Annotated in this window: 137 protein-coding genes, 2 tRNA genes, 1 pseudogene and 1 riboswitch; of the genes and pseudogenes, 80 read left to right on the plus strand and 60 right to left on the minus strand. The window is 54.8% G+C overall.

All coding sequences use genetic code 11. The features are described 5' to 3' along the window. Positions 1-254: 254 nt before the first annotated feature. From DDZ13_RS10960 to DDZ13_RS10975, 4 genes are all read left to right on the plus strand, one after another. Entirely contained in the window at positions 255-572 is a 318-nt protein-coding gene (locus DDZ13_RS10960; protein ID WP_158279894.1) for a PD-(D/E)XK nuclease family protein, read from the plus strand. A gap of 472 nt (positions 573-1,044) precedes the next feature. Continuing rightward, the gene (locus DDZ13_RS10965) at positions 1,045-3,006 is read left to right on the plus strand and encodes a hypothetical protein (protein ID WP_146209345.1); all 1,962 of its coding nucleotides are present in this window, start codon (positions 1,045-1,047) and stop codon (positions 3,004-3,006) included. Between the two features lie 356 nt (positions 3,007-3,362). Next, positions 3,363-4,886 carry a hypothetical protein gene (locus DDZ13_RS10970; protein ID WP_146209346.1) on the plus strand — a complete coding sequence of 508 codons (1,524 nt, stop codon included), beginning with the start codon at positions 3,363-3,365 and terminating at the stop codon, positions 4,884-4,886. Positions 4,887-4,907: 21 nt separating this feature from the next. Further along, positions 4,908-7,265: a PEGA domain-containing protein gene (locus DDZ13_RS10975; protein WP_110131501.1), complete on the plus strand. Its 2,358-nt coding sequence runs from the start codon at positions 4,908-4,910 to the stop codon at positions 7,263-7,265. A 192-nt stretch (positions 7,266-7,457) separates the two neighbouring features. On the opposite strand, the gene DDZ13_RS10980 is transcribed toward DDZ13_RS10975, so the two are convergent. After that, positions 7,458-8,969 carry an Hsp70 family protein gene (locus tag DDZ13_RS10980; protein ID WP_110131502.1) on the minus strand — a complete coding sequence of 504 codons (1,512 nt, stop codon included), beginning with the start codon at positions 8,967-8,969 and terminating at the stop codon, positions 7,458-7,460. A 180-nt stretch (positions 8,970-9,149) separates the two neighbouring features. Here DDZ13_RS10980 and DDZ13_RS10985 point away from each other — a divergent pair, with 180 nt between their 5' ends. Continuing rightward, positions 9,150-9,638 (plus strand): hypothetical protein, encoded by a 489-nt coding sequence (locus DDZ13_RS10985; RefSeq protein WP_146209347.1) that lies wholly within the window; start codon positions 9,150-9,152, stop codon positions 9,636-9,638. 573 nt (positions 9,639-10,211) lie between these two features. Here the strand turns inward: DDZ13_RS10985 and DDZ13_RS11000 are convergent. Next, positions 10,212-10,853 carry a PEP-CTERM sorting domain-containing protein gene (locus DDZ13_RS11000; RefSeq protein WP_158279895.1) on the minus strand — a complete coding sequence of 214 codons (642 nt, stop codon included), beginning with the start codon at positions 10,851-10,853 and terminating at the stop codon, positions 10,212-10,214. A 950-nt stretch (positions 10,854-11,803) separates the two neighbouring features. Between DDZ13_RS11000 and DDZ13_RS11005 the strand changes: the two genes are divergently transcribed. The 4 genes from DDZ13_RS11005 (at position 11,804) to DDZ13_RS11020 (ending at position 17,677) form a co-directional block, all read left to right on the plus strand. Next, the gene (locus tag DDZ13_RS11005; RefSeq protein ID WP_110131507.1) at positions 11,804-12,877 is read left to right on the plus strand and encodes a LacI family DNA-binding transcriptional regulator; all 1,074 of its coding nucleotides are present in this window, start codon (positions 11,804-11,806) and stop codon (positions 12,875-12,877) included. 267 nt (positions 12,878-13,144) lie between these two features. After that, positions 13,145-14,026: an HAD family hydrolase gene (locus tag DDZ13_RS11010; protein ID WP_110131508.1), complete on the plus strand. Its 882-nt coding sequence runs from the start codon at positions 13,145-13,147 to the stop codon at positions 14,024-14,026. A gap of 28 nt (positions 14,027-14,054) precedes the next feature. Next, on the plus strand, positions 14,055-15,848 hold the full coding sequence (locus tag DDZ13_RS11015; protein ID WP_110131509.1) for a glycoside hydrolase family 3 protein: 1,794 nt from the start codon (positions 14,055-14,057) through the stop codon (positions 15,846-15,848). 53 nt (positions 15,849-15,901) lie between these two features. Then, complete coding sequence (locus tag DDZ13_RS11020; protein ID WP_110131510.1) at positions 15,902-17,677, plus strand: sodium:solute symporter family transporter; 1,776 nt, start codon at positions 15,902-15,904, stop codon at positions 17,675-17,677. 150 nt (positions 17,678-17,827) lie between these two features. Here the strand turns inward: DDZ13_RS11020 and DDZ13_RS11025 are convergent, their stop codons facing one another. Further along, on the minus strand, positions 17,828-18,487 hold the full coding sequence (locus DDZ13_RS11025; RefSeq protein WP_110131511.1) for a hypothetical protein: 660 nt from the start codon (positions 18,485-18,487) through the stop codon (positions 17,828-17,830). Between the two features lie 131 nt (positions 18,488-18,618). Here DDZ13_RS11025 and DDZ13_RS11030 point away from each other — a divergent pair, with 131 nt between their 5' ends. The 3 genes from DDZ13_RS11030 (at position 18,619) to DDZ13_RS11040 (ending at position 23,982) form a co-directional block, all read left to right on the plus strand. Next, on the plus strand, positions 18,619-20,700 hold the full coding sequence (locus tag DDZ13_RS11030; RefSeq protein ID WP_199221105.1) for a beta-galactosidase: 2,082 nt from the start codon (positions 18,619-18,621) through the stop codon (positions 20,698-20,700). A 100-nt stretch (positions 20,701-20,800) separates the two neighbouring features. Further along, a complete protein-coding gene (locus DDZ13_RS11035) occupies positions 20,801-23,209 on the plus strand; it encodes a glycoside hydrolase family 95 protein (RefSeq protein WP_158279896.1) in 2,409 nt (802 codons plus the stop codon). Beyond that, positions 23,206-23,982: a DUF6250 domain-containing protein gene (locus DDZ13_RS11040; RefSeq protein WP_110131513.1), complete on the plus strand. Its 777-nt coding sequence runs from the start codon at positions 23,206-23,208 to the stop codon at positions 23,980-23,982. The genes DDZ13_RS11035 and DDZ13_RS11040 overlap by 4 nt, the downstream gene beginning before the upstream one ends. 330 nt (positions 23,983-24,312) lie before the next feature. On the opposite strand, the gene DDZ13_RS11045 is transcribed toward DDZ13_RS11040, so the two are convergent. The 6 genes from DDZ13_RS11045 to DDZ13_RS11070 all read right to left on the minus strand — a co-directional run bounded on the left by DDZ13_RS11045 (position 24,313) and on the right by DDZ13_RS11070 (position 32,708). Then, on the minus strand, positions 24,313-25,038 hold the full coding sequence (locus tag DDZ13_RS11045) for a hypothetical protein (protein ID WP_110131514.1): 726 nt from the start codon (positions 25,036-25,038) through the stop codon (positions 24,313-24,315). A gap of 12 nt (positions 25,039-25,050) precedes the next feature. Continuing rightward, positions 25,051-28,551: a hypothetical protein gene (locus DDZ13_RS11050; RefSeq protein WP_110131515.1), complete on the minus strand. Its 3,501-nt coding sequence runs from the start codon at positions 28,549-28,551 to the stop codon at positions 25,051-25,053. Between the two features lie 405 nt (positions 28,552-28,956). Beyond that, complete coding sequence (locus tag DDZ13_RS11055; RefSeq protein WP_110131516.1) at positions 28,957-29,664, minus strand: PEP-CTERM sorting domain-containing protein; 708 nt, start codon at positions 29,662-29,664, stop codon at positions 28,957-28,959. Positions 29,665-30,058: 394 nt separating this feature from the next. Further along, entirely contained in the window at positions 30,059-30,487 is a 429-nt protein-coding gene (locus DDZ13_RS11060; RefSeq protein WP_110131517.1) for a TA system VapC family ribonuclease toxin, read from the minus strand. After that, a complete protein-coding gene (locus DDZ13_RS11065) occupies positions 30,484-30,750 on the minus strand; it encodes a hypothetical protein (protein ID WP_146209349.1) in 267 nt (88 codons plus the stop codon). The genes DDZ13_RS11060 and DDZ13_RS11065 overlap by 4 nt, the downstream gene beginning before the upstream one ends. A gap of 386 nt (positions 30,751-31,136) precedes the next feature. After that, entirely contained in the window at positions 31,137-32,708 is a 1,572-nt protein-coding gene (locus DDZ13_RS11070) for a sulfatase family protein (protein WP_110131519.1), read from the minus strand. A 120-nt stretch (positions 32,709-32,828) separates the two neighbouring features. On the opposite strand from DDZ13_RS11070, the gene DDZ13_RS11075 reads away from it, so the two are divergent. Continuing rightward, positions 32,829-34,220 carry a sulfatase family protein gene (locus DDZ13_RS11075; RefSeq protein ID WP_199221106.1) on the plus strand — a complete coding sequence of 464 codons (1,392 nt, stop codon included), beginning with the start codon at positions 32,829-32,831 and terminating at the stop codon, positions 34,218-34,220. A gap of 14 nt (positions 34,221-34,234) precedes the next feature. On the opposite strand, the gene DDZ13_RS11080 is transcribed toward DDZ13_RS11075, so the two are convergent. The 4 genes from DDZ13_RS11080 to DDZ13_RS11095 form a co-directional block, all read right to left on the minus strand. Then, positions 34,235-35,182 (minus strand): alpha/beta hydrolase, encoded by a 948-nt coding sequence (locus DDZ13_RS11080; RefSeq protein WP_110131520.1) that lies wholly within the window; start codon positions 35,180-35,182, stop codon positions 34,235-34,237. Between the two features lie 146 nt (positions 35,183-35,328). Then, positions 35,329-36,141 carry a hypothetical protein gene (locus DDZ13_RS11085; RefSeq protein WP_146209350.1) on the minus strand — a complete coding sequence of 271 codons (813 nt, stop codon included), beginning with the start codon at positions 36,139-36,141 and terminating at the stop codon, positions 35,329-35,331. A gap of 71 nt (positions 36,142-36,212) precedes the next feature. Further along, a complete protein-coding gene (locus DDZ13_RS11090) occupies positions 36,213-38,411 on the minus strand; it encodes a hypothetical protein (protein ID WP_110131522.1) in 2,199 nt (732 codons plus the stop codon). 64 nt (positions 38,412-38,475) lie between these two features. Continuing rightward, a complete protein-coding gene (locus DDZ13_RS11095) occupies positions 38,476-40,452 on the minus strand; it encodes a right-handed parallel beta-helix repeat-containing protein (RefSeq protein WP_110131523.1) in 1,977 nt (658 codons plus the stop codon). Positions 40,453-40,679: 227 nt separating this feature from the next. Between DDZ13_RS11095 and DDZ13_RS11100 the strand changes: the two genes are divergently transcribed. The 3 genes from DDZ13_RS11100 (at position 40,680) to DDZ13_RS11110 (ending at position 51,497) form a co-directional block, all read left to right on the plus strand. Beyond that, positions 40,680-48,254 carry an Ig-like domain-containing protein gene (locus DDZ13_RS11100; RefSeq protein ID WP_158279897.1) on the plus strand — a complete coding sequence of 2,525 codons (7,575 nt, stop codon included), beginning with the start codon at positions 40,680-40,682 and terminating at the stop codon, positions 48,252-48,254. A gap of 191 nt (positions 48,255-48,445) precedes the next feature. Next, positions 48,446-50,512: a CBM96 family carbohydrate-binding protein gene (locus DDZ13_RS11105; protein WP_110131525.1), complete on the plus strand. Its 2,067-nt coding sequence runs from the start codon at positions 48,446-48,448 to the stop codon at positions 50,510-50,512. A gap of 109 nt (positions 50,513-50,621) precedes the next feature. Further along, the gene (locus DDZ13_RS11110; protein WP_110131526.1) at positions 50,622-51,497 is read left to right on the plus strand and encodes an alpha/beta hydrolase; all 876 of its coding nucleotides are present in this window, start codon (positions 50,622-50,624) and stop codon (positions 51,495-51,497) included. 205 nt (positions 51,498-51,702) lie between these two features. Here DDZ13_RS11110 and DDZ13_RS11120 read toward each other — a convergent pair whose 3' ends face one another. Then, on the minus strand, positions 51,703-53,235 hold the full coding sequence (locus tag DDZ13_RS11120; RefSeq protein ID WP_199221107.1) for a sialate O-acetylesterase: 1,533 nt from the start codon (positions 53,233-53,235) through the stop codon (positions 51,703-51,705). 306 nt (positions 53,236-53,541) lie between these two features. Here DDZ13_RS11120 and DDZ13_RS11125 point away from each other — a divergent pair, with 306 nt between their 5' ends. From DDZ13_RS11125 to DDZ13_RS11180, 12 genes and pseudogenes are all read left to right on the plus strand, one after another. Continuing rightward, positions 53,542-54,924, plus strand: a complete 1,383-nt coding sequence (locus tag DDZ13_RS11125; protein ID WP_110131528.1) for a sulfatase — start codon at positions 53,542-53,544, stop codon at positions 54,922-54,924. Positions 54,925-55,017: 93 nt separating this feature from the next. Then, positions 55,018-55,614: a LamG domain-containing protein gene (locus DDZ13_RS11130; protein WP_233246146.1), complete on the plus strand. Its 597-nt coding sequence runs from the start codon at positions 55,018-55,020 to the stop codon at positions 55,612-55,614. A 42-nt stretch (positions 55,615-55,656) separates the two neighbouring features. Continuing rightward, the gene (locus DDZ13_RS11135; RefSeq protein ID WP_110131530.1) at positions 55,657-56,748 is read left to right on the plus strand and encodes a metallophosphoesterase family protein; all 1,092 of its coding nucleotides are present in this window, start codon (positions 55,657-55,659) and stop codon (positions 56,746-56,748) included. Positions 56,749-56,915: 167 nt separating this feature from the next. After that, positions 56,916-58,283: an arylsulfatase gene (locus DDZ13_RS11140; RefSeq protein WP_199221108.1), complete on the plus strand. Its 1,368-nt coding sequence runs from the start codon at positions 56,916-56,918 to the stop codon at positions 58,281-58,283. A gap of 178 nt (positions 58,284-58,461) precedes the next feature. Next, positions 58,462-59,271: a hypothetical protein gene (locus DDZ13_RS11145; RefSeq protein WP_110131532.1), complete on the plus strand. Its 810-nt coding sequence runs from the start codon at positions 58,462-58,464 to the stop codon at positions 59,269-59,271. Between the two features lie 4 nt (positions 59,272-59,275). Beyond that, positions 59,276-60,802 (plus strand): sulfatase, encoded by a 1,527-nt coding sequence (locus DDZ13_RS11150; protein WP_110131533.1) that lies wholly within the window; start codon positions 59,276-59,278, stop codon positions 60,800-60,802. 29 nt (positions 60,803-60,831) lie between these two features. Then, on the plus strand, positions 60,832-61,851 hold the full coding sequence (locus tag DDZ13_RS11155) for an NAD(P)-dependent oxidoreductase (protein WP_110131534.1): 1,020 nt from the start codon (positions 60,832-60,834) through the stop codon (positions 61,849-61,851). Positions 61,852-61,930: 79 nt separating this feature from the next. Further along, positions 61,931-62,728 carry a DUF1961 family protein gene (locus DDZ13_RS11160; RefSeq protein WP_110131535.1) on the plus strand — a complete coding sequence of 266 codons (798 nt, stop codon included), beginning with the start codon at positions 61,931-61,933 and terminating at the stop codon, positions 62,726-62,728. A gap of 336 nt (positions 62,729-63,064) precedes the next feature. Continuing rightward, positions 63,065-64,462 (plus strand): sulfatase, encoded by a 1,398-nt coding sequence (locus DDZ13_RS11165; RefSeq protein WP_158279899.1) that lies wholly within the window; start codon positions 63,065-63,067, stop codon positions 64,460-64,462. A 120-nt stretch (positions 64,463-64,582) separates the two neighbouring features. Continuing rightward, a pseudogene (locus DDZ13_RS11170) lies at positions 64,583-65,018 on the plus strand (integrase core domain-containing protein); the annotation flags it as partial. 33 nt (positions 65,019-65,051) lie between these two features. Continuing rightward, a complete protein-coding gene (locus DDZ13_RS11175) occupies positions 65,052-65,405 on the plus strand; it encodes an alkaline phosphatase family protein (protein WP_110131538.1) in 354 nt (117 codons plus the stop codon). An 18-nt stretch (positions 65,406-65,423) separates the two neighbouring features. Beyond that, positions 65,424-67,211 (plus strand): alpha-L-fucosidase, encoded by a 1,788-nt coding sequence (locus tag DDZ13_RS11180; protein ID WP_110131539.1) that lies wholly within the window; start codon positions 65,424-65,426, stop codon positions 67,209-67,211. 7 nt (positions 67,212-67,218) lie between these two features. On the opposite strand, the gene DDZ13_RS11185 is transcribed toward DDZ13_RS11180, so the two are convergent. From DDZ13_RS11185 to DDZ13_RS11195, 3 genes are all read right to left on the minus strand, one after another. After that, positions 67,219-68,772 (minus strand): sulfatase family protein, encoded by a 1,554-nt coding sequence (locus DDZ13_RS11185; protein ID WP_110131540.1) that lies wholly within the window; start codon positions 68,770-68,772, stop codon positions 67,219-67,221. A gap of 315 nt (positions 68,773-69,087) precedes the next feature. After that, a complete protein-coding gene (locus DDZ13_RS11190; RefSeq protein WP_425486560.1) occupies positions 69,088-71,103 on the minus strand; it encodes an FAD-binding protein in 2,016 nt (671 codons plus the stop codon). 99 nt (positions 71,104-71,202) lie between these two features. Continuing rightward, entirely contained in the window at positions 71,203-72,078 is an 876-nt protein-coding gene (locus DDZ13_RS11195; RefSeq protein WP_110131542.1) for a hypothetical protein, read from the minus strand. A 59-nt stretch (positions 72,079-72,137) separates the two neighbouring features. On the opposite strand from DDZ13_RS11195, the gene DDZ13_RS11200 reads away from it, so the two are divergent. From DDZ13_RS11200 to DDZ13_RS11220, 5 genes are all read left to right on the plus strand, one after another. Next, a complete protein-coding gene (locus tag DDZ13_RS11200) occupies positions 72,138-72,674 on the plus strand; it encodes a helix-turn-helix domain-containing protein (protein ID WP_110131543.1) in 537 nt (178 codons plus the stop codon). A gap of 6 nt (positions 72,675-72,680) precedes the next feature. After that, the gene (locus DDZ13_RS11205; protein WP_110131544.1) at positions 72,681-73,448 is read left to right on the plus strand and encodes a sugar phosphate isomerase/epimerase family protein; all 768 of its coding nucleotides are present in this window, start codon (positions 72,681-72,683) and stop codon (positions 73,446-73,448) included. 27 nt (positions 73,449-73,475) lie between these two features. Continuing rightward, the gene (locus tag DDZ13_RS11210; RefSeq protein ID WP_199221109.1) at positions 73,476-74,288 is read left to right on the plus strand and encodes a sugar phosphate isomerase/epimerase family protein; all 813 of its coding nucleotides are present in this window, start codon (positions 73,476-73,478) and stop codon (positions 74,286-74,288) included. Positions 74,289-74,402: 114 nt separating this feature from the next. Then, entirely contained in the window at positions 74,403-75,554 is a 1,152-nt protein-coding gene (locus DDZ13_RS11215) for a Gfo/Idh/MocA family protein (RefSeq protein WP_110131546.1), read from the plus strand. Between the two features lie 131 nt (positions 75,555-75,685). Beyond that, a complete protein-coding gene (locus DDZ13_RS11220) occupies positions 75,686-76,471 on the plus strand; it encodes a 3-ketoacyl-ACP reductase (protein WP_110131547.1) in 786 nt (261 codons plus the stop codon). A gap of 5 nt (positions 76,472-76,476) precedes the next feature. Here the strand turns inward: DDZ13_RS11220 and alr are convergent, their stop codons facing one another. Beyond that, positions 76,477-77,604 (minus strand): alanine racemase, encoded by a 1,128-nt coding sequence (alr, locus tag DDZ13_RS11225; protein ID WP_110131548.1) that lies wholly within the window; start codon positions 77,602-77,604, stop codon positions 76,477-76,479. Then, a complete protein-coding gene (locus tag DDZ13_RS11230) occupies positions 77,601-78,350 on the minus strand; it encodes a hypothetical protein (RefSeq protein ID WP_110131549.1) in 750 nt (249 codons plus the stop codon). The genes alr and DDZ13_RS11230 overlap by 4 nt, the downstream gene beginning before the upstream one ends. Positions 78,351-78,517: 167 nt before the next feature. Between DDZ13_RS11230 and nifJ the strand changes: the two genes are divergently transcribed. The 6 genes from nifJ (at position 78,518) to DDZ13_RS11260 (ending at position 86,900) form a co-directional block, all read left to right on the plus strand. Continuing rightward, positions 78,518-82,084: a pyruvate:ferredoxin (flavodoxin) oxidoreductase gene (nifJ, locus tag DDZ13_RS11235; RefSeq protein WP_233246147.1), complete on the plus strand. Its 3,567-nt coding sequence runs from the start codon at positions 78,518-78,520 to the stop codon at positions 82,082-82,084. Positions 82,085-82,106: 22 nt separating this feature from the next. Further along, on the plus strand, positions 82,107-83,120 hold the full coding sequence (locus DDZ13_RS11240; protein WP_110131550.1) for a dihydroorotate dehydrogenase-like protein: 1,014 nt from the start codon (positions 82,107-82,109) through the stop codon (positions 83,118-83,120). Between the two features lie 330 nt (positions 83,121-83,450). Continuing rightward, the gene (locus tag DDZ13_RS11245; RefSeq protein WP_233246150.1) at positions 83,451-83,762 is read left to right on the plus strand and encodes a hypothetical protein; all 312 of its coding nucleotides are present in this window, start codon (positions 83,451-83,453) and stop codon (positions 83,760-83,762) included. A gap of 187 nt (positions 83,763-83,949) precedes the next feature. Next, positions 83,950-84,567: an adenylyl-sulfate kinase gene (gene cysC / locus DDZ13_RS11250; RefSeq protein WP_110131552.1), complete on the plus strand. Its 618-nt coding sequence runs from the start codon at positions 83,950-83,952 to the stop codon at positions 84,565-84,567. A 24-nt stretch (positions 84,568-84,591) separates the two neighbouring features. Then, a complete protein-coding gene (gene cysD / locus DDZ13_RS11255) occupies positions 84,592-85,506 on the plus strand; it encodes a sulfate adenylyltransferase subunit CysD (RefSeq protein ID WP_110131553.1) in 915 nt (304 codons plus the stop codon). Positions 85,507-85,616: 110 nt separating this feature from the next. Next, on the plus strand, positions 85,617-86,900 hold the full coding sequence (locus tag DDZ13_RS11260; protein WP_110131554.1) for a sulfate adenylyltransferase subunit 1: 1,284 nt from the start codon (positions 85,617-85,619) through the stop codon (positions 86,898-86,900). Positions 86,901-87,139: 239 nt separating this feature from the next. On the opposite strand, the gene DDZ13_RS11265 is transcribed toward DDZ13_RS11260, so the two are convergent. From DDZ13_RS11265 to DDZ13_RS11285, 4 genes are all read right to left on the minus strand, one after another. Next, the gene (locus tag DDZ13_RS11265) at positions 87,140-89,224 is read right to left on the minus strand and encodes a TonB-dependent receptor (protein ID WP_110131555.1); all 2,085 of its coding nucleotides are present in this window, start codon (positions 89,222-89,224) and stop codon (positions 87,140-87,142) included. Positions 89,225-89,285: 61 nt separating this feature from the next. After that, positions 89,286-89,402, minus strand: a riboswitch (TPP riboswitch). Positions 89,403-89,701: 299 nt separating this feature from the next. Further along, complete coding sequence (gene ispG / locus DDZ13_RS11275) at positions 89,702-91,756, minus strand: (E)-4-hydroxy-3-methylbut-2-enyl-diphosphate synthase (RefSeq protein ID WP_110131557.1); 2,055 nt, start codon at positions 91,754-91,756, stop codon at positions 89,702-89,704. 55 nt (positions 91,757-91,811) lie between these two features. Next, positions 91,812-92,720, minus strand: coding sequence for a hypothetical protein (locus DDZ13_RS11280; protein ID WP_110131558.1), 909 nt, complete (start codon positions 92,718-92,720; stop codon positions 91,812-91,814). A gap of 46 nt (positions 92,721-92,766) precedes the next feature. Beyond that, positions 92,767-93,387: a DUF445 domain-containing protein gene (locus DDZ13_RS11285; protein ID WP_110131559.1), complete on the minus strand. Its 621-nt coding sequence runs from the start codon at positions 93,385-93,387 to the stop codon at positions 92,767-92,769. Between the two features lie 51 nt (positions 93,388-93,438). Between DDZ13_RS11285 and DDZ13_RS11290 the strand changes: the two genes are divergently transcribed. From DDZ13_RS11290 to DDZ13_RS11335, 10 genes are all read left to right on the plus strand, one after another. Beyond that, entirely contained in the window at positions 93,439-94,521 is a 1,083-nt protein-coding gene (locus tag DDZ13_RS11290) for a ligase-associated DNA damage response exonuclease (RefSeq protein ID WP_110131560.1), read from the plus strand. Then, on the plus strand, positions 94,518-96,113 hold the full coding sequence (locus tag DDZ13_RS11295) for an ATP-dependent DNA ligase (RefSeq protein ID WP_110131561.1): 1,596 nt from the start codon (positions 94,518-94,520) through the stop codon (positions 96,111-96,113). Before DDZ13_RS11290 ends, DDZ13_RS11295 begins: the two co-directional genes overlap by 4 nt. 160 nt (positions 96,114-96,273) lie before the next feature. Next, positions 96,274-96,347 (plus strand) — tRNA-Gln (locus tag DDZ13_RS11300). A 358-nt stretch (positions 96,348-96,705) separates the two neighbouring features. Then, positions 96,706-97,137 (plus strand): RrF2 family transcriptional regulator, encoded by a 432-nt coding sequence (locus DDZ13_RS11305; RefSeq protein WP_110131562.1) that lies wholly within the window; start codon positions 96,706-96,708, stop codon positions 97,135-97,137. Positions 97,138-97,319: 182 nt separating this feature from the next. After that, complete coding sequence (locus DDZ13_RS11310) at positions 97,320-98,729, plus strand: hypothetical protein (protein ID WP_199221110.1); 1,410 nt, start codon at positions 97,320-97,322, stop codon at positions 98,727-98,729. 89 nt (positions 98,730-98,818) lie between these two features. Continuing rightward, positions 98,819-99,484 carry a YceI family protein gene (locus DDZ13_RS11315; RefSeq protein WP_110131563.1) on the plus strand — a complete coding sequence of 222 codons (666 nt, stop codon included), beginning with the start codon at positions 98,819-98,821 and terminating at the stop codon, positions 99,482-99,484. A 36-nt stretch (positions 99,485-99,520) separates the two neighbouring features. Further along, positions 99,521-100,255, plus strand: a complete 735-nt coding sequence (locus tag DDZ13_RS11320; protein WP_110131564.1) for a YceI family protein — start codon at positions 99,521-99,523, stop codon at positions 100,253-100,255. A 195-nt stretch (positions 100,256-100,450) separates the two neighbouring features. Then, positions 100,451-102,697, plus strand: coding sequence for a glycoside hydrolase family 95 protein (locus DDZ13_RS11325; protein WP_233246148.1), 2,247 nt, complete (start codon positions 100,451-100,453; stop codon positions 102,695-102,697). Positions 102,698-102,783: 86 nt separating this feature from the next. Then, on the plus strand, positions 102,784-103,032 hold the full coding sequence (locus DDZ13_RS11330) for a DUF6364 family protein (protein WP_110131566.1): 249 nt from the start codon (positions 102,784-102,786) through the stop codon (positions 103,030-103,032). Next, complete coding sequence (locus DDZ13_RS11335) at positions 103,019-103,426, plus strand: PIN domain-containing protein (protein WP_199221111.1); 408 nt, start codon at positions 103,019-103,021, stop codon at positions 103,424-103,426. Before DDZ13_RS11330 ends, DDZ13_RS11335 begins: the two co-directional genes overlap by 14 nt. A 270-nt stretch (positions 103,427-103,696) precedes the next feature. Here the strand turns inward: DDZ13_RS11335 and DDZ13_RS11340 are convergent, their stop codons facing one another. From DDZ13_RS11340 to DDZ13_RS11360, 5 genes are all read right to left on the minus strand, one after another. Continuing rightward, positions 103,697-104,281 (minus strand): hypothetical protein, encoded by a 585-nt coding sequence (locus tag DDZ13_RS11340; RefSeq protein WP_110131568.1) that lies wholly within the window; start codon positions 104,279-104,281, stop codon positions 103,697-103,699. 141 nt (positions 104,282-104,422) lie between these two features. Then, the gene (locus DDZ13_RS11345; protein ID WP_146209352.1) at positions 104,423-105,118 is read right to left on the minus strand and encodes a hypothetical protein; all 696 of its coding nucleotides are present in this window, start codon (positions 105,116-105,118) and stop codon (positions 104,423-104,425) included. 61 nt (positions 105,119-105,179) lie between these two features. Further along, positions 105,180-109,103: a hypothetical protein gene (locus DDZ13_RS11350; RefSeq protein ID WP_146209353.1), complete on the minus strand. Its 3,924-nt coding sequence runs from the start codon at positions 109,101-109,103 to the stop codon at positions 105,180-105,182. A 181-nt stretch (positions 109,104-109,284) separates the two neighbouring features. Beyond that, complete coding sequence (locus DDZ13_RS11355) at positions 109,285-109,980, minus strand: hypothetical protein (protein ID WP_110131571.1); 696 nt, start codon at positions 109,978-109,980, stop codon at positions 109,285-109,287. Positions 109,981-110,023: 43 nt separating this feature from the next. Next, complete coding sequence (locus tag DDZ13_RS11360; RefSeq protein ID WP_110131572.1) at positions 110,024-113,941, minus strand: pilus assembly FimT family protein; 3,918 nt, start codon at positions 113,939-113,941, stop codon at positions 110,024-110,026. A 209-nt stretch (positions 113,942-114,150) separates the two neighbouring features. Between DDZ13_RS11360 and DDZ13_RS11365 the strand changes: the two genes are divergently transcribed. The 3 genes from DDZ13_RS11365 to tsf all read left to right on the plus strand — a co-directional run bounded on the left by DDZ13_RS11365 (position 114,151) and on the right by tsf (position 118,097). Beyond that, on the plus strand, positions 114,151-116,268 hold the full coding sequence (locus DDZ13_RS11365; protein ID WP_110131573.1) for a hypothetical protein: 2,118 nt from the start codon (positions 114,151-114,153) through the stop codon (positions 116,266-116,268). A 361-nt stretch (positions 116,269-116,629) separates the two neighbouring features. After that, a complete protein-coding gene (gene rpsB, locus DDZ13_RS11370) occupies positions 116,630-117,475 on the plus strand; it encodes a 30S ribosomal protein S2 (protein WP_110131574.1) in 846 nt (281 codons plus the stop codon). 28 nt (positions 117,476-117,503) lie between these two features. Next, entirely contained in the window at positions 117,504-118,097 is a 594-nt protein-coding gene (gene tsf, locus DDZ13_RS11375; RefSeq protein WP_110131575.1) for a translation elongation factor Ts, read from the plus strand. An 850-nt stretch (positions 118,098-118,947) separates the two neighbouring features. Here the strand turns inward: tsf and DDZ13_RS11385 are convergent. From DDZ13_RS11385 to DDZ13_RS11395, 3 genes are all read right to left on the minus strand, one after another. Further along, on the minus strand, positions 118,948-119,397 hold the full coding sequence (locus tag DDZ13_RS11385; RefSeq protein ID WP_110131577.1) for a hypothetical protein: 450 nt from the start codon (positions 119,395-119,397) through the stop codon (positions 118,948-118,950). 40 nt (positions 119,398-119,437) lie between these two features. After that, positions 119,438-122,494, minus strand: coding sequence for a M16 family metallopeptidase (locus tag DDZ13_RS11390; RefSeq protein WP_110131578.1), 3,057 nt, complete (start codon positions 122,492-122,494; stop codon positions 119,438-119,440). Between the two features lie 80 nt (positions 122,495-122,574). After that, positions 122,575-123,480, minus strand: a complete 906-nt coding sequence (locus tag DDZ13_RS11395; RefSeq protein ID WP_110131579.1) for a LysR family transcriptional regulator — start codon at positions 123,478-123,480, stop codon at positions 122,575-122,577. Between the two features lie 96 nt (positions 123,481-123,576). On the opposite strand from DDZ13_RS11395, the gene DDZ13_RS11400 reads away from it, so the two are divergent. The 10 genes from DDZ13_RS11400 to DDZ13_RS11445 all read left to right on the plus strand — a co-directional run bounded on the left by DDZ13_RS11400 (position 123,577) and on the right by DDZ13_RS11445 (position 131,174). After that, positions 123,577-124,281: a YggS family pyridoxal phosphate-dependent enzyme gene (locus DDZ13_RS11400; protein WP_110131580.1), complete on the plus strand. Its 705-nt coding sequence runs from the start codon at positions 123,577-123,579 to the stop codon at positions 124,279-124,281. An 81-nt stretch (positions 124,282-124,362) separates the two neighbouring features. Next, positions 124,363-124,563, plus strand: a complete 201-nt coding sequence (rpsU, locus tag DDZ13_RS11405) for a 30S ribosomal protein S21 (RefSeq protein WP_110131581.1) — start codon at positions 124,363-124,365, stop codon at positions 124,561-124,563. Positions 124,564-124,645: 82 nt separating this feature from the next. Beyond that, on the plus strand, positions 124,646-125,599 hold the full coding sequence (locus DDZ13_RS11410) for a sugar phosphate isomerase/epimerase family protein (RefSeq protein WP_110131582.1): 954 nt from the start codon (positions 124,646-124,648) through the stop codon (positions 125,597-125,599). Positions 125,600-125,787: 188 nt separating this feature from the next. Next, positions 125,788-126,219, plus strand: a complete 432-nt coding sequence (locus DDZ13_RS11415; RefSeq protein WP_110131583.1) for an Hsp20/alpha crystallin family protein — start codon at positions 125,788-125,790, stop codon at positions 126,217-126,219. Between the two features lie 34 nt (positions 126,220-126,253). Beyond that, positions 126,254-126,643 carry an Hsp20/alpha crystallin family protein gene (locus tag DDZ13_RS11420; protein ID WP_110131584.1) on the plus strand — a complete coding sequence of 130 codons (390 nt, stop codon included), beginning with the start codon at positions 126,254-126,256 and terminating at the stop codon, positions 126,641-126,643. A gap of 164 nt (positions 126,644-126,807) precedes the next feature. Then, positions 126,808-127,146, plus strand: a complete 339-nt coding sequence (locus DDZ13_RS11425) for a P-II family nitrogen regulator (RefSeq protein ID WP_110131585.1) — start codon at positions 126,808-126,810, stop codon at positions 127,144-127,146. Positions 127,147-127,330: 184 nt separating this feature from the next. After that, on the plus strand, positions 127,331-128,437 hold the full coding sequence (locus tag DDZ13_RS11430) for a M42 family metallopeptidase (protein WP_110131586.1): 1,107 nt from the start codon (positions 127,331-127,333) through the stop codon (positions 128,435-128,437). Between the two features lie 11 nt (positions 128,438-128,448). Further along, a complete protein-coding gene (locus DDZ13_RS11435; RefSeq protein WP_110131587.1) occupies positions 128,449-128,916 on the plus strand; it encodes an ATP-dependent zinc protease family protein in 468 nt (155 codons plus the stop codon). 6 nt (positions 128,917-128,922) lie between these two features. Beyond that, a complete protein-coding gene (locus DDZ13_RS11440) occupies positions 128,923-130,119 on the plus strand; it encodes a RimK family alpha-L-glutamate ligase (RefSeq protein ID WP_110131588.1) in 1,197 nt (398 codons plus the stop codon). After that, a complete protein-coding gene (locus DDZ13_RS11445) occupies positions 130,116-131,174 on the plus strand; it encodes a succinylglutamate desuccinylase/aspartoacylase family protein (protein ID WP_110131589.1) in 1,059 nt (352 codons plus the stop codon). Before DDZ13_RS11440 ends, DDZ13_RS11445 begins: the two co-directional genes overlap by 4 nt. A gap of 176 nt (positions 131,175-131,350) precedes the next feature. On the opposite strand, the gene DDZ13_RS11450 is transcribed toward DDZ13_RS11445, so the two are convergent. Beyond that, positions 131,351-132,592: a pyrophosphate--fructose-6-phosphate 1-phosphotransferase gene (locus DDZ13_RS11450; protein WP_110131590.1), complete on the minus strand. Its 1,242-nt coding sequence runs from the start codon at positions 132,590-132,592 to the stop codon at positions 131,351-131,353. Positions 132,593-132,850: 258 nt separating this feature from the next. On the opposite strand from DDZ13_RS11450, the gene DDZ13_RS11455 reads away from it, so the two are divergent. After that, on the plus strand, positions 132,851-134,122 hold the full coding sequence (locus DDZ13_RS11455) for a sulfatase-like hydrolase/transferase (RefSeq protein WP_158279901.1): 1,272 nt from the start codon (positions 132,851-132,853) through the stop codon (positions 134,120-134,122). On the opposite strand, the gene DDZ13_RS11460 is transcribed toward DDZ13_RS11455, so the two are convergent. After that, on the minus strand, positions 134,113-134,511 hold the full coding sequence (locus DDZ13_RS11460; protein ID WP_158279902.1) for a transmembrane 220 family protein: 399 nt from the start codon (positions 134,509-134,511) through the stop codon (positions 134,113-134,115). The two genes, DDZ13_RS11455 and DDZ13_RS11460, sit on opposite strands and share 10 nt — an antisense overlap. 158 nt (positions 134,512-134,669) lie before the next feature. Between DDZ13_RS11460 and DDZ13_RS11465 the strand changes: the two genes are divergently transcribed. After that, positions 134,670-136,007 carry an MFS transporter gene (locus DDZ13_RS11465; RefSeq protein WP_110131593.1) on the plus strand — a complete coding sequence of 446 codons (1,338 nt, stop codon included), beginning with the start codon at positions 134,670-134,672 and terminating at the stop codon, positions 136,005-136,007. 320 nt (positions 136,008-136,327) lie between these two features. Continuing rightward, positions 136,328-136,717, plus strand: a complete 390-nt coding sequence (locus DDZ13_RS11470; RefSeq protein ID WP_233246149.1) for an RNA recognition motif domain-containing protein — start codon at positions 136,328-136,330, stop codon at positions 136,715-136,717. Between the two features lie 54 nt (positions 136,718-136,771). On the opposite strand, the gene DDZ13_RS11475 is transcribed toward DDZ13_RS11470, so the two are convergent. Both DDZ13_RS11475 and DDZ13_RS11480 read right to left on the minus strand, forming a co-directional pair. Beyond that, the gene (locus DDZ13_RS11475) at positions 136,772-138,301 is read right to left on the minus strand and encodes an MFS transporter (RefSeq protein ID WP_110131594.1); all 1,530 of its coding nucleotides are present in this window, start codon (positions 138,299-138,301) and stop codon (positions 136,772-136,774) included. 30 nt (positions 138,302-138,331) lie between these two features. Then, positions 138,332-139,186: an MYG1 family protein gene (locus tag DDZ13_RS11480; RefSeq protein WP_110131639.1), complete on the minus strand. Its 855-nt coding sequence runs from the start codon at positions 139,184-139,186 to the stop codon at positions 138,332-138,334. Positions 139,187-139,317: 131 nt separating this feature from the next. Here DDZ13_RS11480 and DDZ13_RS11485 point away from each other — a divergent pair, with 131 nt between their 5' ends. Then, positions 139,318-140,427, plus strand: a complete 1,110-nt coding sequence (locus tag DDZ13_RS11485; protein ID WP_110131595.1) for a phosphotransferase enzyme family protein — start codon at positions 139,318-139,320, stop codon at positions 140,425-140,427. Between the two features lie 609 nt (positions 140,428-141,036). Here DDZ13_RS11485 and fusA read toward each other — a convergent pair. The 3 genes from fusA to DDZ13_RS11500 all read right to left on the minus strand — a co-directional run bounded on the left by fusA (position 141,037) and on the right by DDZ13_RS11500 (position 146,851). Continuing rightward, positions 141,037-143,169, minus strand: coding sequence for an elongation factor G (gene fusA / locus DDZ13_RS11490; RefSeq protein ID WP_110131596.1), 2,133 nt, complete (start codon positions 143,167-143,169; stop codon positions 141,037-141,039). 403 nt (positions 143,170-143,572) lie between these two features. Continuing rightward, the gene (locus DDZ13_RS11495; RefSeq protein ID WP_110131597.1) at positions 143,573-145,123 is read right to left on the minus strand and encodes a coiled-coil domain-containing protein; all 1,551 of its coding nucleotides are present in this window, start codon (positions 145,121-145,123) and stop codon (positions 143,573-143,575) included. Between the two features lie 21 nt (positions 145,124-145,144). Continuing rightward, on the minus strand, positions 145,145-146,851 hold the full coding sequence (locus DDZ13_RS11500; protein ID WP_146209355.1) for a hypothetical protein: 1,707 nt from the start codon (positions 146,849-146,851) through the stop codon (positions 145,145-145,147). A 91-nt stretch (positions 146,852-146,942) separates the two neighbouring features. Here DDZ13_RS11500 and DDZ13_RS11505 point away from each other — a divergent pair, with 91 nt between their 5' ends. Further along, positions 146,943-147,689, plus strand: a complete 747-nt coding sequence (locus DDZ13_RS11505) for a class I SAM-dependent methyltransferase (protein ID WP_158279903.1) — start codon at positions 146,943-146,945, stop codon at positions 147,687-147,689. Between the two features lie 9 nt (positions 147,690-147,698). On the opposite strand, the gene DDZ13_RS11510 is transcribed toward DDZ13_RS11505, so the two are convergent. Then, positions 147,699-150,632 carry a tetratricopeptide repeat protein gene (locus tag DDZ13_RS11510; RefSeq protein WP_110131600.1) on the minus strand — a complete coding sequence of 978 codons (2,934 nt, stop codon included), beginning with the start codon at positions 150,630-150,632 and terminating at the stop codon, positions 147,699-147,701. 226 nt (positions 150,633-150,858) lie between these two features. Beyond that, positions 150,859-151,584, minus strand: coding sequence for a RadC family protein (gene radC, locus DDZ13_RS11515; RefSeq protein ID WP_110131601.1), 726 nt, complete (start codon positions 151,582-151,584; stop codon positions 150,859-150,861). Positions 151,585-151,747: 163 nt separating this feature from the next. Between radC and DDZ13_RS11520 the strand changes: the two genes are divergently transcribed. The 3 genes from DDZ13_RS11520 (at position 151,748) to rlmN (ending at position 154,383) form a co-directional block, all read left to right on the plus strand. Further along, positions 151,748-152,440 carry a YndJ family transporter gene (locus DDZ13_RS11520; protein ID WP_110131602.1) on the plus strand — a complete coding sequence of 231 codons (693 nt, stop codon included), beginning with the start codon at positions 151,748-151,750 and terminating at the stop codon, positions 152,438-152,440. Between the two features lie 23 nt (positions 152,441-152,463). Then, entirely contained in the window at positions 152,464-153,165 is a 702-nt protein-coding gene (locus DDZ13_RS11525; RefSeq protein WP_110131603.1) for a hypothetical protein, read from the plus strand. Between the two features lie 84 nt (positions 153,166-153,249). Beyond that, a complete protein-coding gene (gene rlmN / locus DDZ13_RS11530; RefSeq protein WP_110131604.1) occupies positions 153,250-154,383 on the plus strand; it encodes a dual-specificity RNA methyltransferase RlmN in 1,134 nt (377 codons plus the stop codon). Positions 154,384-154,575: 192 nt separating this feature from the next. Here the strand turns inward: rlmN and DDZ13_RS11535 are convergent, their stop codons facing one another. The 7 genes from DDZ13_RS11535 to DDZ13_RS11565 all read right to left on the minus strand — a co-directional run bounded on the left by DDZ13_RS11535 (position 154,576) and on the right by DDZ13_RS11565 (position 162,298). Then, positions 154,576-156,216, minus strand: a complete 1,641-nt coding sequence (locus tag DDZ13_RS11535; protein ID WP_110131605.1) for a hypothetical protein — start codon at positions 156,214-156,216, stop codon at positions 154,576-154,578. A gap of 4 nt (positions 156,217-156,220) precedes the next feature. Continuing rightward, entirely contained in the window at positions 156,221-157,492 is a 1,272-nt protein-coding gene (locus DDZ13_RS11540) for a glutamate-5-semialdehyde dehydrogenase (protein ID WP_110131606.1), read from the minus strand. A 13-nt stretch (positions 157,493-157,505) separates the two neighbouring features. After that, positions 157,506-158,486, minus strand: a complete 981-nt coding sequence (locus tag DDZ13_RS11545; RefSeq protein ID WP_110131607.1) for an adenosine kinase — start codon at positions 158,484-158,486, stop codon at positions 157,506-157,508. A gap of 89 nt (positions 158,487-158,575) precedes the next feature. After that, positions 158,576-158,983, minus strand: a complete 408-nt coding sequence (locus DDZ13_RS11550; RefSeq protein WP_158279904.1) for a DUF3568 family protein — start codon at positions 158,981-158,983, stop codon at positions 158,576-158,578. Positions 158,984-159,021: 38 nt separating this feature from the next. Beyond that, positions 159,022-160,041 (minus strand): hypothetical protein, encoded by a 1,020-nt coding sequence (locus tag DDZ13_RS11555; protein ID WP_110131609.1) that lies wholly within the window; start codon positions 160,039-160,041, stop codon positions 159,022-159,024. Between the two features lie 234 nt (positions 160,042-160,275). After that, a complete protein-coding gene (gene xseA, locus DDZ13_RS11560; RefSeq protein ID WP_110131610.1) occupies positions 160,276-161,622 on the minus strand; it encodes an exodeoxyribonuclease VII large subunit in 1,347 nt (448 codons plus the stop codon). Further along, complete coding sequence (locus tag DDZ13_RS11565; RefSeq protein WP_110131611.1) at positions 161,612-162,298, minus strand: TVP38/TMEM64 family protein; 687 nt, start codon at positions 162,296-162,298, stop codon at positions 161,612-161,614. Before DDZ13_RS11565 ends, xseA begins: the two co-directional genes overlap by 11 nt. 82 nt (positions 162,299-162,380) lie before the next feature. Here DDZ13_RS11565 and DDZ13_RS11570 point away from each other — a divergent pair, with 82 nt between their 5' ends. Beyond that, complete coding sequence (locus tag DDZ13_RS11570) at positions 162,381-163,001, plus strand: LysM peptidoglycan-binding domain-containing protein (protein WP_110131612.1); 621 nt, start codon at positions 162,381-162,383, stop codon at positions 162,999-163,001. Continuing rightward, a complete protein-coding gene (locus tag DDZ13_RS11575; RefSeq protein ID WP_110131613.1) occupies positions 163,001-163,558 on the plus strand; it encodes an NUDIX hydrolase in 558 nt (185 codons plus the stop codon). The genes DDZ13_RS11570 and DDZ13_RS11575 overlap by 1 nt, the downstream gene beginning before the upstream one ends. Here the strand turns inward: DDZ13_RS11575 and DDZ13_RS11580 are convergent, their stop codons facing one another. The 4 genes from DDZ13_RS11580 to DDZ13_RS11595 all read right to left on the minus strand — a co-directional run bounded on the left by DDZ13_RS11580 (position 163,559) and on the right by DDZ13_RS11595 (position 167,999). Continuing rightward, positions 163,559-164,992, minus strand: a complete 1,434-nt coding sequence (locus DDZ13_RS11580) for a sulfatase (RefSeq protein WP_110131614.1) — start codon at positions 164,990-164,992, stop codon at positions 163,559-163,561. A gap of 65 nt (positions 164,993-165,057) precedes the next feature. Beyond that, positions 165,058-166,374, minus strand: coding sequence for an alkaline phosphatase D family protein (locus DDZ13_RS11585; protein WP_110131615.1), 1,317 nt, complete (start codon positions 166,372-166,374; stop codon positions 165,058-165,060). Positions 166,375-166,448: 74 nt separating this feature from the next. Next, the gene (locus tag DDZ13_RS11590) at positions 166,449-167,270 is read right to left on the minus strand and encodes a hypothetical protein (protein WP_110131616.1); all 822 of its coding nucleotides are present in this window, start codon (positions 167,268-167,270) and stop codon (positions 166,449-166,451) included. Positions 167,271-167,300: 30 nt separating this feature from the next. Beyond that, on the minus strand, positions 167,301-167,999 hold the full coding sequence (locus tag DDZ13_RS11595; protein WP_110131617.1) for a hypothetical protein: 699 nt from the start codon (positions 167,997-167,999) through the stop codon (positions 167,301-167,303). Positions 168,000-168,172: 173 nt separating this feature from the next. Here DDZ13_RS11595 and DDZ13_RS11600 point away from each other — a divergent pair, with 173 nt between their 5' ends. The 4 genes from DDZ13_RS11600 to DDZ13_RS11615 are packed head-to-tail and all read left to right on the plus strand — an operon-like array spanning position 168,173 to position 170,968. Further along, positions 168,173-168,454: an acylphosphatase gene (locus tag DDZ13_RS11600; RefSeq protein WP_110131618.1), complete on the plus strand. Its 282-nt coding sequence runs from the start codon at positions 168,173-168,175 to the stop codon at positions 168,452-168,454. Between the two features lie 9 nt (positions 168,455-168,463). Further along, positions 168,464-169,351 (plus strand): ABC transporter ATP-binding protein, encoded by an 888-nt coding sequence (locus DDZ13_RS11605; RefSeq protein WP_110131619.1) that lies wholly within the window; start codon positions 168,464-168,466, stop codon positions 169,349-169,351. Next, positions 169,348-170,187, plus strand: coding sequence for an ABC transporter permease (locus DDZ13_RS11610; protein WP_110131620.1), 840 nt, complete (start codon positions 169,348-169,350; stop codon positions 170,185-170,187). Before DDZ13_RS11605 ends, DDZ13_RS11610 begins: the two co-directional genes overlap by 4 nt. Beyond that, positions 170,177-170,968: a tetratricopeptide repeat protein gene (locus tag DDZ13_RS11615; RefSeq protein ID WP_110131621.1), complete on the plus strand. Its 792-nt coding sequence runs from the start codon at positions 170,177-170,179 to the stop codon at positions 170,966-170,968. Before DDZ13_RS11610 ends, DDZ13_RS11615 begins: the two co-directional genes overlap by 11 nt. 14 nt (positions 170,969-170,982) lie before the next feature. On the opposite strand, the gene DDZ13_RS11620 is transcribed toward DDZ13_RS11615, so the two are convergent. The 3 genes from DDZ13_RS11620 to DDZ13_RS11630 all read right to left on the minus strand — a co-directional run bounded on the left by DDZ13_RS11620 (position 170,983) and on the right by DDZ13_RS11630 (position 174,780). After that, positions 170,983-172,347 (minus strand): aminopeptidase P family protein, encoded by a 1,365-nt coding sequence (locus tag DDZ13_RS11620; RefSeq protein WP_110131622.1) that lies wholly within the window; start codon positions 172,345-172,347, stop codon positions 170,983-170,985. Between the two features lie 21 nt (positions 172,348-172,368). Next, positions 172,369-173,523 carry a 3-keto-alpha-glucoside-1,2-lyase-like domain-containing protein gene (locus DDZ13_RS11625; protein ID WP_110131623.1) on the minus strand — a complete coding sequence of 385 codons (1,155 nt, stop codon included), beginning with the start codon at positions 173,521-173,523 and terminating at the stop codon, positions 172,369-172,371. 111 nt (positions 173,524-173,634) lie between these two features. Then, positions 173,635-174,780, minus strand: coding sequence for a sialate O-acetylesterase (locus DDZ13_RS11630; RefSeq protein ID WP_199221112.1), 1,146 nt, complete (start codon positions 174,778-174,780; stop codon positions 173,635-173,637). Positions 174,781-175,019: 239 nt separating this feature from the next. On the opposite strand from DDZ13_RS11630, the gene DDZ13_RS11635 reads away from it, so the two are divergent. Then, positions 175,020-175,832 (plus strand): inositol monophosphatase family protein, encoded by an 813-nt coding sequence (locus DDZ13_RS11635; RefSeq protein ID WP_158279906.1) that lies wholly within the window; start codon positions 175,020-175,022, stop codon positions 175,830-175,832. Between the two features lie 167 nt (positions 175,833-175,999). On the opposite strand, the gene DDZ13_RS11640 is transcribed toward DDZ13_RS11635, so the two are convergent. Together DDZ13_RS11640 and DDZ13_RS11645 are read right to left on the minus strand one after the other, a co-directional pair. After that, positions 176,000-176,353 (minus strand): cupin domain-containing protein, encoded by a 354-nt coding sequence (locus tag DDZ13_RS11640; protein WP_110131625.1) that lies wholly within the window; start codon positions 176,351-176,353, stop codon positions 176,000-176,002. Between the two features lie 304 nt (positions 176,354-176,657). Further along, positions 176,658-176,734 (minus strand) — tRNA-Arg (locus DDZ13_RS11645). Between the two features lie 295 nt (positions 176,735-177,029). Here DDZ13_RS11645 and DDZ13_RS11650 point away from each other — a divergent pair. Next, positions 177,030-177,929, plus strand: a complete 900-nt coding sequence (locus DDZ13_RS11650; protein ID WP_199221113.1) for a histone deacetylase family protein — start codon at positions 177,030-177,032, stop codon at positions 177,927-177,929. 153 nt (positions 177,930-178,082) lie between these two features. Here DDZ13_RS11650 and DDZ13_RS11655 read toward each other — a convergent pair whose 3' ends face one another. Next, a complete protein-coding gene (locus tag DDZ13_RS11655) occupies positions 178,083-178,787 on the minus strand; it encodes a zinc ribbon domain-containing protein (protein WP_110131627.1) in 705 nt (234 codons plus the stop codon). A gap of 63 nt (positions 178,788-178,850) precedes the next feature. On the opposite strand from DDZ13_RS11655, the gene DDZ13_RS11660 reads away from it, so the two are divergent. Together DDZ13_RS11660 and DDZ13_RS11665 are read left to right on the plus strand one after the other, a co-directional pair. Further along, a complete protein-coding gene (locus DDZ13_RS11660; protein WP_110131628.1) occupies positions 178,851-179,207 on the plus strand; it encodes a tetratricopeptide repeat protein in 357 nt (118 codons plus the stop codon). 152 nt (positions 179,208-179,359) lie between these two features. Next, positions 179,360-180,343, plus strand: coding sequence for an acetyl-CoA carboxylase carboxyltransferase subunit alpha (locus DDZ13_RS11665; RefSeq protein WP_110131629.1), 984 nt, complete (start codon positions 179,360-179,362; stop codon positions 180,341-180,343). A 285-nt stretch (positions 180,344-180,628) separates the two neighbouring features. Here DDZ13_RS11665 and DDZ13_RS11670 read toward each other — a convergent pair whose 3' ends face one another. The 3 genes from DDZ13_RS11670 to DDZ13_RS11680 all read right to left on the minus strand — a co-directional run bounded on the left by DDZ13_RS11670 (position 180,629) and on the right by DDZ13_RS11680 (position 184,366). Continuing rightward, complete coding sequence (locus DDZ13_RS11670) at positions 180,629-181,225, minus strand: 3'-5' exonuclease (RefSeq protein ID WP_110131630.1); 597 nt, start codon at positions 181,223-181,225, stop codon at positions 180,629-180,631. Positions 181,226-181,235: 10 nt separating this feature from the next. Beyond that, positions 181,236-182,207 carry an MBL fold metallo-hydrolase gene (locus DDZ13_RS11675; protein WP_110131631.1) on the minus strand — a complete coding sequence of 324 codons (972 nt, stop codon included), beginning with the start codon at positions 182,205-182,207 and terminating at the stop codon, positions 181,236-181,238. A gap of 86 nt (positions 182,208-182,293) precedes the next feature. Beyond that, positions 182,294-184,366 carry an alpha-galactosidase gene (locus DDZ13_RS11680; protein WP_146209357.1) on the minus strand — a complete coding sequence of 691 codons (2,073 nt, stop codon included), beginning with the start codon at positions 184,364-184,366 and terminating at the stop codon, positions 182,294-182,296. Positions 184,367-184,618 lie beyond the last annotated feature (252 nt).

Consider the following 184,618-nt stretch of genomic DNA (forward strand, 5'->3'; position numbering starts at 1 on the left):
GCCCCGCAGCAAGGACACTCCTTCGGCTCCTCGCGCAAACGAACCCGCAACTCGTAAACATCAGCCTTGCTAGAGACCTCGATCACTTCGTATCCTGCTAGACCTATCTTGTTAATCATCGGGGACAGCCAAGGCAGCGGACCCTCTATACGGCCAGAATCTGCCCAAGTATTTTGAGGAGCTCTAAACGCTGACCGAGAAAGAGGTCGAGATGATTGAGGACCTGAAAGAGCAGATCATTAAATCGGCTGAGTTTGTTCGCGGCGATCCGATGGAGCTTTCAGTGTATCGGCGGATTACTCTCTGTTTTGGAGCACTCAGCCTATCTGGCTGCCGGTGAACGGGTAGAAGGCCGCGAACTGGTTTTCCTGACGAAGACCGAAACTCCGAAGGTGATCATCCATCGTCTGATGCCTGCCACCGTTCGCGAGAAGCAGCGTGCCTTGGATATGTCGATGGCCGCAGTGGACGGAATCTACCACGAGCGTTTCTATCCCCAGCCGGGTATGCACTGCTCGTGGTGCAGCTACCGCGCCGAGTGTTCACTCTGGACGGAAGGAGGTTCCCAATGATGCCCTGGGTTGTCGCTGGCGGCCTGACGGTCGTCACCAGTCTCTTGATGCTTGATGGTAACGATCCTCCTCCACCGCCGCCAGCTCCAGCAGCTGATGTTAACAGCCTAAGCGACGCGATCTTCTGGATCGGCGGATGCTCTGTTGCCTGTTCCCTGATCGGGGCCTTTACGCTAATTACGGTGACGCGTTTAAGGAGAAAGGATCGACCATGAGCACAGCGATAAAGATCCTGCTTGTGTGCCTGACCTCGTAGTCACTCAAGATCAAGGCCTGCATCCTTCTGGATGTTAGGCCCGTACGCTCGACTCAGGCAGACTAAATATTGAACTCTCTTTGTTTGCTCGTGAAGAATAGGAAGTCTTAGGGGTAAAGGCTCAGAGGCGTATTTTGTAAGGATAAACTCAAATCTTTCTCTTGCCTTGGTTGTCTGGAGATTTGTTACTAATGGCTAAGAAAACTAATGCTTATCGTGCACGCGACTGAATTTAATCGTAAAATAAATGAGCTTGCTAAGCGTGGAGAGCGTCTTGCGGAAGAGCTTGAGGCGGGTCAGGCGGATTCTCCATTTACAAATGAGTTCAAGTCATTGCAGCAGTCGGTAAAGTCTACTCCGATTCGAGCGTTAGTCATCGGTATTGATACAGAGACCACTTATGCTGCACTTTCATCTCTGATTGAGCAGGAGTATAATGTCTGTAAAGTATTTGTACCTTCGCGACTGGGTTACAGTGAAGTTGTGCTGCAGGAGCGTGGCTTTCAGATGGACACGGGTGAGCAGCGCCTGGAATTTGACGATGTAGATTCATTCGTCACTGCATTGCAGGATGCTCATGTATTACACGACGAGGACAATCCCAAGTGGATGGATCCGTTGCGTTTGCAGCTAAAGGCTCCGGCGCATCTTAGTGGTTTAAGCCTGCTCGTCCCTGATTCGATAGATAGTATCGTTAAGAAGCCGGCCCTTCTTTCTACCTTAGCAGACCAAGCGGACTGGCTGTTTCTGGCAGGCTATACAGGCTCTTCTTTTACTGATGAGCAAATTTCAGCGCTCCAGATCATGCTGAACAGCATGATTGGCTTTCAGGGCCTTTTAGTTTCACCGAAGGAAAGTACCAACTCGAAGCAAGTGCAGTCCGCATGGTGGAAGAACTGGCGTGTCAATCTATCGCTGGGTGTCGTCAATATCGAATCCTCTATCCTTTCCGGTCGCCTCGCAATGCTGACCAATCCCGAGAGTGAGTTGCGTCAATTTATTCTCGAGTCCCGAAGAGCACATCGTTTGGAGTCGGGTTTTGACCTATTGCTCAACGAGCTCCAACAGCAGCTAAAGCGACTGAATAGCAAAGCCCGGTTAGTGAAGGGAGAGCTGGATTCCGGTTCAGGCGAGCGTGGCACGCTGCGGCGCAGTGCTGAGGATCTTCGATCTCGAATTTCTGATGAGTACGACAGCATTCGTCAGTCTTTGGAGCAGGAGGCGAAACGACAACTCTCGCCTCAGGGAGAAATCTATCTGGCTTTGCGAAATGAGGTCGACCGATTCGAAGCGGATGACATAGAGCAGACAATGGCGGGCTCGAAGATTAAGCTCCGAATTAATGATGAAACCCGGGCTGATTACACCCAATTGATTACCCGTCTCGGGAAGCAACGTATTCAAGCTGATATACAACTCTTAGGGGAAGGTATTGGGCTATCGGTCCAATCGGTCGAAAAAGATTTGGAGGAAATGACTGGTTTTCGTACGAAGCTCAGCCTAGATCCGATAGACGAACGGCAAATCTGGGATTCTACCGAAGCCATCGCACGTCCAGAAATTAAATATCGTGGTGATATGGATAAACCCACCCTGATGAAACGCTTTCAATCCGCGCGTCAGGGTATTATGGGCCTGATGATGATGGGGATGGTATTTACGGGGATCTCTGCAATTTCCGGTGGTAGCAGTGGGGGTGGCGGGACCAGTTTTCGCAGTTATCTCTATGCCGCTATGCTCCCCTTGCTAGTTCTTGGGTTCTTCTACACCTATATCAGTTTCCGTAAAAAAGAGGCCGAAACGCTGGATCGTGAAGTGGAGCGTTTTCACGAAGGACTCTTTTCTGAATTGCGCCGCATTATGTCTGATGTGCTGCGGCAGGAACAAAATTTACTGGGGCAACATTACCAAAAACAGTCCAAAAAAGCTCAGAAGCAGATAGCTGAGGCGCTTGAGCGCGCGGATAACCTGCAGAACCAACAGCTTAATGAAATAAAGCGCAAGTCGGCTGATCAGCAGCGACAAATCGATCAGCGCAGCCTTGTTCTAAAAGATTCAATTCGGCAGTCCGAAAAATTAAGTAACGAAAAACGAAGCCTCGATCGGCTTAAAGCCGAGTGGCTTGGCGATTGGATTGAGCGTTTCAACCGAGGTGAGTTTAAGCCGCCCAAGGCCTGATCCTGTGTGCCATTGCGATAATTTAGAGGTGACCCATGCGTTAATTATATAAGATTTGGTGACACATGAACGGCGAAAACTTGCGCTTGAAGTCTTTTCTGCGAGTGCAGTTTGCCGATCGAATAATGTTGGCTTGAACTCTTTTGTGGCACTATTCATTTATTATTGGCATTAATTTTACAGTAAAGTAACACTTATAGATACTTGGCCTTTGAAAAGCTGTTCTCCTATAATTTTAAATCATTAATCTGACCATGGCCGAACCCCAATCAACTGAAACGACGACAGCTGAGCAGGATGCCGCTGCTGCGGAAGCCACACGGGTTGCGGCGGAACAATCTGCTCAGGATGCTAATTTGTCTGCTCAGGAGGCTGCGGGCTCTGCCACGAACGCAGCTCAATCGGCGACCGCAGCCGATACCTCGGCCCAGACTGCGGCACAATCCACGTCTTCAGCCGATACCTCGGCTCAAGACGCGAGTCAGAGTGCCGCAAGTGCGTCAGGTAGTGCACAAACTGCGGATCAATCTGCCAGTGCGGCTGAGACTTACGCCCAGGATGCGAGCCAAAGTGCCGCAACTGCCGATGCTGCAGCGGCTCAAAGTAATCAAAGTGCAAATATTGCGGATCAACAGGCGGGTGATGCCGCTTTAAGTGCGGGGGTTGCAGAGACTGCTGCGAATGAGGCCACACGCAGTGCAAATCAAGCCTCAGTCGAGGCACAGCAGTCAGAGGCGAGTGCTGATATCGCTCAGGATCAAGCGCGAGAGGCTTCGGCAGCCGCAGATCAGGCGCAAACCGAAGCCGGGGATGTTACACATTCAGCGGAAACTGCTCAGGACGCAGCGTCGGTTGCTAGCGATTCTGCAGAAGCAGCGAAAGAAGAAGCCGAACTAGCCGGTGAGTCCGCGCAAAGGTCTCAAGAGCAGGCTGAGTCTGCTACTGCCGCAGCTGAAACCGCCCAGGAGCAGGCAAGTGCTGCGGAGGCATCTGCAACTGTGGCTGAGGACGAAGCCGAACTTGCGGGTGAGGATGCTTTGCGGGCTGAAGATCAAGCGGCTCGCGCTGAAGATGAAGCGACACGTTCAACAGATGCAGCAGATTTTGCAGATGAAGAATCGGCCAGAGCAGCGAGTGGCGCAGATCTGTCTCATGAGGAATCGGCTCGTGCTACAGTTGGTGCTGACGATGCGGAAACAGAATCTGATTCCGCTAAGGAATCGGCTCGAAGTGCCTATGATAAGGCGGATGCTGCTGATGGGGCTGCAAGCAAGTCTGAAAAGTCTGCTGATGAATCTCGTCGCGAAGCGGATCAGGCCCGTGAAGATTCGGAAAATGCAAGTGCATTTGCCAACACGGCAAAGCTGGAAGCGCAGGAGGCAACTGCGTCGTCTGGACGTGCTTATGGCGAGGCTGCTGAAGCAGTGACTTCAGCTAATCAGGCTTCGACCGCAGCTTCGCGCGCATTTTCCAGGGAGGGTGATGCCAATGCGCACGCGAATGCTGCAGACTCTTACGAGCAAGATTCCCAGAAGAGCGCGCAGCTGGCAAAAGAATATGAGGCGCAGGCTAATGACTGGGAAGAGGGAGCCCTAATCGCGAAAGAGAATTCCGAGGATTTGCTGCGTGAGATTGAACAAATGCATGTGGAGGCCTTGGGCGTCCTGAGGAGAATGTTGTCGCTGGAGAGAGAAGCAAGTCAAGCGTACGAGGATACAAAAGCCGCCAAGCATAATGCAGAGGACGCTCAGGATAAAGCCATTGCGGCAGAGAATAAAGCAGAGATTGCGCAGAGAGAGGCAGAAGCTGCGCAGAAAGCTGCTGAAGAGGCTTTAGAGGCATGTAAGGCCGCCGCGGCAGCAGCTAAGGAGTGTTGCTAGTTAAAAAGCATTAACAAGAAGATGACTCCCGACGAAGCCTACGTAATCCTTGGCATTGAGCCAACGGTAAGTGAAACTGAGCGCCACGAAGCGTTTAAAAAGAAGCAACAAGCGCTGGAGGCTAAGCTGGCTAAGGCCCCCACGCCGGGCCTGAAGGAGAAATACCGTCAGGCTGTTAAGCAATTGGAGGAAGCGATTGAGCTAATCGAGTTGTCGGAGGATGGTGGTCTGCTGCCGAGCTTAGCTCCAGATAAAGGCCAGGAGAGTGTGATTTCCTCGCCTAAGGTGGATGCGGAACTTCCTTCATCAGGAAATGAAGCTGCTACGCCTGTTTCTCCGGGTAAGCGCTCGGGTGGGAGTAAGCCGAGCCATAAAAAAGAGTTCATCCTGATGGCTCTTATTTTACTTTTATTATCAGGTGGTTTTGCCTACTGGTGGTTCCGGCTCGAGTTGCCCAAGCGGGAGCTGGCTGACCTCTCTTTTCGGGCGGGAAAGACGGCTGAAGAGAATAGTGAATTGCCTGCAGCACGACAGGCTTATGCAGAGGCATTGTCAGTATGGGGGGGGCATCCGGAGGCGAGTCGTGAATTGGAGCGGCTGGAGTCGACGATACAGTATGCTGTGAATCAGCATTTTACAAAGGCTGAGATGGCAAAGGACGATGAAGATTGGTCTGAAGCTATGGATGCTTACCGGTCCATCTTAGATTTTGAGCCTGAGAACATGAAAGCACAGCTCGCGCTTGAATCCCTTGAGTCGATGCTGGAGAAGGCCCGTGGTGGACTGAAGGTGACAACAGTGCCGGGTGGGGCTGAGGTCACACTAGTTGGTATTGGCACAGAGCTTTCGCCGGCAACCTTTGCCAGCCTGAAGATTGCTACGTATACAGTTCGAATTGAAAAGACCGGCTACAATCCGGTCACCAAAAAGATCAAAGTCAGCAAGGACCGTGTGACCTCCGTTGATGAGAACCTGAGGGAGAGCTATGGTGCACTTGTCATTGAGACTAAAAATAGCGGACAACCCTATGTCTTGAATCAGATTAAGGCGGATGTTCCGCCGCGTCAGCCCTTCGAAGCGCGCCAGGGCAAAACACCTTCGGTGGAAGCGGATTTACCGACCGGTTCTTATCGTGTTGTTATGCAAAAAGAAGGCTGGCCTGATTTTTCCAGAACGTTTCGGGTTGTGCGGGATAAGAAGATCCCTGTGCAATATGAGTTTGCTTCGGGTGATGTCCTTGTGAGTAGTGAGCCTAGCGGGGCGCAAATTTTCAGTGCCTATCTAGATGGTGAGGGGAAAGTGCGATTTACCGCAACTGGCAAAACGACCCCTCATACATTTAAAAACCTTCCTGCCGGGCAATACGCTTACCTGTTGAAGCGTGCTGACTGGCCGGATGCACAAACGACAGTCGTGGTTGAGAAAGATCACAAAGCGAAGGCTCATTGGACCTATGGTTATGGCGGGCTCAGGGTTGAAACCGATCCTTCTAGTATTGAGGTGTTGCAGGTGAACGCTTCTGGTCAAATCGTTGCCAACCTCGGTAAAACTCCGTTCAATAAAAAAGTTAAATCCGGTAACTATCAATTGAGGATGGTTGATGATTATACGAACTGGGGGTCTTTGTCGGTGAATGTTCCGACCAATGATAATGTCAACCTTAGGAAAAATTTTGATTACGGCAGAATGATGGTGGATACAGTGCCATCTGGCGGTTCTATCTCATTTAGAAATGAAAATATCGGTCGCGGACCTGTCGAACTTTTGCTCCCTCCTGAGGCATATCAAGTCAGCGGATCAATGACTGACTATTACGATAATACAGATTCAGTTTCTCTGAGGTCAGGCCAAAATGCCAGCATCACTATAGATCTTAAGAAAATTGATCCTAGGATTTTGCGAGCCAGAGAAATGGCTGGAGAATATATTTACAAAAATAACGATGGTGACGAAGATGGATCCGCAAAAATTGTTTTTGATGAAGCGAATAATGTTTTAAAGCTTTCAGGGGCATCACGAATTAGGAATGGGGGGCGTTCTGGCGCGCGCGTACTCTCTGTTATATCTTTCGATTTTAAACTTCCGATTTCTTCAATATCAAAAGCTGGCGTGATTCATTTGCAGAATCGTTCAGACCTTAATCTAGAGGCACGATCTTCAGCTAATTTTTATGGTAACACTAACGGTGGTTGGGGCTTGAATATTAGTAAAGTCGAAGTTCGTCATCCTAAGGGAGTAAAAGAATTAAAGATATCAGAATCATTTGGAAAGGACACGTTTACGATAATAGGATTTTCTGCTAAATATGTAAAAGATCCTCAAGGGAATAAGGCTGAAAGTGTCATTTGGCCAACCACGTTTGAGCGAAAACAGAACTAATCAATGTATTTTAAATTATATTACTTACTTTATGAGAATTCTTTAGATATTATATTTACTGAAGCCTGTGAAGTCCTTGGTTTCTAGTCGAGTGCAAGTGAGGCGACGCTACTAATTTACTTTAATGCTAAGCTTCGATCGGGATAACTGATTTGTTAGCACCAGGTTACATTCTCACCAACCTGTACCCGCTTAATATTTTATCTGAATCTGCTGCATGAATTTGTAGGTGTCTGAGAGGTCTGAGTCGCTGCCTTTTGAAAACTGTTGCTCAACGGATTCGCCAGTGCGCCCGTCCTTGGCAATGACTGTGACGCGTCCAGCGTCGTCATATCCCATGTGAACCTGTACCGGGTAGTTCTTTTCAGGTTTCTGGATGGGGCCGAAATCGAAACTACCAAGGCTCTCGGCCGGTGTATAGGGATCTTTGCGCTGTAGTATTTCGAGTGAGACCGTCGTCTGCTCGTCCTTACGGGTATAGACGGTTTGCTTGAAGGAAGTCGGCACGGGCACGTTCTTTTCGATCATTGGATGAAAAATGATCTTCTTTTTTTCGCTATCAAAAACACGGATGCCGAGCTCGTTGGAAGTGACAATCTGTTTAAGTGGTGGAGCGGCAGTCTGCTTGTCGCCGTAGAGTTGTTCAGCAAGGAGGGCTGCGCCGAATGCGACTGAAGCGTGAGGCTGCTTGCGACGGATACGCGTAGCAGGAAGACCGGACATCTCGCGAACCTTACGCTCTATGCAGGGTACTAAGCTGGAACCTCCTGTAAGTACCAAGTCGTCTATGTCATCCCAGCTTAGATGTTGATTGGTTAAAGCTCGTTCGCAGACTTCCTCACATGCCTCCAGCCACGGCTCGGCAGCCTCCTCAAATTGTTGGCGGCTGAAAGTGACCCGCATGGAGCGGCCGCCTAAGATGAGCGGGCGACTGATGACGTCATTCTTTGGATCAGACAGCTCTAATTTAGCCTTCACAGCAAAGAGGCGGAGTTTCTGCATGGCTTCGGCGTCATTACGGATGTCTGCACGGAACTGCCCCAGGTGCTGCTCCGCAACAATGTCCATAATAACTTCATCAAAGTTCTTGCCGCCGATATTGTCAGCGCCCTCCGTGGCGATAGCATAGAGGCCCTCCGGGGTAGCGGAAAGAATAGTAGCGTCAAAGGTGCCGCCACCGATGTCGAAGACGAAAATTAGCTTTTCCCCTTTCTTGGTATCGAGGCCAAAATAAGTGGCCGCCGCCAAAGGTTCTTCTACCAGTCCAAGGACAGCGATGTCGGCAAGACGGCCAGCGTTAACGGTCGCCTCTCGTTGGGCCTCGTTGAAATTTGCGGGGACAGTAATAACGGCCCCTGTGATCAGCTCACTGGTCGCAGCTTCTGCATCCTCCTTTAGTTTTCTCAGTATTAGAGCGGAGATGGCTTCAGGTGAGTATGACTGCGAATTATGGTCCGAATAGACCGGGTCCCCGTTTTTACCCATGCTAAGTTTGGCAAATCGGCAGTGGGATAGGGTTGGCTCCTCATCAAGAATTTCCTCAACCAGATCGCCTATCACACAGCCTCGCTCACCGATGTGCACAACAGAAGGCGTTTGAAAACGCTTATTGTCATTCTGAGCCGGGCACAAGGTTGGGGTACCTGTCGCATTTATATAGCTGACAAGTGAAAAGGTCGTACCAAGGTCAATACCCACTATCATGTCTGTATTCAGGCAAAAACAGTGAAAATGAGAAGCACAAAGATTTGATCAACCTGCCATTGGATCCTGTTCGTTTTGGTGGTCGGTGAAGAAACCTAGTCCATCAAACATAGGACGATTCCGTGGTTTGTCGGTGGCTATCTGGATACTCTACATGTTGAAGACCCCGAGGTGGTGTAGGTGGAGCGGGTATTTCTCAATTCAGGATTAAAAACCTATATCATCGGGTTGAAAGTTGGAAAAACCAGGCCCTGCTACCATAACATCTATTCCGGAAAGGATATTATTGAAGTGACCTTTAACGACCCTGTCAGCCGTCTTTCGACAAGGACGACTATGTTCGATATCGAGGTGGAACACATGGCCATGGCTGTCTTTGCGGAGGACACGACCCCTCTGAGCTTTGAGCAGGAACCTTGCTCTGTTGAGGTAGGGCCGGAAGTCATTCTCGACTCGACGCGTTATGTTGATGAGCGTGTTCAGGCAGTTGATCGAATGATGAACGGAGCAGAGACGGCACAGGCAGCGCACCGCTTGCGTCTTATTCATCGAGATGCGAGCAAGAACCTTTATCTGATGACCAACGCGGTGATCCCTGTTCGGGTGGACAAACCGATGTGGGTTCATGCAGAGGGCGCCATCACAAAGCAAAACCAGGGGGGTTGCTGAAGTAAGGGAAGCTCTGATTTATGGTGAGTATGCGGTCGGGTTGGGTACTCGCTGGAGGCCCTGGCCGGAATGTGTTGGCCAGATGGACAGTAGGTTGCGAAAACGCATTCTAGACGCGGTCAGTGAAGACCCGGAGGTTTTTGGGTGCGTGGGCATCGAGTATCAGCTCAGGACTAGCGGCAGGAAGACTCGGGAAGTGTTTGTGCTGGGAGCGACGGGTGAGGGCTGTACTGAGGAACTCAAGCGGGAATTTCCTTCGGACGAGGTAGTGGGTGCGCCATAAAACTCCAAACGCTTGTATAATTTTAATAGGAGAAATGAGTTTGATGGCGCAAAAATACTATTATGTTGTCCCAGCCCTGACCCGCTGCCACCACCCATTCTTCGGCAACTCAATCCCTCGCTTCCGGCAGCGCTTGCGTATTGCCAAGGTTCAGGCTCTCCTTGCCAAAAGCAAATTCCAATCAGAAATGAGGATTGTCGCTACGCTCGAATCGACGTTTGACCATCTTTAGGTCGACTCGGTCAATCACTCCGCAGTGAGTTTCGATTGATCGCGAAGAAGAACTTCAATCATCGGCGACGCAACGCCAGAAGAAATCCTATAAGGCCGAGGCCCAAGCCAAAACTGGCTGGTTCAGGCACCGCCGTCATGATTCCGTCGCTTTCGAAGAAACCATCTGGTCCGCTGGTGTTAACGAAGTTACTATTCTCGAACTGCAGCACTCGGCTACCCCCTGTCAGGCTGCTGACCTCTTGATAGAAATCGTTTCCGGCGGCCGTATGACCGGTCAACTGCACTTCGCTCATTCCCACTCCATTCAAATCATCGTTGCTTTCCACATCGACGCGGAAGTCGTCGACGAAAGATCCGGTGGCCCAGAGGACTCCGTTGTAAAAGAACTCCACCGGTTGAACGTTGCTGTCCAATTCGCGGTATTCTTCCCACCCCGGCGAAGAGGGACCGGGCGACTGCGAGTTCGCTGCATCAAGCTCAAGGTCGCCGAAAGTGAAAGTGAACAGGCTGGCATTGGGGATGGAACTGAACCCGTTATTTGTGATTCCGGTTCCGTTGCCGGAGGCAATTTCACCCCACATGAAGTTTCCGGCAACCCACGGAATGCTTGTCAGATTGTCGTAATCGGAGAAGCCGTCATAATTAAGGGTGGCGGCGTTGAGGGCGGTGGTTGCCGCCATGGCTGATATAAGAATCATTACACGTTTCATAAGATAAACTTACTTTTAAGATCAATTGACTCGTATCTGACAACTCCAGAGATCGCCTGAGGCGAAAAGGGGGATAAAGACGGGAAACCTGATGTCAGGTTCAGCCGAATGGTTACTCGCCACCTACAACTCCTACACTTTCATCTTCCGCCTGGCCCGCAGTGAATCGTCCAGACCGTAATCGGCAGCTCGAAGTGCCGGATCAGTGACATCAGCCTGATCGAGTCGGTAGGTTTTTCCACGATCAGGATGATGCCCGCCTGCCTGTTGCTCTAAAAGGCATAGTTCAAGCTCTGGCCGATAGCTACCTCCCATTTGGGGGCGAAGATTTTTCTAATTCTCAGAAGCCCTCACTTTCTGCCAGTGGCCATGTAATTCGATCTCTCGCTTCAGGCAACGCTTGCGGATCGCTTGATCTGCCTCTCGTAGCTGATGATCCTCGAGGGTAGTGCGGACAAGGGTATGGTTTAGGTCGCGTCCGCTGTGTTCTTATAAGAGCTTATTTTGTTCTTCAACAGCATCAGCCCGATACTTGAAGTTCTTCCGGATCCTATCCCCGTTTTGCTTGTATCCCTGGACGCGATATGATGTGCTACCATTAGCCTTTGTCTGGAACTTGTTCCGGCAAACGAAACCTGTCCGGGCGTATCGGAGAGTACGCCGGACCCCACAAGTGCAAGCGGGGTCTACACCAAAGTTTGGGGGCTGAAGCCTTTCCTTTCTATTTTCGTGGTTCATATTTAACCGCACTGGGCGATGACGCACAAGCAGGTTGGGAATTCGACGATAAAAGATCGTAGCGGAGACGTGCGGTGATGCCATGCCGGGAACGTGTTGCCTAAGACGCCGTCTCAGCGTGCTCGGCACTATTTCAGTTCTTGCTATCTCTACTTCCCGCAACTTATTTTTATTGAATCCAAACAATCACTATTAACCAGATGAAAAAAGTTCGCGTATCCCAACAGCAAATTGCCCGTGATCTGGGCGTATCCCAGACGTTGGTGTCCATGGTTCTTAACGGTCGCCGCAAAGGTGTTTCGGAGAAATCGTGTCAGAAAATTTTGGAACATGCTCGTAGTCAGGGGTATCGACCTAAGGGGATCGCGACGGAGTTTCTTTCCACGCCTGCTCTCAATCGTTCCGTGGGACTCGTTCTGCGCGAGGGAGCCACACTTTACAGCCAGAGCCCGTTTTTTGGACATGTGCAGCACGGTCTCCATGAGTACCTTACGCAAGAGGGTGGCAACCTTGTTTTCATGGGTGTGGAACAGCACCTTGATTCAAAACGCCTGCAAAGTCTGCAGAATCCAGAGGCATTTGTCGGGCTGGTTATTTTGGGGCAAGTGACGAGAGAGTTTCTGCAAGCTATCCTGAAATTGCACTCCAAGGTGGTGACGATATCCTGCCAATATCCCGGGCTTTGTGATTCGGTGGTCCCGAATGAAGAACAGGCAGCTGATTTGATGGTACAGCACCTCATGGATCTTGGGCACAAGCATTTTGCCTGGATTGGAGGCAATTGTGGATCGCAGCGGGCAAACTCCCGGCTAAGGGCGGTTCAGAGTGCGCTGCACCTTCGCAACGCTTCTCTCGATACCAAATATTGCTTGGAAGCTGAAACCGGTGATCGTCGTGACGGAAGTCAGCTGGCTGAGGTATTACTGAAAGAATCAGGCAACGGCGAATCGCCGACAGCATGGATTTGTTTCAACGGTGTGATGGCTCGCGGGGTGGTCAGCCACTTGACGAGCCAGGGCCTGCGTGTCCCTGACGATATCAGTATCACGGCTTTTGATGCGACACGGGTCTGCGAAGAAGAGCATCCGACGCTTACTGCAGCCTCGACTTCGCCTGAATTGATGGGCCGTGTCGCCGCTGAGCGTCTCCTTCAGGTCAAAGATGAGAATCAGGTCAGCTTCGTTGACTCCGTCTTACCGGCAGAGCTCGTTGTGCGAGAAAGTACCGGGCAAGCCCCCAAAGCAGCGTCCAAGGGGCGCAAGCGGGCACGTTAATCGCAGCCTCCGATTAGTCATCCGGAGAACATCCAAGGCCTTCGTCCTTTCTGGGTGAAGGATTCCGAAATTTTTTATTCGGCAGCCCGTTCATTCTGATCGCTTTGTGCCTCCGTACCCGCGGCGTATGGAAACTTTGTGTGAGATCGTAAAGAAACGTTGACGTGATAATATAATACTTATTAATTTTAATAAATTAACTCTATCCTTCGCATTGCAGCGCGGTAGCTGAAGGATTCGACTCACTCTATATTCAGCTTTTATTTCATGTCGCCTAAACGTTATTTCCTGGGAATTGACTCCGACGGAACGGTCTTTGACTCAATGGTTATTAAGCACCAGCGTGTCTTTCAACCGGTTGCCATTGAGGTATGGAATTTAGGCTCGGTCGAGGCGCAGTATTGTTCCATCGCGGAGTCGATTAACCTTTATTCTGTGCATCGCGGGATTAACCGATTTGCGGGTTTGGCCATGATTTTTGATTTACTCGCAAAACAGTCGGATGAGGCGAAGGTATTGCTTGAAGGGCAGGCGGATTTGCAGGAGTACGTCCATTCCGGGAATGCTTTATCTTTCGCAGCGCTGGCTAATTATAATCAGTCCAAGCAAAGCACTTTTCTCGACAAGGTTCTGGAGTGGAGCCTGCGAAGTGACTCGCTATATTCGGATATAATGGAGTCCAAAGGGAATCCGGTGTATCCATACGTGCGGAAATCTCTGGAGCGGGCATCGGAGCATGCCGATATCGTAGTTATTTCATCTTCTTCCCGTAAGACGCTTGAAGACGACTGGGCGAAGGCCGGGCTACTATCACTGGTCACAAAAATCGAAGGGCAGGAGCAGGGCAGCAAAACCTGTCAACTTAGAGAGGCGCTGGAAGCGGGTTACCCGGATGGCTGTGCATTGATGATGGGAGATGCCCTGAGTGATTTAGAGGCTGCGCGTGAACACGGCATGTCATTTTTCCCCATAATTCCACGTGCTGAAGAAGAGTCCTGGGAGCAGTTTTACGGGGTCGCCCTGGCCCGATTTTTCGAGGGCTCCTATACCGGCGAATACGAACAGGAAAGATTAGCTGAATTTGAAGGTACGCTTGTTCCGGATAATGAGGCGGTCGATTTTTCAGAGCCGGTTTTTCAAAACAGCTAATTTAGAATTTTAACCTGACTTATTTATAATGAGCGAAGACCACAGTATAGAAAAGATACTTGATGCCATGTCACTCGAGCAAAAGATCGGGCAGTGCGTTGTGGTTGGCATGTCCGGTAGCATCCCTTCCAATGCACTGAGAGAATCGATCGAACGCTACCATTGTGGCGGCATTCGCCTTTCACCTTTCACGCGCATGTTCCGCTACTTTACCGATTCCAAGGCAAAGAAGCAGGAGCTGGGCGATGATTTTGTCCCCTCCATGCAGAAAATCGCCGACCCGGGTACACCGCCTTACTGTACTCCGGAACAGTATGCGGAAATGCTGAACGGTCTGCGCGAACTGGCTTCCAGGCGAAATCCTGCCATCCCTCTTCACATGGTGATCGACCAGGAAAACGATACCAGTAAAGACCTATCGCGTGGCGGCGTGGTGCAGTTTCCCTCCTGTATGGGGCTTGTTGCCGGAGGCAGCCTTGATGTCGCCCGTGACGTTGCCCGCAGTGTTGCCATCCAAATGAAGGCTTCCGGGTTGGACATGATCCACTCACCCGTTGTGGACGTGAACATCAATCCGAACAATCCGGAGATCGGCTTTCGTGCATTCAGCGATGATCCGGAAGTGGTTGCCGAGTATGCAATCGCAATGCTGCAAGGCTACCAGGAGGGCGGGGTTATTGCGGCTGCCAAGCATTTTCCGGGCCGTGGTGATTCGGCTACCGATGCGCATCATGCCTGTCCGATACTCGATGTGAGTCGTGAGCGTCTGCATGCCGTCGACCTGCTGCCCTATAAAAGGCTGATCGAGGCCGGTCTGGATTCCATAATGATCGCGCACTGCATTTACCCGCAAATCGATCCCGATCATATTTCGACGGTTTCCCGCAAGGTCGTTACCGGCTTGCTTCGGGAGGAACTCGGTTTCGAGGGTCTGATCACTTCCGACAGTATTACCATGGGTGCTTTGATTGACCGCTACGGAATAGGTGAAGCCTGTGCCCGTGCACTGGATGCCGGAATTGATACGATTCTGATGAAGGCGGAGAATCAATGGCGCGGCGAGATGTTCTACACCATTCGGAAATGGGTGGAAGACGGCCGGATTAATTCGGACGAACTTGATGACAAGGTGCGCCGTGTCCTTCGTGCGAAGATGAAATACGGACTGTTTGAGAAACACGGCAAGGTCGATGCCTCGCAGGCGGCGACACCATACAAGGACGAGGTGATCATCGAGACTTCGAAAGTCGCTGCTCAAAATGCGATTTTGGTTCCGAAGGACGATTTCGGGGTGCTTCCGCTGGATCGAAACAAGAAGGTGTTACTCATCAACCAGCAAAACTCAATCAAGTCACCACACGACCTGTGGGACCACCCGGCGCTATTCTCCCAGATTATGGAGGAGGATTGGCCGAGGCTACAGACCTACGAAACCAAGTTCAGTTCGACACCGGAGCAAGACAAGGCGGTTGTGGAATTTGTCGAGGCCAACGATTACGACGTAATCTTTTGTACGAATTTTTACGACCGTCAGGCGAAGCCGAACAGTTACGTGAAAACTCTCATCGATAAAGGCTACCCCGTGCTTCTCATGACCAACACGCCTTACTGTATTAACGAAGTCGGAGGTCTTATCCCTTCAGCCGGAAGCGTGATTTTAAATATGAATCTGACGCCGGAAGGGTTGCGCACCGCAAAGAAAGTGATCTTTGGTGAGTTGAAGCCCAAGGGCAAATGGCCAATTTCAAATTATAACCCTTTCAAAACTGAGGAAGAATCGTTAGCAACGGCACCCGCGGGTAGTATGATCCCGGTCAAATAAGCAGACAACTATTCGCCGGCCAGACGCACCCGATACTAAGCCTCTACTCCTCTATGATTACTGCAGCCGACTATACGGTCATTGCTCTTTATTTTATTTTCATCCTGGCGGCCGGTGTGCTTTTTCGGAAATTTCTTTCCAACACCAGCGATTACTTTCGGGGCGGTGGCAAGATGTTCTGGTGGATGACGGGGAGCAGCGCCTTCATGACGCAGTTCAGCGCCTGGACCTTCATCGGTGCTGCCAGCAAAGCCTATGTGGACGGGCCGATCATACTGACCATCTTCGTTGCCAACGCGGTCGGCTTCTTCATCAACTATCTTCTGCTTGCGCCCATGCTGCGGCAAACGCGCGTGGTGACCGCGATCGAGTCTATCCGCTTGCGACTGGGCAAGGGCAATGAGCAGTTCTACACGTGGATGAATATCCCCATTGGCCTGATTTATGCCGCCATCTGGCTCAATGCGGTTGGTAAGTTTTTCACCCAGGCTTTTCCCGGGTTTGAACTTGTTCCGACCATAATCGCGCTTGGCCTTGTCGTCATGCTGGTGTCCGTCGTCGGTGGCTCCTGGGCCGTATCGGCGACCGACTTCATTCAGCTCACATTGCTCATGCTGGTTACGATTGTAACCGCAGCCTTCTCCCTCCATGCGGTTGGCGGTCCGGGAGAATTAATCGCTCAAATTCCTCACGAGAGTGCATTCGGCAATGACGTGACGCTCCCCGCTCTCGCCGTTTTCTGGATGTTGACCGTGTTGCTCAAACAAATTATCTCGACGAACTCGATGACCAACGCGAACCGCTACCTGAACGCACGGGACAGCTCCCACGCCCGGAAGGCGGCCCTGCTCGCCTCGATCCTTTTCCTCGTGGGCTCGGTTATTTGGTTTATTCCGCCGATGGCGGCGTCGATTATATATCCGGATATTGCCGGCATGGTTTCGCCGGACTTCGCCAACCCCAGCGAGCTGTCCTACGTGGTGATGGCGCAAAATATTCTGCCCAACGGAATGATTGGACTCTTTATTGTCGGAATGTTTGCGGCGACGATGTCATCCATGGACACCGGCCTGAATAAAAACGCCGGCTACTTCATCGTGAATTTCTACAAGCCGGTGTTACGCAAAAATTCGAGTGAGAAGGAGCAGTTCTGGGCCGGTAACATCGCCAGTCTGGTGATGGGGCTGGCCGTCATCGGTATTGCACTTTATCTGGAAGTACTGGCCAATCAAGGCGAGGGCAAGGGACTCTTCGAAATTATGTTGAGCTTTGGTGCCATCGTCGCGGTCCCGATCGCAGTCCCCATCATCCTTTGCCTTTTTATCAGGAACACTCCCGACTGGGCGGGTTGGAGCTGTGCCCTGGTCGGCATCGTGACAGCTGTCCTCATTAATCACGTCTTCACGGCGCCCTGGTTTGAGGGGCTGATCGGGCACGACCTGAGCGGAAGAGAGGAGAGTGACTATCTTTATATTATCACCGTGGTGTTGAATGTTGTGTTGGTTTCCGGGTGGTTCTTTTTTACCCGGCTCTTCTACCGGGGCTATTCAAAAGAGCGGCAAACAGAGGTGGACCGCTTCTGGTCCGACCTCCACCGACCGGTGGAAGCCGACGAAATGACCTCTGAACTGGATGGCCCCCAGTGCCGGATTATCGGTTGGATGGCCGGTATCTTCGGCGGGTTCATGACACTGCTGATGGTTATTATTCCGAACGACTTGGCAGGTCGAAGTGCGTTCTTCTTCTGCAGTGCGGTGCTGCTTGGAGTCAGTTTTCTCCTTTTGCGGTCGGCCAAGCGGGCGGATGCGCGGCATGCCAGCATTAAGTAGGTGTCGTGCTCGCGCCACCCGCAAGTGGCGGGATGGTTTCGTAACTTGCGCGAGGTTTACGAAGGCTCGGCGGGCTTCCCCATTCGACAGGCTCATGGCCTGAGGTGAGGAAAGCTTCTGACATCAGTCACAGGCGAGACGCATGTGGTATTACGGTTGCTCGATCGTAACGTTGCGAATCAGGCAGGACGCGGGCTGTTGTGGTATGCCGCGAATGCGAAAGGCAATGTGGCCGAGCTGAAGCGGGCTCGCGTCGACACCCTGAAAGAGCCGCTTGCCGTTGACGGAGAGCCAGAGCTTCTTTCCTTTGCGACCGACTTCGATGGAGTGAAATTCACCATTGCGCATCACATTGTCATCGTGCTCTCCCAAAGCCGACTTTGTCGGGAAGCGCATGCCAAATGGTTTACGGTCGTGGGCCATGTTGTGGAAAGCGAAGAAATAATTATCCAGACTGTTAATCCAGTGTCCCATGCTCCCGTCATAGTTTTCCGGCAAAGTCAGTGACTCGGCTTCGCCTGGGTCGGAAGCACAAATAATCGCGACGCAGACGCTGGCAGCAGACATGGGCATCAGTTCATAGCGAAGGATGATGTCACCTTCGTAGGATTGCGGGCTGACCACCATGACGCCTTTGCTCCCGGGGGTTTCCTCCATGTAAAGCATCCGGTTCTGAAAGTTAATGGAGCCCTTTCCATAGAAATTCCATTCTTCAGCGATTTCTTGCGTGGGTATACTTTGTGAGCTGAGAAAGTTTGTAGCCAACAGGCTGATACCCAGTGCGAAGGAGAGCGAATATTGTCTAATCATATACAATTATGTGTCGGTTCGTTTCATTTAATGGGCGGAAATGGTATTTTAATACCTTGCAAGAAGAGGGTTCGATTAATAATTAAAAGCTTCCAAGTTTCAACCTTCCAGATGTCTTGTTACCCATTATTATGATTTTGAAAATTAAGCCTCTCTTTCTGATTTCCTTACTCCTGCCTCTCGCGGTTAAGGGGGAGCATGAATTTTTCCCCGCGGAACAGCTTATCACCACGGGCGCGTTTTATTATCCCGAGCACTGGGACGAGAGTCAGTGGGAGCGAGATATGAAGAACATGGCCGATCTGGGCCTTGAGGTTGTCCACATGGGCGAGTTTTCCTGGGCGGCATTGGAACCGGAAGAGGGTGTCTACGATTTCGAGTGGCTGGACACTGCGGTCGACCTTGCGGAGAAATACGGACTGAAGGTCATTCTCTGTTCGACCACCGCGACGCCGCCGGCCTGGCTCTCGACCAAGCATCCGGAGATTTTACGGGTGAATGAGGACGGCAATCGCCTGGCGCACGGGCGCCGACAGCAGGCTTCCTTCTCCAGTGACTTTTACCGTCAATACAGTCTCGGTATCATTGAGAAGTTGGCCCAGCGCTATGGCAAGAATCCCAACGTCATTGGTTGGCAGCTGGACAATGAACCCAAAGGCACGGTCGACTACAGTCAAAATGCAACGGAGCGCTTTCGTAACTGGTTAAAGGAAAAATATGGTACGATTGATGCCCTGAATGAGGCCTGGGGGGCCGCTTTCTGGAGCATGACCTACAACAACTTCGAGCAGATCACGCTGCCGCGGATCAGTCTCGGCATGAATAATCCGCACCACCATCTCGATCACGACCGCTTCATGGCCTACGAGACGGCCAGCCACCTCCACCTCCAGGCGGAAACCATCCGGAAACACGCTTCCGAGGACCAGTGGATCACGACCAACTACCAGAACGACCAGGGCGACGCCGACCCCTGGCTGCACAAGGACGAACTCGATTTTGTCTCCTACACGACCTACATGGCCCACGCCTACAACATGGGAGTGGGGGAAGAGGGCTATCGCCGTGGCATGCCTCACCACATCGTCCGGGCCGCCGACTATTACCGACCGATCGGCGGGATCACTGGAATTATGGAACTGCAACCGGGCCAGATCAACTGGAGCCGGGTGGCGAATCCCTTGTTGGAGCCCGGCATCGTGCGCATGTGGCTTTGGCATGCTTATGCGGCGGGCAATGAATTTGCCTGCACCTACCGTTTCCGGCAGCCCGTCTATGGTTCGGAGATGTATCACTACGGCATCATGGACCCGGACGGCGTGACGACGAGCTACAGCGGGATCGACTTTTCCACCTTTGCCGAAGAGATCCGTGGGCTTAGAAAGGAATACGATCCCGCCCGTCAGGCCGATGCGAATTACTTGAGCCGCAAGACCGGCATCATGACCAGCCGCGATAACCGCTGGCGGCAGGAGCGCCGTCCGCTCTCCAACGAGTGGGATTATTTTACCTTCGTTTTCGATCATTACTATCCGGTCATTAAATCCTTCGCTGCACCGGTCGACTTTATCGATGAGACAGAGGACTTTTCGTATTATCCGGTGATTGTTGCCCCGGCCTACCAGTTGCTTGACGAGGGCCTGATCGAAAAGTGGGAGCGTTATGTCGAGAAGGGCGGGCACTTGGTGCTGGCTTCGCGCAGTGGTCAGATGAACCGCGACGGCCAGATTTGGCAGGCCCGCCGGGCCGAGCCCATTCTCGAACTGATCGGTGCCGAGCTATTTGCCTTCGATATCATCCCCAGCCCCGAAAACGGCTCCGTTGACTACGAAAATGAGTCCTATACCTGGAATATCTGGGGCGATATTCTCGAGCCCATGCCGGGGACGGAAACTTGGGCGACTTACGGAAACAGTTTCTACAAGGGCAAGGCCGCTGTCACGCATCGCAAGCTGGGGCAGGGGACGGTGACCTACATTGGTCCCTATACGGACAATGCTGCGTTGGAGAAAGCCGTGCTCCGAAAGGTTTACCATCAGGCCGGTATCACCACGGAAGATTTGCCCGAGGGCATGATGCTGGAGTATCGCGATGGTTTCGGCATTGCCGTCAACTATTCCGACGAGACCTACACCGTGCCCGCTCCGGCGGACGCCGAGTTTATCTTCGGCGGCCGCGAGGTCGGGCTCTGCGGCGTTTCGGTCTGGAAGTAGACTGAACACGACTTGCCGTGACATCCCGCACGAACAAGGCCATGGCTTTTATAATTTTAAAACCTTACAAGAATCCCGAACACCAAATATGAGACATACCATGAACAGAACCCTAGCTCGAATGAGCTTCGTTTCCTGCGCCGGTTTGATTTTTGTTCTCTGCGGCTGCCACTCCTTGACCGGGAGTTTTCAGAAGGCCCAGTCCGAAAAAACCTACGAACTCTGGGAGCGGCAGCCGGCCCCGAACCGCGGGCACGACTTTGAGATCGAAAAGCCCGGTCGCGGCTATCCCTTCGATCCCGATTGGGAGCGGTGGTCTTATCCGCTGGGAAACGGCATGCTGGGAGCCAATGTATTCGGCCGGACCGATGTGGAGCGTATCCAGCTTTCGGAGAAAACCTTTGCCAATGGCAGTGCCTACGGGCGTGGTGGCGCGACCAACGCGACCGAGCTCTACCTTGATATCGGGCATGAAAATGTGACGAATTATCGACGCGCATTGAATCTCAACGACGCGATTCATACTGTAAGCTATCAGTCGGGTGGGGTGGGCTATCAGCGTGAGTATTTCACCAGCTATCCGGACGATGTGATGGTCGTTCGGCTGACGGCAGACGAGGCAAAAGCACTGTCGCTCACCGTGCGTCCGGAAATTCCCTATCTCGATGCCCGTAACGAACTCGATTCAAAATCCGGAAGCGTGACCGCTGACGGCGACTTGATCACACTGACCGGCACCATCGACTACTATCAGGTGAACTTTGAAATCCAGGTCAAAGTCCTGCCAGAAGGCGGACGCCTCCTCACGGGCGAATCCAGTATCCAAATCGAGGAGGCGGACGCCGTAACTCTGCTGGTTGCCGTGGATACTAATTATATCCTAGGCCCGCACATTTTCCTAAATGATCCGAAGGATAAGCTCGACCCCGAGATCGATCCACATGCCTGGGTGGCTGAAAAAATCGAAAAAGCGACGGCACTCGGTTTCGACGCTTTGAAAGCCCGCCACCTCAAGGACTATCGTGACCTCTTCGGGCGGGTTGCAGTCAATTTGAATTCCCAGGTGTCCGAGCTTCCGACCCATGGCTTGTTGGAGGCTTACCGCAACGGTGCCCACAATCCCTATCTGGAAGAGCTGCTCTTTCAGTATGGTCGCTACCTCTTGATCGCCAGCTCGCGGGAAACCACGCTCCCGGCCCACTTGCAGGGTGCTTGGACGCAATACGAGGTGAGTCCCTGGTGCGCCGGTTACTGGCACAATATCAACGTGCAGATGAACTACTGGGGCGCATTCAGCACCAATCTGGCCGAAACCTTTGATGCCTACCTGAACTATTTCGAAGCCTACAAGCCCCAGGCCCGGCGTTTTGCCCGAGAGTTCATCGAAGAAATCAAACCGGGCGAGTTGTCGGACGATCCGGCGGACAATGGATGGATCCTCGGGACAGGGGCCAACGCCTACCAAATCTCCGGCCGCTCCACGCACTCTGGCCCCGGGACGGGGGCCTTTACCTCTCAATTGCTGATGGATCATTACGATTTCACTCAGGATGAAACCTATCTGAGGGAGGTCGGTTATCCGTCCCTACTGGAAATGAGCAAATTCTTCGACAAGGCGCTACATGAAACCGAGGACGGAGTCCTGCTGATCAAGCCCTCGGCATCACCGGAGATTAAGTTGGAAAACGGGGAATACTACGTCACCGAAGGTTGCACTTTTGACCAGGGCTTCGTCTGGGAAAACCACAACAACGTGCTGCGCGCGGCCGAGGCGCTCGGCCGGGACGATCCATTTCTCGATGTCATTCGTCGGCAGATCCCGAGACTCGATCCAATTCAGGTCGGCAGTTCCGGCCAGATCAAGGAGTTCCGCGAGGAAAACACCTACGGTGAAATCGGTGATCCCCATCATCGGCATATTTCCCATCTTTGCACCCTTTACCCCGGGACTTTGATCGACACTTCAAAGCCCGAATGGATGGAAGCCGCCGCGACAACCCTGAACCTGAGGGGGGATCTCACGACCGGCTGGGCGATGGCGCACCGCATGATTTGCTGGGCGCGTCTGAAAAGCGGTGAGCGCGCGCTGGAACTCTACCGGAAATTTATCGTCAACAAACTGGGTGAGAACCTCTGGTCCCTGCACCCGCCTTTCCAAATCGATGGCAATTTCGGTTGCATGGCCGGCGTGGCGGAAATGCTACTGCAGAGTCACGAGGGTCACATTGACGTGATTCCGGCCCTGCCGGAGGCTTGGGAGAACGGCAGCTTCGACGGCTTGGTTGCCCGGGGTAATTTCGAAGTCTCGGCGGCGTGGGAGGCGGGCCGACTCAGCCAGCTCTCCGTTGTATCGCGCAGCGGTAAAGACTGCCGCATAAAGTATTCCGGTCTTGGGGACGCATCGGTCTTTGATGCGAAGGGCCGGTCCATTGAAATAATGAAAGAAGGGAAGGACGAAGTGTCCTTTCAGACCGAAAAAGGCTTAACATATCACTTTCGAATTAAATGAAGCCAGCCACCCAATCCGGCTGTGCATGGTTCCCTCAACTTGTGCTATGTGCTGTTTCCTCTGTGCTGGGCAAACCCCTTGAAGCGCAGAATCCCGGGACAGACGGTACCGATGCCGCCAGGGGCGGTTTACCACCAACCCAAACGGAAAGCCTGCTTTATCAGGACGGTTTTGAAGGCGACCTCTCCCAGTGGGTGGTGGAGCAACGGCCGATCGGCGCGACAAGGATCCGGGACGGAAAACTCGATATTCTGGCGCCGAAAGGGTGCACTGTCTGGTTTAAATCCAAGCTCAAAGGTTCGGTAGCGATCGAATATACCGCAACCATGGTCGATCAGGGTGGGCCGCACGACCGGGTGAGTGACCTCAACTGCTTTTGGATGGCGATCGACCCCGAGCACCCCGATGATCTGTTTGCGGGCAAGGCGCGCAATGGTGATTTCGGGAACTACCACAGCATGCGCCTTTACTACGTCGGTTATGGTGCCAATGGCAATACGACCACCCGCTTTCGCCGCTACCCCGGCGATGGGACCCGCCCAATGTTGCCGGAGCACGATTTGCGTGATGAGGAATTCATGCATACGCCAAACCGCCCGATCCACATCCGGATCGTTTCGGACGGCAGTAAGGTTCAATTCTGGCGGGACGGTGCCATGGTCTACGATTTCGACGACCCCGAACCGCTGACCGAGGGGTGGTTCGGCTTTCGCACCGTTCGGAGCCACATCCGGATCGACGATTTCCGGGTGTATCGCCCGGTGGCGGAGTAATCCCCATCTCCGACCTTTCCCGGCAAAAGCAGAAGGGGCGCGGGTCCAGGCTCCCGCTTTTACGAGAGCGGCAACGTGGCTTGAGGCTTCGGGAAGCCACGCCCGCACACGTCGAAACTCCGTTTCGGGGATTTTCATTACCAGCAAAAGCGACGCTCAGGAGTCGACGGTTTTCTTTCTTTGAACGGCTGCCGCTTCGCGGTTTTCAAAGCGGGTAACGGTTCGTCATCGGGTCCTTTACGGCTTGAGCGAGGACGGGAGAAGCTTCGGGCGCCAAGGTTACCCGCCAGCACTCCGATACGACACCTCTATTCTCTACAAATACAGGTGTTAATTGTTTCGTGTTGCGCGGTCGAGAAAGCGGCGGACTTGCACCCGCTTCCCGGATTCCGACAGGAAGACGGTTGTACGAATCCCCGGTTTTTCCCGAAAAAGATTTCGATATTTCACCTTCCACCCATCTGCTTCCTTGGATGCGGTCGCGACACTGAGTGAATTATCGTCCCGGGCGGTCGGTTTGAGGTGCTGAAATTCGCCGCGCGGGATGATGGCCTGTTCGTCGTTAATTTTGATGGCGAGTTCCTTGTCGGTAAAGTTGACGATCCGGTAGCCCGGTTCGACCTCGCCTCCGGTTTCAGCCAGCGGGAAAATCTGGTATTTCCAAGTGCTTGCCCCGTTCACCTTTTCTTTGAGCAGGAGCAAATATTCGCCGGGGCCCGGCGGGTCGAAGCTACCGACCGGGCGGGGCACGATTTCGCCTTCGGCGTTGAGCGTGGTTTCACCTTTCTTATATAGAATCAGCGGAGTCGGTCCGCGATATTCCAACCATTTTGACGGGTTGGCAGAGGTAGCAGTGAATGTTTCGGCTTTCCCGCCCTGAAGGTAGAAGAGGTCCTTGCAGGTGCCGGACCAGCCCATGGCGCGAAAGCGTACTTTGATCTGTTCGCTATCCGGGCTGGAACTCTGCTGGGCCTGTGTCCTGATTTGGAAGCCCGGACCAAGCGAGAGTAGGAGCAAGAGGAGTGTAGGGATGAGAGGTATGGATTTCGGGGACATAACTGCGGTTCTTTAGATTTCATCTGGATTCAAATAGCGGAATCCGACAACGCGAAACGGGCGTCCGATGGTTTCATTGGCCGGTTCGTCGGGCAAGCGCTGGACCAGCATTTCGCACCAGGCTTCACCGACCACCTTATCCGAGCCGGGATTGGTATGGCGACCGTAACTTCTTATGATAAATGTGTCGGAGCGGGCGCTCAGTCCCGGCCCGACCGTGGTCAAGATGTCTGCCTGGGAGAGGTCGCCGGGAGCAAGGTCGAGTAGGTTGCCGTCGATATTGTTCTGGACCGGAGCGTCGCTTAGTTCGGCCGGCTGGGTATTGTCGACGACCCCTTGGGTCGATGGATCGGCATCGATGGCCGCTTGCAGGGCACCCTTGAGCCCGCGTTCGTCGTCCGTAAGCCGCCGGTTGATGAAGTCGGAGAGCGAGAGGAAGGGGCCGCGTTTTTTGACCTCTTCGACCATATTCTCGGCCAGGGTCCGGATGGCGGCACGCTCGAAATCGAGAGGTCCGCCGCGCCAGGGCGTGTTGCTGTTCGCGGTCGGCAGGCTGAGGCGGTGGAAGGGATGGTCGAGTTTGGATGTGGTGGCAAGGGAGCCGGAACCCTGATTCAGGTAAGAAATACCCTCGCCTCCCAGGCCGGAGAGGAAGGCAGCCCAGGCCTCGACCGAAGTTGAATTTACGTTGAAGGGGCCGCGGAGTAAGAGATTCGCAGCGGCGTCCTCGTAACCGGCTTCTGATGGGTTGTCCGGATTGGGAAGGCGGTCATACAAATAGTCCTTGTTTCTGTCCAGTTCGACAAAGCGCTCGCGGAGTGGGGCAAGACGGCCGGGGGAGCGATTGTCGATATCGTAGGGGTCGATGGTCGATAGGAAATAATCATCCCAGAGCGCATCGTTGAGAAACCAGGAGAGATCCATGAAGGTTCTGTTCGCAAAATTATCCACGGCATAGGCGCGCCGCACATGCGGGTCGGCCATGCTGTTGCCCAGAGGATAAGTGGGATTGTGCGGATAAAGGTTCGCCAGGTGGGCGTGTTGGTATTGACCGAGCGATTCCGGAGGGCGTCGGGGGACATCGAACAGACTGATAAAGTTCTCCCCGCCACTGCCGCCGGCAGAGGCCCCCCAAAAGCCACGCATCAAGGTGCCGCTTCCGGTGGAGACGCCGGCCTTTTCGTAATTTACATCACTCGGGCCGGGTAGAAATCCAAACCAGTAGTTGGGAATTTGACCGTCATAGACCCCCATGAGCCCGCCTTTGGGGTAGATGGGGCGCACGTTGAAATTGGCGAAACGGCTTGGGCTGTAGTCTGGTTCTGCGAATTCCGAACCGGGCAGCAGGTGCAATTCGATGCCACCCAGGAAAACCAAGGCATCAGGGTTGACGGTCACACTTGTATCCAGTCCCGGGTCCACGGACGGATCGTCGAAGTTCCGGACCAATCGAATGCGGAAATCATGGGTCTCGAAACTCGGTCTGGCACCTTCGGCGTCGCTTGTGATCCTGGTTTCGATCTCAAGCACATCACCCTCCGTCAGTTCATCCAGGTCATTGTTCGGGTCGGAAAGTGTTTCGGAGAGCGTCAGGTAGGGGAAATCGCTGGGATCATTGGCGGGAAGGGTGTCGGGAAAAATCGAGGTTAGCGCGACCGGGTTGCCCTGATTCCAATCGTCCGCCGCAGCGACGTTCTGGACCGTGTAGACCCGTATTTCACCGGGAGCGAAATCATTGAGTTCGGGGGAGGCGGGATCGAATTCGACCCACAATCTTTCGTTGCTGCTGGTCAGTATCCCTCCGGACAGAAAATCACCGGTTCGGGTGAGTGCGAAATCTCTCCCGTTAATGGTGAAAACCGTTTTTACCTTTTGCTCGACATCCCAGTTGAGCACCGGGAAATCCTCGAAGAACCCGTCCAATGCTTCGTAGGAGATGCCCACGTTATACGGATTCCATAAGGTTACCGTGGGCGTGACGCGCATCACGGGATGGTAGTATTGGTTGCCGGAGGGATCCGTCCGTAAATTCCCGGAGCTGTCACGGCTCTCGTCGACCGACAAATGGAACAGAAGGTTGAAACGAAGCAGAACGGGAGTAACCGGACTGGTGACCGGTTCCACTGGTCCATCGGACCGGGACAGAATTTCGGCATCAACATCGGACGGCGCCCAGTAGTCGAGGTGATCGCGGGTTGCCACCCGGAAATCGTTGAAGCCGGAGTGTGTGTCTGTGGAGAGCCGGACCTTGGGCATGTAGTAATTGCCCGATCCGCCCGGATCCGGGAGAGGCACAACCCTCACCGCGCCGTTGTCCGCATCCGCCAGCCTCTGAAAAGAGTTGTGGTAATCGCGAAGGATCTGCCAGCGGGGAGCGAAGAAGTTTTTATCCGCCGCCGACGGACTGCGGATGCTCTGGTCGGCTTGGGGATAGTCTTGATAGTTGAAGATGCGCCGCCGGCGAAAATCGTTTTCGAAAGCGGTGTTGGTCATCGCAATTGAGGGATCAAAATTAAAGATTTGCTCCGGGTCTCGCCAGAGGGCGAGCGACAAGTCCTTGCGAAGGCCCCCGCGCCGGTTGCTGCTCAAGACGCCGTAGCTATAGAGACTGAAGTCCGCCATCAGATTGTCTTCGGCCAATGCGCTGCCGGCGTTGGTGCTGACCGACGCATCGAAAAAAACGAGTTCGGCCGAAGCGCTTGTGTCGGTGACTTTGCGCAAGCTCGAAATCAGATCCGCATTGTTGAAGTCGGTATTTTGGAACCACTCCGTGCCGCTCAGGTTGTTACGATGGGGAAAAAGGTAGCGCGGGATGTCGCGGACTGGATTGCTCTCCCGTTCGGCCCGGTATGAATCGACCATACTTATATTGGCCTTAACACCCTCGTCCGAAATCCACCAGGCGATGGCTCCCCGATCATCCAGGTCTTGGAGCGGAACCCTGACTTCAGTGATTGTCGGTTCGGTCCCGTTGTAGGGGATCGCTTGAAGAGAGGCGACGACGGCGGTTTCACCGCCATTGTCCGGATTAAAGGTAAGGCCGTTTTCGGCCACCGATTCGACATTATTCCGCTCTTCTTTAGGGAGTGAGACCAACCAACGGTTGAAGCGTCCCTGCCGGTCCTCTGCGTCACCCGGATTCCAGTTCTCCGTGTCCCAAGTACCGGTCCAGAAGCGTGTGATCTCGTCGGCGTTAAAGGGTGACACGCCATCCTCAGGATCGTCAGGGTTTTGACTTGATAGGATTTCCGCTCGCGCACTTGTCCGCGTGTCCGCCCCCATCGACATCTGCAGCTCGCCAAGTGCGATCATTGCCGCGGTGCGCGCATTCTGCTTCGCTTGTAGAACGGAGCTTCGGGACCCCGAGGAATTTGTCTCGACGGTGAGAAATGCGGTCAAGGCAAAGAGCAGAACCATGATAAAGCCCATCAAGGTCAGCGAGATAACCAGAGCGAACCCTTCCTTCGACGTTTGGGGCGAGCGCCAACGCTTAAATCGGGGCGGGGTAATCATCTAATAAATATTGTACAAATTTAGAAAGATACAACACTAGAGATTAATTTGAGAAAAAAAAGTCGGTTTTAAAGCCCATTCGAGCTGAAAGGAAGCGTACTTAGAAAGGATCAACAGTGGCTTGATTTGTACGTCGCCGCTTGCCCGTTTTGCCAAATATGATTTGCGTGAAGTTACCTTTCGCTATGGCACTAATTCCCTGTAGGTAAATGGAATTCGCCGGAGGATAGGTTCCGCATTCATCTGATTTCTTTGTAACAAAACGCGGTCCAAGTAAGAGAGTTTACAGTCGAACTTTGTCCGTTGTCTAAGTTTAGAAAGATTCAAGCACGGATGATCCGCTATGAAACAAAAAGCCCGTCGTGATATCACGACGGGCTTCGGCAAATCGGTTGTGGAAATTATCTATTGTCTCCGTCGAGCCATGATCCAGCCAATAGCAAGCATACCGGATAGAAGTCCGAAGGACGACGGCTCGGGAACCGCTGTCACGTTGCCACTCATCGAAAAATCACCAAGAGACATGTGGGTGTCATCACCTCCAGCTTGTGTCTTAGTTACGAAAAGTCTAGCAGAGTAATTCTCGCCCGCTACTAAATCGGCGAAAGTTGACAAGTCTATGGTTGTGGTAGCTGTTTGGCCGCCACCAAAGTCAGAGCTTGTACCTATCGCCGAAGTCTGGGTGTAGCCGTTGTCCCCAGATATGGTCAACTCCCAGTCGATAGTACCTTGTTTATTCCTGAGGGCGCCACCTCCAGTGATTGCATAGGAGGTCAGGGATAAGGACGTGAGATCAATGGCAGATGTGCTAGCATCCAAGGCTAAAGAAAAGTCAATATACCATCCATCAGTCCCTCCTCCAAAAACGGATGCATCTGGGTCTAGCTTATCGGCTTGAACGTCGTGATAATTGGCAGCTCCGCCGCCGTCGTTGAAAGCGGTAAAGGAGGTGCCAGCATTAAATCCCACCTCAGTGTTCCATGAGGTGATGGTCGCTACATTATTGGTTTTGGAGACACCGGTAAAGTCATCCGCGAGAATGACCGTCTGAGCTGTGGCAGCGCTGGTAGCAAGGGAGATGGCGAGAGCGCTGAATAAGATTGGGTTTTTCATTAAAGTAGGGGTGTTTGAAGTTAATAATTACAGGACAGCGGGATCGAATAACCTCGGAACCTTAATGTCAATACTGATTTAATAATTATTTTTTAATTATTTAAATATTTACCGCTTCTTGATGGATTGGTCTTTTTCCGGATTCTTAATCGAACGCCTTGGATTTCACGGCGACATTGGAACACGCTTCATCCAAGTGGGCGCGCTTGCTGGTGAGACAATATGGTAAATTTTTGAAATAAAAGTTTCATTTACCGCAGGCAGATGGAGCGACCCCGGGCCACTGGCGGTGGAAGGATGAGGGTTGTGTTGCCGACTGCGCCAGCTTTCTCGATCGCCTTCAGCGTTTGCTTAAAGCGCCGCGGCATTCAAACAGCTTAATTCAGAGTCCGATTCAACGCAGGGGATTTTTCCATCGGATCCCGGGGAAGCGGTCAAAGTCGCGGTCGTTGCTGTAAATGACGGCCGAGTGTTCGCGGGCGTGTACGGCAATGAGCGCGTCTGTGCTCAGATTTCCGCCCATTTCTGCCTCGGCGAGTAAATCAAAGAATACGCCGACGGCGCGCTCGGACACTTGAATGACCCGGACCTGCGGGCAGTCCAACCATTGTTGGACCATTTCGCGGACGGATTCTCCGTCCAGGGGGGCCGCACAAATCTGAGGGTGGGTCATGATACGTGTGAAGGCGAGGAGCACGACCCAGGGGATGCCGATCGTTTCGTCGGAGGAAAGCGCGGCCTCCCACCAAGTTCTCGCTTTGTCATGCTGCGGACAAGTCCGGTCATGCGCGAAGATCAGAAGATTGGCATCGGGGATAATCATTCTTCAGCCACTTTCAAATGATCCTCCGATTCCAGCTGGTCATAGACCTGGTTCATGCTCATCCCGCGGTAGGCCGCACGGATGCCAACCGCGTGCGTCTTGATGCGCCTTCTCTTTATTTCTTTCGATGGCGCGGAAAGGCCTCTCTCCAGCGTCTCTTGAACAATCTTCGTCATGGGGCGCCCCTCGGTCCGTGCCCGTTGTTTCAGTGCGTCCAGTAAAGCATCATTGATGTCGATTGTTGTTCTAATAAAACGCATCATGATGTGTTTATTCGAAAGATGCAATCGGAAATTTTCCGGCACCAGCCGGAGGCGCCGTCGCATTTTGGGCAGCTTTATGGCCGTATCTTTCAACGTATCTCCTTGGGCCTCCGAATTCAGGTGGATGCCGGAGGGTCGTTATCGTAGTCGGGGTGATTCATCCCCCGACCCGAAGGCAAGTTCTGTTTCGCTCCATCCGAACAGGCCACAAGCTCTGGAGGCGCTCGACCTCCTCAAGCCAGTTCCCAATCACCGTTACGTTCTGTCGGGGGATGAATCACCCCGACTACGGGAGCTGGATAACCCCATTTTCGTAAGAATTCCGTCGAGGCCATGCTCAGGCCCTTTGAAAAGCTCAAACCTTGTGGCCAAGAGATAAGAAGGGATCAGTCCCGCCTCAACCGCGGGGCCGAGTGGCCCTGCTCGCGAATTCGTGTCAGCAGGCCCTGTAGCTCAGTCACGACCGCGGGGTGCGCATCGGCCAGGTTGCGGCGCTGGCCGATGTCCCGGCGGAGGTCGTAGAGTTCGACCGGAAGCTGGTTGTCGGCGGGGTAATCGAAGGCTTCTTCCCAGGCCTCGTATCCGCCCGAGTGGTAACCGTCCTCCGCATTGATGAGAAGCCACTGATCGTGACGGATGGCGAACTTGTCTTTGAAGGTGTTGTGGATGTGGCTGCGGCGGCTTCCCCCGGGCGCGCCCCGGAGCACTGATAATTGATTATGTGAGTCTTCCGCCTGGTCGTCGGGCAGCTCGTAGCCGACGGTTGCCGCAATCGTCGCCATGAGGTCGATCTGTGAAATCAGGCTTTTGTTCACAACACCCTCAGGGGTCACCCCCGGCCATTTGACGATGAAGGGTACGCGGTGTCCGCCTTCGTAAATATCCCGTTTCAGGCCGCGCAGGGGGTCGGAGGACCAGTGGCCGTATTTCTCGAAGCGCGGGTAGGCGTATTTTTCCGGGCCGTTGTCGGCGGAAAAGATGACGAGGGTGTTTTCGGCCACGCCGGCGTCCTCGAGCGCCTTCAGCAGCTGCCCACAGGCGTCGTCGGTTTCGACTACAAAGTCGCCGTAAGGGCCGGCTTCAGAACGACCGTCAAAGGCGTCGTTTGGAATGATCGGCGCGTGGGGTGAAGGAAAGGCGAAATAGAGGAAAAAGGGCTCTTCGCCTTTAGCAAGCTCGTGAATTTTCCGCACGCCCTTCTCCGTGGTGGTGGGAATATTTTCGTAGGGATCCCAGCCGGTCACCATAGGCCCGGGGCGACACTCCCAGTGACCCTCCTTGATGGGCTTCCATGCTTTCGTATCCATCATCCTGTCCGGCGCCTCGACCACCCGGTCGTTCTCGATCCAGCAGTAGGGTGGGAAATTGATCACGGTATCGCCAAAGTAATAATCGAAGCCGTGGGCCAGCGGTCCGTCGGGAATCGCCCGGCTCCAGTCGAAGAGCTCCGGGCGGTAGCTGGCCCGGCGATCGGTCGGGTCAAATTGATCCCGTTTCTCCTCCCTCACGATCGAGCTCCAGTCCCAGCCGAGGTGCCATTTGCCGATGGCGGCGGTCGTGTAGCCGCTCTGTTGCAGCATTTCAGGCAGGGTAAGTTCCTCCGCGTCGAAGGCGGATGCCCCGAATATTCCCACGATACCGTGGAATTTCCGCCAGTGATGGCGGCCGGTCAACAGGGCGTAGCGGCTGGGGGTGCAGATGCCGGAGGAAGAATGGCCGTCGGTGAAGCGCATGCCTTCGCCGGCCAGCCGATCCAAATGGGGTGTAGGGATTTTTGAATCCGGGTTGTAACAACCGAGGTCGCCGTAACCGAGGTCGTCGGCATATAGGATCACGATATTCGGCTGATTTTGTGCGGCGGTCGATGGCGTGGTTCGACAACCGGTTGCCCATGCGGCGATCCACAGCAGGCAGGTGGCAGGCAAAAGGTAGCGGCAGATGGTTCTCCGGTATTCCATGATTTCAGATATTTGTATGGCGTAGCCATAGGAGCTATCATACCCGGGTTCAATAAAATAATATTTATTAGCGGTATGTCTTGCCCATTTCCCGATTAAATGGAATGAATTGACGCTGATATGATGGTATCCGCCAACGCCGTTTTTCTGTCCGCGTTAATCTTCTTGCTGTCCAATGTCCACATTGCGGCTGAGGTCCTAGATCAATTTTCCGGGCGCCCAAATATCGTTTTCATCTTCGCTGATGACTGGGGTTACGGCGACTTGGGTGTCCACGGAAGTCGCTTTCTCAAGACGCCGAACCTCGATGCCATGGCGGCGGAGGGCACTGATTTCCAGAATTTCTGGGTGAATAACCCGGTATGCTCGCCCAGTCGCGCCGCGATCATGACCGGGCAGTTTCCGGCGCGGCATCGCATCCACGGCCATTTTTCTCATGTCGCCAGCCACGTTGAGCGGGGCATGCCAGATTGGCTCGATCCAGAGCAGACAATGCTGCCCCGGTTGCTCCAAGAAGCTGGTTATAAGACCGGTCACTTCGGCAAGTGGCACCTCACGAACACGCGGGTGCCCGATGCCCCGACACCGAGCGTTTACGGGTTCGATGAATACGGGGCCTACAATCTCTCGGGGGAGCAGATGCCGGTCGAGGCGACTTGCTCGCGAACAATCGACTTTATCCGTCGCCACAAGGATCAGCCTTTTTTTGTCAATGTCTGGATTCACGAGACACATACGCCGCACTATCCCAAGGAGAAATATCTGCAGCAATTCGACCATCTTGGTGAACAGGAACGCGTCTATGCCGCGGTGGTGGCTGAGGCGGATGCGGAAATTGGTCGGATCCTGAATACCCTGGACGAACTCGGGCTGACCGATAACACGCTTGTGATCTTCAGTTCGGACAACGGCCCGGAAGTGGAGGGCGGTGAGGCGCAGCGGTATTCAGCCGACGCCTCGACGGGGCCGGGCTTGGGTCGAATGTATTCGGTGGGCGAAACAGGCGGGTTGTCCGGGCAAAAGCGCTCCTTGTTGGCCGGGGGGCTTCGGGTTCCCTTTATCGCTTGCTGGCCGGGGCAGGTGCCGGCTGGCCGGGTCGACCGGACCGCGGTCATGGCCGGTGTCGATCTACTGCCGACTTTTTCTGCCCTGGCAAATGCGTCGCTACCCGCGGGCTTCCAGCCGGACGGGGAAAATATCCTGCCGGCCTTGGCGGGCGGGGATTTCGAGCGCACGAAACCGCTCTTCTGGGAATGGCGTAACAGCGACGAGTTCCGGGACTGGTGGCCGCGCTACGGCGTGCAGGCGGGGCAATGGCGGATGGTCATGAACGGGGATGCCAGCCGTCTACACCTCTACGACATGGAGGAGGATTGGGTCGAACGGCACAACCTCGCCGCCGCTCATCCGGACGTCGTGGATCGCCTTCGCGCCAAGCTTAAGGAATGGGTGGCCACGCTGCCGACGGGTCCGGCCGAGGCAGGGCTTTCCGCGGCACGGGGGGACCTGTAAGCGAGCCTTTGGGATTACTCTTCAAGTGCTTGAAAACGTTTCAGGATAAATTCGTCCAAGGCTGCCTGTCGGGTCGCTTTGTTTGCAAAGACAAGAGTACATTCAAGGTTCAGTGGCTTGCATTGCTCCTGTAAGAGACGGCCGAATCCGACATGATGGATTCCGTCGCTTTCAGGCGGGGCGGGGGTATCGGAGCCGTAGACAATGAAGACCGGCGGGTCGTCCTTGCTGAGATGGGTAATTGGAGAGGCCTCGGTGGAGATCGCCTTGTATTCCTCCCAATTGGCAAAGAGTGCCTCGAGGCTGGACGCGCCCACCGTTTCCCAAATCATGGGGTGACTGGATGCGCTGGGCCCGAGTCGCTCCTGCACGACCCAGGGGTTGATCGTGCTTTGGGCTTTGATAGCGGCCGCCGCTTGGATTCGGGTCGACTGTCGCTCGACGGGGTCGTCGCTATCCGGGTCGGCCAGGTCATCGTGATAAGCCAGCCACAAGCTGGAGCATCCCCCCGCCGAGCCTCCGGAAGCGATGATGCGCTCGGGATCAATGTTCCACTCCTCCGCCTTGCTGCGGACGAATTGCAGGGCCCGGGCCGCGTCGTTCAGGCTGCAGGGCAGGGTGTTTTCCCCGCGCGCCAACCGGTAGTTGATGCTGACGTAGGACACGCCCTGATCAAGAAGGTTGAGTGAAGGGCCGCTGTTCGCTTCCTTGCTGCCGGAGATCCAGCCGCCCCCGTGGATGTAAAATACCAGCGGGGTCGGTTCGTCGGATTCCGCCTGCCAGAAGTCGAGCTTGTTCCGCTCGTGTGGACCGTAGGCGACATCACGGATAGTCGGTGGATATTTCTTTGGGGTGACCGAGATGGTCTCGCCCTCCAGTTCGACCGTGGTCGGATGTTTCGTGCTGACGCAGCCCGCCAGACCGAGGCTGAGCAGAAGGCAAGCGATGGAGTATCGAGTCATGGGATTATTCGTTCGGTACAGCACGAGTAGCGGGCAACTGTTTTCTTTCGCAGTCGGACCGGCTTGCCGTGCAATTCTCTACGGCTTATCCGGAGGCCCAGAGGGCGAGGGGCCAAGGCGGCCCGACTACGTTTATGATGCGAAGTTTAATGTGTGGCATGAGACTGAAGACGCTTCACCTTGAAGTCCCGGTAAATAAATTGCCGTGTGGCCATGTGCCGGAGTCCGATCCGCCCCTTTTCGATGAGCTGCGGCTCCAGAGTGCCGGCGACTTGAGTTAAATCCCAAGTGTGGTCGAGCAGGATTTTGCCGCTTCCTTTGTGTTCCAGCCGGAGCTTGAGGGAGTCCGCTCGTTTCTCGACTTCTACCCGGTAGGTCTCTCCGGTTTGCATGCGGGTGTAGTCGACCATGGGCTTGATCAATCCCCGGCCCTCGTACCACTCGCCCTCGGAATCCATCCAGGGGTAGCGCTTGCAGCGGAGGTTCTCGCGGAAGCTCAGGCTGATGAGGTCCATGTATTTGAAATATTTGTCCATGGCCGGGATCTCGCGGAAGTCGTTCCATTTCGTGAGGTCTTTCTGGTAGCGCCCCTCGCCGATGCCCTGGGCCTGGACGTAGAGAAGGGTGGTCCCGTAGTCGCTGTCGTCGATCCGGGTCAACTCGTAGCTGATCTTGATATCACCCTCGAAGACTTGCCTGGTCCAGAGCACGGCGTGGTGGGCGTGGTACGCCACTGGGTCATCCTGCTTGGTCACGGTGCCGGCGGCGAAATAGAGGCCGCCGTCGCGGTGCTCGAGCGTGGCTTCTTTCCCGTCGAGAAACCAGTGGTCCCGCCAGTCTTTCGTCATCGAATCCTCGAAGAGCAGATCGGGGTCTTTTGTTTCTGCTTCCGGTGCGAGATTTGTGCAGGAAACTAAAAACGGGCTGATAAGCAGGATGGTTGTGACTAAATGGTTCATCGTTATTGTTGCTTTCAGGTTATACATATTCGGGCTTTGGAAGAATCCTTATGCGACATGAGCGCCGTTTGCTATAAATGAATCAGCCCGGGGTTCTCACGGAGGGCTTTCAAATATTGGGCGTGCAAGGTCTTGAGCCGGGATGAATACTCGCTATTCACGCTGACCTTCTCACTCGGACTCAACTTGGAGCATTGCCCCTCAATCACTCCATCCCTAAAGGCTTCGAACATATAGAAGCGGTCTATCGGTGCTCCGAATTTTTTACGGCTTAGGGGCTGAATCTTGTCGGCAGAGGGGCATTGAATGGACCCATTCTTTGTATAGGAGTTGTGGTATACGGCATTGGCAACGGCCGTCATGAATTCGTCGTCAGCACCTAGTTCAGGGGTCGCGTCGTGCACCAGCATAACCCCCTGCATCGAGTGTGAATAATGGCCTTGATCATCCGCCCCGCCGAGTAGGAGGCCGTTCTGCCTTTTGGTATCGCCCCCGGCTATATACGGATAGTAAAAGTAAGTTTTACCGTCCGCTTCGGTGTAGAGACATCCCTCGCTCTTCCAGTTTTTGAAATACTCCCGGACGCACTTTCGATAACGGTCAATCTGTGGCTGAAGCGCGCTTGTCTTGACGACCACCTGCAGGTCTTCAAGCGCTGCCGTTGCCATGGCAATCGTCCCAATCCCATTCAAGGCACGGTTAAAGGCGCGGCGCCTGAAATCATCCGCCAGTTCCTTGGGTATGCCCATTTCCGAATCGAGGTTATCGTCCCCTTCGCATACCGGCTTCAAGGTGGACACGATCGCCTTAAGAAAGCTTGCGGCCTCCGCAATCTCTTGCTCATTCACCTGTTCAGGATGCTTCCGTGCCAACTTAAGTGTGAGCCTTGCAGAGACGGCCATGGAATACATGAAGGCCATACCCTCGGGGTCGCGCGCCTTCAGTTGAGCCACGTCAGGATAATTGTTACACAGATCCCGGTAATGCCGGGCTGACACCCGGAGCGACTCAAGGATGCGCTTGTCGCCGGTAGCACGGTAGGCCTGATAGAAGGTCAGCCAGTTGTCGACGGGGAAGAAAAACCGCATGCCCATGAACTCTTCGAGAGATGCCAGAGGATTTTCGAAGGGTGCTTCCAGTATCGAATAATCCCGGGCCAGCGTCTCCTGGATCAGAATATCTATCTCCTTTTCTGAAGGGCGTTTATCGGGTGAGAAAGGTTCGGGTGTCCACCCTGCAGGAGGTGTAAATTCCGGTGCGGTGGGCCGCTGCCTCAATTTTTTCAGATCTACCGTGGTGAGGTTCGGTCCCCTCTCGATGCAGTGTACACACACGTAAGGGTTCATGTCGGTCTTTGCCATGGCTTCGCCCATAGTCATCGGGACATGCTCGGGTTTGATAATAAAACGGTGGCACCCGGCTTGATGCCATTTTAACCTTCCACTCTTCATGATTTGAGTCAGGCCAGGTGTATCCTGATTGAATTCCTTTTCCGGGTGATTGCGGCGGTATCCGTGAAAGCAGCAGCGCTCTCGTCCTGACTGTCCGGTTTCCCCGATGCGCCAACCTTCCTTGTCAGCCTGTTCGAGTGTGATAACTCTCTTCTTATCCTTGAGAAGAACCATCGGGCAACTTTCCTCGTGGACACGCATCCAGAGCGCATCGCAGTAGGCCTTGGTCTTGGGGTCATACTCCTTTTCCGGGTAATTAAGCCACGCCGCTCGCGCTTTTGCGCCCTTCCGACCGTATTTGCCGTAGTCCTTACTCTTGTTGCTGCTCCTCGCCTTCCGCTCAACATTCAGTTGGCTCCCCGGGCATCGCGAGCACAGCATCGCGCCGGCGGCTGTCATCTTTCCGTAGGTTGAATTGACTTCCTTATCCTCGGGAAACCGGCGGCAACTCGCGATATGACCGCGCTTGCCACCGTCCCAATAGACTTTGGTCTCGGGTGGGAAAGCCTTTGCCTTCTGGGATGCCGCGTCGGATGTCTCGGCCAGCCTCTCCTCGTTAAGTTCGCTGCCGGGGCAGCGCGAGCAGGGCGGGAGCTCCTTCACTTTCGCCTCGGCCAGCGTCATCTTGGTCAATTTGGCAAGTTCCGCCGGGTCGTCGGTCAGGCGTCGGCATTTCTCGATATGGACGCGCTTCCCGCTGCCATTCCAGTAAACGGTGGTGTCGTCGGGCAAGCCTGCATGCGCAGTCGGCAGGTTTGAGGCCACTAGGACCGCCCAGAAGAGCAGCCCCGGGATGAATTTTCGGGGTTTTGGTTTCATGTGATATGTTGATTGTGAAATGTTTCTCGAAGCTCGAGACGGAGTGAACCGGTCGGAAAAGCAGCTATTTCAGGACTGCCTTTGCCCGCTCTTCGCCGATCCGTTCGATCAGTTGTCGGACGAAGAGGCTGCGCGGTTCCACCGGAGCGGTCGGGCTTTCGATGTGGCCGCTGCCCATGACCGGGAAGCCGTAGTATTTGCCTTCCCGGGGCGTGCCCCAGTAGCCCGCACGGTTGTTGGCATACATGAGACCCTTGGTGCCGTGCTCGCGTTGCGGGTCGCCGGTGAAGCCAATGGCGAAGTTGTTCTCGCCCTCCGTTTCCGGATCCATGACGACGATGTTCCGGGCATCGCAATTCCAGAAAAGCGTGTTGGCGGCAGCCCAGCCGTGGCCGCTGCCGGAGTCGCCGCGGTTGATGGCCGCGAGTGAACCGTCCTCCGTAGTCACATTGTCGTAGAGAAAGCCGGTGCCCCAGCGGTGGTGGGGCTCCGATTGGCCGCCCCGCACGGAGGTGCAGTTGAAAAAGACATAGGGCCCCATGTTGCGCGAGCCTCCGGCGAAGCAGTGGCGCGCATCCTCGGCGTAGCAATTGTAGAAGAGGTGGCCGGTGCCTCCGGCGATGGAGAAGGCGTAGTAATTGCCTCCGCGTTTCGGGCCGACCGGTTCCAGGAAGTTGCAGTCCCGGACCGTTACGTGCATCGTATGATCGGCAACTTTGACGGCGGCGAAGCTGACGTGCAGCACCGTGCAGTCGCGCACCCAGCTGTGCATCGCCGAGCTTACCGAAATTCCGTTGCGGAAGTTTTTGAAGTTCGCCTGCTTGCCCGTATCCTTTACCGACGTGTCGTAATTGGAAACGATCCGGAGGTGTTCGACGCCGGATTGCGAGGCCAGCGGATCGACGCTGACTTTAAAAACCTCGCCGCCGCCATGCACTTTGGCAAAGGATTGCGGCAGCATAACTTCGAAGGTAATCGCATCGCCTTGGATTCTGGCAATCTGGCGAATGTGCCGGAACTGGTAGGACTCGGGTTTCCACGGCCGCTTCTTCAGGCCTTCTTTGCCGCCCCGAATGTGGCGGAGGCGCTCGCCCATCCCGAGATCGTCGATCCATCTTCGATTAACCGTCTTGCGCACGCACACAAAGTCGCCGGCGTTGAACTGGTCCGCATCGGTAACATTGACAGAGTAGCTGGCGCTCGGCACGTAGTCATCCCTGATGCGCACGCTGTCGGACTCGCCGACGTGATCGATTCCTTCGCCCGACCCGATCGAGATCGCATCGCCTCTCCCGCTGTCGCTTTGACAGATCAACACGGTGCCATTTTCGCCCGAGCCCTCGCCGCGCAAGACCACGCCGGAAGGAACATGCAGACCGCCGGACAGGTAATAGGTGCCTTGGCTCAGAAGCAGGGCGCCCTTGAGACCATTGCCGTCAGCCGACCTCTGTGCGATCGTATTCAGGGCGTCCTGGATACGCTTCTGACTGTCTGGTCCCATTGGGTAGGCCATGCTCCCCTCCCGTGTGACTTTGCCGGATAGCGGCTCTAAAGTTTTCAGCACCTGCACGTCCGGTAGGGGCTCGTTGCTCATTTTATAGCCGCACTTGGACCAATCGAGAAGCCGGTCGCCTTTTTCCGAGTAGCTGTCGTAAGCAAGCGCTCCGTTCGGACCGGTGGCAACCAACGGCGCGTACGGGCTGGCTTTGAAAGGTGCCTCGCGAATTTCGTCTGGAGCCGGATTGACCCAGGATTCAAGCCCGCCGTCCTCGGGGTTTCCCTTGCCGGGGGTGGTGCTCCCCGGGCACCGCGAGCAGAGCGGCAAGCCTTTGGCTTTCGCCTGTGCGAAAGTCATCGCGACCATCTTCGCTTGGGCCTCGTCGCTCATGCGCTGGTAGCGGCGGCAGTCTTCGAGGTGGGCCCGTTTTTTTTCTGCCGCCTGGTAGACGGTGGTCTCGGCGGGCGGCTCGGCGACCAACACGAGTGGGCCCAAGGCAATGCAGAGCGATAAAAGAATCGAAGGGGTAAACAAATGAATCATAATAATGATTAATAATATATTTTCTTTTCTGACAACTAATTAGTGAGAGAAGTTTCGAATTATTTTCCGATAATACCTTTAAGTAAAAGGCCTGTATGTAAAATTTGGGCAGTATAATAAATATCCATTGACACGGATAATTATTAATTTTTGTCTCTATGTCATGGTGGCATACTATTATTTTTGTCGCACCCCGCCACATTTCACTCCCAACCCCAGGAGACCCCATGAAGAAAATCTCGTTGTCGCTTTTGATCGCAGGTATGGCATTTTTTCAAGCCCACCTACCAGCTGCTGAATCCCAGTTATGGACGACTGACCAGCAGGGTAACGTTACCTGGGACCCGAGGCTACCTGACTTTACGAATGTCGGCTACATGAATGGTGATGTGGTTATTCCGGACTGGCCGGTGGGTGTGGATGTAACCGATCCGCAGTTCGGCGCGGTCCCGGATGATGATCAGGACGATTCCGATGCTTTTATTGCAGCCATTGCTGCCTGCCCGGTCAATAAGGCCGTATTTGTGCCCAAGGGCCGGTATATTATCACCAAGCAGATCAGCATCGACCGGGACTACGTGGTGCTGCAAGGGGAGGATATGTATGAGACCGTCCTGTTCTTCCCGAAGTATCTCAATGAAGTTTATGTTCAAGAAGTCGGGTATGAGAACCCCGATTATTTTTCACCGGGAAACGGTTATCGGAATACAGGAGAGTCGGTGTTTATCCTCATGCCGGGTGGTACTCACCGGAGTATCGAAAACCTCTCGATTGAATTCCGCGAGCAAACAAAGATAGGTCACTGGGCGCACAAAGGGGGCGATGGGATTCGAAACTCAAGCACCCACAGCTGGATGCGGAATATCTACGTCAAAAACGGGGATCACTGCATTTCCACCTCGGGTGGCCAATACATTACAGTTCAAAATATTGTGATCGATCAGTTCATTGACCGAAACAAAGTCGCGGTGGAACAGGAGGGAAGCCGGGTCGGCCACATGGCGATGCATTTGAACGATACGGATGATAACTTGTTTCACAATATTCTCTTCACCGGTGCATGGTCCCACGGCTTTGACACGAAGCAGACGCATGGCTGCGTCATCTCACACGTGAAATCTCCCCGAGGTGCAGCGGCTTATCATGGGCAGGGTGTGCGGGATAATCTCTACACCGATTTCGAGGTAAACTATTATGCGGGTTCACCGAACAGTAATAATCCGATCAATGAGACGTTTTGGGGGATCTACTCTCCCGACGGGGATTTGGGAATGGATCCTGTGCACCCGGACGATACGCTTTATGCCTACAATCTGGAGTTGGACGGTCACATCATCGTCGGCTATGATGTCGATTCGCTTTCCCTGCCGACAAAGAGCAATCCTGATTTCTGGTATGAAAATATCGATGCGACGCAGTTGTCGCCACTCAACCTCTATTTGGCTCAGATGGAGGAAGTCGGGAAACCTGTTCCCGCCACGCCTCAATTGCAAGCGCCGGATCCCTATACCGGCGATGTGATTCGGATTAAGGCGGTGGGCAACGGTAGCGTCGATGCCGCAAATCCGGATCAAACCTATCCGGTTTTCTCTGGAGACGATTACACTCCGTTGAGGACGAAAATTTCCATCACGAATGATCCCTACCTAAAGTTCGACCTCAGCGCGATTGATCCTGCGGAGTTGACGAATATTCACCGAGTCCGTTTGCGCCTGGCCACAGAGGAGTTCAAGAACACTCCAGTTGAACTGGGTATTTTCTCTGTGACGAATGATGCCTGGACAGAGAATACGATCACTTTCAACAATAAGCCTGCGCAGGTGGCTCTACTGGATTCGTATCAAGTCAACGAAGACACCCAGGCAACGGTGATGGAATTCGACGTCACTGCCTTCGTGCAGGACCAATGGGCCAATGACCCTAACAAGGAGGTGTCGTTCAACCTCGATATCTTGTCTGGCAATGGTTTCTCGAGTGCCATTAACAGCATTAATAACGGCTTCGGACCTATCCTCATCATCGAACAGGTGGCAGACCCTGTTGCGGATGCTCCCTCCGCACCAACCGAGGTGAGAGCGACGAGTTTGATCGGTAACGTCTTGTTGGACTGGCCCGACAACCCTGAGTCCGATGTAGTGTCTTACAATGTTTACCGCAGTTATGTATCTGCAGACCTGAAGCAATACACCTTCCCGATCGGGATGGGCCTGACAACGAGTGACTTTATCGACATTCAACACAAACACTGGGAGGGCTGGGACGTTGGGATGCTGCGTGACGATATTCCCTACTTCTATCGTGTGACGGCGGTGGACAAGCATGGGAACGAATCCGAGAGTAGCCATGAAATTATCGCGTCCGCCAAGAGCTATCTGGATGACAGTCTGCCTCCTGCCTTCAGTCAGGATCCGATTATTTTGCCCAAGGCGACACAATATGTAACTAATTCGGACAGCCTTGCTGGTTCAGCCATCGATCCGGAGGGTGACACTGTGTATTATGCGAAACTGGACGGTCCGGATTGGGTGCAGGTTGCTCCCGACGGTTCCGTCACGGCGACACCGCGGGCAGGTGATACCGGCACCTTCCAATTTACGGTGGTGGTCAGTGCCCTGTATGGCGGCCATGACGAGGCGACGGTGATCCTTACCGTCGACCCGGCGGTTCCCGATGCACCACTGCTTCGGGATATCATACCGGGGGACGGAAGCATCCAACTGGACTGGGATCACGATGCCGAAGGAACCGCCAACTTCACCTTTAGCGTCTATCGTGCGACTTCAGCCACCGGCCCCTTCAGCCAGATCGCCAGTGGTTTGATGCAAAGTGACTACGCTGATTCCGGCCTGAACAACGGAACCACCTACTATTACCTGATCACCGCCAGCAACAATTCCGGAGAGTCGCCCATCAGTGAGCTGACCAGCGCGACTCCGATTGCCGGATTCTCGGTTGGCACGACCTATATCGGTGGCGGACTCATTACGGATCCGGCGAGCTGGGATAATGGTCTGCCGATTGGCCAGTGGGGGCGGATTGATATCGATGCATCGGTGGATACCGCAATCAGTTTGGATGGGTATCAGGTTCTCCACACCGGAGGGGAACTGCAGCCCACGGGAATCTCAGGGTTGAAGCTCATCAACGGCAGTCAGTGGATCACGGAGGGGCCGACGGCCACAACCGCGACCAGCTTTCGTGGCTTTGGCGTGAGTAGCGGCTCTTCCTTCACGCTCAATAGTGGAAACATTAACACAAAAAATGGCAGGGACTGGTCGCTATCCGATGCGAATTCTGCGATCACGATTAATGGAGGCACGCTCAACCTGGGGCGGAGCCTGAAGATTTCCGGAACAGCGGGACCGATCTTTGCGCTGAACGGAGGCACGGTGAACGGAAATCTCTCCAGCGGCTACATCGGAGGTAATAACATCAGCGATAATACCAAAACGATGACTTTCGATGGTGGCACGATGACTGCCTACAGCCTCGATTTGAGTGGCGACAACACGACAGCTGAATTCGGAGGCACAACGGCTGGGTCTCTCAGCGTGGAGAATATCCTCGGCTTCGGTTCGAACTCGGCGATCAACTTCCTCCCGGGCTCTCGCATGTCGCTCAGTGTCAGCAGTGCTTCCAATTGGGCGGAGACCTATTGGAATTCAGGTAACCTGACTTACAACGGGCAGGGCACAGCCGCGCTCGGTTCCTGGGCGACGGTGACGGCTGCGAACGGCCTCGAGCCCGGCGTGCAGTTCGCCTTCGACGGCGGCACCGGGACGCTCTCGCTCACTCAAGCAATGGCGGCCAATCAGCCTCCGGCCTTTTCGAACGATACGATCGAGCGTTTCGATGCTTCAGAAGCGGTCGCCTACACCGGAAGTATTGCTGGTGACGCGTCGGATCCCGAGAGCGACCCAATGACCTTCTCCAGGTTGTCCGGCCCGGCCTGGCTCAGTGTGGCAGCAAACGGAGATTTGTCCGGGACTCCATCGAGTAGCGATACCGGTTTGAACAGCTTCCTCGTTCAGCTCTCTGATGGAAACGGTGGCAGTGATACCGCCACCCTCGAAATCACGGTGGAGAATATCAACGATGCTCCGGTATTCATCAATGACCCGATTGCCGGCGACGCTGCCGCGGAGGACGAGGTCTACGAAGGCAGCCTCTATGGCAGTGCCAACGACCAGGATGGTGATATACTCGCCTACACCAAGACTGGTGGTCCGGCCTGGTTGAATGTAGCCCCGCTCGGCAATCTCTCCGGAACACCCGGTAACGATGATGTCGGCCTGAATAGCTTTACCATTGAGGTATCCGACGGAAATGGTGGTATCGATACGGCCGTTCTGGAGATCACGGTGACGAATTCGAATGACGTTCCGGTCTTTGGGAATGATCCGCTTACAGGATTTGCTGCCACTGAGGAAGCAGGCTTTAACGGCTCCCTGTCCGGCACTGCCAGCGATGATGACAATGATACTTTAAGCTACAGCAAGACCGGTGGTCCTGCTTGGCTGAGCGTGGCATCCGACGGGGTTCTCTCCGGAACACCCGGCAACGATGATGTCGGCCTGAATAGCTTCACCGTAGAGGTAACCGACGGGAATGGTGGCAGTGACAGCGCCGTCCTCGAAGTCACCGTCGTCAATGTAAACGATGCTCCTGTATTCACTTCCGATCCGATCGTTGGTGCCGACGCCACGGAGAATACTTTCTATTCCAGCACCCTGGCCGGTAGTGCTAGCGATGTGGATGTCAGCGATATTCTCAGCTTTAGCAAAGTGTCTGGCCCGGACTGGCTGAATATTGCCGCTGATGGTGACCTCTACGGTACGCCCGAGACCGATGATCTGGGTCTGAATTCCTTTACGGTAAGCGTGTCCGACGGACACAACGGCAGTGATACCGCTGTTCTGGAAATTACCGTGGTCGCCGGTTCGTCACCGACTGTGTTTACCGATGCAGATGCGAATGACAGCCTGATTTCGAATCCGGGCAACTGGTCGAATGGACTTCCTACCGGCGGTGCGCTCGGCACGATTGCCATCAACGCCAAGCATGATTCCGGTTTCACCCACGTCGGCTATCATGTCATCCACACCGATGGTGCCGTTACCAAGACAGGTTTCAGCGGCCTGAAGCTGGGGGCAGGCTCGATCTGGGAAATGAACGGAGCTTCGGCCCAAGTGTCCTCCACGCGGGGGATGAGTCTGGCCGGTGCTCTCTTTATTATGAACGAGGGAACTGCCGATCTCACTGAGAACACCAGCGACAGCTCATTGAATGCTGGCAGTGAGTTAATCATAAACGGAGGAAGCATGGATATGGGTCGTTCACTACTCTTCAATGGTGGCGATCTTACTGTATCCGGAGGCACCTTGAATATCGCTGCCGACATGGGCTCCCGGAACTTTCATGGCGGCGGCAATGCCAATCTGGGCGGTGGCTCTGTCAGCGCCGACTTGCTCACATTCGGTCAGGATACCTTTCAGGTAAACTTCGGCGGAAGCGCAGCTGGCACATTAATCGTTAGTAATTTCGGTGGTAACCGTGCCGATGTTAATCACATCGATATCAATTTTGAACCCGGCACCCAAGTTTCGATGCAACTGACCAATCCGGTTGAGTCCGGTGCCTCCGGCGACGGAGACCTCGGATGGTCTGCGATCGGATCCGAGACCGGATTGTCCTGGGCCGAAGCCCTGTGGTCTGATGGCCGATTGACCTATAATGAACAAGACTACACGACCTTGGGCTCATGGGCCGCAGTGACCTCGGATGGTTTAGGTGATGGCTATGGCTTTGCCTATGACAGCGGCACGAACACCCTGTCACTGATTTCGATCAATCAAGCCCCAGCCTTTAACTCGAATCCTGTCCTTGAATTGGCTGCTGATGAAGACGTCGCCTACAGCGCGTCCCTTGCGGACAACGCCTATGATAACGATGTCGGTGCCTCCCTGACCTTCGCCAAGGTTAGCGGGCCTGCGTGGCTGATTGTCGGAACGGATGGAAGCTTGTCTGGCACACCTTTGAATACTGATGCCGGTCTGAACAGCTGGACGGTGAGCGTCAGCGACGGTATCGCCGATCCCGTCGAGGCGACTCTTGAAATTTTCATCAATCAAGACACGGCCGCCCCGGACGAGCCCGCTAACTTCGCCGGGACCGCTGAGAACGGCTATAACAGCTTAACTTGGGATAGCAGCTCAGCGGCGGATTTTGCCAGCTACAAAGTCTATCGTTCCGAGACGGCGGGTGGTCCCTACACAGAGATCGCGTTCGATCTATCGACGAATCAATACGAAGATTCGAATATCACCGAGGGCACAACCTATTATTACGTCGTCACCGCACTGGACGACAACGGGAACGAATCCGTCCTGAGCGGAGAGCAATCCGTGACTTCACTCGTGAGTAATATCGTCCTTGCTGCGGACTATCCGTTTAACGGTTCGTCCTCGGCTTCCGTCGATACGGATCTCAATACCAGCGCAAGCACACTGGCTCAGGGGCCAGATCTCAATGCGAGTTACGACACACGGACTTTCGGCGTCCGCGGTAATCCGGTGCCATCCTTAAAATGGACACACGGTGATATTGATGACGCAACTGTCCTCGATGGCGACTATCTCGCTTTTAGCGTGTCCTCCGATGTCGATGGTATGCTCCCACAAGAACTCAGCTTCGACTTCAGTGGTGAGTCGCTCGACATCTACCTCTTCTCGGACGAAGTCGGCTTCAGCAGCGTGGGGGATGCCATTGCCTCCTTCACGGTCTCAGCCGGACTGAACAACTATGTTATACCACTCGACAGTCTGAGTGCCGTTGCGGAGTCCGGATCCCGCGAATTCCGTCTCTACTTCCAGGCGGATGGCACAAAGTGGAGCGGAACCGAAGTCTGGATTGATAACATCACCTTGAGTGCCGAAATCGGCGTTGCGCCGACGCTGAACGGTCCACAACTGGCCACTGCCACGTTGAACGGAATCGGCGATAGCTGGACTGTGGTCAACTTGCAGGCGACCTACAACTCACCCGTCATCGTGGCCTCGGTGGCCCTTTCGGACAGTAACCAACTGCCGGTCGTGGCACGCATCCGCAACGTGGGTGCCGACTCCTTCGAGCTTCGAGTGCAGAATCCGTCCGGTGAGGCCATAGGGACCTATGACGTGCACATCGTGGTCGTCGAGGAAGGTGTCTATAACGCGCTGGAGCACGGGGTCGATATGGAGGCGTTCCAACTGCTTTCGACCGGCACGAACAAGAAAAACAATTGGTCGAACACTTTGATGGAGCAAGTCGCGACGTCCAACACTTACACCAGCCCGGTCGTGCTCGGACAGGTCATGAGCGCGAACGACGCCAACTGGTCGAGCTTCTGGTCCTGTGATGGCAACCGGGGCAACCCCGCCACTGCCAGCTCGATCTTTGTCGGTAAACATGTGGGTGAGGATTCCGTTACCACGCGTGCGGACGAGACGATCGGCGTTATTATCCTGGAGTCCGGCTCAGCAACGGTCGAAGGCATCAACTTTACCGCAGCTGTCGGTGCTGATATCGTTAAGGGTGTAGGCAATGGCGAGCCGTTTACCTATTCCCTTACCGGTTTGTCGACAGTCTCTGAGGTGGCGGTCAGTGCCTCCGGCATGGACGGCGTGGACGGGGGTTGGCCCGTGCTCTACGGCACGACGCCGGTCACGACGACTAGCCTCGATCTTGTTTTCGACGAAGATCAGACTGGCGACATCGAGCGTGGGCATACCAGCGAGCAAGTGAGTTACCTGGTTTTCGAGTAATTCAAATGTTGCAAACTGGATATTTCCCATGGTGCTCGCGTATTTGTAGACCTAATAACGCTAGAATTGCGGAGTAAATGCTGTGCCCAAAACTCTGCGTGAAACGAGGGTGAGAGACATGATCGTTGCTTTTCACCGGAATCATGGTACGGAAAATTTGACAGTTTTTAATAATAATCAACAAAAGCACGATGCGTTTGAATGACTTGATTCTTCTGGTCGGTTTGATTTGTTCCTGTTGCTCTTTTGGTGCCCAGCAATATTCCGAGCTTTGGGGTAAAGCGGGGGAAAATTGGGATACAAAAAACAGCCGTCTGAGTGATTTTACGAACGTCGGCTACATGAAGGGGGAGGAGCCCATCCCTGATTGGCCGGTCGGGGTCAATGTTCAGGATTTCGGGGCAATCCCCGGTGATGATAAAGACGATTCCCAGGCCTTCATCGATGCGATCGCCGCTTGTCCGGAAAAGCACGCTGTCCTGGTGCCGAAGGGGCGTTATATTATCCTGCAGCGGATACAGCCGGATCGGGACTATTTTGTCCTGCGCGGTGAAAATATGTATGAAAGCGTTCTCTTTTTTCCCAGATATCTCAACGAAGTAGAAATTCAGGAGATCGGGTATGATGCGAATAACAAAAACAAGCGTCACACCGGGGCACCGAAAGGCTTCTTTCGGGTGGAGGAGGGCACCCATCGCAGCGTGGAGAATTTAACCTTTGAGTTTCGCGAGCAGATCAAACGCGGGCACTGGGAGCACAAGGGGGCGTCCGCCGTGTTTTATGGAAGGAATGCGAAGGACAGTTGGGTGAGGAACGTCATCTTTCGCAACACTGATAATACCACAAATATTTCGGGATCCTATATCTCTTTCATCAATATCATCTTCGACCACTTTATCGGTCGTCCGGACATTGTGGGGAGTGGTGGCAGGAACGGCTGGGTCGGCCACATCGGCATCGGAATGAACGGGGCCAGCCACTGCCTCTTCCATCATCTATTTTTCAAAGGTAAATTTTTCCACGATGTTGATATCATCAATGTTCCGAGTCATAATGTGGTATCGAATGTTTATGGGCACGATATATTTCTTCACCATCACGGGCAGGGCGCGCGGAATAATCTCTACACGAACATCCACGTCGGGAAGGGCGGCGGCATCGGTGCTTTAAAGACCGGGGGCCGACAACGTTCCGAGAGCCACTGGCGCTTTGTCGGCGATGGTCCGCTTGACGAGGAAAAAATCGAATGGGGGAGTGAGATGGGGCATCTCTTTGTCGGCTACGACGTGCCGGTCGACAGTATCGACACGCCCGGCTTCTACCATGAGCGCATCGATCCGGCTCAGCTCGAGCCGAAAAACATCTACTTGGCTCAGTTGGAAAAACTCGGCAAACCGCTGCCCGAAGGACTGCCGCCGCCTCCGCCTGTGAAAGCGCTGGAAAAAGTGGTCCGCATCAATCCGGTGGACGACAACCAGACGGACGGAAGGAACCCCGACACGGTTGTCGAATCTGGGGAAAAGAACAGCCTGAGCCTCTTCGGTAGCTACCTCAAGTTTGACTTGAGCGGGCTCGACCTCCGTTCCGTGCAGCGGGCGCGGCTGCGCATCACCGTCGCCAGGCTGAACCGACCCCCGGTGGAAATTGGGGTCCACTCTGTGGCGGATGACAGCTGGAGCGAGAGCAGCTTGACCGAGATCAACAAGCCCGAAACGGGCGAGGTCCTGGATTCAGTCTCATTCGATTACGATGCGAGGAACCTTACTTTTGAATTTGATGTGAGCGATTTCGTCAAAGCCCAATGGTCCGGCGATAAGCTGGTATCGCTTTACATAAATAGAGTCTCCGGGAACGGTTTTCCCAGTTGGTATTACTCCAGCGAGAGCGGCTCCGCACCACAGCTTATTATCGAGCAGGTGAAAGATCCCGTTCCAGGTCCTCCATCCGCGCCGAAGCATCTCCGCACGGAGAGTTTGGTGGGGAATGTCCGGCTGGACTGGGACGATAACCCGGAGGTGGATGTGGCGACCTACAAGGTCTACCGCACCACGAAGCCAGAGGAGCCGGGGAGTTTCGGCATCCCGGTCGGCGAGGGGCTGATCGATAGCGAGTTCGTGGATATCCAGGACAGCCACGACGGTGGCTGGGATGTGGGCATGCTTCGCAACGATACCGAATACTATTACCAGGTCACGGCCGTCGATAAAAACGGGAACGAGTCCAAGCCGAGTCGGCTCATCCCTGCCACGCCGCATTAAGAAAATCCATAATGAACGTTCTCTCTGGCCAGCATAGCCTCGTTTTTTAAGTCCTTCATCAACGTGTATTAACTTTAATGAATGGTTCACGAATTATTCAATTTTTCTCATGCGCCATCTGGTATTATTCATTGTTCTGTTTCTCCCGTTGTTTGCTCAAGGCAGCGCCTGGAAAAAGTCCGCCTCGTTTGCGCCGGATGACGAAGTGGTTTACCGGACAATCGAAGGGCAGTTCCTGAAGCTGCACATGTTCTATCCGGAAGGGGGCAAGCCGGCTACGGCCCGTCCCGCGATCGTCTTCTTCCACGGTGGGGGCTTCTCCAAGGGAAATCCCGGAGCCTTCTTTTACGCCTGCGATTATTTTTCGAGCCGGGGCATGGTGGCCGTTTCGGCCCAGTATCGTCTCCGCAACAAAGCGAAAGGTTACACCCGGCAGACTTGCCTAAAGGATGCCAAAAGCGCGATGCGTTACATTCGTCAAGATGCGGAAAGCCTGGGGATCGATCCGGACAAGCTCGCCGCTGCGGGGGGCTCGGCCGGCGGTCATCTGGCCGCGGCACTGGCGACGTCGACCCTTATCAATAACGACGGCGACGACCTGAGCGTCTCGACGGTTCCCGATGCAATCGTCCTCTTCAATCCCATTCTTGGCATGCGGCTGAACCGCCTGATCGATGAATCGATTGCCAAAGACTTCAGCCCTTACCACAACGCTCATACCGGTATCCCGCCCACGCTGGCGATGTGGGGCGATGACGACAAATTCATGTCCGTCGAACAGATCGGCCAATACAAGTCGAAGCTTGAAGAGCTCGGCGTCGGCATTGAGGTGGAAGTCTATCCCGGGCAGCGACACTCTTTCTTTGACAACAGCAGGGAGTGGGTGGTGACCACGCTCAGCAGGATGGATCGCTTTCTCCAGTCGCGCGGGTTTCTGCAGGGACCCGCTGGGGTTGAGACCTGGGCGGACGAATTAGGTCGTTAGAAGCCGGAGAAAGATCTTCGCAGCGGTAGTAGCTGTGGGACCGTAGGGGCTCCGCTTGCGGATGTCCGCAGCGCCGTACAGACGATGCTTCGCTTTGTCCTCGAGCTGCGGCTTCTGGACGAAGCCGTGGCATCCGCAAGCAGAGCCTCTACGAAGCGTGATCAGGAGCGGGTTGAATGCATGCTTTTGGCTCAACTTTGTCAGCTTATGGCTTAAAATCGTCTGTCCGAAAAGGGTAGGCGGGTAAGCCCGCGCCGTTGACGAGGTTGACCTCGGGTTTTCCGGCAAAGGCATAACGTACGTAGCGTGGGATTTGTATCTCATCCGAATGCAAAACGACGGTTTCGCCATCCAGTTCAGCTTCAGCGGGAACCCAGACCCTCGACTCGTCCGCGATCCAGAATCCGGTGGGCGGCCCAGCGTCCGTTGTCGTCAAGCCCTTGGCATGATCGAAGTGCACGAGCAGACGATCCTCTTTCACCTCGACCGCTTGCATTTCCGGTCCCTCGGCTTCGACCGCTTCGTCCAGGGTATCCCGCCGAGCCAGCAAAGCCAGGCGCCGACCGACCGGTAATTTATCCTTCGGGTGGATGTTCCTGAGATCCCCCAGGTCGATGGTGTTGACCACCGAAGTGTGGGGCAGTTCCAGCGCTTTGAGCTGGGCCTCCCGCATCCATGCCCAAGAGTGAGTCGCCGGATGTTCGGCACCGAGTTGCGGGCCGCTTTCCAGCGGTTTGAAGTAGCCGGGCAGCATCACCACCATGAAGTGCAGGTCCGCTCGTCCCCATTCCTGTCGGTAGCGCCGGATCCAAGCCTTCAGTGTCGGCCCGTATTTCAGCATCCCGGAGTTACGGGCATACCACGGCTCATCCAGCATCCCCTGCATGGACTGAGTGTTGCGCTCGCCCTGATACCAGACCAGCCCCCGGCAGGCGTAGGGCACCAGCGGGTGCATCATGGCATTGTAGAGAATGTTCGGCTGGCGGCGCAGAAAGATATCGTCCCGCTTCGGCCACGGGCGGGGACCGTCGAGGATCGATTGTATGCGCTCTAGCGTCCCGGTATCCGCATCGAATTCCTCCATGATGGTTTTGAAGTGGGGCACGGTATCGGTCATATCTCGGGGCATCCAAGCTTCGATCGAGGAACTGCCCCAAGATGTGAGAATGATGCCAATCGGCACGTCGATGGCCTCTTCCAGACAGTAAGCGAATGCAAGCGCGACCGCACTGTCCGGAGCTTGCGTCACCCACTTGCCCCGACAGTCGTTTTTTTCGGCCACGGCGACAGTGTTTTTGACTTCAAAGCTGCGGACGTTTTCGACCGACGGACGAAGGGCATCCACCTCCGGGGCAAACTTCACCCGCATCTGCATGTTGGATTGTCCCGAGCAAATCCAGACTTCGCCCACGACAATGTTGCGGAAACGAATCTCGGGCTCGTTCCCGTTCCGCAGGATCATGTCACGAGGGTCACTCGTGGCTGGTATCGGTTCCAGATGAACCCTCCACTCACCGCTTGCATCGGCCCGTGTCTGCATCTTCTGATCGCCGAACTCCACTGAGATAGGTGACCCCGGTGCGGCACGGCCCCAGATCGGCACCGGCATGTCGCGCTGGAGCACGGCGTTGTCGCTAAAGAGAGGTGCCGCGCGGAATGTTTCACCGGGGACGATACTCACGACGAAATTAAGGCACAGGATAGTGAAAATGCAGCGAGCGCGGCTGAAGGAGTTCATGATTGTGTTTTAACTGGTCAGGGTCGGATTGGTAGCTGAAAAAAGCGTCGTATTTGTCAGCCCATCTTATGCAGGGATCTGTGGGCATGCATTCAGTCACTCGTAAAACCTGGCGGTTGGCGATTCGTTCTTGAATTTATTAATAAATATCAGTTTTCATAGTTGAATTAGACCTGATGCATAAAATCAATCATTGAAACCATGACGCACTATTGTTCCGGGCCTTGCGTTGACCCATTCATCCCTAGAAAACCTCACCCTTAAACACAGCTTGAAGGCCGGTTCCGGTCGGCTATTGCTTTCTCCATGAGATATTTTTTCCAACTGTTGGGTGCTTTGATCCTGACCCAAGTCTCTTTTGCCGGGACTCCTCCGAATGTCGTTCATATCGTGGCCGACGATTTGGGCGTGATGGATGTGGGTTTCATGGGGGATGAGCGTTACCACACCCCCAACCTGGACCGGCTGGCTTCCCAGAGCATGGTCTTTACGGAGGCCTATGCCCCGGCGGCCAATTGCGCGCCCAGCCGGGCCTGTGTTATGACCGGTCAGAATCCGACCTTCCACGGGGTTTATACGGTCGGAAGTTCCGAGCGGGGTCGGGCCAGCACGCGCAAAATCATTCCCACCCCGAATAGGCGTTACCTGTCCGACGAACATGTTCTGTTGACCGAGGTCTTTCAGCGGCAGGGTTATACGACCGCCTCGGTCGGGAAGTGGCACCTCGGGAAAGATCCCACGGCGCAGGGAGTCGAGATCAATATCGCGGGAACGCAAGGAGGCAGCCCCGGGAGAGGCGGCTACTTCAGCCCCTACCACAACCCGAACTTGCCCGACGGACCCGAAGGCGAGTATCTCACCGACCGCATGGGTGCTGAAGCGGTCCGGATCATCAAGAAACACAAGGACGAACCCTTCTTTCTCTACCTGCCCTTCTTCTCGGTGCACACGCCGATCCAGGGGAAACCCGAGCTGGTCGCCAAATACGCCGACCGCGACGACGTGCACCCGGAATACGCCGCCATGGTCGAAAGCCTCGACCAAAACGTCGGCCGTGTGCTGGATACGCTCGACCGGCTCAAGCTCGCCGATAACACGATCGTCGTCTTCACCTCCGACAACGGCGGCATCCGTGACTTTTCGCCGCAGGATCCTTACCGAGCCGGCAAAGGATCCTACTACGAGGGCGGAGTCCGCGTGCCATTAACCGTTCGCTGGCCGGGTGTGGTGGCACCGGGCACGACGTCGGATGTCCCGGTCACCGGTCTCGATTTTTATCCCACCTATCTCGATATCCTGGGCCTCGATGCGGGCAAACCGCTCGACGGAGAAAGTCTGCTTGGCCTGCTCAAGGGAGCAAACACGCTCAACAAGCGACCGCTCGTCTGGCACTTCCCGATCTACCTGCAGGCCTACAACCCAGAGACGGACGACGGGCGGGACCCCTTGTTCCGCACCCGGCCCGGATCGACCCTACGCTATGGCAAATGGAAGCTGCATCACTACTTCGAGGACATGGCCTACGAACTCTACGATCTCGAAGCAGACATCGGCGAGCAGAAGAACCTTGCGGATAAGATGCCCGAAAAACTAGCCGAACTGACCGCCATGCTCGAGCGCTGGCGTGAAACCTACAACGCGCCGGTGCCGACGCAACCGAACCCTATCTGGTCTCAAAATACGCTCTAGCATATACCAAATCCAAGGATGCATTCGATTTTAAATAGACTGTTTTTCATTTCGCTTTTTGCGTTGTTCACTGGCTGTCAATCTTCCCGAAATTTGAAGGATGGAGAGACTGTGATCCTCCTCGCCGACCTCTTGGACTCGCCCCTTGAAGGCGTCAGCTTCTCCGGCGAGCCGCAGCGTATCGTCGACCCCAAGGTCGGTCCGGCCGTGCTCTTCGACGGCGTGAACGATGCTATTTTCGTGGAGCAAAATCCGCTGGCGGGCCTGACGGAATTTACGGTCGAGATTATCTTTCGCCCCGATGCCGGCGGGTCGGACGAGCCGCGGTTTTTCCACGTTGGCACGGTCAGTAAGGATCGCATGATGGTCGAGACCCGGAACGCGGAAGGCACCTGGGCGCTGGACAGCTTCTTCCGTCACGGCGAGGACTACCTCGTCTTGCTCGATAACGACAAGCGCCACCCGCTGGGCGAATGGGCGCATCTCGCCATCGTGATGAACGACGGCGTGGTGCGGAATTATGTGAACGGGCAACTCGAACTGGAGGGCGAACTGGAATTTCAGCCCATCGATAGCGGCGGCATGTCCATCGGCGTGCGCATGAACAAAGTGCACTGGTTCAAAGGCGCGATCCACTCGATTCGGATAAAGCCGAGAACTCTGGCACCTTCAGCCTTTACCCTACGTTGAAAGGCTGGCTTGTTTAATTTTTCGCACTAGATAGTATTTATTATGAGATTACGATTATTCCTTCTTCCTGCTTTGCTGGCGTCCTTTGTGACCTTGTCCGGATGTTCGAATGGTGACGCCGCTTCGGATAACGAAGTGATCCGCTTCACCAGCGCGCCGGATATCTTCAACTGGAACATTAGTAATCCGCAGCCCGGGTGGGAAGATGCGCTCGACTGGTATTTCACCCGTCTGAAAACGGAGGGCCCCGACTTTCATCTCAACGCCGGGGACATCATGGATGCTCGTTGGTGGGACAACCCGAAGCAGGTCCGGATCAAAACCGAGGAGTATTGGGGCGGCTTTCTCAAACGCTACGAGAAATACGGCCTGAATATATATGTCGCTCCCGGCGACCATGAATACGGCGATGATGGCGGCCTGAAGCGAGACCACATTGCGCGGGCGTTCGGTGAAGAATTTACCCGCCAAATGGGCATGCCCGAAAACGGGCCAGAGGAGCACCTGGGACGGGCATTTTGGGCACGGCATGGCGATTTGCTCGTCGTCACACTCGACACCTTTGTGGATCGTGGCGAAGGCGTGCCCTTTGGCTATACGGTAGGCGAAGCCCAGCTCGAATGGGTGGATCGAGTTCTTTCTGATCACGCCGATGCGAACTATGTGATCGTGCAAGGGCACCTCCCGATTGTTGGGCCGGTGAACAGCAAAAATTCAAGTGCGAGCATGTTGGAGGAGGGGACTGACTCCGACCTATGGAAGACGATGGTGAAACACGGCGTCGATGTTTACCTCTGCGGGGAGCACCACCGCATTACAGTCCATCAGCAGGACGGCATTTGGCAGATTGTGCACGGGGCACTTTGGGGCACGCAGACGGATGTGAATTATCTCCGGGGGCTTCTCTCATCAAACAAGCTGACGCTCGAACTTCTTGAGTTCGATGTCGAATACGACGGGGGCTACATCGGCGATCACCCGCACCGAAGTCCCAAGAACAAACCGCGTGAGGTCGTCCGTATCTCAGATGGAACTTTAAAAGAAGGTCCGCGTTTGAGTGGTCGTCTGGTACTGGAGAAGTCCTCGGGTACAACGACGGTCAAAGAGGCGACCGGTTGGTTTGACCTCAGGTAATTGAAAGTAAATGATCAACATTTGAGGATGCCCTGGGTTGGGACAACTTTGTTTAACAGTGATCATCTAAAAGCCGTAACTCGATAATGCGTAGCAAACAGATTATAAGTTCTCTTGTTTCATTTGCACTCGTCGCTTCGACGGCTTGGTCGATGGCTAAACTGCCGATGTCTTTGGAGAGGAAGGCCGACCGCCCCCCCAATTTGATCTGGGTCATGGCCGACGACCTCGGGTGGGGCGAATTAGGCAGCTACGGTCAGGATGTGATCATGACCCCGGAACTCGACCGTATGGCCGACGAAGGCCTGCGCTTTACGCAGTATTATGCCGGAGCGACTGTCTGTGCTCCCTCGCGCTCGGTCCTCATCACCGGTCAGCATCACGGTCGCACGCGTGTGCGTGGCAATGCCGGTCGCAAACAAAGCCTGGCGATTCAAGCGCTTCAACCGGGCGACCCCAGTGTGGCGTCCGTTTTAAAGGAAGCTGGCTATCGCACGGCTTTGGTGGGCAAGTGGGGACTCGGTGATGTGGGTGAGGCCGAGATGGGGCTGCCCTCCAAACACGGTTTCGATGAATTCTTCGGTTACCTCAATCAGCGCCATGCTCACAACCACTTCACCGATTTTCTTTGGCGCAATGATGAGAAAATTCAGCTGCCCAATACGGTCGTTCCGGTCGGCGGTGACAGCGGTGCTGGCTACTCGACGGATCAGGTTTTGTTTGCCGGCGACCTTTTTGCCAATGAAGCCCTGAAATTTATATCCAAAAATCAGGACCACCCCTTTTTCCTCTACTGGAGCATGGTAATACCTCATGCCAACAACGAGCGCACCCGCGAACTCGGTGACGGGGCCAACGTGCCGGATTACGGGCCTTACGAAACGAAGGACTGGCCGAATCCGGATAAGGGACAGGCGGCCATGATAACTCGCATGGACAGCTATGTCGGGCGACTCATGGATCACCTGAAGCTCCTGGGGATCGAGGACAATACACTGGTCATTTTCACCAGCGACAACGGCCCGCACGACGAGAGTAACCATAATCTTGATCGCTTCGATCCCAACGGCCCTTACTCCGGTAAGAAGCGTGATTTGACTGACGGGGGAATTCGCGTGCCCTTCATTGCCTGGTGGCCCGGCACCGTAAAGCCGGGTGTGACGGACCACGCCGGTTACTTCGCTGACTGGTTGCCGACCGCTGCCGACTTGGCGGGCGTGGCGGTTGAAAGTGAGACGGACGGGATCAGCATCGCGCCGCTGCTCACTGGACAGCCCAAAAAGCAAAAAACGCACGACTTTATGTATTGGGAGTTTCCGCACTGGAAAGGCTTCAGGCAGGCCGCACTTTACGAGGGTCGCTGGAAAGGTCATCGCCGAGGCGGGCCTGATGCCCCGGTCAAACTCTACGATGTGGATAACGATCCCGCGGAAGAAAACGAAGTTTCCGACAAATATCCTGAGATCGCAGAAAAAATCGGCAGGTATCTCAAAACTGCGCGCAAGCCAGCAGAAAACTGGCCCGCGAAATGGTAGATCGAGATATTCCCGGTGGTCCCGCAAAGCGCGACCGGACTCGTCTTGCCCCTCATCGTAAAGCCAAGACTGTACAATATAGACGGCAAGCCGGATCCATTGGGCGCTTACTAAGTCTTTCGGTTGATTGATAATTATTATATTGAATCGGTTTTCAGACCCGGGCATAAGAGCAGGCATGCAATTCTTACCGATTTCCCTGGTCTGTCTGGGGGCTTTGCTCTTAATGGCCTGCCAGACGCAGAAAGCCGGTTTGCACGAAAAGCCGAAGCCGGATGCTCATATCCTTTTTGAGGATTCGATGGCCGATAACTGGGAGGAAAACTGGTTTCTTGATGGAAAACGGGCCACTCTCGAGCATCGGGAAGGAGGTTTGGCTTTCATTACTACGACCAGCGTAGTCGATAAACGCGTGGACCGGCTCCCCTTCGATGCCCACCATGCGATTCTCTGGACACGCCAAGAATTCGAAGGGGATATTCGTATCACCTATACCTACACAAGGCTGCCAGGCTGCAGTTGGCAGAAACTGATCTATGTTCAAGCCCAAGGCATTGGGGAAAATCCTTACGTTGAAGATATCTATGCCTGGCGGCGGCTCAGGGATATCGCTAGTATGGATAAGTATTTTAAATATATGGATTTGATCGCCCTGAGCCTGCGGGATCAAATCCGTTGTAAACGCTACCCCTGGATGGACATGAATGGCAACGATTTAGACAACGAATTTAAACCCCGGGGAGAAAACAAAGGTCTGCCGGACGGGCTTCCGCTGGATGTTGTGGTGGAAAAGCGCGAGAAATCAATCATGCTTCGTATCACTGATACGGTGACCGGAGAACCGGTTGTCGACCATACCTGGGATCTCACGGATGAGCAGGTAAACAAAAACCGAGAGCCTGTCTACATCGACAAAGGGCGGATCGGGATGCGCCAAATGGGTGGTCACAAAATGCTCCTGCGTAATTTCAAAGTCGAACGTCTTTAAAAACATGTCTTGCATATCCAATTACTCTGATCGGCTATTGTTGTTAGCCGCATTTCTTTTTCCGGTTCTGCTTTTTGCGGAGCGCCCCAACGTGCTTTTTATTGCCGTCGATGATCTACGCCCGGAGTTGGGGATTTACGGCTCGCGGGCCGTCACGCCGAATATTGACCGACTCGCGGAGTCCGGCCTCCAATTCAATCGCGCCTATTGTAACCAAGCGGTCTGCGGAGCCTCGCGCCTATCGCTCATGACCGGCCTGTACCCGGAGTATACTCAAGAGCGTAGCTTTCACGTTCGTGATTGGCGTCAACGCCACCCCGATCTCGTGACGATGAACCAGTTATTCAAACGAAACGGCTACGCTACGGTCGGGGTGGGGAAGATCTACCACGCTTGGGATGGCGCGGACACCGACCTCGACAACTGGGACCACTGGGTGCCTACGCAAGGCTCGAAATATGCCGACCCGGAAACAGTTGAACTGGGCAAGCAACAGGCAGCAGCCTTTGGCAAGGAGTTTAAACGCGGGCCTACAACAGAGGCAGGCAAAGCGGATGATGCGGCGGACCGATATTTTGACGGATTTCGTGTCGCTGCAGGTGTGCGCCAGCTCGGGAAGCTTGCTGGCGGGGACCAACCTTTCTTCCTGGCGGTGGGTTTCAGTAAGCCCCACCTGCCCTTCACGGCACCGGATGAGTTCTGGGATCTTTACGAACGGGATAGCTTTTCCATGCCTGATAATCTGGGAATCCCTCCCGGTTATCCCGAACATGCCGCGAATCAGCGCGCAGGCGAAATGCGGTACTACTCGGATGTGCCGCCCGCTTCAGACGGTAGCCCTGAGCCGAACCCGAAGGAGTTTTCCGAGGCAATGAACAAACGTTTGATCCATGGCTACCATGCCAGCGTAAGCTATACGGATTACAATGTTGGTAAGTTGCTGGACGCGCTTAAGGAGAGTGGGGCTGCTGAGAATACCATCGTCGTGCTGTGGGGCGATCATGGTTGGAAACTCGGTGACCACTCCTCTTGGTGTAAGCATACAAACTTCGAGTGCGACACGCGGGTGCCTCTGATCGTGGCGTGCCCGAAGCTCGGCACGGCTCGGGGCAAGACGAATGCTATTGTCGAACTGATTGATCTTTATCCGACTCTGGCTGAGCTCTGCGGTCTGCAGGCTCCGGCTCATTTGCAGGGCAAGTCGCTCGTGCCGATTCTGGAAAACCCCCGGTCGGCGCATCGGCGTTTCGCTTATTCTTCTTACCCGCGGCGTCCGCATGACGATATTATCGGGCATTCGATTCGTAGTGCGCGCTATCGTTACACCGAATGGTGGGATGCGGAAACGGACGAGGTGCTGGATCGTGTATTGACAGATCTGATACAAGACCCCGGCGAGACGACGAACGCGCTGCCGCAAAAGGGGGAGTTGGCGGACAAGTTTTCCGACAGTCTTAAGGTCATCGTGAAGCAGGCCCGCACTTTGCCGCACAAACACACGGATGATGGAGCTGACCTATGCTGCCCCTGAAAGCCGCAGGAATGTAGAAAAATAATTTCATGAATAAACAAAAACTACTCATTGCGCTCACCGAGGACGAAAAGAAGGACTTCCTGCCGCCGAAGGTTCTGGAAAAGCTTGAAGCCCTGCCTTTGGAAATCGAATGGCTGGCATTGCCGCTCGAATCGACGGAGGAATGGCCCGGCATCCTCGCCGATAAAAAGCCCGATGCCCTGATGGCGGCCTGGGCCTGCCCGCGCCTGCCGGATGATTTGGCGGTCGGGGAAGGCGGCTTACAATACGTCAGCTATCTCGCCGGCAGCATCCGCAAGCTGGTGCCGCGCGAGCTATTGGTCCAGGGCCTGCAGGTGACAAACTGGGGCAACTCCATCAGTCGGACCATCTCGGAGTGCGCACTTCTGCTCACGCTTTCGGCCATGCGCCGCGCGTCCTACTGGTCGGTGGCCATGCACCGTGACGGTGGCTGGAAGCAGGGACTGCAAACGGTGACACAAAGCCTCTTCGAGCGGCGTGTCGGCATCCACGGTTTTGGCAACATCGCTCAGCAGATGGTGCCGCTCTTTAAACCTTTTGGCGTCGAAATCTCCGCTTTCTCACCGTCCGTTCCGGATGCAATTTTTGAAGAACTTGGCGTGGCCCGTTGCAACTCGCTGGAAGCTCTCTTCTCGCAGAACGATGTCATCATCGAACTGGCGGCCTACCACGAGCGGAACCACCACATCGTCACCGAGGACTTGCTTCGTTCCATCCCGTCGGGTGGCGCCTTTATCAATATCGGCCGCGGTGCGGTGGTGGACGAGGCCGCCATGATCCGGGTGGCTAAAGACCGGCCCGATGACCTCCAGTTCGCCCTGGATGTCTATGAGAAGGAGCCGCTGGCTCAGGACTCTCCACTGCGTGGTCTGTCCAACGTGGCGCTGCTCCCGCACATCGCCGGCCCGACCAAGGACCGCCGCTGCGACAGCACGCTGATCGCCCTCGAAAACCTCGCGCGCCTCGCCGAAGGCAAAGCTATCGAGGCTGCTATTACCCCCGAGCAATTCGACCGGGCCACTTGATGGCTGTTCGAGTTCCAGAACGTTTCCAGTATTATTGCCAGTCCTATTCATGTAAAGGAAATGACCTGAACGCACTTTTATGAAAGTCCTTAATAATCTCCTCCCGGCCTTCATGGCCCTCTCGCTCACAGCCTGCGCGTCCAGTGAGCCGGCCGCCAAGTCATCCGAGCAACTGGCCTTTGAGCAGGCGGATCAGCGTGACTGGGCGAGTGTCTTTACCGATCTCTGCACCGGTGACTGGACCGAGCAGTGGTTCCTCGACGGTGAGGTCGGCACCGTCACCACCAACAAGAATGGCATGAAACTGCAGGCGGGCCCCGAGTGGAAGAATGACGCCCACCACATGGTGCTCTGGACCAAGGAATCTTTTGAAGGGGATTTGAAGATCGAATATGATTTTACCCGGACCGAGACGGATGGGTGGGGCGTCATCATCATTTACATCCAGGCCACTGGCAGTGGGGCCGAGGGATTCCCAAAGGACATCACCGAATGGAACGACTATCGGCGCGTGCCCAAGATGAGTAAATACTTTCGGGGCATGAACACCTACCACATCAGTTACGCCACCAGCTATATTCGGGGACGCCGCTACATGCCGCTGACCGGTCGCATGAACGGCCACTCTGAGATGGTCCCCGATTACACCGAGAACCAGGGGCCGGAGAATATCTTTGAACCCGGTGTGACCTACCGCATGACCATCATCAAAACGGACCGGGTGATTTATATAAAGGCGGCCAGTGAGCACCAGACGCGTTATTTCAAACTGACCAACGAGAAATACCCCATTATTACAGAAGGCCGCATCGGCTTGCGACACATGTATACCCGGGCGGCCCGCTATAAAAACTTTTCGGTCAGTGTGCCTAAATAACCAGAGCCAATTTTACTTGATGCCAAAAATCAATTCAACCACCCGTTCCGCTTGAGACCACGGAGGCACGGAGAAAATACTCCGTGTACTCTGTGATCTCCAACGGCCCCGCCCCGCGGAGAGTGGGTGGTATCAATCCTATTATAGGTTATGAAAACCAGTCTTTTTTTCGGTAAACCCTGCTGTCAGGCTTGGTATCACATTTCAAGGTGGCGTGTCCGCTCGACGGACGCTCCGACCCAGTGCGAATCAGACCTGCCAGGCGCTCGCAAGCGAGCACGCCACGAGCGATGGCTTCTCTCTAAGCTTATTGGCACATCCCTTGGGGGTATCCTCTTGCTGGCTTCTGTCGGCACTGCTGCACCCGCTTCGGCTGCCTACCAACGGCCTAATATTCTCTTTCTGTGCATTGACGATCTCGCCCCACAGCTTGGGGCTTACGGGGCAGCGCAGGTCAAGAGCCCGCATATGGACCGGTTGGCGGAAGCGGGGCTGCGCTTTGACCGGGCCTACTGTCAGGTCCCCGTCTGCGGGGCCTCCCGGGTCAGCCTGATGACCGGCATGCTGCCCACTTCGGAGCGTTTTACCAACTACCGCAGCAAGGCGGACGAGGATGTGCCCCATGCGCCGACCCTGCCCGAGGTCTTTCGCAAGGCGGGCTATACCACCATTTCCAATGGCAAAGTCTTCCATTCCCAGTCTGACACCGCCGAGCGCAGTTGGAGCGAACCGCCCTGGCGGCCGGAAGGCTGGCGCTCCCGCACGCCCGCTATGGAGTCGACCATGGCCCGGCTTTCCGAGCGGGGGCGTGGCTTGATTTACGAAATCGGGGAGGTGCCGGATTCGGAATATACGGACGGGCGGATCGCGGCCCGCACGATCGAAGACCTGCAGCGCCTCAAGGACGCGGGTGAACCGTTCATGCTCTTCTGTGGCTTTTATCGACCCCACCTCCCGTTCTACGCCCCGAAAAAGTATTGGGACCTCTACGACCGCGAGTCCATCGAACTGGCTGACAACCGCTATTTCCCGCGCGGTGCGCCCCACGGCGACCTCCGCGGAAGTGAGGAATTCTGGGCCTACCATCACGGCGACTACGATGTCGGCTCGGATGCCTTCCACCGCATGATGCGGCACGGTTATCTGGCCAGCGTCAGCTATGTCGACCAACTGGTCGGCAATGTCATGGCCGAGTTGGAGCGACTGGGGCTGCGCCAGAACACCATCATCGTTCTTTGGGGCGACCACGGCTTCCACCTGGGCGAGCATGACTTCTGGGGGAAGCACAACACCATGCACCTATCGACGCGCGTACCGCTCATCCTCTCCCTGCCCAATAAGCAATTGACCAGCACTTCGGCGCTGGTCGAGTCCTCGGATCTCTTCCCCACGCTCTGCGAACTGGCGGGGGTCGCGATCCCGGATACCGTGCAGGGCAAGAGCCTGGTGCCCCTGCTGAAGAATCCCGGGCAGAACTTCCGGGAAGCCGCCTACAGCCGCTTTGGAGTGGAACGTCCCGGCCTCGCCGTGATCACCGAGCGCTACAACTACACCTGGTATGCCAAAAGCGGGGCGGAGATGCTTTACGATCTGGAAAAGGATCCGGGTGAGAATCGCAATGTGGCGGGCGATCCAGCTTATGCCGAGGCTTTGAAGGAAATGCGTGCCTTATTGGTCAAGCGGCGGGCCGAGGCGGGAGGGCCGCAGCAGGGGGCACCGAAAGAAGGCAAGTAAGGGGCTATTATTTTCTTTAACGAGCTAATCGTTGGCTTTCTGCACGACAGCACCAGCTCGGGACGAAAGCTCCGGATCCTTAACGTCGTGGACGACTACACCCGGGAAGCTCTCTGGATGGAAGTCTCCACCTCCATTAGCGGCCAGCATGTCACCCGTGTGGCTGGACCGGCTTATCGAACTACGGGGCAAACCAAAGAACCTACTCACCGACAATGGACCCGAGTTCGCGGGAACCGCACTCGATGCCTGGACCTACGAAAGGAAAATCAACCATCAGTTTATCCAGCCGGGTAAACCTAACCAGAACGCCTATGTCGAAAGCTTCAACGGCAAGGTCCGCGACGAGTGCTTGAACGAGCACTGGTGGCGTAATATCGACCATGTCCAAAACAAGATCGAACGCTGGAGGGAGGATTACAATCAGGTCCGTCCTCACAGCTCACTGAACAACCAAACGCCTGCGGCCTTCGCGGAAAAATCGCGCGCCCCCCCCCCTAGGGGGGCAAGGAGGCACGAACAGGCTTGCAACCACACAACCACAACTAGAACCTAAACCATCAGTTCTCTCATTTTAGCCGGGACTAACTTGGGGGGCAGGTCGCCCGAGAATTATGAATCGGACGGTGAGGACAGAAGTGCTGTCCTGAAGGGCCAGCATGTGCAACGTTCCAAGCCGATCTTCTGGTATTGGCCCAATGCCAGCGATGGCACCAACTGGGCCTATGCGGCGGTCCGTTCCGGTCCCTGGAAGTTGCTCCGGGATGCCTCCGGCGACCGGATTGAGTTGTACGACGTAGCCGAAGACCGTGCGGAAAGAAATAATTTGGCGGCTGAAAATCCGGAGAAGGTGGAAGCCTTGCGAGAGCGGCTGTCTGAGTGGCTTTCGGAATTGCCTGAGCGGCCGAATCCGGATTGTTTCTCCAATCTGCGTGAGCGTTAAAACTTATATCTAATTCGCATGATGCAAAATAGTCTTCGACTTCGTCTAATTTTCGTTTTCGCCTTTGCTGCTCTCGCCACGTATCCATCCGTCCACGCCGAGAGTATGGACGAGATGTGGGGCGAGCAGGTCGCCAAGCTTAAGGCCTCCGACGGTGTGCGCGGTCAGTTGTTCGAGCAGGGTAACTACGCCATGTTTATCCATTGGGGGCTCTACTCTCAGATCGCGAACAAATATCAGGGCGAAACTTATTACGGGATCGGGGAGTGGATCATGCATCCGCGTATGGCCGATATCCCGGTCGAGGATTATAAGACGGTTGCCCGGGACTTTAATCCGGTGCATTTCGATGCCGATGCCATCGCGCAGTTGGCGGTGGATGCCGGGATGAAGTACATCGTGATTACCTCGAAGCATCACGACGGCTTCGCCATGTATGACTCGGAGGTCAACGATTTCAACATTGTGGATGCCACGCCTTATGGACGCGACCCGATGAAGGAACTCGCCGAGGCCTGTGCCAAACACGGACTGGGCCTCGGTTTTTACTACTCTCACAATCAGGATTGGACCTTTCCCGGCGGGACCCGTGGACCGGCCATCACCGAAGGCGGTGAAGCCGCTGATTTTACTTACTACTACGAGAACAAGTGCCGGCCCCAGGTGGAGGAGATCACCACGAAGTACGGACCGATTGAAATTGTCTGGTTCGATACGCCCGGACGGATTCCCAAGGATTACGTGGAAGAACTCGTCGCCATTGTCCGCAAAAACCAGCCCGGTGCGCTGGTTTCCGGTCGCGCCGGATACGGGCTCGGGGATTACAAATCCCATGGCGACATGGAGGTGCCCCATGGCAATGTCGACGGGCTATGGGAAACCGTCGATACGACCAACGACTCATGGTCCTATGCCTGGTATGATACCAACTGGAAAACGCCCAAACAGATTATCGAGCGACTCGTAGCCACGGTTGCTCGTGGTGGCACCTACATGCTGAACATCGGTCCTCGCGGTGACGGTACCGTGCCGGTGGAGGCACAGCTCGCTCTCCGTAAGTCGGGGGAGTGGATCCGGCGCTACCCCTTCGTGGTCTATGGGACGGGTGCTTCCCCCTGGGGCCACGCTCTGCCGTGGGGCGATGTCACGGTGAAGGACAACCGCCTCTATCTTTCGGTCTTTAATTTGCCGGATGAGCGGACGATATATTTGCCCGGACTGAAGACCGAGCTCGAGTCCGTCACCCTAATCGATGGCGGAGAGAAGATCCCGCTCCCTTACAGCATGGTGGAGCGCTGGACCCGGATTCAGCTTCCGCCAAAGCTAAAAGAAGCTCTAGTCCCGGTGATCGAAGTCGAACTCTCGGCGGCGCCTGAAGTGGATTCCACTTGGGGCCTCGACCCGTCGGTCGAAACGACCCTATTGGTTGAATTTGCCGATGTTGAGCGCGCCCGGAAATCGAAAAAGGGCTGGATGGAAAAGTTCGGGGAGTGGAAACATGTCGTTAGGGCACATGAATGGGAAAAAGGTGGTCAAGCCTTCTGGGACGTGGACGTGCTCGAGCCCGGTTATTATCAGGTGGCACTGACTTATTCCGGTGAAGGACGCCTCGTCTGGAAAGTCGGAGTGGCAGATGGCGAAGCAATCCAGAACGAGCAGAATTCGTCACACAACTATCAGCAATTTCCCATTGGCTGGATTGAGTTTCCTGAAACGGGTCGTTACACGATTCACGTGTCCTGCATCGAGGGAGACCTTGAGAAGGCCAGTTTGAAGTCAGTCCATTTCACGAAGGTGGATCTTTAACTTTCGCTTACTGGCCTGCGTCCTTCATCCAGTCCAGCTGGCGCCAATCGTTGGCGGTGTCATTGGGCTGCGGTTCGCCTGGCGTGCTGCGGCCGTTGACTACGATCTGTGTGCCGATTTCGGTCAATTGCTCGATGATTTCCGGGTGCTTCTCGTAGAGGTTATTGGATTCTTCCGGGTCGTTCACCATGTTGTAGAGCTGGTATTTGGGCAGGCCCATTGCGAGCGCCTGCTTGTCCTTGGGTTCAGCCCAGCCGCCCGAACCGGCGCTGAAACAGAGTTTCCACTCTTTGGTGCGCACGGCGAAGGTCCCGTTCACCGAATGATTAATGATGGCCTGGTGTTTGGTCGAAGGGTCCTCTTCTTGTCCTGTCAACGTGGCGTAGAAACTGACGCTGTCCTCCGCTTCATCCGGGGCGAAGTCTGCGCCGACAATGTCCGCCATCGTGGCCACGATATCGCCGAGCAGGGTAAGCCGGTCGCTGCGGGTACCGGGCTCAACTTTCGCGGGCCAGCGGACGATATGGGGCACACGGTGTCCGCCTTCCCATATGTCGGCTTTGGCTCCGCGGAAGATGCCGTTGGCCTGATGGCCATGCGCTTCCAAAGTTTTAAAGTCGGCCCGGGGCGAGCAGCCGTTATCCGAAGTAAAGACCACGATGGTGTTCCCGGTGATGCCTCGGGCATCGAGCGCATCCAGGATTTTTCCGACCCCGGCATCGGTCTGCATGACAAAATCAACGTAGTTGTTGATGCCGCTTTTGCCATCCCATTCTCCGGTCGGAAGAATGGGGGTGTGGGGGCTGGTCAGCGGAACGTAGAGGGCAAAGGGTTTTTCGCCGTCCCAGTCTTGAATGTAGGCCGCACTCCGGTCACAGAATTCGTCGAGGGTGGTGAAGGGGTCGAAGTTGTCCGCGATCGGACCGGTGCGGAATACGCAATCGATCCCCAGGTCTTTTTTGCTTTTTACACTGACATTGGTGGAGGTGTAGCGGTTGTTCTCGATATAGACATAGGGTGGAAAATCCAGCGAGGCGCCATGTCCCCAGAAGTAGTCGAAGCCGTTGCTGGTCGGCGTGCGCCCGATCGGCCTGGACCAGTCGATGGCCTTGCCCCGGCCGGCCTCATCCACGAAGGGCAAGTCCATACCGAGGTGCCACTTGCCGATCATGGCGGTTTGGTAGCCGTGATCGCGAAGCAGGGAAGCAAAGGTCAGGCGGTCCTCGTCGATGAGGGGCGGTCCGTAGCCGTTCAGCACGCCACTCTTGAGATCTGTCCGCCAATTGTAGCGCCCCGTCAGCACGTTGTAGCGGGTGGGGGTGCAGACGGAGGAGGTCGTGTGGGCGTCGGTAAACATCATCCCCTCATCGGCCAGACGGTCGATATTCGGGGTGGCAATTTTACCCTCCGGGTTGAATGCGCTGACGTCACCGTAGCCGAGGTCGTCACAGATGATGTAAACCAGGTTCGGCTTAGTGGTTTTCTCGAAAGTGGTGGATTGGCAACCGGTGCCGAAGGCAAGGAAGCAGGCAAGGACAAGGCAGATTGGAAACTTTATCATAACTAAGGTCTAATAGGGACGGATAAAGTTTGGTTTGCGAATGGTTTTTCCGGGCTATTGGTAAATTTTCATCAAACCAGCGACCGGATGTGTGATGTTGCATTCAAATAAGTAACTGTTGTTCAGAAGGCATGCTCTTGTCGTTTGAATCATCTACGGGAGGGCCCGGCTCCGTCCGGGCAGCGAACTTGCAATCGGTATCGTCAAATGCCTACGCGGTCCAGACAGAGCTGGACCCTCCGATTTTGAGGCCAAACTATGCCAATGCGGTATAAGCTCGAAAGAGAGTTTTAAGACCGCTCTTGGGTTGGCGAACTAGCCCTCCTTGATCAGATACGGTCCCCATCCCTTTTCGAAGAACTCGCGTTCGACTTCCGGTGTAAGGTCCACCGGTAGGGCGCTGATTTTAAAGCTCCCGTTCTCGTAGCTCACCACCAGTTTCTCCTGCTTGTCTTTGGGTTGTTCCTCGATGAAACGGAAACGGCTGAGGTCTTCGCTATGGGCTTCCGGGCACTGTGTGCCGTCGTCCGAGCAGATGGCGCGGGCCCCGCGGCTGCCGCCCCCGTTGGCGATGTAATGATCGAGTGCGGTCAGGACCGCTTCGGAGACGTAGGCCATGTGTTTCCAGCGAAAGGCATTGCCCACCATTGAGGCCGAACGGACCTGAAAGCCCTCGGCTTCAATTTTGCGGCGCAGTTCGCGGGCGGCTTCCAGAGCGGCGTTCACTTCCGGCTCCGAGCAAATGATGCCAGCATAGTCGCTCATGCGGGCCTGGACCTCGGTCTTGACCTCTTTAGTGGTGAGGCCGGTGTCTTCGTGGGTATAGCTGTCGGCGTCGCTCAATGCGTCCGTAACTGCCTTCTCCATCATCGCCGGGTCGAAGCTGCGGTCGTTGTGGTTATTTTTAGCACGCTTGATGGCCACGGCGACCCGCTTGCCAAAAACCTGGCCGGCATTCAGCGCGGAGCCACCCGGACGGGTCACTCCGTGAGTGCCGGCGGCCTCACCGACGGCGTAGCAACCGTTCAGATTGGTGCGGCCCCAGTCGTCGATCAGGATGCCCCCGTTCATGTGTTGGTTGTTCATGGCGAACTCCAGTGGTTCTTTGCTCACATCGGTGCCGTGCATTTTGTAGAGTTCGATGGCCAGGGGGTTCATCCGGCGAAGACGGTCGATAGGCAAGTCGTAGAGGGCTTCGTTGTTTTCCAAATAGGCGCGCACATCGGGATCGAGGTTATCGAGGGAGAACTCTTCGCCCTCATTGACCGGTTCCGGATTGCGCAGGAAATCGAGGTAGACCTTACGACCGGCCTGACACTCCAGGAAAACGGCGAGGTCGAAGAGACTGGAGCGGTAGTCCAGCATACGCTGTGAGTGGAAGGGCCATTGGTAACCCTTTCGGAAGGTGTTGGAGACCATCTCGCGGGTCGTGCGGTAGTAGCGCTTGAGGAAGTTGATTTCCTCGCCGTCTTCGCCAACGGAGTAAACCCGCGGCATGACCTGTACATAGGTGCCGGATAGATTCCAGGGGAACTTGGTGCGCGGTGTGCCGATGCCGAACTGGCTCTCGGTCAGGTTGCACAGTTCGATGCCCGCTTCCAGGGCGATACCGAGGCCGCCGTGGCAGTGGTGCGGGTACACACTGTCGCGGTAAAGTTCGCCCGGCCCGCCGGTGGCGATAACGAGGTCTTCGCATTGTATATAGACCAGGCCGTATTCGTTACGGTCTTCCTCTCGGTGCAGGGCAATGACACCACACACCCGCTCTTTGCCCTCAACTGTTTCCTTGACGATACGGATGCCACTGCAACTGGGCAGGATGCGGACGCCCAGCGTGAGCGCTTCTTCAAAGAGGACTTTGACCATGAGCTTGGAAGTGCGCGGCCCGCAGCTGGTGGCACGGCCGGCTTCGTCGTGGTCGGTCTGGTAGCGGAGGATGGCTCCACGGTCATCGTGCGGGAGAGGCAGCCCCATGTATTGCAGACCGCCGATGGCATCGATCGAGCCGACTGCCTCGATGTAGGCGGTGGAGAAGTTCATGGCGCCACCCGAGCAGAGTCCCTCGGCATATTGAATGAAATTGTCGCCTTTGTAGTCGGTGCTGGCGGTGTAGAGGGTTTGCTTGTCCGAACCGGAGCAGGCGGAGGTCCCGGCGAACAGACCGGTGCTGGCCACCAACACGTCGACGCCGCGCCGCTTCAGCTCGACCACGGCCCGCATGCCGGCGGCACCGCTTCCGAGTACGAGCGCCTCGCAGCGGTAAACCGGAATGGTTCGCCCCGTGACTTCGATGGTTTCTCCGCTGGGGTCGATGCCGCGCACGGCCGGCATTTCAAAACGGGTCAATTTATCCAGAATTTCCTGGGGGACGGTGGCGAAGCTCTTTTGGCTCTCGTTTGGGCTGCTCGTTTTGTTGGATACTTTCATAACTTAAAAATTAAAGAGGATGGCGATGGCCAGGCACATGAGAAGGGCGCCCAGAAAGCGGAGAATATAGATACGGCGATGGTTGCCGCCCGAGCTGCGCTGGAACAAACGCACGGCCAAGGCGCCGAAGATAACGCTCCACATACCACGCGTGCTGTAGAGGACGTTGATTTCCGCCACATGCTGGTAGTGGCCGAGCGTGTAATTAAGAAGCAGGGCTTGCAGGCCCATCAAAAGGCAGCCCGCCATGATCCATGGCCAGGCCGCTTTCGGGATGGTTCGCAGCGGCTCGCGAAAGTAGGGGATCATGGCAAAGGAGAGCACTGCATTGGTCAGGATCGCGATAAAGAGAAAAACAGAGACACCGAAGTTGTCGGCGTAGAAACCGACCATCGTGTCCGAGCCGGCAAAAAAGAGCGAACTCAGTCCCGCCAGCGTGATGGAGATCCCGACACGTTCGGTTCCGTTGCCGGAAATACCGAGAAAACCGACCCCCAGCATGGCGACAAAAGCAGCCATAAACATGGGTAGACCGACTGCCTCGGTGCCGCAGACGACAGCGATCAGCACGGCAAAGACCGCCTTGGTGCCCATCATCGGGGTCTGTAGGCTGACATCGCCAATCCGGATGGCGGCAAATGTGAAGAGCTGGCCGTTAAAAAACAGCGCCCCGGTAAGGATAGGCTGATGGATGCTCGACCACGGGATCGTGCCCTCGTGCTTCAGTAGCAGAGTCGCAAAAATCGGAACGAAAACCAGATTGACGGCGAAAGAGAAGCGCAGGATGCCCGCTCCCCGGCTGAGCGCCTGTTTGGCGAAGACAGCCGCGACCGCGTAACCGATGGCCGCAAGGGTAGCGTTGATCTGAAAAGGCTCCATATTTAACTTAGCAAATAAATTATTTGACTTAATTTATCTTATAATCAAATAAAAAACGCATGTCAGCTGCTGACCTTACACTTGATTTCTCCGTAGTGCGCGATTTGCGTAAGCGTGAGGGCATGACTCTGGAAGAGGTATCCAGGAAGTCCGGCATTTCAATTGCGGGGCTGTCCAAGTTGGAGCGTAACCAGAACATGATCGAGTTGGACACGCTCTACCGCTTGGCCCGGGTCTTCAGTCTATCCGCCACCGATTTACTCAATTTGGCGGAGTCCTGCTCGGCCCGATGTAAAGATGCGGAAGTCTATCAGTCCGGGCCGTTTGATTTTGAAAAAGTCAGCTTCAAAGGGATCGATTGTTTTCATGCCAAAGCAGATAAAGGGGATGAACTTTCGAAGCCCGAGGCCCACGGAGATGAGTTTGAGATTTGCTGGCTGCTCAAGGGGGGCATTCGGATTACCCTGCCGCGTGAGGTCCATACCCTCGCGCCCGGTCAAGCGCTCAAGTTCGATGCCGCGCTCGCCCATAGTTACGAAATTCTCGAAGACAGTGAAATGACCATCATTCACATCGAAAAAACCCACCGCTTCTGATTCGCCATGCTTTACTCCGGTCTTTGCTCCATCACCTTTCGCCAACACTCCGTCGAGGAAGTGATCGCCCTCTGTCAACAAGCGGGAATTGAGGGCATCGAGTGGGGCGGCGATGTCCACGTGCCTCCGGGGGAGGCGGCTCTCGCCGCTTCGGTAAAGGCCAAGACAGAAGCCGCCGGTTTGAAGGTAAGTTCTTACGGTTCCTACAATAAATGTGATCGTGAGTCAGGCCCTATCAGCGAGGAATTGGAGTCAGCGGATGCCCTCGGTGCTCCCGTCATCCGGGTCTGGGCCGGGCGCAAAGCTTCGGCTGATGCCGGGGCCGACTACCGCGCCGAGGTCGTCGAGCATCTCAAGCGCGCGGTCGTGGCCGCCCGTGAACTGGACATCACCATCGCTCTGGAATATCATCGTAATACTCTGACGGATACACAGGCGTCCGCCCACCAACTGCTTCGCGAGGTCGGTCTTCCCGAACTTAAACTCTACTGGCAGCCCCGTACCAGCGAAGGGGACCGCGCCAGCAATCTTGCAGAGCTTGAGGCGGCGCTCCCGAAGCTCGCCCATATCCATTGCTTCCACTGGGGGATGGGTGGCTTCAAGGACCGCTATCCGTTGCTGGATGGTACCGGGGACTGGAAGGCTTACCTCGATGCTGTTCGTGGTTTGGAGGAAGACCGCTACGTCATTCTCGAGTTCGTCAAAGACGATTCGCCCGAGCAATTCCTTGAGGATACCAAGGTGTTGAACGCTTTATTGAAAAACGATCACTGACCAACTGATAACCGGAGAACCGACCACGTGAACGATTTATCCCGACTCGCTATTCATACCATGACCACCAAGCCGTGGGATTTACCTACGGCTTGCGCCAAATACTCGGCGGCCGGAGTGCCCGGTGTCGGGCTCTGGCGCGAGTGGCTGGAGGGCCGTCCGTTGGAAGAGAGTCGCAGGATGCTGGAGGATCATGGTTTAAGAGCCGTCTCACTCGTCCGCAGTGGCTTCTACCCTTATTTGAATGAGGCCGAGAAGCAGGCCGCCTGTGATGACAATATCAAGGCGCTGGATGAAGCCGCCGCAGTCGGGGCCCCTCAGGTCGTTCTTGTCTGCGGGGCCAAGCCGGAACTCAGCCTTCCCGAGAACCGTCGCCATATTACCGAGGGCATCGCCTCGCTGATCGATCATGCCGCAAGTGTCGGGGTGAAATTATCCATCGAGCCGCTGCACCCCATGTATGCCGACTGTCGCAGCGCGGTGAATACGGTCGGGCAGTGTAACGATATGATCGACCAGCTCGGCGACGAGTGGGTCGGTATCGCCGCCGATGTGTATCACATCTGGTGGGACCCACAGCTCGCGCAGGAGATCAAACGGGCCGGCAAGCGCATCATTGCCTTCCACGTCTGCGACTGGATGACACCGACCAAGGACTTTCTCACCGACCGTGGACTCATGGGCGAAGGCTGCATCGATAACCGCGGCATCCGCAGACTCGTGGAAAGCACCGGCTTCGACGGCCCGATTGAAGTGGAGGTGTTTTCGACCCGCCACTGGGCACGCGATCAGGACGCTTACCTTTCCGATATTATCGAGGCTTACAAAGAACATGTTTAGAACCACGGATTCACACAGATCAACGCGGATGGATAAAGCCATTTTGCAGTGATCATCGGTAGTCGTAATTAAACGACACACGACTCAACAACTCAACCACCCACCAAAACACTTATGAAAATACACAAAATCGGCATCATTATGAACGGCGTCACGGGGCGCATGGGGACCAACCAGCACCTGTTGCGCTCGATCGACGCGATCATTAAACAGGGCGGCGTCAAAGTCAGTCCGACCGAATTTATCATGCCCGACCCGATTCTGGTCGGACGTAACGAGATCAAGCTCAAGGCGCTGATCGAAAAGACCTCGGTCGAGAAGTGGACGACGGACCTCGACAGTGTGATGAACGATCCGGCCTATCCGATCTACTTCGATGCGCAGAGCACGCTCCGCCGCTTCGATGCGGTCAAGCAGGCTGCCGCGGCCGGGAAGCATGTCTATTGCGAGAAGCCGACCGCGATCAAGACGGAGGATGCCTACAAGCTCTACGAGATCTGCCGCGATGCCGGAGTGAAAAACGGGGTGGTACAGGACAAACTCTGGCTGCCCGGCATGATCAAGTTCAAGCGCCTGGTGGAAAACGATTTCTTCGGTGACATCATGTCGGTGCGTGGCGAGTTCGGCTACTGGGTTTTTGAGGGCCACACGGTACCGCCCCAGCGTCCCTCCTGGAACTATCGCAAGGAAGACGGTGGCGGCATGATCGTGGACATGCTGTGTCACTGGCGCTACGTCATCGATAACCTTTTCGGCCCGGTCAAGGGTGTCAGCTGCCTTGCGGCCACTCACATCCCCGAGCGTATCGACGAAGAGGGAAAGCCTTATAAGTGCACCGCCGACGATTCCGCCTACTCCACCTTCGAACTGGAGAACGGCGTGATCTGCCACTTCAATTCGTCCTGGAACGTCCGTGTGCGTCGTGATGACTTGCTCACCATGCAGGTCGATGGGACCAAGGGGTCGGCTGTGGTGGGGCTGCGTGATGTCTGGATCCAGCATTACGGGAATACGCCACGTCCGGTCTGGAATCCGGATATTGAACAACCAATCGATTTCTTCGACGGCTGGCAAAAGGTGCCGGAGCAAGAGACCTACGACAACGCGTTCAAGATCCAGTGGGAACTCTTCCTCCGCCACGTCGTGCTCGACGAGCCCTTCCGTTGGAACCTCCTCGAAGGCGCCAAGGGTGTGCAGCTCGCCGAATATGGGATCAAGAGTTCGGAAGAAAGGAAGTGGCTCGAATTGCCTGCCTTGGAGGTTTAGCTTGCGCAGTTTTCCAGTATCCGGTGGGTCAGTTTCCAGTTTCTCTAAACCGGCAAATGGATACTGGTAAACTGTAAGACGCTCGCGTCGACCCACCACTTAACGACTCAACAACTCAACCACATACAAAAATGAGTAAAACGAATGACAAACCCGTGGCTCTGATCACCGGCGGTAGTCGCGGCATCGGCTTCGGCTGTGCCTCACGGCTGGCCGAGCTTGGCTTCGACATTGCCATCAACGGCATGCGCGACGAGTCGGCCGTTGGCGAGCCGATCGAAAAACTGCAAGCGCTCGGCGCCGATGTGCTTTATTGTCAGGGCGACATCGGATCGAGTGACGCGCGGAGCGCGATGCTGGCCAAAATCAAGGACCACTTCGGAAAGCTCAATGTGTTGGTGAACAATGCCGGGGTGGCCCCGAAAGAACGGAAGGACTTGCTCGAGGCCAGCGAGGAAAGCTTCGACTATGTGATCGGTACCAATGTGAAGGGGCCTTACTTTCTCTCGCAGGCCGCGGCCAACTGGATGATTGAGCAAAAAGCCGCCGACAAGAATGCCTTTTTCGCCATCATTAACATCGGTTCCATTTCGGCCACCGTAGCTTCCGTGAATCGCGGGGAATACTGTGTGGCCAAATCCGGCATTGCCATGATGAGTGCGCTCTTCGCCGCCCGTCTGGGGGAGTATGATATCCCGGTGTATGAAGTACGGCCCGGCGTGACCAAGACGGATATGACCAGCGGGGTAAGCGACAAATACGACAAGCTGATCGAAGACGGGCTCTGCGTCACCAAGCGCTGGGGCTATCCGGAGGATGTGGGTAAAGCTGTCGGGGCTCTTGCCTCCGGCGAGTTCCCGTACTCCACCGGTCAGGTTATCATGGTCGACGGCGGGATGACATTGCCGCGGCTTTAGGATCTTTAGATCTCCCGCGAGCCGGTGTAGAGGCGCGTCACCCGTTTGGTGATCGAACAGAGGGTTTCCCAGGAGATGGTGCCAACGAGGTCGCTGAACTCGACCGTGGTAATTTCCTTGCCTCCGTTTTTGCCGATGAGGGTGGCGGTATCGCCAATGGCCGCCTCAGGGCAATCGGTGACATCGATAATGGTTTGATCCATCGTAACGCGTCCGAGGATGGGGCAGTGCTGTCCGTGGATCAGTACGCTGCCTTTGTTGCTGAGCTCGAAGGGAATGCCGTCGCCGTAGCCTGCTGTGAGTATCGCGATGCGGGAGTCGCGCTCGAGCGTGTAGCTGCGGGCGTAGCTGATATCGGTGTGGGCGGGCAGTTCTTTTACCAGGCCGATACGCGCGTGAAAGCTGAACACCGGTTCAACGCTGGCGGCACCGAGAGCGGATTTGGGGTAGGGGGCGATCCCGAATTGTAGGAGCCCGATGCGGACGGCGTTAAAGGGGCTGTCCTTGCTGAGGCTGTCGATGCCGGCGGAATTGTCCGCATGGATCAGCAGCTTACTGTAGTCGATGCTTTCGACGATCCGGATAAAGCGCTGTCGCTGTAGTTGGGTGAATTCGGGATCCGAGTCGGCACTGGAAAAGTGGGTGTAGAGGCCTTCCAGTTTTAAATGACTGTAGTCGGCAATCGATTTTAGGAAATCTTCGGCCTGTTCATGCCAAACACCGAGCCGGCCCATGCCGGTATCAATCTTCAGGTGTATCCGGACCTTTTGGTCGTGTTGTTTGCCGAGTTCATTGAGCCGCTCGCATTCACCGGCCGTGCTGACCGTGGCGATCAAATCGTGCGCCAGGACCTGGCTTTCCTCACCGGGAAGCAAGGGGCTTAAAAGAAGTATCGGCCAACCGCTGCCCATGTGCCGGATCTCGGCCGCCTCGGTGATGTTGGCTACGGCAAAATAATCGACGCCGCTCTGCATAAGGCGGCGCACCATTTGCGGCATACCATGTCCATAGGCATCGGCTTTGACCACGGCGACATAGCGCATGTGATCGGGCAGGGCATTCTGGATGCACTTCAGGTTTCGTTCAAAGGCCGCAAGGTCGATCTCAGCCCAACATCTCAAGGGTTGCTTCATGATGCGGTCTTGCTCGCGCTATTTTGATTTTCTGACTCCGTCGTGGCACGCCCGCCTTCGGATTGCTCCGGCGTGGCACGATGTCGTTGCGGTGTCCATTTTTGGAAGGTATTGATGCCGCTGTTGTAGAGTTCAATTGTGGAGCGTGGCTCAAACAGGCCTGAATGCTTCCAGAGTTTTGGAATGGTTTTCGGCTCGTAAGCGATTTCGACGGTATTGTCGGGCGCCTTCTGCCACCCTTTTCTCGCCGGTAAATGATAGACCGGACCCTCCCATTGAGAGAGCTCGCCCGCGTGAATGGGAGTCACCTCATTTAAGGTATTCGCTTCTACCTGCAGGCTGTTCCAGGTGTCTTTTTTCCAGTCCGAGATAAGTAGGGTGCTCTCCTTTATTTCTCCCTCACTCAATAACCGGGCCGCCACCAGCTTGAGGCTATTGTAAGAATACAACTGTGTCGTGCGGCCTTGTATGCGCCGCCAGGTTTCGATCGCCATGGCACAAAGGCGCAGGCCAAGCACCGAGCCGGGGCCTTCGCAGTAAATGTATGATTCGATAGCTTCAAGTTTCAGACCGGCGCTTTTCAATACCTCATCCACGGTGGTAAAGAGACTTTCCAGCGCCGGTTCATCCGCCGTTTTTGATGCCAGCCATTCGCCATCTTTTCCCAGAATGCCAGAGAAGAAGCACGAGCTACTGCCGTCGACGACGAGGGCAGGGTAGGCGGGTGCTTCAGTGTTTTCTTTCATTGCGGCAAAGAATCACTTTGGGGTGAGACTGGCAAGTGGTGAGTCATTTCTCACGGCTGCAATTCATTAATTGAGATGATTAGAGCTACTTATGTCAGCGCATGTAGTATTAGAAATGCTTGAATAATTACGTTATGAGTTTAGAAATACTTATTGAAAGTGTTAAAATGAATACAGCTAATATGAGCATGACAGACGCGAACGAAGCCGTCGCATCCGTGGCTTATCGCGCTTCCGAGGTGATCGCGATTTACCCCATTACCCCTTCTTCCGGCATGGCCGAGGTTTGTGACGAGTGGTCGGCCGGAGGAAAGAAAAATATCTGGTCGGATGTGCCGGATGTGATCCAGCTTCAATCCGAAGGAGGGGTGGCCGGGGCCCTCCATGGCGCCCTGCAGGCGGGTGCGCTCAGTACGACCTTTACAGCATCACAGGGTCTGCTCCTGATGATTCCGAACATGTATAAAATTGCCGGTGAGCTGACACCTTTTTGCATGCATGTGAGCGCGCGTGCGCTGGCCACGCATGCGCTATCCATTTTCGGCGACCATTCCGATGTCATGGCCTGTCGCCAAACCGGCTTTGCCATGTTGGCCTCGAACACGGTGCAGGAAGCACAGGATCTGGCCCTGATCTCGCATGCGGCCACGTTGAAGTCACGGGTGCCCTTTCTACACTTCTTTGATGGTTTTCGCACATCGCATGAAATCAACAAGATCGAGACGCTGGCGGATGAGGTGATCGAGGCGATGATCGACCCGGAAGCCATTGCCCGGGTCCGTGCCAATAGTCTGACTCCGGACCGGCCGACCATACGGGGTACGGCCCAAAATCCCGATGTCTTTTTCCAAGCCCGCGAAGCGGCGAACCCTTTTTACGCCTGTGTGGCCGATGTCGTGCAGGAGGAGATGGAAAAGTTCGCCGGGCTGACCGGCCGGCGGTACTCACTTTATGAATACGAGGGTCCGGAGGACGCAGAGGATTTGATCGTCATGATGGGCTCCGGTGCCGAGACTGCTGCGGAGACTGCGGCTTATTTGAATGCGGTGGGCCGGAAAACAGGCGTGCTCAAGATCCGTCTCTATCGCTCGCTCGATTTAAGGCGCTTTGTGGCGGCCCTGCCGAAATCGGTTCGCCGGATTGCGGTGCTCGACCGCTGCAAGGAGCCCGGTGCGCTGGGTGAACCGCTCTTCCTCGATGTCATGGCCAGCATCGAAGAGGCCCGACAAACCGGGCTGTTGCCGGATTCTTTTTGCCCGGTTGTGCTAGGCGGGCGCTACGGCCTCGGCTCGAAGGACTTTACCCCGGCGATGGCGAAAGCGGTTTATGAGGAATTGCATGCGCAGTCCCCCAAGCGGCGCTTTAGCGTGGGGATTGTCGATGATGTCAGCGGCCTGTCCCTGACGGTGGACGATAATTTCGATATTGAAGCGGACGATGTGATTCGTGCCGTCTTCTACGGGCTGGGCTCCGATGGTACAGTTGGGGCGAATAAGAACAGCGTGAAGATCATCGGCGAAGGCACGGATCATTACGCTCAGGGCTATTTTGTATACGATTCCAAGAAGTCCGGTGCGGTCACGATTTCGCACCTCCGCTTCGGTCCGGAGAAAATTCGGGCGCCCTACCTGATCAAGAACGCCGGCTTTGTCGGTTGTCACCAGGCGCAGTTTCTGGAGCAGTATGACGTGCTGGAGTCGGCGGCGCATGGAGGGGTCTTTCTACTCAACTCGATTTATTCGGCAGACAAGGTCTGGGACCATTTACCGGAAGAAGTGCAGGCGGAGATCATCGACAAGCAGCTGCGTTTTTATGTGATCGACGCCTATTCCGTGGCCCGTGAGGCGGGCATGGGCGGGCGCATTAACACGATTATGCAGACCTGCTTCTTTGCCATATCGGGCGTCCTGCCCAAGGACGAAGCCATCGCCAAAATCAAGCAAGCGATCGAGAAAACCTACGGGAAAAAGGGGCCGGAAATCGTGCAAAAGAATTTCGCAGCGGTGGACCGGACCCTGGCTGCGCTTGAGCAGGTTACCGTGCCGGATGCGGTCACGGCTGAGTTTAAGATGCCCCCCGTGGTTTCCTCTGAAGCGCCGGACTACGTGCAGCGTGTGACATCGGTCATGCTCCAGAACAAAGGCGACAGCCTGCCCGTGAGCGTCTTCCGTCCCGACGGCGTTTGGGATGTGGGCACAAGTAAGTGGGAGAAGCGAAATATCGCACAGGAGATTCCTATCTGGGATCCGAGTGTTTGTATCCAATGCAACAAGTGTGTGCAGGCCTGCCCGCATGCGGCGATCCGTTCGAACTTTTACAGCCCGGAGGAACTGGAGGGCGCACCGAACTGTTTCCGTTCGGTCGACTTCCGGGTGAAAGACTATCCGGACAAGAAGTTTACGATTCAAGTGGCGCCGGAAGATTGTACCGGTTGCTCGCTCTGCGTGGCGGTCTGTCCGGCCAAGAACAAGTCGAATCCAAGAGAGAAGGCGATCAACATGCGAATGCAGGCGCCGATTCTCGAGAAGGAAAAAGCGAACTACGATTTCTTCCTGAACTTATCCAAGCCCGACCGGGCAACGCTGAAGGATGACGTCAAGTTCACCCAGTTCAGGGAACCGCTTTTTGAATACTCCGGTGCCTGTGCAGGTTGCGGTGAGACACCTTACATCAAAATGCTCACCCAGATTTGCGGTGATCGCCTGCTCATGGCGAACGCTACCGGCTGCTCATCCATTTACGGAGGCAACCTGCCGACAACTCCCTACACCTGCAACGAAGAGGGCCGCGGCCCGGCCTGGGCCAACTCGCTCTTCGAGGATAATGCCGAATTCGGGCTGGGTATGCGTGTCGCTGTCGACAAGCAAGTGGCGATTGCGAGGGGCATGCTCAGTTCACTGAAGGAGGCGCTCGATCCATCGCTGCTGGAGGGCTTGCTAACCGCCGAGCAGTCTGACGAAGCGGGCATCGCCGCGCAACGGAAGCGCGTCGAGCAGCTCAAGGTCGCATTGAAAGACATTAACTCGCCCCAGTCCAGGCGCCTGCTCGATGTTGCCGACTATTTGGTCGAGAAATCCGTTTGGATCGTCGGCGGGGACGGTTGGGCCTACGACATCGGGTTCGGTGGGGTCGACCACGTGCTCGCTTCGGGGCGCAACGTCAATATCATGGTACTGGATACCGAGGTTTACTCCAACACTGGTGGGCAGGCCAGCAAATCCACCCCGATCGGTGCGATTGCCAAGTTTGCCGCTTCAGGCAAGTCGGTGGGCAAAAAGGATCTCGGACTGATCGCCATGAACTACGGAAACGTATACGTGGCACGTGTCGCGCTGGGCGCGAAGGATACCCAGACGGTCAATGCGATTTACGAGGCGATGCGTCATCCCGGACCGTCTTTGATTATCGCATACAGTCATTGCATTGCCCACGGCTATAATTTGGCCAGCGGTATGGAACAGCAAAAGCTGGCGGTGAATTCCGGTGCCTGGCCGCTTTACCGCTACGATCCGGCGAAGCATGCAAGCGGCGAAAATCCGCTCAAACTGGATTCGCGTAAACCGAAGGAGCCACTCTACGCCTACACCGATAATGAGGCCCGTTTCCGGATGCTGAAAATGAAGGATCCGGACCGAGCCAAAGAACTCGGCCAGCAGGCCCAGGCCTTCGTCGACGAGCGCTTCGAGCTTTACGAGCGCCTGGCCAAACCCTACAATAATTCCGTTGAGGATTGATTGAACCCCAGCCGTAATTGCCATGGATCTCAGCACAAAATATCTCGGGCTTCAGCTCAAACATCCGCTGATCGCGGGAGCCTCGCCACTACCGGACGATCTCGATAAAGTTCGCGGATTGGAAGACGGCGGTATCGCCGCGATCACCATGTACTCGCTTTTTGAGGAGCAGATCACCCAGAATCTGATCGGCTCGGAGGCACACATCGGTGCTTACGAAAATTCATTCTCGGAAGCGGCCTCCTATTTTCCGGAAGTCGATTTGTTGGAGCGCGGATTGGAAGCCTACCTCGAGCAACTTCGACGCGTGAAAGAAGCTGTGTCCATACCGGTAATCGGATCTCTCAACGGCACGAGGGAAGGGGAGTGGGTCTACTACGCCTCCTTTATCGAGGAAGCAGGTGCGGACGCGCTTGAGCTCAACCTATATTTCCTGGCAACCGACTTTGACGTGACGGCCGCGGAAATCGAGGACCGTTGTGTCAGTATCGTGGCTCAGGTGAAGGACCGCATCGAGATACCACTCACGGTCAAACTGTCTCCGTTTTTTACCGCGCTGCCGCATTTTGCCAAGCGCTTGTCCCATGCCGGTGCCGACGGCCTGGTACTATTCAACCGTTTCTATCAACCGGATATTGATACCGATGAACTGGATGTGCGGCCCGCACTCGACCTCTCTCATTCGCCTGAGCTACGGCTACGATTGCGCTGGTTGGCCATGCTCAGCGGGCAACTGCCAGTCGATCTATCGGTGAGTGGCGGCGTCCATACCGGGCTCGACCTTGCCAAATCAATAATGGCCGGGGCCGATAGTGTACAGATGGTTTCCGCTCTTCTCATGAATGGTCCGCAGAAAATTGGTCAGGTGCTCAAGGAATTGACCCACTGGATGGAGGACAAGGAATACAGTTCCTTGGAGGAACTGCGCGGCTGTCTCAATTATCAGCACTGTCCCGATCCCGAGGCCCTGGAAAGAGCCAATTATATGCGCGTGCTGAAGAGCTTTCGGACTATTCCTTCTCACCGGAAAGACTGAATTCAGACAGGCCGGCGAGCCTTGGGAAGTGTGGGATAACATCACCCGCACACGCACTGTTTTACAAATTTTCATTTGTGTGTCCTTGACCGCGGTCGGGTTCTTACATGTATCAAATTAGCTAATATAATACATTAGCTAACGTATATATCATGCTTAGTAATAGCTACTGTAACCCTAATAAATACGCATAAGAAAACGAAACAACGCGGCTTTACCCTGGTTGAGATCATGATCGTGGTCGTTGTAATCGGGCTCCTCGCAGCCATGGCTATTCCGGCTTTCAATAAAAGCAGAACCCGTTCGCAGGCCACACGGGTAGCGAACGACTTGAAAAAGTTAGAGCAGGCCCTTGATGTACTGCTTCTGGAGAGGTCGATGCCTGACGGAATTTATTACGATGGAACGGCTCCCGGAGGCTTTCCGGTCACAGATCTTCCCGAAGAGATACAATCAAAGCCCTTGGGCGACGGAAGTCAGGTGACTTACGATATCAGTGCAGGCTTAACCGGTGCGGGGAATCGAGGCGTCGTGATTACCTACGATGCCGGCCTGGATGATGATATGCTCAAGGAATTGGACGATATCCTCGACGATGGTAATATAAACCCAGGTAACGGCACGAAGCGTAATGCGACCTAATATGTCCTTATTATCGGTCAGAGCTGAGCGCCTGAATCGATTACTTTCTCTTTTACGGGCACCCGAAATATGCGGGTGCCTTTTTTATGGCCTCAAATCTTAACTTAGGTTCTTGACTTAAAAACCTTTCTTTAACAAAACCCCGTTTACAAACACGAATCAGCCGTTTAACTGACGGCTCTTTTTTATGCCCGCACCAGAGAACATACACACCGAATTTCACCGCATGCTGGATCGCGGCGCCAAGGAGGCGCAGCTCAAGCAACGTGGCCACGTGTTCTGGTTTTACGGACTCTCGGGTTCGGGGAAGAGCACCCTGGCCAATGCCCTGGAGCGAAAATTGGCGGAGCAGGGCTATGTCACCAAAATTTTGGACGGTGACAATATTCGCAGTCGTCTGAACGCGGATCTCGGTTTTTCCGACGAGGACCGTCAGGAGAATATCCGGCGTATCGCCGAAGTGGCCCGGCTCTTTCTCGACAGTGGGATCGTGGTCATCGCGTCTTTCATTACCCCCAAGCGGGAGCTCCGTGCCAATGCTCTGGAAATTGTAGGAACCGAAGACTTCACGCCTGTTTATATCGAGGCGTCTTTCGAAACCTGCGCCGAGCGGGACGTCAAAGGACTTTACGCCAAAGCCGCCGCCGGAGGCGTGAAGGACTTTACCGGCAAGGATTCCTCCTTCGAAGCTCCGGAAGAGGGCGCTCCTGACTGGACCATCACGACCGACGGGCAGTCCGAAGAGCAATGCCTGGAGCAGCTACTGGAAAAAGTCCTCCCCCTCATTCAACTCTCTAACTCCTAAATTCTTAATTCTAACTTCTTTAGAATGGCTACAGACTACACCATCACCCACCTCAAGCAGCTTGAGTCCGAAGCGATCTACATTCTTCGCGAGACGGCGGCACAGTTTGAGAAACCAGTCCTCCTCTTTTCCGGTGGAAAGGACTCTATCGTTATGGCCTATCTGGCCAAGAAGGCTTTCTGGCCTTCCAAGTTGCCGTTTCCTTTGATGCATGTGGATACCGGCCACAACTTTCCGGAGACCATGGAATACCGCGACCGTTTTATCGAAGATCTTGGCGCGCAACTGGTCGTGGCTTCGGTGCAAAAGGCGATCGACGAGGGTAAAGTCGTTGAAGAAACCGGCCCCTACGCCAGCCGGAACGGCCTGCAAACCGTCGCTCTGCTGGAAGGTCTCGAAGAAGGGCAATATGATGCCGCTCTCGGTGGCGGTCGCCGCGACGAGGAGAAGGCCCGCGCCAAGGAGCGTTTCTTCTCCCACCGGGATGCCTTTGGCCAATGGGACCCGAAAAAGCAGCGTCCTGAACTCTGGAATATCTTCAACGGACGGAAGCACCACGGCGAGCATTTCCGCGTCTTTCCGCTCTCCAACTGGACCGAGATGGACATCTGGCAGTACATCAAGCAGGAGAACATTGAGCTGCCGAATCTTTACTTCTCTCACGAGCGCGAGTGTTTCGTGCGTAACGGTGTGATTATGGGGGTTTGCGACTTTATCGAGATGACGCCCGAGGAAAAGAAGACCGTCGAGAAGATGACGGTTCGCTTCCGCACTATCGGCGATGCCACCTGCACCGGAGCGGCTCTGTCCACCGCCGACAACCTCGATGACATTATCGACGAAGTCGCCGCCGCCCGCCAGACCGAGCGTGGGACCCGGGCCGACGACAAGCGCTCCGAAACCGCTATGGAGGACCGCAAAAAAGAAGGGTATTTTTAATCGGAGATTAAAAATCAGTTAACCAGTTACCAGTTCACCCGTTTTCAGTTTAACAGCTTGATAGAACCGGAAACTGGAAGACCGAAAAACCGAAAAACTTTAGAAAAAATATGAGCGAAGAAAATTCATCAGCCGGTTACCTCGACATGGATCTGCTGCGGTTCACCACTGCCGGATCCGTGGACGACGGTAAAAGCACCCTTATCGGGCGACTCCTTTTTGATTCCAAGGCGATCTTTGAAGACCAAATGGAGGCCATGGAGAAGAGCTCCAAGTCCCGCGGCGACGAGAACGTCAACCTTGCCCTCCTGACGGACGGCCTTCGTTCCGAGAGGGAGCAGGGGATCACGATCGATGTGGCCTACCGCTACTTCGCCACGCCGAAGCGCAAGTTCATTATCGCGGATACCCCGGGGCATATTCAATACACCCGCAACATGGTGACGGGGGCTTCGACGGCCAACCTTGCCATCCTTCTTGTGGATGCGCGTAAGGGCGTGATTGAGCAGACCTGCCGTCACGCTTTCATCGCCAACCTTCTGCGGATTCAGCACGTTGTGGTCTGCATTAACAAAATGGATTTGGTTGACTGGTCGGAAGAGACCTACAATCAAATCGTGGAGGATTTTAAGAAGTTTGCCTCGCGTCTGGACAACATCGTCGAAGTGACGTTTATCCCGGCGTCCGCACTGCTCGGGGACAACATTGTCGATAAGTCCGAAAATATGCCCTGGTATAGCGGCCCCACGCTGCTTTATCACTTGGAAACCGTTTACATCGGGGCCGACGCCAACCACGTCGATGCCCGCATGCCGGTGCAATGGGTGATTCGCCCGCACTCCGACAAGTGGCACGACTTCCGTGGCTTTGCCGGTCGTATCGCCGGTGGGGTTTTCAAGCCCGGTGACCCGGTGCGTATTATGCCATCCGGTTTCGAGTCGAAGATCAAAGCGATTCACACCATGGACGGGGAATTGGAAGAAGCCTTCACGCCCATGTCCGTGGCCATGACCCTGGAGGATGAGATCGACATTTCCCGCGGTGACATGATCGTGAAGCCGAATAATCCGCCGGAGCCCCGTCAGGATGTCGAAGCCATGATCTGCTGGTTCTCGGCGGACAAGAAGCTGGCCGGTCGCGGTAAATTTGTCCTGCGTCACACCACCAATGAGGTCAAAGCTCTGGTGACGGAGGTGAAATACAAGGTCAACATCAACACCCTCCACAAGATCGAGGACGACCTCGTTTTCAGCCTGAATGACATCGGGCGTATTTCCCTGCGCACCTCGGCGCCGATCATCGCCGACAGTTACAAGACCAACCGGATCTCCGGCAGTTTCGTCCTGATTGACGAGCAGACCAACGAGACGGTTGCGGCGGGAATGATTATTTAATCTGTCTTTGAAAGCATTCGTTAAAAAGCCCCGCCAGCGTAAGCAGGCGGGGCTTTTATACGATTTGAAGAAATTTTGATCTCTTTGAAAACAGGTTTCGTAGCGAACTTGCGCGAGCAAGGTCGATAGTCGTTTCCGAGTATCAATCGACGGCACTCTCGTGCAATCGCTACAATTGATCGATAAAGATCAAAGCTTTTAATCCGGTACTAGTTACGATGCAAAGAGCATCGGCAAACTTACCAGCTGTAATTTGCCGTCAGCCCGAACTGGCGTGGGTTAGCCGGATTTTCGTAGCGAGTGTCATTGTAAGCCGGACCTTCGTTGCCGAAATAAAAGACGCGTTTTTCGTATTCTTCGTCGAAGAGGTTTCGGCCCCAGAGTGTGAACGTCCAGTTCTCGTAACGGTAACCGATGGAGCCGTTGAAAACCGCAAATTCACTACGGGCTCGTTGGTCGCGATTTCCCGGATTGTTTGATTCGAAAAACTCGTCGCTTCCCACGACTTCGAGGTTAGCGAAGAACCCGTTGTTCGCGACATAATCGATACGCGCGTTGTAGGTGTATGATGGCGCGCTCGATAATTCATCTCCGGTGGCATCCAGCTCGGTATCGAGCAGGCCAAGTCCGGCACTGACGGACCAGTTCTCGTTGATAAACCAAGTTCCCTCCAGTTCAGCCCCGTAATGTTCGGCATCACCGGCGTTGAAAGTTGCGTAAGTGAAATCCAGGCCTTGCCCGGTGGAACTGCGCAATTGCGCATCATTCCGATCTAAATAGAAGAGGGTGAGTTGAGAGACGATCGCTCCTTCGAGCCAATCCGCGCGAAGGCCGACTTCATAATTCCACAGGTCTTCAGTGCCATAACTTGTCGGGACGTCTGGTTCGAGGCCGGGGAAGATGTTGGCACCACCGGCTTTGTAGCCTCTGGTGAGGGATGCAAAAAGCGTCTTTGTCTCACTGAGGTCATGTTCCAGGGTAATTTTACCTCCGAACAACCAGTCGTCAAAATTGGGATCATTTGCCAATGTTGGCTCATCGAAATCTACGGCTGTATCCAATTCATAATATTCTGCGCGGAGACCGAGGGTAAGACGTGTTTGCTCGCTGAATAAATGAGTGCCTTGCCCATAAAGACTGAAAGTTTGCGTTTCGAGCTGAGTCTCAAACGGGTCAGGAAACCCTTCGAAGATGAAATTAAATGCGGTGTCTTCTTCAAATTCTTCAAAATAAACACCAGCGGTCCAACGATCAATGAAGCCCAATGCATCCTCGCGGTCCGCCGAGTCGAAGCGGATCTCTTCGCTCCAGCGCAGCCGCTCCCGCTCTGTGATTGCAAAACCAACATAAGTGTCGGGCTTATCGACAGGGTTGGCCCAGTCCCCGTCATAGCTGTTCAGGGAGTCGGTATCCGACAAGCTGGTGATGGAGGTCACTTCGACACGGTTCAGGCCGGTCCACTTGCCGCGGAGGCTGGTCGCGAAGCTTTCCTGGTCGTCACGGCCCGGTTGGTCGGAGATGGTGTCAAAGCGTTCGTTATCGAGCGTCCACTCATCGTAGCCGTTATCGACATCTGCGTAGAACAGGGTTCCGTCCCACTGCCATTCGTCATTGGGTATCCAACGCAGTTTTAAGCGAGTGTTCAGCTCGTCGCGTTCATTGGTATCGTCTCTGTCGAGGAATTGGTTGTCACGGAAGCCATCCTGATAGAGCTGGTAGGCGGAGAAGCGGAAGGTCAATTGATCCGGATCGTTTTCGAGCAGGGGCCCGCCAACGGCAATACCACCTGAAAAGAGACTGTCGGTGCCCACTGTGCCTTCGACTTGGCCGGTCCAGTATGGCGTCGGATCATTGGTCACGATTTTCACGACACCTCCTGCGGCGTTTACGCCGAATGCACCCGCCTGCGGGCCGCGCAGAACTTCCACCTGCTGTGTGTCGAAGAGATTACCTATGCTGCCCAAGCCCGTGAAATCGAGATCATCGATCAGAAAGCGTACAGAAGAATCCGGCGTTTCTCCTTCGAACTGGGAATTTTCTCCGATCCCGCGGACCTGTATGTAGCGGGGGCGTGAGGAGGTGGCGGACCAAGTAAGGTTCGGGATGGAGTTGACCAAATCACCGAAGTGCTGCGTGCCGCTCCGTTGCATCGTGTCTTCGTCGATCACGGTCACGCTTGCGGTTGTTTTTTGCAGTTCGGATTCCCATAAGTCGCCTTTGACGACGACGGGATTGAGTTTATAAACGGGCTCGTCCGTTTCCTGGGCGAATAGCCCGGTGACGAGTGCTGTAGACAGCACGAGTGTGCATGTAGTGTATTTCATATTTGGATCTCAATAACTAGGTTTGAGATCCGGCCTCAGGCGGCGAAAAGGGGAGAGCCGAGCGGCCCTCCTTTCCTTTCCCTACGCCGGTTTTAACCGGATCAGGTTCAAAGGGACCGCTTTGTGCCGAAGCAAGGAAGCATCTCAGACCTATACCAGGTCACCCCTAAGGAAGGCCGAGATGAAAACTCCCGAAACCGTGTTTTGTCAACTCTGATGTTTTAGGGAACACCTTGGACAGAGAAGACAGATAATCACTTTTTCTGGTAATAAAAATCCACGAAACAGAGTTTCGAGGCCACGAGGCTTCGCTTGTAAAGGCGGAGGGGGTGAGATGCGGCATAGGCGTTTCCACCGGAAAAATCCGGGAATTGGTATTCTTGAAACCGCCCGATCCATCGATCCGAAGCGGAAGCGCTTCGGCGACTCAAAAAGGTCCGGGCGCGAAGGCTTTCGGCTAAGGAAAAACGCACCGGACTATTCCGGCTCAATCCACTTGCCGTGTTCCTTGATCAGATCGATCAGGCGGTCGAGGGCCTCGGCGGCGGGCACGTTGTATTTCACGCACTCCTTGCCCACGTAGAGATTGATTTTTCCGGGCGCGCCGCCGACATAGCCGAAGTCGGCGTCGGCCATTTCACCGGGTCCGTTGACGATGCAACCCATGATGGCGATCGTGACCCCTTTGAGATGGTTGGTACGGGAGCGGATGCGTTGGGTGACCTCCTGCAGGTCAAAAAGCGTGCGGCCACAGCTTGGGCAGGCCACAAATTCTGTTTTGGAGATTCGTGAGCGAGCGCCTTGCAGGATGTTGTAAGCCAGGGTGGTGGACTTTTCCAGAAGTGGCTCGGCTTCGATACTGACGGCCTCGCCGATTCCATCGCAGAGAAGAGCCCCGCTGAGGACGCTGCTCTCCAGTAGCCGGTCCGAGAAGTAATCCTTGGGCGCGAGTGTGTTGCCGGGGCTATTGCGTATCCAGATCGGCGTATCGGGGAGGAAGTCTTTCGCGGCTTCGACCAGTGCCCGATAGTTGCCGAGTGGATGATAGATATCCGGAACTCCGCTACATGCCAGGATTAGATTACTGGTACCCATCTCCTTAAGTTGGGCACCGACTTCGTCACGCAGTGCCTCCGGACTGCAATCAATGGCGAGGTTGAAGCCTTGACTGCGGCAGAACTGCAAAAGGCTGGCTGCGTAGAAGGCATCTTCCTTTTTGACCTCCTGAAGCAAAGTGATGCCCGACAGGCCGTCCGGCCATTCCCGGGTTTCCAATATGGAAAGATCGACATCCACCAACTCCAGAACGAAGCATTTCACCACACTGTGTAGCGCCTCGTGAAGTTTTGTGAAGGCCTCCAGGTCGCTGCTGTTCTTGATCTCAATCTGCAGCCCTTCAATCTTGGCGTCCTTGAATTTGGTTTGGGTGGTGCAGACTTCTGAAATGATTTTTTCGAATTCGGAAACGGGCGGTGTGGCTTTGACGATGACGGCAGGTACGCATTCGCCGCCAATATTACAATCCGGGCCAAGTTCGATGATGCGGGTCGGTCGCTTTTGAAAATCGAATGGATCGATACTGTCCGATCTCGTCTCACCGAGGGGCAGGTCTTCCTGTTTGCTCCAGAGCGCCATGGCTTTTTCCGCGAGGTCTTTTGCGACCGGGATCTCATGCACCGGATCTTCGGTCAGTGAGACGCGGATGGTATCGCCAAGACCGTCATAAAGCAGGGTGCCGATCCCGATCGCGCTCTTGACCCGGGCATCTTCACCGTCGCCCGCTTCGGTCACACCAAGGTGAAGCGGATAATTCATCCCCTCCTGATTCATACGGGCCACAGCGAGACGGTAAGCTTCGACCATCACCTTCGGATTGCTCGCCTTCATCGACAGGCAGATGTCACGGTAGCCGTGACTTTCGGCGATGCGGATGAACTCCATGGCGCTTTCCACCATGCCGAGGGGAGAGTCCCCGTAGCGGTTCATGATGCGGTCGGAAAGTGAGCCGTGGTTGGTGCCGATTCGCATGGCACGTCCGAGTTCCTTGCAGCGTAGTACGATGGGGGAAAAAGCTTCGTGCAGGCGATCCAGTTCGGCCTCGTAGTCGGCGTCGCTGTACTCCTTGACGGCAAACTTCTTCTTGTCGGCATAGTTGCCCGGGTTGATCCGGACTTTTTCGACATGCTTGGCGGCCTCCATGGCGGCAGCCGGGAGAAAGTGAATGTCCGCGACCAGCGGAACCTCGCACTTGGCGGCGCGGACTTGCTTGGAAATCTCCCCGAGGGCTTCGGCCGCCTTTTTATTGGGTGCGGTGATGCGAACGACTTCGCAGCCCACTTCCGCCAGGGCCAGGGTCTGGGTTACGGTCGCCTCGACATCCTGGGTGTTGGTCGTGGTCATCGACTGCACACGTATCGGATTGGCCCCGCCGATCCCGACGTGGCCTACCATGACTTCCCGGGACCTGCGACGCTTGGCGATGAAGCGTGAATCGCAGTAACTGAGATTCCTAAGATCGGTCTCCAGTGGCATGATGGATGATCATATTCAAGCTGCCCGCAATGGCAACCCGGTTGAGAAACATAGCCTAAAATCTGGGGATGAAGATGCCTTTGGATCCCATCAGCTGGCCGGTGTCGGGATCGCGGACCTCGCAACTGGCATAGTTGTCCTCTCCACCCAGTTCTGCTTGAATACGGAGATAGGCCCGGGCAACGCTCAGAGCTTCCAGGGAATAGTTTGCCTCGTTATCACCTCGTGAGCGGGAGTGCCAGCGAAGGACAAGATGGTCCTCATTAATTTCAACAAGCGGGGTTTGGTAATTTTTCAGGCACCAGATGCGCAGCTCGGTGATCAATTTATCTTCGAAATCATCCGCTAGACGGTTGGTTTCCTTTTCCGGCACGGTAATCTCGTAGAGATCACCGTGTGTTTGTTCAAACCAAGTCGCAAAATTCGTTTCGGAAACGTGGACTTCCATTTCATTGCCACCTGTGCGACCGAAAACATAGCCATTTTCAGAAAGGTTGATCACGGATAGTGGCTGTCCGGATTGAAAAGTCACTTCCCCATAGGAAGTGCCTTGATACAAGAGGGTGACTTCCTGATCGACCATGATGTTGAGCGTTTTCGGCCACAAATCAGAACGTTTTCTGAAGGCGGGCCATTGGATGGCCTCAGGCTCCGGTTCAGGAGCTGCTTCGACGACGGCCGAATCTTCCACCGGTTCCGGTCCCGGCTCCAACTCGGCGGGTTCATCATCAATTTGATCGGTCGCAAGAGGTTTATTGTCAGCCGCTTCCTCAGCTGGCTTATCCACAAGTTGAATGCCCAGCAGGTTGCGGATTTTCCAAGCCACTTCGGATTCGTCGTTGGTACGAGCCCACCAGAAGACGGCAAAAATCAGAGAACCAAATACAATGAATAAGGTGGTGGTCTTCCAGGCAGCCTTAGCTTCGGCCTGTTTTTTTTGATCCTTTTTCTCGTTCGTTGCCATAATCTTTGAAGTGTTAAATTTAAATTAGCTTTATATTTTTGCTTTGCTATAACGTTATTGCCCCGCTGAGCAAGAGAATCAGGAGCTGGAGGCAACCTATTAGAAATCCTAGTACCGCGCCAAGTCGTTCTATCGTGCGGAATTCACGTTTGGCCACCTCATTGACAATTGCTTCAAGTCGTTCGAGGTCAAAGGCGGCGATATTTTCTTCGATCAATTGCTTCAAATTCACTGAAGCTTCAAACTGGGTGGCGACTTTTTCCATGAGCGGCCCGGCCTCGTCCTTCATCGCACTGGCGGCAATGACTTCAAATTTCGCGAGCGTGCTCTCATTGATAAAGCCGCCCAGCAGCGGGATCGCCTTTAATTGCGGCCCGATACGTTGCCAGACCAAGGTGTGGGCCGCTTCCTCCAGATACGGACCGAGTTCGATCTTCCGGATCTCATGTACGATCATGTGCTGCTGCATGATTTCCCGTTCGATGATCTCAGCTGCCTCGGCGGCCAGCTGCTCCTGCCGTCGTGGGATCAGGCCCTGCCATTTCCAGAGGAAAACGCGCATGGGCTTCCGGGGATGAAACAGCATTTTGATGGCCACCCAATTGGTAAACCAACCGATCGCTGCGGTAATAAACGGTGTTGAAATGAGGATGACAGTGGAGCCCATCGTGGCGAGAAATTTGATTTGTCGGGTTTGGTTCGCTAGCTTGTGTGCTTTGTGAGTAACAGGTCAACATCAAGCCCGCTCATTCGTGCGACAAAACAGGGTCTTTATTGCGAGGCAGGCGATTTTTACATCGATCCCTGGCGGAAAGTGGCTCGTGCCCTTGTCACGCACGGGCACAGCGACCACGCCCGTTATGGTATGGGGGCCTATCTCACAGCTACTCCGGGGATCGGCGTCGTGCGTGAGCGCGTGGGCAAAGATGCCAAGATCGAAGGTCTCGCTTTTGGCCAGCCGCTAAAAATCGGCGGGGTGACCGTATCCTTTCATCCGGCAGGGCACCTCCTGGGCTCGGGACAGATCCGGGTCGAGCATCGCGGGGAGGTCTGGGTGGTAACGGGTGACTACAAGACTGCTCCGGACGTTTCCTGTGAGGCCTTTGAGCCGGTCCGCTGCGATACCTTGATCACCGAGTCGACTTTCGGGCTGCCGGTTTACAACTGGCCCGAGCCGGAGGAGATTTTTCGTCAAATCAACCAATGGTGGCGGGATAACCAGAAAGAGGGACGAACCAGCGTTTTGTTCGCTTATGCCCTCGGGAAGGCACAGCGGGTGCTTTGTGGTCTTGATGCCTCCATTGGTCCGATCGGGGTGCACGGTGCCGTGGAGCGCTTGAACCCGCACTATCGGGCAGCGGGTCGGCCACTGCCGGACACCCTCCCCGCCAATGCGGAAACCAAATCCGAACTCAGAGGCCGCGGGTTGATCGTCGCGCCGGGTTCCGCCCAAAACACGCCCTGGATCCGTCGTTTTGCCCCCTATTCATTGGGCTTCGCCTCCGGTTGGATGACGGTCCGGGGGAATCGCCGCCGGCGCGCCTTGGATCGGGGATTCATCCTTTCCGATCACGTGGACTGGTCGGGAATCCTGAATACGATTGAGACCAGCGGTGCGAGTCGTGTCGGGGTGACCCATGGCTATGCTCAGCCTCTGATTCGCTGGCTTCAGGAAGAGCGTGGTATTGAGGCCTATGAGGTGCCGAGTCGGTTTGTGGGTGAAAGTGAGAGTGAAAGTGAAGGTGAGAGTGAAGGTGAAAGTGAAGGCGGGCGTGAGCACAGGGAGGACGTATCTGAATGAAGCGTTTTACCGAACTATTTATGGAGCTGGATGCCTCCAACCGCACGACGGCAAAATTGGCAGCGCTGAAGCGCTACTTCAATGAGGTCCCACCCGCTGATGCGGCTTGGGCGGTATATTTCCTGACAGGGCAACGGATCAAACGGGTGGTCAAAACCGGGAATCTGCGTGATTGGGCGGCCGGTGCCTGTGGCTTCCCGCTCTGGATGCTGGAGGAGTGTTACAATCATGTCGGCGACCTGGCCGAGACATTGGCATTGCTGATGAATAACCGGGGCAAGGACGGAAGCGAATCGACGGCGCCGCCTCTGCATGAGTTGGTGGAAACAAGGATTCTGGCACTGCGCGGTCTCGAAACGGAAGATCAGAGACAAAAGATGGTGGCAACCTGGGCAGAGCTCAGCGGGGATGCCTGCTTTGTCTTTAACAAACTCATTACCGGGGGCTTTCGCGTCGGCGTCAGTAGAACGCTGGTCAATCGCGCCTTGGCCGAGGTAGTGGGTGTCGAGCCGGCGATTATGGCGCACCGCCTGATGGGGGACTGGCGTCCGACGCCCGAAAATTACCGCGCGCTCTTCGACTCGGAGTCGGCGCGGGACGATCCGGCCCGACCTTACCCTTTTTGTCTGGCCTATCCACTCGACGATAAAGAACCGGAAACGCTCGGCCCTGTCAGCGACTGGCAAGTCGAATGGAAGTGGGACGGGATCCGCGCCCAACTGATTAAGCGGGGTGGGGAGGTCCTGCTCTGGTCACGTGGTGAAGAATTGGTGGGCGATCAGTTTCCTGAAGTCATTGAGGCGGCTCAGGCCTGGCCGGACGAGGTCGTGCTCGATGGTGAGCTGTTGGCCTGGGCGGGCGACGGCCCCGCCCCTTTCTCCGAATTGCAGCGACGGCTCGGGCGGAAAAAAGTGGGTCCCAAGCTACGACGCGAGGTGCCGGTGGTCTTCATGGCCTATGACTTGATGGAGCGACAAGGCGAAGACTATCGGGAAAAAAGCACCGTGTGTCGCCGGAAGGCTTTGGAGAGGTACACGGAAAAAGTGGCGGACGACATTCTGCAGAGGTCTGCTTTGGTCGAGGTGGAATCCTGGTCGGCGGCCGCCGCCCTGCGTGAAGAATCACGGCAGCGTCGGGTGGAGGGGCTGATGCTCAAACACAAAGAGGTCGGCTACTTCGCCGGCCGGAAGAAAGGCGAGTGGTGGAAATGGAAGGTCGATCCCTACACGGTCGATGCGGTTCTGGTTTATGCGCAACAGGGCCATGGGCGACGTGCCGGACTTTACACGGACTACACTTTTTCCATTTGGCGGGGTGGTGAGTTGGTGCCTTTCGCGAAGGCCTACTCAGGTCTGTCTGATAAGGAAATCCGCGAAGTCGATCGCTGGATACGACAAAACACATTGGACAGTCACGGGCCGGTGCGGGTGGTCGAGCCGGAACTGGTCTTTGAAATCGCTTTTGAAGGGATTAGCCCGTCCAAACGTCATAAATCCGGGATTGCGGTTCGCTTCCCCCGTATTCACCGCTGGCGTCGCGACAAACCCAAAACCGAGGCCGATACATTGGAGACCGTGCTGGAACTGTTATAGCGGCTTTGATACCAATGCCAGTGTTCAAAGCCTAAGGGCTTCGGCTACGAAGTTGAAAAGTAACCGAGTCGCCGAATGCCTTCGCGTTTGGATATTCCAGATTTCTTCAATCGAGTGCTTGACGCATCCGTTATGAATCCTACTGTCCCGCTCCTTTGATAGGCCGATGGTGTAATGGTAACACTACTGGTTTTGGTCCAGTCATTCGGGGTTCGAATCCCTGTCGGCCTGCCAATTCAGTTAGCTCCGGCGCAGAGAACTTGCCCGGGGCTTTCTTGTGTTCGGGGAAATGTGACAGGGATGAGAACCCCGGTTCGACGTAGCGCAGCGGAGATGGGGCATCCGAAGGATGAGTCCGCAGGACCGAGCGTAGCGAGCCAAACCCTATCGGCCTGCCATCCTTCGCAGGAGCGGTGCAACGGTGAAGGATGTCACGCCGGAGGCTTCTCGGCAGAAGCGTAGGCGGACCTTCCTGCAATTGGTGTCGCTCCTGACGACGGCTTGAAATACCACCGAGTTTCGGGACAGTCACCGTGGAGCGGCCCCATTCTTTTCTATGGACAAGTGTGTCGATTAATGTCATGAGTTTCTCATGTTAAGTTTGTCGCAAGGTGTTGGTTACGCAGTCAAGGCCCTGGCCTACGTGGATGATGAGCGGGGATCGGGGCAGTTTGTGCGTGACATTGCGGAACAAGCGGAAGTGCCGCCATCCTATCTGGCTAAGATATTCAAAAGACTGGTGGATAGTGAGGTGCTTGTCTCCAAGCGTGGTTGGGCTGGCGGTACGCGTTTGGCTCGCTCGCCTGAAAGCATCACGCTTCTCGAGATCGCAGAAGCGGTTGACGGTAAGGACTGGAATTCCAGATGCCTGCTAGGGCAGGAGATATGCAGCGATGAGCGCGCATGTCCGACTCACGATTTTTGGAAAGTTGAGCGCAAGGCCATAGCCGAAAAACTGAAGAGAATTACTCTGGCCGAATGTATCGATTTTGAGCGCGAGCGTGCGCTCAAAAAGCACGCTTAAACAGTCCGGAATCGATTTTGTGATTCACTGAAGAGCTCTCGGTTCGATTTTTCCTGATAAAACGACACTAGTGTCGATTTAAAACTGGACAAGAGTGTCTAATATAGTATAAGAATTAGTTATATTAAGACATTACGATCTTAGTATAACTAAAGACAAATAACAGGAGACACATAATGAAAATGAATAAATCCAAACTTATCCTCGGGGCGCTCTCCCTGGGGTTGCTGGCTGCCCCTTCGCTCTCGGCTGAGGAGTATGTCACCAAGGAGGAGTTCCTCCAACTGCAGAAGCAAATGCAGACGCTCAGCCAACAGCTGCAAACGGCTCAACAACAAGTCGCCTCCAATCGAATGGCTAAGGAGGAATTCGAGGCCCTAGAGAAAAAGATGGCCGATGTTGAGATGACTTGGGACAACTGGTTATCCCGGGACATGCAGTATTACCGTCAACCGGGTAAAGAAGGCATCAACGTCTTCGAAGCCCCCAAGGAAACCGATGTCGCTTTTGATGGCGTCAAGGTGAGAATTGGCGGTGCGAGTACTCTCCAATTTCAGGGATTGACTCAGGATAACGATTCCGGGGGCTTGAAGTCACTGACCAACAACTTCAACCTTGCGACCGCTAACCTAGACCTTGATGTCGCTTTGGCGGAAGGGGTTCGGATGCACTTGCGGACTTACCTCTCTTCCCAGCACCACCCGGAAGCATGGGTCAAAGGGGGTTACCTGCAAGTCGACAGCCTGGACTTTGTTCAGGAGGGCTTCCTTGCGGGCCTGATGGAAAACGTTCGTATCAAGGTCGGACACATGGAAATCAACTACGGGGATAACCACTTCCGCCGGACAGATAATGCCGACTCCATGTACAACCCGTTTGTGGGTAATTACATCATGGATTCCTTCACGACGGAGGTCGGTGCCGAAGTTTATTACTTCTGTGATGATTTCTTTGGTATGGTAGGTGTGAGCAACGGCAATCTAAACCAGAGCAGTGCCGATCCGGGCGTTGCCAACGAACCGTCCTACGTCGGTAAACTTGGATATGATGCTCAGTTGACCGAGGACCTTCGGGTTCGGCTCACCGGTTCCGTATATGCCTCGTTCAACTCGGCGGCCCAATATCTCTATGATGGCGACCGCTCGGGCTCACGTTATTATAACGTGATGGAAGGCAGCTTCAGGAGCGGTCGCTTTGCACCTGGCTTTGACAACGAGCTAGTCGCCATCATGGTCAACCCCTTCGTAAAGTACAAGGGGCTTGAAATCTACGGCGTGCTTGAAACCGTATCCGGAGCGAAGGGTGATGCCGATTACTCGGCAAATCAATATGCTGCGGAAGTGCTCTACCGCTTTGGTGAAAATGAGCGCTTTTACATCGGTGGTCGCTACAATCTGGTCGACGCCGAGCTCGCAACCGGTGAAGACGTTGAGATTGATCGCATCAATCTTGGTGGTGGATGGTTTATCACCGATAACGTTCTCGCGAAAATTGAGTACGTGACCCAGTCCTATGACGGCTTCCCCGAGGGTAGTATCTATGATGGTGGTGAGTTCAATGGCATCATGCTAGAAGGCGCCATCAGCTTCTAAGGTCTCAAGATATAACCCAATAATGTGCTGGGCTGGAAGGGTCCGAACCCCTGCCGGCTCCACTTTAAAAAGCTTACAAGTAAACGATCATGAAAAATCCTATCACAGGTAAAAATATTCCCGTTTTTCTGCTCCTTGCCCTCGCCGCGGCCGTCTCGCCCTTCTTATCGGCAGCCCAGGCAGAGGGGTCTGAAAAACTTGTCTTTTCGAGCGAATCGGAAGACTCCGGAAAGATTCTTATCACCGGCACCTCCTCGCTCCATGACTGGGAAATTGTCGGGAAAAACATCGCCGGCAGTTTGACGGTCACCACGACTAAAAATGGAGAGCGTGACCTTGAGGTTAGCCTCCCCGTTGAAGCTCAGGTGAAAATCCCGGTGAAAAGCCTCGAGAGCGGCAAGGGCATCATGGACAAAAAGATGTTCAAGGCGCTGGAGGGAAAGAAGCACGAAAACGTGCTCTTCGTCCTGGACTCGCTGGAAATCGTGGAGGCCGATCCGGATCCGGAAAAGGCAAACCTCCAGGTGCTCAACGTCAAAGCGAAGGGCAAACTGAGTATTGCCGGTGAAACCCGCTGGATACAGTTCCCCGCTGCAATTGATTGGGACGCCGCCAAAAAGCTGGTAAGTGTCTCAGGAGAGACGGATATCCGTATGACGGATTTCGGGATCGATCCTCCGACGGCGCTTCTGGGAACCTTGAAAACCGGTAATGAAGTTAAGGTCTCCTTTTCCTGGACGCCGAAGTTACAATAAATTAAAAAGTTTCAAACGCCGCAATCATGATCTGAAATGAAAGCATGGATCAATCGCAGCATGCTTCTGGCAGCCGCATTCTTATGCGCAGGGGCGGTTTGGGCTCAAGGGCAAGCGGCGGATACGGAGGGTGATTTTATCTACCGTCTGAAGAAAGCGCCTGCCGAAGTCAGCGTACGCGGTACCTCGACGATCGGACATTGGGATTGCAGCCAAAATAGCATCGATGGTTTGGCCAGAATCAATGTCAGCGCTAAAGCATTGCGTGAAAGTCTAGCGGTGTTGTTGAAAGGCGAACCGAAAAGTCCGAGCCTCAATGAGATGTGGAAGGATCTTGAGTCTCAGGTCCGGGTGGCGGTGGATGCGAATAACTTCACCTGTGACAATAAACGAATGAAACGTGATCTGGAGGAGGTGATTCAGGCGGACAAGTACCCGAGCATTAACTTCTGGTTCTCCAAGATAGTCGGGGAGGGCACAATCGAAAGTGACAAGCACGGGGCTTACCTGATCCTGAAAGTAGAGGGGGATCTACTTTTTGGCGGTCAGCGCAGAAAGACGAGGCATACCGCGGAGATTCGGTTGAGCGAAAAAAATCTGATCGAAGTTAAAGGAAAATTGGATCTCGAGATGACGGACTTTGGAATCAAGCCGCCGACAGCTCTTTTCGGCCTGATTCGGGCAAACAATAACTTTCAGGTCGATTATTGGATAAAGATCAAAGCAGAGGATTGTGCCATTGTGTTTGAAGATGGCTCCCGACGGCTTTAATATTCAATACAGTAAGAATGCGGTCGATAGCACGGTTTTGCCGGCTCGATTTTCTGCGGAAAAAGTGCGCTCTATTTGCCAGCTTTGAATGTCGTATTAGTTGCATGCATTGGAAATAAGGTTCTTCCTATCCAGATGCCTGCTTTTGAAATAACAAAAAATCCGCTCGCTGGCGTACGATCTATAATCAGGATTTTGTTTTTCTCGTTTTTTGCCGGAAGCGTTCCCGCCCAGGCCGCCCCCGAGAGGGTTCTTTGGGAAGACAGGCCTGCACAGACTTGGATGACCGAGGCCTATCCGATCGGCAACGGGCCCATGGGCGCCATGCTTTTCGGCGGGACGGAAGTGGGCCGCATTCAGTTTAACGAGATCAGCCTCTGGAGCGGCGACCGTATGCTCGGCCAATCACCCAAGCGGAATGAGAAGGGCTTTTTCGTCAACAGCATGGGGGCCTATCAGGCTTTTGGGGATATCCTCCTGCATTTGGGCCACGACTTTGCCAAGGTGAAGGATTATCGCCGTGAGCTCGACATCAGTCATGCGGTCCATCGTGTCAGCTACCTTTACGAAGGTGTGCGCTACGAACAGCTTGCCTTTGCCAGCCACCCCGACGGCGTGATCGTGATGCAACTGTCCGCGGACAAGCCGGGTGCGATCGACGGGCGCATTCAGCTGACCGATAGCCATGAGGCGAAAATCACGGCCGTGGGCAATCGTCTGACTTCGACCGGGGCCATCGGCAACGGTTTTGAGTATGAGGCTCAGCTTCTGGTCTTGAATGAGGGCGGGCTGGTTCGATCAGCAAATGATGGTGGGGCTGTCTCGAATCCCTGGGGAATTCAGTCTCCCGACGCTTCGCTCATTGCCGAGAATTGTGACAGCCTGACTTTGATTCTCTCTGCCGGGACAAACTTCATTCAGGACCACCGGCGCGAGTGGATCGGGCCACATCCGCATGAAGCGGTGACCGCCCGTGTCGATGCTGCCGCCAGGAGGAGTGTACATTTTCTTTACGAGCGTCATCAGGCCGACTTCCGCTCGCTCTACGGGCGTTTCAGTATCGACCTGGGTACGTCCGCAGCGAAAGTGCTACGCTTGCCCACCGAGACCCGGCTCAAGGCCTACAAGCAGGGTGCGGATGACCCGGATCTCGAGGAGCTGGTCTGTCAGTTTGGCCGCTACCTTTTGATCAGCTGTTCAAGGCTGGGCTCCTTGCCCGCCAACCTGCAGGGGGTCTGGAACCACTCCAACAATCCGCCCTGGCAGTGTGACTATCATTCCAATATTAATTTCCAGATGAACTACTGGCCGGCCGAGCCGGCCAATCTGGCCGAGTGCCATCTCCCCATGATCGACTACATCGACAGCATACGGGAAGTGAGTAAGGTAAATACTCGTGGCGAGTTCGGCGATGTACGCGGCTGGACAGTGCAAACCATGAATAACCCCTGTGGTGTTTCCTACTACAAATGGAACACCGTCGGGAGTGCGTGGTATGCGCAGCACCTTTGGGAGCATTACGCGTACGGTTTGGATGAAGGCTATCTGCGCAAGACTGCATATCCGATCCTGAAAGAGATTTGCCATTTCTGGCAGGACCGTCTCAAGGAACGTCCGGACGGCACTCTGGTCGCACCGGACGGCTGGTCGCCCGAGCACGGCCCGGTGGAGGATGGGGTGTCCTACGACCAGCAAATTATCCACGATCTCTTCACCAATACGATCGAAGCTGCGGGAATTCTGGATGTGGATCCCGAATTCAGAGCCGAGCTGATCGATATGCGTTCGCGTCTGCTTAAACCGCAAATCGGGCGCTGGGGACAGCTGCAGGAGTGGGAGGAGGACCGGGACGACCCGAACGATAAGCACCGCCACGTTTCGCATCTGTTCGGTCTTTTCCCGGGCCGTCAAATCTCCATTGAAGAAACGCCTGATCTAGCCGAAGCGGCGCGGGTCACACTCAACGCCCGGGGGGATGAAAGCACTGGCTGGAGCCGCGCCTGGAAGGTCAATTTCTGGGCCCGCCTCTGGGAAGGGGACCGGGCCTACAAGCTACTGCGCAACTTCATTCATGTCGTCCGTGAAGCACGTGTGATTTACGGGGAAGGGGGGGCCGGGCTCTACCCCAACTTGCTCTGTTCGCATCCGCCCTTTCAAATTGACGGCAACCTCGGTCTGGTGGCCGGCTACTGCGAAATGCTGGTGCAAAGCCAGACGGATACCATTCATCTTCTTCCCGCCTTGCCCGCGGCCTGGCCCGAAGGGAGTGTCAGAGGGATCCGTGCTCGCGGCGGTTTTGAAGTCGATTTGGAGTGGAAACGCGGCAAGCTGACCCAAGCGGTTATCCACTCTCAAGCAGGGCGACCCTGCACCGTCGCCTACGAAGACCAGGTCGAACAGTTCGATACTAAAGTCGGTGGCGAGTATCGTCTGCGGTTTTGAACCGGGAGGCCGCTTCCGGCTGTTTGCGTGGACACCTCTAACTCATAAAACTTGACCCCGAACTGAAAAAATAGTTTTCTGTGCTAATGAAAAATATCACAGTTTCTGTAGATGAAGAGGTTTATCACAGGGCGCGGATTCGGGCCGCCGAGCAAAAAACCTCGGTTTCGGCGATCGTTCGGAAATTACTTGAAGAAGTCTCGCAGGAGAAGACCGAGTTCGAGCGACTCATGGAACTGGAGGAAAAGACCCTTCAAGGCATGAAGGGGGCGAAATTTTCTGCTTCGAATCGCTTGGACCGTGAGAGTTTGCACGACCGTGATGCGCTTCGTTGATACCAATATTCTCCTGTATCGGATCAGCTCGGATCCTCTGGAAAGCCACAAGCAAATCGTGGCAGCGGAGATCCTGTCTCAGCGCGATCTTAGTCTTTCTGTCCAAGTCTTGCAGGAGTTCTACGTCCAATCGACAAGACCGTCCCGTCCCGATCCGCTTTCTCACGCGGACGCTTGCGCCTTGATTCGTTCGTGGAAGCGTTACCCGGTTCTGGGTCTGGATGTGGCACTTGTCGAGCGTGCTTTTTCCGCCAAGGAGCGTTGGCAGCTTTCTTATTGGGATGCCGCCATTCTCGAAGCCGCCCGCAGCTGCGAGTGCGAGGTTCTTTTGAGCGAAGATTTAAACCATGGGCAGGACTACGACGGCGTGCGCGTCGTCAACCCCTTTCTCTGACGAGAATCTCGACCGAGCCCTTAGCGCTTATGAATTTACGAAATGGCCCGTTTTTGCCCCCGTCAGACCTGGCCCCTGCTACTAATGGGACGAAAACGAATAATAATAAGACGGGCAAACCGAGAAGTCGACTCATGTCGTCTAAGCTGAATAAATCAGAGGAACATACAATCCCTTAGCTTCTCTTTGCCCATTCACTGCAGGAGGGCAAGTTCGGGAAACGAAGCCGGGTAACTAATTGATTTTTAGGAGTTTCGAGCTTCTAAGAACTCAATCCCTATGATCGCGGATTGAATAAATCTTGGGCAGTCGGGCATTGGTCTCGACGATAAAGCCCAGATTCCTGCTGGTTGCGTCAAACCACCACGACTTTCTCATAATAGGCTGGAAGTCGCCGTCTGAAGTTGGCTGATAAGTAAATTCAGCTTTATAATAGGCACTCTTCTCAAGTGATGGTCTGTGTATGGCACGTCGCATGGGCGGTATGCTCAATTTGTCTTTTCCCAAATTCGCAGTGACGGGATGCGGTGTATAGTTGATCCAAAGCGTTTCTCCAGCTTTTAACCTATCATTACTAATGTCTATCAAGGTAAGTTTTAGATGTGTGTCAGAAACATCGGGGTCGCGATCTACGAGCAGCAAAAAATCCGTTATTTCAGCAGCTAGCTTTATTGTGGAGGTTCCTTTGGGAAAGCCTTCACCTTGGCTACGTGCCTCCGGTAAAATACCAATAGTTAACTCGCCTGCGGGTAGCTCGACCACGTCCGAAAAGTTTCTGCTTGGCAACAAGACCGCTTGTGAAGTCGAGCCATCAAACAAATAAGCCTCTTTTATTGCTGCCGTTGCCTTACCCATGAAAAGTAAACGACAGGTGCGATTGTCAATTGACTGCGACTCCTCAGCGCAGACCGAACAGAGAGTGAGAAGGAGTAGGGGCAAATATGAGTATTTCATGCGTGATAACAGCGTTGTGCCGCATTGTCGTTAGATCTCATCTTAATTTGAGGCACCATTTGTAACCTGGCTACGGCGATCGCGGAGTGTAAATATCTTAGGCAGCCTGCCTCCCGAACCAACAACGAAGCCCAGGTTTTTACTCGTAGCATCAAACCACCATGACTTTCGCATGATAGGCAGGAAGTCACCTTTGCCTTCCCGCTGGTAAATGAATTGAGCCTTATAATAACCGCTTTCCTTTAGTGGTGGTGGACCAACAGTCTGCTTCATCGGTGGGATGAAAAATTGCGCTTCTCCGAGTTTGGCCGCCACCTTGTGATTGGTTAGATTGATCCAGAGAGTTTCGCCCGGTTTGAGCTTACTGTCATCAATATTGATCGGCCGAATTGCGACGGGTAACACTTGATTGCTTGGATTGTAGGCTAAAAGAAGGTAAACATCAGTCGTAGTATCAGGGAGTGTAACACTGGGTGCACCACTGGGAAAGTCCTCTGGCTCGTTTACCTCCGTTGGACTCAGCCCGATGGTCAACTTGCCGTCAGGCAAGGGACCGCTGGGTAATTCGACGATTTGAGAAAAGTTCCTGCTCGGCAGTAACACCTTGTGTGAGGTCTTTCCGTCATAGAGATAAGCCTCTTTAGGTGCATCCGCTGGCTTGTTCAGGAAAAGAATACGGCAGCTGCGTTTGACTTCACCATTAGCCTGCTGCGCGCTGAGCGGCAGATAGGTAAACAAGAGTAAGGGTATCAATAAGAGTTTCATGTATCTGTCATGTGCTAGCTGGCAGGGTTGCGGACTAAACTTCATCCTCATCCAGCCAGCGGAATGACTTTATGGTATATTTTCGACCAAACAGTCGATTTTTTTCGCTTGTAGGTGTGTCGATAAAATCAGCTTCGTCGACCGGATCGACATATTCCCGGCTGCGCTGCACGGTGGCTTCACACCAGGCGCGGGCAATGACATTTCCTGCGGCATCGCGTTTATCGCCGTAGGCGCGGATGGTGAAGGTGTCGTCACGTGCCGAGAGAACCGGAGCGAGCGGACGCAAAATGTCTGCTTGCCGGATCCAGCCGGGGAGCCCGTGGGTGCTGAACCCTTCGGCTGCTTGTTCGAAGGCGTAGCCGACGTCTTCCAATTTTGAATCTGAGGGATCCATCGTTTCGCTTGAAAGTTGGTCATTAACGCCTTCGTTTTTCAATGCGGATAATGGATCATCACTTAGTCTGTCGAGGGCGGTTTGTAGAGCCCCTGCCAGCGCCAGATTTACTTCATTTCCGGCCAGTGGTAAGTCCAAGGTGGTTGTGGATAATTGGCGATTAATGAATTCGGACAAAGACAGGAAGGGACCTCGCACCCTGATTTGCTCAACGATAAGTCTGGCAAGTTCATACAACTGATCGTCGCTAAGTGTTCGGAAGCCGGAATATTCGGAACCGTATGGAAATTCGGCCCCCATTCCCAGATTATTACCGGCTTCGACGTCGGCTGCCACCGTGTGACGGGAAACGACATGATCTCGCTTTGTCGAATCAAGAGTCATTCCATTTTCAGTATGGTGGGCCACCTCCTGCTCCCGTGCATGGCCGAGCAAGGCACGCCATGCTTCGATTGAAGTGGAGTTGACATTAAACATGCCATCGACGACGAGCCTCGAGGCTATCTTCTGCCAACCATCGCCATCAGGGCTGTTGATGATAGAGTCTGCCAACGCGGAGGCATCTTCTGCGGACAAATCGCGGTCTTCAGGAATAGGCTGATAGGCGCGGTTGGTCAGTTGAAAATCTCCTTCAAGAAACTCTTCGTAGACCGTTTCGATGTCTTTGGAAATATCGCTGCCGAAATTGGTTGGTAGTGGTGCGATTGACGAGAATACCCAGTCGTCAAAAAGTAAATGGTTGGCGCAGTAGGCATCATCGTGCTGTAGATTGGTCGCCACGTTAGTTAAATACGGATCACTGGGAAGAACACTGTTTTGTTGGATTAGAGGAGTCGCATCGCTATTCCCGATCAAATTGTATTGGAATGGTGGAAGGGGATTTTTTCCACGTACGTTCCAGCTTTGTAATTCGACCAGAGAAGCCATGGGCTTCAGGGGAATCTCAGCCATGACGAGCCGAGATAAGCCTTCTCCGGATTGAAAGCCTGAAATGATGTAGCCTTTCGTTCCCACCTCGGGTGACAGGGGGCTGTCTTTCGCCATCGAGCTGTAGGAAAGGTCGTAAGCAGTATTTCCGGGGTGAAAAGGGGTTTCCTCTTCAGGAGTTGAAAAAGTGTTCTCAGCAAATGGGCTGCTTTGTAGAACGCCTTTCGTAGGGCGACCTTGAGTGTTGCCGTAGCCCGCGCCAATCGTCAAACGTGGGCCGAACGAAATTGAGAATATGTTAGTCCAAGGTGGGTTATCCCCATCATCTTCCAGCTCATTCACATAGTATGAAACCTCTTGAAGTTCATCAGATGGCCAATACTTTCTCGCCCAATCCCAGTCAGGGTTTGCTACCATATTGGTTCGTACGAGAGTTGCTCCTTTGGCGACCTCTCCGTTATTTATGTCAGATAGGCTTCTAGGGTAAAAGGGGGTTCCGACCTGAAAATAAGCTCCTGCACCAGGCGTAGACAAGACCTGATTACTGTAGGGTTTTGTAAATCGATCTGTTTTGAGAGAAAATCTCACAAGGTCAGTTGAATGGAGCTCTTGGCGGGGGCGGCCCTGTACTTTGTGCAGGTGTTTCCAAGTGTTGTTATCCTCTGGATCTATAAGGTTAGGAGGGTGCACGGTTAAACCTGCATCATCACCAGCATTCAACCCTTCTTTCAGGCGAACGCCTCCACTCCATGCGCCGTCTCGACCGAAAGCAGGCGAGTAAATTTTCACTTCGCCCGGCTTCAAATTGAACTCAAGCGGTAGCCAAGCTGTTACCGCTCGTATTCCATAATATTGAGACCGAGTGCCAAAGCCACTTCCCGTGCCGTATCCCAAGTCGATATTTTCTTGTATATTGTAGTCATAGCTTTCGGTCACACCGTCAATAGTTCCCTGATTGCCACCGTTGAACAGCTTGTAAGTACCAGAGAATTCACCTGGCGGCGGGACGGTTCCATTTATGATCCCCATTGTGATCGGTAATGATCTCTGAGTGCTGACGCCGATGTCTGCATTCTTACTCTCAGCCCACCGATCCTGTACGTATGGTTCGCTCTTGTTAATTTCTACGTTGTACGGGTTCCAAAGCGTAACGTAGGGAATCGCGTTCAGATTAATTCGAAAATTTTTTCTCGGTTCTTCTTCATTCGGATTAGGGTCAGGAATGGTATTGGCCTGAACAATAACTTGAACCCTTGCCACTACGGGGTTGATATCTTGCTCATGGTAATGTTGATAAAAATCCTCCTCGTCTACGCCGCCGGTACCATTATTTCCGTTGATGAGGGGTCTCCAACCAAAGGGTGCTTTCCCTATTTTTGAGCCGGAATCGTACGTGATCTTTTTATAATAGGTCGCAAAGTTGACCAATGATTGCCACGAAGCGGAGGCAGTATGATACGTCGAAGGAATTTTGTTTGCCCCGATTTGCGTGTAGTCGCTCCATGGATACAAAACTGACTGATCTGGGTCATAGTTACTTTCAGTTGGTTTAGGTACAGCTGAAGTATCTCCTGGAGCCGGAGAATAGCGGAATAAAGGTAGTTCTGCGTCAGCGTAATTGGAGTAGATGTCGTCCCATTTTTCGGTAAGAATGGACATATCTTTTCGCCAGCCGCCTGTCGCCGTGTTCGTCAGAAGTCCGGTAGCGGTTACAGAGAAATCGTGAAAGCCCAAATGCGGTTGGGCCGCATTATCGTCTTTAAGTAAGTCTACGCTGCTTAAGTTGAGAGCTTTACGGGCAATTCTGCTACTATTTCCGTCCAAGTCGTAGGCTTCGGGGTCGTCCAAAATCTCATCACTCAGCCCAAAAACGGACGGGTCGGGTACACTATGTGACTTGGCCAGATCGGACCAGCCTGCCTCATCCTGAGTGCGTGGTTCGTAGGACTGTTTGAGCCTGGCTTTTTGGTTTTCCGGGCTGACCCACCAGGCATATCCACCTCCATCTTCAGTTTCATTCGGCAAAACATGGATTTCACGCGGGTTATTGTTGTTATCGCTGTCAGGTAGTGATCCATCGTCGTCTACGTTTAAGTCTCCAGCTGTGAGCAGGGGGACAGTGTCAGCATTATTTACTTTGGTCGGTGTAGTGTAGGCGAGGGTCTCCGGGGAGTCTACATTTTGTCCTTCTGTCGCGCTCGAAATTAACCAAGAGATAAACCGTCCATTCCCTGTGGCGCTATTTTGAACTTTCAATGTGTAGTCCGGTGCGATCGGCCTACCTGTGCTTGGGTCGTGGTTAAGGCCCTCCCAACTCCTCCAGGCGCCAACCAGCTTAGGTGTGTTCGGTATATCATTGCTACTGATGTAGATGTCTGCCGGGGCCGTGATACGGGTATCTGGGCCAGTGTGCTTTTGCAGGTCGCCAATCGCCATCATCAGCGCGGTCTTGGCGTTGGCTTGGGCCTCAGTGCGGGCCGCAGCGATGTCCGCGCTTTTTGTGGCTACGGAGGACAGAGAGTAAAGGGTAACCCCAACCAACACCAGGACCGCCATAATCGTAATGCTGGCGATTAGGGCGAAGCCGGATGTTTGGGAATTCTCTAAGCGAGATTTAGAGCGTGATGCGTTCATAATAGATATCTAATCTTGTATAGATAACACTAAACAGGACTTTGAAGCAATCCTATCCAGCAAAATAAGTCGGCATACAACTATGCTTCAAATCGGCATAGTGTTTTACAGGCTTTTAACGCATCCTGCTGCTTGGTTGGCCCCGAAAGCAGGTTTTATCGGGGCTATCGCCCTCTTGCCGCTAGGCGCCTGAGAGGAAGCTTCTAATGATATGAAGTCTAATTTGTTCTGTCCCGGGATCATGGTAGAAGAAGACCATGCTCTGTGCCTTTTCGTTCAAGCGCCAGGTGGCGGAGAAGAATCCTTTCGCCTTATCCTTATTCCGGAAGAAAAATCGGGCATAGGAGTAGCCCAAGTCACCTCTGGTTTTGGTCGCTTCAGGGGTTACCAGAGTACTCTTGCCGGGCTTGAGGGCAAATTTTTGCTCTCCGATAATGCCCGCAATGTCGACCTCGGTCGCATTTATGAATAAGTATTGACCGCCGCCAAAAGCATCCGTGCTGAAATCAAGGGTCGTCAATTGTATGTCGTTGGAGTTTTTACTGCCCGATCGTGTCACCAGTACCAGCTGTTTTGGAGAGCGGATCGAGGGAGTATTTCCGTAAGAATTAAAAGAAAATGCCCTTGCATCCGGGGCCGAGGATTTACCCAGAGTCCAATTAGGGAGTGCCGGGACGCTGTAAGCTTGTGAGATGTGATTGGTCGGAAGTTGGACTTCGATGGTCTCATTCTCACCGATAAGTAACTCAAGCGGTTCCGGATCGGTGGCTTTGGGGAAAGAAAGAAAATGCAGATCGACCTTTCCGGTTTGCGCCTGAGCGCAAATACAGAGGCAAAGGGCACATAAAAGTTTCAGAAATCGGTTTATAGAGATCATAAATTTAACAAGTAGGGTGATCGAATATCGCTGCGAGTCTTCACTAAACTTCGTCTTCGTCCAGCCAACGGAAGCTTACGATGTTGAATTTTCGACCGAATTTCCGGTTCGTCTCGGAAGTCAGCCTTTCCTGACCGACGTGATTCTCGTCGCTGCTGAGATCTATGTAATCAGGCGTTCGCTGTACCACCGCTTCACACCAGACGCGCGCGACGACCTCGCCACGGGCATTCAGTTTGTCGCCATAGGTGCGGATGACGAAGGTATCCCCGCGCGGTGTCAGCACTGAGCCCAGATGGCGAAGGATGTCTGCCTGATCAATGTAAGGTGTGCTACCGTAAGCAATAGGGCCGTCCAGAGCTTCGGGGAATTGCGGTATAAAACCATCCGCCTCTAAATCGTCGGCTTCTGCGTCCAAACTGCGCTCCGGAGACCGGAATGTGGCATTAATGGAAACGCTGTTATCATCTATGGCTGCTTGCATGGCACCTTTGACGGAGAGGTCTCTATTGGAGGTGTCCAGGCGACGGTTAATGAATTCGGAAAGCGAAAGAAAGGGACCGCGTTCCTTGACTTGTCGGACGAGTGCCGAGGCGAGTTGAGAAATTTCGCTGTCGGAAAGACTGCGCCAACTCCGCCACTGGTCGAGCGGCACAGCCGGGTCGCTGGTGATGCTGCCACTGGCTTGTATCTGTCGGTTCGGAAGCATTCCAGGTCCAACCGGAGTTTCCCCATTCACCGAATCTGTTGATGGATTGCCGGTGGTTTCGTTCAAATAAGCGATGGATTTATCGCGAAGGCTGGTGAGTAAGATTTGCCACGCATCTTCAGATGTTGAGTTTACGTTGAAAGGACCGTTCACCAATAGATGGGAAGCAATTTTGTCGGCGAAACCGTCCGTAAAGTCTTCATACTGGCTGGCCAGATTTGTAAATTGGCCGCCGTCAAGATTCTCAATATATGGAGTGATACGCCGGTTCGGTAATTGTTCTGCGTTGAAGAGAAAGTCCTCTGCGACATCAAAGGCAGACTTGTTTGCGGATGCGTCCTGCAGCTGAACGTCGGTGAATTGGGGAGTGATAGAGGAGAAAAAATAATCATCCCAAAGAGCTTTGTTGGCCAAGTAGGAGTGGTCCACATAGGTGATGATCTGGTCGCTTAACGGCACGTCCGTATTCATCTCACGCGTGTAAGTCGTGAATGCCTCATTCGCCTGAATATTGGGGTGGGCGTAGGAATTGCCGGTAGCCTGCTGGGTGTGTGGGGCGAGGCCACCTTGTCCGGTCGCAGTGGTTACACGGAAATCACTAATATCGGGTGCATTGTCGATGCTGCTCTCAACCACGGCATTGTTAGCCAAACTGTAGCCGCCAAGATGCGCACTGCTGAGGGAGGCGATGGAGATGGGGGGTAACACAGGGAGGTATTGTTGCACAACGTGGGTGGTGCCAAAGCCGAAATTGTAACTTCCGCCGTAGTAGCCCCGGCTGTTGCCGTCGCTCTGAAGGACCTCCTCTGTATCGTTTATTTTCTCCACCTGCCATTCCCAGCCGTACTCATAGAGTCCTGCCGGGCTGTTGTCCGCGATGCGTGGAGCGCTGAGTATGCTCCCATGCAGGAAAGGGCGTGTGGTGATTCGACGACCGGCGCTGAAACCTCCAGTCTGACTGTTATTTAATTCACAGCCCGGCATCATGGTGAACACCAGTAAGCCTTTAGCTGCTTGAGCAGCTGTGAAGCTCGCTATGTCTGTTCCAGGTGTCGCATTTGTTACGGATTCAAAAGGAATGGCTGCGCCTCCGGGGAAACCTGAGAGGATCATATTCGAATTGAAAACATTCGTTGTTTGTTCCAGAGCTCCATTTCCGTCTTGGCCGAATCGACTAAGGAATTGGTAATTCCTGTGGCGATTATCGGCGTCATCATTTTTTAGATAGAACTGAAGCCCACCTCCATGCACTTCATTGGCCCGTGCCACCAAGCCGGAAAAATCTCTGTTGTGATCAGGGTTTGGGTCTTCCGGATAGGCAGCGACAGTAATCTTATCACCTTCGGCAAACACCATTCGAAAGCCTAAGTAATTATCACTTCCTTCGAGCTTTACGACGTCGACGCTCCCGTCCGGGGGGGCGGTCTTTGCCGTAATGTAAAAGCCATCCGGAAAAAATTCCTGGGCATCATAGGTTGGGTTGTCGCCATACGTCGCTTCACCATCATTTTCCAGCCAGTTCCCGGTCGGAATATCGACAGTAAAGGTTTTGATTTCTCCCGGCTCAAAGACAATCGGTTCGGTACGCGCAAATCTAACTTTAATGATGAACGGGTCGAGTGCGCGCGCCCGAGCATCACTGTGAGTGGATTCGTTGGTAATTGCGTAATTCAGGTTAGTGTTTTTAGTTATATGCTCTCCCCCGCTGGCTCTGTATTTTTTCCACTGAATATAGAACGGGGGGAAGCCGACTTGCATTCTCTGTGCCGCGTCGGTGTCCATGACCAATGGGACATTGTTGGGATTCCAGAGGGAAATTACCGGTTTCACGCCAAGGGATAGCTTGTAAATGTCTTCTTCCCTTAATTCTCTACCATCGCCCAGCCAATCATTCGCATAAGCTCGTTCTGGATCGGTAATCAAGCTGGCGCCAACGCCCAAAACAAACTGGACTTTTACGGGCACGGGGTTGCGGTAAAGGGCGGTGAATTCTCTCAAATATGCTTGATCCGAACTCCCATAATCCGGCACCTCCGTCTGGATATTACCGTTGAGCTGGGAGGATGTGTATTTGATGCCACCCCGATCTCCGGTACTAAAATCTTCATTATCCCGATAAAGTTGATAATAAGCGGATAAGTCCTGAAGGGGCACGCGTTCTTCAAGTACGGTTTCACCCTCACGGTTGAAATCGTAGAGCATGAATTCGTTGCCGTCATCGTTTAGATCAATTTGGCGCTCCAACAGGGTATTCAAATCCCGTTTCAGGCCGCCTTCACGAACATCGGCGAGAACCCCGAAATTGTTGAGGGTGGCGGTGTGGAAATTGAGCTGTGACAGGGTAGGGTCGTTGGCTCCGGGTTGCGGGCTTCGATCAACCAAATCGAGTGTCTTTCCTGTCGTGACCTTGTCCAATTCGTTTAAGTCCGTAATCGTCTGAAAGCCGGGGATTTGCTGATTCCCCATCGTGTCGGGAGCATGCGAGCGGTGGATCAATTCCGCCTCGGTCATCCCGCTTGCAGGGCCGTAAGAATCCGCCAGAACCGTGGCCTTTTGGCTCTCATCGCCGATCCACCAAGCATAGCGCCCGGAATTTGCCTGGCCGATAGCTTCGACGTCGATCAAACTTGCGCTGACGTAGTCTTGATTTGTGGCATTCGGGCCAAGCGACCCATTTCCGACCAAGCGCACGGCGGTTGAAGTGCTGCCGGGCTTAGCGTCCCCGCTGAGAGGAAGTATACTGGCCGAGGTGAAATTTTTCCGGGCGGTGGTATTAAGCGAGACCAGCCATTCGCGGAAGTGGTCTTCTTTTCGGCTATAATCCGGGTTCATGCCAGCCTGCAGCGCAGCATCGGTCGGACTGCCGATGGTCTGGTGGGCGCTCTCAGGACTTGGGTAGTTGGAATTGACCGGTGCGTCGGCCAGATCGCCGGCAATCCAAGAATCCCAGACCCCGAGCCAGTGCGGATGATTGACGCCATCCATGTCATTTGTTTCGCTATTTGTGTCGAGGATCGCAGCATTGGCTGAAATGCGCTGGTCCGGTCCCATCGACGCTTGCAACTCGCCGATCGCCAACATCAGGGCCGCTTTTGCGTTGGCCTGCGCCTCGGTCCGGGCCTTGGCGACATCGGCACTGCGGGTCGCCACCGAAGAAAGGGAATAAAGAGTGACGGCAATCAGCACCAGCACGGCCATGATAGCAATACTGGCGATCAGGGCGAAACCTTGTCGGTTTTGGTCGCGTGGCATGCTTTGAAATGAATGAATGATTAAAATTGCACATAATTAGGCGTGATCGCAACCTAAACCAAAGCTAATATGCAAGAGGGCCCTGTCCCTTATGGGGTAAGTTGCCTGGTAGGAAAGGGCTGTTTAATCTGTGATCTCCAATTGAAGGTCTGGAGGCATTAAGTATGAAACATTTTTCACTAACGTGCATCCAACATGTCTAAATTATGATGAAAACGATTCTAATTGCCCTGGCGGCCAGTTTTCTGGCCACATTTAGTATTTCTTCTGCCAACGAAAGCAGTCTCAGGATAGACTACAGTCGCTTGAAGGATGATTTGAAGTCGGATTTGATGAGAGAAATTCCCGACGTCAGCACTTCCAGAAAATCCGATTACTTCGAAGCGCTGGAAAAGGAAGAGGCCGCCAAAGAAGGGGTTAAAGCGGCAGAGAAAGTACTGGGAGAAATCAAGACGGCCCAGGCGCTGATCGGGCACGCCAAGAATCACTGGATCAAGAAGGCCGATCAGGGCATCGCCAACGCCAAAGAGGCGCTGAAAAACGCGAAGACAGGTGCCGAGCGTGAGAAAGCAAAAGCTGATTTGGCCAAGTGGGAGGAAAACCGGGAAGCCGGCGTCGAGGCGCTGAAAGAGCGCACGGCAAAATGGGAAGCGGTGAAAGACGATTTGCCGAAAGCACAAGGAGCGCTCCAGGCAGCCAGGGAGGCGCTCGCGCAAGCCAGTCAAAATGTGGTCGAGACCACCAAAGAACTCGGCCTGGATGCATTTTTATCGAGTGATGACCTGGATGCGAAGCTTGCCCGATACATCGTTTTGAAGGAGGCGACTCCCGCTGCGCTGGCGGAATATGCGGCCGAGAGCCGGGCGCATGAGGCGCAGGTTGAGGCTTTTCTGAATAACGATGAACTGCTGGTACAGTTGATGGTGGCCGACGGCCCGCGTAAGGCCCGCCGCGCCGAGCATCCGGACTACCCCCGAATGCTGGAGATTTACAACAGTATCCAGAACGCGAGTGACAAGGCCTCGGATGGGGCGCTTCAGCGGCTGGCCCTGGCGGTCGCACTGGAGCATGCCGCCCCGCACAAGCTACGTGCGGCCAAGGCGGATACGGACGCTCCGGAGCATGTGGATCCGCTGAAACGCTACCTGCACTTTGAAAAGGCCTACCTCGACGGGGAGCTCGACCCGCATTTTGGTAACCTGAGGGTTTGGGACATGCGGATGGTTGTGGATGGCGAGGAGCCGGAGGAAATTCTCGCCTGGGGGCGTGAAATGCTGCGCAACTATCGCCCGGACCACATCACCACTTCGGACCATCGCTGGCGCTATGTCGGACTGGTGCGCTCGGACATCCGCTATGGTTCGCAGGACAACAAATACGACCGGGACGACCTGCAGTTCTTCCAAAACATTTTAATGAACGGCGGCATCTGCGGTCGCCGGGCCTTCATCGGGCGCTTCATCCTCCGTGCCTTCGGTAATCCTACCACGGCTCGTCCACAGAGCGGGCACGCCGCGCTCGTACGCTGGACGCCGGACGGCTGGGTGCCCGTTCTCGGTGGCGGCTGGGGTGCCGGCTGGACGAAAACGCCCTACGACCGTGACAAGGACTTTCTGGCCACCACTCAGGCCAGAGCGCTCGGAGACGAGTATTTGCAGGTTAAGCGGGCCCACTGGGTAGGGGATCTGCTTGACGAGCCCAGAGTCTATGGACTGCTGAACAATCGCAAAGCGCCCGAGTTCTGGAACGGGTTGGCGCTGAACACGCAGCGTGCTCTGATCGCTGATGCCCAGGCACTCGACGCCGTCGGCGAGGAGCTGGGTGAAGCCAACGTATCGGATGTCGAATATGCCATCGATACGGCCGAGGTGACCGATGCGGACCGTGAGATCACGGTGAACGACAAGGGCTTGATTACCATTCCGGCGGCCGCGACCAGCGAGCCCAAATCCAGCAAAGGGAAAGTGATTTTTATCCCCAGCGTATTGGGTGGCTTGCAGCTGCACTACAAGCGTACCGGTGGAGCGACGGATTTTGAATATACCATCAATGCCCCTGAAGCAGGGTCATACGCGCTGATTGGAAAAGTGGTGACTCCCAGCTGGAAGCAAAATCTGGTGCTTTCGGTGAACGGTGAGGCGAACGTGGCCGAGATCCCCTTACCGCACACGGTGGGCATGTGGGATTACACCGAGCCGGTCCACATCAATCTGAAACGGGGCAAGAACGTGCTGCGCTTTTCACACAAGACGGAGGGCTACAGCAAAGGATTCAGCATCAAGGAGTTCCAATTGGCGCCAGTTCCAGAGCACGCGCGTGTGAGGTAGGCCGGGACTTGTAGGGGTGGTGCTTCGCGCCACCCGCGAATACAGTGTGGGGTCCCGGATGTTCTTAGCGCCGCGGAGTTGTCGCGGGCTTGGCAAGCGAGAGCCCCTACGTTGTTATCCGCGAGGTGGGGTTAAGATCTCGATGGTTTGTAAGTTATCCGAGAATGTCTTAGGGGAAAACTTCCACCTTTTCGCTTGCCTTGCCTCTCTGCGCTGGTATCCCTCTCCGCTTTCCTGCTCCGAAGGGGATCAAGGAACAGGCTCAAATCGGCCTGAACATCGATAAAACCTACAAATCAACCACAACTAAAAGAAACATTGTTTCTCCCGGGGTTCATGACTCAGGGCTTTGAAAAATAAAATGAATACAACACCACAAGACCTCCTCGACGCAGGCGTTCACTTCGGCCACCAGCTTCGCCGCTGGAATCCGAAGTCCAAACCCTACGTTTACGATAACCGCAACGGCATCTCCATCATTGACTTGGAGAAGACGCACGCATGCCTGGAAAAGGCTTGCGAGAAGATCGAGGAAATCGTCGCTTCCGGTAAGGAAGTCCTCTTCATCGGCACCAAGAAGCAGGCGCAGGAAATCGTCCGCGAGGCGGCCACTGCCTGCCAAATGCCCTTCTGCGCGAATCGCTGGATGGGTGGGGGCCTGACCAATTTTGCCACGATCAAGACTTCCCTCGTGAAGTATCGCAAGTTCCTCAAGATGGATCAGGAGGGCGACCTTGAAAAACTTCCGGGTAAGGAAGAGGCTGCCATCCGCCGTCAGATGAGCCGGATGGACCGGAATTTCGAAGGTATCTTGAATATCGAAGAATTGCCGGCGGCCGTATTTATCATCGACACCAAGAGCGAGGAAATCGCCGTGGCCGAAGCCAATCGTCTGAACATTCCTGTCATCGGTCTGGTGGACACCAACTCCGACCCGACAGTGCTCGACTATCCGATTCCCGGTAACGACGACGCCGTGAAGTCGATCCGCATCATTGTGGAAACGGTGATGGAAGCTGTTCAGGAAGGACTTTCCAAGCGCGAGGCCAAGAAGGTGCAAAAGAGCGCCGGACCGATCGTTCGCGAGCAGGTCTTCGAGCAACAGGAGGATGTCGAAGTGACACTCCCTGCCGGCTACGGTGAAGACGAAGAGGAAAAGCCTGCGGCAGAAGCCGCGGAAGCGCCTGAAAAGACCGAAGAGAAATAATCATTTATAGACCCAAAGTTAAAAGATAATGAGCGTTCAAATTAATGCGAAAATGGTCGGCGAGCTCCGTGAGAGCACTGGCGCCGGCTTGATGGATTGTAAAAAAGCACTTGTCGAATCCGAAGGTGATTTCGATCAGGCGGTCGAATTGCTCCGCAAACGCGGTGTGGCCAAGGCAGCCAAAAAAGCCAGCCGCGAAGCTGCGGAAGGACTGGTCGACACTTATATCCACCTCGGTGGTAAGGTCGGCGTGCTCTGTGAAATCAACTGCGAATCCGACTTCGTGGCCAAGACGGATGACTTCAAGAAGTTCGTCCGCGACATCGCCATGCACATCGCAGCGGCCAGCCCGGTCTGCGTGTCCCGCGAGGAGATCGACCCGGCCCTGATCGAGGCCGAGCGCAAAGTCGCCGAAGGTCAGGCAGAAGGTAAGCCGGCTCAAGCCGTCGAGAAGATCGTCGAGGGCAAGCTCAACAAGTATCTCAGTGAAAACTGCCTGCTGGAGCAAGCCTACGTCAAGGATCCGGACAAGACTGTTCAGGAAGTTCTGACGGCGAACATTGCCAAGATGGGTGAAAACATGGTGATCCGCCGCTTTGCCCGATTCCAGGTCGGTGCCTAATAGTTTTTGTTTTCTGTTTTGCGAAAAGCCCGCTTCCGTTCCGGATGCGGGCTTTTTTATGTAATACCACTTTGCAAAAGTTTTGATCTTTTTGGAAACAGATTGTCCGTAGCGAACTTGCGCAGCAAGGTCGAGGGTGGTATCTGAGTGCTAATCGACGGCACTGGCGTGCCATCGCTACAACCATTAAGTATCAATTCTTTTTTTAATTGGTATCATCTACCCATTGAACCGATGCGGCTTTCCCGGGCAGGGGCAGCTATGGGGGTGTAAGTAATTGATTGGCAATTACATCTATCTTTACTCATCTGCCAGCCAGCCACTCCATATTATGAAACTGAAGCACTTCCTCCCCGTAAAGTTAACTCTTTCTGTCATACTTGCGTTGGCGGTCATCTATCTTTCCTTAGAGCTGGAGCAGAAGATCATCCAAGTTGAGTAAGCGGAGAACAGGCAAATCGAAGCGCTTCGGCTTTCCGTTTTGTTCAGGCAAACTTCGGATGATCTGACGAAATTTGCCCGGATGTATGTGGAAACGGGGGATGACCGTTTCCGCTGTTATTTTAACAAGATACTCGAAATCCGAAATGGCGAGCTTCCCCGCCCCGAGCACTATGATCGGGCTTACTGGGACCTCGTATTGGGGGAAGATGCATCCTTGCCGGAGATGTCCGAACAGGGTGAAAGGCTTTCATTCGCGGTCATGTGGTCCCTTAAGTCGAGCGGTCGGCTCGGCGAGACCGTCTCTAGCAAGAGGCGGATGTCTGTCTGTTGATGCTGGTAGGGCGTGTCTGGCCCAGCGCGCCGTCCCACCAACAGAACCACGCAACGACTCAACCACTCACCAATCCTACTCCGATTTCTCCATCGGGATCTTGTTTGAAGTCGCTACGGCGAGAACCGGAACCTTGGTTTTGACCCAGATGTTCTGCTCCTTGAAGAATTTTGCGGTGACGGCTTCGCAGGCTTCGCCGATGGTTTCCACCGGCATGCGGCGGCCCTTCGGCGTGGTGTTGTATTCGTAAGCTGCGCGGATGATGCGTTCCGGGGCGACGGTGACACTGTCGTCTTCCGGAATCTGAACGACCCAGCCGGTGAGGTCTTTGTCTTCGAGCACGCCCTCGTTGTCCGCGAGGACAATGGAGAACTGTTTTTTAACGGGGGGAGGCCGGTTGGCGCGCTCCTCTTCCTCGGCTTTTAGTTCCATTTCAATATCCTGCATGATCTCGTTGATCTTGCGAATATCGGTTTCGTTGCGTTGGAGGATGAACTTGAGTGTTTCGACGTCGATTTTGGCCATTGAAGAAATAGGATCGTTAGGAGTTGGTCGTTTGAGTGAACTATTTGGAGTAGATGAGCTCGGCGCCGTCAAGAGCTGTGCCGAAGTCATCCATGGATTCGATAAAAGTGTATTTGCCGGTGTCGCCCCAATCCCAGGTCTTCCCCAAGATGTAGTGCCGCACGGGCAATTCGATTTCGGTGGCGATCTCGGCGCTGTCAGCGACCGAGGTGATGACCTCGGCAGCGACTTCCTCGTTTTGGTTCAACTGCGAAATTACGACCAGGTGGTCGGCGGTACGGTAGATTTTTTCGATCTGTACCTTCCATCCCGCGTTGGGTGTATCGATGCGCACGCTCACGGAGTTGTTTTTCGATTCCGCGCTCGACGTGGATCCATTTTGCAGTGAGCCGGCAATCACCACGGTGGCTTTGGACGGGTCGAGGTATTGCTTGATCGCCCGGTTGACTTGTTCGGGTGTGATCTTTTCCAACTCGAGGGGGTATTGATCGATGTAGCCAGGCTCCATCCCGCGTTGCAGAAAGCTGTGCAGCTGGCCGGCGACCCGGCCGGTGGTGGAGAGGCCGACCAGATAAGAACCGGAGAGCGTTTCGATTGCGGCGTCGACCTCTGCTTCGCTCACACCATCGGCATACCAGGTATCCAAGACTTCCCGGGTCGCTTCCATGCCTTCATCCAGTAGGGCGGGCGAGAAGCTGGCGGTTAGGGCCCAGTTGCCCGGAGTCATGATGTCTCCCTGATGATAAGAACGGATGTTGTAGGTGAGCCCGCGCTCCTTCCGGACTTCGCTCATGAGCCGTGCATTGAAGCTGCCGCCCAGAATGTAATTACCGAGCATGAAGGGGAGGTATTCCTTCTCGCTGCGTTGCAGTCCGGTGTTATAGCCGTAAAGAACGGAAACGCTGGTTTTGTCGGCGATGTAGATGCGTTCCTCCACGCTGGTGTTGCCCCCTTGTTCCGGTTGTTCTTCAGGATAGGGGACGCCGCCGCTCCAGCCTTCAAAGGCGTTGGCGACGGCCGCTTTAATCTGCTCGAAGTCGATGTCGCCAGCAAATACCAGGCGCATGGATTCCGGGCCGTAAAATTCTTGATGGAAGCTGCGGAGGTCTTCGATGCTCGTGGCTTTGAGGTCTTCGAGCAGAAGACTCAGCTCCTCGTTGTGGTTGGGGTGGCCGGCGGGGTAGAGCATTCGGCTCAATTGCGAGCTGGCCCGGTAGTTGGGGTCATCCACGGCCTGGAGCAGGTAGGCTTCCTGCCGGCTGCGGACGGTTTCGAAAACGGCAGGGTCGAAGGCGGGCTCGCGCACCTGCTCTGCCAGTAATTCCAAAACCGCTCCGGCATTCGGCCGGAGGAAGCGGCCGGAAAAACTGAGGCTGTGGCTGCCGGCGGAAAACGAGATGTCGGCCCCCAGGGTGTCGAGCAATTCGGCGATGGCGAAACGGTCCTTTCTGGCGCTGCCCTTGTCGAGCATGGCTGCAGTCAACCCCGCCAACATGGGATGTTCGCCCGGGCTGAGGGCCTCACCCGCGGCAAAACTTCCAACAAAAGAAACAACGCCTTCGATCGGCATATCGACGGTGATAAGGTCGATCCCGGCCACCGTCTCCCGGCGCATGTTGGAGGAAAAGTCGACCACGCTGGGGAGGCTCTCGCCGTTCTCCGCCTGTTTATCGTTCGCGTGGGGGCCGTAGAGTTCCGGATCCCGGTAGTAGTTTGGTCCCCAGGCGCGACCGCTTTGCTGGGCCAGGCTGTTTTTGACTTCAGGGACGAACCATCCTGTCGTGCTCGTCTTTTTCAGGAAGTAGCGCTTGGCCACGGCCTGGATTTCCTTAGCGGTTACAGCCTCGATTTCCTTCGGCCGGTTGACGTAGCTGGTCCAGTCGCCCATGGCAATGGCTTCATTGATCTGATCGGCAATCGCATAGGGGCCGTCCCTGCCGTAGACGATTTCCGCGCGGATCACCGACTTGGCCCGGCTGAGTTCATCCTCGGTCACGCCGCCCCCGATGAGGGCTTCGATTTCTTTTTGCAGGATGGCTTCAACTTCCTCGTGAGTGGCATCGGGCGTCAGGTAGGCGCCGAAAACGAAGAGTCCCGGGTCATGCAATTCGGGCGCAAAGGTAAAGGTGGCACTGGCCTTGCCTTTATCTTCGAGCGCACGGTAGAGTCGGCCGGTCTTGTCGGCGCCCACGATTTGGTCGATGAGGAGCAGGGCGGGCCAGTCCTTGTGCGTGGCTTCGGGAACTTTATAGCCGGTCATGACCACCCCGACCTGGCCCGCGCGTTTGATGGTCACGCGTCGTGGGCCGATCTGTTCAGGCTCTGAAGTTTCGACTTCCGGGATGGGGTGGGGGGCCGCTTCGATCGCGCCATAGTGCTCGACGATGGCATCCAGGGTTTTCTCACGGTCGTAGCCGCCGATGACGGTCAGCACCGCATTCTCCGGCCAGTAAAAGGTGTCATAGAACTCGCGAAGCTTCTCGGGTGAGGTGTTCTCGATGTCCGACTTCCAGCCAATCGTGGGGTGGCTGTAGGTGTGGGCGGTAAAGGCGGCGGCAAACAATTCTTTGATCAGGGTCCGGACCGGACTGTTTTCCCCGCGTTCGTATTCGTTGCGCACGACGGTCATTTCCGAAGCCAGATCCTTTTCCCGTATGTACAGGTTGCGCATCCGGTCGGCCTCCAGTTCGATGGCCAGCGGGACGTATTCGCGCGGCAGGGTCGCGTAGTAATTCGTGCGGTCGAACCAGGTGGTTGCGTTGGAGCGGGCCCCGATGCGCTCCATTTGACTGGAGTAATCATTGTCCTCTTCGGCGTTAAAGCGGGGCGTCCCTTTAAACATCATATGCTCAAGAATATGGGTGGCACCGGTCGTGCCGGGCACTTCATGACGGGAGCCGACTTCGTAGGTCACCATGACCGTGGCAACCGGCAGGCCTTCGTTGGGCATGAGCAGCACACGCAGGCCGTTGTCTCGCAATTCGTACTCCTCAATCCCTCCTATGGTCTGGATGTGCTTGAGGGCGTCTTCCGCACTTGTGGCGAACGCGCACAGACTGGTGAGAAGGAAGATAAGAAAATGGCGTGTGGCTTGCATAGTTTAGCTGTCAATCGAGCGGAAATAAATGTTCCGCTCAACTGCACTGCAAGCGTGGCCCGGAGAAAAGTTTATTTTCTCTATTTTTCCTTTTGGAAGCTGTGCAGGTCCTTTGAGGTGAGCAGCTCAATCAACTTCTTGATCGCCGGTGTGAGTACGCGGCCTTTCCGGTGGATGAGGGCCAGCGGACGTTTGTAGGTCTTGCCCTTGAATTTCAGAACCTTGAGCAGCCCCTGTGCTTCTTCCCGTACCACCGTGGTCTGTGGCAGGATCGCGATGCCGGCGTTGATCTCGACGGCCCGCTTCACGGTTTCCACATTGTCGAATTCCATGACCGGTTCCACATCGATTCCGGCCTCCTTGAAAAGGGCGTCAGTGGCTTTACGCGTCGGAATGTCCGGTTCGAAACCGACGAACTTTTGCCCGGCAATTTCCTCGAGATCGACGGTCTTTTGCTTGGCCAGCGGATGCTCCGGGCAAACGACGAGAACCAGAATGTCATCGTGAAAGGGCAAGATCTCAAGTTGCTTGTGCTTCTGCGGGTAGGCCACGAGGCCCAGATCGATCGAGTTGGTCAGGATGTCCTCGTACACGTTGTTGGCGCGACGGTACTCCACCCGGATATTAACCTCGGGATACTTGGCCAGGAAGGCTTTGACGTAAGGGGGCAACTCGTGAAGCCCGATACTGTAAACCGTCGAGATGTGAATCGTGCCGCTGATCACCTTCTTCATCTCCTGCAGCTCGCTGTTGAGCTTATCGTAGAGATAGAGCATCTCCTTGGCGGATTCGTAGAGCTTCTGGCCCTCGCGGGTCAGGCGGAACTGCTTCTGGCTGCGGTCAACGATGAGAATGCTGAAATGCTTCTCCATCGCGCGCAGCTGTTGGCTGACCGCAGATTGCGTGATATTATTCAATTTCGCCGCGCGCGAAAAACTTTCACTTTCCACGAGGTCCGAGAAGATTTTAAAATTTTCAACATGCATGGTGATTTCGTGTATAAAAGAAGCTAATCAAAATACAAGTCTAATTAAAGGAAATCTTATCTTGCGATTTTTCGCTAACAGTGCTGCTTAATAAGTGTGATTACTTTTGAGGAATTTGAAGCCAACGTCCGTAGCCTGCAGAAGCGCATCGCGGCGGCTTGTCGTGATGCCGAACGTAGTGAAAACGAAGTATCATTACTGCCGGTGACGAAAAACCATCCTCTGGACGCCGTGGAGTTTGCCGCTCAAGCTGGCTTGTCGGCGGTGGGTGAAAACCGAGTTCAGGAGGCCGGTTATAAGCGAGACTCATACACCGGCGAGATGCGATGGGAGCTAATCGGCCATTTGCAGTCGAACAAAGCCAAGCAGGCCGTGGCCATTTTTGACCGGGTGCAATCGGTGGATTCGCTCAAAATTCTCCGTCGTCTGGACCGTTACGCGGGGGAAGCGGGCAAGACCCTGCCTATTTTGCTCCAGTGTAATACCGGGGAAGATCCGAATAAATACGGGTTTGATGTGGAATCGATGAACGAGGCGGTGGAGCTTGCGCTTGAAGCGGAGGCCTTGCAACTGGACGGTCTGATGACGATTGCGCCGCTCGACGATGATCCGGTTGTCGCAAAAGCCGCCTTTGAAAAGCTGCGTGACTTGCGTGACGAGCTTTCGGCCCGATTCGGCTGCGCGCTGAAGGAGCTTTCCATGGGGATGACCGGGGACCTCGAGCAGGCGATAGCGGCCGGATCGACACAGATTCGTGTCGGCACGGCGCTGTACGGGGCACGTGAGAACGTACAGGCCTGAAAACTTGAGTAAAATTAGGGTTGACGGGCAGTATCCACGCAGCATCTTAGCGCACCTTTTCCACTTTAGAACAAATATCTTATGTCACTTGAAGTAAAAGTCCGTAAAGGCGAGCCCATGGAACGTGCGCTCCGTCGTCTGAAAAAGCGCCTCGACCGCGAAGGTGTCATTCGCGATGTGCGCGCTAACCGCTATTTTGAAAAACCATCCCAAGCGAAGCGCCGTAAAAAGAAAGAGCTTGATTTCAATAACATGCTCCGCGTTCGCTATTCGAACATGTAGTCGTAGCTTTTAGAGTGGTGCGTTGGCACTAACTCTTCCAGAGTCCCGGCCTGCACCTGTGTGCGCCGGGATTTTTTGTATCATGACTGACATTACAGACCGACTTTCTCTTTCCTCCTGCTGGTGCTCCGCGCGCCATCAGGACGGCTATGAAATGATTGAGGAAGTGCTGGGCTTGGGGTTTAAGCGTATCGAGCTCAGCCACGGCATTCGCATATCGCTGGTGCCCGGCATTCTCAAGGCAGTGGAGGAAGGTATTATCGAGGTCGGTTCCGTGCACAACTTTTGTCCGCTGCCCAATACGGTACAGCATGCAGCACCAAACCTTTATCAGCCCTCGTCCTCGGATTCGCGTGAGCGCGACCTCTGGCACCGTTATTCACTGCAAACGCTGGATTTTGCAGTCAAGGTCGGTGCGCCGCGAATTGTCATGCACTCCGGAAGTGTGCATTATTTCTTCTGGTCCCCGGAGGCGCGCTTGGAGCGATGGATCGACAAAGCCGGGTTGGAGGCAAATGAACTCCGCGAGCACAAGGCCTTTCGCAAGCGCTGTGATCGTACCTTGAAGCGGATCAAGCGCTCGGCGAAGCCCTGGCTTGGGCGTATTCACGAAAGCTACCAGAAGTTGATGCCCGAGGTAAGTGAGCGGGGTTTGACGCTGGGGGTCGAAAATCGCGAAGGGCTCGAGGAACTTCCGATCGACAGCGATTTTGAAGCCTTTCTTGATGCTTTTGAGGAAGGCTCGCCTGTGGGTTACTGGCACGACTGTGGGCACGCCCAGCTAAAGCACCAGTTCGGTTTGATGGACCATGCCGAACATCTGGAAAAGATGGCCCCGCGACTCATCGGTTTTCATCTGCATGATGTCAGTGAAGGCGGTAAGGACCATCAAACGCCCGGCACAGGCGTGATTGATTTTAAGATGATCGCCCGGTTTGTCCGGCCCGAGCATAGCCTGACGCTTGAGCTCAGCCCTTCGCTGACGAAGGATCAGGTGCTGCAATCCAAAGATTATATTGCGGATTGTTTGGCATAGTTAGCGACATTGTGACGCAGTGAATCGGTGCGACGGGTTTTTGTGCCATAGTGTGTCATATTGACTCTTTCCCTCTGGAGCTATGGTTTTCTAAGTGACTAATATTCAGTTATATGTAGACGTTACTTAGGCTGGTATCGTTTATGCACTATTCCTTTTGAACTTCAATCAAACGAAAGGAATACATCATGAAACTGATACGCTATGAATACCCACAGTCTCCGGCTGCATCCGCATTCAATCGTCTCTTCGATCTAGGCGGCTCTTCAATCGACCGCTTCGGTTCGATCTTCGACGATTTTTTTGGCGGCACGACCGGATTCGCTCAACCCGCTGCTGATCTCTATGAGGATGAGCACAACTACTATGCCCGCTTCGAGCTGCCCGGCATGAAAAAGAACGAGGTCGATCTCGAGCTGGAAAATTCCGTCCTCACCATTAGCAGCGTCAGCGTCGAAAAGTCGGACGAATCCGAATCCCGCGCGAGCTTCCAACGCTCGATCTCGGTTCCGGACGGTGTCGACCTCGATGCCGTGTCGGCCGCAATGAAAGACGGCGTGCTGACGGTGACCTTGCCTAAGGCCGAGGCCCGCAAGCCACGTCAGATTACCGTCAAATAAACCATTCAACCGAAACAGAAAGGAAACTTACACCATGAGCAGCACAGAACTACAAACCTCCACCGCAACGGAAGCGACACCGACTAAGAGCCAGGCCCGTACCTGGCGCCGTCCCGCCTACGATGTGAGTGAAAACGAAGATGCATTCAACGTCCGCGTTAACCTGCCCGGCGTAAGCCGGGACGGACTCGATATCTCCATCGAGGACGAGACACTCAGTATCACCGGGAGCCGCGCCGAGGTATTGCCGGAAGGATGGCGACCGCTTCGCCGCGAAATGCCGGTCGGTGATTATCGGCTGGAACTCCGCTTGAATGTCGCCGTGAACGAAGATAAGATCAAAGCCAAGGTCGAAGACGGTGTGCTTGATTTGACTCTGCCCAAGGCAGACGAGGTGAAGCCACGTAAGATCAAGGTGAGCTAATCCAAGCGTAAGATGAGGTATGCAGGGCAGGGGCCGTACGGTCTCTGCCCTTTCTTTATTGTGCTGATCGATGAAGGCGTTATGCCTTAGTCCATATCGTACACAGGATCGCATCGCATCCTGCCGAGATAACTCCCTTTTCTAACCCCGACAGTCGACAGATTATGAAATTGATCAAAGCCATCGTGAAGCCCTTCAAGCTGGAAGAAGTGAAAGAAGCTCTCTCTGAAATCGGAGTGACCGGCATGACCGCCTCTGAAGTTAAAGGCTTCGGTCGCCAGAAAGGCCACACCGAGATTTACCGGGGCAGCGAATACACGGTGGATTTTCTGCCCAAGACCATGATTGAAACGGTGGTGGAGGACGATGTGGTCGAAAAGGCTGTCGATGCCATCGTCAAGGCTGCCAAAACCGGTAAAATCGGCGACGGCAAGGTCTTTGTCCTCCCGGTGGAGCAGGCCGTCCGTATCCGCACCGAAGAGTCGGACGAAGACGCGCTTTAGTCAGAGGGCAGAAGCCTGAGGCCAATAGAGTAGTAGAGGCTCCGCTCATGACGGGCGTAGCCTCGGCGAAGCCTCTTGCGGATGCCGGGTCGTTACCCCGCGCCGATCGGTATTTTAGAAGTGGTATTAGTCCAAGATCGCCCTTTTTGTTGCTACCAGCAAACTTTCATCAACACTGCGATGCATGCCTAAAAAGAAAACCTCGAAAAAAACCGCGGCGAAAAAAACGCCCAAGAAGTATCAGGCTCCGGACTTTCTAGTCGATTTGCTCAACGCCCGTTCGCCCACCGGACATGAGTATGAAGCTCAGGCCGTGGTGGATCGTTATGTCGGGGACAAGGTGGACGCCTACCGCCGCGACACCATGGGTAACCGGTTTGCCACCGTGAACGAAGCGGGTGACCCCAGCGTGCTCTTCGCCGGCCACATTGATGAACTTGGTCTGATCATTACCTACATTAACGACCAGGGCTTTCTTTATTTTGATACCCTTGGGGGGCACGACAAAACCATGATCTCAGGACGCCGAGTTTCCATTCTAACCAAAGAAGGCGAAATCAAGGGCGTGACCGGTAAGCGCGCGATCCACCTGATGAGCCCGGAAGATCGCAAGAAGGTTCCGGAGACCCATGAAATCTGGATCGATATTGGTGTGAGTAGCCGGGAGGAAGCGGAGAAGCTCGTCCGGATTGGCGATCCCGCCATTTACGATCAAAGCTTTGAACTGATTCGTGGTAGTGTGGGCGTGGCCCGCGCCTTTGATGACAAAGCCGGTGCCTACGCGGTGCTGGAAGCGGTCCGTCGTTTGACTAAGGGCAAGCTGACTGCGCGCGTAACGGCTGCCGCCACCACGCAGGAGGAAATCGGCACCCGTGGCGCGATGACCGCCGCCTATTCCGAGAAGCCTGATTTCGCGATTGCGGTGGATGTGGGGCATGCCACCGATTCGCCGGACTGCGACCTGAGGAAATACGGGAGCTTCAAGCAGGGTGGTGGTCCGATCGTCTGCCGCGGCCCGAATATCAATCCCATTGCCTTTGAACGTATCGTCGCTTGTGCGGAAAAAGCCAAAATTCCTTATCAACTCGAAGCCGATTCGCGACCCACGGGAACGGACGCCCGCGCGATTCAAGTTGCCGGCGACGGGGTGGCCACAGGGCTGCTGTCGATACCGCTCCGCTACATGCACACACCCAGTGAGATGGTCGATCTGAAGGACATTGAACATACCGTACAGCTTCTGGAGGCCTTTGCCCGCTCACTCAGGAAGGGTGATCGAGGTCTTTGGTAAGTCGATACAGTATGACCAAACCACTCGCAAAAAAGAAAGTCATCGGCTGGAAGGAGACCGTCGACCTCCCGGATTGGGGGATCGAGCACATCGTCTCCAAAAGCGACACCGGCGCGCGGCGGTCGGCTCTCGACGTTTCCAACGTGGTCGAGTTGCCGGATAACCGAATACAGTTTGATATCGTGATCGACCGCAAGGATCGCTCCCTCACCCGTACGGTGGTCGCGGATATCGCCCACCAGACCCATGTTCGCTCCAGCAACGGGCAGCGGCACGAGCGCTACTTCGTGCGTACCTGCGTCTCCATTGCCGGCGTGGCAAAGGAGGTTGAGTTCAGCCTCGTTTCGCGCGAGAGTATGGTCTGCCGCATACTACTTGGTCGCAAGGCACTGGAAGATGACTTTCTCGTCGATGCGTCCGTCAAACACGTCAGCAGGGCGCGCCGTAAGGTGCGTCTGGTTGAGGACTTCGAAATCTAAACTGTTATGAAACTAGCGATACTTTCCAGAGGACCAAAACTTTACAGCACCCGCCGCCTGCGCGAAGCCGCGATCCAACGGGGGCATAAAGTGAAAGTCTTCGATACACTCAAGTTCGGTCTCTACCTGAGGCAGGGCGAACCGGACCTGACCTACCGCGGCAAGCACATCAGCGACTACGATGCCATCGTTCCACGCATTGGAAATTCCGTTACCTTTTTTGGTAGCGCAGTGGTTCGCCAGTTTGAGCAAATGGGGGTCTATTGTCTGAACACGGCCGACTCGATTCTCGCTTCACGCGACAAACTGTCCTCCATGCAGGCGCTGAGCCGGCACGATATCGGAATCGCTGAAACCGCTTTCGTGCGGAACCAAAACGATATTCTGCAGGGCATACAGGAGATGGGTGGTGCGCCGGTTGTCATCAAACTCCTCTCCGGGACACAGGGGGTTGGTGTGATTCTGGCCGAGAGCAACAAGGTGGCCGAAGCGATTATTGAGACCCTTTCCAGTGTGCAACAAAACGTATTGGTGCAAAAATTCGTTTCCGAGTCTAAGGGGCGGGACATCCGCGCCTTCGTGGTGGGTGACCGGGTGGTGGCGGCGATGCGTCGTTCCGCGGTCGGTCAGGAGTTTCGCAGCAACGTGCACCGCGGCGGCCGCACTGAGGTCGTCGAGCTCGACGAGGCCTACGAGCGCACAGCGGTACGTGCGGCCCATATTCTCGGCCTTAAAGTAGCCGGTGTCGACATGCTGGAAGGTAAAGACGGCCCCGTTATCATGGAAGTGAACTCATCGCCCGGGCTGGAGGGGATAGAAGGGGCCACCGGTATCGATATTGCCGGAGAGATTGTCAGCTTTACGGAAGAGCAGCTCAAGTTCGGCAACATGAACGTGCGAGAACGACTGACCCTGACGCGCGGCTATACTATTTCGGAATTCAGTATTACGCCTGGCGCTTCGCTTGCCGGGCAAACCATCCTCAGCAGCGGTCTGCGTGAGCACGACATCATAGTTCTGCGGATAACCCGGGGAGGGGAGCAGATCGCAAATCCGGACAAAAACCGCGAACTCATGGTCGGCGATACGCTGCTTTGTTACGGCAGCCAGGTTGCTCTGAGCAGCTTTATGCCGGATCGCGTGCGCAAACGCCGCCGCAAGCGCAAGGCGCCACAAAAGCTGGATGATCACGATCCGTCATGAGCAAAGAAGATTTATTTGAAATCGCGGGGCAGTCGATTCCCCTCGGCACGAACGAGGATGTCAGGTTGCCGATTTCACAAACTTACACCGGCGATCCCATCGGGATCCCCGTGCGAATTATTCGTGCCGACGAGCCCGGGCCGAAAATTTTTGTAACTGCCGCGATTCATGGTGACGAGATTAACGGCACGGGGATCATACATGATTTTCTTTTCAATGACCGTCCGCAGCTGACCTGTGGCACTTTGGTCCTGGCCCCGGTGGTCAATGTCTTTGGCTTTGAGTCGCACGAGCGTTACCTGCCCGACCGCCGCGATTTGAACCGCAGTTTTCCGGGGAGTGAATCTGGCAGTCTGGCCAGCCGGATTGCCCATACCCTCATGCAGGAGTTGGTCCAGCACTGTGACTACGGCATCGACCTGCACACGGCTGCGGTTCAACGCACCAACTTCCCCAATGTCAGGGCGGATTTAAGTAATCCGCGGACGCGGCGCCTGGCCACCGCCTTCGGATGTATGCTGACGGTGGATGGTAAAGGGCCGCTCGGGTCCTTTCGGCGCGAGGCGACCCGGGCGGGCTGCCCGACTATTATTCTCGAGGCCGGGGAGCCATGGAAGGTGGAACCATCGGTCCTGCAGATCGGGATACGCGGGATTCGCAATGTACTTTCCGAATTGGGCATGGTCGAACGACCCGTGGAAAAGCCGCCCTTTCAGGTCAAGATTCGTAAAACCACCTGGGTGCGGGCAGCTGTCGGTGGTATTCTCAAGTTTCACGTCAGCCCCGGCGATTTCGTGGAGGCGGACCAGGCTGTGGCGACCAACTACAGCATTATGGGCGTCGAACAGTCCGTGCTGACCAGCCCCGTGCCCGGGATCGTTCTCGGGATGGCAACACTACCGGCCGTGAAGCCAGGAGAACCGATCTGCCATATCGCCACCATGAGCGAGGGGCAGGTGCGCCGCTTCCGCAAAAAGTTGGAGGCGACCCGCAGCGATCTGCATGCACAGGTGCAGGCCGATCTGGCGACCAACCTCGATGTTGTGCCGGGCTAGGGAACGTCGAACGCTCAACATTGAACGTCCAATCTTGAATGGCAGTCACTTCGATGCGAAGCGTAATCCCGTAGGGGTGGTGCTCGCGCCACCCGCGAACTTTACGAGGCGTAGTCGAACAAGTGCAGCGTTACGCACCTCCGCGGGCTTCCCGAGGGAAGCCCCTACCTATTGTCCTAGTGTCCGGCCTTGGCGATGTTGGCGCCTTTCGGCTGACCGATCGATTCGAGAAGCTCTTCGAACCAGGGTGTGTCGATATTGAAGGGCTTGCCACCGGCGATACGGGGGAACTCGATGGCACGGAGAATGTTGCGGTCGTCCTCGTCGTGGCCGATCACGCCGCTCTCCCGAACTACGGCGCAATCCACTGCGAGGTCGGTGCAGCTCTTGATCAGGCGGATGTCATCGATGTTGGCCGGAGCAGCCCTTGAGAAGTAGCCGCTCTTTTGCACCAGCACTTTTTCCGCACCGAGCATTTCGGCAAATTGTTCACCGAACCATTTGCCGGGGTTGACCGCGTCGAGCTTGACGTGGCCGAAGGCGTCGCGCGGCACTTCTTCGCCGGCCGCTTCCATCTCTTTGATGATGTTTTCGACACCGGCACCTTCGGAGATGAAGATGTTTACATTGTCGTGCTCATCCATGACTGCCTTCAGGCGCTGGGCTTCGGCCTTGATGTCGATCTCCATTTCCGGGATGAAAATGGCGTGCACATCCTTTCGGGCCGGAGTGAGGCCGATTGCATCCGCCCAATCGAGACTGTCCAGCCGGCTGCGGTAAGCATCGGCCGTGGCAGCGGTCAACCAGCCGCAGTTGCGTCCCATCACTTCGTGGATGATGAGCATGCGCGGGTTGGCATTGTGTTCGGCAACTACGTTTTCGAAATACTTGGCCCCTTCCTCCGCGGCGGTCCAAGCCCCGAGGCTCTGGGCAATGGGAAAGACATCGTTGTCGATTGTCTTGGGCAGGCCGACGACGGTCAGATCGTAATCGTTTTCCGCCAGATACGCGGCGAGGTCGGCAGCCGTGGTGTTGGTGTCGTCGCCCCCGATGGTATGCAGCACATCGACGCCGTCTTTGCTGAGTCGGTCGGCGGCGACCTTCAGCGGGTCCTCACCTTCTTTGACCAAGCCGCGCTTCACGCAGTCCTTCACATTGGTCAGCTTGACCCGGCTGTTGCCGATGGGGCTGCCGCCGTGTTTGTGCAGTGTGGCTGCCGTGGCACGGATCTCCTTTGTCACGGGAATGCTGTCACCCTGAAGCAGGCCCTTGTAACCACCGCGATAGCAGATGATTTCGATATCCGGATAGAGCTCGGTATAGCGCTCGATCAGTCCGCCGATGGCAGACGAAAGGCAGGGGGCGAGGCCGCCGGCAGTGAGGATAGCTACTTTTTGAACAGGTTTTGCTTCAGACATAAAAGGCTTGGATTAGAAATTAAATGACCAAAGCCGACTGTTGTGGGATTTTCATAGCGCCTGGCAAACATGAATCGCGGGTCCTTTGATTGCCACGATAAGATTTCCCGGTGTGAGGACCCTTGTCAGGCTGAAGGGGTGGTGTAGTTTAGTGAGATACTTCCTTGTGTGAATATGATAAAACACATTCTACTTTCATTGCCGATCGTCGGGCTTACCTCTCTTAGCGCGGTGTCGCAGCCTGCTCCGGTTGGATCCATGCCAAGGCCACCAAACATCATCCTGATCATGGTCGACGATATGGGCCTCGGCGGTCTCAGTTGTTACGACAATCAATACTACAAGACACCTGAACTGGATCAGCTGGCCGCCGAAGGCTTGTTACTCACGGACTACCATTCCAATGGAACGGTCTGTTCACCCACCCGCGCCGCCCTGATGACAGGGCGCTACCAATACCGCATGGGGTGCCATTATGTCATTAACGCCAATCCCGAGCATAAAGATCATCGACGCGGTCTGCCGGCAAGTGAATGGACGCTGGCCGAAGCGCTCAAAGAGTCCGGATACACCACCGCAATTTTCGGCAAATGGCACCTCGGCTACAAAGAAGAATTCAATCCGGTGCGTCACGGCTTCGATCAGTTTAATGGCTTTGTCAGCGGGAATATCGACGCCCACTCCCACTATGACCGTATGATTACCAAGGATTGGTGGCAGAACCAAAAACGGGAGGACGAACCGGGCTACCATACTGATTTGATCACTCAGCATACCATTAACTTTATCCGGGATCATTCGGACCGGCCTTTCTTTATCTATGTTTCTCACGGGGCCCCGCATAGCCCGCACCAGGCCCGTGGCTCTGAGATACTCCGCGGTCCGGACAGAGGAAGGGTCCCGCCCTGGGGCGAGCCAGGCATGGTTTACTCCGAAACGCCCGGCGATCCCGACTGGCTGATGAAACATTTTATCCTGCCGGTGGATGAGGGTGTCGGCGAGATTAAAGCGGAAATTGAACACCTGGGCCTCGAGGAAAACACCATTATCTGGTTCGTTTCCGACAACGGTGGGACAAATGCAAACGGCACGCTGAGCTCGAATGCGCGGGGCAGGAAGGGACAAACCTACGAGGGCGGCCATCGTGTGCCCGGAATTGTTTGGGCACCGGGCCGGGTACGGCCTGGTACGAGCCCTGAACTGATCGCGAGTTTCGACATTATGCCGACAAGTCTTGCCATGGCCGATATCATGGTTCCTGAGCATATCGAGTTTGACGGCATCGATGTCGGTCCGGCCCTTAGCAAATCTGAAACGTTGCCGGAGAGAACCTTGATCTGGAAGCGCGGCCAACGCATTGGCTTGCGACAGGGACCGTGGAAACTGGTCGACGACGAACTGTACAACCTCGAATCAGATCCGAGAGAAACCAATGACCTCGCGTCAAAATATCCGGATCGCCTGGCCCGGATGCAGCGGGAGTTTCAGTCTGTGTTCGAGTCAGCAGTCGCCGAATCGCCTTACGATTGAGTTTGTCGACTCTGTCGGGGACGTACATGCCAGGCGAGCACCGTGAGCCAGATCGCGACGAGGAGCAGGCCGGCCGCTTCATTGGGTTGTTGGGTGGCGGCGTTCATGTTTGCCGGGACGGCAGTGGCGCGAAAGAGGCCCGCAAAGTCGAAATTGCCCACGGCATCCTGTAGACGGAAGAGGCAGGCCCCGACGGCGAAACCGATGCCGGCCGTAAGTGCGGCGAAGGGCAGTGGGCGGCGGGCATGGAGGAAAGTGGTGATGGCGGTGCAGGCGTAGAGTAGAAGCCAGAACCAGCTGTCGTGATTGCCATATTGCGCCGCGTCGTTGATCTGCAGAACACTGAAGAGGGCGAAGAGAGCTGTGAAAAGATAGCAGGTAATTTTCATGTTGTTGCTGATTGAAGAGACGACCATCCGGTGGCTGGGAAAGCGTATACGTTTCCTGTTCTGGATAGAAAACCGATTTTCGTATCCGATGCTAGATTGAACTGGAGAACTCTCCCGAGCAGACTTGCGCAAATGTCATACTCTGCCACGGTCCGGGGATGCCTGAACCGGATCTTGAAAAAATCGCCCTGCGCAACGTGCGCAACTTCACGCTCTTCCGCGTGTTTTTTACGGCGCGCTTTTATTATCCGGTCTACGCGGTTCTCTTCCTCGACTATGGGCTGTCCTGGGAGCAGTTCGGTGTACTGAATGCGGTTTGGGCGGCTACAATTGTTCTGGCTGAAGTTCCCTCGGGCGCTCTGGCCGATACGATCGGGCGTCGTACTTTGTTGATCCTGACCGGTATTTTAATGGTGCTGGAAATGGCAGTCCTGCTCGCCGCGCCGATTGGCGGAGGCAGTTTGCTCTTTTACCTCTTTCTGGCCAATCGCGTGCTCAGTGGTCTGGCGGAAGCGGCTGCGAGCGGGGCGGACGAGGCCTTAACCTTTGATTCACTCAAAGCGGCAGGTATGGAGCAGCGATGGGGGCACGTGCTTGAGCGGGTACAACGGGATACTTCACTGGCCTTTTTCTTTGCCATGACAATCGGGGCTGCCGTCTATGATCCCGAGATGGTCAACGCGGTACTCAACTTTCTCGGGGCCGGCTTTCATGTCGAGCAGTCCCAGTTGGTCAAAATGCCGATTTTACTGACCATGCTGTCGGGGATGATTGTATTCGCAATGGCGCTTCGCATGCGGGAGACGAATAAACCTCAGCGTGTCGCGCTAGCTGAAACAATTAGAGAAAGTGGTCGAAAGACTTTGGCAGCTGGACGCTGGATTTGGAAGACGCCCTTGCCTTTCGGAATTATCCTCGCCGCTATGGTGATCGACAGTGTGATCCGGCAGTTTTTGACCATGGCCAGTGAGTATTGGAAAGTGATCGAGTATCCAATCGCCAGCTACGGATTGATCGGTTCGGGGATGGCTCTGCTGGGACTCTTTGTTCCGCGTATCGCCCGCCTGATGTCCGATCGGAACTCACCGGTCCGCAACTTCCTCTACACCAGTTCGGTCGTTTTGGTTGGTTTGGCAGGCCTGGCGATGGCCATCCCTTACTGGGGTATTCTGCCAGCCGTCCTCCTCTATGCCTCCATTCAGTTGACGGGTTTCTTTGTCAGCCGCTACCTCAATGAAGTGGCCGATTCCGAACAACGTGCAACCGTGTTGAGCTTCCGCGGGCTCTCGACCAATGTCAGTTATGGTCTGGTATCTCTGCTTTTCTCCGGTCTAATCGCCTCAATCAAGTTACAAGAGGTTGTGGGTGAATATGCTACGGAAGAAGCTTTTCAGAATGCCGTCTTTGTGGACGCGTTGGCTTGGTTCGCTCCCTGGTTTGCCCTCACGGTCGTTATGGTTTTTGTAGCGCATCGGTTGCGGTTTGGCAGAAAGTGATATTACGCGGGTTCCCTTTGTAGGGGTGCAGCTTAGCGGCACCCGCGAGCGTAGGGGGGTATCAAAATTACGTGACCGTCTCGAGCGTTCGCGGGCTTCCCGAAGGCAAGCCCCTACGATTGCTGCATGACGTGTATAATGCGGCTTGCTTTTTACCGCGAATCGTCAATAAGCGAACATACTATAACACCTGTTTAGATTCAGAGCGTGGGTTAGGCATCCGTTGGAGAGAGAAATTGTATTCAGTCAGGTGACGTCCGTCATGTCGGCGGAACTCAGGGCAAAGAAGCATGTGGTATAGCCTAAAGTAAAAGAGAATAATGAATACAAAGATGTATGTAGGCAATTTGTCCTACGACGCTACCGACGGTGATCTCCGTGAGCTTTTTGAAGCCCATGGCGCCGTAACCGACGTTTTCATCGTCAAAGACCGGGAGTCCGGCCGCCCACGCGGTTTCGCTTTCGTCTCGATGGAAACTCCTGAAGAAATGACTGCAGCGATTGAAGGCCTCAACGGTGAGGAATTCCTTGGTCGTGCACTGACAATTAACGAAGCACGTCCGCGTGAAGAGCGCCCTCAAGGCGGCCGCAAGTTTGGCGGCGGCGGAGGAGGCCGTGGAGGATTCAACCGTGGCGGTGGCCGCGGTGGATTCGATCGTCGCGGCGGTGACCGCCGTGGTGGTCGCGGAGAGTCAGAAGCAAGTTACTAGGCTAGACCGACAACTTCATTTTACAAAGGGCCTCCGATTGGAGGCCCTTTTTATTTAATCGGGTCCACGCCTGGTCATTCGATTGATTGTCGACGAAGTCGACCGCGTCGTCTTGCGGAGTATTTCATAAGGGAAAGCGGTCATGCGCCGCATGCCCATGTTCAGCCCGGATGGGGTGAAAAAGCTGTTGCGCACTGATGCGAATACCTGATCGCGGACCTCGGATTCGCTTACCGTGCCGGCCTCTTCGATAAGCGATAGGCGATGCCATGCGTAGAGCCCCATCATGGCGGATGCACAAAACACGAAATCAATGCCGCGCAGGCTAAGTGCAGGAATCGCCACGGCATCGGCCATCTCTGCGATATCCTTTCGGTAGAAGATGTTGATGCTGATTTCCTTAATGGCAAAAAAGCTGCCGATCAGGCCGCCGATGACCGGTGCGATCGTGGCTGCGAGACCGGCGCAAAATGCATTGGTGCCGAGGTAGGCGGTGGCCTTGCCCCGCGGGGCCAGTTTGAGTGCAATATTGGCCGCGCAGAGATTGAAGCCTGCGGTGGATATGCCACCCACAAGATGAATGAAAATCAGTAAGGGGATCGTCAGGCTGTAGCGCTCGGGCAGAGTGGTAAATGGGTAGGTTAATAACAAGAGCACGTAAAGCGGCACGGAAACAGCCAGCACGCTCTTATTGCTGAAATGGTCGGCGATTCGCCCCCAGACTTTGAAAAAGTAAACGTTGGTCACCTGGCTGAGCAGCGCCAGCAGGATGACCCCGCTCATGGGGATGCCGATGCGCTTGAGCATGTAAACGGCGAAAAAGGCACCGGACATGATTACGGTAAAACTCCAGGCGGCAGAGAAGAAGAGCAGCTTCCGGAAATTATGGTCCTGAACCGGCTCGATTAAGGTGGAGAGCCAATGCCGGTCGGCTTCTCGTGCCGCCATTCTCGGCTCCGGGACATGGGTCAGCAATCCCGTACCATAGAGTCCGAAACCGGCCGCGATGAGGAAAATGACCGCATAGGCACGTGCAAGATCGTCGTAGATATTTGTCAGCCCATCGACGCTGAAGCCAGCCGCAAGGCTCAAGGTGGCCCCCAGTGCGGTGGCAGCTGCCAGTCGCGAGGCCAGATAGCTACCCATGGTTTTTTCCGGAACGATGTCTTTGATCCATGAGTTCCAGGAACAACCTGCCACCGAACCTCCAAAAAAGAAAAGCATCATGAACAGGGTGAAGAGAAACACGCCGGTTCCTTCCGGTGCAAAAAACGGGGTAAAGGCTGCGGCGACCAGCGATAGTCTCGAGGCACCGGCAAATACCACGGTCAGTAATTTGCGGAGTCCTATTTTCTCAACCAGCAGTATTGCCGGTATTTGCGCCATTTGTGATATGGGGGCCAAGCTGGCCAGAAGACCGATCACGAAGTTACTGGCCCCCAGGGCCAAAGCCATGCCCGGCAGGAAAGCTCCGGTCACCAGCAGTGCCATCGCGTGCGAGCACAAGCCGTCGTAAAAGAGATACTTCAGCCCCTTCTTCCGGTCCGCGTCATCCAGCTGAGTAATCGGGAGATACCATGCCATGCGGTATGCCGTGCAAGATCGTTGCCAGTCTTAGTTCTGCGCAAAGGTTGCCTGAACCAAATTTTTCAGACGGTCGGGGTCGACTGCCGAAGTTTTCGCGATAAAGCCCTGCTTGTGGGCGAAGTGCACATCGCTTTCCTGTTCGATCCGGGTGAAGTCCAGGCGAGGATCATCATTGTAGCGGCGCATCCCGTAGCCTTCGCCCCGGCGGTCGGGGTAGACTGTCGCCAGTACTTCGGTTTTGACCTCAAGCTCTTCGATGTAACGGCCCAAACCGGCAGAGGGCTCCCCGGGCAGAGGCTCGGTACGGGGCAAGTAGAGCACCGAAAAACCGTCGAGCTCCCAAATTTCGGCGTGCTCCGCGATATATGCCATCCGTTCCCGAAGGCCGGAAATGTAGGCGATCAAATCCTGGCCGATCATGCGCATGATTTCCCAAACTGGTTCGCCCGGCTGGTGAACCTCCTGACCGGCGAATCGGCGCAGCAGGGTAACATCGATCGGCGAATTCAGCTTGGCCAGGATATCGCGGCCGGCACCGAGCCAGTCTGCCGTATTCACCGGGCCGCGGCAGTCCAGCCACTCGGAGGTTTCGAGCCAGTCGCAGAAGCGCTTGGCATCGTCATAAAGCCCAAGATCCTGCAAGACGAGTGAGAGGGCGCAACTCGGCGGCGCCTCGCGGGGAAATTGGTGATGATCGAAGTTCGACTTTGCAGGGTCGTGCTGGTGACCAATGTCGATCACCGCGATCTCTTCGGAATTCAGGTCTTCCGGTTTCGGGTCACGACGTTCGATCCGGACGGGGTTGTCTGCCAGCAATACGCAGCAGGCAAGTAAATCGTCTTTGTGGGCCCCTCCGGGATGGGTTAAGATGGATGTAAGCATCGGTTGAAGGTCAAACATCGAACGTCGAACGTCGAACATTGAATAGGGGATTCTTCAATGAGAACGCTGACCTTAGTACAGCAGAAGGTTGACACCGCAGCCATATTCGAGCGCTCTTACCTCTTTTTTACATGATTGCGGAAACCATAGCGATGCAGTTTCAAGTGCCGGGGCAGCTGGTGGCGCTGGAGTCGATTGGCTCGGGTAATGTGAACGACACCTACAGGGTGGTCTTACGGACGACGTTTTCCGAAGAGCAATATATCCTGCAGCGGATCAACCAGTCGGTTTTTAAGAATCCGGCTCTGGTGATGTCCAACATGAAGGCCGTTACCGACCACGCGCATAAACGTATTCTTGAGGAGGCGGATCAGGCGGACCGGATTTGGCAACTGCCCCGTGTGATTCCGGCGATGAACGGGGATGATTTCGTGGTGGATGAAAAGGGCGGCTACTGGCGGGCCCTTTCCATGATCGCGAGCACGAACAGTTATGAGAGGATCAGCATTCCCGAGCATGCCGCCGAGGCCGGACGTGTGCTGGGGCATTTCCAGCGTATCATCGCGGATTTTCCCATAGGTGAACTTGAAGACACACTACCCGGATTCCACATCACTCCGGAGTACCTGCGCAAATACGATGCGACGTTGGCTCAGAGGAGTGCGCAAGAACGCTTGGAGCTTTCGGCCGAGGCACGACGTCTGGCTCAGTTCGTTGAGGACCGACGCGATTTCGTCAGTATTCTTGAATCGGCTCTGGAGCGTGGGGAGCTGACGCAGCGACCAATCCACGGGGATCCGAAGATCACCAACGTAATGATTGATAAAGTAACCGGGAAGGGAACCAGCATCGTCGATCTCGATACGGTCAAGCCTGGTCTGGTGCACTATGATTTTGGCGATGCGGTGCGAAGCGGTTGCAACCCTGCGGGGGAAGAGGCGACTGATCTCAAGGAAGTTAAGCTGGATCTGGATCTCTTTCAGGCTCTGGTGCAGGGTTATCTCTCGGAGGCCAAGGGTTTTCTGACCGAAAACGATAAGAAGTATCTCTACGATTCGGTCCGGCTTATCGCCTTCGAACTCGGGTTGCGATTTTTTGCCGATTATCTCGCGGGGAACGTTTATTTCAAAACCAGCTACGAAGCACAGAACCTCAACCGTGCACGGGTTCAGTTTTCGCTCTGCGAAAGCATCGAGACAAGAGAGAGCCAGATGCGCCGGATCCTGGAGACGCATTGCTAGGTATTCGTAGAGGCTGCGCTTGCGCATGCCAGCCTTGGCTTCATGAATGCCGAACAATGCCGTGCGTTTGCATGGTGCATTCGATTTACACCTCTTCGGGCCGCAACCAACGAAATGCGATCAAGCGGAACTTTCTGCCGTAAGTTCGGTTATCCTCGCTAGTGAGTTCATCTAGGCCCATTTCGGCATAATCGATTGAATCATACGAAATTGAATAAAAATTGATATAATCGAACAATTTATTTTGTAGCTATGGCAGCATGCCACGGCGTAATCCGATGAAAACGGGTCCTCTGCCATCCTCATGCATAGATATGGGATAGAGCCAGAGACTGGCTCTGCTACATCAATCCGATTGAACCATAATTAAATCGAAGCGGTAGCATACCAATTCCGAAACCCGTTGAACGACCCGCTTCGCACCATGCGTGATCGCCTGAACGGCGATTTGGGCATCCGCGAGCAGAGCCCCTACGGTCTACCGTCGGACCATTGGCCGATGACAAAAAAAGCCCCCGCTCTTTCGAGACGGGGGCTTTTGGAAATACTGGCTTCCCTGCTTCGCTCTGTGAGCTACGCAGGACAGGCTGACATATTGGAGCGAAGCGCCTACTTCTTCTTCGCTTCTTCGCGCTCGAGAGCTTCCTTGATCACTTGCTCGGCCACGTTCTTCGGGCACGGCGCGTAGTGGGAGAACTCCATGGAGAACTGGCCACGACCGGAGGTCATGGTGCGCAGGTCGCCGATATAACCGAACATTTCGGAAAGCGGGGCATCTGCCTTGATGCGGATTCCGGTGTTGGCCGGCTCCTGGCTTTTGATCATACCACGGCGGCGGTTGAGGTCACCGATCACGTCACCCATGTTTTCCTCACCACAGAAGACGTCGAGCTTCATGATGGGCTCAAGGATGTCGGGATTGCCCTTCGGCATCGATTGGCGATAAGCGGCCTTGGAAGCGATTTCGAAAGCAACCGCAGAGGAGTCCACGGCGTGGAAGGCACCATCGGAGAGGGTGACCTTGATATCCACGGTCGGGTAGCCGGCGAGAACACCCTTTTCGAGCGAGTTCTTGAAGCCTTTTTCCACGGCGGGCCAGAATTCGCGGGGGACGTTACCACCGACGACCTTCGATTCGAAGACGAAGTTCTTCTTATCTTCCTCCTCGTCCTGAACCAGGGGCTCAATTGTGTAGTCGATCTTCGCGAACTGACCGGAACCACCCGACTGCTTCTTGTGGGTGTAGCTGTCGGTGACGGGAACCGTGATCGTTTCGCGGTAGGCGACCTGAGGCTTACCGATTTCGGCTTCGACACCGTAAGTGCGCTTCAGAATGTCGACCTTAATGTCGAGGTGGAGCTCACCCATCCCCTTGAGGATCGTTTCGCCGGAGTCTTCGTCGGTCTCAACCTGGAAGGAGGGGTCTTCCGCGACCATCTTGCCGATGGCGACACCGAGCTTCTCTGCCTGGCCTTTGTCCTTCGGCTTGACCGCGATCGAGATAACAGGATCCGGGAAGACCATGGGCTCGAGCGTGGCCGGATCGTTCGGATCGCAGAGCGTGTGACCGGTTTGCACGGTCTTCATGCCGAGAAGGGCGACGATGTCACCCGCCTGTGCGGAATCGATCTCGTTGCGGTCGTCGGCGTGCATTTCGATAATGCGGCCGATACGCTCGGTCTTGCCGGTGAAGGAGTTGAGCACGGTCATACCCTTCTGAACCTTGCCGGAGTAAATACGGGTGAAAGTGAGCGCGCCGTATTTGTCGTCCATGATCTTGAATGCCAGCGCGCGGAGCGGCTCGTCCACCGAAACGACGGCTTTTTCGCCGGTCGGGTGACCTTCGGCATCCACTTCATCCTGCGGCTCGACTTCGGTCGGGGAGGGCAGGTAATCGACAACGGCGTCGAGCACGAGCTGCACACCCTTGTTCTTGAAGGAGGAACCACAGTAGGTGGGGAAGAAGGAGAGGTTGATGGTGCCCTTGCGGATGCACTTCTTGATTGTATCGATGTCGGGCTCGTTGCCTTCGAGGTAGGCTTCCATCGCTTCGTCGTCTTGCTCGACGGCGGTCTCGATAAGTTGCTCGCGGTATTCCTCGACCTTGTCCTTCATGTCTTCCGGGACAGGCTGCTTCTCATAGTTCAGCGGATCGCCGGACTCATCCCAGACCCAGGCTTCGCGGGTGAGCAGATCGACCACGCCCTTGAGGTCGCTCTCCGTGCCGATAGGCAGCACCATAACGAGCGGTGTCGCGCCGAGAACGTTTTTCACCTGGTCGACGACCTTGTAGAAATCGGCACCGATACGGTCGAGCTTGTTGACGTAGATCAGGCGGGCAACCTCCGAGTCATTGGCGTAGCGCCAGTTGGTTTCGGATTGGGGCTCAACACCGCCGGAACCACAGAAAACACCGATGCCGCCGTCGAGGACCTTGAGCGAGCGATAGACTTCAACCGTGAAGTCGACGTGCCCGGGGGTGTCGATGATGTTGAAACGGTAAGGTGCTTTAGCGTGCTGCTGCTCGCTGCCCGGCCAGAAACAGGTGGTGGCGGCGGACTGAATGGTGATGCCACGCTCCTGTTCCTGCTCCATGAAGTCAGTTGTGGCGGCACCGTCGTGCACTTCGCCGAGTTTGTGGATCTTACCCGTGAGCTTGAGAATACGCTCAGTCGTTGTGGTCTTACCCGCATCCACGTGTGCGAAGATGCCGATATTTCTGTATTTGGACAGGTCTGTCATGGTCGTTTAGTTGGTGTTGTTAAAGTCTGATTTTCAGCTGGATAGGAGTGGATTTTTGAAATCGAACACTTGCCGGATTTTCAAAAAAGAGGCGGAGATTATGCCTGAGTCCGGAGACTGCAAGAACGGAAAATGGGAGAATTTGTGATGGATGGTTGAGTGGTAGGTGGTTGATTTGTGCGTGGTTGAGTGGGGCTGTCGCTGTCGAGGCTGCGCTTGTGCATGCCATAGCTCTGTTCAAGCGATGCTCTGTTTCTGGAGAGTTCCCACCATCTTGAGTTCGTGGCAGAACGAGGGGGAGGGGTGCTTTTTTTGGGTGGCCGAGACCGGCATCCGCCGGCGGATGCCGGAGTGAATGCCGAGAAGGCTATGTGCAGCGATAAATGAAAATATGCCGTACAGCCTAGCGCACCTCGGAGGGTAGCTGCCTGACGCGGTCCTGCATTTTGTCGATGGTGCTGCGGGCCGTTTCGGGCTCAAAGCGACTGCCGAGATTGAGGACGGCGCTGGCCACGAAATCCTCGATCACCACGGCGTGGCGTGTGTCGGTGAGCAGACCAACGAACTGGCTGTTCTTGGTAAAGGCCAGGTCGCCACGCGAGGCGGCAAAGTCGGCAAAAAGCTCACCCAGGGCAGGCCGCTCCATCTTGAGAAAACGTGCGCTACTGGTCAGACGGCGGAATTCGGTCCGCCCGAAGTTGCTCTCATCGTTTTTGACCAGCACGGCCTCCTCCCAGCGCTCCGGTTGTAGGGCGAGCGGGAAGGGCTCCAATCCGCTGCTTTCCGCGAAGATTTTGGGCAGCGGGATAAAGATCAGGCGTGGATCTGTGGCAAGAAAACCGATTTGGTTGACCTGTATCCGTTCACTACCGGTTTGGATCGTGAGTGTGGCGCTTTCCACACGAGCGGATTTTGAAAGGGAGAAAGGCGAATTGTCGGAGTGTGTGACGAGGTAGTAATTTTCGTCCTGTCCCACGACCAGGATGCTGCGGCTTTCATAGCTTCTCTCGACCGTGCCTCCGAGTAGCCCCTGCTCCTGCGAGGTGAAGCGGATGGTCGCCCGGTTCTGCTGGAAACGGGTGAAGATTTCGCTCATCGTCTGCGGACGTGAGGCCTCGATCTCTTTCTGGATCGCTTCCGAGGACTGGGCGATGTTGGTCACATTCTGGCCAATTTGGCTGACGCCCTGCCCGAGCTGGTTCACGCCCTGCCCCAGAACCGCCACGTTGTCGGTCAAGCGGTCGGCCCGCGCAAAGGCCTCGGCTTTTTCACGCTGTTCCTTGGTCAGATTTTCGGAGAGCAAGCGCTGCTCGGTCTGGGCCACTTCCAACGCCTTGTTGAGTTCAGCCTGCTGTTGAGCCAGTTTTTCCCTTTCCTCCCGGGCGGCTTTCAATTCGGCTTCGCGGCGTGCCAGCTGGGCTTCCCTCTCGCGAAGTGCCTGTTCGGTCTGCTTGAGCCGTTCTTCCGAGACGGAGCGCTCTTCCTTGACCGCGCCGAGTGTGTTGGCGAGTTCGACACGTTCTTCGCTGGCTTTCTGAAGTTCCTCGCGTGTCGCTTCGTAGCGTTGTGCCAGTTGTTCTCGTTCCGCGGCCAGTTCGGACTGCTTGGCTTCCACTTCGGCCTTGGCCTGGGCCAACTCTTGGGCTTCGGCGCTGGTTTTCTCCAAATTGGTCATCGTCTCGGCCAGTGCGGCCTCACGCTCCGCAAGCTTCTGCGCCTTCTCCTGCAAGCTTGCGCGAGTCTCCTGCAGGTCCGAGCTGAGGTTTTCCCGCGAGCCCTGCTCGGCTTGGAGGGATTCTTCGAGGAGCTCGATCAGTTCCGCTTCAGCCGTCGCGGATGAGGCCGTGGCATCAAGAGCCGGTTCCGGCTTCTCCTCGGGTGGATCGAAACGCGCCAGGGCCAGCATGCTCAGCAACAGGAAGTCGCAGATTACCAGCATCAGAGTCTTGTTCATGGCAGGGTATTTCTCCGGGGTTTACAGTTTGATATTTTTCATCAGTCCCCCGGAGTCGTCTTCCCCTCCGAGCCGGCCCGCTTCCAGGATGAGTTGCCTGCGAAAAGGACGCAGGTGCATCACCTTGAGCAAGGCGACAAAAAGAATGCCGAACAGCGTCGAAGCGTAGGCCGCCATCAAACTGGCTTCGACAATGCCGACCGCGACGAGGATGAGGGACAGTACTGTGCCGCCGAGGCCGACGTAGAGCCCGAAATCGAAGAGGTTTTCTTCGTTGTCCAGCAGTTGCAGCTTCATCTTGGGGTTGAGCATTTGCTTGGAGATCTCCTTAAGCTTGATCAGGCAGAAGCAGTAGATGACGAGTTGCACGACAAAGAAGAGCAACAGGACGAGAAGGGTGACTTGATTGAGTTCTTGCATAGCTTTAACGGGAGATTTGATGGATTCGATGGCTCCGGCCACGGCAAACTCGATGCGTGGTGCGGAGTCGACTTCGTCGCTGGTTGATTTTAGAATGTCCGGCTCAAATGTAAACCAGAGGGTTAATGTAAATACCAAGCTCAGGCAGATGTCCCGGGCGAGGATAGGGGGCGTAAAATAACCGACTTCGCGGGACGCTTTTGAGGAACCGCGCCAGGCGGCTCCCATGGCAAGAGAAAAGGCCAGCCCCGCCGCGAGGAATAGGCCCAGCTTCAGCCAGAGCGCAGAGCTTCGGCTGGTGATGGAAAGCTGGGTGAAAAATGGCGGGCGGTATGGCTCAAGCGGTTTTAAAATCTGTTGGCTCAGGGTGGTCGGTTGGTGCACCGGCAGTGCTTCCCTGAGCAAATAGTCCACCGCGCCGGGCCCGTCATTCAGTGCGAGCCTGACATCCTGCAAGCCGGATTCGGGATTTTGGGAGAGGTAGTCAAAAAGCGGTTGGCTGGCCTCCTGATAGTGCAAAATGGCGTAGAGGAGTGGGATCTCTTCCGGCCGGGCTCGAAATAGAGTTGCCATGTCGGCCCACCCTTGAAGGGATTCATTGAACTCGGCCAGATTGGCGACTGAGCGGAAGTCCAGCTGGCGGCCCAAAGAGAGTGTCGCCATGATTAAGGCTTCGACAGCCGAAATCGCGTCACTTTCACCAATCGCCGCCTGATTGGCCAAGCCACCGATCTGGTCGGCCCATTCCGGGTCAATATGATCGCTTTCGATCAGCTGAGCGATCGTCAGCAGGCCGGCATCGTAGGGGGCACCCGCAGGATGACTGGCGGGATGAAGCTTCACCATGCCTTCAAGCTCGCGGATATTCAGTAAGGCCGCAATATTGGCATTGCTCGAGTTCGAGAGTCGTTCCACCAGAGTGAGTCGCTGATTGCGGGGTAGCAGTAGCGAAATGACCGGATTGAAGGCTTCTTCACTGAGGCGGTCCTGAGGCAATAAATCGATAAAGGCCTCGAAGCTCGAATCAGGGCCGCCGATCAAAGATATTGCCGGTTGCCGCCCGTTCAGCCTTTGGATCTCGGGGGTGAATCGCTCGGTATTCCCGGTGGCCTCTGCCAGGATCCGGGCGGGGCCGGTGTGGGCGGCATTGAGACTTTCCGAGATTTTCGCCCCATTTGATGGGCCTGCTTCGCCCGCCGCATCGACGGCCACCGCATCAACCGTGCGCAAGTGGGCCGGGACCAGCAGACCTCCCAAACTGAGGGCCGCTGATAGGGCTAATAGGAATATGACCTTAATAAAAGACACAGGGCTCTTGTATAGTATGCAACTAGGCAGGAATTGTTCCTCATGCAATAGGGAATGCAGTTGCCAAGTACTCCCCCGGATTGCACATCTCATGCCAGCACTCATGGATTCGGAGAAGGTAAAAGCTTATTTTGAGGCGGACAATGTCGTGGCGCATTATGCCGACGCTGCAGCACGATTGGGCCTCTGGGTTTCCGAGGAAAAGATTTTGACGCGTCTATTTAAAACGGACGAGTCCATTCTGGAGTTGGGTTGCGGAGTGGGGCGTATCGCCATCGGCCTACATGAGTTGGGCTACCGCAACGTTCTTGCGACGGACTACTCCCGTCCGATGATCCAGCGGACCCGCAGTCTGGCCAAGCTGTTGGAATATGCCATTCCGACTCAGGTTGCGGATGCCCGCGCCCTCAAGTTTGAAGACGAGGTCTTTGACGGTGCCATCTTCGGTTTCAACGGCCTCATGCAAATTCCCTCCGAGGCTGGGCGCATACGGGCGCTATGCGAGATTTACCGGGTGCTGCGCCCGGGGGCCTGGTTTGTCTTTACCACCCATGACCGCGAGCGATCCCCGTATCAGGAATTCTGGCAGGCCGAGTACAAGCGCTGGGTGGCGAAGGAACAATCACCCGACTTGGAATGTTTTGGCGATCGGGCCGAGCAAACCAAGGACGGCCTGCACTTTATGCATGTACCGACAGTCGAAGAGATGAAAGCGCAGCTTACCGAAGCCGGCTTCCGGCTTGAGGCTACAGTCATGCGCTCCGAACTCGGCGAAGAACCGGCGGAGGTAAAGCATTTTTCCGATGACTGCCGTTTCTGGGTGGTACAGAAGCTCTAGATGAGCGGACTAGAATCGACTGTTTGAAGCGTTCAGCGACTCTGTCAGGAATTGTTTTATTTCGTAGTCGAGGAAGAAGAGGCTGCCCGCTGTTTGATAATCTTTACTGCTACGCCAGTTATCAAAGTTTTGAGTGCCGCTCTCCTCTATCATCCTTGCAGAAGCTTTCAGGGGATATACTTGCTCGCTCCGCTCCGGCATGATTGGGAGCACGGACTCGAGAGTGCCCCAGAGTTGTCCGGTTTGAGCAATGGTTAGACCTCCGAGCGAGCCCAGTGTTCGGCTGGGAGCTATTTCGAGCATCGCTTTCGTCGCTTTCAAGCCGAGTGCATGGTCGCTCGTTCTAGCGGCTAGGTTTCTGAGGTGAGACCAGGCATTGTAGTATAAAGGGTCGAGCTCGACGGCTTTTTTGAAATTTTGCACTGCATCCTCCGGACGGTTCCTGCTCTCGTTCAGGTACCCCATCAGATAATGCAAGCTGGCTTGCTCCGGCCGTTTAGCCAACATTCGGGTAAAGACTCGCTCAGCAACTGTCTCTGCACGTTCACCTTCAAAAGCTCCTTCGCAACCGAAGCAGTGGCTCTCGATGCGACCGAACTGGTCGGGCATGAGAGTGTAAGCTGCTTCGAAATGCTTTTCGGCGTCAGCATGTTGCCCGGCCGCCTCCAATTCGACTGCAGCACGGAAACGGACGCAATAAGCATCCGCAAAGAGGGCAAGCGATTCCTGGTAAAGGCGCAGCGCATCAAGGTGCAGGCCAGCCGTGCGATACTCGTCAGCGATTTCACTGAGATCAACGGCTGCGACGACGTTTTCAAAGACTTCGGCTTCCTCGTTATTCCGCGCTTTGAGGATGTCCGCCAATACTGCGTAGGCCCGCAGTCGGTTATTGGCGTTCATTTCTCCATCGCTGGGATCAATCGAGATGGCCTGGCGAGCCATCTCTTCGGCCGCCTCAAGCTCTCCGCTGTCCTTAAGTAATACGGCCTGCCAGATCAGAGGACGTTCTTCAAAAGGAGCTTCCTTGGCTAATTCCCGAAAAAAATCGCCGGCAGCAGCACCTTCTATTTCGATCAATGCCTTGTAAGCCGAATCGGCGGAATTATTTTCGTAACGCAAGTAGTCCCGCAGGATGGACCTTGCTTCGTGCGACCTGCCAATGGCATGCAAAGAGACTGCGGCATCGACTTCAAAAATTTGATCTCGATTGTAAATCGAGACATTCTTGAGGTCTTTAGCACGCCAGCCAATTGCGTGATCGAGAAGGTGAACCGCATCCTGGTGTTGTCCGTTCTTTGTATAGAGCCCAGTTAATAGTGCGAGTGTCTGCACGATATTAACTCTACCTTGCTCTAAGGTATTTCGAGTTACGCCGTGGAGTGCACTCTTCAGCTGATTATATGCCGCCAGATCATCTCCCTTTTGTGAGTAGTAAGTCGCTAATTCGCCTACAAGCGATTGGCGCTGGTAATTTTCCAGAGTGTCCAGCGCTTCCTTTTGAAGTTCAATGATCGCTCCGGCCAGCTCTGGCTCTTCAATAAGGTCCATCGCACGTGCATATTTAATTAAAGAACTCGTCTGGTTTTTGCTTTTAAGAAGCTCCAGGAATCTATCCGATTCCGTCAGTATCGATTGAACTGCAGCGGATGCTTCCCTGTGAAGGCCAAGCGATAACAATCTATCCCATTCCAGTTTTCTGTAGGCGATTTCTTTAACGCTTCCGGAAGAAGCTTTCTCCAGCTTTCTTATCCGGGCCAGCAGAGGGTCATTTTTTCCCGCCTCGAGCGGCATCGCACTTTGCAGAATTTCAAGCAACTCGGGGCTTTCGCCGACTTCAAGCAGTCGCACTGCGATCGCTTGCAATGTTTCGCTCGGGTAGTTTCGACTTTGGTAACCAAAGATACTTTTAATAAAGTTTCCGGCCTGTTTGCTGTCGGCAGCTGCAAAGGCTTCCCACTGCTTCCAGGCTTCTTCAACGTCCCGGGATTTTAGGGCATTTGAAATTCTGATTCTGTAGGACTGCTCTGTTGCCGGTAAATCTTCGCGCTTATCGTTGTAATAGGCGATGTCATCACTGTAGGTCGGGCTGCTCTCATCCAGATAGTCGAGAAATCCTTCATTGGGCACCATGTCATGTGCGCGGATGTAGGCGTAGACCGGAGAAACCATATTTCGGGGCAAGCGATGTGGGCGGAGGTTATCACCGAGAGCATTGACCAGGCGCGCGATCTGTGCATCCAGAGCTTTACCTTTGTACAGTTGGGTCAGGTCGGGGACTTCGCTGTAGTAGCGGTTTGGGTTTTGCTCGATATGATGAATGATTTCCGCGTAAGCTTTACGTTGCAGCTGTGGCATCGAGCTCTCTTTGACAGCTAATTCGTAGATGGGTAATAAACGCTGATAGCCCATGCTCCCGGAGCTGTTGCTCAGGCCAATCAAAGCACCCGTAATACCTTTATTTGCAGCTTTTCCGTTGGGCTCGTTTTCTTGCTCCGTGGTCGGCAGCATTTGAATTGCTGTTGCTTCGTCCCCCTGTAGCAGAGCGATAAGGAATTTGAGCCCTTCTGTTTTTGAGCCAGTGTAAGCGCCGTCATCATCATTAAGCAGCTTGTTTAATATTGGCCATTCACGCTTTTTCGGGAAATAGCGACCAATTTCCTCAATTTGCCGTGCAAACCTTTCACGTTCTTCCCAATCACTTGTTCTGGAGAGACTGCGAGCCCAAGTGATATAGGTGTCCAGCCAAAGCTTTACCCGCGCCTCCGTACCTTCAACCTCCTTGACCCGTTTCAGGTAAATCTCAGCCGGATTGATGCGTTTAACCTGATTACTTTTCTCATCAAGTAACTGGTCTGTTATATACTGGGCTTCCGGCAGTTCTATTGCGGGCGACGAAGCGACGCCGATGACGAGGGAGAGTAAAATTAGTTTGGGTTGAAGCATACCCTGAACATGACGAGCAAAAGTGCATGCGTAAAGGAAACTAACTGAGCTTCGCTCAGTTTATTGCGTTCGAAAGCCGGTCGTGCTCGTTACTTATGACCCACGGGTGTACCTGCCTGATCGCTACGCGTCAGTGAAAAGGATTCAACCCATTTAGAGTAAGAGTGGGGCGATTCGTTCATCAGTACACCCTGGACAGCAGGTGAAAGCAGACTTTTCAACATCGCTACACCAAGCCGGCATCGTTGAAGCTGTAGTAGCCGAGTCGATTGGGGTCCCTGGATGCCTCGCCCACGATAATGTGGTCGATCAGGTCGATGCCGATGACTTTGGCCGCTTCGCGAAGCTGGCGGGTCACATGGATGTCGGCCCGGCTGGGAGCGGGGTCGCCGCTGGGATGGTTGTGTACCGCGATGATCGCAGTGGCGCTGAGCTTGATGGCCTCGCGGAAAACTTCGCGGGCATGGACGAGGCTGTTGGTGGCGGTGCCTTTGGTGGCCTCCACCCGGCGGAGCAGGCGGTTTTTGCGGTCGAGGCAGAGTACCCAGAAGTGCTCGACTTCGACGCCGGCCACCAGCGGGCGGAAATAGCGCGCGACCACTTCAGGTGTGTCGAAGGTAGTGATTTCGGATGAGTCCTGCTCCTCCAATATGCGTTTAGCGAACTGCATAATGGCCAACAACTGCAGCGCCTTCACCTTTCCAATCCCCCGGATCTGCATAAAGTCTTCTGCCGACCAACGGAGGAGGGCGGCCAGCGATCCTGCTTGATCCAGAAGTTTGCCGCACATAGTGACCACATCCACCCCTTTCGGCCCGCTGCGGAGAATCATGGCCAACAGCTCGCGGTCACTCAGCGCAGAAGCTCCCAGTCGTTCCAGTCGCTCCTGCGGGCGCTCGCTGGCCACCATGTCGCGCATGCGCCGCTGAGCAGGGTAGGTTAAATTGACCATAAGTGAACTTTAGAGCACTATATGGGCTCGACAAGTTAATTTTTAATGGAATTTAATGGATATTTTCTGTGCCCAACGGCATTTCTGGATCAACTTGCTTCCGAAGTTATAATACAGGGCAATTTAAGCTGCTATCTACTCAAGCAAGGAGATCCTAGGCTTTATGGACATTATCGTAATTATTGCCTTGTTGGCAGTTCCGGCTGTTTTTGCGGTTATTGTGGGCTCTGTCCTCCTGATACAAGCCTTTCGACGACCAAAACTTCTGCCCGAAGAAGTGGCACTGGCGTGTGCCTGGGTTTTCATGGTAGGCAGCTTGGTCTGGTTGGGAGCTTTTCTGAGCAATTCGATACTGCTTGGCTTTGGTAAGCCTTGGACATGGCTGGCGGCAGCGCATTTTGCTTTTGCCGGGTTTGGTGCGATAACTGTTACGTCACTTTCATGCCGACTTGTCGCTCAGCCTTTTTGGCTAAAGGTGATTCGCTCTATTCTTTTTTTGCATCCACTGGCCTATCTAGTGACTGCGGCAGGCATTTTGGGTTATCCTTATTGTGATGAATTGGGTGCAATGTGCTACGAGACGATCTTTATTCTACAATTGCTTGCGGTCTTGCTGGGTAGTTCTGATTGCGTGATAACTGGTCCGGGTGCACTGCTGGTTTTGTCATTGTCTGTTCCCGTTGTAACGCTCATTCCCGCCCTGGCATGGGCATTTGAGAATCCACTTTTAGATCTCGGCGAAATGGTGCGCTATCACGGGATGACCAACGCAATCGGTCACGTTGGGTTAGGGCTTTTGGCACTTTCTATGATCAGGCCTAAGTCGCACTCTCCCGTTTGCCATGGCCTTGGTTGATTCATTTTAACAATGATTACTAAATGAAGATTTTCAGTTATCATTTGGCGCAGGTAAGTCCGGCATTTACCCTCCGATCATTTTTTGCTCCTCCCAGCGTGAAACAAGTTTCGGGTCTATGCCATATGGAGTGCATGGCTCCCATGATGCTGGGTGCCCCCATTGTTTCTCCAGAACGCTTACAGCTTCGTAAACTTGCTGTTTTCGCCGCTTGGGAGGATGAGTCTGCACTAGACCAATTCTTAGGGCAGGAGAAGCTGGGCAAGGCCCTCTCTGCGGGCTGGCATTTACGTCTTTCTCTCATCCGGCGATGGGGTAGTTTTCCGGAGTTTGATGATTTTCCAGAGAATGAAAGTGCCCAAGATTCAGCGAGTCCTGTCGTTGCGGTAACAATCGCTCGGTTGAAATTACCGGAGGTCTTTCGTTTTATTCGTTGGGGACGGCCTGTTGAAGAACTGGTAAGGGATCATCCGGGCACAACGCTCGCGCTTGCATCTATGCGCATGCCCAGAACTTTTAGCACATTTACGGTTTGGAGGTCTGAAAAGGAAATGACTAATATGGTTCACGGTCATAGTACGGTATCAGGTGGGGAACGTCATGCTGCAGCTATGGCGGAGCGTAATCGGAAGGATTTTCATCATTATTTCACGACACTTCGTTTTCATGCGCTTTCAGAGCATGGCGAATGGGATGGCCGTAGGCACATTGTTCCCGAAAGCTAGGGGGCAAAGATAAATGTTGTGATTATCCTGCATGCTGGTGGGCTTTCTATTTCAGCGGACTATCACGCACAGCCATAAATTATTGTGAAATTTCAACCTGCAAAACCCAGCCTCTTTGGCGAGACTCTCGAGTCCTTGACCGAGCGGGCCGTCGCGGACGGCTACAAGGCTTTCCGGGCCAAGCAAGTGATGGAGTGGCTCTACAAGAAACGGGTAGATGACTGGGAGGCCATGACAAATTTGCCCAAGGATTTTCGGGCTTGGCTGGCGGACAACTATATTATTTATCCGGCCCGGCCGGTTTTGGACAAACGCTCCGACGACGTCACCCAGAAGATGCTGATGGAACTGGGGGACAAATCCCTGATCGAGACCGTACTGATTCGGGCCCCGCAAAAAGGGGTCGGGCAGGAGGACTCCCGCAAGACGGTCTGTGTTTCGATCCAGGTGGGCTGTGCCTATGGCTGCAAGTTCTGCGCTTCCGGCCTGGCGGGGTTCCGCCGCAATTTGATGGCGGCCGAGGTGGTGGCCCAGCTCATGCATATTTGCCGACGGGAGGACGCCCACACCGAGCGGGCCCGGGAGGAAATCGCATCCTTCGATAATATCGTCTTTATGGGGATGGGCGAACCCCTCGCGAACTACGAAACCTTGGTCCGCACCATCCGGATCCTTAATGCCGACTGGGGGCTTAACTTCGGGGCACGCCGGATTACCGTTTCCACGTCCGGTCTGGCGCCGCAGATTGAAAAGCTGGCGGAAGAGGGCGTCGCGGTGCGTTTGGCAATTTCCCTTCACGGTGCGACCAACGAAGTGCGGGATCAGATCATGCCGGTCAACAAACGGTATCCGTTGGAAAAACTCTTACCGGCGGTGAAAGCCTTTCAGCAGAAACATGGGCGTATGCTCACGCTGGAGTTCATTTTAATCGAAGAGGTGAACGATTCACTTGAGCAGGCGCGTGAGCTGGCCAAAATCGCCCGCGACCTGCATGCCCACGTGAACTGTATTCCTTACAATACGGTCGAGGGTCTGCCCTGGAAGCGGCCCTCGATTCGACGCCAGGATGCCTTTGTCGACGTTCTCCGCAAGGCGAGGGTCTCGGTCACGATACGCCGGGAAAAGGGGCACGATATCAATGCGGCCTGCGGCCAACTCCGGCTGAAGACGGAAGAAGCGCTCTCCGCCGAAGGTTATACCACTTCTAAAAAATCCTGATCTTTATGCCGAGCTCACTTGGTTTTAAGGATGCGTGCGAATTTTGAGTTCGCAGCGTTGCCCGGGCAGTCATGCGCTTAGGCGCACTCCTGCCCGGCCGCCTTGCGCTGCTCCAAAATCGCACAGCACAAAAAGCTCAGTATTTTTTAGAAGTGGTATTAGGCGGGAATTTACGAGGCGGCCTGCCCTTAGCTAGTGGGCAAATGCCAGCATGTTATCCAGAGTCTCCTCACCTTCGCTGTAGGCCAGAGCGTTACGGTTGATATCAGTGGTTCTTTTGAGTAAGTCGAAATAGGGGGTCCCGCTATAGGCTTGGATTTGATTGGGCTCCGGCTTGTCACTGTTTCCTGTCCAGTAGAGGCAAATCAATGCCAGGGCGCTGCGCTCGCTGACTTGTTTCCACAGTTCGATTGCCTTCTCCGTCTCCCTAAGTTTGAAAAGGTAGAGCGCTTCGATGGCCCGGGTGTTGGGGGCGTCGTAGTTGGCTTGTCGGGCCGCTTCGAGGTGGAGCATGGCGGTTTCTCTGGATATGGGTGACGGGCTTGGCGAAAGAGCCCAATCCCTGAATTCGGCGTGAAGGATGACGCTGCGCATGTCCTCTCTCTCCGGATTGAGTGCGAGGGTTTTTTCGGCCCATTCCGCAGCGCTTTGGTTGCGCTCAAGGGCCAGGTTGGCTTCTGCCAAATAGGTGTAATCCGCTTCCCAGTTCGAGGGATCACGGGCATCGTAGAAGTCGGAGTAGCATAGCCCGGCGACTAGTAGCAGCCCTAGGATGATCTTGCGCTGTGTTAGTTTGCCGGCATGTCTCCAGACATGCGGCATCATGCTGATGCCGCCGGCAAAGATCGCCAGGATGGGGTAGAGCAGAGCGCGGGTTTGGCTGCCGGTATCGCCGATTGCATAGCTCAATGCGAAGGTGCCCAGGCAAACTAGAAGTACGGCAATACTGTTGCCCTTGTGTCCATTCTTCACCCGGATATAAGCACCGGCTACCGCCAGGATAAAAATCAGGCCCCAGTGGATCGGATTAAGAAAGAGAAATAAGTTGAGCTGTCGATGCAGCCCGTAGCTTTTTCCGTCGTAGGCTTCGTGGTTGTTGAACACTTCGTAAATACCGCGGCCAATTGACGCGGCATTGTTTCCTTCGATGCCAGGAAACTGTAGGCTGAAAGCGGTGTAAAAGAGCAGGCCCATGACCGGGAAAACCAAAGCTGCCCCCAAATGATAGGCCCGCCTCCGGTTGGGATAGAGCCAGGCCGTGGCGGGCCAAATCAGCGCGAACAAAAGCATGCTTCTTTCCAGGGCGATCACGAGGCAGACGAGCAAGCCGATGATCAGGCTTCGCTGGGGCGAGGGATGTCTCAACCATCGAAGTAGGAACGCAAAACCAAGACTGGTAAGAAGAACCGCCAGTAAGGTCGGGCTGACTTCAGCGGACCAAAAAACCAGCACGGGATTCAGGCCGGTGAGCAAGCCCGCAATCCAGATCGGCCGGTTTCTTTTCCAGTATTGCCCGGTGGCGTGGGCAATGATTGTTGTTGCGAGGATCAACGCGAGCGCGTTGATGAAGCGCGCCACAAAGACAAGCTCGCTTGCACTGCTGACGAATCGTGCAGGAATGGACAGGAGTAACTCATAAACCGTGTTGGAATCGCCCGCGTTGGCGGACCCTTCAGCGAGGCTGAAAGCGTTCTCGATGACTTCAATTTCCTGGGCGGTCGGATAAAGACCCAAGGGGATATGGCTTAAGTAAGCATACCAGGCGACGATATGGACAGCGGCAATAGCCACGATGAGCCGGAGTTGTCCCGGCAGGATAGTTGGCGTCGCCATTCTTTTACTTAATTTCTCCTTTCCCGTGAATCACGTATTTGTAGGTGCAGAGTTCATTCAAACCCATGGGGCCACGGGCGTGCAGTCGATCCGTCGAGATACCGATCTCCGCACCCAGACCGAACTCAAAACCGTCGGTGAAACGGGTCGAGGCGTTATGGTAAACGGTCGCTGAATCCACGCCATTGAGAAAAAGAGCGACCGATTCGGTATTTCTGCTGACAATGGCATCGCTGTGGCCGGAACCGTGGGTGTTGATAAATTGAACTGCCTCGTTCGTGTCTGCCACGACTGTGATCGAAATGATCAGGTCGTTGTATTCGGTGAAAAAATCTTCATCGTTCGCATCGGTCAGCGGTAAGCCGCTGGCCAATAGAAGCGCTTTCGCTTTTTCATCCACGCGCAGTTCAACGCCCTGGTCATGGAGTGCTTTGGCGAGACCGGGTAGAAGTTCTGCGGCATCCTGATGGAGAATTAGGTTTTCCACGGCGTTACATACACTGGGCCTTTGGCATTTTGCATTGATCAAAATCGACTCCGCCATTTCCGGGTCCGCGCCAGCATCGATATAAAGGGAACATACGCCGGTATAATGTTTAATCACCGGAATACGGCTGTTTTCGACTGTGAAGCGTATCAGGTTCTCGCCGCCGCGGGGGATAATGCAGTGAACTGTTTCATCCTGCTTGAGGAGGACACTAAGAGCCCAGCGGTCCGTGGTCGGGATCAGTTGAACCGCGTCCTCGCAAATGCCAGTTGCTGACAGGCACTCCCGAATGATTTCCGCCAGCTTCATGTTACTGTGAAAAGCTTCCTTGCCACCACGTAAGATCGAGGCATTGCCGGACTTGAGGCAGAGTACGGCGCAGTCGATGGTGACGTTGGGCCGAGATTCATAGATGATCCCGATTACACCCATGGGCACGCGTATTTTCCGCAAATCGAAACCTTTGGGCGGGGCCAAACGTTCGATCTCCGCACCGACCGGGTCGGGGAGGGCGGCGACTTGACGGACACCCTCAGCCATGGCCTCGATACGCTCGGGGTTGAATGTGAGGCGCTCGATCATCGGCTCGGAGAGTTCCAGAGCCTGTGCCGCTTCGAGGTCGAGCGCGTTGGCTTCAATGATTGCTCCGCTTTCCTCGACCAGGCGGTCGGCCAGTTGTAACAAGAACCGGTTTTTGGTCTCAGTCGGTAGTGTCGCCAGTTCCAAAGAGGCTTTGCGGGCGCGTTTCGCGATATCCTCAACGAGATCGGTAATTTGGTCGCTATCCATTTTGTAAGGAGAATTAAATTTCACTAAGTATACTGGACCAGACTTCTTCACTGAGTTCCGAGCCGCGAGTCTGAACAACGGCCGAGCCCAGGATCGAGCCAAGACGGGCGCAATCGTGGAGTGCCTGCTTGCGGGACCAGCCGTAAAGAAAGCCTGCTGCCCAGAGGTCGCCAGCGCCGGTGGTATCGAGGACCTGCCCGGCCGGGACGGGTGCGATTTTTTGCACCGCACCTTCTGCGGCGATATACGAGCCCTGCGCGCCCACTTTAACCGCGGCAATATCACAGAGTCCTCCCAGTTGCTCGGCCATTGCGGCGTAATCGTCCTCCAGTCCGGTGAAGGCGGAGGCTTCCTCTTCGTTGGCGAAGACGATATCAACGTATTCTTGGAGGATGGCGGGCAGGGTATCCCGGGCGGCATGAACGACTTCGAAAGAGGCGAGGTCCAGGCTGATACTGCAGCCCGCTTCCTTGGCACTCTCGATAACACGTTGCATGAGTTCGGTATTGAAGAGCAGGTAGCCTTCGATGTGCGCGTGGGTGCAGCCGGCGAAGTCGGCTGCGGAAACTTCATCCGGGGTCAGCGTCATCGCCGCACCAAGGTCGGTCCGCATGGTACGCTCCCCGTCAGGAGTAACCAGCGAGAGGCAGTGGCCGTTGGGCGCGTCGCCCACCTTGAACCGCAGAGCGTCACCACCGAGTTCCGAGAAGCGAGTGCGGTAAAAATGGCCACGTTCGCAGTTGCCAATTTTACCGAGAAAGCTGGTGGAGGCACCCATTCTGGCGAGGGCAAAGAGGGTATTGCCGGCAGATCCACCGGGAGCGGCATGTGGGCGATTGGGAATGCGCTGGATTAGGTTACCGATGGTCACTGCATCGGTCAGGAGCATGCCCCCTTTTTCGCCGCCGACGTGGTCGAGAAAACTTTCTTCAATTTGTGCAATGCTGTCGACAATCGGGCTGCCTACGCCGATGATGGTAAAGTTCGGATTCATGATTTTTTTAGGAGGGCCTGAACTGGCTGAAATAAAAAGACCGCCGCTCCCTCAGGATAGGCGGTCCAGTGTAAATAGATAATGCCGGATTACAAAGCGTCGCGAATGCGGGCGTAGATCATTTGTGACTCAGCCAAATTACCGAACTTGCCGACACGGATGCGGAGCGCGGATTTACCGGCTTCAGCCAAGTCGGAATTTTTGGAAGGGTAGTAGCTTTTGACTGTGATCTTCTCATCACCTACCTTACGTGCGTAGATGGTAATGTATTTTTCCTTGTGAAGTTCTCCGGTGCGGTAGTAGCCCATCTCATCAAGCTCGCGGATGGCAGTCCTGAAGACTGTGCCGATATCAGCATCGAGCGGAGCGTAAAAGTAGCCCGCTTGGAACTTTGCGGTCTGCTGCTCTCCCGTTTGTGGGTCAATCGCGACCGGAGTGGTACAACCGGCGGCGATAAGAATAAAAATTGCAAGGACTGTATTCAGTGTAGCTTTCATGTTCATAATATTGGAAAGGATTTTTTCGCAGAGTGCAATCAGAAGCTTTTGATGTAAACGATACCCTGTTCATCGCGAAAGGCTAATTTTTTATCGCGGAAACCAATGAAGCTCAATCCGGTATCGGCATCGACCAAATCACCGTTGTTGTAGCTTTTACCGTTCAGAATGACTTTCGGTCGATCACCGGTACGCACACCACCGATGTGAGCGGTCTGTAAAAATTCCGATACGGCCTGTGTTTGGGCGGGGTCTATCTCGGCAGACGTTGACGGCGCTTTAACCGCTTCCGTGGCATTATCCTCCACCGCTTCCGTGGGTTCTGGCGTTTCAGCGTCATCGCCAGCTTCGGGCGTGCTTGCTTCAGGTGCCGGCGTCGTGGATACTTCCGCCAGAGACTTTTCCGGATCCTGCATATTTGCGACCGCTTCCTTCGCTTTGGCAATCGGCCCCGAAGGCTTACCGCCGGATGCTTCTTCCGTTGCCGCAGACGATGCCTGCTCCTCCGGTTTTATTGACTCATCCGTCGTCTCCGCCGGACTCTTTAAAATATAATACAGGCCGAATCCCGCACCACCCAAAATAGCCAGCAGGATGAAGATCACGATAAGGCTGGTCAGGACACCACGGCTCTTTTTTTCTTCGCCGATCTGGCTGATGGCTTCCTCTACCTTTTGACCGGAACCGTCATCATCGGCCGGGGCCGGTTTGCTGGGTAAGTCGGGCGGCGGGCGTTCTTCTTTTTTCGGTTTTTTAATCTCTATCCCGGCAAAAGGATTTTCAGGGTCGTAAGGTTTCTCTTCAGCCGGATTTGGGGCAGGCTTCTCGGGAACGCTTTCCGGAGGCGTTTCCATGGGGGGAACCGAGGGCTTCGGCTCGGGCTTTTTCGGCTCCGGCTTCTTTGGTTCAGGTGAGGGGCGCTTTAGTTTCAGGTCCGGCGCCGGCTCCGAAGCTTTTTTCGGTTCGGGTTTGTTTTGGGGCTCAGCAGCATCAGTATCCTTGGGCTTGCGTGAGAGCCGTAACTTGGGTGGTGGCGAGTCCTTGTTTTCCTCAGTCATTTTTAAACTGTTCAGCGTGCTCAAATGGGTGCCGGAGGCAAACCCTATTCAACGCTTTGCCAAAAGAAATGGGCCCGCCCCCAGTAAATGGAGACGGGCCCTCTACTAACCTTATAACCCTAACTAACTCACTGAAATGGATCAGTAGGTAATCATCGACACAGTTCACCAGGTTCGGTTCCGGGAAATTCCAAAAATTTCTCTGCGGACCGAGCCCTTTTCCCCGGTTTCGGCCTAAAGGTCCACCCGCAGTTTGATTTCGCCGTCACGGAGCCGTGCCCGGAGGGATTTTTCGCTTTCCGCCGTTTTCTTGTCAGGGATGATTCGTCCATCCTCCGCCTGCAGAATGGCATAACCCCGATCCAGGGTAGCCTTGAGACTGCTATTTTCCAGGCGCTTGGCCAGGTACACCAGAGAGCCACGATGATCCTGTAGATTTTGTTGCGCCGCCCGTTTCAGGCGGCTTGCATTGGTCAACACTTTCTGATGCCCCAGTTGCAAGCGAAGTTTCGGGTGTTGTTGCAGCATCCGGTGTGAGAGTGCCTCGACAACTTTCCGGCTCTTGCTCAGGCGAGTTTCCGCACCCCGCAACAAGCGGTTCTCAATGTCGTCAATTCGCATGCCGAGCAGCTCAACCTGGCGTGAGGGCGCAATCACCCGCAGACGTGCACGGAGCTGCTCGATCTGCTGGTCCAACTGTCTGAGTTGATTCTCGCACTGGGTCTGAAGTTGAACGCCCGCCTCATCGACCCGTGCACAGGCTTCCAGATAGAGTGAGGAGATCAGTTCCGCCGCCCCGGAAGGCGTTTCCGCCCGTCGGTCAGCGGCGTAATCGGTCAAGACATGGTCAATTTCGTGGCCGATGGCGGAGATCACAGGCAGGCGGCTGTCACCCACCGCCCGGGCCAGCGCTTCCTCGTTGAAGGCCCAGAGGTCCTCGATACTACCGCCGCCCCGCGTGAGAACAACGAGGTCGAAGCCGGGGCTGGCATTGGCGTGTGCCAACATGGCCGCAACCTCATCGGCAGCCCCCTTCCCCTGAACTTTGGCGGGGAAGACCATCACCTCGCCGTGAAACTCCCGCCGTTTCAATATACGCAGAAAGTCGCGGACGGCCGCACCCGTCGGGGAGGTAATGACAGCGATTTTACGGGGCAGCAGCGGAAGCTGCTGTTTGCGGGCCGCGTCAAAGAGGCCTTCGCTGGCTAGCTTGCGTTTCAAGCGTTCAAACTCCAGTTGGAGGCGGCCCTCGCCACTTTGAATCGCGATCTTGGCAATCAATTGATAGCGGCCGTGGGGCACGTAAACCGAGATATCTCCCAGCAGCATGACCTCCATGCCGTCTTCAAGATCAAAGCTTTGGCGGGCCACGTCCCGGGCGAAAAACGCGCAGGGGAGTTGGCTGCCGGCATCCTTGAGAGAAAAGTAGACGTGTCCGGAACTTTGCCGGCGCAGGTTCGAGACTTCACCCCGCACCCATATTCGGGCGAAACGGCCCTCCAGTTGGCCCTTGATCAAGCGAGTCAGTGCCGTGACGTCGAGCACCTCATCGGCTGCGGGCATGAGCAGGTCATCCATCATCTGTTCCAGTCCTTCCTCTTAACATTCGCGTGAAAATTACCAGGACGATAAGCAAGAGCACCCCGGTAATCGCCAGGCCAGCACGACCTTCGAAAATCGCGCCGCCGGTGACAATAAAACCGATCGTCCAAAGCCCGGTAATCGGTATTGAAACAATCAAATAAGGTTTCAATCGCATACCGAGTATGCCGAGCACGATATTTTGCAAGGCGTAGGGAATGCCCGGTGTAATCCGTAAAATAAGTCCCAGTCTGAGCGTGTTCGAATCCGTGAGTTGAGGTAATTCACGGCGGCGGCGGATGAAGCTTTTGAGGACGTCGCGCAAGGGGCCTGAAGCCAGCAAATAAGTCCAAATCGTGCAGAAACTTTGGGCCAGTATACCCAGAGCACAGGTCGCTGGCATGCCGTATTTCGGTGCCAGCACCACGCCAAAGAGAAAGAGCAGCGGACTGATCGGGAAACCGATACCCGGGAGTGTGGCGACCGCTGCGAGAAGGGCCCATGGATTGTCTTTGAGATAGCTCAGGATTTGATTGAAGATGCCGCGCCAATAATCCGGATCGGGGTTACTCTGCCAGAGTAGATAGACCGCAAAGGCCCCCACCAGACCGGGGATCAACAGCAGTAAGCCGTTGCGCACGAGGCGTGATTTATCTACTTCGCTGTTCTCTGTCATTCCAGTCGAAGTTGATAACTAATTTTCCCGCTGGCAATCGCTAGCTTGCACCATGCCGTAAATCACTTAGCGTGCGTCAATTATGGAAGACGACGATTTCGAAACTTCATCCGCCGGCGGTCTTGTGCCCCTTGCACTTGCTATTCTCGCGATTGTGCTCGGAGGAGCCGGTCTCTATTTTGGGCTCACGGCGAGCCAACGTCTCAACCCTTTGTCTGACTCGCTGGAAGCGGGTTCAAGCAGCACTGCGCGCCTGGAGAAAGAAATTTCCGCCCTTGATACGCAAATCGCGGAACTGAGTGCGCAAAATGCTGAGCTGGACAAGGCGCTGAGTCGGGTGAGGCTCTACAGCAACCAGAGCGAACAAGCGGTGAAGCAGCTTGTTCCCAATGTTCAGGAGAACCGGGACCAGATCGTTAAGCTCGCCGGACGAGTCAATGAGTTGATTTCGAATGGTGTCAGACCCGCGCCGGCGGCAACAGAGAGTAGTCGCGAGGAGGTGCCGGCCACGACAAGCACGAGGACAACACCGACCCCGGAGGAAAGCACTGCGACAGGCACTTACACGATACAGACCGGTGATACTTTTGCCAAGATCGCAGCAAAGCTCGATGTTGGATTGCAAGCGCTGCTTGATGCCAATCCCGGTGCGGATCCCCGTCGTCTGCGCATCGGTCAGGTGATCAACGTTCCGGCCAATTAATGGCAGAGGACGAAAAGGCGCCGCCCCGTTGGGATATTCTTGACGACAAGCTTCTGCAGGCTTGCCGGGTTTGGGATCTGCGCGCACGCCACTACCGCCATCCCAAAACCGGGAAAGAAGGAGAGTTCTACTACATCGACTCGAGGGACTGGGCTATCGTGGTGGCCCTGACTGTGGACGGTGAAATCGTTTTGGTGCGTCAGTTTCGATGGGGCTCGGACGAACTTTCCTGGGAGTTGCCGGGTGGGATTATTGATGAAGGGGAGGACCCCGTTGCCGCCGGACTGCGCGAACTCAGGGAGGAGACCGGTTATGTCGCCGAAAGCGGCCGAATAATTGGACGGAGCCGGCCCAACCCGGCGATTTTAAACAACCACTCGGTTGTGGTTCTGGCCGAAGGTTGCCGCCTGTGCGGTGAGGGCACGGCGTGGGATGAGCACGAGGAAATGGAAGTCCGGGCCTTGCCGGAAGCGACGGTGATGGACTGGGCCCGAGAAGGTGTTATGACGCACGCCCTCGCTTTGAACGGCCTGCTTTACTACCAACTTCAAACCTGATTACTCGCCCGTCACCGGTGGGCTAAATGCCTCGGAGAACTTTTTGAATCGCGGTCCCATCACGTAGCGCCATGATTCCGGGATATGTGCGCGCAGCGTGGCGCGTGTTGCCTCGCGTCCGGGATGGATTGCTAGATTCTCGTATTCTCCCGGGTCCTTGCCGAGGTGGTACAATTCTTCGCCGCCGTCGGCATAACGGATGAGCCGCCAGGGGCCGTGCCGGACGGCGAAGTTCCCGGGGCCGTGTGACATCAGAACCGGTTTGTCCCATGCCATGGACGGAGTCTGTAAAAGTGGTACCAAGCTGTTGCCATCCACCTGTTGTTCGAGCTCTAGCTGGCAGAGGTCGACCAGAGTCGGAAAAATATCCTGGAGGCTGACCGGTGCCTCGATCCGCGCGGGCTCGCCGCCGGGTACTTTGATGATAAAGGGCGTGCGGGTGCCACGCTCCCAAAGGCTCATCTTGCGCCAATGTTTCTTCTCCCCGAGGTGCCAACCGTGGTCGCCCCAGAGCACGACAATGGTGTTGTCCCGGTGCGGGCTATTCTCGAGTGCGTCCAGAATACGTCCGACATTAGCATCCGCAAAGGTGCAGGTGGCGAGATAGGCCCGCACCAGTTCCTTCCAGGCGCCGGGTATCTTGGTGACGGTTTCGTGATCCGCAGGGGAGCGAAAGCCTACCAGCGCATTCGCGAACAGCTTACCAATTACAGGCAGGTCTTCGAGGTCGTTATCCGGCACGTGCGGCAACTGCACATCTTCGGATTCGAACCGTTCGAAATACTTCTTCGGAGCTTCCCAGGGCAGGTGTGGTTTCTTCAGGCCCAGTGCGATGAAAAAAGGTTTTTCGTGTCCGCGGTTCAATTGCTCGATAGCCCAATCGGTCAATTGACCGTCCTGGGTGTCGCTGTCGTCATTCGTATCAAGTATGCCGCAACTCAGTCCACCGAAACGTTTTCTGTTTTGTGATACCATTCCCCCAATATGACCCCGATAGTGGTCCCAGCCGCGTTCTTCGCGGTAATGGAAGATTTTGCCACAGCCGGCTGTGTGGTAACCATTCTGTTGAAAAACGAGGTTCAAAGGCAGCTGGTCTTCAGCGATAAGCTTCCGGGGATTATACGATGCGTGATGCCCGTAAGAACCACTCCGGTGTGGGGCCAGACCATACATCAAGGCGGTGCGTGAGGGCCCACAGACCGGCGCCGGGCAGTAGCTGTTGACGAAGGCCGTGCCGCTTGCTGCCAGAGCGTCAATGTGTGGTGTTTCGGCTTGAGGGTGGCCGCCGAGGTAACCGACCCAGTCGTTCAGGTCGTCCACCGCGATGAAGAGGACGTTCGGCTTCGCGTCTGTGCTATTTTCTCCCGAACTGTATGACGTGAAGAGCAGGAGCAGGCTACAGCTGAACAGAAGAAAGGGCGTCTTTGTTCTCAAATCGGGTACAGGGCTGACCGGTTCAAATGATCAAACGGGCGCAGTAAGACATCCGAGCCGTCGGATTAATCTTCCGGCGGCTGCAAGCTGCTGGCGGGGATTTCGCGGTTCCAGAGTTCTTTGCCCTCAATGCTCATGATGCGAATGACGATACGTCGGTCTTCTTCGGGGCCTTTGAAATCAAGGAGTGCGAAATGACGCTCGAAGGTGCTGCTGCCGGGCATGCGGAAAAAGTTCAGCTCGTCCTGATTGTCGCGCGGGTTTGCCGTGAGTGGTCCGACCGTGAGGTCAAAGAGGTTGTAGCTGTTCGCATGAACGAGACGGGTGAGCTCACCATAATATTTTCCTCCGCTGATGAAGAAGAGTCCGGGGATGGCTTCACTGCGCAGCATCTGCAGGAGCTCCGTGTGTTCTCTCTCGGCATAGCTCAGATTATTACGGCTCTTTGCCGGGTTGAGGATCGGTGCGCCGGCCACCACGACTTTGAAAGTCGCTTTGCTGCGGATGAGTTCCTGGCGCAGCCATTCGATTTGCTCGTCCCCTAAAATCCGGAAAGGCTGCTCGCTGGTGGGCGTGTCGTTTCGGTAGCTGCGGGTGTCGAGCATGAAGAAATCCACATCCGCATAACGGAACGACGTGGGAATGCCTTCGAGTTGGGCAACTTTAACGGCACGCGGCCAGAAGGCACGGAAGCTGTGTTCCGCAAAATCCCGGTAGCTGGAGTGCGCACCGGCACCGTCCGGTCCATAGTCGGCTGTGCCCCAGGTCGCATAGTGCGAGGTGCTGCTGAGTAGTTTGCCCAGTCCGGGAGCCGTTCGGGCCTTGCTGAAGCGTTTCAGGTAGCCGCTCTTAGAGCCCCAGTCGCTTTCGCGCAGGTGGGCTGTGTTCCCGAGCCAAAGCATCAGTGCCGGGTCTGCCGAGGCAATGGTTTCAAAAATTTCGTAACCGGCTCCGAGCAGCTGGTAGGGGGGCTCGTATCCATCCTCGATCATGTAGTGGGCCCCACCGACTGCGATGCTGAAATCCGGTGGCGGGGTGCGTCCATGGTAGAAGGCAGGACTCTTGAATTCGTAGGAAGGGGCCAGAAGCTCGCCGTTAAGTTCGACCTTGTAGTGATAGGTTTTGCCGGGCTCGATTTGGCTGAGGGTGACGACGGCCGTGTTCGCCAAGCCGGAATCTGTCTCAATCGAAGGACTCCACGTCGGATTCTCCTTATCGTTCAATTCGGCATAAGCGATACGCACGACCGAAGGGGCTTCAGCCTGGACCCATATCCGTGCCTCGCGCATGTCCACCCCGGTGAGCATGGGGCCGGACAAAAGCTTGGCCGCCAAGGTTTGTGCGAGAAAGGGGAGCGTGAGAATGAACAGGATTTTATACATCTTTGATTGGGGTCTATGCCTAGGAAGCCATACACCGCGGCAGCGTCAAGTCGGGATGCCCCACTGAGATATGCTCAGGACACCTTGATCCGGGCGTGGCGGGTGAAGTGCACGGTGTTCAGTACTCGATCCACCAGCGCCGGGCGCCGCATCGGCTTTTGGCTGATGCCGGTTAAAATTCCGTTCAGGGTCGCTTCACGCTCTTCGCGGTGGGGCAGGAACCGGTGGCGCGCTTCGACCAGTTCGGGGGCGAGCTCCAGCCATTGTGCCTTAATCTCACTAATCCGCGGGTACCGTGCCACCCTCTTTGAGAGAGCTTTATTTGCACGAAGATTGGGGCATTGCTCAAAGGAGAGACTGACTGCCTGCAGGCAGTCTCTTTCCTCGCGGCAAAGAGAGTCCCAACTGACTCCGCACAGTTCACAACGGGCCTCGGAGAGCAGGCGATGGAGTGCTCTCGGCTTGCAACGCATGACCAGTGCCACCCAGCGCGGGGACCACCTTTCGAATTCATAAGCGATGAAGGCAAAGCGTACGCGTGGAGGAAGCAGGCGGATTCGGGTGACGAGAGGATTTTCCGAGTGGATGGGGCCGTTCTCCGGAGAGTTGTCGATCAGGGAACTCGCCAACATGAATTCAAAGTCCGAGAGTCGCTCGGCGTATCGCAGGTGCTGCCAGAGCGCCGTAAAGATTTGGCCGGTCCGGTCCAGTCGAGTTTCGGGCGCTTCACGCAGTGAATTGCCAAAGTAGGCCTGTGCCAGGTCGAGGTAGTTGGAAGCCAGGGCAAGGTATTGTTCCCGGTCACCCTTTTTGGCGGCCGCGAGTAAGGCCCGACAGGCTTTTCTTTCCGGTGACGAATGCGTCAGCCGTAAGATGATTCGGCGCAGTTGACCCATAGCTAATGAATACAAGTATGTGCGCCGGGCCTAGTCCTGGTCATCGCGGCGATGCCGGCACTCGTGGCGGCAATCGCCCATCACCCGAATCCACAATTCGCGCAAATCGAAGAGACGAATACGCACCTCGTTCCGGAAATTTTCCAGATAGGCGTGGTTGGGATGTGTAAGCTTATTGAGCAGGGCTAAACTATGGTTGAGCGCACTCAAGCTGTTCTTGAGGTGGCAGATCGACAGGCCGAAATCACCGAGATCGAGGGCCTGAATGGACAAAAGCACGTTCATCTCCGCTTGGTGCAGGCTGTTCGCGTAGTCCCAGCACAACTTCGGAGAAACGGAATGTGGATTCTGGGTCATGAAATGTTCCCAGCTTTGATGTAAGTAGCGGTAAAGTGAGCGTGTGACGACAAACACGGGATGGCGGTGCAGCGTGTAAGGGGCGCTTTCGCGGCCTTCATCCTGCTCGGAGGCCTGATCCTCATCCATCTCCATGAAGCTGAATTCGTCGGTCATGGAAATGTCTTCCGCGTCCCAGCCCATCAGGGTCGCGACTTCGTCGAGGTGGTTCGGCTTGTCTTTCACGCTGTTGTAGATCGATAGAAACCGAGCTGTGTCGCGGTCTGAGCCGTTGAGATAGTTGCGCCACTGGGTTTCGCTCCAGTTAAAATCGTTGGAGGGGAACTCTTCCCAGTCGTCGCCTTCAGAGTGGTCGAAATTTGGATCGCTCATAGGTGCGGGTCTTGCCGACAGTTCGGAATTTGCGTCTTTCCCTTTGAAAAATCAACCCCCTTTTCGGTAGAATCGAAAATTGACGGCTTTTCACTTTTTATTGGAAATTTCTCCGGTTTTGGGCGGATTTTGTGTGGTCATGCGGCCTTTTTTTGTGTCAGGTTTTTAACTCCATGAGTGACAATGTGTTTCAATTAAATTGTTGGTTTGAGGGGCGCGTCCAGGGGGTCGGCTTCCGTTACCAGACCACAGGCGTGGCCAAGGGCTTTGAAGTCACCGGCTGGGTCAAAAATTTGGCGGACGGCCGGGTGCAGCTCTACGCAGAAGGCGAAGAGAGTGAAGTTTTGGATTTCCAGAAAGAGGTCGCCAGCGAGTTGGAATGCTACATCCGTGATGCCGAGGTGAAAACCGGCACTGGGCCGCGTGCTTGCCGCGGGTTCAGCATCGCGCATTGATCGACTCCGATGGCTGAATCTGCGATTAGCATCAAACACCTGACGAAGGACTTTCCTGTTGGAATCTCCGGGAAAAAGCTTCGGGCCGTCGATAGCTTGGATCTTGAGGTGCAGGACAACGAAATTTTCGGCCTGCTCGGCCCGAATGGTTCGGGGAAGAGCACCACGATCAAGATCGTGCTTGGCTTGCTTGAGCCCTCGGCCGGTGATTGCAGGATCTATGGCAAGCCCAGCCGTGCGGTGGAAGCGCGGCGTAGTGTCGGCTTCTTGCCGGAGGCGCCTTATTTCTACCGCTACCTTTCCGGGCGTGAACTGGTCCGCTACTATGCCCGTCTATGCGGGGTGGCTAAGTCCGACCTGAATGACGCCGTCGATTCGGTCATTGAACTGGTGGGGATGGGTGAAGCGGCACACCGACGTGTGGGTACCTATTCCAAAGGCATGCTCCAGCGCATCGGTCTCGCCCAAGCGATTGTCCACGATCCCCAGCTGGTCATATTGGACGAGCCGACCGCAGGTGTCGACCCACTTGGCTCGGCTGCGATCGCCGAAATCGTCCGTGAACTCAAGTCCCGGGGAAAAACTATTCTTCTCTCCTCTCATTTGTTGGCACAGATCGAGGGCCTTTGTGATCGCGTGGCCATTCTGCACCGGGGCAAACTGGTGCATGCGGGGCGTGTGGATGAGCTCGTCAACGAGGAGTCGGCGGATGCTTTCGTTGTCGAGGGCCTCGGCACGGAAAATCATGCCGCGGTACAGGCCGCTATTGAGGCCGGCGGAGGTCGGCTCGTACGGGTGGAAAAACCGCGCCTGAGCCTGGATTCATTTTTTCTCAGTCAAGTACAGCAACGGGAAAGTCAGCGCGCCGGCGAAGCAGGGAAGGGAGGTAAGCAATGAGCTTTCTATCCCCCGGCAGGATTTGGTTGATTGCGGCCAACACATTTCTGGAGGCGGTTCGCCAGAAGTTCTTTAATTCCCTTCTTTTGATCGCGATTGCGCTGGTGGCCAGCTCGACCTTTTTCCAGCAATTCGATTTTGGCACCAGTGAGTTGAAGTTCATCGCCGATTTCGGTTTCGGCGCACTTTTTTTCTTTGGTTCGATTCTGGCGATTACGGCCACGACGCAGCTCTTTTTCAACGAGATTGAGAATCGAACCGCCCTGACCATGCTGGCGAAACCGGTCCATAAGTTCGACTTTCTGGCCGGCAAGCTGCTCGGCGTGCAACTGCTTATGCTGTCCTTTGTACTGCTGATCAGTCTGGTGCTTGCTGGTATGCTCTACTGGCGTGAAACCGTTTTGATGGAGCAGTTGGACCCCGAAGTTTTCAGCGGAGGGCGCATCATTCGATACAGTGATATCTTTCTTTTCGGATTTCTGCAGTGGCTGAAGTTCGGTCTGCTCGGGGCGATGACCCTGTTCGTTGCCAGTTTCTCCAATACGAGCCTATACACGATCATCGTGAGCTTCTGCGTTCTGATTGTCTGCCAACTGCAATACATCGCCCGGGATGCTTATGCCGATCTAGAGCATGGGGTGGGGCGCCTTCTTGTGCATGGATTGGGACTGATTTTTCCGAATTTCCAGCTCTTCAATGTCGGGGATCAGCTGCTCTTTACAGGCGAAGCGTCTCTCCCGGCAGGTACGGCCCTGCAGATCAGCCTTTACGCAGTGGTTTACATTACCGCCTTCCTTTTGCTCGCGCAGCTCAGCTTCCGTCGACGTGAAATTTGACCACCCGATAATCTTGAGGCTACGGGCGGTTTTACTTGCGATTGCCTTTCTGGTGCTTGTCGGCTTACTGATACGGCCGATCGAGTCTCCGGCATGGCAGCGAGTGCGAACCGGCCAGCCGGAGCTGAACCTGGACGCTATGGAAGGAGCATTGGGCCAGGGGGTGATCGTGGGCATGTTGGGCGGCTTCCGTTCGATAATGGCCGACTTTCTCTGGATTCAGACCAACTCGGTCTGGGAAAACCGTGAACGGGCGAAGCTCAATTCTATGATTCGTCTGGTCACTTCCATTGACCCGCGCCCGGAGTTTTTCTGGATTAACGGTGCCCGAATGATCGCTTATGACGTTCCCAACTGGCGTATTGAGGAAGAGGGGGGCTATCAGGAAGTTTCCGAGCGGCGTCAACATGAGATCAATCTGGAGCAGGCGGAGCAGGCCTTTATCCTGATTCAGCGTGCGCTCGAATTTCATCCGGACAGTGCACGTCTCTACCTGGAGATCGGTCAGATCTACATGATCCGTCTGGATGATCCGGCAAAAGCGGCTCCCTGGTTTTTGCGGGCTTCCCAGCAGCCGGACGCACCTTACTTCGCCGCCCGTATTTATGCCCAGTTGCTCCGCCGCCTGGATAAGCAAGCGGAAGCTTACGACTTTCTCAAAGGTTTGTTTTCCCGACTTCCGGACGATGATCCCTATGCGCGAAAAGGTATCATACTGGAGCGGATCCGTGAACTGGAAGAGGTTCTGGATGTCGCCCCGTCAGGAACGTTTCGTCCTTAATGGCAAAGCGGTTGTTATTTGCCCGACTGAACCATCGCTTCGACATCAGCGATTTCCTTGACCGTATCGACACTCATGTTCTCGTAGCCGTCTTCCGTGACCAGAACGTCGTCTTCGATGCGAATCCCGATCTCGCGGAATGCCTCAGGGATTTCCTGATTAAAGGCCTGTGAGTAGAAGCCCGGTTCGACGGTAATCACCATGCCAGGTTCAAGTGGTTTGTCGCCCTTGTGATAGCCGTCCAGAAGAACATCATGTACATCAATGCCCAGTGAGTGGCAGAGGGCACCGGGCCAGAACTCTTTATAGGCAAGCGATTCGATTAATTCCTCCGTATCTCCCTTCATCAGTCCGAGCTCTTTGAGCCCGTCGATCAGGACGGCGGCCGAGTGGTTATGAATGTCGATCATGCAGACTCCGGGCGCGACTTTTTCGAGTCCCGACTTCTGCGAGGCGAGTACGATCTCGTAAAGGTCACGCTGGATTGGGGAAAATTTCCCCGAGGCGGGAAAAGTCCTGGTTAAATCGGCGCAATATCCTTTCCACACGGCTCCGGCATCCAGTAAGACCAAATCATCTTCGCCCACGGGGCCGTCGTTTTCGATATAGTGTTGGCAAGTTCCGTGGTTGCCTGCGGCCACAATGTGACCGAAGGCGAAGTGAAGTACGCCCTGCATCTTGCAAGCATACTCAAATTCAGCTTCGAACTGATATTCCATACGGTGGCGTGTGCCGGCACGCATGCAGGCGTGATGTGCCTCGCCCGTAATCAGAATGGCCCGGCGCATCAGTTCGATTTCAAGAGGCGACTTCACCATGCGCATGTCGATGATTGCGTCGAAGACTTCGCTTTTCTTCAGCACTTCAGCGCCTTGCTCCTCAATGGCTTTGGCGATGAGCTTGCCGCAGGGGTGCCCGTTGGCCGCCTGGTAATGGACCCGGCGGCCTTTTAAACGGTTACTGATAAATGCTTCAAACTCGCGAATGTGGTGAACCTGGTCAGCCGGGCAGACTTCGGCCGCCTTCGCCGCACCCATGGTAAAGCCGTCCCAAACCTGTTCCTTCTCGGTGTTTTCGCGCACGAACAAATGTACTGCTCCGGATGTTTCGTTGGGATCAATCAGGAGCATTGCACCTTGTTCCGGGAAGCCCGTCAGGTAGAAGAAATTGCTCCCCTGACGGAATCTGGATATCTCGGACAATGCGGCATCGGCAGGTAGTATCAGTATGTCCGGGCCCAGCTTCTTGAGCACGGTTTGCTGTCGTTCGTTAATCTCTGAAAAAAGTGATTTCATCTTGGTGTTTTGCTGCCGGGCCAATCCCAGATTGGCAGCGAGTGCTGGAGAGACGTTTTGCATAGGGCGGTGTGGATACATCATGTTTACCGTAGGTAAACAATATTAAGGACGAAGTGACTCCCATTCTTCTTCGGAGACAGGTCCGATCTGGTTTTCCATCAACATTTGCCACTGCCCGTCTTTCTTTACGAGCAATGCTTCAAATTCAATGTAGTCGGTGGTGATTTCCCCGTTTTCCGGGGTCGTAGTATAGCGAAAAATGCCGGACTCATGCGCAGTACTGGTATCGCGGTAGCGCTTGGCAAAACGGAAACTGACCTCGCCCTTGAGCTTGCCCGATTTTGTGTTTTCGAAGTCTTTCTCCCATCGGATCAAAGCTTGTTTCAGCGGATAGCTGACTTGTTTGGCTCCTGCAATAATGACCGCGTCAGGATGCACCGTGGCGCAGTAAGCATCGTAGTCACCCTCGCGCACGGCACGCTCCACTTCCGACCAGTAGGCGTCAATCTCTTCAATGGCCTGTGTGCCAGGAGAATCCAAGGGTGTGACCGTGAAGTGACGGATGGCGATAGGGCCATGGTCGCCCTGTATAGCGATGGGGCCCAGCGCCGCTTCACCGGGCAAAGGATGGGACATGGTGGGGTGCTCACATGTGAATTTTTCCTGCACGAGTTCTCCGTTGATACGCACGCTTTCAAAGACTGCGTCGGCGGTCTTTTGGCCACTAGCGTCGTATCTGGGAGCACGAAATACGATTTCCATGCGTTGCCAGCGCCCGGGGGCCTTGGCCGCATTCGTTAAGGGACGGGAACCGGGGATCCAGCGCTCCCCTTGCGGCCGGGACATGTCACGACTTCCGTAAATTCCACCGAGGTCACCGCTGCCCACCTTCTCTTTGCCAAAGCTGTCGAGGATTTGCACCTCGTAGCGGCCCATCATGTAGACACCGGCGTTGGAGCCTTTGGGAATCAAAAATTCGAGTTCAACGCGGGCATCACCGAAAGTTTCCCGGGTCATCAAATAGGGCAGGGAAATATCCTTGGTTAAACCGTTTACCAGAATATCACCCCCGCTCCCGCTGGTTGTCAGCTCGGTGCGGTCGGGCACCGATACCGCTCTGTCAACCCGGTGCCAGTCGGATACCGGTTGGAAATGCTCTAACGCCATACCATCAAGCAGATCGATCGTTGCTTGAGCGGCTAGGCTGGCCGAGAAGACGCTGCATCCGGCCATTAATAACGTGAAAACTCCCTTCATCCGCGAAGATGATTCAGCGATAGGAGGTTTTGACAAGGAGGTTTTATTTATTAGCTATGCCCAATTTAGGGCAGGTTGTTCGAATGCGTTATGCGATTGATGTCGGATTCCCTAACGGCCCGAAAGCATTTCTACCATAAGTTTGCCCATGCCTTCGCCCACATTCATGTAGGTTTCGGGATCGCCACCGTAGTGGCCGCAGCTCCCTCCGGTGGAAACCGGCTTGGAATAGAATACCCCGGCATCTTTATTACCATCGGCAAAGTTGAACATCTTCTGGGAGAGCGTTGCGTCCTTGTCGTGTTCACCCAGGGTGGCGCAAACAAACTTGGCATTGGGTGCATTGAATTCTTTTTTCAGATCGTTGAAGAGATACTCCAGGTTTTTGTCGTAATTCTCGACACTACCTTTGCCTTCAGAGCAGCCCTGCCACCAGAAGAATCCGGCCACTTCGTATTCGGTGGCATCCGGATAGTACTTGGACAACTCTTCCAGAGCATCCTGGGCAACCCCCACGTCCAGATCATACTGGAGGCCGGCATACCAGCCGCCTTTATCAGCTTTACTCTGAGTGCTCACCTTTCGATCCCCGTAATCCGAGTCTCCTTCGTAAGATCTTCCGTCTTTTCCGGTGCCGTCCGCACTGGGCGGCAGCAAGTCCCAGCCTAAAGCACGGTTACCAACGCACGATTTCAATATCAGAACCGGCGCGTCAATCATGTGCCCCAGATAATTCCCGATGCCGATTTCCGGGCCGAATTTATTTCGATTATCAACGGCCATCCAATCATTGGTAGTCAAACTTCCATTACTGAAAAACACGTTGCGCACGTCCTTCCGCACGTTCCAATTCCCTCCGTCATCGACAAGGTAGGGGTATTTGTCACCAGCAATCCCCTTAAGCGGACCTGTTTTCCCGAAGCCCAGCATATTGGATTGACCCATTAGGATGAACACCTGGACCGGTTTACGCATATTGGCTTCTTCCCCATCGGGATCGGGAAGTGTATCGGGGATGGAACCACTCACGCTCACGCTGCCGGAGCTGCTCGAGCCGGTGTCTTTCAGCTTGGGGCCTTCCGTCTTTAAATACTCAATATCGGCGGCCGAAAGCAGGTCCTGTTTGAAGCTGAGCTTACGGTCGCCGCGATCCACGGTCACCATGCCGGTGTAGTCATTGTAGCGGATTAATGTCCCCTTGAAAGTTTGTGACCCGTCAGCGCTCGTCCAGGTGCGCTCTTCAGCGGCAGAAGCCATTGATGCTAAAAATACGACGCAAAGCAACGCGAAGGAGGAAATAGATAGGTGAAAACGCATGGTGGTCATCGTTCGATTGTTAGTCGGTTTCCGGGGTTCAGAAGTGGAGACTGCGGGATGGGTTTGATATCCCTTATACAGCAGATTAGTTCTTAAGCAGGTAATTTTGTTCCTCAAGTTCAAATATGATTGTTTGCCGTGAACATAAGCGAATAGTTTTCGGCTTACATCCCCAGCTAATGTCCCGTCATGCCAAGGCCCGTTACAATACCGCTCTCCGACATCGTATCAATGCCGGACGCGTTGCCGTGCGCGACCAGATCGCCTTTTTCGGGCGGCAGTTTGGGCAGGTGGCCAGCGAATGGAAGGCCGACGATACCCGGGTGACTTTTGCCGATTTCGCAATTTCCGAAAAACTCTTTGCCGAGTTGCGGCGGGACTTTCCACAGGACGACTATTGCAGCGAGGAAGCCAGCCCGTTGGACGAGGAAATGGCGCTGCAAGCTGATTTTGCCTGGATCGTGGATCCTATCGACGGAACTAATAACTACGCCCTGGGATTTCCGATCTGCGCAATTTCACTGGCGTTGCTACACAAAGGAATGCCGGTATACGGATTCATTTATGATCACAGCACGGCCAGTCTTTACGAAGGCGGCCCGGAGCATCCCTTTATGCGTAACCAGAAAAGGTTCAAGCGCGATGCGACCGCAGCCGAGGCACAAACGATGATCGGTGCGCACTTCCCGATGGAGCTTCAGTTGCAGGGTAAGCTTGCCCCCTTAATGGCCCAATATCGCATCCGTTCCTTTGGCAGTGCCGCTCTGAGTGCGACCTACGTGGCCACCGGTTATTTGACCGGTGCGATCGATTATCGCGTCAAAGTCTGGGATATTGCGGCGGCCTACGCGCTCTGTGCGGCCGTCGGACTGGAATGGAAGTTTGTCGAAGGCAGCCCGTTTCCGGCTACGACTTTTCATCCTCATCAGGGGCGCTGCCCTTATTATGTCGGCACGGCTCCACTGATCGAAGAGATCGAGTCCGCTATTTGAATGAAACGCAGTCCATGTAGCTTCGGTCCGTGATAGTCCTGCGCCCCGTCCTGCGCCGTTTGTAACGAGGTGTGGAAGTTTCCTACAAAGCATCGGAAGGCCGATGATAACTACGCCTGAATGAGGTTTCGCCCAGTAGCATCGGTCCGTAAGGCCGATGTTAACGCTCATTCCTCCACAGTGGCAATAAGTGCGGCCAAAAAGACTAATTCCGTTTCCCCGGTATTATGTAAGGCCTGACTCTCGCCGCTCCGAGTGATCTGCAGAGTGCCCGGGGTGAAGGCTTGCTCCACGCCGTTGTCGACCACGATGCCGCTGCCGGAAAGGCAGTAATAAAAATCTTCGTCACCCTCATGGGAGTGGTCGCCGATGCTGGCTCCGGCTTCCAGTCGAACGATACCAACGCTCTTGATTGCGCTGCCGGGAAAAAAGTCGAGTAGCTTGTGCGCCGAGACACTGCCGGATCCACCACGCACCGCTTCAGCAATCTCAGGAACGATTTCGTGAACTTTTTTGATCATGTGTTGTAGTCTGAGTGCTGAGTCTGTTCACGTCAATCGTCCTGCTCACCTCAAGGATGGGGTACAAGATTTTACCTAGCTTGGGCGGGCGTCGTCTTCGGGAACGAGTGCGGTCCGGCTTGGGGCTTCGTTACTCTATGCCGGGACAGGCTTCGTGGCTTCGCTCCGCTTCAGACGAAGCCTGGCATGGGCGCTGGGACTCGTTCCGAGGCCGAAGGCCGACAAGACCGGTTCCCGCAAAAGCGGGAAACCGGACCACCGAAGGTGAGAGTCTCAGCCTATATTGAATTCCGCATCCTGAAAATGGCATGGGCGCTGGGACTCGAACCCAGGACCGTCGGTTTAGAAAACCGATGCTCTATCCAACTGAGCTACGCCCACATCAGTGTGAATGATGTGTGTAGCAGTATTGCTTTCTTGCAAGACATTCTAGACAACATGGCTCGTTGTTTTCTTATTGATTTGGTGGCACGATGACTTGAACGGGCAGCTATTTTGCCGAAAGTTTCACTTTCTCGATGATCCAGCTATCAATGCCATGAGTAGTTTCACAGACAGGCGCAGGTTTTTAAAAACGGCGAAAACCGCGACTCTGGGTTTGTGCAGCAGCCCGCTTTTGAGCACGCTTTCTGCCATGGCGGCGAATTCCAATCGTGAGGCGAAGGCTGGAGGCGCAATGATGACAAAATCTACCGGCTTGGTCAGTGATGATCGCTACCTGCTGCATTCCCAGGGGCGGGGGCACCCGGAATCGCCCGAGCGGCTGAGAGCGATCCACCGGCGGCTGAAGCAATCAAATCTGGATAAAGCCCTCGTGTCCGTGACGCCATCCATCGAGCCGCTGCCTTATATTCGGAGGGTACACTCAGAGGCCCATATTGAAGCGGCATCGAGGCAGGCGCAAGATGATGCCATTTGCCGTCTTGCGGTTTCCGGCGCCTTGAGCGGAGTCGATGCCGTTTGCTCCGGCAGGTTGACGAATGCCTTTTGTGCGATCCGCCCGCCCGGGCACCACGCCGCGAATAATGGAGAGTTTGGTTTTTGCTTCTACAACAACGTTGCCATTGCTGCCCGTTATGCCCAGAGGCAGCACAAGCTGAAAAAGGTCCTGATTGTGGACTGGGACTATCATCACGGCGATGGCACGGAATGGGCCTTTTACGATGATCCCTCGGTATTGGTCTTTTCCACGCACGCTCTGTACGCCTTTCCCGGGAGCGGCGCGGCGGATAAGACGGGCCGTGGTGCTGGGGAAGGTTACAATATCAATGTGCCTCTGCCGCGCGGTGCGACGGACACGGATATCACCCGCGCGTTTAGGGAGCGGCTAATTCCTGCCGCCGACGAATTTCAGCCCGATCTGGTCCTGATCTCGGCCGGTTTCGATGCGCGAGAGAACGATTTGCTGGGAGACTTCAATATCACCGACGAAGGATTTGCCAAGCTGACCGAACTGGTGATGGGGATCGCCAAACGATACGCCAACTCGCGCATCGTTTCCATTCTGGAAGGGGGGTACAATACCGAAGGCTTGGCCTTGGCGGTGGAATCGCATCTGAAGGCGCTTCTCGGTTGAGTGGTATGTCCAGTGGGTGGTTGAGTCGTTGAGTGGTTCGCCTCCGGCTCGTAGTTGAGTCGTGGGTTGTTCCGAGCCAGTCGCCTCGAACTACGGATCCGTAGATGAGCAGGCAGCACCGCAAAGGACTCAACGACTCAACCACCCACCAACCTAAGCATACACCATCCGCGCGCACTGGTCGCAGAAGTGGGGCTCGCCCGCGTCCATGGCCCCGCGTGAGACTTCGTTGGAAACCCGCAGGTGGCAACCGCCGCATTTATGCTGCTGAATGGCGGCGACGTAGGGTGGACGCTTGGCAAGCTTCTTGACCCGGTCATAGTGCTCGATGTAGTTGGCTTCGATTCCTTCGCGCGATGCGGCCAGTGCCTGCTTCGCCGCATCAATGGAGTCTTTTAAATTCTGTTCCCGTTCGCCGAGTTGTTTGATTTCCTCGTGCTGGTCCTGGATGCGTGCCTCGATGGTGGTTTTTTCCGCTTCAAAGGCTTCACGGGTGCTGTCGATATCCAGCATGAGCTTGATTTCGGTCTCTTCGAGCTGGGCGATTTCCGCTTCCGCTTGCTCGATCTGCTGCGTCAGGGCGCGGTATTCGTCGTTCTTTTTGACCTCGAGCTGCTGGTTCTTGAATCGGGCGATATCCGATTCTTTACCCTTCACCGCGTGGTCGAGCTCGCTGCGCTGCACTTCCTTTTCTTTAAGCGATTGGCTGGCGGCATCGATATTTTCCTTTTCAGTCTCGATCAGTGCCTCGATCTTGGCCCGTTCTCTCGGAATGCGCGCCAATTCCTCCTCAATTTTTTGCAGGGCAATGTCGCGGTCTTGAACAATGAGGAGCTTTTCGATTTGCGGGTCGGGCATAATTGGAATTAATCTACCAACACTCAAGAGCCCGCTCGGAGCAGAGCAACCTAAATCACCTTTATGAGCGAAACTTCACTTCAAGACCAAGTCGACGATGCCACTTTGGATTTCACCCTCGGGGACAGCGAGGGTGCGATTGCCAAACTGCGTGCAATTATTGATACCCATCCCGATGCCTTTCCGGCCTGGCATGCCCTGACGGAGGTTTATTTCTCCGAGGCCGACTACGATGCCGCCCTGGAGGCCGCGGAAACCGCACACAAGCTTGAACCGGAAGACGTGCACATCAATACCAGTCTCTCCCGTATTTGGGTGGAGCGGGGCGATAAGGAAAAAGCCGAACATTACGGCGCTCAGGCCCGCATGCTCGGTTGGAAAGACGAATTGAAGTCGCCGCCCGAAAAGGACGATATTTAGGCTGTTTTTTGTATGTGGTTGAGTTGTTGAGTGGTTCGTGGTGTAAATTGCAAGCGAGACGTCATCACAACCCACCACTCAACGACTCAACCGGCAACTAGATCCCCACAGCATTGACAGCTGAGACTCGCCCACACTAAATCGACAGTTACATGGAAGACGCGACTTATACGCTGGAATTTGAAAAGCCTCTGCGCGAGCTGGAGAAGCAGCTGCACACGCTGGAAACTGTCTCGACCGAATCAAAGGTGGATGTGGCCAAGGAGATCGAAGCCATCGTGGCCAAGATCGAGAAAACCAAGGCGGACATTTACTCCAATCTGACGGCCTGGCAGCGCGTGCAGCTCTCGCGTCACCCTAAGCGGCCTTACTCGCTCGACTACATTGAGCGCATTTTTACGGAATTTGAAGAACTCCATGGGGACCGCCGTTTCCGTGAGGATGCGGCAGTCGTCGGAGGGCCGGCTTTTCTCGATGGTGAACCGGTCATGGTGATCGGCCAGCAAAAGGGCCGCAACACCAAGGAGAATCTCAAGCGCAACTTCGGTTGCCCGCATCCGGAAGGCTACCGCAAGGCCATGCGCCTGATGGAAATGGCTGAAAAGTTCAAGATGCCCATCATCACGCTCATCGATACGCCGGGTGCTTATCCGGGGATCGGAGCGGAGGAGCGTCACGTGGCTGAAGCCATTGCCGTGAATATCCGCGACATGAGCGCACTCAAGGTGCCGATTGTTACCGTGGTGATTGGTGAAGGCGGCAGTGGTGGCGCCCTCGGTATGGCAGTGGCCGACGAGGTCATGATTCTCGAGAACGGTTACTATTCGGTCATCTCGCCCGAAGGTTGCGCCGCTATTTTATGGAAAGACCGTGCGGCGGCCCCCCAGGCGGCCGAAGCGCTTAAATTCAGCCCGGAGCACCTCTCCAAGTTTGGTGTGGTCGATCAGGTTATTCCGGAGCCCACAGGCGGAGCGCATCGCGACTATGATGCAGCTGCGACAACGCTCAAGGCTGCCATTATCAAGTCGCTGAACAAGCTCAAAAAGAAGAGCGTGACCAAGCTGTTGAATGATCGTTACGCACGATTCCGAAAACTGGGGGAGTTCACGGACGATTCGGAAGCGGCCACGTCGTAAAGCGTAGGACAGGCTTCTCTCCAAGAGTCGGTGTGCGCAGCGTGGGGTTTTTCTTGTAGAGGCTCCGCTTGCGGATGCCAGATATACTACGGGATTTGGCAGATGTCAGTCCGGACGTGCCCTAAATTATACTGTTTTGCAAAGCGGTATTAGGCAGCACAAAGCCATGTAACAAAATGCCGGGTTTTCGTGAATTCACAGGTCGCTCTTGTTGCTTAGGAAATGCACAGGCATCCGCAAGCGGAGCCTCTACGGCTGTAGCATCGGTCCGTATGGCCGATGGCATCAATCGGCGTCCTGCTCCGCCATCGCGCGGGCGTAGAGTTCACGGCTGATCCAGGCGTCGGTCGCGGCATAGCGGATCTGTTTCTGGTCCAGTTCGGCGCGCGCCCAGTTGGAAACCTGGGCTCCTTTGCTGATCCGGCCCCCCAGTAGCAAACCTGCCAGAGCCCGGAGGCCACGGTTTTCATAGCCGAGCTTGACCGTGATATCGGCAATCTCGACAAAGCCTCCCGGCTTGAACTCCTGCATGGCACGGAGTTCCTTAACGTCGTCCTTGATGGCAACCCCTGTCTTGAGAATATTCTCCGATTCGAGGATCGGGAGCACCGGATCCAGAGTATCCGTTTTACTGATACGGAAAAGGTAGACGCAGTCCTCGGTGGCGAGCTGGATCAGCGCAGGCGGGTAGTATTGCCCTTTTTTGAAAGTGGGGCGCGTCTCGGTGTCGAATCCGAGGTGGCTGCATTTCTTCAGCTCGGTCACGGCCTGCTCCATCTCCTCGACGGTATTAAGAATCCGGATTTCGCCGTCCCACTGAATCAGCGGGAGATCGTTGATTTCGGCTTTGGAGATTTTTTTGGAAACAGTTTTTTCAGGCATAATCCTAAGCTCAGGCTTCTATACTCATGCCGTCATAGGCAATCGTCAGTTGGCCGGGGTAGGGGTCTTTTCTTTCAGGGAAGCGCAACCGGTTGAATTCTTCGCGGTAGTTCAACGCATCCTGGTGAATGTCTTCAATCATTGCATCCGAGTAGCTTGGCTCGTGATGAAAGATCACCAGCTTTTTAACCTCAGCCCGGGCGGCTAATTCAACCGCCGTCATGTGGTCGGAGTGGCCCCAGTGTCGTTTCCCATTGCTCGCTTCCTCGAAGGTATATTGCCCGTCGAAGATGAGCACGTCGGCCGATCTGAAGAATTCAATAAATCGGTAGCCTGCTTCCCGTGCTTCGGGGCCGTGCTCGGAGTCGGATGAGTAGATGATGCGCTTGCCCGCTTCCTCGAAACAGTAGCCCCAGGAGTCGCCGGGATGTTGTTGCTTGATCGCCTCCACCTGAACGTCGTCGATTTCGAAGCTTTCGCCCTCTTCGCGTATGTCGAACTCGATATCCGCCTGCATTGCGGAAAAAGGTACCGGGAAGCAGGGCGCTTCCATTTGTTTCCGGATGGCACTCTCGATTTCCTGGTGGAACCCGTGAAAAACGATGCGGTTGCCCGGCTTGTAAGCCGGTGTGAAAAAAGGAAAGCCCTGGATGTGGTCCCAATGCAGATGAGAGATGAAAATATGATAGGTGGCTGGAGGCGCGTCTGGGCCCAACTCTATGGCATAGTCTCGGATGCCGGTACCGGCATCACAGAAAACGACCTCTTTTGATTTCGTGACGATCTGCACGCAGGAGGTGTTCGCCTTGTAAGTGCCCTTGGCACTGTGCGGCAGCTTGTCCAGATAGGCTTCGACGTCGGACTCGTTCTCAAACGATTGATCACGCGCCCCCCATAGGGCATTGATCAGCTTCCGACGTATGGTCGAAGAAGAGATCGGCGATGGGAGTGAGCCACAGGAACCCCAGATGACGGCTTTCATGGTTGCAGACAAGTTGTGCTATTTAGGTCGTTCTCTGCCGGCGAGTCAAAACAAAGGCTCATGCCCTTTCGCAGGCCTTGGATCTTTTACTCTGCATTTACTCTCAGGAAGAGGTACTCCAGCTGGTCGGGAATCGTCACTCGTAGCTCTCCCTTATGAAAGGCAGCTGTGCCGTCGCCGCCCAGAATCGTGGTCGCCGTGTCGTCGGCTTCGAAAAGGGGGATGTGGGTGACCCATGTGTCGGCATCGTTGAGCTCACGGAAAGCAAGGATGTGCGCCCGCTTGCGATCTTTGGCAATCGAGGCAAACCCCGTCCAGGCGACTCCATCCGGCCGCTCACCGATCGGGATGATGTCGCCGGAGAAAATGGCTTCGCGTTCCTGTTTCCATGTGTGAATGAGTGGCGCGGCTTGCTCATAATAACTTTCCGGCAGGCTGGATACTTCGAACCAGGCCAGGGGACTGGAGAACATGACGGTGGCAAAGAGCGTGTCCGGCGCGTAGCGCGCGGGCGCCAGTGGGTCGTCCCCGTATTTTCCGGTGTTGCGCGTGTTATTGAGGAACTCCATCCGCAGGCGAACGGGATCAATGTACTGGCCCAGGCTCCATAGATTGCGCAGCGTGCGGTGCGGCCAGTATTTGCCCCAGTCCGTGTAGCGGTTCTCCACGAAAACCGGACCGGCTTGAATGCTCCCAAAGTAGGTCGGGCGTTCGCCTGCGGTGGCATCGGGGTCGAAGACGAGCTCACCATTGGAGGCATCCAGTACCTTTTGATACATTTTTTCCAGATTCTGCTCCGCGAGTTTCGTCTCCATCCGCACCGCGTCGACTTTGACGTAATTGATACCGTCGTTTTTATAATAATCGATCAGGAGGTCGGCGTCGGCTTCCCAAGTGGCCATGTCGTTCTCCGCACTGGGGCCGAACCATAGCCCGAACTGCATGCCTTTCGCTTCGGCGGCATCGACCAAAGGTTTAAGCCCGTTGGGAAAGCGCTTCGGATGGGGCTTCCAAAAATCCGGATTCGCGGAACGAAAATCTTCCCAGGCGCCTTTGCCGAATGCGGAGTTGCCGCTCTTGCCATACTGCCAGCCATCGTCCACCTGCACCACATCGACGCCGAAACGGGCGCCGGCTTCGATCTCTTTCATGAGGAATGATTCGCTGACCCGGGCATCCCGCGAACGATCGCCCCAGGTGTTGCTCAGGAGCATGCCGTCGCGCTCCGGTTCGTACTCGCGCAGGCAGCGCTGGTAGCGCTGCATGGCCGCAATGCGTCCGGCGCGGCCGCCCTGATAGGGAATAATGGTCCAGGGGTAGCCATGCCCCGCAAATGCCACCCGGCGGGCGCGGCTGAAAACCTTGGCGTCCCACGGGCTTTGAACCGGGCGCGCGTGGGGCAGGGGTGCTTGCTTCAAAAAGATCAAGCCGTTTTCGGTCAGGACATCTTCAATGTGGAAGACGTTGCAACGGGCATCAAACACATCGACCCGGGTCAGCCATTCGCGCTCGAAAACCAGTTCATCGTGATTGTCCGTCTGGTCTTTGAATTCGACCTGCGTATAGCGGAGGTGAGAGGGGGCTAGCTTGAGGTCTTCCAGTGCAGGGTCGAATTTTTCGATCCGTGAAGGGCTCTCGGGCGTATTTTCCAGTCCCGTGGGCAAATCCGATTCATTGGCCGCGTTCGTAACCGTGGAAGGCGTTTCCGGTTGGTTGCTGGAGAAAATTAGGGAAATACCGCTGCTGTCCGGAAAAATCTGAAAGCGGTAGTGAAAAGTCTCCTCGGCTCCGACGGCTTTGGCGTGAAGAATGAGCGATTCCGCTTCCACCGGGCTGAGCTTTTCTTTCACCGCGGTAAACTCCATGGTCCGTGCTTCGTCAGCGGGTGCCGCCTCGGGAAATGGGGCAGGCTGGCGGCCCGGAGCACGCAGCCACTCCTGATCGGCCACTTTATCGTAGAAGGAGAGCGACCGAAGCAAGCCCTCGGGCTGGATCCGCCACTGGCGCTCTACTAGTTCGTTGCCAATCGTCAGCACGTCATCATGCCACTCCGCATAGCAACTCAAATGTTCCACCCGCTCCCCGTGGGCATACCCCAGCAAGAGCAGGCTGCTAGCCGATAGAATAAACAGACGATAAAGGCGTAATGATAGGTGCATGGCTTTTACGGTAAAAATGGATAAACCGCCAACTTGGCAAACCTGCAAAGCTTTCACAACTATAACCGGAAATTATCAGGTCGTCGGTTCGCGATAGGCATAAAAAAGCTCCGAGCATCTTATCGACGCTCTCCATCAAAGATTGGGGACATGGAGCAATTAAGCTACCATGTCCCCGATGATTAACAAGATAGGTCTAGCAGGATACGAAGTGATCGAGGTCTCTAGCAAGGCTGATGTTTACGAGTTGCG

Source organism: Coraliomargarita sinensis, assembly GCF_003185655.1.
Taxonomy (GTDB): Bacteria; Verrucomicrobiota; Verrucomicrobiia; order Opitutales; family Coraliomargaritaceae; genus Coraliomargarita_B; species Coraliomargarita_B sinensis.

Coding starts and splice junctions, on each gene's coding strand:
- DDZ13_RS11195 (WP_110131542.1), bottom strand. CDS start 72,078: ATGGAGCCTTTTCAGATCAACGCTACCCTTGCGGCCATCGGTTACGCG.
- DDZ13_RS11120 (WP_199221107.1), bottom strand. CDS start 53,235: ATGAACTCCTTCAGCCGCGCTCGCTGCATTTTCACTATCCTGTGCCTT.
- DDZ13_RS11585 (WP_110131615.1), bottom strand. CDS start 166,374: ATGTATAAAATCCTGTTCATTCTCACGCTCCCCTTTCTCGCACAAACC.
- DDZ13_RS11320 (WP_110131564.1), top strand. CDS start 99,521: ATGAAAGCATGGATCAATCGCAGCATGCTTCTGGCAGCCGCATTCTTA.
- radC (WP_110131601.1), bottom strand. CDS start 151,584: ATGGTCAATTTAACCTACCCTGCTCAGCGGCGCATGCGCGACATGGTG.
- DDZ13_RS11125 (WP_110131528.1), top strand. CDS start 53,542: ATGAGATATTTTTTCCAACTGTTGGGTGCTTTGATCCTGACCCAAGTC.
- DDZ13_RS11505 (WP_158279903.1), top strand. CDS start 146,943: ATGCCAGCACTCATGGATTCGGAGAAGGTAAAAGCTTATTTTGAGGCG.
- DDZ13_RS11110 (WP_110131526.1), top strand. CDS start 50,622: ATGCGCCATCTGGTATTATTCATTGTTCTGTTTCTCCCGTTGTTTGCT.
- DDZ13_RS11315 (WP_110131563.1), top strand. CDS start 98,819: ATGAAAAATCCTATCACAGGTAAAAATATTCCCGTTTTTCTGCTCCTT.
- DDZ13_RS11015 (WP_110131509.1), top strand. CDS start 14,055: ATGAGCGAAGACCACAGTATAGAAAAGATACTTGATGCCATGTCACTC.
- DDZ13_RS11080 (WP_110131520.1), bottom strand. CDS start 35,182: ATGACTCGATACTCCATCGCTTGCCTTCTGCTCAGCCTCGGTCTGGCG.
- DDZ13_RS11590 (WP_110131616.1), bottom strand. CDS start 167,270: ATGGGTCAACTGCGCCGAATCATCTTACGGCTGACGCATTCGTCACCG.
- DDZ13_RS11350 (WP_146209353.1), bottom strand. CDS start 109,103: ATGAACGCATCACGCTCTAAATCTCGCTTAGAGAATTCCCAAACATCC.
- DDZ13_RS11470 (WP_233246149.1), top strand. CDS start 136,328: ATGAATACAAAGATGTATGTAGGCAATTTGTCCTACGACGCTACCGAC.
- DDZ13_RS11635 (WP_158279906.1), top strand. CDS start 175,020: ATGTCCCGTCATGCCAAGGCCCGTTACAATACCGCTCTCCGACATCGT.
- DDZ13_RS11595 (WP_110131617.1), bottom strand. CDS start 167,999: ATGAGCGATCCAAATTTCGACCACTCTGAAGGCGACGACTGGGAAGAG.
- DDZ13_RS11480 (WP_110131639.1), bottom strand. CDS start 139,186: ATGCTTACATCCATCTTAACCCATCCCGGAGGGGCCCACAAAGACGAT.
- DDZ13_RS11330 (WP_110131566.1), top strand. CDS start 102,784: ATGAAAAATATCACAGTTTCTGTAGATGAAGAGGTTTATCACAGGGCG.
- DDZ13_RS11640 (WP_110131625.1), bottom strand. CDS start 176,353: ATGATCAAAAAAGTTCACGAAATCGTTCCTGAGATTGCTGAAGCGGTG.
- DDZ13_RS11160 (WP_110131535.1), top strand. CDS start 61,931: ATGAAAGTCCTTAATAATCTCCTCCCGGCCTTCATGGCCCTCTCGCTC.
- alr (WP_110131548.1), bottom strand. CDS start 77,604: ATGAAGCAACCCTTGAGATGTTGGGCTGAGATCGACCTTGCGGCCTTT.
- DDZ13_RS11065 (WP_146209349.1), bottom strand. CDS start 30,750: ATGATGCGTTTTATTAGAACAACAATCGACATCAATGATGCTTTACTG.
- DDZ13_RS11030 (WP_199221105.1), top strand. CDS start 18,619: ATGATTTTGAAAATTAAGCCTCTCTTTCTGATTTCCTTACTCCTGCCT.
- DDZ13_RS11090 (WP_110131522.1), bottom strand. CDS start 38,411: ATGAAACCAAAACCCCGAAAATTCATCCCGGGGCTGCTCTTCTGGGCG.
- DDZ13_RS11430 (WP_110131586.1), top strand. CDS start 127,331: ATGCCTAAAAAGAAAACCTCGAAAAAAACCGCGGCGAAAAAAACGCCC.
- DDZ13_RS11025 (WP_110131511.1), bottom strand. CDS start 18,487: ATGATTAGACAATATTCGCTCTCCTTCGCACTGGGTATCAGCCTGTTG.
- DDZ13_RS11060 (WP_110131517.1), bottom strand. CDS start 30,487: ATGATTATCCCCGATGCCAATCTTCTGATCTTCGCGCATGACCGGACT.
- DDZ13_RS11105 (WP_110131525.1), top strand. CDS start 48,446: ATGCGTTTGAATGACTTGATTCTTCTGGTCGGTTTGATTTGTTCCTGT.
- fusA (WP_110131596.1), bottom strand. CDS start 143,169: ATGACAGACCTGTCCAAATACAGAAATATCGGCATCTTCGCACACGTG.
- DDZ13_RS11260 (WP_110131554.1), top strand. CDS start 85,617: ATGAGCGAAGAAAATTCATCAGCCGGTTACCTCGACATGGATCTGCTG.
- DDZ13_RS11450 (WP_110131590.1), bottom strand. CDS start 132,592: ATGTCTGAAGCAAAACCTGTTCAAAAAGTAGCTATCCTCACTGCCGGC.
- DDZ13_RS11360 (WP_110131572.1), bottom strand. CDS start 113,941: ATGCCACGCGACCAAAACCGACAAGGTTTCGCCCTGATCGCCAGTATT.
- DDZ13_RS11655 (WP_110131627.1), bottom strand. CDS start 178,787: ATGCCCGACCCGCAAATCGAAAAGCTCCTCATTGTTCAAGACCGCGAC.
- DDZ13_RS11385 (WP_110131577.1), bottom strand. CDS start 119,397: ATGGCCAAAATCGACGTCGAAACACTCAAGTTCATCCTCCAACGCAAC.
- DDZ13_RS11355 (WP_110131571.1), bottom strand. CDS start 109,980: ATGATCTCTATAAACCGATTTCTGAAACTTTTATGTGCCCTTTGCCTC.
- DDZ13_RS11485 (WP_110131595.1), top strand. CDS start 139,318: ATGATTGCGGAAACCATAGCGATGCAGTTTCAAGTGCCGGGGCAGCTG.
- DDZ13_RS11600 (WP_110131618.1), top strand. CDS start 168,173: ATGAGTGACAATGTGTTTCAATTAAATTGTTGGTTTGAGGGGCGCGTC.
- DDZ13_RS11570 (WP_110131612.1), top strand. CDS start 162,381: ATGGAAGACGACGATTTCGAAACTTCATCCGCCGGCGGTCTTGTGCCC.
- DDZ13_RS10980 (WP_110131502.1), bottom strand. CDS start 8,969: ATGATAGTGGGTATTGACCTTGGTACGACCTTTTCACTTGTCAGCTAT.
- DDZ13_RS11040 (WP_110131513.1), top strand. CDS start 23,206: ATGAAGCCAGCCACCCAATCCGGCTGTGCATGGTTCCCTCAACTTGTG.
- DDZ13_RS11610 (WP_110131620.1), top strand. CDS start 169,348: ATGAGCTTTCTATCCCCCGGCAGGATTTGGTTGATTGCGGCCAACACA.
- DDZ13_RS11135 (WP_110131530.1), top strand. CDS start 55,657: ATGAGATTACGATTATTCCTTCTTCCTGCTTTGCTGGCGTCCTTTGTG.
- nifJ (WP_233246147.1), top strand. CDS start 78,518: ATGAATACAGCTAATATGAGCATGACAGACGCGAACGAAGCCGTCGCA.
- DDZ13_RS10975 (WP_110131501.1), top strand. CDS start 4,908: ATGACTCCCGACGAAGCCTACGTAATCCTTGGCATTGAGCCAACGGTA.
- cysD (WP_110131553.1), top strand. CDS start 84,592: ATGGCTACAGACTACACCATCACCCACCTCAAGCAGCTTGAGTCCGAA.
- DDZ13_RS11445 (WP_110131589.1), top strand. CDS start 130,116: ATGAGCAAAGAAGATTTATTTGAAATCGCGGGGCAGTCGATTCCCCTC.
- DDZ13_RS11340 (WP_110131568.1), bottom strand. CDS start 104,281: ATGGGTAAGGCAACGGCAGCAATAAAAGAGGCTTATTTGTTTGATGGC.
- DDZ13_RS11200 (WP_110131543.1), top strand. CDS start 72,138: ATGTCAGCTGCTGACCTTACACTTGATTTCTCCGTAGTGCGCGATTTG.
- DDZ13_RS11365 (WP_110131573.1), top strand. CDS start 114,151: ATGAAAACGATTCTAATTGCCCTGGCGGCCAGTTTTCTGGCCACATTT.
- DDZ13_RS11050 (WP_110131515.1), bottom strand. CDS start 28,551: ATGATTACCCCGCCCCGATTTAAGCGTTGGCGCTCGCCCCAAACGTCG.
- xseA (WP_110131610.1), bottom strand. CDS start 161,622: ATGATGGATGACCTGCTCATGCCCGCAGCCGATGAGGTGCTCGACGTC.
- DDZ13_RS11190 (WP_425486560.1), bottom strand. CDS start 71,103: ATGCCGGCCGTGCGCGGCATCGACCCCAGCGGAGAAACCATCGAAGTC.
- DDZ13_RS11420 (WP_110131584.1), top strand. CDS start 126,254: ATGAGCAGCACAGAACTACAAACCTCCACCGCAACGGAAGCGACACCG.
- DDZ13_RS11155 (WP_110131534.1), top strand. CDS start 60,832: ATGAATAAACAAAAACTACTCATTGCGCTCACCGAGGACGAAAAGAAG.
- DDZ13_RS11465 (WP_110131593.1), top strand. CDS start 134,670: ATGCCTGAACCGGATCTTGAAAAAATCGCCCTGCGCAACGTGCGCAAC.
- DDZ13_RS11045 (WP_110131514.1), bottom strand. CDS start 25,038: ATGTCCCCGAAATCCATACCTCTCATCCCTACACTCCTCTTGCTCCTA.
- DDZ13_RS11295 (WP_110131561.1), top strand. CDS start 94,518: ATGAAGCGTTTTACCGAACTATTTATGGAGCTGGATGCCTCCAACCGC.
- DDZ13_RS11010 (WP_110131508.1), top strand. CDS start 13,145: ATGTCGCCTAAACGTTATTTCCTGGGAATTGACTCCGACGGAACGGTC.
- DDZ13_RS11510 (WP_110131600.1), bottom strand. CDS start 150,632: ATGCTTCAACCCAAACTAATTTTACTCTCCCTCGTCATCGGCGTCGCT.
- DDZ13_RS11675 (WP_110131631.1), bottom strand. CDS start 182,207: ATGAAAGCCGTCATCTGGGGTTCCTGTGGCTCACTCCCATCGCCGATC.
- DDZ13_RS11265 (WP_110131555.1), bottom strand. CDS start 89,224: ATGAAATACACTACATGCACACTCGTGCTGTCTACAGCACTCGTCACC.
- DDZ13_RS11150 (WP_110131533.1), top strand. CDS start 59,276: ATGTCTTGCATATCCAATTACTCTGATCGGCTATTGTTGTTAGCCGCA.
- DDZ13_RS11460 (WP_158279902.1), bottom strand. CDS start 134,511: ATGAAAATTACCTGCTATCTTTTCACAGCTCTCTTCGCCCTCTTCAGT.
- DDZ13_RS11145 (WP_110131532.1), top strand. CDS start 58,462: ATGCAATTCTTACCGATTTCCCTGGTCTGTCTGGGGGCTTTGCTCTTA.
- DDZ13_RS11085 (WP_146209350.1), bottom strand. CDS start 36,141: ATGAACCATTTAGTCACAACCATCCTGCTTATCAGCCCGTTTTTAGTT.
- DDZ13_RS11230 (WP_110131549.1), bottom strand. CDS start 78,350: ATGAAAGAAAACACTGAAGCACCCGCCTACCCTGCCCTCGTCGTCGAC.
- rpsB (WP_110131574.1), top strand. CDS start 116,630: ATGAATACAACACCACAAGACCTCCTCGACGCAGGCGTTCACTTCGGC.
- DDZ13_RS11020 (WP_110131510.1), top strand. CDS start 15,902: ATGATTACTGCAGCCGACTATACGGTCATTGCTCTTTATTTTATTTTC.
- DDZ13_RS11680 (WP_146209357.1), bottom strand. CDS start 184,366: ATGCACCTATCATTACGCCTTTATCGTCTGTTTATTCTATCGGCTAGC.
- DDZ13_RS11100 (WP_158279897.1), top strand. CDS start 40,680: ATGAAGAAAATCTCGTTGTCGCTTTTGATCGCAGGTATGGCATTTTTT.
- DDZ13_RS11180 (WP_110131539.1), top strand. CDS start 65,424: ATGATGCAAAATAGTCTTCGACTTCGTCTAATTTTCGTTTTCGCCTTT.
- DDZ13_RS11455 (WP_158279901.1), top strand. CDS start 132,851: ATGCCAAGGCCACCAAACATCATCCTGATCATGGTCGACGATATGGGC.
- DDZ13_RS11575 (WP_110131613.1), top strand. CDS start 163,001: ATGGCAGAGGACGAAAAGGCGCCGCCCCGTTGGGATATTCTTGACGAC.
- DDZ13_RS11055 (WP_110131516.1), bottom strand. CDS start 29,664: ATGAAAAACCCAATCTTATTCAGCGCTCTCGCCATCTCCCTTGCTACC.
- DDZ13_RS11415 (WP_110131583.1), top strand. CDS start 125,788: ATGAAACTGATACGCTATGAATACCCACAGTCTCCGGCTGCATCCGCA.
- DDZ13_RS11335 (WP_199221111.1), top strand. CDS start 103,019: ATGCGCTTCGTTGATACCAATATTCTCCTGTATCGGATCAGCTCGGAT.
- DDZ13_RS11425 (WP_110131585.1), top strand. CDS start 126,808: ATGAAATTGATCAAAGCCATCGTGAAGCCCTTCAAGCTGGAAGAAGTG.
- DDZ13_RS11095 (WP_110131523.1), bottom strand. CDS start 40,452: ATGATTCATTTGTTTACCCCTTCGATTCTTTTATCGCTCTGCATTGCC.
- DDZ13_RS11660 (WP_110131628.1), top strand. CDS start 178,851: ATGAGCGAAACTTCACTTCAAGACCAAGTCGACGATGCCACTTTGGAT.
- DDZ13_RS11395 (WP_110131579.1), bottom strand. CDS start 123,480: ATGCATGTTGAAAATTTTAAAATCTTCTCGGACCTCGTGGAAAGTGAA.
- DDZ13_RS11440 (WP_110131588.1), top strand. CDS start 128,923: ATGAAACTAGCGATACTTTCCAGAGGACCAAAACTTTACAGCACCCGC.
- DDZ13_RS11540 (WP_110131606.1), bottom strand. CDS start 157,492: ATGGATAGCGACCAAATTACCGATCTCGTTGAGGATATCGCGAAACGC.
- DDZ13_RS11140 (WP_199221108.1), top strand. CDS start 56,916: ATGTCTTTGGAGAGGAAGGCCGACCGCCCCCCCAATTTGATCTGGGTC.
- DDZ13_RS11005 (WP_110131507.1), top strand. CDS start 11,804: ATGAAAAAAGTTCGCGTATCCCAACAGCAAATTGCCCGTGATCTGGGC.
- DDZ13_RS11185 (WP_110131540.1), bottom strand. CDS start 68,772: ATGATAAAGTTTCCAATCTGCCTTGTCCTTGCCTGCTTCCTTGCCTTC.
- DDZ13_RS11625 (WP_110131623.1), bottom strand. CDS start 173,523: ATGAAGGGAGTTTTCACGTTATTAATGGCCGGATGCAGCGTCTTCTCG.
- DDZ13_RS11075 (WP_199221106.1), top strand. CDS start 32,829: ATGATGGTATCCGCCAACGCCGTTTTTCTGTCCGCGTTAATCTTCTTG.
- DDZ13_RS11280 (WP_110131558.1), bottom strand. CDS start 92,720: ATGGCAACGAACGAGAAAAAGGATCAAAAAAAACAGGCCGAAGCTAAG.
- DDZ13_RS11650 (WP_199221113.1), top strand. CDS start 177,030: ATGATGACAAAATCTACCGGCTTGGTCAGTGATGATCGCTACCTGCTG.
- DDZ13_RS11000 (WP_158279895.1), bottom strand. CDS start 10,853: ATGATTCTTATATCAGCCATGGCGGCAACCACCGCCCTCAACGCCGCC.
- tsf (WP_110131575.1), top strand. CDS start 117,504: ATGAGCGTTCAAATTAATGCGAAAATGGTCGGCGAGCTCCGTGAGAGC.
- DDZ13_RS11670 (WP_110131630.1), bottom strand. CDS start 181,225: ATGCCTGAAAAAACTGTTTCCAAAAAAATCTCCAAAGCCGAAATCAAC.
- DDZ13_RS11070 (WP_110131519.1), bottom strand. CDS start 32,708: ATGGAATACCGGAGAACCATCTGCCGCTACCTTTTGCCTGCCACCTGC.
- DDZ13_RS11565 (WP_110131611.1), bottom strand. CDS start 162,298: ATGACAGAGAACAGCGAAGTAGATAAATCACGCCTCGTGCGCAACGGC.
- DDZ13_RS11555 (WP_110131609.1), bottom strand. CDS start 160,041: ATGACTGAGGAAAACAAGGACTCGCCACCACCCAAGTTACGGCTCTCA.
- DDZ13_RS11220 (WP_110131547.1), top strand. CDS start 75,686: ATGAGTAAAACGAATGACAAACCCGTGGCTCTGATCACCGGCGGTAGT.
- DDZ13_RS11525 (WP_110131603.1), top strand. CDS start 152,464: ATGAAGATTTTCAGTTATCATTTGGCGCAGGTAAGTCCGGCATTTACC.
- DDZ13_RS11435 (WP_110131587.1), top strand. CDS start 128,449: ATGACCAAACCACTCGCAAAAAAGAAAGTCATCGGCTGGAAGGAGACC.
- DDZ13_RS11035 (WP_158279896.1), top strand. CDS start 20,801: ATGAACAGAACCCTAGCTCGAATGAGCTTCGTTTCCTGCGCCGGTTTG.
- DDZ13_RS11410 (WP_110131582.1), top strand. CDS start 124,646: ATGACTGACATTACAGACCGACTTTCTCTTTCCTCCTGCTGGTGCTCC.
- DDZ13_RS11305 (WP_110131562.1), top strand. CDS start 96,706: ATGTTAAGTTTGTCGCAAGGTGTTGGTTACGCAGTCAAGGCCCTGGCC.
- DDZ13_RS11285 (WP_110131559.1), bottom strand. CDS start 93,387: ATGGGCTCCACTGTCATCCTCATTTCAACACCGTTTATTACCGCAGCG.
- DDZ13_RS11205 (WP_110131544.1), top strand. CDS start 72,681: ATGCTTTACTCCGGTCTTTGCTCCATCACCTTTCGCCAACACTCCGTC.
- DDZ13_RS11535 (WP_110131605.1), bottom strand. CDS start 156,216: ATGGCGACGCCAACTATCCTGCCGGGACAACTCCGGCTCATCGTGGCT.
- DDZ13_RS11545 (WP_110131607.1), bottom strand. CDS start 158,486: ATGAATCCGAACTTTACCATCATCGGCGTAGGCAGCCCGATTGTCGAC.
- DDZ13_RS11215 (WP_110131546.1), top strand. CDS start 74,403: ATGAAAATACACAAAATCGGCATCATTATGAACGGCGTCACGGGGCGC.
- DDZ13_RS11630 (WP_199221112.1), bottom strand. CDS start 174,780: ATGGCTTCTGCCGCTGAAGAGCGCACCTGGACGAGCGCTGACGGGTCA.
- DDZ13_RS11520 (WP_110131602.1), top strand. CDS start 151,748: ATGGACATTATCGTAATTATTGCCTTGTTGGCAGTTCCGGCTGTTTTT.
- rpsU (WP_110131581.1), top strand. CDS start 124,363: ATGTCACTTGAAGTAAAAGTCCGTAAAGGCGAGCCCATGGAACGTGCG.
- DDZ13_RS11240 (WP_110131550.1), top strand. CDS start 82,107: ATGGATCTCAGCACAAAATATCTCGGGCTTCAGCTCAAACATCCGCTG.
- DDZ13_RS11475 (WP_110131594.1), bottom strand. CDS start 138,301: ATGGCATGGTATCTCCCGATTACTCAGCTGGATGACGCGGACCGGAAG.
- ispG (WP_110131557.1), bottom strand. CDS start 91,756: ATGCCACTGGAGACCGATCTTAGGAATCTCAGTTACTGCGATTCACGC.
- DDZ13_RS11550 (WP_158279904.1), bottom strand. CDS start 158,983: ATGAAAGCTACACTGAATACAGTCCTTGCAATTTTTATTCTTATCGCC.
- DDZ13_RS11665 (WP_110131629.1), top strand. CDS start 179,360: ATGGAAGACGCGACTTATACGCTGGAATTTGAAAAGCCTCTGCGCGAG.
- DDZ13_RS11605 (WP_110131619.1), top strand. CDS start 168,464: ATGGCTGAATCTGCGATTAGCATCAAACACCTGACGAAGGACTTTCCT.
- DDZ13_RS11390 (WP_110131578.1), bottom strand. CDS start 122,494: ATGCAAGCCACACGCCATTTTCTTATCTTCCTTCTCACCAGTCTGTGC.
- DDZ13_RS11310 (WP_199221110.1), top strand. CDS start 97,320: ATGAATAAATCCAAACTTATCCTCGGGGCGCTCTCCCTGGGGTTGCTG.
- DDZ13_RS11495 (WP_110131597.1), bottom strand. CDS start 145,123: ATGAACAAGACTCTGATGCTGGTAATCTGCGACTTCCTGTTGCTGAGC.
- cysC (WP_110131552.1), top strand. CDS start 83,950: ATGCCCGCACCAGAGAACATACACACCGAATTTCACCGCATGCTGGAT.
- DDZ13_RS11620 (WP_110131622.1), bottom strand. CDS start 172,347: ATGATGTATCCACACCGCCCTATGCAAAACGTCTCTCCAGCACTCGCT.